The organism is Comamonas resistens, from assembly GCF_030064165.1.
GTDB classification, from domain to species: Bacteria; Pseudomonadota; Gammaproteobacteria; order Burkholderiales; family Burkholderiaceae_C; genus Comamonas; species Comamonas resistens.
On sequence record NZ_CP125947.1, the window covers coordinates 1927500 to 2158185 of the forward strand.

Sequence of the window (230686 nt, forward strand, 5' to 3'; positions counted from 1 at the left end):
CGCGAGGCGGGGCTGAACGCCGGGTCGCTTGTTGATGCAGAGCGGCATATTTCGGCTGAAGCGTTGTGCCGTCTTCTGGAACTGGCAGCTCAGACTTCGGGCTGTTCAGCCTTTGGTGTGCAGATGGCCGAAGCGAGGCAGTCGCTGGACTTTGGCATTATGGGGAGCTTAATGCGCCATAAGCAAAGCCTGCGCGATATGTGGCAGGCAGCGATTCATTACCGGCAACTGCTCAATGCAGCGCTGGCGATTTCATTGGAGCCTGATGGCGATCTGACCCTACTGCGCTTTGAAATGTTGGTCAGTAGCCAGGTTCCGCAAAAGCAAGCAACCGAATTGGTCGCCGGCGTGTTGGTACGGGCCTGTCAAGCCGTGCTCGGGCCGAACTGGAATCCGCGCGGTGTGAGCTTCATGCACGCCCCGCCGCAGGAGCAATATCTGCATAAGAAGTTTTTTGGCTGTCCTCTCAGCTTCAACAGTGAACTCAATGGATTGCTACTGCGCACCAGCGACCTCAGTGTGCCTAATTCTGCAGCTGATCCCGAGTTGGTGCGCTATGCCGAAAGCGTAGTCACTCCCATGCATGCCTCAGGTGAGAATCCGGTGCTGCAGGAAGTGCGCAAGAACATCTATCTGTTGATGCCGCTGGAGCAGGCCAAGATTGAGCGCGTGGCAGAGCAAATGCACTTGAGCACGCGCACGCTGCAGCGTCAGTTGGACCAGAGCGGCACTAGTTTTTCAGAGTTGTTGGACAATGTGCGCCGCAATCTTGTGCTGCGTTATCTGCTTAATCAGCGCTACTCGATAGGGCAGGTGGCATCGCTGACCGGCTACTCACGCCAAGCTTCGTTTACGCGCTGGTTTCAACTGAGTTTTGGCATGTCGCCGCGACAATGGCGGCAACAGCAGCAGGCCAGCTGATTTCAATAAAGAAGAGCTTTCAGTAGTAGCCAATCAGGCTCAGAACTGATCCATGGGCAATGCCATCACACTGGCCGCACCGTTGATCACGGCGTCGGCCTGGCCGGGCACGCGCGTCAGAATGTGCTCGGCATAGAAACGGGCCGTCGCCAGTTTCGCCTGCATGAATGCGGCGTCCTGTCCCTTTTGCAACAGCTCCTGCGCCACCAGCACCGAGCGGCCCAGCTGCCAGCCGGCGACCAGATTGCCGGCCAGCATCAGATAGGGCACGCTGCCCGCATACACGGCATTGGGGTCGGCCTTGGCCTGCTCGACGATGAAGTCCACCACCCGCACAAAGGCCTGGCGGGCTTCACCCAGGTGCCTGGCCACGGATTGGGCGATGTCGCTGCCGCTGGCCTTGAGCTCGCCTTCGGTTTTTTCGATCTGCGCGGCAATGGCCTTGGCGGTCTGGCCGCCATCACGCGCGGTCTTGCGGCCCACGAGGTCATTGGCCTGGATGGCGGTCGTGCCTTCGTAGATGGTCAGGATCTTGGCATCGCGGTAATACTGCGCAGCGCCGGTTTCCTCGATGAAGCCCATGCCGCCATGCACCTGCACGCCCAGGCTGGTGACTTCCAGGCTCATCTCGGTGCTGTAGCCCTTGACCAGGGGCACCATGAATTCATAGAAAGTGGCATTGGCCTCGCGCACCGCAGCATCGGGATGGTGGTGGGCGGCGTCGTAAGCAGCAGCGGCCGTGGTGGCCATGGCGCGGCAGCCTTCGTTGCTGGCACGCATGGTCATGAGCATGCGGCGCACATCGGGGTGGTGGATGATGGTGGCGCTGGCCTTCACGGAGCCGTCGACGGGGCGGCTTTGCACACGCTCCTTGGCGTAAGCCACGGCATGCTGGTAGGCACGCTCGGCCACGGCAATGCCCTGCACGCCCACGGCGTAGCGGGCTGCATTCATCATGATGAACATGTACTCGAGGCCACGGTTTTCTTCACCTACGAGATAACCGATGGCACCACCGTTGTCGCCATACTGCAGCACGGCCGTGGGCGAGGCCTTGATGCCCATCTTGTGCTCGATGCTGACGCAGTGCACATCGTTGCGCGCGCCCAGCGAGCCGTCCTGGTTCACGAGGAACTTGGGCACGACAAACAGGCTGATGCCCTTGACGCCTTCGGGCGCCCCGGCCACGCGGGCCAGCACCAGGTGCACGATGTTGTCCGCCATATCGTGCTCACCGTAGGTGATGAAGATCTTGGTGCCGAAGACCTTGTAGCTGCCATCGCCCTGGGGCTCAGCCTTGGTGCGCACCAGGGCCAGATCGGAGCCGGCCTGGGGCTCGGTCAGGTTCATGGTGCCGGTCCACTCGCCGGTCACCAGCTTCTCCAGATAGGTGGACTTGAGCGCATCGCTGCCGGCCGTGAGCAGGGCTTCAATCGCGCCGTCGGTCAGCAGCGGGCACAGCGCAAAACTCAGGTTGGCGCTGTTGAGCATCTCGATGCAGGCCGCACCGATGGTCTTGGGCAGGCCCTGGCCGCCGAAGTCCGTGGGGTGCTGCAGGCCCTGCCAGCCGCCTTCGGCGTACTGCTTGAAAGCATCGACAAAGCCAGCCGTGGTCGTGACCACGCCGTCCTTGAAGGAAGACGGGTGCAGATCACCGGGCACGTTGAGCGGAGCGACCACCCCCTCGCAGAGCTTGGCGCATTCTTCGAGCACGGCCTGGGCGGTCTCCAGGCCTGCATCTTCAAAGCCGGGAATCTGGGCGACCTGATCGATACGGGCCAGGTGCTCCATGTCGAACAGCATGTCCTTGATGGGGGCGGTGTAGGTCATCGTGCTTGAACTCCTGAATTGTTGTGGCGGCGGTATGGGCCGATTCTCTGTATGACGGCTATTGACGTTTACGTAAACGGAAACAATTCTAGGCTGTGTGGCCAGAGCTCTCACAACATTGTGGCTGTTCAGCTTCAGAAAGTCCTGTCTGGCAGTGGCGAAAGCCTTGCTGGGCCTAGATTCGAGGGGTCTAGGTGTTTACCTGATTGTCGTTAAAAGGAAAAATATTGGCGTGTAAAGAGAAATTTAATTTACGTTGTCTTCTACATTGAGATCAAGCGCAAACAACCTCAGAGGCGGGGCAAACCGTCCGGCGTCCAGCTCGCCACAAAAGCGCACCGATCACGGAGACAAAAAATGCTTGCACCCGAAGCGGACTCTCATGCCAATCAGAGCAATGACTATGCTGTCAGTCGCCCACGCGCCTGGTTCGCATTTGCGATGATTTTTCTACTGATGCTCTCGGACTATATAGACCGACAGATCGTGGTTTCGCTCTTTCCTCATCTCAAGGAGGAATGGGGCCTGTCAGACAAGCAACTGGGCGCACTGGTGTCAGTGATCTCGGTGGTGGTTGCTGTGGGCAGTTTGCCCGTGGCGCTGCTGGCAGATCGCTTTGGCCGCGTTAAAAGCATTGTGGCCATGGCCTCGGTCTGGAGCGTGGCCACCATCGCCTGCATGTTTGCGCGCAACTATGGTCAGTTGTTTGGCGCGCGCGCTGTGGTGGGCTTGGGCGAGACAGGCTATGGCGCGGTGGGCTCTGCCTTGGTCAATGGCCTGTTTCCCAGGCGTTTGCACTCCACCCTGCTGGGAGCTTTCTTTGCAGCGTCTGCGCTGGGGGCGGTGCTTGGTGTGATGCTGGGTGGCTTTATTGCCGACCACTGGGGTTGGCGTGCGGCGTTTGGCGCGGTGGGTTTTCCGGGGCTGGCCATGGCGCTGCTATTCATGATGGTGCCTGATTACAAGAACGTAGTCGTGAAGTTTGCGCCCAAGGTGCAAAGCCCCAGCCCTGCGGCATTCGTAAAACGCCTCTATACCGCGCTGACCAGCGGGCAGACGCTGCTGTGGGTCTGCCTGGCTGGAGCCAGCCAGTTAATTGTGGTCTCCACCATCTGGGCCTGGATGCCCAGCTTTTTCAATCGCTATCACGACATGGATGCGACGAGTGCGGCCAAGCATGCGGCGCTGGTCGTGCTGTGCTGTGCCGTGGGTGCACTGTTCTGGGGCTGGGTGGCGGATCGCATCAGCCAGCGCCGCCCACGCAACAAGTTGCTGGCCATGTGTGTGTTGACACTGCTGACTTTTGTAGTGCTGACCTATGCCTTCGTCGGAAACATCTCCACCAATCTGCAGCACGCATTGATTTTGTTAGGCAGCTTTCTTATGACCTGTACCGTGGGTGTGACTACCAGCACGGTGCTTAACGTCACTCACCCGGGCCTGCGCGCCACGGGTAGCGCAGTGTTGGCACTGTTTCAAAACCTGTTTGGTTTGGCGGTGGGGCCGTTTGTAGGCGGGTTGATTTCTGATGCCTGGGGCCTGAATACGGCGTTGGCAGTTATTCCTTCGATAGCAATTCTGTCCGCCATCTGCTTTTGGAAGGCATCGCGTTGCTATGAGACGGATATGGTGCTGGTCGCAGCCATTGCGCGTGATGAGGCGCAAGGTATTGCGCCGCAAGACGATGCGCACGTGATGCGTCCGCTGTCCGCGAAAGCCTGATTTTCAACACGAATCCAAGCGGCTGCAGGGAACACTGCAACGCGCACTAGACATTGACACTTGACTGGAGTTTGTATGGCCAAGATCACACGTTTTTATGAAGTTGGTGGCCCTGAAGTGCTGCGGTATGAAGAGGTTCCGGTGGGTGAACCCGGCCCTGGGCAGGTGCGCCTGGCCCATGGCGCAGTGGCATTGAACTTTGCGGATACATATTTCCGCAGCGGCCTTTACCCCGCGCAGTCTTTGCCTTCGGGAGTAGGCAGCGAGGCCTGCGGCACGATCACGGCTGTGGGTGATGGCGTGAAGGATTTCAAAGTCGGCGACCGTGTGACCTATACCGGTGCTTACAACACACTGGGTGCGTACAGCACGGAGCGTCTGATCGATGCAGCGCCGCTGATCCGGTTGCCTGATGCGATTGGCTTTGAAACTGCGGCCGCCATCACCATGCGCGGTTTGACGGCGGCTTATCTGATGCGTCGCATCTGGGAGTTCAAGAAGGGCGACACCATCTTGTTGCATGCCGCTGCTGGAGGTGTGGGTCTGCTGGTGTCGCAATGGGCCAAGCTTGAAGGTCTGAATGTGATCGGCACGGTGTCCAGCGATGCCAAGGCTGAAGCGGCAAAAGCGCATGGCTGTGATCACACCATCAATTACAGCCATGAGGACGTGGCCAAGCGCGTGCGTGAGCTGACAGACGGCATGGGCGTCAATGCGGTGTTCGATAGCGTGGGCAAAGACACGTTTGAAGGCTCGCTCAATAGCCTGAAGACTCGTGGTCTGATGGTTTGCCTGGGTACGGCTTCCGGCCCCATCCCGCCGTTCAACCCACAAATACTGGCCCAGAAGGGCTCGCTCTTCCTCACGCGCCCTGCCTCGGCAGATTACATCGCCAACCCCGAAGAAAAGGCCGAGCTGGCCCGCGAGCTGTTCACCCATGTAGCTGAGGGGCGCATCAAGGTTGATATCAGCAAGCGCTACGAGTTGGCCGATGCCGTGCAGGCTCATCAAGACCTGGAGGGCCGAAAGATTGTCGGCTCGGCCATCTTCACTCTTTAAACCCACCTGACAGAGAACAGGAGGAGACAAGCAATGAAAGTAGAACAACTGAGCTGCGCGATTGGCGCGGAACTGACGGGCGTGAATCTGGCCGATGCCGTTTATGACGAGTCCTTGTTTGGCGAAATTCGTCAGGCGCTGTTCAAGCACAAAGTGCTTTTTTTGCGCGATCAGAGCATTAGCCGTCCCGAGCATGTGGCGTTCGCACGCAAGTTTGGTGAGCTGGAAGACCACCCCGTCGTGGGTAGTGACCCTGAAAACCCTGGGCTGGTACAGATTTACAAGAACCCGGATCAGCCTTTGGACCGATATGAGAACGCTTGGCATTCCGACACCACCTGGCGTGAAGCGCCACAGTTCGGTGCGGTGTTGCGCTGCGTGGAGTGTCCGCCCGTCGGGGGGGACACCATGTGGGCCAATATGGTGTTGGCTTATGAAAAGCTGCCTGAAGGTGTGAAGGAGCAGATCAAGGACCTTCGCGCACGTCACAGCATAGAGTTCAGCTTCGGCGCGGCCATGCCAATTGAAAAGCGACTGGCCCTCAAAGCCCAGTACCCAGATCCGGAGCACCCTGTGGTGCGCACCCATGCTGATACGGGTGAGAAAATTCTCTATGTGAATGGCTTTACCACGCACTTCACCAACTACCACACTGCTGCGCGCGTGCGCGTCGGGCAGGACCATACCCATGGTGCGACCGATCTGTTGCGCTATCTGATCAGCCAGGCGCAGATTCCAGAGTACCAAGTGCGCTGGCGCTGGAAGCCCAACAGCATTGCAATCTGGGACAACAGTGCCACCCAGCACTATGCTGTCATGGACTACCCGGCCTGTCATCGAAAGATGGAGCGTGCGGGGATTATCGGCACGCGACCGTTTTGATCGGGTGGCGCCATGAAACTGTCTGCTGACACCTGCTCTGTGCTTACTCTGGGGCTGCGTGGCAATGTGCAAGACCACTGGCATGGTATTTAACGACGGGAGCTGCGGCGCCTGCTGAACTGCGGTGTGTCATGGAGCACGGCTGAGCAGCGTCGCCTGGATTGCCGATACCTTTGTATGAAACCCTGATACTGGAAGGCGAGTCTTGGTTCTGGTTGCTGTCAGCAGCCTGAGCAAGCAGCTCTGAGTTTCCTATATTTCCCTGTTCCCCCTAAGCAAGAAGCTATGACCTCCACTGCCAATCTGCTGACGCCCACACCCTCGGCGTACACCTATCCCTTGCTGATCAAGCAATTGCTGATCAATGCCATGAGCCTGCATGCGGATCAAGAGATCACTTATCGCGGCCAGATGCGCTATAGCTACCGAGATTTTCGTCACCGCATCGGTCAGCTGGCCAATGTACTGACTGAACTGGATGTGCGCAGGGGAAGCACTGTGGCCGTCATGGACTGGGACAGCCATCGATACCTGGAGAGCTATTTCGGCATCCCCATGATGGGCGCGACCCTGTTCACCGTGAACGTGCGGCTGTCGCCTGCGCAGATTCTCTATACGCTCAGGGATGCCGACACCGAAGTGCTGCTGGTACACACAGACTTCCTGCCCGTGATTGAGGAAATCCGTGCTCAGCTGCCGCAGATTCGTTATATCGTGGTTCTGTCCGACGATGGCGCTGTGCCACAGACCTCCTTTGTCGTGGCCGGTGAATATGAGTCTTTGGTGACCAAGGCGAACGCGGACTATGACTTTCCCGAGCTGGACGAAAACACCAAGGCTGTGACCTTCTATACGACCGGAACCACGGGTGATCCCAAAGGTGTGTGCTATAGCCATCGTCACATCGTCATGCATGCCATGGCCACTGGCATGAGCCTGTGCTCGCCCATGGGTGAGCAGCGCCTGCACCGTGGTGATGTCTATATGCCCATCACTCCGATGTTCCATGTACTGGGTTGGGGCATTCCGTACATCGCCGTCATGCTGGGCTTGCGCACTGTGTTGCCGGGGCGCTATCTGCCCGATGTTTTGCTCAAGCTGCGCGAGTCAGAGAAGGTCACTTTCTCACACTGTGTGCCCACAATCTTGCAGATGCTGCTGATGGGGGCAGATAAGACTGGCCAGGACTTGAGCGGTTGGAAGGTCATCATCGGCGGTTCGGCCTTGCCATCAGGCCTGTGCGAAGCCGCGTTGTCCAAGGGTATGGATGTGTTCGCGGGCTACGGCATGTCCGAAACCGGTCCTGTGGTCTCGCTGGCGCTGGCCCCTACGGGCAAGCCGCAGAGCAAGGCCGAAGATCTGCGTCTGCGCACTTCGACGGGCATGCCTTCGCTGCTGGTGGATTTTCGTGTGGTTGATGAGGAAATGAACGATGTGCCGCGCGACGGTCTCTCGCGTGGCGAGATTGTGCTGCGCACGCCATCGCTCACGCCTATCTACTTCAAGAAGCCCGAGGCCTCTGAAGAACTATGGCGTGGCGGCTATCTGCATACGCAGGATATCGCCGTCATGCACCCCGACGGTATGGTGCAGATCGTGGACCGACTCAAGGATGTGATCAAGACTGGTGGCGAGTGGGTCTCGTCCATTGAAGTCGAAGGCCTGATCACCCAGGTGCCGGGCGTGCAGGAGGCGGCCGTGATTGGCGTGCCCGATGCCAAGTGGGGCGAGCGCCCCATGGCTTTCGTCGTGGCGGCGGCTGATGTGAAAGCAGAAACTATTCGTGCGCAACTGCAGGCCCATGTGCAGGCCAAGCGTATCAGCGCCTATGCCGTGCCAGAGCTGGAACGCATCTGTCTGGTCGCTGAGATTCCCAAGACTAGTGTGGGCAAGATCAACAAAAAAATGCTGCGTGAGACATTGTCAGCAGTGGTTTAAATGAAATTGGCCTCTAGCCCTTACAAGGATTGCGCAATGCGCTCCTGTTTTTGATAATTTTCCCGAGAGACAAGCTATGACAACCCGAGACATCTTCGTCGTCAGCGCAGCGCGCACGGCCATCGGCACCTTTGGCGGCAGCCTCAAGGACGTCCCCAACACCCAGCTGGCCACCACCGTGGTCAAGGCCGCTATTGAGCGCGCAGGCATTGCCGCCGATCTGGTCGGCCATGTGGTCATGGGCAATGTCATCCCCACCGACACGCGCGATGCCTACCTGTCCCGTGTGGCCGCCGTCGATGCGGGCTGCCCCATCGAAACCCCGGCCTTCAACGTCAACCGCCTGTGCGGCTCGGGCCTGCAGGCCATCGTCTCCGCGGCCCAGGCCATCGCCCTGGGCGACTGCGAAGTGGCCATCGGCGCCGGCTCCGAATCCATGAGCCGCGGCCCCTACTTCGACCAGGCGGCCCGCTGGGGCGTGCGCATGGGCGATGCCAAGAGCATCGACTACATGCTGGGCATCCTGCACGACCCCTGGCAAAAAATGCACATGGGCATCACCGCTGAAAACGTGGCCGAGCGCTACCAGATCAGCCGCACCATGCAGGACGAACTGGCCGTCATCAGCCAGCAGCGCGCAGCTGCCGCTATCGAAGCCGGCCGCTTCAAGCAGCAGATCGTCCCCGTGGAAATCACCAGCCGCAAAGGCACGGTGGTCTTCGACACCGACGAACATGTGCGCGCCGCCACCACGCTGGACACCCTGGCCGGCATGAAGCCCGCCTTCAAGAAGGAAGGCGGCACGGTCACCGCCGGCAATGCCTCGGGCATCAACGACGGTGCAGGCGCCGTGCTGATGATGAGCGAGCAAGCCCTGAAATCCTCGGGCGCCAAACCCCTGGCCCGCCTGGTCGGCTACGCCCACGCCGGTGTCGACCCCGCCTACATGGGCATAGGTCCGGTCCCCGCCACACAAAAAGTGCTGGCGCGCACCGGTCTGACAATCGCCGACATGGACGTGGTCGAAGCCAACGAAGCCTTTGCCGCCCAGGCCTGCGCCGTGATCCAGGAGCTGGGCCTGGACCCGGCCAAGGTCAACCCCAACGGCTCGGGCATCTCGCTGGGCCACCCCGTGGGCGCGACCGGAGCCATCATCACCACCAAGGCCATCTACGAGCTGCAGCGCACGGGCGGACGCTACGCGCTGGTGACCATGTGCATCGGCGGCGGCCAGGGCATTGCCGCGATCTTCGAGCGCGTGTAAGCGGCTTTGAATCCGCAAAGAAAAAGGCCTGCCGGAGTGATCTGGCAGGCCTTTTTTGATAGCTGCTTACGCATGTCCAGCCATGTTTTCAATATCAAAGAATATTGAAATTAATGTGTATCCAGCGATAACAGCTACTTCATTCATAGCATCAGAACGGCGCTTCAGAAACTGTGTCGCACACCTACCATCAGCGCATGCACATTCTTGCCAGCCGCAACAGGGCTGGCATACATGGGGCTCAGTGCCATATTGGCGCCGTCATTCATTACATAAGCACCTTGCACATAAGCCCAGGTGCGCTTGGACAGCAGATATTCCGCACCAAGGACGAACTGGGTTGCCTTGTGCCCTGCGTTCTTGTTGTCCTTGACATGGTAGTAAGCCGTGCTCAGGTTCAAATAAGGCACGGGACGCCAGCCCAGGCCGAAATTCCACATATCAAGGCTGTCAGAGCCGCCGGGCATGACGACATGGCTTGGGTTGCGCGCGGCATAGTACTGGCCGCTGATGGTGTAGGGTCCGCGGTTGTATTGCGCGCCCAGTGAGTACAGGCGGTTGGTGTTGGCGGTGGTGCTGAAGCCTGCCGCACGCGCAGCGGCCGCGCCTGCGTCCGCATTGCCCAGTGCCGCACCATAGATGGCGGCGGCGTTGGCCTGGTTGTTGCCGTAGCCGTTGTAGTAGATCGCCGAGAGCTTGAAGCCGCCGTTCTGATAGAGAGCCGTGACCGATTGTTGAGAGTTGGCCTTGCCGCCGCCTTCACCAAAAGCATAGGCAAAATCCATCTTCAGCCCGTTCCAGTTGGGTGTGGTGTAGACAACGGCGTTGTCGTTGTAGATAGTGCCGAAGGCAACGTTGGAGTTATTGCCGATCCAAGCTTTGCTGGCAGTGTTCATGCCTACCAGAGCCGTCAGTGCCGAGCCAAAGTAGCGTAGACCTCTTGCATCGGTGTACTGCATGGCATAAGCGGCTGGTGAGAACTGGCGGCCCAGCTTGACCTCGCCAAAGCTGCCGGAGAGGCCGACGACCGAAAGCTGGTTGAAGAAAGATGTGCCGCTGCTGGAGTTGGCTCCGCCCGTGCCGCCATTGGTTGCGTTGAGATTGCCTTGAAGGTGGAAGTTGGCACGCAGGCCACCGCCCAGATCTTCCGTTCCCCGTAAACCCCAGTTGCTTGCACCCAGGCCGCCGTCCTTGGCTTTGACGGACGAGCCTTTGTGAGCGGTAGTGGGTAGGTAGCCCGTGCCCGCGCTGTAGTTGGACATACTGAGCACGCCAGAATCCAGAGTACCGTAAAGCGTCACGCTGCTTTGTGCTTGTGCAGATATGGCCATGAAAAGAGCGGCTGACGCAGCAGAAATGCCGAAAAGAGGTTGGTGCTTGGTGCCGTGCGGAAGAACGGGGCGAACAGGCATGCTTGAGTCTCCAGTAGTTATGTTTTGCATACAGCGATGACGCTGCATGACCGGCAGTCTCCCGATTGGGGAGCCGTCGGTTTTTCTTTTCGCGTCATTAAATTCACAAGCCATGCCAGCTAGGGAATATCTGTAGATGGATATACGCCGTAGACCTAAACCTCATAAGCGACGATTGCTATTGATTGAGTAGCGTGTGGTTTGTTTCAAAACAAAAAAGCCCCTGTGAAGGGGCGTGGGAAGCGGGTATCCGCAGAGTCATCTTGCGCATCATTTTGCGTATGGGCGCATCTTGAAGGGACTTGGATCAAGCCTTCTTCATCGGCGGTTGCTTCTGCAACGGATAGGCTTGAATTTACCTATGCCACCTTGCGCAGATAGCCTTGCTGGCCGCCGTTGCGGTTGGGGGCAAAACCGTTCTTCTCCAGCGTTTCTTCCACGCTGTCATAAAACACGCCAATCTGGCAAATCTCGCGCGCTTGCTGGGGCGTGGCGATGGGGCGGCTGCACTCCTTGGCAATGCGGACTAACTGTTCGATCTGTTCGACAGTCCCCATTTTTTTCGTGCGGGTCTGGTTCCACAGATTGTCTTCAGTGCCGCAACGCACATGTAGACCCATGGCGATGCCCATGAGGTTGATGGGCAGTACGTTCAGCACCGAGGCTTCCACGGTCAGCACCGCGCCATCGGGTACGGCGCGCACAAAATTGGCCAGACTGTAGATGCTGGGCTGGTCCATGCCGCCCCCGATCGCCACCCAGTTCAGTACCAGCGGACCTTTGTAGATGCCTCGGCGCAGCAGGCGCTCCACAGACTCGAAGCTATTGATGTTGTAGCACTGGAAGGCACTTTGAATGCCGGCAGCACTCAGTCGGCGGATATGTTCCTCGGCCCAGCCGGGTTGGGCCGGCACTGTCATTTCCTTGTAGGCGTTGAAGACGGCTGGGTCATCCATTGAGGTGCCTGCATAGTCGCGCGCATCGAACTGCTCAAGAATATTCATCTGTGAGGTGTTGATGGTCACCGTTACCTGATCGGGCTTGGGATCCAGCTCGGCGAGCATGTGGCGTGTGTCATCGCTCAACCATTTGGCAGCGGCACCATCGGTCTCGGGCGCGAAACTGATGGAGCCCCCCACCTGAATGATCATCTCGGGTACGCGAGCACGCACGCCGGCAATCAGCTCATTGAACTTGGAAAGACGTTTGCTGCCGCGACCATCCAGCTCGCGCACATGCAGGTGCAGTACCTGGGCGCCGGCGTTATAGCAGTCCACGGCTTTTTGAATCTGTTCCTCCATGGTCACGGGGATTTCGCCAGGGAAGTCATCCGGCATCCACGAAGGTGCGTAGGGGGCGGCGGTGATGATCAGGGGTTGCTGGTTTTCTGCAACCAGATGGCCGTCGAGGAAGTTCATGGAGGACCTTTCTATGTGCTGCGTTGAGTACGGGTTCAGGCCTCGCAATGTAGAAGTCCGCTGATTCTGGGGTTTGACGATCAGGGACAGTGATTTATCATTTTGGGACATTCCGGGAAAACCTCTATGACCGCTTTGATGCGCAGCGCCAGCTTGGCGCATTACGCTGATCTGGCCATCAGCGTGGGCCTGCAGCCGCTGGAAATGCTGGCTGCCGTGGGCCTACCGCGCTCCTGCTTTGAGAACACAGAGCTGCGCATTCCTGCCGCTTCTGTCATGCGGCTGATGGAGATGTCGGCCGAGTTATCAGGTGAGCAGGCGTTTGGTCTGCGGCTGTCGGTAACGCGGCGATTGTCCTCGTTTGGTGTGGTGGGCATGCTGGCCCGCGATGAGCCAACACTGCGTCAGGCACTGGATACCCTCGATAGCTATCTGTACCTGCACAACGAAAGCTTGAGCACGCACATTCATGAATCCGCAGGCGTGGCGATAATTGAGCAGGTGTTCATGCCATCGGTGGGGGCAGGGCGGCAGTCCGTAGAGCTTACGCTGGGAGCGCTCTACCACACGCTGTGCCTTGCGCTGGGGCCGGGTTGGAAGCCGCGAAGTGTGAGCTTCATGCATCCGCCCCCGGCCAGCCTGGCTTGGCATCGCAGCATTCTGGGTGGCAATCTGCTGTTCTCGCAGGACTACAACGGTATTGCGCTGTCCTCCGCCAATATGGATGCGCCGCTGCATACTGCGGACCCTGTAATGCGCCAGCAGGTGCGTGCGCTAGTTTGTGACGATCTGGTCAGTGGCAGATTGGGCACATGTGATGAGGTGGAGCTATTGATTACAGCGCTGTTGCCCACGGGACGGTGCAGTGCCGATCAGGTGGCTTTGCATCTGGGGGTAGATCGCCGCACCGTACACCGCAGACTTGCCGTACAAGGTACAAGCTTTGCTCGCATGCTGGAGGCCATACGCCGTGAGCAGGCGCAGCGTTTGATGGCTTATGGGGATCGCAAGCTTTCTGATATTGCACCGCTGCTAGGCTTTTCCAGTCTCAGCGCTTTTTCACGTTGGCGGCACGGACTGAAAGCGGCTTCAGAGAATCAGGAATAATTCTGCCGTACACCTCTGTGCGCTTATGGACTGCCTCCTATGCTCGAAAGATAGACCGGGGTTGTCTACCTGTGTAGGGGCAGTCCGGTTTAGCAAAACGCTGATTTATGCAGCAGCGCCGCGCCAACGCTCGGGTAACTATTGACGTGAGCACGCCCTGGCGCCCTTCTATACTGAAACCATGCCTGATCCAGAGCCCATCTCCGCATCAAGCCCGCCGGCAACTTGGCTGGAGCGCTTGCCCGCCAGCGTGGTTGTGATCCTCGATGGCTGTGTCCACTATGCCAATCAGGCGGCGCTGAAGCTGCTTGGGGCCACCAGTTCGGATCAACTGCTGGGTCGGATTGTGTCGGATTTCGTTCATCCGCTGGATCAGCACCGCGTGTTGGCCCGGCTCCAGTGGACCGAGGGCAGCGAGGGAAGCAATCCGCCCACGGAGTTCCGGGCCTATACCTGCACGGGGCGCCAGGTGGTGCTGGCCATGACCAGCAATCATGTCCCTATCGACGGTCGAGGCGGCTTACTGGCCGCGTTCTTGGACATGACCGAGCGCGTCGCGATGGAGGTGCGGCTGCAGGAGACCGACCAGAACTTCCAGCGCATCATGAACACGATGCAGGATGTCTTCTATCGGACCGACGCCCAGGGCATCACACGCTACGTCTGCCCTGCCGTCAAAAACGTGCTCGGTTACAGTGCCGAAGAGATCATGGGGCGGCCTGCTGCCGATTTCTATCCCGACCAGCGCGAGCGCGAGGCCCTGGTGGCCGCCGTTCGGGGCAATGGCTTTGTGCACGACTTTCCTGGGCGCATGAAGCGCAAGGATGGCCGCATCATTGATATCTCGATTAGTACCAATGCACTGCGCGACGAACAGGGGCAGTACGCAGGCGTCGAGGGCATTTGGCGCGACATCACCCAGCGCAAGGAAATGGAGCGCGAACTGGAGCGCTTGGCGACCCGTGACGATCTGACGGGGCTGGCCAATCGACGTCACATCCTTGATGCCTTGGAGCGGGCCTTCAAACGCCGAGAAGGGCGGCACGACGCGATGCCGTTCTGCGCGCTGATAATGGACCTCGATCACTTCAAGCGTATCAACGACACGTATGGTCATGTGGCGGGGGATGCAGTCTTGCGCGGCGTGGCGCGCATCGTGGAAGCTCTGAGCCGGGCAGGCGACCAGATAGGCCGCTTAGGGGGTGAGGAATTCCTGCTCTTGCTGGAGGGGGCGGACCTCGCAGCCGCCGTGGAGGCTGCCGAACGCATTCGCAGCGCCGTGCAGGCTGCATCGATCGAAGTCGTTCCGGGCCTTCAGGTGAGTCAGACCCTGAGCATAGGTATCTCGTGCTGGATGCATGCAGACGGTCAATCCACTGACATGCTGGAGCGCGCTGATCGGGCGCTGTACCGGGCCAAGGCCCAGGGGCGCAATATGGTATGCAACGGCTAGGGTGTGTTCACAGTTGGCTATCTTCAAAGCGCTGCAAATCCAGCGCCCGCATGCACATCATCCGGCATATTCGCCGCCTATTACTCAAGCGCTGTATGAAACTCTAGTAATGGTCATATTGGATTACCCCTAGTTAGGTGCTGCGAAGTTGCCATTTAGGCGTTGGACTGTGAATGGCTCAGATTCGCTGTGGATTCAACCGATCGACGCAACACACTCGTTGAACATCTCAGCCGGGGTTCTGTACCCCAAGGTCTTCCTGGGACGCTCGTTTAATTTTCTCGCAATCGCATTCAACTCATTCTGCGAGTAGCCAGAGATATCGATTCCTTTGGGCATGTACTGCCGCAGCAACCCGTTGGTGTTTTCGTTCGTTCCGCGCTGCCATGGGTTTTGCGGATCGCAGAAGTAGACCTGGATGTCGGTGGCCACCGTAAATCGCTTGTGCCCAGCCATTTCAGATCCTCGATCCCAAGTCAACGAGCGGTACAGCTCTTGCGGCAAGGTCTGTGCATGCCTGGCCAGCGCTGCAACAACGGTGTATGAGTCTTTGTCCACTAGTTTGACCAGCATCACGTAGCGTGTGCGGCGCTCCACCAGCGTGGCAATCTGGCTGTAGGCATCGCCGAACAAGAGATCACCTTCCCAGTGTCCCGGCACTGCCCGATCCTCGATGCAGGCAGGACGTTCACTGATGGAAACGGCATCAACAATCCGACCATGGTTGGGAGTTTTCTGGGTGTAGTGGCGTGAGCGGCGCATTACCCTGGTACGCCGCAGGTGCGCCAGGAGTTCCTTCTTCAAAGCTCCGCGTGCTTGGACGAAGAGCGTGCGGTAGATGGCTTCGTGAGACACCTGCAACTCCTTGTCGTCCGGGTAAGTTCGTTTGAGCCACCCCGCAATTTGCTCGGGCGACCACTGACTCTGCAATTTAACCGCCACGATCTGCGCCAGTGCGGGATTACAGGCCAACTTACATGTCTTTGGGCGACGCGCTCGTTCCCAAGCGCTCTCATCGGCCTTTGCAGCTCGATAGCAAGTCTTGCCTCCATTGCGTAGAAGTTCACGGCTGACTGTGGATGCAGCGCGTTTCAAGCGGCTGGCAACACAGCGGATGGATTCCCCTGCTGCCAACGCTCTGGAGATTTCTTCTCGCTCAGTTATGGTCAGTGCCAAGCGAGACCGATGCCGAGCTGGTGGCTGGATGCCGCCAGACGCACTCAGGATGGTGTGAATGGAGGTATGCGGGCGATCAAACAGCTTGCCGATCTCGTGCAGGGTATCGCCAGCTTTCCAGCGATCCCACATCAGGGCCTTCTGAGCTTCGGTGTAGTAAATCCGCGGTCTTTGCTTCATGCCAACACTCCTTCCGCCAGAGGCGGTCATTGTGTTGCATTGACCAGTTGAATCCACAGCCTGAAGCAGTCGCTTGCGCGGATGTTTTCAAGCACTGTTTCTGGCCTAATCTTGCTCCTGTCTGAGCAAGGTTGATTGAGTGACCAGGTCTGGGGACTGCTCCCTGTGAAGGCAAGCTATCTGTAGCCAAGGCCTCACTAGGGGGAAAAATTGACGCCTACCTATCAAAGGAGCTCCTGTTGTCTTCGGAGCACTGGCGGATGTTGCAAGCATTTGCTCAGTTCAACGCCAATGAAATGCATGGACGCATGGCACACTATGTCTAGCCTAAGCAGAAACTGTGATGCAAATTCACAAGCATCCATCCGCTGCTCCATGATTTGATATCACCACCAATGATGCGCAGCCATGCAAGCTGGCCCGGGAGTTCGTATGGGCAATGGAAAAGCGAGCCGAATCACACAATGTGCAGAGACAGCGTTTTCAGATCTCGCGTCTCCAATTGTTGACACGGCAATCGAACAAGCCCGGGAAGTTGCCCGGGAGCCTTCCGTTGAAGGATTCCATCAGCTCCGCATCTCCATGCGCATCCTGCTCACTCTTTGGTGGTTCTACCGTCCTTTAACTGACTCAAGAAAATATACGCGGCAGCGAGCCATGCTTAAGTCCATCGCCAGTGCCGCAGGCAAGGCTCGTGATTACGACATTTTGGTTGAGCTGCTGAGACTTCAGGGGAAAAGCTCCTCGGTATCGACTCACGAAATTTCAGCTGCTCGAGACGCTGCTGTGGAGGCAGGAAAAAAAATACTTTCGCCGTCCTCTGTGCAAATGCAGTTGCGGCAAATGCTTTCGCAAACCTCAATGAGCTTGACGTCGAGAAAGCGCCTTCATCAGCTTCGTAACTTTGCTGACACCCGTGTGGCGAAGTCGGAGAAGAAGCTGCGCAAACGAATCGCACAAGCGGTACGAGCGAAGAGGCCAGACCTTGCCGCATTTCACGATGTCAGAAAATTAGGTAAAAAGACTCGCTATTTGCTGGAGCTGCTTGAGCCAGTTCTATCTAGAGGTCATCACAGCACCCTGACGCGTATCAAAAGAACTCTGCAGCCGCTGGGTGACTTAAACGATGTCGTTGTTAGTGAAGGGCTTCTCCGCTGCAACCCATCATTGCTTTCTGGAGCTGATCAGCCGAGAAAGATACGGCATTGGTTTAAAAAGGAACGTGAACGTCGCTTGAATACATCGGCTTATTTGCTGCGAAAGGATTGGAGTTAATTGAGTTTTAGGAGGCTTATGACCTGCTCGGTTTAGTCGAGACAGTTTTTCCTAGAAGACGGCGGGTTGCAGTTTCTGGTGGAATTCGCGTTTGAACTCTGCCGGGGTCAAGTATTGCAGGCTACTGTGCGGACGCACCTCGTTGCAGTGATTGCGCCAGGCTTCTATCAGGACGTCGGCCGCCTCCATCTGGCCGAAGTGTTTGCGCCAAGCGTAGATGGTCGCGTCACTGACTTTGTGTTTCTTCGCTGCCTCGGCGACTGTCGTGCGATCCGCCTCGCGCAGGATCGTGACCATTTGCTCTTCCGTGAATCGACTCTTCTTCATGGGCTCCTCTTCCAATAGGAGCCATCTTCCTGGATATCAATGTCTCTGAGAAACCGGGTAGATTAACGAAAGGTGACGATTTATGCAACAGCGCTGTTCCACTCAAAATTCGTCAAGTGGATTCGGCTGCGTGGAGTTCTCTAAACCGCCTTTTTCAATTGGGCTGTGAGGCGGTTGTCCGGGCACCTACCGAGCTTCTCGGCGCTAGATTTGAAACGCAGATCGCTTTAAGAGAATTTTGATAAAGAAGATCGCAGTACAAGCCTTTAGAGCTCCGAGTTTTTGACACTCTCAAAAACCCTGAGCTCTTACGTGATGGATGTCGCGCACCTGAGTTGATGTGTCACGCTCAATTCGCTGAAAAATCGAGAACACTTGATCGGAACATAGGTTTGTAACGCAGAACGCAATGGGTCGCTTGCAACAGTCCAGTGCGTGCTCAGTGGTTCACATGGAGGGTGAGCAAGCGGTTCTTCAGAGATTCAGCGAAAGGACTAAGCACACGCTCTCGCTTCTGTATCAGGCCTAAAGTCCGCCACAACTGAGGCTCAATGAGTGGCACACCGCAGACCTTAGGATTGCACTCAGGCAGGGCAAGCTGCGGGATGGCTGCCATTCCCAAGCCTGCTTCGACAAGAGCCAGAGCCCCAGTTACGTGATTGCATTCGTACCAAGCCATTGGCTGCTCAGGCAGGCCTGCCATGACTTGGTCCAAAAGCAGTCGATTGCTGCTCTGGTGCGATACGGATACGAGACGCACTCCGGCCAGCTCTGACCACGCTACCTCTGAGCGGCATGCCCAAGCATGACTGCGCAGCATTGCCAACACATATCGCTCGCGCGCCAAAGTCTCGAACTGAATTCCTGGTTCCTGGCTTCCCGTGAAGCTGAGCCCGAAATCGGCTCGCCCCCTAACCACGGCATCCAGGACATGGCTCGCATTCTCGTCAATGACATGAACGTGCACATCCGGGTACTCATCGGCAAAGGTGCGCAATGCATTTGGCAAAAGATGGTTTGCCACTGAAGGAATGCAAGCCACCGTCACCAATCCTCGGCGAGTCAACGCCTGATCGCTGATGCGCTGCGCTGCTGTCTCGAGGCTCTCCAGCGCTACGCGCGCCTCTGTCAGAAATTCCTGACCAATCGCGGTCAACTGGACATGCCTGGTAGTCCGCTCAAGCAGCTTGGCTCCAAGTGCTTCCTCCAGCCGCTCCACCCTGCGACTCAACGCCGGGGCAGACAAACAAAGACGTTCCGCAGCTACACGAAAGCTTGAATTCTCTGCCGTGGCAACAAACGCCTGTAGTTCGGCAATATCGAATTTAATGCGATGCATGCAATAGTTTAATCATATATTGCAATTTACGGAATAGTCCTGGATATTTACCATCGCCGCTTGCACAGAGTTGATAACGACTCGATCAGGAGACAACATGCAACGACGCCCTCTCATACTGGCTGCCGCATTGGCCGCCTGCCTGCCGCTCGCCGGTGCCAATGCCCAGGATTTCCCTCCAAAAAGACCGGTCACCATGGTTGTCGGCTTTGCCGCTGGCGGTTCGGCCGATATCGCGGCACGCATCATTGCCAAGAAGCTTGGCGAAAACATAGGCCAGAGCGTGGTCGTGGATAACAAGCCCGGTGCCGGCGGCAATCTGGCGCATGCCCAGGTTGCCCATGGACCTACCGATGGCTCTGTCTTGCTGTTCGGCTCGATCGGCCCTTTGAGCATCTCGCCTCACTTCATGAAGGTGAGCTACGACCCGCTCAAGGATCTCGCACCAATCACTATGGGCGTGACCTTTCCCAACGTTCTGGTGGTGCCTGCAAGCAAAGGCATCAAAACCCTAGGCGAGTTTGTGGCTGCCGCCAAGCGTGAACCTGGCAAACTGGACTTTGCCTCTACGGGCCCTGGATCAGCAGCCCACTTGGCCGGCGAACTGCTTAACGACATTGCAAAGATCGACACGGTTCACATTCCCTATAAGGGCGGAGCCCCCGCTCTACAGGATGTCCTGGGCGGACGCGTCAGCTCTTTCTATGCAGCACCACCCACAGCGCTGCCGCATATCGAGTCGGGCAAGCTCATTCCGTTGGCGACCACCGGACTGACACGGCCAGCCTACCTGCCCAATGTGCCCACAGTCGCAGAGACCTATCCCGGCTTTAACGCCACTAACTGGTACGCGTTCGTTGCGCCAGGGAAAACACCCAAGCCGCTGCTGGACAGATGGAATGTCGAGCTCGTGAAGGTGTTGAATGCACCTGAGGTGCGAGCAAACCTGCTTAAACACGGCCAAACTGCAGCTCCAACATCACGAGAAGAATTGGCCAAATTCATTTCGACAGAAAATGAGAAATGGAGCCGCATCATCCGCGATCGAAAAATAACGGCGGATTGACTGAAAGGTAAATCCACACGAATCGCCGAAGATCGACAGAAGTCAAGGATGTGCGCATGGTGTGCTCCCGGTAAGTTTATCCGGCATGGGCGAGCAGTGCCTATGGACATGGCGGGCCAAGCTGATGCCGCTGAGCCAGGCGCCTTCCACGGTGCCGTTATGCAGCCAGTCACCGCACATCCCCAAACTGGCAGCCGCGTCCCACCAGGAGCCCATGTTCAGCGGGTTGGCAGTGTCGGCATAGCGCCAGCGGTGGGCCGTCGCCTGCACGCTGGCCGGATCGGGGCCGCCCAGTTTCGCAAAGGCCTTTAACAGGACAGCGGTTACCGAGGCTGCGTCGTCTTCCACATGTGCCTCGCTCCATCTGTCGCTGGCGTGCAACAGCCAGGTTTCGGGGCCGATGCGCCCGGGCTTGCTGCTGTCGCGCGCAATCCAGTGCAGGGGGCTGTGCTCGACCAAGCAGCCGTCCACCGGCAGTGGCACCGGCTGGGCGCAGCGCACCATAACCGACCAGCAGGCGCGCATCCGGGTACTGTTTGACAGAGTGGTGGCTTCAGAAGACACGCCAGCCAGCAACTGCGCGGCCTGCGGTGCGGGCACAGCCAGCAGTAAGGTGTGGTAGCACAGGGACTCGGTGCCGTGCTCGAGGCTGCGCAGCAGCCAGCCATCGCCTATATCGGCCTGCAATGGCTCGATGGTGGATTGCCATTGAAAGCGTACCGGGTTGGGACTATCCGTCATGCAGCGCACCGAATGTGCAGCAGGCGAGGTCATGCGCGGAGTGCCGACAAGGCGCTGCCCGGCGCTGGTTTGAAGCATGAAGCGTTGCCCATCGTAGCTTCCGATGCGGGCGGACCATGAAGCTACAGCCGCGGCTTGTTCCCACGTTGCTACCTGGGCGCGGAAATCCGCATCGTGCGCCGTGAAGTACTGGGCACCATGATCGCACTGCCAGTTCGTATCGCCATCGCTGCTGCGACGCGTGCTCATGCGCCCCGAAGGACCACGGCTTTTGTCAAACATATGCACCTGGTGCCCGGCATGGGCCAAGAACTGTGCACAGCTTAGCCCTGCCGTACCGGCGCCAATGATGGCAATGCGGTGGGCGGCGCTGTCCGCTGTAGGGTGAGAAGTCATCATGTCAATGGAGTGTCTGTCTGAGGTTGACTATCTGTGACTGGCACGAATGAGTCGGTTCACTGCGATGCAAAAGGCTGCGGTGCGAACTTCAAAGTCGTTTGAAAATGCTTGTACCTGGCGGCAATGGGCGCTATTGGGGCACCCGGATTACACGACTGAGATCTACGCCGAAACTTTGAGCCTTTAGCAGCAGCGAATGAAGTTGCTCCTCTGGGATGGACTTCTGGCGCGACAGCAGCCAAAAGTAATCCAGGCTACCGCCAATGACCAGAGAGGTCTGGTATTCGTCGTCTAGGCTGACAACGTTATAGCCGCCGTAAAACGGGCCAAAAAACGAGACTTTCAGTGCCGCTACATTGGACGGTCCTAAAAAGTGGGCTTTCCCCTCGGCTTTGCGCCATTCCTGCTTGCGCGCGTCAAATCCTCGATTCAGCACGGAAATGCTGCCATCCGCGTTGAGCTGATAACGTGCTGCCACTTGGATCAGATTTTTCTCAAAGTGGTGATCAATGCGGGCCAGCTCATACCAAGTTCCAAGATAACGATTGATATCGAAATGGCTCACCGGATCCACCCCACGAGGTACAGATACGGCGCAGCCCGATAAAGCCAGCTGGGTCCCGACAAAGACGGCCGCTAGCGCTGTAGCGCGCATGAAAGAGCTTCTTGAAATATGCATAAAGCGCCTCGATAGTGTGAAGTAAACAGAGACCACGGCAGGCTCTGGTGTACGAGATTCAGGCTGAATGGCAACAGTGCATCGACGTATGCGCACTTGAAGTGCAAACGGCTGCGGGTGAGATCACATTCCGGTGACACGACGTACCGCCGAGAAATACCAGCTATCGGGCAGGCAGCGCATGAGCTTCACCCAGCGCGTGAAGCGACGGGGAAAGTTCATTTCGAAATGCCCCAGCCTCCAGCCGCGCAAGATATGCTGAGCGGCTTCTTCAGGGCTGATGAGAGCCGGCATCTTGAAGCTGTTTTGTGCGGTCAAAGGGGTATCCACAAAACCGGGATTGATGATGGAGACTCCAAGGCCCCGAGGGTGCAGATCCAGATAGAGGTTCTCTGCCAGGTTGTTGAGCGCGGCTTTGGTGGGCCCATAGGCCAGGGACATGGGCAGGCCCCGGTAGCCGGCCACACTGCCGACCAGAGCCAGGTGACCACGCCCGGCCTCCAGCAGCATCGGCATGACAGCGTCCAGCAGTTGCAGAGCGCCGACATAGTTGACCGCCAGATGCTGCTGCATCTCCAGCAGATCGAAAGCTGTCGCGCGTTGCGGTCTGTACCGGCCTGCGCAATACAGCACCAGATCCGGCGCCCCTGCATAAGCTTTCACCGTCGCAGTGGCCTCAGCCATGGTCTCGGGCTGGGTGACATCCAGCGGCAGGACCAGAAAGCCGCTGCGGCCAAGGGTCAAGGAATGCAGGGCAACTGCATCTCTGGCCGATACGATGACCCGAGCGCCTTGCGCATGTAGAGCCTCTGAGGTGGCTCGCCCTATGCCTGAAGAAGCGCCGACTATCCAGGCACATTTCCCTTGCCAGTGGGACAGCGGCGGATTGAGCCTTGCGTGCAGCAGCGACATCGCACTTACTCCTTGATGAAGGACAGAGTCACATCGCCCAGGTGAACACCGAATTTGCTCATGACAGCACGGTTGAGCATGGTCCGCGCATCCATCAGATACATCCAGTCATCCATACTCACGTTCCAGACCTTGCCGTTCACTGGCAGGGCCAGCACATAGTTCCAACGGAAGGCGTTGCCAGCCGTCTGGCCCTGAGCCTGCCCCACCACGTCGTCTGCGTTTCCGATATAGCGGCCATCACCCAGATACTTCAGGTGCCAGATGCGTTGCTGCGTGCTGCCGTCGCTGTAGACAAAGTGCTCGTCGAGCACACCTTCGTCGCCGTTCCATTTGCCTGTCATGCGCACGGTGAAGCGCTTGACCACTTTTCCGGATCTGTCCGTGAACAAGCCGTGAGCGGTCAATGGTCCGTTGAAGTACTGACGCAGATCCAGTTCTGGGCGCTCCTGGGCATATTCCTGCACAGACGGACCCGCGCAGCCGGCCAGCATTCCCATGAACGTCAGTCCTATTGCGGCGCGGCGCCAAGGCAGGAATGAGAAAGTACTTGTCATGGATTTCATTTCAGTCTCCAAGATTGGTGCAGGCGCTCGCCACGCCACAGGCAAGCCCAGGCCATCAGTTTGAACAGGCAGGGAAGGCCTCCATATGCCCATGCCAGTGCCTGCAAGCCGGCAGGGTCGGTCGTGCCGCTGCGGTATCCCATTGCGGCAAGAAGCGGCAGGCACAGTCCAGCTGCCAATGCCAGATTGAGCTTGGCAGCACAGGCCCACCAACCTAGATAGCGTCCCTCTGCAGAGCCTCCTTGGCCAGACTCGTGGATGACGCCGGTCAGTAAAGCCCCAGGCAGCGCCAGATCTGCCCCGAGGGCCAATCCGCTTGTCAGACAGATGATGGTGAAGATCCAGCTGTCGCCGGCCCCGAGCCAGGGGGTGATGGAAAATGCGATCACGCTCGCCAGCATGCCGGCGCGCCAACTGGGCGCCAGCCCCCAGCGCGAGACAGCCTTCACCCACAGTGGCAATCCCGCAGCGGCGGCACCGAAATAGCACACTAGAAGTAGTGGCCGCAGATCCGGCGCCTGCAAGCGATCCATTACGAAGAACGGCAGCAGTGTGGCGGGTATTGCTGCTGCCACGCCATTGAGCATGAATACAGATAGCAGTCTGCGAAAACTTGCGTCCGCCCATGGTGAGGGCTTAGCAGGCTTGGTGTGCAGTTGCACGGTGGACGCCGGTATCGCACTGGACCGTCGCAGGCTATGCAGCCCCAGCAAGCTCAGGGCAAGCGCCATCATGAGCACCATGCTGGTTGCATCAAAACCCAGCCAGGTGGGCAGCACGCTGGCTAGGAGTACGCCAGCGAGAGTGGAACCTTCGCGCCAAGCGGTCACGCGCGCGCGCCAATCAGGCTCACCTCCCCAGCGCGTGCCCCAGGCCTGGTGCAAGATGCTCACGGCGCTATAGGCCAGAGTGCAGAGCAGCAGGCTGGCAGCCAGCCAGCCCAGCAGACTGGCTTGGCTGGCGTTTGGAGGATGCCACAGCGCAGCGAAGCCCAATGCCATGAGCACGCTGCTGAGCACCGCGGCCAGCCATGCGGTACGCAGCCCGCTTTGCAGCAGGCGATCGGCCATGCGTCCCAGGGCTGGGTCGAGCACCGCGTCCAGAGCGCGGGTGGCAAGCAGTACAGCCCCCAGGCCAGCCAAGGGCACCCCGGCGACCGCTGCATAGTGATGAGGCAGGTTGACATACAGCGGCAGCGACACGAATGCCAGCGGCACGCCGAGACCTCCATAAGCGAGCCCCACACGCCAGGGCAGCGGCTTGGATGGAACTGAGCTGTGGGAGGGCATGGTCTTTGTCTCCTCAGCGCTTGCCCAGCAGTGCAGCGCGTAGGCCAGGCGCCGAAGTCTGATCAGACAGCCAGATACCAAAAAACAGGCGCGCGTACTCTGCATCCTGCAGGCGTGCGGTTTCGCGTCCATTGTGGAAAAAGCTCACATCGCCGGCTCCGTCAGTCACGCCCAGCAGTCGATCCTGCGCAGCGACATCAGGAAAGGCCTTCTTCATCATCATCAGCCATTGGCGTGCCTGTGCTTCGGAGAAGCTGCCCACGCGCCGCATCTCGGCCACCGATCGCTCGGCGATGGCCTCACCCTCCAGCTTGCGGTCATAGACCAGCTCCAACGCGAACGGCTGGCGTGCATAGTCCGCCGGCTCGAAGTCCGCCTGCGCCCAGAGACGGGCTTCGTAGACCCGCAGACCAAAAAAGCGCAGCACGCCGCTTCCAATCAGGCGCGCCGAGGGCAGGGTGGAGCGCAGCTCCGCAGGGGCGGCAGGCGTAGCTGCCAAGAGGTTGTGGGTCATTAGAGTCATAGTGGGAGCAAGAAGGCTGGCGCTCCAGACCAGGGCTTGGCGCCGTCGAATGTCATGCATGGTCAGGCCTGCGCAAAGTGAACTGGACCACATCGGTGTTGCCCGTATCAAAGGCCGCTTCGCAATAGGCCAGGTAAAACCTCCAAATGCGCACAAAGCGCTCATCAAAGCCCAGGCTTCGCACCTCATCAAGGCGCTGCTCAAAGGCGTGACGCCAGCGTCTGAGCGTTTCGGCATAGTCCTTGCCAAAGCGCATCTTCTTTTTCACCGTCAGGCCGGCGCGTTGGGCCTCTTGCTCGAAGGCCGTAACGCTGGGTAACAGACCGCCCGGGAAAATGAACTGCTGGATGAAGTCGGTGGAGTGCAGATAGCGCGCAAACAGGTCTTCGCGCAGGGTGATGGATTGCAGGCAAGCGTAGCCGCCGGGCTTGAGGCAGTCGCGTAGCACCTGGAAATAGGTACGCCAGTATTCATGCCCGACTGCCTCGAACATCTCGATGGACACAATCGCGTCAAAGGGCTGCGCCGCATATTCAGCCGCCAGATCCCGGTAATCCTGGTAACGCAGGTCGACCTGTGCCTGCAAGCCTGCTTGTGTGATGCGCTGCATGCCCCACTGCAGTTGCTCGCGCGACAAGGTGACGCCGGTGACCTGTGCGCCAAACTCGGTGGCCGCCGTCTCTGCCAGGGCCCCCCAGCCACAGCCGATTTCCAGCAGGCGCTGACCAGGCTGCAGTCCTGTTTCGTTCAACGCACGTCTTATTTTTGTGCGCTGTGCATGTTCCAGGTCGGCCGCTTGCAAGGGCGCACCGCTGAGCCCTTCGAACCAGGCAGAGCTGTAGCTCATGGTCGGATCCAGCCACATCCGATAAAAGTCGTTACCCAAGTCATAGTGGGCATGAATGTTTTTTGCGCTCCCCGCCCGCGTGTTGCGGCGAAGCAGGTGGCGCAGCCTGAATCCCAGGCGGCCCCACCAGTGGCCGTACACCAACTGCTCCAGGTGGTCGCGATTGCTGATGCAAAGTCGCAATAGCGCACTGAGGTCATGGCTGTCCCATTGGCCCTCTATATAGCCCTCGGCCAGTCCAATATCGCCCGAGCTCAGGATTCGGTCCAAAGCTTCCCAGTGCTGAACTGCACAGCGTGCGTCTGCTTCCGCTGCGATCTGCTTCGGGAAATGGCGCACTCGTCCATCAGGCAATTGCAAATCCAGTTGGCCGTGCGGCAAATGCTCCAACAGTTTCATGACGCGACTGGCGCTGCGTGGTAGGGAGCGCGCTGAACCGGCGGACTTGTTCAGTAGGGGGGCAGTGGTCGTGTTCATCGTGTTACAAAGCGCTTGGGCGCAGGTGGTTTGCGATGGAAAGGAAGCCGCTTTGCCCACAGGCGCAGTGCCTGCCAGTGGATGTGGAAGATGACTCCGAGTGTCATCAGCGGCGTGCCGAAGAAAGCCTGGCGCACTGTGGAAGTGTTCAAGCGATGCAGTGTCCCTTCGACGCCCGTGCGCAGCAGCGGCCCTGTCTCGTCGTAGAGATCCACGAGCGCCAGATTGGTGCTTTCACTGCGTTTGAAGCGGAAGCGATACTCTCCCTGGGTCTCGCAAAATGGTGAGACATGAAAGCACTTGTGCGCCACATGCTCGCAATCCCAGGCGAGCTGAGGTCCTGCGAGAAGATAGGCATGACGCTCACCAAAGGTGTTGTTGACCTCGGCCAGGATTGCTGCCAGCGAGCCATCTGCTCGGTGTGCGTACCAGAAACTCACCGGCTTGAAGGCATAGCCCAGCACGCGGGGAAAGGTATGCAGCCAGATTTCTCCATCTGCATCCCGGATACCTTCATCCTGCAACAGCTTTTCGAACCAGGCCAAAGAGTCGCAGCTGCCGTCGCCATGATCGCTGTCATGAAAGCTGAGCCAGCCGCGCCGATTGCGCCGCAGCACTGCAACCGGATGCTCACGCAGGCTTCGCATGGGAAGCAGCAGAAAATATCCGGGGTAACGGAATGCATGCTCGACTGGCCGAAGCCGGCGATGCCAGATATGGCCAAAGCCAATCAGAGGAGGAACGCTCATAGAGCTTCCTCCAAGATGGCCCCTGGGAGCACTGGTTGCTGTGTGTGGCTCAGAGAGTGGAGCACTCCATCGGCAGCTTCGAGACCTGAGCGTAAGCCATCTTCATGAAACCCATAGCCACACCAAGCGCCACAAAACCAAGTATTGCGCCTACCTTGTAACTCACCAACACGCTGTTGTGCAAAGATCGCAGCCTGGTCGAAAACAGGGTGGCTGTACTGAATACGCGCATGAACTTTGTTCTCTGCGACTGGTCGAGTTGGATTCAGTGAAACCAGTACGGGTTGCTGCCAAGGCAGGGGCTGTAAACGGTTGATCAGATAGTGCAGACAGACACCGGCATTCTCTGCGCTGAGAGAGGGTGCACGTTCGTAGTTCCAGGCCGCCCAGGCTGCCTGGCGTTGGGGCAGCACGGCTGTATCGGTATGCAGAACTGCTTCATTGGGCTGGTATCGAATTCCACCTAGCACTGCACGCTCCAACGGTGTCGCATCTTGACCCAGCAAACGCAACGCCTGGTCACTGTGACAGGCCAAAACAACCGCATCAAAATGCTCCGACCCATGGGGCATCTGCAGCATGACCCCATGCGTATCGCGCTTCAAACTCAGCACTGGGGTGTCCAATCTGGTTTCATGCCGACCACCCTGCTTAATTCGGGCAATCATGCGACGCACGTATTGCTGAGAACCGCCGCGCACGGTGTACCACTGAGGCCGGTGGGTGACCTGGATCAGTCCATGGTTGTGGCAAAAGCGAATCAAGGTGGCGATGGGAAAGCGCAGCATCTGATCCGTAGGGCAGGACCAGATGCATCCAATCATGGGCAGCAGATAGTCGCTGCGAAACGCTTTACCGAAGCCATGCTGGTCCAGAAAATCCTCTATTGACGCATTGAGCTGTGCCTCGATCTGGCGTTCTGCGATATCTGTGGTCAGGCGGTTGAAGCGCAAGATCTCGAGCAGCATGCCGATAAAGCGGGGACGCAGCAGATTTCTGCGTTGAGCGAAAACTCCTCCTAAGGAGCTGCCGCTCCACTCTAGTCCGCACCTGCCATTGACGCTGGGAACTTGAACTGAAAAAGACATCTCGGAAGGTGCCGTTTCCACATTGAGTTCACTAAACAGCTGCGTGAGCATGGGGTAGGTACGATGATTGAATACTAGGAATCCTGTATCTACGCCATGGCTTACATCATCAAGGCAGAGCTCTAACGTGTTGGCATGTCCGCCGAAATGGCTGGTCGCTTCGATTAAGCAAACGCCGTGCGATGCTTGGGAGGTAGCCAGACGAAAGGCGGCGGCCAGACCGGATATACCCGAACCGATAACAGCTATGCGAGGCATGAAAGCTCCTTGAAGTATTGGGTGAATACTCAAAAAAACCAAAGAGATCAAATCTTGAACTGCTCAGTTCAGATTATAAACCTTAAATTTCAAATTTGCACTACCTGGTGTGCAAGATGATCTTGTGCGTCCTAGAATGTTGGTCATGAACGCTCGGTCAACAATCAAAGAACAAATTCAACGTGTACGGGAAGAGGCTGTCGTGGCGGCGGTGAACCGCCTTTTGGCGACTAAGGGCTACGACGCGATGACGGTGGATGAGGTCGCTGCGGAAGCAGGAGTCGCCAAGGCCAGTCTGTACAAGTTGTTTACTTCCAAAGAAGAGCTAGCCGGCGCAGCGATGGTCGGCGTGCTAGATCGTGCTTTGAGTTTTGTGGATGGCTTGCGCCGAGAGGCCGAGCAGGTAGCCGAATCCGGTCAGAGCACTCCTGCGCTGGATCAGCTCAAAGCGGTCGTGCGGTGGGCTATGCAAACGCAACTGGAAGGACAAATGCCCTCACTTCCGGCCCAAAATTCGAGTCTCAGCGCATCATTGCAATCGAACGACGAGTACATGGATCGACTCATTGCGTTGAGCAATAGGCTCAGTACGTGGATTACCGAAGCCCAGACAGGTGGTCATTTGCAGTTGCGACTACCCGCTGAACTAGTGCTCTACACTCTGTTCGCGCGCGCCTGCGATCCGGTCGTGGCTTTGCTCAAGGAGTCGGGCCAATACACGCATGACCAGATCATCGACTGGGTTACAAGCACGACTTTCGATGGTTTGGCCGCGAGATAGCGCTGCTCTCTCTTTACTTTAGGGTTCGGAAGATTCGGACGATATTGATGGTGGGAAAGCCATCTCTTGCCACCGTGGCAAAAATCGCCTCTAACGCCAATTGCTAGGATGCAGAGTCATTCGTGTGTACTGACTTTGCAGGCGCCGATACCCTACGGCGCAACCAGCGCATCAAGACCCCAAGCAACGGCAATTTCTCGTACAACTCTTCTGCGGTGTCCCAGTAATCACGGTGGTGTGTTACGCGGCCTTCGCAATCGAAGCAAACAGAAGAAGCGCCGCGAATGCACTGCTCAACCTCGGATCGCCAGTGACCCAGCCGAAAACGGAACTCCCATTCCAGAAATGCGTGATGGCCTTGCACCAGAGTCTGGGTAACTACAAAGTGTGGCTCCTGCAACGAGGAAAACATGTGTTCAAAAATGCTGGCGATCGCTGCCACCCCACGAACTTCGTTGAAGGGATCTTTGAAGTAGGCATCCGCCGCATAGTACGCGTCAAGCCGTTGTAGATGTTCTCCTGTCAGCCCTTCGTAGAACTCGACAAGCCTTTGAACAGCAACCCGACTGTCGTGGTTGCACGAAAATTTGTCCACATTCATTGACTACCACCTGATGCTAAGCGCGTTATTAGGACAAGGTGAGCATAAAACACAGGCTTAAGAAGCAGGCTTAAATTGCAACTCCCAAATAATAGTCGTCGCTCTGGTATAGCTAGGAGACTTTACTTGTGCTCTACCGGGACTCATTTAGTGAGATAGCCCCCTAGGGATCCTCTGCACGAATCCACGCCTGATGTGCTTGCAAGGGCCTGAAGCCCAGACAATACAGACATGAAGCAAAGCAGCCTGGGCCTGAGCAACACCGTCAAGCGCACCCGCAAGCGCGAATTCCTGGACGCCATGGAGCTGGTGGTTCCTTGGGCTGAACTGGTAGCGCTGATAGCGCCCTACGCCCCCGAGAGTGGGCGGCGGGGTCAGCAGCCCTTTGCGGTGCAGACGCTGCTGCGCATCCACTTCATGCAGCAGTGGTTCAAGCTCAGCGACCCTGCAATGGAAGAAGCGCTGCATGATGTGCCTGCGTTTCGTGACTTCGCAGGTCTGTCTCGTTGGGACGAACACATCCCCAGCGAGTCGAGCATCCTGCGCTTCAGGCACCTGCTGGAACGCCACAAGCTGGCCGAACAAATCCTGGCCACGGTCAACGCACTGCTGCAAGCCAAGGGCTTGCAGTTGAAGGCGGGCACCGTGGTGGATGCCACGCTGATTGCGGCCCCCAGTTCCACCAAGAACCAAAGTGGCGAGCGTGACCCCGAGATGCACCAGAGCAAGAAGGGCAACCAGTGGTACTTTGGCATGAAGGCCCACATCGGGGTGGATGCCGACTCGGGCCTGGTGCACACAGTGCGGGGCACGGCTGGCAACGTCAGCGACATCGTCGAAGCCAACAGCCTGCTGCACGGGCAGGAGACAGATGCCTTTGGTGATGCGGGCTACCAAGGGGCGGACAAGCGCCCCGATGCCAGGCAAGCCGTGTGCTGGCACGTGGCCATGCGCCCAGGCCTGCGCCGGGCGCTGGACAAAGACAAGCCTCTTGATGATCTGATCGACCAGCTGGAGCGCACCAAGGCGCGCATCCGGGCCAAGGTGGAACACCCCTTCAGGGTGCTCAAGCAGCAGTTTGGATATGTGAAGGTGCGCTACCGTGGTTTGAAGAAAAACACGGCGCAGATCGTGACGCTGTTTGCCCTGTCCAACCTGTGGATGGCCAGGCACAAGCTGAAAGCCATGGCACAGGTGCGCGTGCAAGGGGCGTAATGCCCACGAAATCGGGGAATTGCATCCCCCTGGAGGCGCCTGGACAACGTTTGGGCGCCTTGCTGAGGCAGGCTTTATCTCACGGACGGGCGTAGCTCACTTCCAAGTAATTCGTGCAGACCTTCCCTAGGCTGGTGTCGACGAAACCGGCAGCAGCCCACGCTGAGCGTTTAGCTTGATCGGCGGCTCCACGACTCCGCCCTCAGGATCAGTCACTCGATCGCTTGGTTCGCCGTCCACCCAAACGGTGGCGCTCCGAAAGACTCGAGTCGACCAATAGAACCATTCCGTTGAGCAGCATGGTCTCCGAAACTCCGACGCTCAACGACCAAGAATCAACGCTGTCCTTGTCCGAACACTACGCCCGCCTTGGTTAGGCGATATCGCCGGCAACTATCTACGCCGCTAAACTTTCAATGGGCGTCGCGGCAAGTGTGCAAGTGTTCGCCTCTTGTCGTTACCGGCATTGCGAGTCTGCGTACGACGATGCCACTGGACATAGATTGAACTAAAGGGATTCAGGTGGACTTGCGGGATTTGAAGTACTTTGAAGTCATTGCTGAACTTGAGCACATGGGCAGAGCTGCCGAGCGCTTGCACAAGACTCAACCAGCTCTTACGAGTTGCGTTCGACGTCTGGAGGATGCGTGCGGGGCCACGCTGTTAGAAAAGGCCGGCCGAGGAATTCGGTTGACTACAGCGGGGCATACGCTATTGAAGTGGGCTCAACGGACTCGGTTCGACATCGAGAGCGCTCACCGCGAAATTGGAGACATTGGTCAGGGAGTATCGGGTCACGTCAAACTCGGAATTGTCCCTACTGCGGCGCAGTTTCTATTGCCGCCCGCAGCACGGGACTTGCTTGCAGAAGCACCTGGCGTGACGATACAAACAACGGTCGCACTTGGCGATGTCCTTGCCCCGCTGCTGCGCAGCGGAGACATTGATCTTCTTGTCGGTACAGATGCCCCCAGCGAACCAGGACTCACTTCGCGTTTGTTGGCTGAAGACCAGCTTGTTGTGGCCGCGATTTCGAGTCATGAGTTGTTCTCGAGGCCTCGGGTAACACTGAGTGACCTCACAGACTACAAATGGGTATTGCAGCCGCAAGGAGCACCTATCCGCGATTGGCTGGACCAAACGTTCGACCGACACCATCTGCCACGCCCGATCGTCCAGGTAGAAAGCACGATGTTGCTGATGCTGCCCACGCTCATTGCTGAAACAGGCTTGCTGAGCTTCATCTCCCGATTGCATCTCCAGGAAGGCAGTTCTGGCGCAGGGCTGCGTGAAGTAAAGGTACGGGGTGCAACTATGCGCCGTCGGATGGTCGTCACTTACCGAGACAGCGGTTATGTTTCCCCGGCGGCTCAGCGACTGATTGCCTTGTTGGCCAAGCACGCCAGACTGCCGGTCGCCCAATAGGCAAAGTTAAATTTATCGGTTTGAAAAAAAGTTCGATTGGACGAATAGGAGAGTGAAGCGAATACTTGAGTCTCATAGAGGTGCGACTTTGACGCATCCGATCTTTAGGAGACATCAAGATGAATTCGTTCCGCAGCGTTCGCGCTTTTGGGGCCGCCGTAATCGGCGTCGGCCTGCTCGCTAGCCTCACCCCTGCCATCTCTTCCGCCGAGACGTACCCGGCACGCTCAATCAAGATCATCGTTCCATTTCCAGCCGGTGGTGGTCCCGACATGATTGCACGGGAAGTCGCGACGACCGTCACGAGTCAGCAAGGCTGGACCATCATCATCGATAACAAGCCTGGTTCGGGCGGAAACATCGGGATGGATGCGGCTGCCAAGGCGGCACCCGACGGATATACGCTGGTGATGGGGCAGACGTCGAACATGGCCATCAACCCATCACTCTACGCCAAGCTGCCCTACAACCCGCAAAAAGACCTTGCCCCAGTCGGATTGGTTGCAAGTGCCCCCTTGGTCATTGCAGTTGCAAGCAACTCGCCCTACAAGACACTTTCTGACTTGATGAATGCAGCCAAGGCGGATCCTGAAGGCATTAACTACGCGAGCTCAGGAAGCGGAACAGTTGCTCATTTGGCGACCGAGCAGCTCCAGCGCATTGCCAATGTCAAGTTGACACACGTTCCTTACAAAGGGGCTGCACAGGGCGCGACGGACCTGATTGGTGGACAGATTCAGATGTACATCTCGTCGGTTGTGACGCTCAGCGGCCACATCAAGAACGGAAAAATGCGAGCGCTTGCCGTGACGTCTGCCAAGCGTTCCGCCGACCTGCCTAACGTTCCTACCGTCGCGGAATCAGGCTTCAAGGGATTTGAGGCAGTGACTTGGTTCGGCCTCGCTGCGCCGGCTGGCGTGTCCAAGGACAAATTGAGCAAGCTCAACGCTGCATTCAACAAGGCGCTCGAGACCCCTGACGTAAGAAAACGACTCACGGAGCAAGGCGCAGATGTTCTGGGTGGAACCCCTGAGCAGTTCGCTAGCTTGGTACGCGACGAAACAGGCCGCTGGGCCAAGGTCGTCAAAGAGTCCGGCGCGAAGGCCAACTGATTCCCTCCTTTTTCCTCCGGTAATGGCTACGCATCTGCCGTTTGCGGGGAAACGCCTGCCTTCTCACTTTTCTTGGAATTTGAATAATGAATAACGTACCTGACATCATCCGCGACTTCGACCGCGTGCCTTTGAACATCGTTCGGGAGGCATCACAGTTCCAGCCTGCCATCTTGGCTGATGTAGCCGGTCGGCGAGGTGCAATGCACGGTCGCATCAAGGCCTTGCGCCCCAACATGAAGCTGGTGGGAACAGCCTTTACAGTGGAAGTGCGCCCTGGCGACAACCTCATGATTCACGCAGCCATGGCAATGGCGAAGCCCGGCGATGTGCTTGTCATAGATGGCAAGGGGGACCAAACGTCCGCTTTGATGGGCACCATCATGATGACTGCCTGCAAACAGCTCGGAATCGCAGGTGTGGTCATTGATGGCGCTGCTCGCGACAGCCTGGAGATTGAGGAGATGGACTTCCCCGTCTTCTCCGTGGGAACCAATCCGAATGGACCAACCAAGATGGTTCCAGGTCGCATTGGTTGTCCTGTGTCCGTTGGTGGCGTCATGGTTCACCCTGGCGACTTCGTTATCGGTGACGCGGATGGGGTTGTGGTTGTGGAGCGCGAAAAAATTGAAGGGCTGCTTCCCGCTGCTGCAAAGAAGGTCAAAGACGAAGCGGCACGCATTGAGGCTATCAAGGGCGGAGACACGAACGCCAAGTGGTTGACATCGGCGCTGCGTGCAGCCGGCGTGCTCAAGGAAGGGGAAAGCCTGTGAGTACCATTGTCATTACGGCCGATGCAATTGCTCCCAGTGCCGTCGCGCTTCTCAAGGACTACGACCTGGTCTACACCGGCAAGACACCGACACCCGACGACATCGTCGCTCTGTGCAAACGCCACAATCCCGTCGCCATGGTCGTGCGATACGGCAAGGTGGGGGCTGCTGCAATGGACGCAGCTCCGGCCCTGCGGGTTATCTCTAAACACGGCTCGGGAACCGACAACATCGACAAATTGGCTGCAAAGGAGCGGGGAATTGAAGTTGTCGCCGCAGTTGGTGCCAATGCGAATGCCGTTGCGGAGCACGCGTTTGCTCTGCTGCTAGCCTGCGCGAAGTCTATTCCTGCCGTTGATGCCCGGATGCATGCCGGACATTGGGAGAAGGCCACTCATTCGAGCGTCGAACTGTCCGGTCGCACGGTAGGCGTAGTGGGGTTGGGTGCCATCGGCCGTCGTTTCGCACGGATGGCAGAAGGCTTCGGAATGAACGTCGTCGCTTTCGACCCTTATGCTAAGGATGTACCCGACTACGTGACGCTTGTTGACTTGGAAGAATTGCTCAGCAGGTCCGACGCAATCTCGTTGCATTGCCCGCTCACCCAAGACAACGAAGGAATGCTGAATGCGACGACCCTCGAACGTTGCAAGCGAGGGGTTATCGTGGTCAACACCGCACGCGGCGGTCTGATTGACGAGCAGGCGCTCCTGGATGCGGTCAGTGGTGGACAGGTCCGTGCAGCAGGCCTCGATAGTTTTGCCGTGGAGCCCATGGCGCCAGGTCATCCGTTTCAATCCCAAAAGGGTTTCGTACTGAGCCCTCATGTGGGTTCGGTGACGTCGGATGCTTACATCAACATGGGCGAGTCGGCCGCCAGGAACGCACTTGCTGTTCTGGCGGGACAGTTTCAAGCAGCGTAAGGACACTCCATGCAACGATGGAAGCATGCCCCGGACAGAAGCAACTGGGGCGAATTCGGAGCAGATGACCAACGCGGGCGCATGAATCTGGTTGACAGCAATAAAGTGCTCCAGGGAGTCGCCGAAGTCAGGTTCGGAAAGACCTTCTGCTTGTCGTTGCCCTTGGATGTGCCTGGTGGAATGACGATGAATCCCCGCCGCATGCCTGCGAAGACATTCTCGACCCTTCGCGACGGCAAGAGCGCTGGCGCACAGGGGTATTGCTGGTCTTACCTGGACGAGGACGAGACGCTAACGGATGTTGTTTGTGACGAAGTACTTGTCATGAATACCCAGTACTCGACGCAATGGGATAGCCTTGCGCACATGGGAAGCCGCTTCGACGCAGATGGCGATGGTCACCCCGAAGCTGTTTTCTACAACGGATTTCGCGCTGGCGTGGACATCTTTTCTTCTGCAGAAGACAAAAATGCTCCAACCGAATGGATGCGCTTTCCGTCGCCTCGTGCGCAGGCACTGGGTATCGAGAACTTGGCAGAGCACGGCGTTCAGGGGCGCGGAGTGATGATCGACCTCGAGCATCACATTGGGCGTTGCCGTGAGGCCGTCGGCTATGACCGGCTGATGCGCATCCTTGAATCCGACCAAGTGGAAATTGAAGTGGGAGACATGGTGTGCATCCATACGGGATTCGCAGACACGTTGCTCGCAATGAATCGTCACCCCGACCTCAAGCAGCTCCACGAGACAGGTAGCGGCTTGGATGGCAACGACTCCAAGCTGCTCAATTGGATAGTTGATGTACGCCTTGCGTGCTTGCTAGCTGACAACCCTGCCGTTGAGTTGGTCGTACCCCGACTGATGCAACCAACGCCGATTCGTGGTCCACGACTGCCACTGCATGAGCATTGCCTCTTCAAGAACGGAATACATCTCGGAGAGTTGTGGCATCTCACTCCGCTCGCGAGATGGCTGCGTCAGCATGGCCGTTACCGTTTCCTGTTGACGGCGCCTCCCCTGCGTCTGCCTGGAGCGGTGGGTTCCCCTGCCACTCCCATCGCGACTGTGTAGCTAATTGAGTTGCTGCCGAGTTTTTGCTCGGCCGCTGAGACGATATGGGGGATGCCTGTTGTCGCGACCGGCCCCCTTTTCTATGGAGACAAAAATGAAACAGTGGATGAAGCCCGTCTTGGTAACAGCCAGCATGGTGATTGGGATGAGCGCAGCGCATGCGCAATGGCCCGACAAGCCTATCAAGTTGGTGGTCCCGTATCCGGCAGGGGGCGCAGCAGACAACACAGCTCGCATCATGGCTCAGCATCTTGGGGAGAGACTGAAGCAGCAAATCATTGTCGACAATCGTCCTGGTGTTGATTTCCATGCAAAACTGACCCGCTATTTCCATCTCAAACTGACCCACCCTTTGGCTTGAGCCGTAAGGCTCAAGATGTGGATAAGGTTTTGTTTCTCTCCTTCTTCATGGGCGTTTGTTGGACTGCACTGCTATGCTTGAAGCGGTAGCTGTCATTGCCTGTTTCCATAATATGGCAGTGGTGGGTCAGGCGGTCCAGCAGGGCCGTGGTCATCTTGGCATCACCAAACACGCTGGCCCATTCGCTAAAGCTCAGGTTAGTGGTGATCACCACGCTGGTGCGTTCGTAAAGCGTCGAGAGCAGATGGAACAGTAGCGCACCACCAGATGAGCTGAAGGGCAGATAGCCAAGCTCATCGAGTATCACCAGATCCGTATGCACCAGCCTGTGGGCGAGCTGTCCGGCTTTGCCCTGTGCCTTCTCTTGCTCCAGGGCATTAACCAATTCCACGGTAGAGAAGAAGCGCACCCTTAGGCGGTGGTGCTCGATGGCCTGGATACCCAGCGCCGTAGCGATGTGGGTCTTGCCAGTACCAGGGCCACCGACAAGCACCACATTGTTAGCCTTCTCGATGAATTCACAGCGGTGAAGGCTGCGCACCAAGGCTTCATTGACTTCGCTGTGGGCAAAGTCAAAGCCCGCCAGATCTCTGTAGACCGGAAACTTGGCTGCCTTGAGCTGATAGGCAATAGAGCGCACTTCTCGCTCTGCGCTCTCGGCCTTGAGCAGTTGCGACAGTATGGGATGTGCTGCTTCAAATGCTGGTGAGCCTTGCTCGGCAAGTTCTGTCACGGCCTGGGCCATGCCAAACATCTTGAGCTGCCTGAGCATGATGATGATTGCTGCAATGGCTGGGTCATGACGCATGGCGCACCTGTCGGAGTTGGTCATAGCGCACGACGTTGGCTTGTGGCTCAACGATCAAAGCCAAGGCTTGGGGTGAATGGATGGGCTCAGGTTCCGGTGTTCCATCAATGAGGCGGTGCAAGACATTGATGATGTGGGTCTTACGAGGCACACCATCCTCCAATGCCAACTCGACAGCGGCTAGGACGGCTTGCTCATCGTGCTGCAACACCAAGGCAAGCACCTCCACCATCTCACGGTCGCCGCCAGGCTGCTTGAGCAGCAGGGCTTGCAGACGTTTGAACGCGTCTGGCAGCTCGCTAAACGGAGCACCGTTGCGCAATGCGCCGGGTTTGCGCTGCAATACGGCCAAGTAGTGACGCCAGTCATAGACCGTTCGCCCAGCGCCTTGGTGATTGCGCTCAATGATGCGCGGATGTTCACAGACGAACTGGCCTTCGGCTACGACGACCAGGCGGTCGGCATAAACCTGCAAGCTCACAGGCCGGTTGGCATAAGAGGCTGGCACGCTGTAGCGATTGCGTTCAAAGTGCACCAGACAGGTGGGCGAGACCCGTTTGGCATGCTCAACAAAGCCGTCAAACGGCCGAGGCATGGGCATCAAGGCTGAGCGCTCTTGCACCCAAACATCTGTGACAGAGCCAGGCAATTGGCCATGCGCAATCTCTTGCCATAACTGCTGACACCGTTGCTCTAGCCAATCATTGAGTGCACTGAGTGTCGGAAACGCTGGTACAGATTGCCAGATACGATGGCGAGCGTCCCGAACATTCTTCTCGACCTGTCCCTTCTCCCATCCCGAGGCCGGATTGCAAAACTGTGCCTCGAACAGGAAGTGGCTGGCCATGGCACTAAAACGGGCATTGACCTCTCTGAGCTTGCCACGACCGACACGATCGACGGCTGTGCGCATGTTGTCGTAGATACCTCGCCTAGGGATGCCTCCAAACACCGCAAAGGCACGGTTGTGGGCATCAAACAGCATCTCATGGGTTTGCAGCGGATAGGCCCGCAGATAGAAGGCTCGGCTGTGGCTGAGCTTGAAGTGAGCCACTTGCAGCTTAGTCCGTACACCCGCAATGACAGCCCAATCCTCGCTCCAATCAAACTGGAAGGCTTCTCCAGCGCTGAAGACCAGAGGCACAAAAACGCCTCGCCCTGATGTCTGCTCAGCCGCATGACACTGAGCCTTCCACACTCTGGCAAAGGCAGCAACTCGGTTGTAGGAGCCGGTATAGCCCAACGCCTGCAAGTCGAGAAACATCTGCTTGATCGTGCGCCGCTGCTTGCGAGAGCGGTTGGCTTCTGTGCGCAGCCAGCCCGAGAGTTTGCTGGCAAATGGGTCTAGCTTGGTGACGATGGTGCGCTGTGCAAGACGAGGCTGCACAACATCGGCACGCAAATACTTGCGGATGGTATTGCGAGAAAGCCCGGTTCTGCGGGCGATCTCTCGGATGGACAGGTGCTCACGCAGAGCCCAGCGTCGGATGACACTCAAAGTAGCCACGTCAATCACTCCTGGTCTCCTGCTGCACAAGAAAGCAGCAGGCTAGGGTTAATGCGTGGGTCAGATTGAGATGGAAAAACCGGGGGCTAGTGGGTCACTTCTGGGTGGAAATCAACAGTCAGACAAGGTAGAGCGGTGGACTTGGCACGAGGAGCATGTCCAGATGCTCTCGCCACAGGTCGGGGCTTTTTAGCTTTCATTGCCTGTTGTTGCGATTGTCTCGGCTTTCCACGACGCTCCTGAGTCAATGTCGGGAATGTGGTACTGCAGACCTTGGCAAGGCAACGCCGAAGGTCTCAGATCAGCCTGAAACAACCCTTCGCACACATGGCTGTGAGCTTGAGGACTGATGGGCACTAACATTGGGGTACGAAGACTGGGTTAGCCAATTTCTTGTTTACCCCTTGGCCCCAGAAAGACTAAAGGACTTAGCCCCTTTCGAAGCTAAGTCCTTGAATCATATGGTCGGAGCGGCGGGATTCGAACTCGCGACCCTCTGCTCCCAAAGCAGATGCGCTACCAGGCTGCGCTACGCTCCGTAAGCCTCTATTCTAACGAGAAAATCTGCCCATTTTTTGAAGTGGCGGATTTTTTCGAGAGCAGGCTTCAAATTCTTAGGAGCGCGAGCCGCCAGTGGGGGCCGGGCCACGGTTGGGCAGGTGACGGAAAGTGATGCGGCCCTTGCTCAGATCGTAGGGCGACATTTCCAGCGAAACCTTGTCGCCCGCCAGAATGCGGATGTGGTGCTTGCGCATCTTGCCGCCCGTGTAGGCGATCAGTTGGTGACCGTTGTCCAGCGTCACGCGAAAACGCGAGTCAGGCAGGACTTCCGTCACGGAACCTTGCATTTCAATCAGTTCTTCCTTGGCCATGTGTTCAATCTCAAAAAAAGGTCAGTTGCGGCGCTTGTTCGTCAGTACCACGCTAAAAGGCCTGAGCAATGCTCAGGCCTTTTCAACAAGTGGCAGGGCGCTGCGCTGATCGCGCAGACCGAACAAAAGGCCGGTATTCCATCAAGCAATGCTGAAGCAGCAATAAGCAAAACCGTGAAATTGTAGCTTCTTGGCTTTGTCAATGTTTTGCAAAAAGGGCAGATCGTCGCAGCGATGAGACGTTTGTACAGCTACATCTGGTTGCCGTAGTTTTGTGGTGAGCAGCGGAATTTCAAGAGATCCGAAGATGGCTGGGGGAAGCGAGTTGCAGGAAGGTGGCAGCTCTTCGCTAGAATCAGCGACTATTCTCTATAACTTTGATAGCAAAAAGCCTATTGTGTCTGATCGACTAGCCGTACTTTCCCAATATCTTTTACCCAAACAGGCGCTGACGGCGCTGATGGGAAAGCTGGCCCAGGCGGAGGCCGGAGGATTGACGACGGCGGTGATTCGCCGCTTCATCCAGCGCTACAACGTCAATATGGCAGAGGCTGCAGAGCCTGATCCAGCCGCCTACGCCACCTTCAATGCCTTTTTCACGCGTGCTCTCAAGGAGGGTGTGCGTCCGCTATCTGCGGCCGACTGGATTTGTCCGGTGGATGGTGCCATCAGCCAGTTCGGCAAGATTCAAGGCGAACAGATCTTCCAGGCCAAGGGGCATGAATACAGTGCAACGGCTCTGGTAGGCGGCGATGCCGCCCTGGCGCAGCAGTTTGAGAATGGCAGCTTTGCCACGATTTATCTGAGTCCGCGGGACTATCACCGCATCCACATGCCTTGCGCAGGCAAGCTGCGTCGCATGATTTATGTGCCCGGCGATCTGTTCTCGGTCAATCCGACGACGGCGCGTGGTGTGCCTGGCCTGTTTGCGCGCAACGAGCGCGTGGTCTGTGTCTTCGACTCGGCCCATGGTCCGTTTGTGCTGGTGCTTGTGGGCGCGACGATTGTGGGCAGCATGGCCACGGTCTGGCATGGCTTGGTCAATCCATCACGCCCTTGTCATATCAAGAGCTGGGATTACACCGGGGCCGAAGCCGTGGAGCTGGCTCAGGGGGCCGAGATGGGCCGCTTTCAACTGGGCTCCACGGTCGTCATGCTTTTCCCACAAGATGCGAGGGTGACGTTCAATCCGCAGTGGCAGCCAGCTGGGCCCGTGCAGCTGGGGCAGGTCATGGCCGAGGCGCAAAGAGTTCTGGATTGATATATCTTACATAGCAAAGGCCGCTGGCTGCATAAGCACCAGCGGCCTTTTTTGCTTGAATCCGAGGGTCACAGAAACCAGGTCAGCGGCTCCGGCCTGCGTTCGGTGGTGAAGGTGGTTGGAGACAGCTGCAGGGTGTGCGGCTTGACGGGGTCGTCCTGACCGCGCAAATAGATCATCAACTCGCGACGGCGCAAGATGACATGGCTGACGATTTCGCGTCGGCCGTTCTGGGTGACCTCGGTGCCGGGGCGAAACAGCGGCATATGAAACAGGCCACTGCGTGTGGTGGGCGGCAATGCCGCAACTTCAGGGGAGGCGAGCTGCATAGGCTTTCCGTAGTAGTGGTGACTGCTTATCGGCAGCGCTCCCGCAAACTGAAGCCTTTGGCCGAATATTTCTTTGAACTCAGTTATTGGCGGCCAGAGCCTTGAGCAGCTCGGTTTCTATGCGCAACTGGCTGCTATTGTCCTGAAGCTCGGAGCCTTCGATCAAGAAAGTGTCCTCCACCCGCTCGCCCAACGTGCTGATCTTGGCCAGATGCACGCTGATGTGGTGCTGAGCCAGGATGCGGGCAATGGTGTAGAGCAGGCCTGCGCGGTCAGAAGCCGAGATGGACAGCAGCCAGTGCTGGGCTTTTTCGTCGGGGTGCAGTTGCACGCGTGGCGCAAACGGAAAGCTTTTGACGCGACGTGAGAGGCGGCGGTGGGAGGGTGTGGGCAGGGGACCACCCCTGGTCAGAGTCAGGGTCAGATCGTTTTCCACCATGTGCATGAGCTCGCGGTACTGCTCCTGCATGGTGGGGGCCACGACCTGAAACGTGTCCAGCGCATAGCCGTTGTTGGCCGTGTGCACGCGGGCATCCAGAATCGAAAATCCGGCGCGGTCAAAGTAGCCGCAAATACAGGCGAACAGATCGGCTTGATCGGGCGCATAGACCAGCACCTGCAAGCCTTCGCCGGCCAGAGAGCGGCGGGCCCGCACCACAGGCTTGCCCGCGCCCACATGGCGCGAGATATGGCGCGTATGCCAGGCGATGTCGGCGGCTTCATGGCGCATGAAATAGCTGACATCGAGCGTGTCCCAGAGCTTTTTGTGCGATTCAAAGGGCTGGGCCGACAGGGCCAGCTGGATCAGGGCTTCGCGCTTGCGGGCCTCGATTTCGGCGGCGGCATCAGGGGCACGACCGCCCAGAACGCGCAGCGTCAGGCGGTAGGTGTCCTCCAGCAGCTTGCCCTTCCATGCACTCCAGACCTTGGGGCTGGTGCCACGAATGTCGGCCACGGTGAGCAGATACAAGGCCGTCAGCTTGCGCTCGTTGCCCACACGTTCGGCAAAGGCGCGAATCACATCGGGATCGGATAGATCCTGCTTCTGTGCCACCTGGCTCATGGTCAGATGTTCTCGTACCAGAAATTCGACCAGGTCGGCGTCGGCTTTCTCGATCTGGTGGGCGCGGCAAAAGCGCTTGACCTCCACGGCGCCGATGATGGAGTGATCTCCGCCACGGCCCTTGCCGATGTCGTGGAACAGCGCCGCCAGATACAGAATCCAGGGCTTGTCCCAGCCTGCGGCCAGCTGGGAGCAGAACGGGTATTCATGCGCATGTTCGGCCATGAAAAAGCGCCGCATATTGCGCAGCACCATCAGGATATGCTGGTCCACGGTGTAGACATGGAACAGGTCATGCTGCATCTGGCCCACGATGCGGCGAAACGGCCACAGATAGCGGCCCAGCACCGAGGTCTGGTTCATCAGCCGCATGGCATGGGTGAGGCCGCGCGGCTGTTTGAGAATCTTCATGAAAGTTTCTCGGTTGACCGGGTCGCGCCGGAAAGCGCTGTCCATCAGGTCGCGGCTGGCGTACAGGGCGCGCAGCGTACGGGTGGACAGGCCGGTCAGTCCTTCCTGCCGCTCGTACATGAGAAAGGTTTCGAGAATCGCGTGTGGATCTTTTTCGTAGAGGTCGTCGCTGGCCACTTCGATCGTTCCCGCCTTTTCGTAGAAGCGCTCGGTCAGCGGGATCAGCGTGTGAGAGCGGGGGCTGAGCCGCTCCTCGATGCTCATGCGCACGATCTGGCACAACTGGGTCACGGCCTTGGCGGCCCAGTAATAGTGGCGCATCAGGGTCTCGCCGGCGCGCATGGCCAGCTTGCGGCCCTCTGGCGTGGTGGAGCGATAGCCAAAAGTCTCGGCAACCGCGGTTTGCAAGTCAAACACCAGTCGGTCTTCATGGCGACCCGCCACGGCATGCAGGCGGGCGCGAATCAGGCTCAGCAGTGCCTCGTTCGACTCCAGCTGCTGCTCTTCAAAGGTGGTGATCAGACCATTGGCAGCCAGTTCGCGCCAATTGCTGCCAAAGCCGGCGGCTTTTGACAGCCAGAGCATGGTGTGCAGATCGCGCAGGCCGCCCGGAGACTCCTTGCAGTTGGGCTCCAGCGCATAAGGGGTGAAGTCGTACTTGGCATGGCGCTGGCGCAGCTCCAGCAGTTTGCCTGCGACAAAGGCCTTGGCATCGATCTGGGCGCGAAACTGTTGCTCGAAGTCGGCAAACAATGACTGGCTGCCAGTGATGCGGCGCGACTCCAGCATGGAGGTCTGCACTGTCAGGTCCTGCGCGGCCTCTTCCAGACACTCTGCAATGCTGCGCACGCTGGAGCCAATTTCCAGGCCCGCATCCCAGCAACTGCTGATGAATTGCTCCACGCGGCTTGCCGTCTCCCGGTCGGGCTGTGCCCCACCTTGGGGCAACAGCACGAGCACGTCGATATCCGAGTGCGGAAACAGCTGCGAGCGGCCATAGCCTCCCACGGCCAGCAGTGCGGCGTCGGCGGGCATTTCGGCGCGCTGCCATAAAGTGCGCAGCAGGCCATCGGCCAGTTCACTGAAATGGTGCAGTACCCCCCGGATGCTGCGCCGCCCCAGCGTATGGTTCTTCAGCAGTGCGGTCTGCCGGGTCTTGGCCTCGCGGTAGGTGTCTCGCAACTGCTGCAGCGATGCGTGGTCAACGGCGGATGTGGGAATGGCGGAGGTCGTCATGCGCGGCAGAAAGTCGGGTTCAACAGAGCAGGTGCAGGGCTTGACCTTACCTCAAGCCCGTTGGCATGAGGCGGGCATTGATAAAAAGGAGAGCGCCTTGCGCTTGCTGGACAGGCATGACAAGCAAAAAACATGCCGCATCGGCTGGGCCGGTGCGGCATGGGGTGTCGGTGTCCGACGAGGCCGATGCCGTTCAAGCACCATGGCCCGGGGGCAGATCAGGTACGGATCGCAGTGATGAAGTCAGGAGGCGTGGGCGAACCCTCGGACCAGGTCAGCACGTCGTAGCCCGTCTTGGTGACGGCCAGCATCAGCTCCCACTGGGCGGTCAGGCTGCGGTCCTTGGTGACCACGGTCCAGCCGTCAGGCATGGCCTTGATATCGCGCTTGCCAAGGTTGAGCATGGGCTCGATGGTGAAGACCATGCCTTCTTCCAGTACCACGCCTTCACCGGGGCGACCATAGTGCAGCACCTGGGGCTCGTCATGGAAGACCTTGCCGATGCCGTGGCCGCAGTATTCGCGCACCACCGACAGGTTGTGACCTTCGGCAAACGATTGAATGGCATGGCCGATATCGCCGAGCGTGGCGCCGGGCTTGACCTGGGCGATGCCCTTCCACATGGCCTCGAAAGTCAGCTGGCACAGGCGCTTGGCGGCAATCGAGCCTTCGCCGATGATGAACATGCGGCTGTTGTCGCCAAACCAGCCGTCTTCGGTGATGACGGTCACGTCCACGTTGACGATATCGCCCTTCTTGAGCGGCTTGTCATTGGGAATGCCGTGACACACCACGTTGTTGACCGAGGTGCAGACATAGGCCGGGTAGGGCGTCATGCCTGGCGGCTGATAGCCGAGGCAGGCCGTCTTCGTGCCTTGCTCGGCCATGCGCTGGGCGCACAGATCGTCGATCTGCTGGGTGGTGATGCCGGGCTTGATGTGAGGGGTGATGTAGTCCAGCACATCCGAAGCAAAGCGACCTGCAATGCGCATGCGCTCGATGTCTTCGGGGGTCTTCAGTGTGATGCTCATGTATGGAATTATCCCATCGCGGCTTTGAACTTGCAGGACATGTGACTGAGAAGTCCAAGGGTTAGCGCTAGGCACGGTAAAATGCGAGGCTCACCGATTCAGCGCCTTGGCCGGGTCCTCACAACAGGGCCAGGCCATGGCGCTTTTCACCAGCCTTCACATAAACAGGCCGCCACGTGACATTGCATCTGACACAGTTTGAGGGTGGAAACGCCCTGAGCTCGTTCCGCGCCCAACAGCTTCTGACCGATCTGGTCGCCATCCACCCCAAGATCACAGGCGTGTCCGCGCGCTTTGTGCATTTGGTGGCCACTGAAAGCACACCTGTGCCCGCATTGCAAGAGCGCCTGTCGGCGCTCTTGACTTATGGCGATCCCTACGAAGGCGCCGCAGAGGGTCTGGCTTTTGTGATCACGCCCCGCCTGGGCACGATCTCCCCCTGGGCTTCCAAGGCCACGGACATTGCCCGCAACTGCGGCCTGGATGTATTCCGCGTGGAGCGCATCACCGAGTACCGCGTGGCCCTGAAGTCCGGTCTCCTGGGTGGACAGCCCGAGTTGAGCGCCGAGCAAACCGCACAGATCGCCGCTCTGCTGCACGACCGCATGACCGAATCGGTTTTCGCCACACGTGCCGAGGCCGAGCAGCTGTTCTCCACACTGCAGGCCGCTCCCATGGAGTTTGTCGACGTGCTGGGTGGCGGCCGCGCTGCGCTGGAAACTGCCAACAAACAGTGGGGCCTGGCCCTGGCCGATGACGAGATCGAGTATCTGGTCAACGCCTTCAATGGCCTGCAGCGCAACCCCACCGACGTGGAGCTGATGATGTTCGCCCAGGCGAACTCCGAGCACTGCCGCCACAAGATCTTCAACGCCAACTTCACCATCGACGGCGTAGCGCAGGAAAAATCGCTGTTCGGCATGATCCGCAACACCGAGCAGCTTTCGCCCCAGCACACCATCGTGGCCTATGCCGACAACGCCTCCATCATGGAAGGCCATGAGGTGGAGCGCTTTGTAGCAAAATTCAGTGGTAACGCAGGTGCAGCAAGCGCTCCCAGCTATCAAAAGCAAAGTGCTACCAGCCATGTGCTGATGAAGGTGGAAACGCATAACCACCCCACAGCCATCTCTCCCTTCCCCGGTGCATCGACCGGCAACGGCGGCGAAATCCGTGACGAAGGCGCAACCGGCCGTGGCTCCAAGCCCAAGGCGGGTCTGACGGGTTTCACCGTCTCCAAGCTCTGGGGCAGCGAAGTCGGCAAGCCCGATCACATTGCCAGCCCGCTGCAGATCATGATCGAAGGCCCGCTGGGTGGTGCGGCCTTCAACAACGAATTTGGCCGTCCCAATCTGACTGGTTACTTCCGCGAGTATGAGCAGCAGGTCGGCGTTGGTGCCGACGCTATCACCCGTGGCTACCACAAGCCCATCATGATCGCTGGTGGCCTGGGCGTGATCGACTCCGAGCAGACCAAGAAGATTCTGTTCCCCGCTGGCACTTTGCTGATCCAGCTGGGCGGCCCCGGCATGCGTATCGGCATGGGCGGCGGTGCGGCCAGCTCCATGGCCAGCGGCACCAACGCGGCCGAGCTGGACTTTGACTCGGTGCAGCGCGGCAACCCCGAGATCGAGCGCCGTGCGCAGGAAGTCATCAACCACTGCTGGCAGCAGGGCGCCAACAACCCCATCCTGGCCATTCACGATGTGGGGGCCGGCGGTATCTCCAACGCTTTCCCCGAGCTGACCAACGACGCTGGCCGCGGCGCACGCTTTGATCTGCGCGCCGTCAAGCTGGAAGAGTCCGGCCTGGCACCCAAGGAAATCTGGTCCAACGAATCGCAGGAACGCTATGTGATGGCGATTGCGCCCGAATCGCTGGCGCAGTTCACGGCGTTTTGCGAGCGCGAGCGCTGCCCGTTTGCCGTGATCGGCACGGCCACCGAAGAGCGCCAACTGGTGCTGGAAGACACAGCCGTGGAATCGGGCGACCAGAAGTTCCCCGTGGACATGCCCATGGAGGTGCTGCTGGGCAAGCCGCCCAAGATGCACAAGGACGTAACGACGGTGACGCGCGATCTGCCCGCCATCGACCTGACCGGCGTGCCACTGGAAAAGGCTGTGATTGAAGTGCTGGCCCACCCCACCGTGGCCTCCAAGCGTTTCCTGATCACCATCGGCGACCGTGCCGTGGGTGGCCTGACCCACCGCGACCAGATGGTCGGCCCCTGGCAGGTGCCCGTGGCCGATGTGGCCGTGACCCTGGCCGACTTCAAGGGCTTCAAGGGTGAAGCCATGGCCATGGGCGAGCGCACGCCGCTGGCGGCCATCAACGCGCCCGCCTCGGGCCGCATGGCCGTGGCCGAAGCCATCACCAATATGCTGGCCGCGCCGATCGAGCTGAGCAAGATCAAGATGTCGGCCAACTGGATGGCGGCCTGTGGCGAGCCCGGCGAAGACGCCGCGCTGTACGAGACCGTGAAGGCCGTAGGCATGGAGCTGTGCCCGGCGCTGAACATCTCGATTCCCGTGGGCAAGGATTCGCTGTCCATGCGCACGCAGTGGAACGAGAACGGCCAGACCAAGAAGGTCACCTCGCCCGTCAGCCTGATCATCACCGGCTTTGCCTCCATCGACGATGTGCGCAGCACGCTGACGCCTCAGCTCGATGCCGAGGAAGAAGACAGCACGCTGGTGCTGATCGATCTGTCGCGCGGCAAGATGCGTATGGGTGGCTCCATCATCGGTCAGGTGCTCAACCAAAGCGGCAACGAAGTGCCCGACCTGGACGACGCCAAGGATCTGATTGCCATGGTCGATGCCGTGAATGCACTGCGCGACAAGGGCCAGATCCTGGCCTACCACGACCGTGGTGACGGTGGCCTGCTGGCCACCGTGGCCGAAATGGCTTTTGCCGGCCATGTGGGCGTGGCGCTGAATGTGGACATGCTGATCACCGAAGGCGACGGCATCAGCGACAGCCGCATGGACAGCGGCGAAGGCAAGAACTGGGGTAACCAGGTCTCGGGCCGCCGCGAAGACCTGACCCTGCGTGCACTGTTCAACGAAGAGCTGGGCGCCGTGCTGCAGATCAGGACCGCTGATCGCAGCGAAGTCATGCAGACCTTGCGCGAGCATGGCCTCGCGACCTGCAGCCACATCGTGGGCAAGACTCGCCCCGTGTCGTCTGCTGTCGATATGGGCAAGGGTGAGCTGCAAGTCTGGCGCGATGCCAAGAAGGTGTTTGGCGCAACGCTCTCCGATCTGCATCAGGTCTGGGATGCCGTGAGCTGGAAGATTGCCCAGCAGCGCGACAACCCCGCCTGCGCCGACAGCGAGCACGCTGCCGCTGGCGTGCCGAACGACCCCGGCATGCATGTGCATCTGACGTTCGATCCGCAGGACAATGTGGCTGCGCCTTTCATCAACGTGGCCGCCAAGCCCCGCGTGGCCGTGCTGCGCGAGCAAGGCGTGAACTCCCATGTCGAGATGGCTTATGCCTTCACCGAAGCCGGATTTGACGCAGTGGATGTGCACATGACCGATCTGCAAACCGGCCGTGCGCAGCTCAAGGACTTTGCCGGCGTGGTCGCCTGTGGCGGCTTCAGCTATGGCGACACCCTGGGCGCCGGCATTGGCTGGGCGCGCTCCATCACCTTCAATGATCGCCTGTCGGCCGAGTTCCAGCAGTTCTTTGGCCGCACCGACACCTTTGGTCTGGGGGTGTGCAACGGCTGCCAGATGTTTGCCGAACTGGCCGACATCATTCCCGGTGCACAGGACTGGCCGCGTTTCACCCAGAATCAGAGCAATCGCTTCGAGGCGCGTCTGAGCATGGTGGAAGTGCTGGAGTCGCCCAGCCTGTTCCTGCAAGGCATGGCCGGCTCGCGCCTGCCTATCGCCGTGGCGCACGGCGAGGGCTATGCCAACTTCAAGTTCCGCGGCAATGAAGGCCAGGTGCTGAAGGCCATGCGCTACGTGGACAACCACGGTCAGCCCACCGAGCAGTATCCGTTCAACCCCAACGGCTCTGCCGGCGGCCTGACGGCGGTGACCACGGCCGACGGCCGCTTCACGGCCATGATGCCCCACCCCGAGCGCGTGTTCCGCAACGTGCAGATGAGCTGGACTTCAGGTGACAAGTCCGAATTCAGCCCCTGGATGCGTGTGTGGCGCAATGCGCGCAAGTGGCTGGGCTGATGTTCTGATCGCAGAAGCTGTCTAAAGAAAGCCGGTTGACGAAAGTCAGCTGGCTTTTTTCATGTATTGCGAATTAATGTCTTTTTTCATCCGAGAGCTCGGATGCTGATGTTAGGCTGATGCCCGGCAAGACTCGGACCCTGAGCATCACGGGTCTGAACAAAACGTGCAGCAAATTGACCGTACGGGGGAGCATCGGTGTCGCGTGTATTAGCTACGGAAGCAGAAGTGCTGGCTCTGTCGCCAGATGCTGCTTCATCCAAGGCCGCAAAAGGACTGCAGTCCATCAGCAAATGGCCAACCACGGGAAGCAATGAAGCGGCCGTCTGGGGCGAGTGTCAGGGCAGCGGCTCCAAGCCTTATCAGACTCAGGTCGATCTCAGCGGCCCCGCTTTCAAATGCTCGTGTCCCAGCCGCAAATTCCCTTGCAAGCATGGTCTGGCACTGATGCTGTTGCGCGCGGCAGGGCAGGTGCCCGAAGCTGCCGAGCCGCCCGAATGGGTGAACGCATGGCTCGGGGGGCGTCAGGAAAAAGCCGAGAAGAAAGAGGCCAAGGCTGCCGCCATTGCCGCTGCGCCGCCGCCCGATCCTGAAGTGCTGGCCAAGCAGCAGGCCAAGCGTGACGACAAGCGCTGGGACAAGGTGTCGGCCGGCATGCAGGAGCTGTCTTTGTGGATGCAGGATATGGTGCGCACCGGCCTTGCCAACCAGGCGGGTGATGCCCAGGCATGCCAGCACTGGTACACCATGGCCGCGCGCATGGTCGATGCCCAGGCTACCGGCATGGCCGCACGTATCAAGGAGGCCTGGGAACTGGTGGACAGCCACCCGAATTGGGCGCGCGATCTGCTGGTGCAACTGGGCCATTGGCAATTGCTGGTCGAAGCGGTGGAGCGGCGTGATTCTTTGCCCGCCGAAGTCAAGGCCGATGTGATGGCCGCTTTAGGCTGGTCCATGGACAAGGTGGAGGTACAGGCGCAAGGCCATGCCGTGACTGACCGCTGGCGTGTTGCCGGCATGCGCATGATCGAGCGCGAAGGCCGCTTGCTGGAGCGCCGTGTCTGGCTGCAAGGCCTGCAAAGCGGGCGTATGGCGCTGATGCTGGACTATGCACAAGGGGGGCGCGGTTTCGAGACGGCCTGGGTGCAAGGTGCAAGCTACCGCGGGACTGTGCATTTCTATCCCGGCCAGGCTGCCTTGCGTGCACTGGCAGGCAGCGATTTGCAGCGGCTTGAGTCTGGGGTCGAGGCGTCTTTGACATCGGCGATGCTGGGTGATTCGCTGCTGCAGCTGAGCCAGCGCATTGCCGCTAACCCGGTGCAGTTCGCGCAGCCGCTGTGGTGCGCGCAGGCTGGCTTGAACTATGTCGATGGTCAGTGGTTTGCCAGCTGGCCACAGCCGCAGGAAGCAGGCCAGGATCACAGTCTGGCTCCGGTGCCGGTGGTGGTGAGTGACGACCAAGCCTGGCGCCTGCTGGCGCTGAGCGGTGGTGCGCCGGTGGCCTTGTTTGGTGAGTGGGAAGCAGGCCCGCAGATTGGCCGCTGGCGCCTGCTCAGTGCCTGGCTGCCGGCGGAGCAGGGTGGGGTGGTGGATGCGTTGTCGCCCTTGATCCCCATCTGGCAGAACCGGGGTGAGATGTTATGAGTCAAGCAAATCTTTGGGCTGCCCTGCAGCAGTCCGCGCTGGTGGGTAGCGACCGTCTGGCCGTGCCCGCCATTCTGGGCACTCCGGATGTCAGCACGCCGGCGACGGTACAAACCGTGCAAATGGCCTTGCAGCAGCCTGTTGCACCAACGGGCAAGGTCACGGGCAAGGTCACGGCCAAGGTATCGACGGCAGCCCAGGTGCTGCGAGCCAGTGCTGTGGCTGCAGTGCTGGAGCGTGCCGGCTGGGTACCGGGCAGCCAGGTCCAGCTGAGCACGGCTCTCACGGCAGCTGCCAGGGCTACAGCGGAACTGCGCGCAGCACCTGCCGATGAGCGCTTGATCGCCCTGGTCGAAGCCGTGATTGCCGATGGTCCGCAGGACCTGCTGGCGCTGAGCTTTGCCGAGCTGGACAAGGCAGGTCTGCGCCTGCCACACGGGCTGCTGGTGGCTGCACTGAACCAGGGGCGCCAATCCACCGAGTTGCGCGAATGGCTGCTGCCTGTCTTGGGCGAGCGCGGCCGCTGGCTGGCAGCGCAGAACCCGCAATGGGCCTATGCCGCCGGGGTGCAGGAGACCGCAGACCCCGAGCAGGTCTGGCAGGAAGGCTCGATTGCCCAGCGCGTGAGCCTGCTGGAGTGCGAGCGCGAAGGCGAGCCAGCCAAGGCCCGTGCACGGTTGGAGGCCAGCCTCAAGGAGCTGAACGCCAAGGAGCGCGCACCCATGGTGCAGGCGCTGCACAAGGGCTTGTCCATGGAGGATGAGCCCTTGCTGGAAAAGCTGCTGGCCGACCGCAGCAAGGAAGTCCGTGAAAACGCCGCCCAGCTACTGAGCTGCCTGCCTGTTAGCGCGCATAGCCAGCGCATCACCGCCTGGCTGCAAGCCATGCTCAGCCAGGATGACAAAGGCGAGTGGCAGATCGAGCCGCCTATCGAAGGCAACAAGGACTGGGAGCGCGATGGCATCGCGCTGCAGCTGCCCGCTTATGTCAAGGGGGAGCGCTCCTGGTGGCTGCAGCAACTGGTGGCGCTGACACCGGTGGAGTTCTGGCAGCAGACGCTGGACAAAAGCCCTGAGCAGCTTTGGGAGTGGAGCCGCCGCAGCGACTGGAAGACGGCGCTGCGCCAGGGCTGGCTGCGTGCACTCGATACCCAGCATGACCTGCGCTGGCTGCCGCTGCTGCAAAGCATGGAAAGCGATTCACGCGCGCAGGCGCTGTTGCCGCCGTTGCTGGCGCAACTGAGCCCCGAGCAGCGCGAAGCGATGTGGATGGAGCGTCTGCAGCGCAAACAGGGCCAGAGTGCGCTGATCGACTCGCTCAACAACATGGACGACAGCATGGGGGCGGTGGACTTGCTATCGCAAGGCATTTCGCAATGGGTGGTTGACGCGCTCTACCTGGCCACGCGTGGCAAGCAGGCCCAGGGCAACTGGCATAGCTGGCAGGCCGACCAGGCAGTGCTGGCCTGTGCCAGGCGCCTGGATGCCAGCGTGCTGCCCCGCTTTGCCGACCTGTGGCGCACGCCGGTGCCCGAAGACGATCTGCCTGCGGCCAGTGAAGCCGAGCCCAAAGAGCCCGTGCAAGGTCCAAACGCCGAGGCCAATGCCGAAACCATTGCCAGACTCAAGGCCGAGCAGGCTGCGCGACGCGCGCGTGCCCGCCTGCGCCCCTGGGATGACGAGCGTGTGCTGGAGCAGCTCAACCGCATTGTTGATCTGCGCCTGGCGCTGCATGCCGCCACTCTCGCATCCCCATCCTCCTGAAGCTATTTAACCCATCACACCGGAAGCACACCATGAGCCAAGTCCTGCGTCAGCACGCCGAACAGCAATTTGCCGAAGAACTCGATGCCTTGCAGAAGGTGGACGACAGGCCGCGTCCTCCGAACTGGAAGCTCTCGCCCTGGGCGGTGCTGCAATACCTGATGGGCGGCCGCCTGAGCAATGGCTTTGAGGTCAGCGCCAAGTACATCGGCAACCCTCGCCTGATGGAGATTGCCGTCTCCACGCTGGCCACCGACCGTGCACTGCTGCTGTATGGCGTGCCCGGTACGGCCAAGTCCTGGGTGTCCGAGCATTTGTCGGCGGCTGTCAGCGGCGACTCCACCATGTTGATCCAGGGCACGGCCGGCACCAGCGAAGAGCAGCTGCGCTATGGCTGGAACTATGCCCAGCTGCTGGCCCATGGCCCGTCTGAAAAGGCGCTGATTCCCAGCCCGCTGGTCAACGCCATGAAGCTGGGCAAGATCGCGCGCATCGAAGAGCTGACGCGCATTCCCGCCGATGTGCAGGACACCTTGATCACCGTGCTGTCTGAAAAGACGCTGCCCGTGCCCGAGCTGGGCATGGAATTCCAGGCCGTGCCGGGCTTTTCGGTCATCGCCACGGCCAACAACCGTGATAAGGGCGTGAATGAACTCTCCAGCGCTCTGAAACGTCGTTTCAACACCGTGGTGCTGCCTGTTCCTGCTTCGCAGGACGAGGAGGTGCAGATCGTCACCAAGCGCGTGGGCGAACAAAGTCGTGCGCTGCAGCTGCCCGCCGAAGCACCGGCGCTGCAGGAAGTGCGCCGCGTGGTGCAGATCTTCCGCGAGCTGCGGGGCGGCCAGACCGAAGACGGCAAGACCGTGCGCCTGAAGTCGCCCAGCTCCACCTTGTCGACGGCCGAGGCGATCTCGGTCATCAACAGCGGCATGGCTCTGGCCGGCCATTTCGGCGATGGAGTCCTGCGTGCGGGCGATGTGGCCTCGGGCCTGCTGGGTGCGGTCATCAAGGACCCGGTGCAGGACAGCGTGGTGTGGAAGGAATATCTGGAAACCGTGGTCAAGGAAAGAGCCGACTGGAAGGATCTATACCGCGCCTGCCGCGAGCAGCTTTGATCTTGTACTGGCGACTAATACAGCTCTTGATACTTCGTTGCCACGCAGGCCGCGCACAAGCTCGCCGTAGCGCTGCTACTGTCTTCGCTTGCGACGCCTCGTCTCAAACGCCCATCTGCGATGGGCTGAGCTGTCTTAGCCGCTTGAGCGTGCTTTCCTTTTTTCTTCGCAGCTAGACAAGCCCATGGCCACTTCCGCTGATTCGATTCATTTTTTTGGCATACGCCACCATGGCCCGGGCTGCGCGCGCAGCCTGCTGCAGGCGCTGGAAGCCTTGCGGCCCGATTGCCTGCTGGTTGAAGGCCCGCCCGAGGGCGAGGCGCTGCTGCCCATGCTGCAAAGCGCCGAGCTGCGCCCGCCCGTGGCCATGCTGGTCTATATGCAGGACGCGCCCAGCCAGGCGGCGTTCTACCCGTTTGCCGAGTTCTCGCCCGAGTGGCAGGCGCTGCAGTGGGCCAGCCGCCATGGCGTGAGCACGCGCTTTATCGACTTGCCGCAAACCCATGCCATGGCCATCGAATTTGCCCGGCGTGAGGCCCTGAAGAAGGCCATGGAAGAGGCCGAGGAAGGTGATGCAGAGGTAGAGGCAAACGCTGAGGAAGAGGGCGACGCACTGCTGGTGGATTCCTTTGAAGCCGCAGCGCAAGAGGCGGATGCGCAGGCTGAGAGCGCCGAGGTTGCCGTGCAGGAACTGAGTGCCGAGCCCCAGCACCGCGATCCGCTGGACTGGCTGGCCCATGCCGCCGGTTTTGAAGACGGGGAGAGCTGGTGGAACCGGTTGGTGGAAGAACGTGGCGACAACGAAGCGCTGTTTGAATCCATCAACGAGGCCATGACTGCGGTGCGCGGCGAGCTGGCCAGGGATGGCGAAGGAATCGCAGAACACTGGCGCGGCGAGGCCTATGTACAGCGCGAAGCCATGCGTGAAGCCCATATGCGCCAGTGCATACGCGAGGCGATCAAGGCCGGCTTTCAACGCATTGCCGTGGTCTGCGGCGCCTGGCATGTGCCTGCGCTCAAGGAGAACGTCACGGCCAAGGCCGACAACGCCGTGCTCAAGGGCCTGCCCAAGGCCAAGGTGCAAGCCACCTGGGCGCCCTGGACCTACCGCAATCTGGCCAGCAGCAGCGGCTATGGCGCGGGCGTCACATCGCCGGGCTGGTATGAACATCTATGGCGCTGCTATCAGCGCGATATGGAGTCGAAACAGGAGCAAACGCAGGACAGTCAAGCGCTGGTAGCTAGCAAAAACATAGTCAGCGCAGCCACGGTGCGCACCGCAGGCTGGCTCACGCGCGTGGCTCACCTGCTGCGCGACAAGGACCTGGACTGCTCCAGCGCCCACATCATCGAGGCCACGCGCCTGGCGAGCAGTCTGGCCGCACTGCGCGGCCAGCCCACGCCGGGGCTGGAAGAAATCAACGAAGCCATCGTCACCGTGGTCTGCATGGGCGAGACCGCGCCGCTGCGCTTGATTGACGACGAGCTGACCGTGGGCCATGTGCTGGGCAGCGTGCCGGCCGATGTGCCCCAGGTGCCGCTGCAGCGCGATATCGAGCAGCAGCAAAAGTCGCTGCGTATGAAGCCCGAAGCCGCCGCCAAGCTGCTGGCGCTGGACTTGCGCAAGGAAAACGATCTGGCCCGCAGCCATTTTCTGCACCGTCTGCGCCTGCTGGGCATTGACTGGGGCACGCCTGCGCAGGACGCCCAGCGCAACCGCGGTACCTTCCGCGAAAGCTGGCAGATGCAGTGGGAGCCAGAGCTGGCCGTGCGCATCATCGAGGCCAGCGTGCATGGCGCCACGGTGGCCCAGGCTGCCACGGCCAAGCTGCGCGCCAGCCTGACGCCCGAAACCGCTCTGCCCGAAATTGCGCAGGCGATTGACGACGCGCTGCTGGCCAATTTGCCCCAGCTGGTCGAGGTACTGATAGCAACCCTGGCCGAGCGCGCCGCCACCACGGGCGATGTGGCCCAGTTGTTGCAGGCCTTGCCGCCGCTGGCCAATGTCTATCGCTACGGCAGCGTGCGCCAGACCGATACGGCGCTGCTGGCCACGGTGATCGACTCCCTGGTGTTGCGCGCTGCCATCGGCTTGCCCGTGGCCTGCATGGCCATGGATGAAGACGCGGCAGCGGCGATGAAGCAGAAGCTGCTGGCGGCTCACGATGCCTTGCGCCTGCGCGGCACCGACGGTGAAGCGCAGCAGGCCGTGGACGCCTGGCGCGCTGCGTTGCGTAGCCTGGCCATGGGTGATGCGGCTGCGGCTCTGTTGCGCGGCACGGCCTGCCGTTTGCTGCTGGACGAGCAGATGCTGGAGAGCGACGAGGTCGTGCGGCAGTTCAATCGCAACCTCTCGCTGGGCACCTTGCCCATGGATGTGGCGGCCTGGCTGGACGGCTTCTTGAACAAGCAGGCCCTGGTGCTGCTGCACGATGAATCCATCTGGGGCGCGGTCGATGCCTGGCTCTCGGGCCTGGGCGAAGTGCAGTTCGCCCAGATTCTGCCGCTGGTGCGCCGCAGCTTTGCCAACTTCAGCAACCACGAGCGCCAGAGCCTGGGCGAGAAGGCCAGGCGTGCTCCCGTTGCTGGAGCAGCGGCGCCAGCAACGGTGGCCACTGGCGATGAAGCAGGCCCCTGGGACGAGCAGCGCGCCGCGCTGGCATTGCCGGTGCTCAATGCGCTTTTAGGCTTGAATATGCCCGAAACGCTGATGAGCCAGTCGCCGGTAGCTCCTGATTTTGAATCTGCCGCAGTGCAGCTGTGATGATGAATGCGAAACTGAACACTTCCAACCCAGACCAGGAATCTGCCGAGCAGGAGCTGCAGCCTACATCACGCCTGCAGCGCTGGCGCATGGTGCTGGGCAGCCCGGCCGATGCCAGCTGCGGCGGCATCTCGGGCCGCCTGCAGGAAATGGACCAGGCCCTGGCCGCGCTGTATGAAGAGGACAGCAAGCTGGGCTCGCGCAAGGGTGGACGCGGCAACTCTTCGCCATCCGTCTCGCGCTGGCTCGGCGATATCCGCAAATACTTTCCCAGCCAGGTCGTGCAGGTCATGCAGCGCGACGCCATGGAGCGGCTGCAGCTGCGCGAGCTGTTGCTGCAGCCCGAGATGCTGGAAAACGTGCAGCCCGATGTACATCTGGTGGCGGACCTGATCTCGCTGGGCTCGGTCATCCCGCAAAACACCAAGGCCACGGCACGGCTGGTGGTGCGCAAGGTGGTGGACGAGCTGATGAAAAAGCTGGAAGAGCCCATGCGCAGCGCCGTGGCCGGTGCGCTGGACCGCAGCCAGCGCAACCGCCGTCCGCGCCATGCCGAGATCGACTGGAACCGCACCATTCGCGCCAATCTGCGTCACTGGCAGCCGGAATACAAAACCATAGTGCCTGAAACCCTGATCGGCTACGGCCGCAAGGCACGCCGTCCGCAGCGCGAGGTGATTCTGTGCATCGACCAGAGTGGGTCCATGGCCAACTCGGTGGTCTATTCCAGCATCTTCGGCGCCGTGATGGCCAGCTTGCCGGCCGTGGCGACCAAGCTGGTGGTGTTCGATACGGCCGTGGTCGACCTGACCGAGAAACTCGACGATCCGGTCGATGTGCTGTTCGGCGTGCAACTGGGTGGCGGTACCGACATCAACGGCGCCGTGGGCTACTGCCAGGGGCTGATCAGCGAGCCGCGCAACACCATTCTGGTGCTGATCTCCGACCTCTACGAGGGCGGTGTGGAGTCCGGCCTGCTGCGCCGCGCCAACGAGCTGGTGGAGGCTGGCGTGCAGTTCATCACCTTGCTGGCGCTGAGCGACGAGGGAGCCCCCGCTTATGACGCCGATCTGGCCGCCAAGCTGGCCGCGCTTGGCGTGCCCTCGTTTGCCTGCACGCCCGATGCCTTCCCGCAACTGATGGCTGCCGCCATTCGGCGCGACGATGTGGCCGCCTGGGCGGCGACCCAGGGCTTCAAGACCAGCAAATAAAAATAGCAGCTTGTCGCTGGACGGGCTGCTTTTCCAGGCGGTAGCCCTAGCGCCGCTATTGTGGGTCTATTCGGGAATCGTTACGCCCAGCTGGGTGAGTTTGGCGGCCAGTACGTCGCGACGGCGTGCTGCCTTGGCGGCGATTTCGCTGGCCGTGGCGATGGCTTTGGGGCCTTTGGAGGCCAGGGCCTTGACCAGGTCCGCTTTCCTGGCTGCCTCGGTTGCGGCCTTGCGGTAGCTGGCAATCAGTTCGGCATGTGCGGCGGTTTGGTTCACGGAGATTCCTGTGGGGCTAAGGCCGCATTGTCAGCGTAAAAACCGCTGTTACGGCCATGCACTCTGGAACGATTGGCAATTTCTGTCGCCGGGCGGCCATGGTTTGAAGGCATGATGGCGGTCGTTCAAACCAATGGGGAGTGCGATGGCTGGTGCGGGTCTTTTGATGTTGCTCGATGATATTGCGACCTTGCTCGATGATGTGGCGCTGATGACCAAAACGGCCGCGGGCAAGAGCACGGCCATTCTGGATGATGTGGCGACCCAGACCAAGGTGGCCGTGCAAAAGACAGCCGGTGTGCTTGGCGACGACCTGGCACTCAATGCCGAGCAGGTTGCCGGGGTCAAGGCCAACCGGGAGTTGCCCGTAGTCTGGGCCGTGGCCAAGGGCTCGCTGATGAACAAGGCGATTCTGGTGCCTGCAGCCTTGCTGATCAGTGCGTTTGTTCCCTGGCTGATCACTCCGCTGCTGATGCTGGGCGGTGCGTTTCTGTGCTTTGAAGGCGTGGAAAAGATTCTCGAGATCTTCCACCAGAAAAAGCCTCACGGTGTGCATGAGGCCGTTGTCGATGCCGACGAGGCAGCGCACAAGGGGGTGGCACCATCGTCGGTGAGGGCCGCACGCGAAAAGCAGATGGACCCCATGGAATATGAGAAGCAAAAGGTCAAGGGCGCGATACGCACCGACTTCATTCTCTCGGCAGAAATCATGGCGATTGCGCTGGCTACGGTGTCCACCAAGCCCATCTGGGAGCAAGCAGTGGTGCTGGTTGCCGTGGCACTGGCCATTACCGTGTTTGTCTATGGTCTGGTGGCCGGCATCGTGCGCATGGATGATGTGGGCAACTGGCTGATGGCCAAGTCCAGCAGCGCAGCCAAGGCCTTGGGGCGTGGCCTGATTGCATTCACGCCCTGGCTGATGCGTGGCCTGTCCATCGTGGGCACGGCCGCCATGTTCATGGTGGGCGGTAGTCTGCTGGTGCACGGCATGGCTCCGATCGAGCATTGGGTGCAGGTGGTGCTGGTCCCCATGGGGGGCATGGCCGCAATGCTGGGGCCGGTGCTGGTGCATGTGGTGGTAGGCGCCATCATCGGCGGCGCGGTGGTGCTGTGCGTGGAGCTGTGGCACAAGCTTAAGGGAGCCCCGGCTGCTCATTGAAAGAGTAGCTAGCACCGTATACCGGGTGCGGGTTTGAGCTGGATCAGATGTGAGAGCAGGTTTCAAGGCGGTCGTGGCCCGAGGGCAACGACCGCCTTTTTCTTGGGCTGCATGAGGTGCAGGTTGACCTGGGACAAACCCGAGCAAAGGCGGCTTTGTTTCAATCAATGCCAAGGGATGTGCCAAGCATTCCCATTGATTACCTCAAGGAAAAAAGCCCATGAAAAAGACTCTGATCGCAATTGCCGCTGCTGCCAGCGCATTGACTGCCGGCACTGCCTTTGCCCAATCCTTTGACGGCACCAGCCCATGGCAGGTGCGCGTGCGCGCACTGCATCTGGACAGCGAAAACGGCGGTGCAGCCGGTGATGCCGGCGTGAGCATCAACAACAAGTGGATCCCGGAAGTGGATGTGTCCTACTTCTTCACGCCCAATATCGCTGCCGAGCTGGTGCTGACCTATCCGCAAAAGCACAGCGTGTATCTGAATGACGCTTACCTGGGCTCGCTCAAGCATCTGCCGCCCACTTTGCTGGCCCAGTACCACTTCACCAATTTCGGTGCCTTCAAGCCCTATGTGGGCGCGGGTATCAACTACACGCATTTCTCCAGCGTGAATCTGCCTGCGGGCCTGGACGTGAAGCGCAGCAGCTGGGGTGGCGCACTGCAAGTGGGTTTTGACTATGCGCTGGACAAGAACTGGTCGCTGAACTTCGATGTGAAGAAGGTATACATCGACACGAAGATCAACAACAACATTGGCAAGCTCAAGGTCGACCCATGGCTGGTGGGCGTGGGCGTGGGCTACCGCTTCTAAGAGTGGAGTCCCAAGGAGTGATCTTGTCTGCGGCCTTCTTCCGCAGATGAGGCACGCGCCGCAGGCTTTGCGGCGCAACGGAGTGGGCCGGTCGGCATGGCCGGCGCATTTCAAGGCTAGGGTGTATGTTTGTATCGGTATTCCGCTTGCGCGGGGTACCGATTTTTTTTGTCGCCGGGCGCCCCAAGGCTATGAGCAGTTCCCTCAGGCAACTGCCGCACGTAGCAGACAAGCGTGGGGGCTTTTTATTGGCGCAGGGCCGTCCCAAGGCAATAAGCGGCCCCCTTGGGGGGGGCAGCGGCCACACGCAGTGGGCAAGCGTGGGGGCTTTTTATTGGCGCAGGGCCGTCCCAAGGCAATAAGCGGCCCCCTTGGGGGGCAGCGGCCACACGCAGTGGGCAAGCGTGGGGGCTTAATCCTCCAGCTGGTAGCGAAAGACCTGGGCAAGGCAGGCGCTGACCGGTTGGCCCTGGGCAGTAGGGCGCGAGAACTTCCATTTCTGCAGCGCGGCAATCGATGGCTTGACCAGCGCCGGGTGTGCGCCTGGCTGGACCAGATGATTTCCCACTTTGCCTGTTGCGGATATCTCAAAGACGATGACGAAGCGGCCCTGGACTTCGTTGACTGCCATGGCTTGCGGGTAGTCAGGCAGCACGGTTCGCCGGATCTGCAGCGGTGCATCAAGCTGATGCGGAGCAAAGCAATTCTGCAGCCAGAGGGGACGCTCGGAGCTGGCAAGCCAGCGGGCCTGGCTGCCACCCAGAGGCTTTGACATCTGCGGGCTGCGAGGTCCGGCTGTAGGGGGTGTTTCGTTTGGTTCTGACGGTGCTGCCGGAGCGGGGCTTGTGGACTGTATCCGGCTTCGTGTGGGTTCGGTGCCCGTGCCTTGCACGGATGTGCCATCAAGCTCGGAAGATGGCTCGGGAGCCGGCGGTATCTGGCGGCATCCGCCCAGCCACAGCGCTGCCAGCAGCAAGGCTGCAGAGAAAGCTGGCGAGCGCAGACCTGTACGAAGCGGGGAAGCGGCAAGCATCAAAACGTCTCCTTTGCCGCCTGCCGGGGGCAGGCGGTGCGGAGACTTTATACCTTGTCCAGAGCCTGGTTCAGATCGACCAGCAGGTCATCGATATGCTCGATACCGATGGACAGGCGCACCATGCCTTCGCTTACACCGGCCTTGGCCAGTTCGGCAGCGTCCAGCTGACGGTGTGTGGTGGAGGCCGGGTGGGTTGCCAGCGACTTGGCGTCGCCAATGTTCACCAGACGCGTGAACAATTGCAGCGCATCAAGGAAACGTGCGCCGGCTTCGCGGCCGGCGTCGCCCTTGAGGCTGAACGACAGAATGCCCGAAGCCCGGCCACCCGACTGCTTTTGCACGATGGCATGGTCGGGGTGGTCCTTGAGGCCGGCATAGCGCACCCATTCGACCTTGGGATGCTGCTGCAGTGTCTCGGCAATTTTCTGCGTGTTCTCGCAGATGCGGTCCATGCGCAGCGCCAGGGTTTCGATACCTTGCAGAATCTGGAAGGCGTTCTGGGGCGAGATGGCTGCGCCCATATTGCGCAGCGGCACGACGCGGGCGCGGCCGATGAAGGCTGCAGGGCCCAGCGCTTCGGTATAGACCACGCCGTGATAGCTGACGTCGGGTTCGTTCAGGCGCTTGAAGCGCTGCTTGTGCTGGCCCCAGGGGAACTTGCCGCTATCGACAATTGCGCCGCCCACGCTGGTGCCGTGACCGCCCAGATACTTGGTCAGCGAATGCACGACGATGTCGGCACCGAACTCGAAGGGGCGCAGCAGATAGGGTGAGGGCACGGTGTTGTCCACGATCAGCGGTACGCCATGGGCATGGGCCACATCGGCCAGCGCCTGGATATCGGTCACGTTGCCCAATGGGTTGCCGATGGACTCGATGAACACCGCCTTGGTCCTGGCGTCGATCAGCTTGCCAAAGCTGGCAGGATCGCGCGGATCGGCAAAGCGCACCTCGATGCCCTGCTGGGGGAAGGTGTGGGCAAACAGGTTGTAGGTGCCGCCATAAAGCGTGCTGGCGCTGATGATGTTGTCACCCGCTTCTGCCAGGGTCTGTATGGCGGCGGTAATGGCGGCCATGCCGGAAGCCAGGGCCAGTGCGGCAATGCCGCCTTCCAGGGCCGCGACGCGCTTTTCCAGCACATCGGTGGTGGGGTTCATGATGCGGGTGTAGATATTGCCCGGCACCTTGAGGTCGAACAGGTCTGCGCCATGCTGAGCGCTATCGAAGGCGTAGGCCACCGTCTGGTAGATGGGCACGGCCACGGCCTTGGTCGTGGGATCGGGGGAGTAGCCGGCGTGAACGGCCAATGTCTCGATGCGCATGTTCAGTCTCTCTCGGAATGATGGGAAATGATGCTGGCCTCGTTTCCAGGGCCGAGTCATTATGGTCCGAGCACCCACTGGAGCCGAACGACGGAATAGCTATGTACATATCCGGAGCGCGGCACAGGGATGGAAAAAATAATTGTGGCCATATATGTTTTCGGTCATGCTGCGGCTAGTTTCGATTTTCCGCATGAAAGCCAGCAGCTGTGAGCCAGTCCGCAGACCCCTATTTCGCGTTGATTGCGCCTGCCTGCATCATGCTTTTTGGCGGGTTGATCGCTGTTTGTTGGTGGATGCAGCGAAAGCAGTTGCGCTCGCCCTTTCTGCTCTGGCTGGCCGCAGGTTATGTGCTGCCTGCAGCAGCCCTGATGGCGCAAAGCCTGATGAACGATGCGCAGCTGGGCGCGGCAGCCCCCTGGACCGCCGTGCTGTATTTGAGTGGAGGCTGGTGCATTGCCAACGGCATGGTGCTGCGCATCGGCGGCAAAGGCGTCAGTGTGCTTGCAGGCCTGCTGATCGGCGCAGCGACGGTGAGCGGTCTTTATTACTTCTCGCGGGTCGATGACCAGCTATGGATTCGTGTGCAGATCTTGACGCTGGGTATGGCGCTTCAGCAATTGCTGGCTGTCAGATATATGCTCACGGCCAAGGCTTCTGCGGATCGGCTGGAGAAGTGGGTCTTCTGGACCTATTGGATCAACATCGCCTACGCGCTGCTGAGGCCTGTGGCGGTGTGGCTCCTGCCTGTGCAGGAGGTGCAGGAGGTGACGCGCTCGGGGTATTGGCTGCTTACCCTGGCGCTGGCAGTGCTGTTCTCGCTGTGGTTTGCCCTGGGCCTGCTCGCCTGCTGTGTGAGAGATATGCTGGATGTCCTGCGGGAGGAGCGCAACAGGGATCCTTTGACCCAGTTGCTCAACCGGCGGGCATTCATGGAGTGTGCACAAGCTCTCATGAGCGACGCCAGACAGGCTCCCTGGGTGGTGGTCGCTGCCGATATCGATTATTTCAAGCAGATCAACGATCGCTGGGGGCATGCTTGCGGAGATCAGGTCCTCAGGGAGCTTGCGCAATGGTTGCCCCGGCAGGTCCGTGAAAAAGACCTGGTGGCTCGTTTTGGCGGCGAGGAGTTTGTGCTGCTGCTGACGGGGGTGCAACTGCAGGAAGCCTATGTCATTGTGGAGCGCATGCGCGAGAACCTGCACCGGCATCAGTTCACCATGCTGCCTGCCGGAGCGGCGTTGACACTGAGCTTTGGTTTGGCTCCGGTGATCAACTGGGAGTCGCTGGAGTCGGCAATGATGCAGGCCGATGCATTGTTGTACGAGGCCAAGAATGCCGGGCGCGATCGCGTGCAGGCGCTTCGTGGTGCCTAGGGCCGAGGGTTCAGTGCGATTCCGGCTTGCGCCCCGTATGCGTGGATCCGGTGGCGCGCTTTCTTTCCCAGCTCATCCATGCCGCCTGAATCACTGCAGGCGCGTGGGCGTCGTTGGCTGCGTAGCGACGCTGTGCGGCGGTGAGCTGGCTGGCCGCCCAGTTGGACGTGGTGGTACGTTTGGACTTGCGAAAGCTCTGGCCTAGAACCAGTGCCACCGCAGCCCTGACGCCGACGGATGAGCCATAGCCCAGGCGTTTGAAGTGGCGGTCCAGATCCTCGACATTCCTCAGCTCGGTCTGCAGTCTGCGCGGCAGGGAATGCCGGTCATTGTCCAGCCCGAAGCCCAGTTTGAGAATATGGGGCGAGCCAAGAATGTCTCGCGTGATCTCCAGGGCCAGAGGGTGATGCAGTTGCAGCAGCCAGGCCTGCTGCGGTGTTGCCAGCTGAACCAGGTGCGGGCCGCTATCGTGCTGGCCCGCGTTGAACAGGGGCTTGCTTTCGGTATCGAAGCCCAGAAACTCGGCACGCTTCAGGGCTTCATGGGCCGCATGGAACTGTGCTTCGGTCTGGGGAAGATGAATGGCCTGCTCGGCCAGTTCTGCAAAAGGTGGCAGCAAGGCGCTTTCTTCCTTGCTCGGAGCTTTGAGTTGGGGCATGGCGTATTACACACCATGCGCTGCCTGTCTTGTCCCCAGCCCGTGTGGACCTGCCTGTGGGTAAATGTCGGGAAAACTCCGCAATTCCTTGCCAGGCGTGGCTTTGCGCCTGATGCCTAAAAAATGGGCGGAGCATTCCCAGGCTAGTTGCGCTGAAAGCCGGGCTGACGTTTTTCCAGAAATGCGGCGATGCCTTCGCGGCTGTTGGGGTGGATCGCACAATCGGTGATGGCCTGCTGCTCGCGCTGCAGGTGCTGTTGCAAGTCGTGGCTGTGTGCACTGTCGCAGAGCTTTTTGATATGGGCCAGAGAGTTGGTGGCACCTGCTGCCAGCTCTTCGGCCAGCTGGCAGGCCTGCGCTGCCAGTTCGTGCGGCTCGTGCAGTGCATCGAAAATACCCAGGCGCAGACATTCCTGGGCCGATATGGGGCGGTTGCTCATCAACAGGTACTTGGCCCGGGCAGCGCCGGCTCTGCGGCTCAGATAGTAGGAAGAGCCCAGGTCCGGGCTCAGGCCTATGGCCGAGTAGCCGCCGCGCAGAAAAACCTGGTTGGAGGCCAGCACGATATCGGCACAGAGGCCCAGGCCCAGGCCACCACCGCCCAGCGAGCCCTGAATGGCACTGATGACCGGAACGGGCAAGTTGGCCAGTGTCTGCATGGTGGGGTTGAGCAGGCCCAAAATCTCTGCAATCAGCTGTGGCAGCTGCTCGCGGTTCTGTACAAACTCACGGATGTCGCCGCCCACGCAGAACTGCTTGCCGGAAGCGGAAATCAGCACGGCACCAATATCGGTGCGGTGGGCTTGTTCGACTACAGCAGCCAGGGCGTGAGCCATGGGCGTGCTGATGACATTGCCCTGATCGGGTTGATTGAGCACGATGTGGCCCACGCCGTTGCGAATTTCCCAGAGCACCATTTCAGACATCAGGCGACCTTTCTTTCATGATGGGCCCAGAACGGGGCCCGCAGGCTGGTCTTGAGGATCTTGCCTGCACCCGATAGCGGCATGGCCTCGACAAACGAAACATCACGGGGACATTTGTAGCCGGCAATGCGCTCCTTGCAGAAGTTAATCAGTTCCTGGGCTTCCAGGTTCTGTCCGGGCTTAAGCACGATGAAGACATGGACCTGCTCGCCCCAGTGCTCATGGGGAATGCCTATGACGGCACATGAGGCCACGGCAGGATGGGTGGCAATGACGCTCTCCACCTCGATGCTGTAGACGTTCTCGCCACCGGTGACGATCATGTCCTTGATGCGGTCAACGACAAAGACATAGCCTTCATCGTCCATGCGGCCGCCATCGCCCGTATGCATCCAGCCATCACGGATGGCGGCTGCGGTTTCGGCGGGCTTGTTCCAGTAGCCCAGCATCACGCCGGGGCCCCGAACCACGATTTCACCGACCTCGCCGCGTGGCACCTCCTGCCCTTCGGGGTTGACAATGCGCACCTCGGTGCAGGCGGTGGCGCGTCCGGCGCTGCGGTGGCGGCCCTTGGCCCGGCCTGGTTCGCGGTGCATTTCGGGGGCAAGAATGGTGGCGATGGGCGAGACCTCCGTCATGCCATAGGCCTGCACAAAACCCACATCGGGGATGGCCCGCATGGCCCGGTCCAGCAGGCCCTCGGAAATGGGAGAGGCTCCATAAGCCATCTGACGCAGCGAACTCAGATCGTATTTGTGCAGATCAGGATGGTCCACCAGCATCTGAATCATGGTGGGCACCAGCAGCGTATCGGTCACGCCGGTGCTGGCAATGGCCTGCAGCACCGCGACGGGATCGAAGCGCGGCACCATGACATGGCAGCCGCCGGCAGCAAACAGGGCATTCATGAACGCGCCGTCAGCCAGATGGAACATGGGAGCTGCGTGCAGGCCAATGCTGCCTGCGCGCACGATCTGTGACGACACGCCCGAGATGGCATTGGTATAGAGATTGCGATGGCAGAGCATGACCCCCTTGGGGGAGCCGGTGGTGCCACCGGTGTAGAAGACACCGGCCAGATCGTCGCCGCTGCGCATGGCGTCTTCAACCGGGCTGTTGTCTGCCACCAGTGCTTCGTAGGAAAGCATGTTCTGCGGGGCAGGGCCGTCGCCCAGGTGGATCAGCGTCTGCAGAGAACGGGACAGCTTGAGGATCTCGGGCATCAACGGTGCGAAGCTGTCATCCACCAGCAGAATGCGGGTGTCGCAATCGTCGAGGGAGTAGGCGATTTCGTTGGCGCTCCAGCGGATATTGATGGGATTGACGGCAACGCCTGCCCAGTAGCAGGCCATGTAGTACTCCAGATACCAGTCTGAGTTGAGGCTCAGAATCCCGACCCGGTCGCCGGCCTGGGCGCCCAGTGCCCGCAGCGCGCCGGCGAAACGGGCGACCCGCTCCCCCAGCTGCGCAAAACTGCGTTTGCGGCCGTTGTAGATACTGGCTGTGGCATGGGGCGTCTGCTGCACGGCGCGACGTAGGCTTTGCGTGAGATACATGGCTGGCCTTTCTTGAAACAGAGAAAGCGATCAATGCGAGGCTATTGGGCGAAAAGGCGTCTGGCGATCAGGTCCTTCATGATTTCGTTGGCGCCGCCATAGATCTTCTGGATCCGGGCGTCGGTGTACAGGCGCGCGATGGGGTATTCCTCCATATAGCCGTAGCCGCCGAACAGCTGCAGGCACTCATCCATGACCTTGCACTGCTGCTCGCTGCACCACCACTTGGCCATATAGGCGGCCTCGTTATCCAGCGTGCCGTCAAGCAGGCGCTGTATGCAGTCGTTGACAAAGCTGCGCACCACATGGGCCGTGGTGGCGCATTCGGCCAGCTTGAAGCGCGTGTTCTGGAAGTCTGCAATCGTCTGGCCGAATGCCTTGCGTTGCCGGGTGTAGTCCACGGTCAGTGCGACGGCCATCTCGATGGCTGCAGCGGCACTGACTCCCAGCAGCATGCGCTCATAGGGCAGCTGGCTCATCAGCTGCTTGAAGCCCTGACCTTCGGTGCCGCCCAGCAGGTGGCTGGCGGGTATGCGCAGGTCTTCAAAGAACAGCTCGGCGGTGTCCGAAATATGCTGGCCGATCTTGTCCAGCCTGCGGCCCACGCGAAAGCCGGGCAGGTTTTCCGTCTCCAGCACCACCAGCGATACGCCGCCGCTGCCTGCATCTCCGGTGCGCACGGCCACCACCAGCAAATTGGCGGTGTAGCCATTGGTAATGAAGGTCTTGGAGCCCTTGATGACGTAGTGCTCGCCATCGCGCTGGGCCCGTGTGCGCATGGCCTTGAGGTCGGAGCCCACGCTGGGCTCGGTCATGGCAATACCGGCCAGCAATTCGCCGCTGCAAAGCCTGGGCAACCAGCGCTGCTTCTGTTCCTCGGTTCCGTAGGCCAGCAGATAGTGCGAGGCGATGGTGTGCACGCTGGTGATGGCATGTACCTCGGCCTTGGTCAGCTCTTCCTGCACCACCAACTGGTAGGCCAGATTGCCGCCACCGCCGCCCCATTGTTCGTCCATTTCGGGCAGCAGAAAGCCATGGGCGCCAAAGCCGCGCCAGGTCTCGCGCGGCACATAGCCCTGAGCGCGCCAGGCGGGTACATGGGGTGTCAGTTCGCGCTCTATGTAGCGGCGCACCTGCTCCCGGAAGGCGTCGATCTCGGCATCCATCCAGGCATGCTGAAAGGGTTTGGGCAGCAGCATGTTCAGACCCCGGTCAGGCCGCCGGTACACATCAAGGTCTGGCCGCTGATGTAGTCCGATTCGGGTTGGCAAAAGAGGTAGACCGCACCCGCCGCCTCGTCGGGCGTGCCGGCGCGGCCCAGGGGAATCGTCTGCTCCATGGCGGCCATCAGACCGGGGTTCACGCCCACCTTGATGTCGCGGCCTTCGATGTGGGCCGTCTCGCCATTGGCGGCGGAGTTGGTCAGCCTGGTCTTGATGAGTCCGAAGGCCACGCAGTTCACATTGACGTTCATGCGTCCCCACTCCTTGGCCAGTGTCATGGTCATGCCCGTGATGCCGGCCTTGGCCACGGAGTAGTTGGTCTGGCCCGCATTGCCGAACAGGCCTGCCACCGAGGAGATATTGACCACCTTGCGCATGACGCGCTGGCCGGCTTCCAGCTCGGCCTTGGACAAGGCCTTGATGACGGGCTGGGCCGCACGCAGTATGCGAAACGGGGCTGTCAGATGGCAGTCGAGAATGGCGTACCACTGTTCGTCGCTCATCTTCTGGATGACGTTGTCCCAGGTGTAACCGGCGTTGTTGACGATGATGTCCAGTCCCTGGTATTGCTGGACGGGGGTGCCGACAAAGCGCTCGGCAAAGTCGGTGTGGGTGACATTGCCCACGCAGGCAACGGCCTCGCCGCCCATCTCGCGTATCAGGGCAAGGGTTTCATTGGCGGGTTCCGCATCGAGGTCGTTGATGACCAGGCGTGCGCCTTCGCTGGCCAGCTTGAGGGCGATGCTGCGGCCTATGCCGCGGCCCGAGCCCGAAACCAGGGCTACCTTGCCGTCGAGTTTTCCTGTCATTGCTGTCTCCTTGGACGAATCAATACGTTCTCAGGGCAGGCTGATCCAGGCATCGCCCGCGATCTTGGTCTGGCCATGCTGGTTGCTGCTTTGCACCTCGACGCGGACGCTGCGATCCGCATCGCGTTTTTCCACAACGCGGCCCGAGCACGAGATCGCATTGGCCAGATGGGTAATGCCCTGAAAGCGCACGTCGAAGCGGCGCAGCCTGGATTGCGGCGCCCAGTTGGTCAGCAACCGCCCTAGCCAGGCCATTCCCAGCATGCCGTGGGCAAACACATCGGGCATGCCGGCCTTGCGCGCAAAGTCGGTGTCGATATGAATCGGGTTGTGGTCGCCCGAGGCTCCGGCAAACAAGGCCAGCGTGGTGCGGTTGATCGGGGGCAGGTCGAGAGTGGGCAGTGCATCTCCAACCTGGACCTCGTCGTAGCGAGGGGTGTTCATTGCCAGCCCTTTCTAGTTGCGGACCACGATGACGGAGCGCATTTCTGCCACCAGCTCGTTGTCCTGATTGACGGCGCGCGATGACTTCACAACAAATTCCAGCGCGCCGTTCTTCTTGCTGTAGATGTCATCGATCCTGGACTGCACCGTGATGCGGTCTCCGGCGCAGGCACTCCGGTGATAGCAGAAGCTCTGCTCGCCATGCAGGATCCTGGCGATCGGGATGTTCAGGGTTTGCAGGAGAAGGTCGGACGCGCCGCTGTCCATCTCCGCCGCAAACAAAAAGGTGGGGGGCGCGGGCAGGTCCGGGTAGCCCGCTGCGCGGGCGGCCTCCAGGTCGGTATAGACGGCGTTGTTTTCACCGATGGCCTTGGCAAAGAAGCGCAGGCGGCTACGGTCCAGGCTGAGCTCGGAAGAGGGCAGGGCATGCCCTATCCATTGGGTGTCAATCATCGGCAGCTCCTTCAGACGCGCTCGTAGAGGGTGACCACGCAGGCGCCACCGAGGCCGAGGTTGTGCTGCAGTGCCAGGCGGGCATTGGCAACCTGGCGCTGGTCGGCGCGGCCGCGCAGTTGCTGCACCAGCTCCGTGCACTGGGCAAGGCCGGTGGCGCCCAGAGGGTGTCCCTTGGACAGCAGGCCGCCCGAGGGATTGGTCACAAACTTGCCGCCATAGGTGTTGTCGCCGTCACAGACAAACTTTTCCGCGCCACCCACAGGGCACAGGCCCAGGGCCTCGTAGGTCAGCAATTCGTTTTGCGCAAAGCAGTCATGCAGCTCCACCACGTCCACGTCCTGGGGGCTGATGCCGGCCTGTTCATAGACCTGGCGCGCAGCGTCCTGTGCCATGCTGAAGCCCACCACTTCGCGCATGTCGTGGGCCTCGAAGGTTCTGGGGCTGTCCGTGGTCATGGACTGGGCGCGGATGCGCACGCTGTGGTCCAGGCCATGCTTGAGCGCATAGGCTTCGGACACCAGCAGGGCCGCCGCCGCGCCGCAGGTGGGTGGGCAGGCCATGAGTCGGGTCATCACACCCGGCCACATCAAGGGGGAGGCCATGACTTCTTCCTCCGTCACCTCGGTGCGGAACAGGGCCAGTGGATTGCGCGCCGCATGGCGACTGGCCTTGGCGCGGATCTTGGCAAAGGTGGACAGCTGCGTGCCGTACTGGTCCATATGCGCCTTGCCAGCTCCGCCGAAGTAGCGCAGGGCCAGCGGCACGCCGTTGTCGCCGACCAGAGCATCGGTTTCCGCTTCGAAGCGGTCAAAGGGGCTGGGGCGGTCGCTGAAGACCGAGCCCAGTGCACCAGGGGTCATCTGCTCGAACCCCAGGGCCAGCACGCAGTCTGCGGCGCCGCTGGCCACGGCCTGACGTGCCAGGAACAGTGCGGTGGAGCCGGTGGAGCAGTTGTTGTTGACGTTGATGATGGGAATGCCGGACATGCCCACCTCATACAGCGCTCTCTGCCCGGCGGTGGAGTCGCCGTAGACATAGCCCACATAGGCTTGCTGCACCGCAGCATACGCGAGACCCGCATCCGCCAGCGCCAGGGACGTGGCGCTGGAGCCCATCTGGAAGTAGGGATCACTCTTTCCGGGCTTGGCAAATGGAATCATGCCTACGCCGGCAACAAACACATCGCGACTCATGGGGGCTCCTTGGGAAAGTGGCAAACAGGTGTTGAGCAATGAGAGCCATCGTAGGAATTACCGATGCGCAAACCCATTGCCGAGCGCATCTTTCGTATGTCAAAAGACCTCAAGGTGATCTGTTCATGGCTGCTGCTTCCATCGTTCCTTTCACGATCTCCATGGCGCTGGTGCGGGGTATTGCTGCCGGGGTGAGAAGACGCGGCCATGACTGCGAGGAGCTGCTGCTGCGTGCCGGCATAGCCCCTTTGCTGCTGGCGCAGGACGGCGCCAGAGTCACGGCAGACCAGTATGTGGCGTTGATGTGGCGAGTGGTGGAGATGCTGGGGGATGAGGCCATGTGCCAGTTCTCCAGACCGCTCAAGCGCGGCAGCCTGGAGCTGATTGCGCGTCAGGCCCTGTCAGGGCACGGGATGGAGACCGCGTTGCAGCGCATGTGCCAGGCCCATGTGCTGCTGCAGGATCAGGTGGATGTGCAATTGGTGCGTGATGGTGCGCTGGCGGGCATTGTGCTGCGCCCGGTGGGCGATGAGCCTCTGCCCAATTTCCTCTATGAGTTTTCCTTGCGCGTGCTGTGGCGGCTTACTGCCTGGCTGATGGGCGGTACGCTCAAGGTGCAGCACTTTGACTTTGCCTTCGGTCGGCCTGATTACGCCAACGACTACGGCGATACCTTTCCGGCGCCTTTGCATTTCGGCCTGCCGTTTTCGGCATTCTGGTTTGATGCGCGCAAGCTCGCCCGTGTCTGCAGCCGCGACGAGCAGGCGTTGCAGACCTTTGTGGCCAGCTGGCCGGCGGCAGCCATCATGCCGCCGCGTACGGGAGAAGGTGTGGATGCCCGTGTGCATGCCCATTTGCTGCAGTCGCGTCCGCAGTGGGCGGGGCTGGAAGCCACGGCCGCCGAGCTGAACATGTCGGCCCCTACGCTGCAGCGCAAGCTGGCTGCAGCAGGCACCTCCTTTCAGGCCATCAAGGATGAGCTGCGCCGGGATATTGCGGTCTCCCGGCTGGGGACCAGCAAGGTCAGCTTTACCGAGCTGGCGGCAGACCTGGGGTTTGCCGACGCAGCGGCGTTTCAGCGTGCCTTCAAGGGTTGGACGGGCAGCTCTCCCGGCCTTTATCGCGCAAGGCCTGTCGAAAACTGATTGCTTGAAAACCCTTGCGTGAAAGCCCTAGTTATTTTTACAAAGCAAATGATTGGTGAAAATAAAAAAGGCCGATATGCTGCGTCTCATGCAAACAAGTCATGAAGCAGTCATAGCAAAAAAGCGCGGTCGCGGCAGGCCACCCAAATCGGCCGATGAGCGCAATGAAAGCATGCGTCGTGGCGAGCTGGTGAAGGTCGCGGCGCAGCTGTTCAGACAGCGCGGATTTCACGGCACCAGCACACGCGATATCGCTGCAGCCGCAGGCATGCAGCCGGGCTCCCTGTTCTATTTTTTCGAGAGCAAGGAGTCCATCCTGCATGCGGTCATGCGTGACGGAATGGCGCAGGCTGCCACCAGCCAGGCCGCCGCGCTCGATGGGCTGACGGCGCGTGCCAGTGGTGTGCAGCGCCTGCGGGCCCTGGTGCGCAATCACCTGCAGATCATGGTCGGCCCCGAGAGCGACTTCATCCCCGTCATGCTTTACGAATGGCGGCTGCTCAGTGAGGAGCAGCGTGTGGATGTGGGAACGCAAAAAGACGAATACGAGGCGCAGTGGATGCCTGCACTGCAGGCCCTGCATCACACGGGAAAGCTCAAGGCCAGTCCCGAGATTGCGCGCCTGTTGATCTTCGGTGCGTTGAACTGGACGGCTCAATGGTTTACCGAAGGCCGCGGGCTGACGCTGGATGAGTTGACCGAGCAAGCCCTGGCTTTATTCATTGGAGAGCGTTGATGTACCAATCCGTATTCCGTACCGCATTGTTTGCGGGGCAGGTGGTGGTGGTGACCGGTGGCGGCTCGGGCATCGGCCGCTGCGTTGCGCACGAGCTGGCATCCCTGGGCGCCACAGTTGCCTTGGTGGGGCGCAATCAGGACAAGCTGGAGGCGGTTCAAGCCGAGCTGCAGCAGGCCGCAGTACCGGAGGCTAGGGTCAGCCGGCACAGCGCGGATATACGGGATGAGGCTGCCGTCAAAGCGCTGGTGGCCGAGGTTCTGGCCCGCCACGGGCGCATCGACGCCCTGGTCAACAACGCGGGCGGGCAATACATCGCGCCCCTGGCCAGCATCGGCGCCAAGGGCTGGCAGGCTGTGCTGGATACCAACCTCACGGGCGGCTTTTTGATGGCGCGTGAGTGCTTTGTGCAACACATGGCAGAGCATGGCGGCTCCATCGTCAACATGGTGGCCGATATGTGGGGCTCCATGCCGGGCATGGGGCACAGCGGCGCGGCGCGTGCGGGCATGGTCAGTCTTACCGAGACGGCGGCTGCGGAATGGGCACCCCATGGCGTGCGTGTGAATGCGATAGCTCCCGGCTACATCGCCTCCAGCGGCATGGATCACTACCCACCGGAAGCGGCAGCCATGCTGCGCAAGATGCCCGCCACCGTGCCGGCGGGGCGCTTTGGCAACGAGGCTGAGGTTTCCGCCGCCATCGTGTTTTTGCTCAGTCCTGCCGCCAGCTTCATCAGCGGCACGGTGCTGCGCGTTGACGGCGCACGTCCCCAGGTACGCATGGGCATGGGGCCGGTGGCTGCCAGTGCCGAGGTGCAGCAGCGCCAGGCCGTGCGGGCCTTCGATGGCTTTGCGCTCTACCAGACTCCCAAGGTGTTCCAGTCATGAATGTGTTTGCATCGCAATGGAATGCGGCTGGCGAGCTGGCCCAGCAGCGCAGCGCCGCCACGCTGCAGCGTATTGCCGCTTTGCGCGAACTGGAGCAGCGCGCCGCGCAGGCCTCACAACGCTCCAAGCCGCAGTTTGAAAAGCGTGGCCAGTTGCTGCCGCGCGAGCGCGTGGCCCTGCTGCTGGACCCGGGTGCCTCCTGGTTGCCGCTGTGCTCTCTGGCAGGCTATCTGCAGGACAGGGCAGACCCTGAAAAATCCGTGCCCGGCGGCGGCATGCTGGCCGGCATCGGCTTTGTCAGCGGCGTGCGCTGCATGGTCGTGGCCAGCGACTCGGGCATCGAGGCGGGAGCGATCCAGGAAAAAGGCCTGGACAAGATGCTGCGTGTGCAGGAGATCGCGCTGCAGAACAAGCTGCCCTTCATTCATCTGGTCGAAAGCGCGGGAGCCAATCTCATGCGCTACCGCGTGGAAGGCTTTGTGCAGGGCGGTGCGCTGTTTCGCAATCTGGCGCGCCTGTCTGCTGCCGGTATTCCGGTGATCACGGTGCAGCACGGTTCGGGCACGGCTGGCGGTGCCTACATGCCGGGGCTCTCGGATGTGGTCATCATGGTGCGCGGCCGCTCGCGTGCCTTTCTGGCCGGGCCGCCCTTGCTCAAGGCGGCGACAGGTGAAATCGCCACCGAGGAAGAGCTGGGCGGAGCCGAGATGCACACCGGTGTTTCGGGTCTGGGCGAATACCTGGCCGAGGACGACCGCCAGGCCCTGGGCATGGCGCGCGAGATGGTGGCGCAGCTTTCTCAGTGGAAACAGCCTCAGACGCAACCCAGTCAAGCGCTGGCAGCTATGAAGTCAGGAGTTTTCGAGCCGCGCTTCAGTGCCGCGGAGCTGCTGGGGCTGATGCCGCCCCATCACCGTGAACCGGTCGATATGCGTGAGGTCATGGCGCGGCTGGTCGATGGCTCCGAGCTGCTGCTTTTCAAGCCCGGCTATGGCGCGGCCACGGTCTGCGCGCAGGCGCATCTGGGCGGCCATGCCGTGGGACTGATCTCGAACAACGGCCCCATCGATGTGGCGGGGGCCAACAAGGCCACGCACTTCATTCAGTGGATGTGCCAGCTCGGTCATCCCATCATCTATCTGCAGAACACTACGGGCTATATGGTGGGCAAGGACAGCGAGCAGGCCGGCATGATCAAGCACGGCAGCAAGATGATCCAGGCCGTGACCAATGCCACCGTGCCACAGATCACCATCCAGTGCGGCGCCAGCTTTGGGGCGGGCAACTACGGCATGTGCGGCCGTGGTTATGCACCGCGCTTTCTCTTCAGCTGGCCCGGCGCCAAGACCGCGGTAATGGGGGGCGAGCAGGCCGCCCGCACCATGCAGCAGGTCACGGAGGCCGCCATGGCACGCAAGGGGCTGCCTGTGGATGCCGAGCAGCTGCAAAGGCAATACGAGCAGATCACCTCCATGTTCGAAGCCCAGGCCGATGCTTTCTATACCAGCGGACTGCTGCTGGACGACGCCGTGATCGACCCGCGCGACACGCGCGAGGTGCTGAGTTTCTGCCTGGACATGCTGGCCGAGGCCGAGGCCCGCAAGCTGCGCCCCATGCAGTTCGGTGTCGCCCGGATGTAGCTCTTTCGCATTCAAGGCTGGCCCGGTGCAGCCATCCCAGTTTTCCCAAACAGAACGTCAACGGAGACAAGTCATGCAGTGGACCCATGAGCATCTGGAAGTGCGCAAGACCTTGAAGCGCTATATCGACGAGCAGATCAACCCTCATGTCGATGAGTGGGAGGCAGCGGAAATATTCCCGGCGCACAAGGTATTCAAGGGTCTGGGTGATCTGGGGCTGCTGGGTCTGACCAAACCCGAAGCCTTTGGCGGCTCGGGCCTCGACTATTCCTACAGCCTGATGATGGCCGAGACCCTGGGTCATATCCGCTGCGGCGGCGTGCCCATGGCCATAGGCGTGCAGACCGATATGTGTACGCCGGCGCTGGCGCGCTTTGGCAGCGATGAGCTGCGCGAACAGTTTCTGGCTCCGGCCATTGCCGGCGATATGGTGGGCTGCATAGGCGTGAGCGAGCCCGGCGCGGGCAGCGATGTCTCTGGAGTCAAAAGCCATGCACGCAAGGACGGGGACGACTACATCATCAGCGGCCAGAAGATGTGGATCACCAACAGCATCCAGGCCGACTGGATGTGCATGCTGGTCAATACCGGCGACGGCCCGGTGCACAAGAACAAGAGCCTGATCATGGTGCCCATGCGCGACGGCCCGAACGGCAAGCTGACCAAAGGCATAGAGGTGGCGCAGAAGCTGCGCAAGATCGGCATGAACTCTTCGGACACGGGGCTGATCTTTTTTGACGAGGTGCGGGTGCCTCAGCGCTATCTGGTGGGGCAGGAAGGCCAGGGCTTCATCTATCAGATGCAGCAGTTCCAGGAGGAGCGGCTCTGGGCCTCGGCCAGTGGCCTGGTCGCCATGGATGAATGCATACAGGAAACCATCGAGTGGGCGCAGCAGCGGCAGATGTTCGGCTCCACTCTGATAGAGCAGCAATGGGTGCAGTTCAAGCTGGCCGAACTGCAGACCGAGGTCGAGGCGCTGCGTGCGCTGACCTATCGCGCCGCCGATGTCTATATGCAAGGCAAGGATGCGCTGCAGCTGGCCAGCATGGCCAAGCTCAAGACCGGACGCCTCACGCGTGAGGTCGCAGATACCTGCCTGCAGTTCTGGGGCGGCATGGGTTTCACCTGGGACAACCGCATCTCGCGGCTGTACCGCGACGGCCGCCTGGCCTCGATTGGCGGCGGCGCCGACGAGGTGATGCTGGGCATCATCGGCAAGACCATGGGCCTGATCAAGCGCCCCGCGCACTGAAGGAGCGCCTGATGGCCGAAGTGCTTGACATCGATCGCCAGCCCTTGGGCAGCGGCTTCATGGAATGGTGGCGACTTAACTCGCCGCAGACCCGCAATGCCTTGACCGATGAAATGGTGCAGGCGCTGGGCCGCCATTGCGAGCGAGCCCGTGAAGACGCGCAGCTGCGGCTGATTGTGCTGACCGGCAGCGGCGGGCATTTCTGTGCCGGAGGCAGTCTCGGCGGCTTTGCCGGCAGCATTGGCAGGCCTTTGATGCCTGGAGAGAGCGATCCGCTGGTGCAGCTCAATCGCGCGTTCGGCAGCTTGCTGCAGCAGCTGTCGAGCTTGCCCCAGCTGCTGGTGGCCGCAGTGCAAGGTGCCGCCATGGGTGGTGGCATCGGCCTGGTGTGCGTCGCCGATCTGGTGATGGCCGATGCCAGTGCAGTCTTTGCCACGCCAGAGGTGACGCTGGGCATTGTTCCTGCGCAGATTGCCCCCTTTGTGCAGCGCAGGCTGGGCGATGGTCTGGCGCGGCAATGGCTGCTGTGCGGCCAGCGCTGGTCGGCGCAGCAGGCCTTGCAGGCCGGGCTGGTGCAGACCGTGATCCATGCCGAGGATGCTGCCCATTGGCAAAGCCAGCTGCAAGCCCATATGGAGAACCTGGCGCAGGCCGCACCGGCTGCGGTGGCTGCAACCAAGCGGCTGCTGGACGCTGTTGCCGCGCAAAGCCTGGATGCCAGCCTCGATCAGGGTGCACAGGCTTTTGCGGCCGCGCTGAGAGGTACGGAGGCCGGTGCCGGGATCAAGGCTTTCGCCCACAAGCAGCCCGCACCCTGGGCGGTGTCGGGCGATGAAGGAGGCCGCTCATGCAACGAATTCTGATTGCCAATCGCGGCGAGATTGCCTTGCGTGTCATGGCCACGGCCCGCCGCATGGGCATTGAAACCGTGGCCGTCTACTCCGACGCCGACGCGGGCAGCCCGCATGTGCAGCAGGCCGATCAGGCCTATGCGCTGGGCGGGCTGACTTCGGCGCAAAGCTATCTCGATGTGGGCAAGCTGCTGGCAGCGGCAAAGGCCACGGGGGCGGATGCCGTGCACCCTGGCTATGGCTTCCTGAGCGAAGACGCGGGCTTTGCCCAGGCCGTGCTGGAGGCCGGCCTGATCTGGATCGGCCCGCCGCCCGCAGCCATACGCCAGCTGGGCAGCAAGGCTGCGGCCAAGCAGCTGGCCAAGGCGCATGACGTGCCCTGCCTGCCCGGTTATGAGGGCAGTGATCAGACTCATGAGCGCTTTGCCGCCGAGGCTGAACGCATTGGCTATCCGGTCATGGTCAAGGCCGTGGCAGGCGGCGGCGGCCGGGGCATGCGTTTGGTCGAAAGTCCAGCGCAGCTGCAGGCGGCGCTGGTCGGTGCCAGGTCGGAGGCGCTGGCCGGTTTTGGCAACGGCGACATGCTGGTGGAGCGTGCCGTCATGCACCCCCGCCATGTGGAGCTGCAGATCTTTGCCGATACTCAGGGCCATGTGATTCATCTGGGCGAGCGCGACTGCTCGGTGCAGCGCCGCCACCAGAAGATCATCGAAGAATCGCCGAGTCCGGCCGTCAACGCCGATCTGCGCGAGCGCATGGGCGCCTGCGCCGTGGCATTGGCCAAGGCCGCGGGCTATGTGGGTGCGGGCACGGTGGAGTTTCTGCTGGAAGGGCAGGACTTTTATCTGATGGAGATGAATACCCGGTTGCAGGTTGAGCACCCCGTGACCGAGGCGCTGACGGGGCTGGATCTGGTGGAGTGGCAGATTCGTGTGGCGCGCGGCGAGCCCTTGCCCTTGACGCAGGAGCAAGTCCAGTTCCACGGCCATGCCATCGAGGTGCGCCTGTGCGCCGAGGACGAAAACTTTCAACCCCATACGGGTGTGGTGCAGCATTTCCTGGCCCCTGACGCCACGAGCTTTGCACGCTCTGCCTTGCGCTTTGATCATGCGCTACGCACTGGCAGCGAGGTCACGCCCTATTACGACGCCATGCTGGGCAAGCTCATCGTCCATGCTCCATCGCGCGCGCAGGCCATTGACCAGCTCATCCATGCGCTGGGCCAGCTGGTGGTGCTGGGCCTGCCCACGAACCGCGCTTTTCTGATGCAGTGCCTGAACGACAGCGTGTTCAGGCAGGGCCAGGCCCTGATCTCCTATCTGGCCGCTGACGCGGCGCGCCTGCAGCAGCTGCTGCGTGAACAGCAAAGCCTGGCCCACCAGCAATGGGGAGTGCTGTGCGCTGTGGGGCAAGCACCGGGAGGGCTGGCTTGCAGCTATGCCCAGCAGCGCAGGCTGCGTCACCGGGATCAGACCCAGGAGCTGACATTGCAGCCAGCCAGTCGCGCCAGCTGGTGCTTGGAAACAAAGGGCGGTGAGCCCGTCATGCTTCAAATAGATGAGCTGCTGGCGCATGGCTGGCGGGCACGCCGGGCTGGTTTGACTCAAACCGTCCACGCGGTGCCGCTGGGCATGGAAGAAGGCGCGGCTCACTGGCATTTGCAGGCCGGGGCCGTGGACTGGCTGGCGCAAGACGTCAGCTATCTGCCGCCCGAAGGCGCATCGGCTGCAGGGCAGGCCAGTGAGCTGCGTGCTCCGTTCAATGGTCGGGTGGTGCAGCTACAGGTACAGGCAGGCCAGCAACTGCAGGTCAGGGAAACAGCCATCGTGATCGAGTCCATGAAGCTGGAGCATAGCCTTGGCGTGCGCGCGGACTGCGTGGTGGAGGAAGTGCTGGTAGCCCCGGGCCAGCAGGTCACGCCGGGGCAGATATTGCTGCGCCTTGCACCGCTCACCAAGGACATGGCGAGGAACACAGGGGAGGGCCAGGCATGACGGATGTGGCAGACCGCGAAATGCTCTATGACACCGTGCGCCGCTTTGCCACGGAATACATTGCCCCTCATGTCACGGCTTGGGACGAGGCGGGCGAGTTTCCGCGCGAACTCTATAGTCAGGCGGCAGAACTGGGCCTGCTGGGCTTAGGCTATCCCGAGCCTCTGGGCGGAACACCTGCTACGCACGGCCTGCGCGCAGCGCTGTGGCTTGCGCTGTGCCGCCATGGCGCCAGCGGCGGTGTGCTGGCCAGCCTGCTGTCGCACAACATCGGCCTGCCGCCAGTGGTGGCACTGGGCAGCGCTGAACTGCAGCAGCAAGTCGTGCCCGAGGTGCTGGCGGGGCGCAAGATTGCCGCACTGGCCATTACCGAGCCGGGAGGTGGCTCGGACGTGGCCGCGCTGCGCACCCGGGCCCGGCGCGAGGGTGAGCACTATGTGATCGATGGCGAGAAGACCTTCATCACCTCGGGCATGCGTGCCGACTGGCTGACAGTGGCCGTGCGCACGGGCGAGGAGAAAGGCGCCAGCGGTATCTCCTTGTTGCTGGTGCCTGGCGACAGCCCAGGCCTCGCGCGCAGCCGGCTCGACAAGATGGGCTGGCAATGCTCGGACACGGCCCATCTGTTCTTTGACGGCGTGCGCGTGCCTGCCAGCCATCTGCTGGGCGCCGAGGGTGAGGGCTTTCGCGCCATCATGAGCAACTTCAATGGCGAGCGTCTGGGCATTGCCTGCGGCGCCCTGGGCTTTGCCCAGGCCTGCTATGACGAGGCCTTGAGCTGGGCACAGCAGCGCAAGACCTTTGGCGTGACGCTGAACCAGCATCAGGTCATACGCCACAAGCTGGTGGACATGCAGCAGCGCATACGCAGCACCGAAGCTTGGCTGAATGCTGTTGCTGCGCGCGCCGATGCGGGCGACACCGGCGCGGACTGGGTGGGCGAGGTCTGCGTGCTCAAGAACCACGCAACCCAGACCATGCAGCACTGTGCCGACACGGCCGTACAGATTCTGGGCGGCATGGGCTTTATGCGCGGCACTGTCAGTGAGCGCATCTACCGCGAGGTCAAGGTGCTGACGATCGGCGGCGGCACCGAGGAAATCATGAAAGAGCTGGCGGCACGCCAGTGGCATATTTAGTGCGAAATTGGGCTGAAACGCTTTTCTGTAAAGCGTTATCAGCTTCTATTTGAGGAGCAAAAATGTCTGAAAAAGCCATCATCACCTGTTCCATCACCGGCGTGCTGACTGATCCCGAGCAGCACCATGTGCCGGTCACGCCCGAGCAGTTGGCGCAGGAGGCACGCCGAGCCTATGACGCCGGGGCCTCCGTGGTCCATGTGCATTTTCGCAAGCAGGAGGCGGGCAAGGGGCATCTGCCAAGCTGGGAGCCCGAGGTTGCCAAGGCCTGCGTGGATGCCATGCGCGCAGCCTGCCCGGATCTGATCATCAATCAGACCACGGGAGTGGTCGGCCCCAACTACCAGGGGCCGCTGGACTGCCTGCGTGCAACCCGCCCAGAGATGGCAGCCTGCAATGCGGGATCGCTCAACTACCTGAAGGTGCGCAGCAACGGCCAATGGGCCTGGCCGCCCATGCTGTTCGACAACCAGCCCGCCAAGGTACAGGACTTTCTCGACGTCATGGCCGAGACGAACACGCTGCCTGAGTTCGAGTGCTTTGACGTGGGCATCGTTCGCTGTGTGGGCATGTATGTGGAAACCGGCATGTACCAAGGCCTGCCCGAGTACAACTTCGTCATGGGCGTGGAGTCCGGCATGCCGGCCGACCCTGATCTGCTGCCGATTCTGCTCAAGCTCAAGATCAAGGACGCGCCCTGGCAGACCACGCTGATAGGCCGTAGTGAAATCTGGCCCACGCATTTGCGCACGGCAGAGCTGGGCGGCCATTTGCGCAGCGGGCTGGAGGACACCTTCTATCTGCCCGACGGCAGCAAGGTCACATCGAACGCCCCGCTGATAGAGCAACTGGCCCGCTATGCGCGTGATGTGGGGCGTGATGTGGCAACGCCTCAGGAGGCGCGCCGGATATTGCATCTGGCGGCCTGAAACGAGGGGCGGAGGCAGCATGCATACGGATTCCCCTGTACAGACCGTTGCCCAGGCGCTGGCGCGCACGGTGGCCCGTTTTCCGCAAAGACCCGCCTATATCGACCAGGGGCAAAGCCATGACTGGCAGCAAATCGATGCCCTGGCCGAGGCCTGGGCTCGGCGCCTGTCCGCCATGGGCCTGCGCCGTGGCGACCGCATAGGCGTGATCCTGACCAATGGCCTGCCCTGGATTCTCAGCTATCTGGCGGCAGCCAGGATGGGTGCGGTCATCTTGGGCCTGAGCCTGCGCTACCGCGATACCGAGCTGGATTTCATGCTGGCTGACAGCCGGGTCAAGGCCGTGCTGGCACCGCGCGAGTTCGCCGGCTTTGACTATATGGACTATCTGGAGCGGGCTTGCCGGCGGTTCCCGACGCTGGAGCATCTGGTCTGGGTGGACCAGCAGTTTGTACCGGAGCTGCAATCTGCCGCCAGTGCAGGAGAGGCGGCTTCGCCGGGCTGGGAGCCTCAGCCCGAGGATCTGCTGCTGATCATCTATACCTCGGGCACTACGGGCAGGCCCAAGGCGGCGGGCCTCAGCCATCGCTCGCAACTGGGCTCGGCACAGGCCCAGTGTGCCCATGTGCGTGCCACGGCCGATGATCTGGTGCAGCTGGCCATGCCGCTCAACCATGTGGGTGGCATTACCTGCGGCGTGCTGACCATGCTGCTGGCGGGTGGCTGCTGCGAACTGGTGCCGATGTTCAGCCCCGAAGCGGTGCTGAAAATGGCGCAGCAGCATTCGCCGACCTGGATGGTGGGCGTGCCCACCATGCTGACCTTGCTGCTCATGCACCCGTTGCTGGAGCAGACCGATCTGAGCCGGCTGAGGCTGATTGTGGTCGGTGGCTCGAATGTGGAGCCTGCCTTGCTCAACCGCGTGCAGCAATTGTTTCCCGGCGTGGCCATCATGAATCTCTACGGCTTGTCCGAGACTTCGGGAGCCATCGTCATGACGCCCTGGCAGGCCAGCCAGCAGGCCTTGCTGCACAGCATAGGCAAGCCACTGGAGGGCGCCGAGCTGCGCGTGGTCAAGGCCGATGGCCGGGACGCTGTGCAGGGCGAGGTGGGTGAGCTGTGGTTTCGCGGCGCCGGGGTGATTCCCGGCTATGTGGGCCAGCAGCAGGATTCTTCGGCCTTCGATGACCAGGGCTGGATGCATTCCGGCGACCTGGGCCTTGTGGATGGGGAGGGGCTGGTCCACCTCATGGGGCGCCAGAAGGATATGTTCATCCAGGGGGGCTTCAACGTCTATCCCAGCGAGGTGGAAGGCGTGATTGCCGGCTACCCCGGTGTGCTGATGGTGGCCGGTATTGGCGTGCCAGACCCCGTGCTGGGCGAGGTGGGGCGCTATTTTGTCGTGCCCAGGCCTGATGCGCAGATCAACGAGGCGGCGCTGCAGGACTATTGCCGACGGCATCTGGCCGATTACAAGGTGCCGCGCCAGATCGTGCTGCGCCAGAACCTGCCGCTGACTCCGGCCGGAAAGATTCAGAAGGCGCTGCTGCGCCAGGAAGGAGCCTGACCATGAATGTGCAATTCGATTTCAGCGGCCGCCATGTGATGGTGTTTGGCGGCACCACGGGCATCAATCTGGGCATTGCCCAGTGCTATGCAAGAGCGGGAGCCCGCGTCACCGTGGCCAGCCGCAAGCAGGCCAATGTGGATGCGGCCGTGGCCACGCTGGGTGCGGCGGCCCTCGGCGTGGTGGCCGATGTGCGTGATGAGCAGACGGTGGCGGCGGCACTGACCCAGGCAGTGGAGCGTCATGGTCCTATCGATGTGCTGGTGTCCGGCGCGGCGGGCAATTTCCTCGCGCCTGCCGATCAGATGTCCTCCAATGCCTTCAAGGTGGTGCTGGATATCGACCTGCTGGGCAGCTTTCATGTGGCGCGCCATGCCGTCCAGCACCTGCACCCCGGTGCCTCCAGCCTGATCTTCATCACGGCGCCGCAGTCTGTCGTGCCCATGGCCTACCAGGCCCATGTCTGCGCTGCCAAGGCCGGTGTGGATCAGCTCACAAGAGTGCTGGCGCTGGAATGGGGGGCACGCGGTGTGCGCGTCAATGCGATATCGCCCGGCCCGATTGCCGGCACCGAAGGCATGCGCCGGCTGGCGCCGCAGGGCGAGCAGGGGGATGCCCTGGTGAGGCAGATGGTGCCGCTGGGGCGCATGGGCACGACCGACGATATAGGCCAGCTGGCCCTGTTTCTGGGCAGCGACGCGGCCAGCTATATCTCGGGCACGGTGATTGCCTGCGATGGCGGTGCCCAGGGCCAGCTCTCGCCCATGATTGCGGCCGCCGCCGATGGCGTATTGAAAAAGACATAACAAGCAAAAAAGCGTGGGAGTGTGGGTGATCTGAGTTTTTCCAGGACAAGCACTATCAAGGAGACAAGCCATGATCGAGATGAATCTGTCGCAGCAGGCGCGCCGCATACGGCGCATTGCTCTCGGGGATCTGCTGTACCGCACGGCCGCAAAGTTCGGGCAGCGCACGGCGCTGGTCGATGGCGAGCAACGTATCAGCTATGCCGAGCTGGACGCGCGCAGCTCGCGCTTTGCCCGCTATCTGCTGGACAGCATAGGGCCGGGCAAGCAGGTGGGCATGCTGTGCGCCAACTCCATCGACATGGTGGTGGCCTTCAACGGCATCCACAAGGCCAGCCAGGTCTGGGTGCCCGTCAACATCAAGCTCGATGTGGCCGCCATAGGCTATATCCTGCAGCATGCGGAAGTTTCTGCCGTGGTGGTGGACCAGGAAATGCTGGGCTTGCCGGGGCTGGTCGATCTGCTCAAACAGCTGGCCGTGCCGCTGATCCTCACGCGCGTGGCTGCAGGGTCTGAGCTGGGTATGACTGTCGATGGCCTGACCTTGACCCAGGCCGAGGCCGGCCAGTCCGACCAACTGCCCGAGGTCGAGATTGACGACAACCAGGCTGCGCTGCTGATGTACACCAGTGGCACCACGGGAAATCCCAAAGGGGTGGTGCACTCCCATCTATCGGTGTATTCCGCCATCCAGGGCAATATCGACGAGATCCATTATCGTGAAACCGATGTGCTCAGCGGCTGGCTGCCGCTGTTTCACTGTGCCCAGCACTCGCTGACGCAGACGGCGATTGCCACCGGTGCCTGCACGGTGCTGACGCGCGCTTTTGTGCCGGCAGAAGTGGGGCAACTGGTCATCATGGAGGGGGTGACGATTTTTGTGGGCCTGCCGCTGATGTATGCGGCCGTGCTGGCCGATCCCGGCTTTGCGCCTACGACCATCCGCCAGTGCATCTATGCCATGGCGCCTATTCCCAAGCCGCTGATTGCGCAGATTGCCAAGCGCATGAGTGACAACCTGTCGCTGGCTACGGGGCAGACCGAAATCTACCCGGCCACTATGACCTTCTACCCCATGCTCAACCCCGACTGCGATGCCAATTTCTGGGGCAGCAGCCTGTCCACCTGCGAGACGGCCATCATGGATGACGACGGCAATCTGCTGGGGCCGGGCCAGGTCGGGGAGATCGTGCACCGGGGCCCCAATGTCATGCTGGGTTACTTCAAGGACCCCAAGGCCACGGCCGAGGCCCAGAAGTTTGGTTGGCATCACACCGGCGATCTTGGTATCTGGGATGCCAAGGGCCGCATGGAGTTTGTCGACCGCAAGAAGGACATGATCAAGACCGGTGGCGAGAACGTGGCCAGCGTCAAGGTCGAGGCCGTGGTGCTGGCTCACCCGGAGATCGCGGCTGCAGCCGTCTTCGGCCTGCCGCATCCGCACTGGAGCGAGGCGGTCTGCGCATTTGTGATGCGCAAGCCCGGAACCTCGGTCGATGCCGACTCGGTGCTTGCCCACTGCCGCCAGCATCTGGGCGGCTTTGAAGTGCCCAAGCTTGTGCACTTTGTCGATGCCTTTCCTTCCACGGCCACGGGCAAGGTGCAGAAGAACGTGATGCGCAGGCAGTTCGAGCAGATTGCCAGGGATCTATGGGGCGAGTGATGCCCGCCGTGGATTGAAACAGGCCAGCGAGAGCTGGCCTTTTTGTCATCACTCCACGGTTTCCGGTGTCCAGGCAAAGACGGGGACAGTGCGCTCGGCAATGATCTTGTTGCGAGCCTCCAGCAAGGGGTAGAGCATTTCCGGCTGGGGAACGATCCAGTATTCGCCGCGCTCAATGGCTGCAAAAACCAGGCTGGCAAACTCATCGCTGCCCATGCCGTTTGCATCGAGCATATGGCTCATCATGCCGTGAAACTGCGCCGATGCTGCGGATGGTGCTTCTCTGAAGATGGCGGTCTTGACCGGGCCTGGAGCCAGCAGCGAGACCTTGATATGCGGGTTCAGGGTGGCCAGCTCGTTGGCCAGGCTTTCGGTCAGCGCCACCACGGCGAACTTGGTGGCGGAATAGGGGGCCATCAGCGGACTGGGCAAAAAGCCTCCGACCGATGCCGTATTGATGATGCGCGCGGGTCTGTCTGCCTTGAGCAGGCGTGGCACAAAAGCGCGCAGGCCGTTGACGATGCCGTTGACGTTGACCTGCCAGGCCTGCTGCCATTGGGTGTCGCCGATCTCCCAGCAATTGCCGGTGGACAGCACGCCTGCGTTGTTGAACAGCAGATCGACCTGGCCAAATGCGGCATAGGCCTTGTCGGCCAGGGCATCCAGCGAGTCCTGTTTGGTGACATCGGTCACGACGGCAAGCGCTTGCTCGCCCAGCGCATGTGCGACAGCGTCCAGTTTTTCCTGATCCCGGTCGGCCAGGACGAGCTTCATTCCCTGGGCTGCGGCCTGTCTGGCAAGGCCCGCACCAATACCACTGGCAGCTCCAGTGATGACAGCAACTTTCATGATTTCCTCATTTCAATCAATGCGATTTGATTAAAGCATTGAATGATTAAGAAAAATTTCCATGATTTCCCACTTGACAGAATTAGCGCATATTTACAGTGCTCATGATCGATTAAATATAAACACGGGGTTGACATAAAAATTCAAGGGGCACAGTATGTCTGAATGAATTAATGGTTTTCCCTAAAATACTTTTATCTTGGACTTTGTGCAAAGATAATTATTTCAATTCATGCTATTGATATAAATGAAAGATAAAAAATGGGGATGAATCGTCGAAGATTAGATATGTGATGAGAGCTGAATGAATCCAGTGGGAATGGATAAAAATGAGTATAGGCGGGGCGCCACGATTGCGGGCGTCCACTGCATGCTTGTTGCGTCAAGGGACTGTGATCGAGAATCTGAGTGTCGATTCCGGTTGAGTATATATTGATTCCATTCCTCCCGTTTGATTATGCTCCTGATAGTCGAAGGAATAGGCTGAACTTTACATTATCAGGATTTATCTAATGAATGTCCAAGTATTCGAAAATTTCGGATGAAGAGCTTGATGATATGACTATCTTGATTTTTTCCGTAAACCGCAATTTTATGGTGTTTGAATAATTGAGATGTATTGTGATAATTTGAATTGATTTGTGGCGCCATATTTATAGAGTGCAGATTTTTCAGATGCACAGCTGATGATCCAACGGGAGGAATCTGGCAGGAATTTATCCGTTTCAGCGAAGAGCTGTGAGTCCAGGTTCACGGCACGTTGTTGCCTGCTGGGCTTATGGCTCTACTCCATTTGCACTACATGGGGAATCGCAGTCCCCTGCATTGTCCGGTCTGCTTCGCAGACTCACGGCAACGGGCGAGGACATGGCCGTAATCTGGCGAGACTGCCAGCCTGAACAACAGGTCTATCTTCCGGTGTCGGTGGCGCCGCATTCGGGCCATGAAGGCTTGTCTTGGCCGGCCCTGGCGATGGGGAGGATCGCTGCAATTCTTATCCCCGCATCATGTGGACGCTTCTGTGGAAAACTGGGGTTGCAAATGGCGAAACCCGCGCCAGGCGGTGCTTTCCACGGATTGCCTAAAAAATGGACGATCTGCGCAAAATGGATGAATTAAGGGTTTTTACCAGGGGTGAGAGGCCCAATCATAGGTCGTAAAAAAGCCCGCAACCGAGGCCGGTTTGCGGGCTTTTGATGCAGAGCATCTGCCGGAATTCAGGCCAGCGGCTTGGGGGCTGGGCGTGTGCGGTAGAACTGCATGGGGTGTTCCTGCATTTCCTTGGCATGCTGGTTCATCACCGACTTCTTCATCTTGCCCACCACATGCATCTCGCAGGGCTTGCAGTCAAAGCGCAGCGTGAGTTTTTCCTTGCCGTTGATCAGCTGCAGCGGCTCGGCCTTGATCGTTCCCTTGACGCCGATCACGCCCTTGGCCTGCTTGGGGCACAGGCTCATCGAGAAGCGCACACAGTGCTTGGTGATCATCAGCGAGACTTCGCCTTCCTCTTCCTTGCTCTCGTAGGCAGCATCGATCACCTTCACGCCATGCTTGACATAGAAGTCATGCGCCTTCTGGTTGAACACATTGGCCAGATAGGTGAGCGTGTCTTCGGGGAAGGGCACGGGAGGCTCCACGGGCTTGGCGCGGGGCAGACGGATGAAGCCTGATTCGCGTGCGGCTTCCAGCGAGGCCACGGCATCGCGGCGCAGCTGGTTGAGCACCGAGGCGGGCACGAACCAGGGCTGGCTCAGGTTGAGCGCAATATCATGCACCGCAAAAATCGTGGCGCCAAAGCGGCCCAACTGCTCGCGCAGCGTGGTTTCGGCCTTGGCTGCATCGGTTGCGGCCTGATGCTCGTTGTCGATCTCGGCATAGCCGACAAAGCCGTCGTCGTCGGTCAGTTGCAGTGCAAAGCCCTTCGCCGTCTCCTTGAGCTCGGCCCACAGGCCGATACGACGTTCGCTGGATTTCTTCTCCAGCGTACGCACCCAGTCCATATCGCGGTTGCGGTTGATCTCCAGGCCCTTGCGCAGGTCCTTGAACTCGGCAATCTCATTCTTGGGGAACACGCGCCAGATGCCTTTCTTGGCATGCATGCACTCGGCGCGGTTGATGTGCACGCCCACGAGTTCCTTTTGCAGGTCGTAGTAGCACAGGCCGTCGCCGTTGTGCAGCTCGGTGGCCTTGTCGCTGGCTTCGATCTCGAACCACTTGTCGCCCACCTGGGTGACCCAGCCGATGGCACGGCCCGGAGTCTTGGGCGTGTCGAATGCGCCGATGTCGTCCTTGCGGCCATTGACGAAGTAGTCGGTGAACTCGCGGTTGAAGTTCTGGTCGGGATCGGGCTCGAAGGTGAAGCTGGTGCGGCCAGACGACGAGCGAGCAAGGGGCGCATCGGAGAACTCACGTTCTTCGATGATTTCGTCCAGCAGCTTGCGGTAGTGGGCGGTGATGTTCTTCACATAGCCCATGTCCTTGTAGCGGCCCTCGATCTTGAAGCTGCGCACGCCAGCGTCTATCAGCGCTCGCAGATTGTCGCTCTGATTGTTGTCCTTCATGGACAGCACATGCTTTTCGTGGGCGATGATGCGGCCGCTGGCGTCCGTCACCTCATAGGGCAGGCGACAAGCCTGGTTGCAGTCGCCGCGGTTGGCGCTGCGGCCGGTGTGGGCGTGGCTGATGAAGCACTGGCCCGAATAGGCCACGCACAGCGCGCCATGCACGAAGAACTCGATCGTGGTGCGCGCCGGATCGGTGGCGGCGCGCACGGCGGCGATCTGGCGCAGGTCCAGTTCGCGCGCCACCACGATCTGTGACAGGCCTGCATCCTGCAGAAAGCGGGCTTTTTCGGGTGTGCGGATGTCGGTCTGGGTGGAGGCATGCAGCTGGATAGGAGGCATGTCCAGCTCCAGCAGGCCCATGTCCTGGATGATCAGCGCGTCGGCGCCTGCGTTGTAGATCTGCCAGGCCATATCGCGCGCGCCTTCCAACTCGTCGTCGCGCAAGATGGTGTTGAGCGTGATGAAGATGCGGCTGCCAAAGCGATGGGCATGCTTGATCAGACGCTCAAGATCACGAATGTCATTGCCCGCCGTGGCGCGCGCACCAAAGGCCGGACCGCCGATATAGACGGCGTCCGCTCCATGGTTGACGGCTTCAATGCCGATATCGGCATCGCGGGCCGGGGACAGGAGTTCGAGCTGGTGGGGCAGGAGAGACATAGGGGCCGGATTATCTCAGCACCCCGTAATTTCAGCGCGGCGGTGGGTAATCGTCTGTTTCAATGCCCGCGAGGACTGAAGGTGCGTGGAAACACCACCGGCCCGCTGCGGTCTGCCAGCCGGTAGCCCATGGCCGGGCGGTTGGATGTGCCATCGACATGGCCGGCCTCGACCAGGAACTGCGCCGCCAGCATGCGGGTACGAAAGCCGCTTTTGTCCACGGTGCGGCCCAGCACGGTTTCATAGACCTGCTGCAACTGGGGCAGGGTAAAGGGCTCGGTCAGCAGAAAGGCGGGCAGTGAGGTGTATTCCACCTTGCTGCGCAGCCGTTCCACGGCAGCTACCAGTATTTCCCAGTGGTCGAATGCCAGCTGAGGCGCCGCCAGCAGTTCGTCCACATCGAACCAGGCGACATCGGCTGCGTTGGCGCCCTTGGTCAGCGCAATATCGGCACCGGGAATCAGGGCGAAGTACACATGGGTGGCAGACCAGCCGCGCGGGTCGCGGGCTGCACCGCCCCAGCTGCCCAGCTGTTCCAGATAAGGGCTGTCCACCCCGGTTTTTTCGCGCAGCTTGCGCCGTGCACAGGCCAGCAGGTCGGCATCCAGGTCCACATTGACAAAACCACCGGGTAGCGCCCAAAGACCGGGGAATGGATCGTCTGCTTGCCCCGGACGCTGCACCAGCAGCACTTTGAGCGCCTTATCAAGAATGGTGAAGATCACCACGTCCACCGTCGTATAGGGGCGAGGAAAGTCCGGTGCCGGTTTGGCGTGACGCTGTGCAACGGTCATAGGCAGGGCTTGACGGGTTGAATGATGGGTTGTATTGTACAACTTGCTTAAGTTGCTCAATACAACTTAATGGGCGACCCGGGGCTGCCTTGATCTGGAACTTTCCATTTCAGGACGGGCCTCGATTCAGGAACCGAACACAAAAGAACAATATGCAAGATAAGAACACCATGACGACGGCGCGCAGCAAATTTCTCAGCCTGGTATTGCGGCACAGCCCGCAAACCATTGGCTTGAAGCTCGATAGCGCAGGCTGGGCACGCACCGATGAACTGCTGGCATGCCTTGCGCGTTCAGGCAGGCGCACAAGCCTTGAAGAGTTGCAGGCTGTGGTGGCTGACAACAACAAGCAGCGTTTTGCCTTCAGCGAAGACGGCAGCCGCATTCGTGCCAATCAGGGGCACTCCATCCCTATCGAGCTGGAACTGGCGCCCCAGCAGCCACCGGTCGAGCTGTATCACGGCACGGCTACGCGCTTTCTGGACGCCATCTTCCGGGAAGGACTGACACGCCAGAGTCGCCACCATGTGCACCTGTCGGCCAGTACCGAGACCGCCGCTGCGGTGGGGCGGCGCCATGGCAAGCTGGCCTTGCTGCGGGTCGACGCCGCGCGCATGGCGGCCGATGGCCATGTGTTCTATTGCTCGGACAACGGTGTCTGGCTGACCGATGCCGTGCCCGTTAGCTATCTGGCCAAGCTGGCGGTATGAATACCTCAAAACTGATAGCGCTTGACGCTGACGGTGTGCTGCTCGATTACAACCTGGCTTATGCCGGTGCTTGGGAGAGGGCCTTTGGCCAGCGCCCGGCTCTGCGCAATCCGCAGGCTTACTGGGCGGTGGAGCGCTGGGGCGTACCTGTCCTGCAGGGCGAGGCCTTGCAGCGCTTTCGCAGCAGCTTCGATGCGCAGTTCTGGTCTACCGTGCCCGCGATTGCCGGGGCGGTGCGGGCCTGTGAAAAGCTGGTCGCGGCCGGCTATGAGCTGGTGTGCGTCTCCGCACTCAAACCTGAATTTGCCCAGGCCCGCCAGGCTAATCTGAAGGCGCTGGGATTTCCCATAGAGAAGGTGATGGCAACCAGTAGTGAGGCTGCGAACGGGCGCAGTCCCAAGGCCCATGCCTTGGCGCAACTGCGGCCTGTGGCCTTTGTCGATGATTTCCTGCCCTATTTCCAGGGCGTTCCAGCGCAGATCCATTCCGCCTTGGTATTGCGCGAGCCTGAAGGCTCTCCGAACCATGGAGCCGGACTGGATGCGGTGCATTCCAGTCATTCCCATCTGGCGCAGTTTGCCGATTGGTGGTTGGCACGCTGACGCTTTTACAGTTTTTCAAGAAGAACAACCATGAACCGAGATTACGAAATTCGCTCCGTGACCGATTTGCTGCTGCAGCTGGATCAGGGCTATCGCCCGCGTTACTTCCCCTTCTGGGGGCATCAGCCCGAAAAAGACGGCTCCGTGGGCAAGGGCTGCCTGAGCCAATGGTTTCATGCACCGTTCACCGTGGATGGCGATGCATTTCCCACGGCCGAGCATTTCATGATGGCTGGCAAGGCCCGTTTGTTTGGCGACGAGGAGGCCCGTCTGCAGGTGCTGGCTTCGCCATCACCCGCTGCGGCCAAGCAGGTGGGGCGCAGTGTGCGCAACTTTGACGAAGCGCGCTGGAATGCCGCGCGCTTCGACATCGTGGTGCGCGGCAATGTGGCCAAGTTCGGCCAGAATTCCGCCATGCGAGACTATCTGCTGGCCACGGGCGAGCGTGTGCTGGTGGAAGCCAGTCCGCGTGACCGCATCTGGGGCATAGGCATGGGCGCAGCCAACCCCGAGGCCGAACAGCCGCGTAAATGGCGTGGACAGAACCTGCTGGGCTTTGCGCTGATGGCGGCGCGTGCACAGCTGAGAGCTGGACTATGAGCACTCTGGACCGTTTTGAGGGCGCGCTGCTCGGCCTGGCATGCGGCGATGCTGTGGGCACGACGCTGGAGTTTCAGCCGCGTGGCAGCTTTGCGCCACTGACCGATATGGTCGGTGGCGGCCCGTTCTCGCTCAAGGCCGGGCAGTGGACCGACGACACCTCCATGGCCCTGTGCCTGGCCGAGAGCCTGATCACCAAACGGGCTTGCGACCCGCAGGACCAGATGGCGCGCTATGCCAACTGGTACCAATGGGGCTACTGGAGCTCTACCGGTCATTGCTTTGATATCGGCATGGCCACCAGGGCCGCCATCCAGGAATTCCTGCGCAGCGGCAATGCGCTGGCTGGCAGCGCCGATCCGCGCAGCGCCGGCAATGGCTCGCTGATGCGGCTGGCGCCCGTGGCGCTGATGTATGGACATGATGAGGCGCAGCTGCAGGCCATGGCCGCACTGAGCTCCCGCACCACCCACGCGGCCCCCGAATGCCTGGATGCCTGCCGTCTGTTCGCAGTGGCGCTGAGTCGTGCACTGGCGGGGGGAGACAAGCAACAGGTATTGGCGCTGTCGTCACTGGAACTGGACAGTCCCAGGATTCGCGAGATCGCGGAGGGAACCTGGATGGACAAGAGCCGTGAGCAGATCAGCAGTTCGGGCTATGTGGTGCACAGCCTGGAAGCGGCACTATGGTGTTTTGCGCGCCATGACAGCTTTGAGGCGGCGGTACTGGAAGTGGCCAATCTGGGCGACGATGCGGACACCACGGCGGCGATCACAGGGCAGATTGCCGGCGCTTTCTGGGGGCGCGGCGGCATTCCTGCTCATTGGCTGGCAAAGTTGCATCAAGAGCAGGACATCCGGGGGCTGGCGCTATCACTGCACCAGCTGAGCGATCGGCGTTCTTGAGCAACCGGTTCATGTTCAAATCCGGCCATCGATGTTGCCGGGTTGCGTCATGAAAGCTGTTTGGGGTTTGCTAAGTCTGGTCGTGGTGCTTGCTGTGGTCGGTGTGCTGGCCCAGAAAAGCTGGCGCAGCAGCCAGGAAAGTCTGGCCCGGCAGACCCGGTCGCTGCCGGCAGGGCACAATCAGGCTTCCGAAGCCGCCAATGTGCGGGATCAAAGCCAGCAGATTCAGCAGCAATATCGCCAGCAGCTGGAATCGGCCATCAACGCCCCGCGTCCCATGCCGGATGCGCAGTAAGGTGGTTGCGGTTGCTCCACTCACCAGCTTCCCACCCCAGCAAGGAGACAGCATGTCCATGTCTGACAGCCCAGCCCTGCGCGGCCCAGCCCGCCTCTCATTCGCCCTGACTCTGGCCTTGGTCGGCAGTGGTCTGGTGCAGGCGAATGCGCAAGCGCAACCACAGGTGCCGGCGCAGCAAGCGGACAAACCTCTGGTTGTGCATATCGCCCATGGTGGCCCGGTTTCAGGCCCCATCGCGGCACTGGGCAAGGACGAGGAAAACGGCGTGCGCATGGCCATTGAGGAGCTCAATGCGCGCAAGCTGCAACTGGGTGGGCGCCCCGTGCAATGGAAGCTTGAAGCCGGTGATGATGTCGGCGACCCCGGTCAGGCGGCAGCGTTGGCGCGGCGCTTTTGCGACAAGAAGGTCGCTGCCGTAGTGGGGCATCTGCAGTCGGGCACCACCTTGCCCGCGGCCAAGATCTATAACGATTGCAGCATTCCCAACATCACGCCTGCGGCGACCAACCCTGCCATTACCGAGGCAGGTTACGACGACAGCTTTCGCGTGATTGCCAACGACAAGGCCATGGTTGACGCCTTGCTCGACTACGCCGTCAAGCATCAGGGCGTCAAGCGCGTGGCCATCATTGACGACCGCACAGCCTACGGCCAGGGCATAGTCAAGCTGTTCGAGGCCGCGGCCGCCGAGCGCGATGTGCAGATCGTGGACAAGCAATACACCAGCGACAAGGCCACGCAATTCACGCCCATTCTCACCGCCATCAAGGGGCGCAAGCCCGATGCCATCTTCTTTGGCGGCCTGGATGCCCAGGCCGGCCCCATGCTGCGTCAGATGTCGCAGCTGGCCATGAACCAGACAAAGTTCCTGGGCGGCGATGCCCAATGCTCGGAGCGTTTGCCGGTCATGGCAGACAAAGCTCCTGCTCTCAAGAATGTGGTCTGTGTGATGAGCGGCAGCCCCTTGGCGGATATGCCGGGCGGCCCCGCCTGGAAGCAGAAGTACGACCAGCGCTTCCCGGGGCAGTATCAGGTCTACAGCCCCTACGCCTATGACGCCACCATGGTGCTGGCCCAGGCCATGCTGCGTGCCGATTCGGCCAAGGCCGAGGCTTTTCTGCCCCAGCTGCGTCAGGCGCATTACCAGGGCGTGACGGGCATGATCGCCTTTGACTCGCAGGGCGAGCTGCAGAATCCGCGCGTGACCCTGTTTGGCTACGGCTCGGGAGAACGCAAGGAATTGCTGGTCAGCGGCCAGTGATTGGGTGTTTGCCGATTTTGATTGAAATAGCCTGTAGCCATTTACTGGTAAGCGTAAGCAGCTATGGAATTTGATGCATCGGTGCATGAGCACTTCATGCGCCTGGCCCTGGAACAAGCCCGTACAGCAGCGGCCTGCGGCGAGGTGCCGGTGGGCGCGGTGGTGGTCAAGGGCGGTCAGGTCATAGGACGCGGCCGCAACAGCCCTTTGTCGGCCAACGACCCCACGGCCCATGCCGAAGTGCTGGCGCTGCGCGAGGCCGCGCAGGCTTTGGGCAATTACCGCCTGGAAGGCTGCACCCTGTATGTGACGCTGGAGCCTTGCACCATGTGCAGCGGCGCCATGCTGCATGCGCGTGTGGATCAAGTGGTCTACGGCGCGGCCGAGCCCAGGACGGGGGCGGCGGGCTCGGTGCTCGATGTGTTTGGCCACCCCGAAATCAACCACCAGACCCAGGTGCTGCGTAGCGTGCTGGCCGATGAATGTGCTGCCGTGATGGCCGAATTTTTTCAGCAACGCCGCAAGGAGAAAAAAGCCCAGGAGCCGCATCCGCTGCGGGACTGGGCTTTGCGCAACGACGATGCTGCCTTTGCCGATCTGCCCTATTGGCCCTGGCAGCCGCAGTGGCGTAGCGATCTGCCGGCACTGCAGGGCTTGCGCTTGGCCGTGGTGGATCAAGGGCCTGTAAAGCCGGGCGATGACGCGGCGCGGACCTGGTTGTGTGTGCATGGCAGCCCCGGCTGGGGCTATCAGTTCCGGCATTTGCTGCCCGGATTCCTGGCGGCCGGGCATCGCGTGGTCGTCCCCGATTTGCCTGGCTTCGGTCGCAGCGATCAACCCAAGAAAGACAGGCAGCACAGCGCGCAGTGGCATAGACAGGTTCTGGCCGAGCTGGTACAGGCGCTGGATCTGCGCTCGGTGGTGCTCCTGGGGCAGGGCGATGGCGGGCTGCTGGGCCTGCAGGTCGCGGCGCAGATGCCACAGCGTTTTGTGGGGGCCTGGCTCAAGGATGCCTGGCCGCTGGCGCAGCAGCCGGATAGCCGTCTTCATTGGTTCGAGCAGGCTGCGCGCAAGCCTTCTTGGGATGTGGCTCAGGCTATGAAGCAGGTGGAAGGCCTGGCGGAGCCTGAAGAGGCCCAGGCCTGGAATGCGGCTTTTGCCCAGCCCGGCCATCGCGCCGCGCTCAAGGCCTGGCCGCGTGTGCAGCAGGAGCTGCAGGGCCTGCCCACTGAGCTGCTGACGCAGTGGGTACGGGACGGCCATCTGTGGTTGCAGGCACCAGAGACAGCGCAGCCCGTGCCGGCCGCCCAATGGCAGGCGGCCTGGCTGCAGGCGCTGCCGCAACTGGCGTCGGCCGATGCTGTCTGGCGTCAAACCCCGCATGGTTCTCTGGTTCCTGCCCAAAGTCAGGGCAGTGCGGCGGCGGCTGTGGAATACTTTGCGCCATCGTCCGCGGCCCGTTGAAGGCTGCACGACTTGCGCAAATCAGGCTCAGGCAAGCGCTTTGCCTCAGAGATGCGGTCTTGGTGCCTCCGCAGCGGCGGCCCGGCTTGTTTGCGTAAGTCCTATTGAATATCCGAATCTGCGGATTCATCTACTTCATGGAGCATGTGGCCAGCGGCTGCATGAAAAGGCTTTGGCAAGCTCGCGCAAATCCCCGGCATCCACCACCCAGCAAAGCAATCACGACCAGCACGATCACGCGCATGAACATGGCCATGCAGACCATGTACATGACGAACATTGCGGTCACGATCACCACGACCATGTGCACAGTGAGGACGACAGCTGCTGCGGTCATGATCACAGCCATGGCGGCAAGCACATCTATATCTACTCGCCCTCGGGTGCAGTGCGCGACAAGGCGGCTTTCAAGCGCGGTATCAGGCAGCTCGAAGCCCTGGGTCATGAGGTGGAGGTCGATGCCGATGCGCTGGCCAGCAGCCAGCGTTTTGCGGGTGACGATGCCACGCGCCTGGCTGCCATTCACCGCGCCGCAGCCAGCGGCGCCGATGTGGCGCTGATTTCGCGTGGCGGCTACGGCCTCACGCGCATCCTGCCGGGCATCAAGTACAAGGCCGTGGCCAAGGCGATTGCCAATGGCACCCAATTTGTGGGCCTGAGCGACTTCACGGCCTTTCAGCTGGCCATGCTGGCGCAGACTGGCTCCATCACCTGGGCGGGGCCGGCGCTCAATGCCGACTTTGGCGTCGATACCAAAAAGACCGGTGAGCCCGTGGACGACATCATGCTCGACTGCTTTGAGGATCTGCTCAGCGGGCAGGGTGAAGGCGCGGGCTGGCAGATGCCAAAAATTGGCGAGCTACCCAATGGCAAGCCGCAGCTCAAGGACTTTTACGTGCCTGGCGGAGCCACGCTATGGGGCGGCAATCTGGCCGTGCTGGTGTCCTTGCTGGGTACGCCCTATTTTCCGCAGATCGACGGCGGCATTCTGTTCATCGAGGACGTGGGCGAGCATCCCTACAAGATCGAACGCATGCTGACCCAGCTGATGCTGGCCGGTGTGCTGCAAAAGCAAAAAGCCATCGTCTTTGGGCAGTTCACCGAGTTCAAGCTGACCACGCATGACAAGGGCTTCAAGCTGCAGACCGTGATCGATTGGCTGCGCATGCAGATCAAGCGCCCCGTGCTCCAAGGCCTGCCATTCGGCCATGTACCTACCAAGGTGCTGCTGCCCGTGGGCGCACAGGTTTCGCTATCCGTCGAAGGCCGCGATGCGCTTATCTACTGGGGTCATACTCACTGATTGATAGCTGCCTGCGCTTGATGGGTAGGCGTTACAGCCGGTTTTGATTGAAATTTCTGACAAGGATGGGCTGGCATGGGCAAGGCCGCACTGCAATGGACCGATGACATGCTGGCCCAGCTGGGCCGGGAAAAAGACGCCGTGCTGGCCGAGCGCTGGGGTATATCGGCCAAGACCGTGAACCTCAAGCGCAATGCGCTGGGCATTGCGGCCTTCGGGCACTTTCAGTGGACGAGCGAGACCACGGCTTTGCTGGGCAAAGCATCGGATGCCGAAGTGGCAAAGCAGCTGGGCATCAGCAAGGCCAGCGTGGTCGCCAGGCGCACGGAACTGGGCATTGCCCCGGTGACGGGCGCGGCCAGCAGCGCTTTCGATTGGACGGACGAAGCTATTGCATTGCTGGGCACGGCATCGGACGCCAAGGTGGCCGAGCAACTGGGCCTGAGCCGGCTGACGGTCTACAACGCTCGCGTGGCACGCGGTATTGAGGCAGCGAAAAAAGGCACTTCCAAGGCATGAGTGTCGCAGTACCTGGTCCCGCCGCACCATCGCCGAACCTGTTGCGATCCGGGCTGCGCGGGCTGGTACTGGGCTGGGTCTGGCTGACAGCACTGTGGGGAGCTTCACAGATATTGACGCAGCTGCCCGCCTGGGGCTGGCTGCTGGTGGTTGTGCTGCTGGCCGTCATGCCGGCCTGGGGGCTGTGGCTGGCCTTCATGCTGCGCAAAAAAGTGCTGCGTTTTCAGTTTTCCCCTCAGGGTCTGATAGGCCGCTGGCTGTCCGGGGGCTGGTGGCCTGCTTGCAAGGCATTGCTGCTGGCGCTGCTGCTGTGCAGCATGACGCTTTGGCAGGCCTGGTTTCTGGCCGCGTGGGAATGGGCGCTATTGGCGTTGGCCGTGCCTGTGTATCTGCTGCTGGCCTGGTACTTGCAAAGCCGGCTGACGCGGGAATTTTCAACGCCTGCCTTTGCCTGGGCATGGAGTCAGCGAGCCGCCAGGGCATTGCTGGTCATGGTGCTGGGCGGCCTGTGGCTGTATGGCATGGCCCGCAGCCAGGATTTCGGGCGTGAGCTGACAGAGGCCATGGAGCCCGCGGCGCTGGACGCAGTCATTGCCCGCATCCGTTCGGCACCTTCGGGCCTGGTGCGCTGGGGGCTGGACAGTCTGCTGGCGCTGCAGCTTGCCGGTGCGGCAGCGGCCGATCTGCCGCAGATGCCCGCGCTCAGGCTGTTGCTGCTGGCCTTGTTCGGCCCCGTGAGCGTGCTGCTGTGCCTTGGTGCTTCGATGCAGGGCGGAACAGGTGACAAAACCATCTGGCGGCAGGCGGCACCGCCGGGCGCTGGCCGCAATGCCTCGCCATGGCTGGCGCTAGTGGGCGTATTGGTACTCGGCATTCTGGTGCAGACCACGGCCAGCCTTGACGGATTGGCACGAAACCATGAAAGCCCGCTGGCACTGCGGCGCCTGCCAGAGTGCGAGCGCATAGGCTTGCAGCTCTACCGGCTGGGCACGCTGGATGCAACGCGCCAGCAAGCCTTGCAGGCTTTGGGGCAGATCCAGGCCCCACAGGCGCTGTGCCAAGGCATGGCCGGACTGGAGCAGCAACTGGATGCTGCCGTGGAGCGCTACCTCGACTGGTATTTCAGCCTGGGTGCGGAGTGGGGGCGCATTTTCAGTCTGCTGACCGGCGATGTCAGCCAGTTCTTGCAGAACAAGCTGACCGAAACCCTGAGTGCCAGCCCTGGCCTGGAACACTGGATGCAGATGCTGCAAAAGCAGGCTGAAACCAGTGGCGTGGCCTTGAATCAGGCAGAGCAACGCATAGAAGATACTCTGGCGCGTCACCATCTGGCACTCAACGCCAGCCAGTGCATTGTTCGCGCCCAGGTGCCGCAACTGCCAGCATTGGATTTGCTGGGTGATGCCCGTCAGCGACTGACGGCCAGCGCCGTCGCCACTGTGGGCGCAGGCGCTGGTGCCGGGGCCTTTGCTGCCGTGGTCGCCGGCAAAGCCATGACCAAGACATCCATGAAGGCAGCCAGCAAGGTGCTGGCCAAAGCGGCGGCCAAGCAGGGCCTGGGCAAGGCGGGCGCCGCAGCGGCAGGGGCGGCCCTGGGGTCGGTAGTTCCCGGCATAGGTACAGCGGCAGGGGCGATTGCCGGGGCTGTGGCCGGAGCCGTCATTGGTGTGGGCGTGGATTGGGCAGCGCTTTATGCCGAGGAATTGCTGACGCGCGATGCCATGCGTGCCGATCTTCGTGCTGCGCTGGGTGAGCAACTGCAAAGCCTGGGCCAGGCCATGGGCTGCAAGTAGAGGGTGGAGCACCTGCAAAACCTGCGATGGAGGTGCTGTCTAAAGCTGCATTCCATCAAACGCAGGCGTACAGTGAAGTCTCACTGCAGGAGTTGTATATGCTGATTTACTCCCTCATGAAACCCGAAGGCATCTTGCTGCTGGAGCCTCACGGCCCCCTGACCGAGCAGGATTTTGACGGCGTCAGCCAGGATGTGGACGAATTCCTGCAAGAGCATCCCAAGCTGCATGGTGTGATGGTTCAGGCCAAGGATTTCCCGGGCTGGGAAAACTGGGCCGGCTTCAGTGCCCATATGGGCTTTGTGCGCGACCATCGCAAGCAGGTGGAGCAGATTGCACTGGTCACCGACAGCCATCTGGCAGGCATGGCCGAATTTGTCGGCAAGCACTTCACACATGCCGACGTTCGGCATTTCCCGTTTGCCGAAGACGCAAAAGCCATGCAGTGGCTGCACTCGGCCTGAGTTTTTCGGCTTGAAAGACTGCGCCTCTCTCCAGGCAATGGCGGGAGAGAGGCAAGTTGGTATCTAACCCTGTTTCCTGTGGCTGGCTATCGAGCTTGCATGGGTCGCCGCCTGTACGGGCGCCTGTGCATAGCGCTTGAACTCCATGGTGTAGGTGGCGCGGCCCTGGGTCATGGAGCGCAGATGGGTGGCGTAGCCGAACATTTCCGATAGCGGCACCTCGGCCTTGATGGTCTTGCCGCCGCCCGCAATATCGTCCATGCCCTGCACGGAGCCACGGCGCGAGGATAGGTTGCCCATCACGGTGCCCGCATATTCCTCGGGCGTTTCTACCTCGACGGCCATGATGGGCTCCAGGATCACCGGGTCAGCCTTTTTGCAGGCTTCCTTGAAGCCGAGGATGGCGGCCATGCGGAAGGCCTGCTCCGAAGAGTCCACCTCGTGATAGGAACCAAAGGTCAGCCGCACGCGCACATCGACCACGGGGTAGCCGGACAGCACGCCGGAGTTCATGGCCTCGCGCAGGCCTTTTTCCACGGCGGGAATGAATTCGCGCGGAATCACGCCCCCCTTGATCTCATCGACGAATTCAAAGCCCCTGCCCGACTCCAGTGGCTCGACGGTCAGCACCACATGGCCGTACTGGCCCTTGCCGCCGGATTGACGCACGAACTTGCCGTCCACATCGCTGACTGCCCTGCGGATGGTTTCGCGGTACGCCACCTGGGGCTTGCCGACATTGGCGGCCACATTGAATTCGCGCTTCATGCGGTCGACGATGATTTCCAGGTGCAGCTCGCCCATGCCGGCAATGATGGTCTGGCCCGACTCTTCGTCGGTGCTGACTCTGAAGGAGGGATCTTCGGCCGCGAGGCGCGCCAGCGCCAGGCCCATTTTTTCCTGATCGGCCTTGCTCTTGGGTTCTACAGCCTGAGCAATCACGGGTTCGGGGAAGGAGATTTTCTCCAGAACAATGGGAGCCTGCGGATCGCATAGCGTCTCGCCCGTGCTCACGTCCTTGAGGCCCACGCAGGCCGCGATGTCGCCAGCGCGGATTTCGTCGATCTCCTGGCGTGCATTGGCATGCATCTGCACGATGCGGCCTATGCGCTCCTTTTTGCCACGAGTCGGGTTGTAGACCAGGTCGCCTTTGGCCAATACGCCCGAGTACACACGTACAAAAGTCAGCTGGCCCACAAAGGGGTCGGTCATGAGCTTGAAGGCCAGGGCGGCGAACTTTTCGTCGTCACTGGCATGGCGTATCAGTGTGCGGCTGTCGTCCTCGCTATGCCCTTCGATAGCAGGAACATCGAGCGGCGAAGGCATGAGCTCGACAATGGCATCGAGCAGGCGCTGCACGCCCCGATTCTTGAAGGCCGAACCACAAAGCATGGGCTGAATTTCGGTGGCAATCGTGCGCAGGCGCAGACCGGTGACGATGTCCTCGGCGCTGAGGTCACCGGTGTTCAGGTATTTTTCGGTCAGCGCTTCCGTGGCCTCGGCTGCGGCCTCCACCATCTGCTGGCGCCATTCTTCAGCACTGGCCTTCAGGGTATCGGGGATTTCCCGGTACTCGAATTTCACGCCCTGCGACTCGTCGTCCCAGAAGATGGCTTTCATCTTGATGAGGTCGACCACGCCGTGAAAGTCGGCCTCGTTGCCTATGGGGATGACGATGGGCACGGGATGGGCCTTGAGGCGTTCCACCATCATCTGGCGTACACGAAAGAAGTCGGCGCCCACACGGTCCATCTTGTTGACGAAGGCCAGGCGCGGCACCTTGTATTTGTTGGCCTGGCGCCAGACGGTTTCGGACTGGGACTGCACACCGCCCACGGAGTCATAGACCATGACCGCGCCGTCGAGCACGCGCATGGAGCGTTCGACCTCGATGGTGAAGTCCACGTGGCCGGGGGTGTCGATGATGTTGATGCGGTGAGCCGGGAAGTTGTGTTCCATGCCCGACCAGAAGGCCGTGGTGGCCGCCGAGGTGATTGTGATGCCGCGTTCCTGCTCCTGCTCCATCCAGTCCATGGTGGCCGCGCCGTCATGGACCTCGCCCAGCTTGTGGTTGACCCCGGTATAGAACAGGATGCGCTCGGTGGTGGTGGTCTTGCCGGCATCGATATGCGCGGAAATGCCGATATTGCGATAGCGCTCTATTGGGGTGTGGCGAGCCATGATGACCTCCCTGAAACACAGTTCTGCAACCGAAGAGCCCGCACCGCGGCGACGGTAGGGGCCAGCTGGGGAAATGCCGGAGGAAATACTAGATAGATGGGTACAAGCTCACTGCCAGCGTGGGTATGGCTGGCGGCATACAAACAGAGGCAACGCGCATACAGGGAAACGGGCCTTTGCTACTCTCTGGTGCCTGCCTTTATCTCCTGTCGAGACGCCATATTCGCAAAGGACTCGTGAACATGACTGAGCAAAACATTCAGGTCATCGCCCACAAAATGGTTTACATCCTGGTCGTGGAGCAAAGCCTGCGTGCGCAGGGGAGGGAATGAGCGAGACGGCGTTTGCAGCCGATCTGCAAAGGCATGGCATAGACGACAGTGATCGTCAACTGGCCCTGGAATGGGCCGTCGGCAAGGGGTGGCTGCAGACAACCGAGGAGGGGGAGGTGCGCCTGACCGAAACCGGCTTCGATATGAATTTCACGCAGTAGCGGGCCGGGCCTGTGGCGGCAGACTCTGCAGCTATTCCAGGTAAACGCCTTTTTCTTTTTTGCGTGCCCGCATGCCGGTGCGCAGGAACAATTCGCTGCCGCCTTGAACGGCCAGGGGCTGGCTGGGCTTGCCGTCCGCCAAAGCCAGATGGGCGTCGGCACGTACGTTCCAGTTTTCCAGCAAGTCCTGTACGGCAAGACGCTCGGCAGCGGCCAGTTCTGGGTGCTGCTGCAGGAATTCCTGCAGATACTGGCGCGCATCCTGATGTAGCTGCTCGCGCGTGGTCGCCAGCGAGATATAGCTGATGTCGTCATCGCGCCCGCTGGTGTGCGTGCCCAGCAGATAGCAGCCTATGTAGTCGCCCCGGGTCTGCCCCACGGCAGGATCCTGGCTGAGTTTCTTGAGCAGACTAAAGGGCCACATGCGTTGAATTCCTAACACCGGGCCAGGGCCCAAACAGGTATTGTCGCCCATGGCTGGGCACCGCCAGCATGTGGATGTTGCGCACCGAAACGAACAAAAGAGGCAAGAAGAGGCGAAAGGGGAGATATGGGGGAAAGCAACTCAGTGGCAAAACCGTCGACCAGTCCGTGGTTCAAGCGAGGACTTCATCTGGCGGCAGCGGTGACCGGAATGGCTTTGCTGGCCGGGGCGACCTTGGCCGTCTATGGTGTGCGGGCTCAGCCGCGCATGGATGGCAAGCTGGTGCTGCCGGGATTGATGGGCAATGTTCAGGTGCGGCGCGATGCGGCCGATGTCACGCATATTCAGGCCGCCTCGCCCCAGGACGCCTGGCGGTCGCTGGGCTTTGTGCATGCCCAGGAGCGCGGCTGGCAGCTTGAATTCAACCGCCGCCTGATGCAGGGGAGGCTATCCGAGATTCTGGGGCCGTCCACGCTGGAGCTGGACAAGCTCATGCGTGCGCTGGACATCCACGGCGCAGCCCATCGCCAATACCAGGCCATGCCGGCGGCCGTGCAGCAGGCGCTGCAGGCTTATAGCCAGGGTATCGCGGCTTTCTATGCAAGGCCCTCACAGGCCCGGGCGCCCGAGTTCGTGCTGCTGGGCACGCAAGCCGGTCTGGCCCATGGCTCGGCCTGGGAGCCCGAGGACACAGTGGGCTGGGCGCTGATGATGGCGCTGGACCTGGGCGGCAACTGGGGTAACGAGTTTGCTCGCCTCAACCTGCTGCAGGTGCTGAATACCGAGCAGCTCTGGCAGCTGATGCCGGCCTACCCGGGCGAGCAGCCAGCCAGCTCCGTCGATCTGGCCGGCTTGTACAGGCAACTGGGCGTCTATCGCGATGAAAAAGAGCAGTCCCCAGGCCAGCGGCCCGCAGCGCAGATGCAGTCGGCCCTGCAGCAATGGGCCGCCGCCGCTGTGCGGGACATGGGAACGAATGACGGTCTGGGCAGCAACAACTGGGTGGTGTCAGGCAGCAGGACCAGGAGCGGCAAGCCCTTGCTGGCCAATGATCCGCATCTGGGTCTGAGCGCACCGGCCATCTGGTACTTTGCCCACCTGCAGTCGCCCGAGGGCAGGGCCTCTGACGGCAGCAGCCTGCCCGCGCTCAACGTAACAGGGGCAACCTTGCCCGGTATGCCGTTTGTGGTACTGGGGCGCACGGCCGAGGTGGCCTGGGGCTTTACCAATACCAATCCCGATGTGCAGGACTTGTATCTGGAGCAGATCAACCCCGCGGACAGCAGCCAGTACCGTACGCCCACGGGCTGGGAAAAATTTGGTACCCGGGAGGAAGTCTTCAAGGTCAAGGGCCAGGCCGATGTGAAAGTCACGCTGCGTAGCACGCGCCACGGGCCGGTGCTCAGCGACGCCCAGGCCCAGTACGGCAAGGTGCTGGACACCGCACGCTATGCGCTGGCCCTGCGCTGGGCGGCGCTGGACACCGATAACCGTACGGTGGAAGCCGGCCTCAGGGCCAATGGTGCGCATACCGTGCAGCAGTTGCTGGAGGCCTTCTCCATCTACCACTCGCCCATGCAGAGCATTGTGGCGGCCGATGTGCAGGGGCATATCGGCTTCAAGGCGGCGGGCAAGGTGCCGCTGCGTGCGGCTGACAACGATCTGCGGGGCGTGGCCCCCGCGCCGGGCTGGGATGCACGCTATGACTGGCAGGGCTGGCTGGACTATGAGCAGACACCGCAGGACGACGGTAGTGCACGCGGCTTCGTCGTCACCGCCAACCAGCGCGTGACGGCGCCTGGCTACGCGCATTTCCTGACCCAGGACTGGAGCCTGCCTTACCGCCACCAGCGCATAGAGCAACTGCTGTCGGCCAGTGACCGGCATGACGCGGCCAGCATGGCAGCCATTCAGAATGATGTGCAGTCGCTTGCCACGCAGGCCTTGCTGCCAGCGCTGCGCAAGGCACAGTCCGGCCATGTCCATGTGCTGGCCGCGCAGGTGCTGCAACTGATGGCCCGCTTTGACGGACACATGGACAAGAGCCGGCCCGAGCCGCTGATTTTTTCCGTTTGGGTCGATGAGCTGACGCGCGGCATTGTCATTCCCCGCATTGGCGAGCAGCGCTTTGCCATGGCCTACGGCAAGCGCGACTTTCGCGCCGGGCTGGAAGGCATTCTGGCGCGCAACGATGTCTGGTGGTGCGCGCCCAAAAGCTGTGCGCAGCAGGTGGGCGATGCGCTGACGCGCACGCTTGACAAGCTGCAGGCAGCCTATGGCCCGGACCCGCAGCGCTGGCGCTGGGGCGATGCCCATCCGGCCCTCAGTGCCCACAGGCCGTTTGCTGGCGTGGCGGCGCTGGCTCCCGTTTTCAATGTCAGCGTGGCGTCCAGCGGTGACAGCTATACGGTCAACGTCGGCCAGTACAACCCCAACCCCTTGCCCGCCGATGCGCGCGGGCCGTTGGCCGGGCGCTTTGTGAACCGCCATGCACCGTCGCTGCGCGCCATCTATGACCTGGGCGACCTGGAGTCGTCGCGCTTCATCTATCAGACGGGGCAAAGCGGGCTGGCCTTGTCGGGCCGCTATGCCGATATGCGCGATGAGTGGGCCAGCGGTCGCTACAGGCCGCTGCAGATGCAGCCGGACCGCTGGGTGCATGTGCTGCAGCTGCAGCCTGGGCGCTAGATGAGGTAAGGGCTACAGTGTATCGGGCACCCAGCGGCCGGTGCCGTCTTTTCGCTCGATGGAGGCAATCAGCCATGCTTTGCCATGGCGCTCAAGCCGGAAGCGAAACGAGGGAGAGTGGCCCGCCTTGCGGGTGGTGACGCTACACAAACGATGGCCTTGCTCTTCGCAGGATTCGACCACCGGGCTGGCCTGGAAGGTGCCACCATAGAAAAAGTACCCGGTGCTGGCACGTTGAAACTGGCGATTCTTGGCGCTGCAGTATTTTTTCTGAATCAGGCTCAGGGTCTCACGCGCTGCTCCGCGCTGAAGCTTCTCGATCTGGCCGGGATGGGCTTTGGCCCAGGCCTCGCAGTCGCGCGCCCATTTTTGATAGGCGCGGATATATTCCAGAACCGTGTCTTCGGGGCCGCGCTGCTCGTCTGCAAGGCTGGAGGCCAGATAGCGGGATATCTCGAACTCAGTCATGCCCGTGTCGCTTCAGTGCTTCAGCGCGCACAGAAGTCCTCGATCAGGCTGGCCACGGCTTCGGGCTGGTCGTGGTGCAGCATATGGCCTGCATCCTGCACCACGGCGGTTTCGCACTGCGGGATATGCTTGAGCCGGTCGTGGTACTGCTCCAGCGTGTAGCGGCCCTTGTACCACTGGCCCAGGCTGTCATCCGAGGCTTCGACGGACAGTGTCGGTGCAGTGATGGCGGCCAGGCAGGCCAGGGCCTCGTCGGCGCGGTAGAGATAGGGGTTGGTCACCTTGTGAGAGGCGTCGCCCAGGATATGCCAGAGGCCCTGTTGATCGGGTGCGGCCCAGTGATGGGCCAGCCACAGCGCCTTGTCGCGGGGCAGGCGTCGGTTGGTCTTTTGCAGCCGGGCGGCCACGGCCTCCACGCTGTCGTAGGGGGACAGGCCCATGCTGCCGCCGCGCTGCGCGCGCAGCTCGTCCATCCACTGTGCGAGCCGACTGGGTGCCTGGCTGGCCCGGGTTTCGGGCATGCCGAAGCCTTCGAGATTGACAAAACGGCGAATGCGCTCGGCTCGCGCGCCCGCATACGAGCAGGAAATATTGCCGCCCATGCTGTGGCCGACCAGATCTACGGGCGCGTCGGGCGAGAGCTGCTCCAGCAGCATGTCCAGGTCGGCCAGATAGTCGGTGAAGTAATAGCTGTCGCAAGCCACCTGCGGGCGGCTGAGGCCAAAGCCGCGCCAGTCATGGGCCACGATGCGGCGGCCCTGGGTGAAGGCGTCACTGAACGCGTCCACCACAAACTGCCAGGATGCAGCCACATCCATCCAGCCGTGGGCCAGTACCAGCAACGGCAGATCGCGGTTGGGTTGCTCGGGCTCCCAGCTGCGCAGGTGGTACTGCATATTGCGCACGGGCAACATCTGCGATTGCCAGAGGCGGCGGGGTTGGTAGCTCAAGTCGTGGGAGGGCGGGCTTGTGTCGTTCATCTTGTCTCCATGGTCCTTCATTATTGCGGCTGCACTGGCTGGTGCGGTCGTGCACGAGACAGAGGGTGACAGCCGCGCCAGCTGAAAACACCGCGTGTGGCTCGTGGTCTTGCGGGGGCAGGACATAAACTCGGGCGCATGACTTTTGCTGCTTCTGATTCCCGTCTTTCCCTGCCCCGCGTCGCCCTGGGGCAAAGCGATCTTCGCGTCAGCCCCATCTGTCTGGGCACCATGACTTTCGGCGAGCAGGTGGATGAGGCCGAAGCCCATCGCATCATGGACCGGGCCGTGGAGCGCGGGGTGGACTTCTTCGATACGGCAGAGATGTATGCCGTGCCCGCACGCGAGGCCACTTGTGGCGCGACAGAGGCCATCATCGGCCGCTGGCTCAAGGCCCGCCCCGGCATGCGCGAGCAGATCACGCTGGCCAGCAAGGTGGCTGGCCCGGCGCGCGGCATGCCCTGGATTCGCAATGGCTCGGGCATGACGGCTCAGGACATCGTCAACTCCTGCGATGCCAGCCTCAAGCGATTGCAGACCGAGGTGATCGACCTCTATCAGATCCACTGGCCCGAGCGTCATGTACCTGCGTTTGGCGCCATGTACTATGACCCGGAGAAGGAGCACACGGCCACGCCTATCCACGAGCAGTTGCAGGCGCTGGCCGCTCTGGTCCAGCAGGGAAAGATTCGCCACATAGGCTTGTCCAACGAAACGCCCTATGGCGTGCATGAATTTGTGCGGCTGGCCGAGCAGCATGGCCTGCCGCGCGCGGTGAGCACGCAGAATCCGTACTGCCTGGTCAACCGCAGCTATGAGAACGCGCTTGACGAGACCTGCGACCGCCTGGGCGTGTCTCTGCTGGCCTATTCGCCCCTGGCTTTTGGTCTGTTGACGGGCAAGTTCGACCAGTTCGCACCCACCGAGGAAGGCGCGCCCAGGCAGGCACGCATTGCCAGATACGAGTCCGTGCAAAGGCAACGCTGGGGCCGCCCCGATGCACTGGCGGCGGCTCGCCGCTACAACGCGCTGGCGCGCGAGCATGGTCTGACACCGGTGCAGATGGCCTTGGCTTTTTGCTATACCAAGTGGCAGGTGGCCAGCACCATCATCGGTGTGACCTCCGTGGCACAGCTGGACGAGGACCTCAATGCCTGGGGCACGCAACTGCCCCCCGAGCTGCTGGCCGAGATCGACAAGATCCGCTGGGAAATGCGTGACCCTGCGGTGTGAGAGCAGAAATATTGAGGGAAAATAGCTGCCGGCCCATATATGACCAGCGCAAGCAGCTATCAATATTGAAAATGACTTGCGCATCGGGTTCGGTCAAGGGATTGGCCTCAAGGCGGCAGTCCTTGATACATTCCCGTTTGCGCAAGTCCTATTGAATATGGCAAAAAAAGACAAAAACGCCCATGTGAGCGAGACACCGGCCACGCAGATGCTCAAGGCCCACAAGGTGGAGTTCACCGAGCACCCTTACGAATATGTGGAGCATGGCGGTACCGAGGAATCGGCCCGCCAGCTGGGACTGGATGAGCATGCAGTCGTCAAGACGCTGGTCATGCAGGACCAGGATGCCAGGCCGCTGATCGTGCTGATGCATGGCGACTGCAAGGTATCGACCAAGAACCTGGCGCGCCAGATCGGCGCCAAGAGTGTGGAGCCCTGCAAGCCCGAAGTGGCCAACCGCCACAGCGGCTATCTGGTGGGTGGCACCTCGCCCTTCGGTACCAAGCGCGACATGCCTGTCTATATCGAGGAAACGATTCTGGAGCTGCCGCGCATTGCCATCAATGGCGGGCGGCGCGGCTATCTGGTGCAGCTGGCTCCCAAGGTTTGTACCGATCTGCTCAATGCCCAGCCCGTGCATTGTGCGCTGGCAGAATAAGCGCTATCGCAGCGCTGCGGCTGTGCCTATCAATACACCGGCCAGAATCTGGCAAGGATTTCACAATTGAACGCCCTCTATCCCCTGATCGCCGTGGTTGCGGCCTATCTGATCGGATCTCTGTCCTTTGCCGTCATCGTCAGCCGGGTCATGGGGCTCAACGATCCGCGCACCTATGGCAGCGGCAACCCGGGAGCCACCAATGTGCTGCGCTCGGGCAGCAAGGCGGCCGCGGCCGTCACCCTGCTGCTGGACGCGCTCAAGGGACTGGTGCCCGTGCTGCTGGTCAAGGTGTTTGGCGAGCGTTTCGGCCTTGGCGACAGCACCGTGGCACTGGTGGCGCTGGCGGCATTTCTCGGCCACCTGTATCCGGTGTTCTTCAATTTCAAGGGCGGCAAGGGCGTGGCCACGGCCCTGGGCGTGCTGCTGGGCATCAGCGGCTGGTTGGGGCTGGCCACGGCGCTGACCTGGCTCATCATTGCCGTGTTCTTCCGCTATTCCTCGCTGGCAGCCCTGGTGGCTTCGATCTTTGCTCCCGTGTATTACGTGCTGTGCAACGGCATTGTCTGGAATGCCGAGACACCGATCACCGCCGCCATCGTGGTCATGGCCATGCTGCTGATCTGGCGCCACCGCGAGAACATCCAGCGCCTGATCGCGGGCAAGGAGTCCAAGCTGGGCCAGAAAAAAGCCGATGCGGGCAAGCCCGAAGCGGCAGCGCCCCGGAATGCAAACAAGGGTAAGCGTCGCTGAGTGTTCTTTGTCAGGGCCGGGGCGCATGTAATACTCGGCCCGGTCCGGCAGCCGCCTTTGCAGGCAGTGTTGCTCATATTTTCACGCTTCAGCCCAGATCCCAAGGGCACTTCAAGCTCTCAATCAAATAGCATTCATTCAGTATGGCCCCCAGCCCATCGCAGCGTGACTACAGCGCTCCTTGCCCTGGTTGCGGCGCGCCGGTTCATTTCAGCAGCGCGCAGGCCAGCTTTGCCGTCTGCGAGTTTTGCCGCAGCACCGTGGTGCGCGATGGCGAAGTGCTCAAGCGCATCGGCTCCATGGCCGAGGTGTTCGAGGACTATAGCCCGCTGCGTATCGGTGCCTCAGGCATGTTCAAGCGCAACGGCAAGCCCGAGCCTTTCACCCTGGTCGGACGCGCCCAGTACAAGAGCGGCGCCGGCAACTGGTCGGAGTGGATGGCCACGCTCAGCAACGGTGATCTGGCCTATCTGAGCGAGGACAACGGCAGCTTTGTCTTTGCGCTGCCCTGGACGCCGCCAGGATGGGATGTCAAGGGGTTCTCGCCCCAGCAGTGGCGCATGGGCAGGGAGATTGCCGCAGGCTCGGACTCTTTCACCGTCACCAGCATTCAGGACGCGCAACTGCTGGCGGCTCAGGGCGAGCTGGCACAACTGCCTGCGCTGGGCAAGAGCTTCAAGCTGGTGGAGTTGCGCAACGACAAGGACCAGATCCTGTCGGTAGACTTCAGCGGCAAGCAGCCTGGCTTCACACTGGGTGTGCCCGTGCAGCTGGAAGGCCTGCAGATGCAGGGGCTGCGCGATGCAGCCACGACCAAGAAGGAGGAAGGCCGCCACTTCAACTGCCCCAAATGCGGTGCCGTGGTGCCTGTGCGCTTTGACAGTACCAAGGCCATGAGCTGTCCCAGCTGCGGCAGTCTGGTCGATATGTCCAAGGGCATGGGGGGCGAGCTCAGTTATGCAGAGCAGCGCAAAAAGATCAAACCCGCCATTCCATTGGGCAGAGAAGGAACGCTGGATGGCCTGAAGTGGCAGGTGGTCGGCTTTCAAAGGCGCACCGGCCGCGGCCTGGGCGAGGATGAGGACGACAGCTTCGACTGGGATGAATACCTGCTCTACAACCAGAAGGCCGGCTTTTCCTTTGTCGTGGATTCCGAGGATGGCTGGAGCACGGGACGCGTCATCAATGGCGCACCCAAGCTCAACAAAAGCGGCACGACAGCCACCTATCTGCAGCGCAAGTACCAGCGCGACTATGCCTATCTGGCCGAGACCCAGTACGCCGAAGGCGAGTTTTACTGGCCGGTGTTCAAGGGGCAGAAGTCCAGTAATGTGGACTATGCCAATGGCGGCAAGCAGTCCACGCTGGCGCTGGAGACTGCCAACAACGAGAGTACCTGGACCCATGGCCAACGCGTGTCGGCAGACACGGTGGCCAGGGCTTTCGGGGTGGACAAGCTCAAGGACCGCTCGCAGGTCAGCCCGCTGTCCGGCAGCGGCTTCAGCTGGGGCACGATCCTGTTACTGCTGTTCGTATTGCTGTTCATCCTGCCGCTGCTGAAGGCCTGCATATTCAGTCCCAGCTGCGATCCCCGCACGGACCCCGATTGCAGCTATAGCCGCTCCAGCAGCGGCTCCTACGGCGGCTATACCTCTGGCGGAAGCCACAAATAACGACCCCATATCTCATCAGAGGAGAGAGATCATGTTTGACTGGTTCAACCCCCAGAATTTCTTCGGCTCCATCATTTACGCGCTGGTGGGCGTGGTGGTGTTCTGGCTGTGCTTCATCATCATCGACAAGATTACGCCCGTGGACATGTGGGCCGAGATTGTCGAAAAACACAACAAGGCGCTGGCCATGGTGGTGGCTGCCATGTGCCTGGGGATCAGCATCATCGTCGCAGCGGCAATACATTAATACCCCCTGAGCGGCTTTGCCGCTTCCCCCCTGAAAGGGGGACGACGCCATCGCCGCGAGGCGGCTCTTGCTCGGCGTCACTGTGTTGGGTTGCGCCGGTTTTTGGCTGTGGCGCTTTTTGGAAAATAGGGCAGATTAGATGACTTCGATGGTGGCCGAGGAGCATAGCGCTGGCCAGGGGCCTAGCCCCATTGATGTGGCGTTGCTGTTCAGCGTGTTCGTGATTGCAGCCTGCGGTTTGCTGTACGAGCTGGCGGCAGGCGCGCTGGCGTCCTATCTGCTGGGCGACTCGGTGCTGCAGTTCTCGACTATCATCGGCACCTATCTGTTTGCCATGGGCATTGGCTCATGGCTGTCGCGCTATTTCGAGGAGCAACTGCCCGCGCATTTTCTGCGTGTGGAGTTGATGGTGGCGCTGATAGGCGGCGCCTTGCCGGCCGTGCTGTTTCTGGCCAATGCCTATGCGCCCGGCGCCTTCCGTTTTTTGCTCTACGGCATGGTGTTGGTGGTGGGTACGCTGGTGGGGCTGGAGATTCCGCTGGTCATGCGCATCCTCAAGCGCAATGCCTCGCTCAAGGATCTGGTTTCCAAGGTTCTGACCTTTGACTATCTGGGAGCGCTGGCAGTGTCCATGGCGTTTCCCATCGTGCTGGTGCCCAAGCTGGGCCTGGTGCGCACAGGCCTGCTGTTCGGTTTCATGAACGCTGCGGTGGCCGTGTGGGCGCTGGTGCTGTTCAAGCATGAGCTGCGTCAGCTGCGGGCCCATGCCTGGGCCTGCGCGTTGGTGATGATGACATTGGGGCTGGGTGTTCTGGGCGCCGACCACCTGACCCGTCTGGCCGATGATCACTTCTACCAGGATCGCATCGTGCTGAGCAGCAGCTCGCCGTATCAGCGCATCGTGGTCACACAGGGGCGCCAGGGGGCGCGTCTGTACTTGAACGGCAATCTGCAGTTCGCCCAGAGTGATGAGTACCGCTATCACGAAGCCCTGGTGCATCCCGCCATGGCCGCGCATGGAGCTCCCAAGAGGGTTGCGGTTCTCGGCGGTGGCGACGGCATGGCGGTGCGCGAGGTGCTCAAGTACCCCACGGTTGAATCCGTGGTGCTGGTGGAGCTGGATCCGGTCATGACCGATCTGTTTCGCACCAATGCCATGATGACGGCGCTCAACGGCAATGCGTTCAACGATCCGCGGGTGAGCATTGTCAACACGGACGCATTCCACTGGCTGCAGCAGGGTAGCGACACGTTTGACGTCATCGTGGTGGACTTCCCCGATCCCACCAATTTCGCCATCGGCAAGCTGTTCACCAACAGCTTCTATGCCTTGCTGGACAAGCGGCTGGCTGCCAGCGGTTATGCCGTGGTGCAGACCACGTCCCCCTTGATCGCGCGCCAAAGCTTCTGGACCGTGGTTAACACCGTCGAATCGGTGGGACTGAAGGCTACGCCGTATCACGCCCATGTGCCCAGCTTCGGGGAGTGGGGCTTTGTGCTGGCCAGTCATAGACCCTGGCGCGAGCCCGAAACCCTGCCCCAGGGGCTGCGCTTCCTGAGCTTGCCCTCGCTGAGACTGATGTTCGACTTTCCGCTCGATATGGCCCGCGTTCCTGCCGAGGTCAACCGACTCTCGAATCAGGTGCTGGTCAACACCTATGAGCGCGAATGGGGCAAGGTGGAGCACTGATGATGGAGCCGTTGCATCGCCGTGACTGGCTCAGATGGGTTGCTGCCAGCGCTGCCGGTGCAAGTGCATTGACGGCCTGCAAGCCGGTGGAGCCTGCGCTGGCGGATTTGCCCGGCGGCTTTACCGGCGTGGCTCTGGAGCGCGGCCATAGCCTGCGCCCGTTCTGGCAGCGGCTGGCACAGGGGCTGGAGCTGCCGGCTCCTGCCGCGGTGTACCGGGCGCCTGTGGTGATTGCCGGCGGCGGCATGGCAGGCTTGGCGGCGGCCCGCGCGCTGGAGTTGGCGGGGATGGGTGGCGCTGTTTTGCTCGATACCCAGGCGGCAATGGGCGGTAACAGTCAGGGCGGGCAGCTCAAAGGCATAGCCTGCCCGTTGGGCGCGCACTATCTGCCGGTGCCCGGAGACTCGGCCTGGGAGATACAGGACTGGCTGCAGGAGCTGGGGCTGCGCAAGCAGGTTGCGGGGCGCTGGCAGTACGAGGAACGCTATCTTTGTCATAGCCCCCAGGAGAGGCTGTATCTGGATGGCCACTGGCAGGAGGGATTGCTGCCCGTGCAGGGCGTGGCCAGCCGGACCCTTGAGCAATATGCGCGCTTTGAGCAATGCATGAACGCTGCCATGGCCGAGTCGGCCTTTGCCATGCCGTCGATCCGTGTCTGGCAGCGTGCGGGGCGTTTGCCTGAAGCCCATGCCCGGCTCGATGCCCAGCGCTTTGACGACTGGCTGGCCCAGCAAGGGCTGGATGATGAGTATCTGCTCTGGTATCTCAACTACTGCTGCCGTGATGATTTCGGCGCGGGCATTCACCGCGTCTCGGCTTGGGCCGGGCTGCACTACTTTGCCAGCCGGCATGGCTTTCATGCGCCTCGCGCCGCAACGGAGGCGCGCACCGAAGAGGATGGAGAGCAGGTGCTGACCTGGCCTCAGGGCAATGGCTGGCTGTCTCAGCAATTGGTGCAGCGGCTCAAGGCCACGCAGCTGAATACCGACTGCAGCGTGCTTTCCATCGCCGAAGGCCGTGATGGCGTGCAGGTTGACACCTGGCACCATGGCCGCCGCCAGCATGAGCGGTGGCTGGCGGCGCGCTGCGTGGTGGCGCTGCCCAGCTTTGTCGCGGCTCGTGTGCTGCGCAATCCGCCGGATTTTCTGCGTACCGTGGCCGCGCGGCTGGACTGGGCGCCCTGGCTGGTGGCGAATATCCATATCGACCGGCAACTGGCCGACTATCCGGGGGCCGAGCCCTCCTGGGACAATGTGCTGTACCAGGATGGCAATCAGGGCGGCCTGGGCTATGTGGATGCGGGCAGCCAGCGGCTGGATCGCATTACCCGCCAGCCCACGGTGCTCAGCTACTACCAGGCGCTCGGCGACTGGGAGCAGGGCCGTCAGCAGTTGCTGCAGCAGCCTTTTGAATTCTGGCGCGAGCGCATTGTGGGCACGCTCAGCGGCCCGCATCCTGATCTGCTGCTGCGGGCCACGCGCATGGAGATCACGCGCTATGGCCATGCCATGCCGATTCCGCGTGTTGGCGATCAACGGATTTTGAGTGAAATTGCGCTGAAATCCAATACTGGAAAGCGCAGTGCGCTATTGAATGGTGAGCGTGTGGAGCTTTTGCCCGCGCCTGTGGCAGGACGCTTGACCTTTGCCCATTCCGATTGGGCCGGTTACTCCGTGCTGGAAGAAGCTTTCACCCGCGGCCATCATGCGGGGCTGTGGGCGGCACAGGGCTCATGAGTCGCTCAGTACTCTGCTGCCCGGCAACTTGACCATACGGTAAAGCGCGGCACTGCCACGAGCGCTATGCACGCCCAGCTGGGCCATGGAGCGCAGGTCCAGGTCCAGCGTCAGCGAAGAGCGTGCCAGCGCAGAGCGGATTTGCGGCCGGCGGTTCGCCATATGCAGTATCGGTGGATACAGACCGTGGCCGTCGGCGTCGATCACGCTGGCGATCTGGGGCTCGGCGGGGTTGGGGCCGCGGCGCAGCACCACGGCAATTTCACCGTTGTCCAGCTGCACATAGGTGCCGGGAGGGTAGGTGCCTACGACCTCCGTCAGCGCCTGTTTGACCTCATCGGCATATTGCTGGTCCTGCTGCAGAATCTGCAGCGACTCGGCAGCCGAGCGGCCGCTACGGGTTTTGCGCGGGCTGATCAGGGCCGCATAACGGTCCACCGTGCCCAGGATGCGCACCAGGCGCTGCACGGGTTGCAACTGTGCGAGCGGAGCAGGGGGTGGGATCTCGTGATGGTGCTGCACGACTTTGAGCCACAGCGTATCGCGCACCAGCAGATGCTCCAGCAGTACACGCCCTTCCGTGGGGTGCAGCTTCACTTTGTCGGACTGCAGGGGAGACAGCGGCTCACGCTGCTCGGCCAGCTGGTTTTGCAGCGCCGTCATGCCGATATTCATGGTCAGCGCAGCCAGAATCAGTGTGTCGCGCTCGGACTGCGGCAGCTGCAGCACCTTGGACAGCACATGGCACAGGCTTGCGCATACCAGGGCGTGAGAGGGGCTGTAGCCCACCGTGGTGGAGCTGGCGCGCTGGAACATCAGGTACAGCGCCACATCGGTGTCATGGCTGATCAGGTCCTGCAACCACAGGTCGATCTGCTGCAGCTTGGGCGTGAAGCCCGGCATGCGCAGCGGCTCGCTCAGCAGCACGGACAGGGCTGCCTCCAGGTCGGACCACAGGCCCAGCAAATCCTCGTAAGACTCTTCGTTGCGTGCTTGCATGGGGGTATGCGCTTGCGCGTCAGCGCCTTTCCAGCACCATCTCGGTGCCCTTGCGTGTCATCTGGAAGTGGGACAGCAGGTTGTTGCCCAGCAGCACATAAGGCATGGACTGAGGAGCGACGATGGCCTCCACGTCATACAGGTCCATCTCGCCAACGCGCACGCTGTTCAGCTTGATGCGCCAGCCCTGAGCCGTGCCGTTGGCGGTACGCATCATCACCGGGGTGCCTTGCTCGAAGGCCAGGCCCATGCGCTCGGCATCGTTGCGGCCTATGGCTATGGTGCTGGCTCCGGTGTCGACCATGTACTGCATGGCCTGGCCATTGATCAGCCCGCGATCTATGAAATGGCCACGTGAATCCGCCTGCAGTACCAGCCGGTTGGAACGAGAGGCTCCACCTGCTCCGCCGCGGCTGCCGATGCTGACAGGGGCTTCTCCCAGCCGCAATGTCTGGCGCTGTCCCTGCACATCGACGACAGCGCTGTCGCCGTTCAACTGCAACAGGCGCACGCCTTGATGGCTCTCGTTGGCGGCCAATGCCTTGGGGGCGCCGCCGTTGATGACCAGCAAGGCCTTGCTGCCCAGCATGCCGGTCAGTGCCACGGATTGCCCCCAGACGCCGCTCGATGCCATGAGCATGACAATGCTGGTGAGGCTCAGGCGAGAGATGCCAAGCAAGGGCCGCCCCGCGGCGCAGGCATCGTCCCCCTCCCGCGCAGCGAGAGAGGGGCAAGCGGCGCAGCCGCTCAGGGGGTGTTGCACTTCAATCCCGGAAGTTGTTGAACGACAGAGGGTGATCGGCCAGATCCTTGCGGATCAGCGCCATGGCTGCTTGCAGGTCATCACGCTTGGCTCCGGTGACTCGTACCTTCTCTTCCTGAATGGCGGCTTGCACCTTGAGCTTGCTTTCCTTGAGCAGCTTTTGCAGCTGCTTGGCCAGATCGGACTCAATGCCGTTCTTGACCTTGATGACCTGCTTGACCTTGTCGCCACCGATCTTCTGGGCCTTCTGGATGTCGAGAAAACGCACGTCCACATTGCGCTTGGTCAGCTTGTTACGCAGCAGGTCTTCCACTTGCTGGAGCTGGAACTCGGCATCACCGTACATGGTGATTTCCTTGTCCTTGAGCTCGACGGCGGCCGAAGTGCCCTTGAAGTCAAAGCGTGTGCCAATTTCCTTGGTGGCGTTGTCAACGGCGTTCTTGACTTCAACGAAATTGGCTTCGCAAACGGTGTCAAAAGAAGGCATGAGGCATTTCCTATCAAATTCAATGTGAAACAAGTCACAGTGCGCTTGCACGATGAACAAGCGTTGGGCTGCAGCCAGGCAGGCGCAGTGCGACAATTGGATGGATGTTAGTCGAGAAAAATGTTCCCCTGCAGCATTGCAATACCTTTGGCATTGCTGCGCGTGCCGAAACCCTGGTGCGCATCCGTAGCGAGGATGACATTCGCCAGTTTCTGAGCGACCCATTGTGGGGGCGCCAGCCGGTGTTTGTGCTGGGCGGTGGCAGCAATGTGGTGCTGACGGGTGACGTGGCGCCCGTGGTGCTCAAGATGGAAATCATGGGCATGCGCTTGCTGCGCGAAACAGACAGGCACTGGATTGTGGAGGTCGGAGCCGGAGAGCGCTGGCACGATATGGTGGCCTGGACTCTGTCCCAGGGCTATACAGGACTGGAAAACATGGCGCTGATCCCCGGAACCGTGGGCGCGGCTCCGGTCCAGAACATTGGTGCCTATGGCCTGGAGCTTCAGGATCGCTTCGACTCTCTGGACGCTGTGGATCTGGCCACCGGTGAGCAGTTCAGCCTCAATGCCGCGCAATGCGCCTTCGGCTATCGCGACTCGGTCTTCAAGCATGCGCCGGCCCAGCCCAAGTACTGGCCTGTCACCGGCAGTGCGGCCGTGCCGCGCGGGCTGGGACTCAAGGGTAGAGCGGTGATCACGCATGTGAGGCTGGCCTTGCCCAAGGCGTGGAAGCCCGATCTGGGCTATCTGGACTTGCAGCGCAAACAGGCGGAAAAAGGCGTGGAGCAGCCGACGGCGCAGCAAATCTTCGAATGGGTCTGCGAAATTCGCCGTGCCAAGTTGCCCGATCCCGATGTCATCGGCAACGCCGGCAGCTTTTTCAAGAACCCCACGGTCACATTGGATCAATGCGCAGACATCATTGCTCGCGAGCCCAAGATCGTGCATTACCCCATGGATGACGGAACGGTCAAGCTGGCGGCGGGCTGGTTGATAGATGCCTGCGGCTGGAAAGGCAAGACCATGGGGCGGGCCGGTGTGTATGACAGGCAGGCTCTGGTGCTGGTCAACCGTGGTGAGCGGCACAGTGCCGAAGGCAGTGTGACGGGCGGCGAAGTCATGACACTGGCCAAGGCGATTCAGACCAGCGTCTATGAGCGCTTCGGCATCCGGCTTGAGCCGGAGCCGGTGGTGATTTGAAAAAAGCCAACAAAAAAGGGTCCCTGGGGACCTTTTTTTGTGTCTCGAACGATTTACTTCCAGAAGGCCGGGTGCAAGGAGATGCCTTCGATGCGGTAGGGAGACTGGGGCTCAATGGCGAACTCCAGAGGCACGTAACCCTTGGTGCAGTTCAGCAGCACGCTGGCAGCCACAGGGGTGCCGGTCTGCATGCGGCCTGCGGTTTGGCAGCTGCCCACGCTGGTGCGTATGCTATCCATGGCCTTTTGCACACTGTCCAGCGGAGAGTTCTGCAAGAATTTTTCGGAGAAATTGCTGGATGCAATCTTGGATTTTCCGTCCAGGGCCGTGGTGATGGCTTGCAGGCGCTTGCGCAGTGCGGCGTCGGCGGCTGCGGCGTCAACATTGACGGCAGGTGCGGCAGCCTCTGCGGGTGCATTCTGTGCAGCATTGGCTGCAGAAGCAGCGGGCTGAGTCTGAGCTTGGGCACCAGTCATGAAACCGGCAGAAGCCAGCAGAGCCGTCAGATACAGAGCCTTGGATGTCTTGGTGAAAACCATTCGTTGAACCTTTCGTCAAACAACCCATCCACTGTAAACCTTCTGCAAGCTAATCCATGCAAGACATGAGGCAGTTTTGTATGAGGCTGTGTGCGAGATGTCTGACATGTCAGGGTTATTTCTTGCGAAAGCCGCGAGCGGGCTGCCTAGAATCTGTTGCAGTGCACTAGTTAATTGGAATGTGGGGATACCCATAAACACGGAGGATTTGCGATGTCAGAAAGCCACGAGGGTGCGACCCAGCGCGTCATCAAAAAATATCCCAACCGCCGCCTCTACGATACCGATACCTCTTCCTACATCACGTTGGCTGAAGTCAAGCAATTGGTAATGGATAGCGAGCCGGTGGTGATCAAGGATGCAAAGACGGGCGAGGATCTGACCCGCGCCATCTTGCTGCAGATCATTCTGGAGGAAGAGGCCGGGGGTGCGCCCATGTTTTCGGAAGCCATGTTGGCCAACATCATCCGCTTCTATGGGCATGCCATGCAGGGGTTCATGGGAAGTTACATCGAGAAAAACGTTCAGATGTTCACGGACTTCCAGAGCAAGCTGGCAGAGAACTCCCAGGGCATGAACCCGGAGGTCTGGAAGCAGTTCATGGGCATGCAGCCAGCCGCCATGCAAGCCATGATGGCGAAGTACATGGATCAGTCGCAGAACATGTTCACACAGATGCAGGAGCAAATGCAAAAGCAGACCGAGCAGATGCTGGGCGTGTTTGGCATCAAGCGCTGAGCGCAGGGTGGGCGCAAATCTCTCTGGCGGGCCTAGGCCCGCTTTTTTATGCCTGCAGTTGGCTTGCCCTGTCTAGTCCTATTTGACGATGTTGTTGCACTGCTGCGGCCGAACAATGGTTTTGTCCCCGCAAGAGCTTTGATGAAAAGCCGAAGAGGACGCGATGTTCGATGAAAGCAGACTGCGGCAATGCCCTGTTCAGGGCCGAAAAAATCAAGAGGAGACAGAAAAAATGGCAAGTCGTTTGCAGGGCAAGGCGGCCCTGGTTACCGGTGGTGCGAGTGGTGTGGGCCTGGAGGTGGTGAAGCTGCTTCTCGGTGAGGGCGCCAGGGTCGCATTCAGTGATATCAATGAAGCGTTGGGTCAGCAACTGGCGGCCGAGCTGGGCGAGAACGCCATGTTTGTTCGCCATGACGTGAGTAGCGAGACGGACTGGAAGCTTGTAATGGCTGCGGTGCAGCAGCGTCTGGGCAAGCTCGATGTGCTGGTCAACAACGCCGGCATCCTGCTGCCTGGCGATATGGAAACGGGGCGCCTGGAGGATTTCAGCCGATTGCTCAAGATCAACACCGAGTCGGTCTTTATTGGTTGCCAGCAGGGCATTGCGGCAATGAAGGAGGCCGGTGGATCCATTATCAATATGTCCTCGATCTCGAGCTGGCTGCCTATCGAGCAATACGCTGGCTACAGCGCCAGCAAGGCGGCTGTGTCTGCGCTGACGCGTGCTGCGGCTTTGAACTGCCGCAAGCAAGGATATGCAATTCGCGTCAACTCCATCCACCCCGATGGCATCTACACGCCCATGATGCAGGCTTCGCTGCCCCAGGGCGTGAGCAAGGAAATGGTCTTGCATGACCCCAGGCACAACCGCGCCGGCCGTGCTTATATGCCCGAGCGCATTGCGCAACTGGTACTGTTCCTGGCCAGCGACGATTCCAGCGTCATGAGCGGCAGCGAGCTGCATGCCGATAACGCGATTCTGGGCATGGGGCTATAGATGACGGTTTGAGTCTGAGCAGTAGCTCCCATAAGGCCTTGAACTGTTTCAAGGCCTTTGTTGTTTTGCCGGGTAGGATGGCGCGAGCATTCCCGCTTACCGTGTTTGGCGGCAAAGCTGCTGCCGTTCGACCCTGATTGAGTTTCGAAAAGGTGTTTTCATGAAACTGGGCTACACAATCATTTATGTTCCAGATGTTCCGGCATCCCTAGATTTCTTTACCAGGGCGTTTGGCATACAGCGGCGTTTTCTGCATGAGTCCGGAACCTATGGCGAGCTTGAGACAGGGCAGACCACGCTGGCCTTTGCTGCCCATGAGCTGGGGGCGCTGAATTTTTCAGGTGGTCATGTCGAAGCACACAGCTCGGCCAAGCCATTGGGGTTCGAAATCGCGCTGGTCACGGAGGATGTCGATCTGGCCCACAAAAATGCGCTGAGCGCCGGGGCTGCCGAGCTGGCCGCTCCAGCGTCCAAGCCTTGGGGTCAGGTAGTGTCTTATCTGCGTTGCCCGGATGGCTCCGTGATTGAGCTTTGCACGCCCATGGCGACAGCCTGAGCGGACATGATATGGTTTTGATAGCTGCCAGCGCTTTGTAGATAACGCATTGCTTTATATACTCGCCTTTTTTTTGTAAGGCGATGTAATGCGTATGCGATGGCCTTGTGCTTGGGTGATTTCGGCTTGGCTCTCGGTCTGGGGTTGTGCCCAGGCCCAGCCCAGCGACACGGTCAACGCCGCAAAGACCGGCGATGTCGCGGCACAGTACGAGTTGGGCAAAGCCTATCTTTACGGCAAGGGTGTGGCAAAGAATGCCGACGATGCCTTGCGCTGGCTGAGGCAGGCCGCCGATCAGCAGCATGCGCCGTCCCAGTATCTGCTGGGGCTGGTTTATATGCTGGGTGCCGACGGCGTGAAGAAAGATCCTGAGGCAGGCCTGGCACGCATTCATCAGGCTGCAAACGCTGGCAATCTCGATGCGCAAAACCTGCTGGGTACGATCTATCTGAAAGGCGAAGCGGTTGAGAAGGATGCCGCAACAGGTGTCGCATGGCTGGAGCGCGCCGCGCAACAGGGCTCTGCAACAGCACAAAATAGCCTGGGCTTTGTCTACCGCAAAGGCGAGTTGGTTGCCCAGGATCTGCAGGCTTCGTTTCGCTGGTATCTGATGGCGGCGCAACAGGCAGATGTGCTCGCGCAGTTCACGGTGGCCGAGATGTACTACCTTGGCGAAGGCGTAGAGAAGAACCATGCCGAAGCCGCGAAATGGCTGACCCCGCTGGCAGACAAAGGCGTGCAAAAAGCCCAGTTGCTGCTGGGAAAGATTTGCTTCGAAGACCAGGGTGTGGACCCCGACTACGAGCGGGCCGTGCTGCTGCTGCACGCTGTAGCCATACGCGGCTCGGGTGAGGCCTACTATGAACTGGGCCGCCTGTTCGAGCAGGGGGAGGGCGAGTATCGCAACGATAAGGAAGCGATCGCCTATTACACCCAGGCGCTGAAATACCAGCATGTGGCCGCCGCCGAGCGCCTGCAGCAGCTTTCCGCGGCATCTGCCGAAGCCGGTTCGTTTGCGCAGTCCATGGAGTACTTGGAAAACCTGAACTCGGCGCTCAAAGGCAATGTCCTGGCCCAGTACAACGTTGGCGTCTTCCAGTACCTGGGCAAGGGTTTCGACAAGCCCAACTATGCCGAGGCTGCCAAATGGTTCGCCATGGCAGCCGAGCAAGGCTATGCAAAGGCCCAATACAACCTGGGCACTCTGTACGAGAGCGGCGATGGTGTGGGCAAGAGCATGGCGCAGGCGCTCAAGTGGTACCGTCTGGCCGCCGAGCAGCAGGATGCCCCGGCCCAATATGCCTTGGGCACCTTGTACCGGGATGGTCAGGGTGTGAAAAAGAACACCAGGCTCGCGCGTGAATGGTTGCAGCGTGCTGCCGCCCAAGGCCATGCACCGGCCAAAAAGGCCTTGGCACAGCTTTGAGCCGACAAGCGGGGCCGTTTCGCGGGCCCCGGCTTGCCAGCGCGAGCACGGCTAGGCCGGCTCCGAGATCTCGATGAGGTTCAGGTCGGGGTCACGCACATAGATGGAACGGATCTTCGATGTGGCACCGGTGCGCATCACAGGGCCTTCGGCGATGGGAACCGACAACTGCTGCAGATGCGCGATGACCTCGTTCAGCGGCACCGAGGCCAGAAAGCACAGATCCAGGGCACCGGGCACAGGAGTGTGGGCCTTGGGTTCGAACTCGCGCCCCTTCACATGCAGATTGATCTTCTGCGGGCCGAAGACAAAGGCCTTGCGCTCCACGGGCGGGGTGCCGCCGATGAAGGACTCCAGCCGCATGCCCAGGACTTCGGTGTAAAAGCGTATGCATTGGGCTTCGTTGGCCGTGGTGAGTACCAGGTGGTCAAGGTGGCTGATCATGGCAAGACTGCTCTGGGTTGCGAAAACGAATGGGCTGCACGCTGCACTGGCCGAGTATGACCGCGCTGCAGCGGCAGGCAGGCATGGCGGCCCGCAAGCTCTGCATTCAGAGGGGCGCTGGCGCGTCCTGGCGCATGACGCCCTGCAAAAATGCCTGCTCTGCAAGCTGTGCCAGCGGGGCACGAGGGATGCGACCGCGGCGCTCTCCATCGATGAGTGCGATCACGGTTCCCAGCCATAACTCGGTCAGCGTTGCGGCACTGAAATCGATGCGGAACACGCCTTCCTGTTGGCCGCGCAGGAAAAAAGCGTCGACCTTGGGTTCCCAGATCGCATTTTCCTCCATGGGTTTTTCGACTTCGTTCCAGTAGTAGGTCAGGAACAGCGTGAATTCGCGATGTTCAAGATGCTTGGCATTGAGGCGCTTGAGTGCTTCGAGTACCGGGCCTTCCTCGATACGGGCTTCGTCCAGTGCTTCGTCCAGCGTGCGCAGGCTTTGCTCCAGCAGGCGCTTGATCAGCAGATCGCGCGTGGGGCAGAAGCGATAGAGCGTGGCCTTGCTGATGCCTATGGCCTTGGCCAGCTCCTGAAGCGTGGCGCGTGGGTGGTTGACCAGGGCCAGGGCCAAGGGGGGGAGGATTGCTGTGTTGTCGTGGGGGGCTGTTGTCATTCGTGGCTCCGGTTGGGGCGGATACGTATGAACCTATTTTGATTCAAGCAGCGAGCCTAAAAGCTTGGGATGGCAACTTTACTTGGTATCAAAATGCCATGAATCAATATAGGTCTTAATGAATCAAATTTGATTCAAAAAATATTTTCATGCATCATGCGCTTCTTTCAAGATTTGACAAGACTCAAAAGCCATGAAGACGAAAAGCCAGAATGTGCGTGCCTGGCCGGCCCTGGCCGCATTGGCGGCCGCAATGATGTTGAGCGGTTGCATCCAGTCGGAAGCGGGTGGTCAGCCCCAGGAGCTGCCGCAGGTGGATGTGGTGACCGTCAAGCCCAGGGCGCTGAGCCTCAGCGCTGAACTGCCCGGGCGGATCGAGCCTGTGCGCGTGGCCGAGGTGCGTGCGCGTGTGCCGGGTATCGTGCTGAGCCGCCATTTCAAGGAGGGCGCTGACGTGAAGGCTGGCGAGCTGCTGTTCAGCATCGACCCGGCGCCGCTGCGCGCTGCGCTGTCGCGGGCTCGGGGCGAGCTGGCGCGAGCCGAGGCTGCGCTGTCGGAAGCGCAGTCCGTGGTGCGCCGTTACGAACCGCTGGTGGCGCAGGAAGCCGTGAGCCGCCAGGATTTCGACAGCGCCAAGGCCACGCTGCACAGTGCCATGGCCACGCGTCAATCGGTCCAGGCCGAAGTGGAGGCGGCACGCCTGAACCTGGAGTATGCGACGGTGAAAGCTCCGATCGCCGGCCGCATCGGCCGTGCCCTGGTGACTGAAGGTGCCCTGGTTGGCCAGGGGGAAGCGACAGCGATGGCAGTGATCCAGCAGCTGGACCCCGTCTACGCCGATTTTCGCCAGCCTGCCGCGTCGGCCACGCGCTGGCGTGCCCAGCAGCTGCAGGGCCAGTCGCCACGCAGCACTTCGGTGACGCTGGTGGCTGACGGTCTGGATCAGAAACGCCAGGGACGGATGCTGTTCTCGGATGTGACGGTGGATCGCGGTACTGGCCAGCTGGCGCTGCGCGGTGAGTTTCCCAACCAGGATGGCTTGCTGCTGCCAGGCATGTATGTGCGCGTGACCCTGGGTCTGGGCGAGGATCCTGCGGCCATTCTCGTGCCTCAGCGCGCGGTGCAGCGCGGCGCCGACGGATTGGCCCATGTGCTGGTGCTCGACGAGAACGACATTGTGCAATCCCAGAAGGTGAGCACCGGCGCCATGTACGGCTCCGACTGGCATATCACCGAGGGCCTCAAGGAAAACGCCAGGGTGGTGGTCGGAGGCATTGCGGCAGCCGTGCCCGGCGCCAAGGTGCAAATCCGGACGGCCGCTGCAGCTGAAGCTGGCGTCGTCAAAGACGCGGAAGCCACTTCAAAAAAATGAGCAATATGCGCTGATTCTGAAAGCGCTGAATGCCAAAAAAGACAAGCCTTATTCAAGGATAGATGATGTCCCGGTTTTTTATTGATCGCCCCAAGCTGGCCTGGGTGGTTGCGATCTTCATCCTGCTGGCCGGCCTGCTAGCGATCCCGGCCTTGCCTGTGGCGCAGTTTCCTAACGTGGCGCCGCCGCAGATCTCCATCTCGGCAACCTATCCGGGGGCGTCGGCCACCACGGTGATGGAGTCGGTGACCAGCGTCATCGAGGAGGAGCTCAACGGCACCAAGGGGCTGCTGTACTTCGACTCGTCCAGCGGTGCCACGGGCCTGGCCGAGATCACGGCCACCTTCGCGCCGGGCACCGATCCCGCACTGGCCCAGGTCGAGGTGCAGAACCGCATCAAGAAGGCCGAGGCCAGGCTGCCCGCATCGGTGATGCAGATGGGTCTGCAGGTAGAGCAGGCCAGCGCCAACTTCCTGCTGATCTATTCGCTGACCTACAAGGGTGACGACAGCGGCAAGAACGAGGTCAGGCTGTCCGACTATGCGGTGCGCAACATCAACAACGAGATCCGCCGCGTGCCCGGCGTGGGCAAGGTGCAGTACTTCGGCGCCGATGTGGCCATGCGGGTCTGGGTCGATCCGCAGAAGCTGCTGGGCTACGGCCTGTCGGTGGCGGACGTGAATGCGGCCATTGCCGCGCAGAACGCCCAGGTGCCGGCAGGCAGCTTCGGCAGCCAGCCCGGATCGTCCGAGCAAGAACTCAGCGCCACGATTGCCGTCAAGGGCACGCTGAGCTCACCCGAGGAGTTCGGTCAGATCGTATTGCAGGCCAGGGCCGACGGCTCGGCCGTGCACCTGGCCGATGTGGCGCGTCTCGAAGTCGGTCAGCTCGATTACAGCTTCGCCTCGCGCGAGGACGGCCACAAAGGAGTGGCGGCCGCCGTGCAACTGGCACCTGGTGCCAATGCGATGCAGACCGCCAGGGCGGTCAAGGCGAGGCTAGCCGAGCTGTCGCAGAACTTCCCGGACGATATTCAGTACGCAGTGCCCTATGACACCTCGCGCTTTGTGGAAGTCGCCATCGGCAAGGTGATCCAGACCCTGGTCGAGGCCGTGGTGCTGGTGTTCCTGGTGATGTGGCTGTTTCTGCAGAACCTGCGCTATACGCTGATTCCCACCATCGTGGTCCCGGTGTGTCTGGCCGGCACCCTGGCGGTGATGTATGCGTTGGGCTTCTCGGTCAATATGATGACCATGTTCGGCATGGTGCTGGCCATCGGCATTCTGGTCGACGATGCCATCGTGGTGGTGGAGAACGTGGAGCGTCTCATGGCCGAGGAGGGCCTCTCGCCGCTGGCCGCCACGGTGAAAGCCATGCAGCAGGTCTCGGGAGCCATCGTCGGCATCACGCTGGTGCTGGTGGCCGTGTTCCTGCCCCTGGCCTTCATGAGCGGCTCGGTGGGCGTGATCTACCGTCAGTTCTCGCTGTCGCTGGCGGTCTCCATCCTGTTCTCGGGCCTGCTGGCGCTGACATTCACGCCGGCACTGTGCGCCACGCTGCTCAAGCCTGTTGCCGAGGATCATCACGAGGAGAAGAAAGGTCTCTTCGGCTGGTTCAACCGCCACTTTGCCAAGCTGACCGAGCGCTTTTCGCTGCTCAACCAGCGTCTGGTCAAGCGCACGGGCCGCTATATGCTGATCTATGCAGCCATCGTGGGCGGGCTGGGCTTTGCCTATACGCGCATGCCCGAGTCCTTTGTGCCTTATGAAGACATGGGCTACTACATCGTCAGCGTGCAACTGCCCCCTGGTGCGACCGAAGCACGCACCGAGGCCGTGGTGCGCGACATGGAAGCCTATGTGCAAAGCCGCCCCGCGACGGCCCAGGCCGAGTTCCTGATGGGCTACAGCTTTTCGGGCATGGGGCAGAACGCGGCCATGGCCTTCGTCACGCTCAAGGACTGGTCCTTGCGCGGCAAGGGCCAGGCGTCCTGGGACGAGGTCCAGGCCTTCAATCAGCGCTTCGGCAGCTTGTCCGACGGTGCGGCCATGGCCGTGGACCCGCCACCCATCGACGGCCTGGGCAATTCCGGCGGCTTTGCGCTGCGTCTGCAGGACCGCGCCAATCTGGGTCGCGAGGCCCTGGTTGCCGCGCGCGACGAGCTGCTGAAGAAGGCCAATGCCTCGCCGGTGATCGCCTACGCAATGATGGAGAACCTCGAAGACGCGCCGCAGCTGCGTCTGGACATCGACCGGCGCAAGGCCCAGGCCCAGGGCGTGAGCTTCGCCAGCATCAGCGCCGTGCTGTCCACGGCCTATGGCTCGGCCGTGATCAACGAGTTTCCGAATGCGGGGCGCCTGCAGCGCGTGGTGGTGCAGGCCGACACGGCGGCGCGCATGACGCCTGAGGCCCTGCTGCGCCTGTATGTGCCCAATGCCCAGGGAGAGCAGGTGCCGCTGGCCTCGTTTGCCAGCGTGGAATGGGAGCAGGGGCCGGTGCAGATCTCGCGCTACAACGGCTACCCGGCCTTCCGCATCGCGGGCGACGCCAAGCCCGGCCACACCACGGGTGAGGCCATGGCCGAGCTCGAACGCATTCTGGGCGAGATGCCGCGCGGCATAGGCTACGAGTGGACGGCGCTGTCCTATCAGGAAAAGGCCGCTGGTGCACAGGCCCCCAAGCTGTTTGCGCTGGCCATCGTGGTGGTGTTCCTGCTGCTCGTGGCCCTGTACGAAAGCTGGAGCATTCCAGCAGCCGTGATGCTGATCGTGCCCATAGGCGCGCTGGGATCGGTGCTGGCCACTTCGGCGCTGGGTCTCTCGAACGACGTGTATTTCAAGGTCGGCCTGATCACCATCATCGGCCTGGCGGCCAAGAACGCCATCCTGATCGTGGAGTTCGCCAAGGACCTGCACGAGCGTGGTCATTCGCTGGCGGAGGCGGCATTGCAGGCAGCCCGTTTGCGCTTCCGTCCCATCGTGATGACTTCGCTGGCCTTCATCCTGGGGGTGGTGCCGCTGGCACTGGCCACCGGCGCGGGTGCCTCCAGCCAGGCCGCCATCGGTGTCGGCGTGATCGGCGGCATGCTCAGTGCCACCTTGCTGGGCGTGCTGTTCGTGCCCATCTTCTTTGTCTTCGTGCTCTCGCTGCGGCGCAAGCGCCGCGCAGTGCCGGAGGAAAAAAACACAGACTCCGAAGGAGAAACCGCATGAACGGGCGAAACCCCATGCGTACCGCCGCGCTGACGCTGATTGCAGTGGTGCTCTCCGGTTGCTCTTTTGCGCCGACCTATGACAGGCCTGCTGCGCCCATTCCCGGCAACTGGAGTGCGGCATCATCGGCCTTGACGGCTTCGGTGCAGAGCTTGCACTGGAAGGAGTTCGTGATCGATGAGCGCCTGCGCTCGCGTATCGAAACGGCGCTGGCCAACAACCGCGATCTGCGTCAGACACTGCTCAATGTGCAGACTGCTCGCGCGGCCTATCGCGTGCAGCGTGCGGACCAGCTGCCCGCTCTGGAAGCACAGGCCGGCGCCAACCGCCAGCGCATGCCCGCCGACCTGAGCGGCACAGAAGCGGCTAGGGTGCAGAGCAACTATCAGGCGGGCGCCGGGCTGATAGCTTTCGAGCTCGATCTCTTCGGCCGTGTGCGCTCGCTGTCCGAGGCCGCGCTCATGGAGTATCTGGCCACCGAGGAGGCCGCGCGCAGCGTGCAGATCAGTCTGGTCGCCGAAGTGATCCAGGCCTCGCTGGCGCAGGACAGCGCGCGGCAGCGTCAGGCCCTGGCGCTGCGCACCATGCAGGCGCGCGAGAAGGAGTGGCAGCTGATGAGCGAGCGCAGAAAGACCGGCACGGCCAGCCGCCTGGACGAGCAGGAGGCTCAAGGCCAGCTAGAACTGGCGCGCGCCGAAGTCGAGCGCTTGTCACGCGAGCTGCGCCAGGCTTCAAACGCACTGGACTGGCTGGTGGGCGATGGCTCGGTCCAGGCGGCAGCGGATTTGAGCGCCGCTCCCCTGGTGCAGGAGATAGGCCCGGGTCTGCCCTCAGATCTGCTGGTGTTGCGCCCCGATATCCGCGCCGCCGAATATCAGCTGCGCTCACGCAATGCAAGCATAGGCGCGGCGCGGGCCGCGTTCTTCCCGCGCATCTCGCTCACGGGCTCCTATGGCTCGGCCAGTGCCGAGCTTGGCGATCTGTTTGCTGGTGGCCAGCGCTCCTGGTCCTTCATGCCGCAGCTCAGCCTGCCGATTTTTGATGGCGGCCGCAATCGCGCCAATCTGGAGATCGCGCAGCTGCGCAAGGACATGGCGATAGCCAGTTACGAGCGCAGCATCCAGACGGCGTTTCGTGAAGTCAGCGACGCGCTGGCTTCCGTCGAGACCCTGAGGCGCGAGGAGCTGGCTCGCCAGCGGCTGGTGCAGACCAGCGCGAATACGCTCAAGCTCGCCGAGCTGCGCTATCGCGCCGGGCTGGACAGCCATCTGCGCTATCTGGATGCACAGCGCACGGACTTTGCGCAGCAGATGGCGCTGATCGAGGTCAGCACGCAGCGGCAAATGGCCCTGGCCATGCTGTTCAAGGCCCTGGGCGGAGGCTGGCAGGCCAGACCGGGCGCACAGGGCTGAGTCCCGGTGCTATGAGGGAAGGGCTGTAGCGCGAAGCTGCAGCCCTTCTTTGTATATGCGGTCGTTGCTGGAAGGCGGAAGTCAACAGCCGCACCGCCCGGGTTGACACTTTGCTATCGGGCGTGCGAGCGGATCAGAACTGTGAAGGGGCTGAGAATGAGAGCGCTCCATGCGGCCGCTTCAACCTTGCCGGTCCGGAGAGGACTTCGATGATTTCAAGGCACAAAAACGAAAAAGGCCTTGAATTGCTTCAAGGCCTTTTATCATTTGGCGGAGCAGGCGGGATTCGAACCCGCGGTGGGCTATTAACCCACACACGCTTTCCAGGCGTGCGACTTAAACCACTCATCCACCGCTCCACGCGATAACCCAAAATACTTCATTTCTGAAGTAAAAAACCAAGTGTGGTCGACTTGGTTTTTGAATCTGGCGGAGCAGGCGGGATTCGAACCCGCGGTGGGCTATTAACCCACACACGCTTTCCAGGCGTGCGACTTAAACCACTCATCCACCGCTCCGTGTGATGAAGCCGTTATTCTAACCAGAAATTACAGCCCCAAAAGGAAAGTGCCGCAAGTTCTTTGCGGCACCCTCTGAAAAATTGCGGAATCAGGCGCTCTTGCCGATTTGCACCATCTTCATGGCCGAGGCGATCAGGCCAGAAACCTCGGTCATATTGCCGGGCACCACCAGCGTGGTGTTGGAGTCTGCAGCGACCTTGCTATAAGCCTCCACGGCGCTTTCAGCGACCTTGAGTTGCACGGCCTGTTCGCCGCCGGGCTGACGGATGGCGGTGGCAACACGCTCCAGCGCCTGGCCGGTGGCTTCGGCCACGGTGGTGATGGCTGCGGCCTCACCCTGGGCCTTGTTGATGGCGGCTTGCTTCTCGCCTTCGGAGCGGGCAATGAAAGCTTCACGCTCACCGGTGGCGATATTGATCTGTTCCTGGCGACGGCCTTCGGAGGCCGCGATCAGCGCGCGCTTTTCACGCTCGGCCGTGATCTGGGCCTGCATGGCGCGCAGAATTTCATTGGGGGGTGTCAGATCCTTGATCTCATAGCGCAATACCTTCACGCCCCAGTTCAGCGCAGCTTCGTCAATGGCGTTGACGACCTGGGCGTTGATCATGTCGCGCTCTTCAAAGGTCTTGTCCAGTTCCAGCTTGCCGATCACGCTGCGCAGCGAGGTTTGAGCCAGCTGGGTGACGGCCATGATGTAGTTGGACGAGCCGTAGCTGGCGCGCATGGGGTCGGTGACCTGGAAGTAGAGAATGCCGTCCACGGTCAGCTGGGTGTTGTCGCGTGTGATGCAGACCTGGCTGGGGACATCGAGAGGAATTTCCTTGAGGCTGTGCTTATAGGCCACGCGATCCACAAAGGGAATCAGAAAGTTCAGACCGGGGGTCAGTGTGCCTGCGTATTTGCCCAGACGCTCCTTGATCCAGGCATGTTGCTGGGGTACGACCTTGATCGAGCGGACGATAAAGATGACGGCGATGGCTGCGATGGCAAGGGGTACTGCGTATTCCATATTGTCTCCAGCCCTCTTGGGGCATTGGCGTCAGATGACGTGGATTGAGAGAAGGCAAATTGATGCAGAGCCAAGCATAGAGGGCTTGGCCTGCAAGCGAGATCAAACTTTGTCAACAAGCAGGCGGCTGCCAATGACTTCTGCCACGCGGTGTGGGCCAGGAAGAGGCAGCGCACCAGGGCGGCCCATGACGGTCCAGGTGGCGCCGCGGTAGCGAACCTGGGCAGTGCCGTCAGAATTCCACTGCTCGATGTTGACGGTTTCACCCACATCCATGTTGACATCGCGATTGCTGGATGCGGGTTGTCTGCGGGGGCTGCGTTTGCGCAGCAGATAGCAGATGAGGACGGCACTGGCACCCAGCAGGGCGGCTGCCAAGATTTGGGAAATGGTGCCCAGTCCGAGGTGGGCGCAGATCGCTCCCACGGCAGCTCCCAATGCCAGCATCAGAAGATAGAAAGTGCCTGTCAGCAGTTCTGCAATGACCAGCACACCTGCGAGCAACCACCACGCGGTGGAATGATCCATACCCCAGCTCCTCTTGTTGCATGTATTTAGTGCACCACATTCTGGGTTAAAAACGACATGTTTCAAAGCTGCAATAAGGATATTCCTTACACTTCGCGGCTGTTTCGTTTTTTAGGCCTGATTGGTACGGAGGCTGTCCATGAAGTTTCGCTTTCCCATCGTCATCATCGACGAGGACTATCGTTCCGAGAACACCTCGGGTCTGGGCATTCGTGCCCTTGCTCAAGCTATTGAGGAAGAGGGCTTTGAAGTTCTGGGCGTGACCAGCTATGGTGACCTCTCGCAGTTCGCCCAGCAGCAAAGCCGTGCCAGCGCCTTCATCCTGTCGATCGACGACGAGGAGTTCCAGCTGGGTGGCGACAAGGACCCCATCATTCACAGCCTGCGCGACTTCATTGGTGAAGTGCGTCGCAAGAATGAAGATGTGCCCATCTACATCTACGGCGAGACCAAGACCAGCCGTCACCTGCCCAACGACATCCTGCGTGAGCTGCATGGTTTCATCCATATGTTCGAGGACACGCCAGAGTTCGTGGCCAAGCACATCATTCGTGAAGCCAAGAGCTATCTGGAGGGCGTGCAGCCTCCGTTCTTCAAGGCGCTGCTGGACTACGCCGAAGACGGCTCCTACAGCTGGCACTGCCCCGGTCACTCGGGCGGCGTGGCCTTTCTCAAGAGCCCTGTGGGCCAGATGTACCACCAGTTCTACGGTGAAAACATGCTGCGCGCCGACGTCTGCAATGCCGTGGAGGAGCTGGGGCAACTGCTGGACCACAACGGCGCCATTGGCGAGTCCGAGCGCAATGCGGCACGCATTTTCAACGCCGATCACTGCTACTTTGTGACCAACGGCACCTCGACCTCCAACAAGATCGTCTGGCACCACACGGTGGCACCCGGCGACGTGGTGGTGGTGGACCGCAACTGCCACAAGTCCATCCTGCACTCCATCATCATGACGGGTGCTATTCCGGTGTTTTTGAAGCCCACGCGCAATCATTTCGGCATCATCGGCCCCATCCCGCAAAGCGAGTTCTCGGTTGAGTCCATCCAGGCCAAGATCGCCGCCAACCCCTTGCTCAAGGGCGTGGATGCCAAGGCCGTCAAGCCGCGAGTGCTGACCTTGACGCAGTCCACCTACGACGGCGTGCTCTACAACACCGAGACCATCAAGGGCATGCTGGACGGCTATGTGGCCAATCTGCACTTTGATGAAGCCTGGTTGCCTCACGCCGCCTTCCACCCCTTCTATGGCAGCTATCACGCCATGGGCAAGAAACGCAAGCGCCCCAAGCATTCCGTGGTCTATGCGACCCAGTCCATCCACAAGCTGCTGGCCGGTATCAGCCAGGCTTCGCATGTGCTGGTGCAAGATAGCCAGACCGAAAAGCTGGACCACCCGCTGTTCAACGAGGCGTACCTGATGCACACCTCGACCAGCCCGCAATACAGCATCATCGCCAGCTGCGATGTGGCGGCCGCCATGATGGAGCCGCCCGGCGGCACGGCGCTGGTGGAGGAGTCGATTCTGGAAGCGCTGAACTTCCGCCGCGCCATGCGCAAGGTGGAAGACGAGTTCGGTGATGACGACTGGTGGTTCGAGGTCTGGGGCCCTGAAGCCCTGGCCGAAGAAGGCGTGGGCCGTGCGGATGACTGGATCATCCGTGGCAAGGACGCGACCACCAAGACACGCGCCAAGAAGACCGGCAAGGAGTTCGACAACTGGCACGGCTTTGGCGATCTGGCCGACGGCTTCAATATGCTGGACCCGATCAAGTCCACCATCGTCACGCCGGGTCTGGACCTCGATGGCGACTTTGCCGACACCGGCATTCCTGCATCCATCGTCACCAAGTATCTGGCCGAGCATGGCGTGGTGGTCGAGAAGACGGGCCTGTACTCGTTCTTCATCATGTTCACCATCGGCATCACCAAGGGCCGCTGGAACACCATGCTGACTGCGCTGCAGCAGTTCAAGGACGACTACGACCGCAACCAGCCGCTGGCGCGCATCCTGCCAGAGTTCGTGCAGCAGCACCGTCGCTACGAACGCATGGGCCTGCGCGATCTGTGCCAGCATGTGCATGAGCTGTATGCCAAGTACGATATCGCCCGCCTGACGACGGAGATGTATCTGTCGGATCTGCAACCGACGATGAAGCCCTCGGATGCCTACGCCCATATCGCACAGCGCAAGACCGAGCGTGTGGAGATCGACCATCTGGTCGGACGCACCACCGTGGGTCTGGTCACGCCTTACCCTCCAGGCATTCCGCTCTTGATTCCCGGCGAAGTCTTCAACAAGAAGATCGTGGACTATCTGCTGTTCGCCCGTGACTTTGCCAAGGAATGCCCGGGCTTTGAGACCGATATTCACGGCCTGGTGGAGCTGGAGGACGAGAACGGCGAAATCCGCTACTACGCAGACTGCGTGGCTGAAGCCAAGGCCAAGCCCATTGCTGCGAAGAAGACGGCCGCTGCCAAAAAGACGCCCGCCAAGGTGGCCGCTGCGAAGCCTGCCGCCAAAGTGGCAGCCAAGGCGGCGACCAAGGCTCCTGCAAAATCTGCCGCCAAGCCTGCAGCCAAGAAGGTCAGCAAAAAGGCGCCTGCCGACATGGATGTGCGTGTGGCCGGCACCGCCGCCAAGCCCGCCAAAAAAGGCAAGGTGACGGTGCAGGTCGGTGACTCCGGTCCCTTTGGCCGCACGCTGTAATCCTGCCGTCTAGCGGGCTTGCTGCCCGCGCAAGCGAACGAACCGGCCCGAGGTGAATTTCACTTCGGGCTTTTTGTTATCTGACACTGGGACGCTTTCGATGAACGCAGCGCTTCGCCCCGATAAAGCCGCTCATGCCTGGAAGGTGATGGCGGCTTTGAGTCTGTGCTGGTCTTTGTTTGTGCTTTGGGGCTACCTCAATGAAACAGGTGCCAGCGGCGGTCTGATCCTGAGGCTGTTCCCGTTTCTGCATGGGATGGCCCATGCGGACAAGCTGGTGCACGCGAGTCTGCACGGCGTGCTGGCCACGCTGCTGTGGTGGGCGGGGGCGTTGCGCGCGCGCAGTCTGGGCCGAGCCTGGGCACTGGCGCAGGCCGCATGCGTGGTGGGGCTGTGCGCGGTCTATGGCGGCCTGATCGAGATGCTGCAGGCCATGTTCACCACCACGCGCGGCGCTGAATGGCTGGATGCGCTGGCCAACACTGTGGGCGCCGGCCTGGCCGTGCTGTTCTGGCAGAGGCTGGTGTCAGGATGGCTGGTTCCAGTAAAAATATAGCAGCTACCGCTTTGTCTCATTTGTTTTCATGGTCTGTGCATATGAAAAACAAGGTGAGGCAAGCGGAAGCTGCTTTTATTTGAGTAGCGTTATTCCAGCGTGATCTTCGCGTCACGGATCAGTGCGGCCCAGCTGGCCTGCTCCTTTTGCAGATAGGCCTGGGCATCCTGAAGGCTGCCGCCCATGGGCGTGCTGCCTTCGGACTGCAACTGCTTGAGCACGGCGGGGTCCTGCAAGCCGGTGTTCACGGCGGCGTTGATCTTCTGCGCCAGCGCGGCAGGCGTGTTCCTGGGCGCCACGATCAGCTTCCAGTCCACGGCTTCAAAGCCCGGAAAGCCGGACTCGGCCACGGTGGGGACCTGGGGCAGGATGGAAAGGCGCTTGGCTGAGGTCACGGCCAGGGCGCGCAGGCGCTGGCCCTTGATCATGGGGTAGACCGCCTGAGGCGTGCCGAACATATAGTGGGTCTGCTTGCCCAGCAGATCGGTCACGGCCGGCGCGGCGCCCTTGTAGGGTACGTTGAGCACATCGATCTTGGCCTTGTAGGAAAGCATTTCCCCCGCCAGATGGCCCACGGTGCCCGTGGACGCCAGGCCTTGCTTGATGGCGCCGGGCTGGGCCTTGGCCGCAGCGATCAGATCCTGCAGCGATTTCCAGGGCGAATCGGTGGGCACGACCAGCACCACGGGCTGCGAGGCCACCAGCGCCACGGGGAGCAGGTCGGTCCTGGCATTGAACGGCATGCTGGGCAGCAGCGAGGGGTTGATAGCCAGATTGGCGGTCTGTCCCATGCCGAAGGTATAGCCGTCGGCCGGTGCCTTGGCGACGGCATCAAGTCCGATATTGCCGCCCGCACCGGGCTTGTTGTCCACCACGATGACCCAGCGATTCGCGGTCGCCATGCGCTCGCTGATCTGGCGCGTCACCGTGTCGGTGCCGCCTCCAGGCGTGAAGGGCACGACCATGCGGATCGACTTGGCGGGCCATTCACCAGGCTGTGCCGCTGCGCTGCCTGCGGCAAGCATCATGGCCATCAGCATGCAGGCGGCCATCGTCTGGCGGTGGTTCGGGTGTCGGGAAGAAGGGCAGTGTGGCATGGTTTTGTCTCCTGAATGATGAAAATGGGGCGAAAGAATCCCCGCAGGGCGCGCGTGGGCGCCCTGTTCTGGGGTAGGTGAGTCGGGCGAGGCGATGGCCCCGCAGGGCCGCTCAGTCGGGCTGGCCCTGTGCCAGCGCCTGGGCCTGGGCCTGGCTGTAGCCCAGGGCGGTCAGAATCTCCAGGCTGTGCTCGCCGAGCTTGGGCGGCGACAGGCGCACCTGCAGATGCTTGCCGTCAAGGGTCAGCGGCAGCAGCACGGTCTTGCTGTCGCGGCCGTCGGGCAAGGTGATGGGGGCCAGCGCACCGGTGGCGTTCAGGTGCGGGTCCTCGAGCAGATCGTGCGGACGGGCGATGGGCGCAAACGGCAGGCCCTTGTCCTCGAAGACGCTGGCAATATGTGCGGCGCTGTAGCCGGCCATGGTTTCGCGCAGCAGCGGCATCAGCCAGCTGCGGGCCTGCACGCGGTCGTTGTTGCTGCCAAGGCGCGGATCGTCGCGCAGCTGGGCCAGGCCGAAGGCATCGCAGAACTCGCGCCAGGCTCCGTCGCTGACCACGGCCAGAAAGATCTGCTCGCCGCCCTGGACCTCGAACACGTCGTAGATCGCCCAGGCCGAAATGCGTGCGGGCATGGGCGCTGCGGGCTTGCCGGTCACCGCGTACTGCATCATGTGCTGGGCGATCAGGAACACATTGTTCTCGAACAGTGCGCTTTGCACTTCCTGGCCCTTGCCAGTCTTTTCGCGCTGGGCCAGGGCCGCCATGGCTCCCATGGCACCGAACATGCCGCCCATGATGTCGTTGACGCTGGTGCCCGCGCGCAGCGGGTCGCCGGGTCGGCCCGTCATATAGGCAAGGCCCCCCATCATCTGCACCACCTCGTCCAGTGCCGTGCGGTGTTCGTAGGGGCCGGGCAGAAAGCCCTTGTGGCTCACATAGATCAGGCGCGGAAACTGCTGCTTGAGGCTTTCATAGTCCAGGCCTAGCTTCTTCATGGTGCCGGGCTTGAAGTTCTCGGTCACCACATCGGCCGTGGCGATCAGCCTGAGCGCGGCCTCCTTGCCCTGCGGTGTCTGCAGATCCAGCGTCAGGCTTTTCTTGTTGCGGTTGAACAGCGGGAAAAAGCCCGAGCCAGAGCCCAGCAGCTTGCGCGTGGCGTCGCCGCTGCGGCCGTGGCCCACGGGTTCTACCTTGATGACTTCGGCGCCCAGGTCGGCCAGCATCAGGCCGCAACTGGGGCCCATGACCATATGGGTGAATTCCACCACGCGGATGCCGGCATAGGGAAGGGGGGCGGCGGAGGTTCCGGCGGATTCGGTTGAGGAATGCATATTCATCTCTTGTGGTGCTCGGCTCGACGGTGAGCCGCTGCGTGATCAGTAACGGTGGGGCACAAAGCCCTTGGGCAGGCCTGCAGGTGGCAGCATGCCGTACAGCGCCTCGCCCGGCAGGCCGGCGGCCAGCGTTTCTCGCGCTGCAAGCAATCGTTCAATGTCAATGCCGGTGCGCAGACCCATGGCTTCGAACATGAAGACCAGATCTTCGGTCACCACATTGCCCGAGGCGCCGGGGGCATAGGGGCAGCCGCCCAGTCCGGCCTGGGAGGCGTCGAAAGTGCGCACGCCTGCCTCATAGGCGGCCAGGCAGTTGGCCAGGCCCAGGCCTCTGGTGTTGTGCATATGCGCGGCGCCGGCCTTGTCGCCGAGTTCGCCGCGCAGGCGCGTGAACAGGCGCTTGACCTGGGCCGGGTTGGCCATGCCCGTGGTGTCCGACAGCCCCGATTCGTCGGCGCCGGCAGCCACGCAGGCTGCAGCCAGAGCGATTACCTCGTCCTCGGGTACCAGGCCCTGTAAGGTGCAGCCGAAAGCGGTGGAGATGCCGGCCTCGATATGCACGCCGGGGGCCATCTCGTCGCGCAGCCTGGCGATGGCGCGCACCTCGTCCACCATCTGCGCCGGGGTCTTGCGCACATTGGCCATGGAGTGCGCGGAGCTGGCCGATACGGGCAGCGTGATCTTGTGCGCACCGGCGCGCATGGCGGCTTCGGCCCCCTTGAGATTGGGCACCAGGGCCATGATGGTGACGCCGGGGTGGGTGACGGCGTGGCGCACAACCTCGGCGGCGTCGGCCATCTGCGGCAGCAGCTTGGGCGAGACAAAGGAGCCGACTTCGATTTCCTGCACGCCCGCTGCCACCAGGGCATCGATCCAGGCGCACTTATGGGCCGTGCTCATGGTGGCTGAGACCGACTGCAGGCCGTCGCGGGGGCTAACTTCGCTGATCAGGAGATCGAAGCGTTGGGGGTATGACATGGGTGCCTCACTTGGATTTCATGCTTGCATTGCGGCTGGCACAATGTTGTAATGTCGTTCTATCTGATAGAACTAAATTCTTTCTATTGAAATATTGCATTGAGTCCTGATGCCCTGTCAAGCCGAGGGGCAGGAGTTTTTATGCCGCGTAAATCCCTGAATGAATCCGTAGCCGATGAGAATGCCGCGCCTGGCGGTGTGGCAGCAGTGGATAGAGCCCTGAGCGTGCTGAGCGCGTTCCAGGATGGCGATGCCGCGCTGAGCCTGGCCGAGCTGGCCGAGCGCACGCGCCTTTACAAGAGTACGGTGCTGAGATTGCTGGCCTCTCTGGAGCATGGGGGCTGGGTTCAGCGGCTGGATGATGGCCGCTATGCCATCGGTCCGGCAGCGGCACGCCTGCATGCCGTGTATGCGCAGAGCTTTTCACTCGATCAGTTGGTCATGCCTGTCCTGCGAGCCCTGGTCAAGGCGACTGGCGAGAGTGCGGCCTACCATGTGCGCCAGGGTAGAGAGCGGTTGTGCCTGTACCGTGTGGATTCGCCCCATCCCGTGCGCGACCACGCTCGCGCGGGCGATCTGTTGCCGCTGGGCAAGGGGGCCGGAGGGCGCGTTCTGGTGGCCTTCGACCCTGAATTGGGCGACTGGGTCAGGAAGGATCGCAATCACTATGCCCGCGTGCGTGCCGATGGCTATGAGGCTCTGGTGGGCGACCGGCATAGCGAGATTGCGGGTATCTCGGCGCCAGTGTTTCGCAAGGATGGCGAACTCGCCGCCGCCCTGACGCTGACCATGCCCGTACATCGCTATGACGAGCGCTATGTGAAGCATGTGCTGGCGGCTGCGCGCGAGCTGGGGGCGCAACTGCCTTGAATATGTATGAACAAGGTCGCAGCACTTTTTATTAAAGCGCGCTCTGCTATATATTCAATAGCTATCGTGGTGCGGAAGACGGCTCAAAGCCGGGCTCGTTGCGCACGCGCATGAAGCGCGCAAAGCGCGGCAGGCCGCTTTTTTCATGCAGGCCCTGGTAGCGATAGGTGACCCAGCTGCCCAGTGGCGGAGGACTGCGGCGCAGCTCGGCACTCAGGCCCGAGCCCAAGGAGAACTGTTTGCCATCGGGGCTTTGTACCAACAGAGCACCTGTCATGCCCTGCCATTGGCCGCGTCCAGGCTTGTAGCCGATGACGCGGGCTTCGGCATCGTCGAAGGGTTTGAGCTTGAGCAGATCATCGCTGCGGCCCGAACGGTAGGGTGCGCTGCCCTTGTGCAGCACCAGACCCTCGCCACCGTTTTTCACGATTTGCATCAGCCACTGCTGCAGCTCGGCTTCGTTGCCCAGCTTGCGCTGTTCCACGGCCTGAACCCAGCTCTGGTCCAGTGCTGCCACCGTGCGCTGCAGCACGGGCAGGCGCTGGTCAAAGTTGCCGGGTGCGGTGGGCAGATCAAACACCATGAATCGCATGCGCTGCCAGGCGGCATCGTCGGGCGCGGTCTGTGCGGTGGTGGACTGGGCATGGCCAAATTGGCCGCGCCCGGCCCAAAGCTCTCCGTCCATGGGCGTGCTAGGCCAGCCTGCGGTGAACCATGCAGGTGCTTTGATAGGAATGCCGCCTCGGCTGAGCAACTGCCGGCCGTCCCAGTAGCCGCGCACGCCGTCATATTTTTCGCTGACCCAGTAGTCCTGCAGCGGCATGCCTGTTCGCCAGACCTGGGCCAGCATCAGCGGCGGGGTTGCTGTCTGTGCACAGGCGAGGCTCAGCCACAGTCCGAGGAATATGAAGCCCAGAAGTTTGCGCAGCCAAGAGAGGGGATGCATGACAGCTCCTGCAATTGCCTGCGTGGATATTAGGCAGGCTGGGCTGGCTTGTCGATGGCTGTGGGGGAAGCAAAAAAGCCGCCTGCACCGACGCTGGCGGCTTGTTGATCTCAGCGGTGCCTATTGCTCGTCGCGCACGATCACCCCGCAACCGATGCGCCCGCCAGCATTGCCCGTAGGCTGGGTCACATAGTCATCGGGGTTGGCGTGGACGATCACGGCCCGGCCGATGATATTGCCAGGGCCGGCCAGCAGCGTGAGGTCGCTGGACTCCATATTGAGCTTGGCCACGCCGTTGGAGTCGGCCTTCAGGCTGGGCAGGTCGCCCATATGGTGCATGGGTGCGTCGTATTTGCCATGCTGGCCCTGCTTGGGATTGAAGTGACCGCCGGCTGCATTGCCGTTGTCGGCGCAGTTGCCCAGTTCATGGATGTGAAAGCCATGCTCCGAATTGGGCTTGAGGCCGCTGATGACGGTGCTCATGACCACTTTGCCGCCGGGCTTCTGGGTAAAGACAAGATCTCCTTCGACCTTGCTGCCGCTGGTGGCCTGGACCTTGGCCACGGCCCTGGCAGGCTTGGGCTCGGTGGTGCTGCAGGCTGCCAGGCTCAGCACGGCGGCGCCCAGTGTCAGAAGAATGAATGGATTTTTCATGATGCTCCCTTGTGTTGATGGTGGATGGCTGATGCTCGCAAAGCCTGTTCACCATATCTGCTGAGAGCGCTCCGCCTTGTAGGGCAACAGCGGTGCTGCATGTATTTCGGCGAGGTTCATTCGCAGTGCGCAGGCGGACGTAAAAAAGCCCTGCCCGGCGCAGTGCACGGGCAGGGCTTTAGCGAAGTGGCCTGACTTAGACCTGATCGGCAGAGAGACCGGCCGTCTGGCTGAAGCCGCCGTCCACATAGGTGATCTCGGCGGTCACGCCCGAAGCCAGGTCGGACAGCAGGAAGGCCGCGACATTGCCCACGTCTTCAATCGTCACATTGCGGCGCAGGGGGGCGGCGTCGGCCACGCGGCCCAGCAGCTTGCCAAAGTCCTTGATGCCCGAGGCAGCCAGGGTCTTGATGGGGCCGGCGGAAATGCCGTTGGCGCGGATGGCGCGGCCGTCTTCGGTGCGGCCCACGGCTTCGGCCAGATAGCGCACGGAGGCTTCCAGCGAAGCCTTGGCCAGACCCATGGTGTTGTAGTTGGGGATGGAGCGCAGCGCACCCAGGTAGGACAGCGTCAGCAGCGAGGACTTGTCGTTGAGGTAAGGCAGGGCGGCCTTGGCCATGGCGGGGAAGCTGTAGGCGCTGATGTCGTGCGCGATCTTGAAGTTCTCGCGTGTCAGGCCGTCAAGGAAGTTGCCGGCAATGGCTTCGCGGGGGGCAAAGCCGATGGAGTGGACAAAGCCGTCGAACTTGCCCCAGGTGGCGCCCAGGTCGGCAAACAGCTTTTCGATCTGGGCGTCGTCACCCACATCGCAGTCGAACACCAGCTTGGAGTCGAAGTCGGCTGCGAACTCGGTGATGCGATCCTTGAAGCGTTCGCCCACATAGCTGAAAGCTAGCTCGGCGCCTTGCTCGTGGCAGGCCTTGGCAATGCCATAGGCGATGGAGCGGTTGGACAGAACGCCTGTGATCAGCAGCTTTTTACCGGCGAGAAAACCCATTGTTGTTCTCCAGAGAAGATTGAAAAGTGAGGGCGCCGTCTGTGGCAACGGCGCCATGCATGTGAAACGGATGCCTGCGAGCTGGTCCGAAGACAGCCGGGCTAGGGCAGAATTGTCGCATGCGCCATTGGATGATTTGTTCGGCTCTGATTGCCTGCAGCCAAGTTGCCACGTTTGCCCATGCGGAGCATGCGTATGCCCTGTGGGGTCAGCCGCGTTATGCAGCCGACTTCAAGCATTTTGACTATGTCAATCCGCAGGCCCCCAAGGGTGGCGAGCTGCGCATGGTCAGCAATCTGCGCTATTCCACGTTTGACAAATACAACCCCTTCACGATCAAGGGCTCCCCGCCCGCCTACCTGGCGGACATGTTGTTCGAGACCCTGCTGGCCCCCAGTTTGGACGAGACGGCAACGGGTTACGGCTTGCTGGCCGAGGATGTGCATGTGCCCGCAGACGGCATGTCAGCCACCTTCAGGCTCAGGCCGCAGGCGCGCTTTCACAATGGCAAGCCCGTGCTGGCGCAGGATGTGAAGTACAGCTATGAGACGCTGCTGAGCAAATATGTCTCGCCGGGCTACAAGACGCTGTTTGCCGAGGTGGACAGCTGCGACGTGCTCGACGACCGCACGGTGCGCTTTCGCTTCAAAAAGCCCAACCGGGATCTGCCCCTGACCGTGGGGGCCGTGCTGCCCGTCTTCAGCCGCGACTGGGGGCTGGGCAGCGATGGCAAGCCCAAGCCTTTCGATCAGGTGGTGGTGGACACTCCTATCGGCAGCGGCCCGTACAAGATCGGCCCGGTCAAGTTCGGCAGGGACATCACCTATGTCCGCGATCCTTCATACTGGGGCGCCGATCTGCCGGTGCGCGTGGGGGCTGCCAACTTTGATCGCGTCACGATCAAGATCTACAAGGACAATACGGCGCGGCTCGAAGCGCTGAAGGCTGGCGAGTTCGATCTCATGCGCATCAACAGCGCCGGCGACTGGGCCAGGCGCCTGACGGGTCGACGTTTCGATTCGGGCGAACTGGTCAAGGGAGCGTTCGAGAACAAGCTGCCATCGGGGTTTCAGAGCTTTTTTCTGAACACCCGCCGCCCGCAGCTGCAGGATGTGCGTGTGCGCGAGGCTCTGGGCCTGGCCTATGACTTCGAGTGGATGAGCCGCCAGATGTTCTATGGGGCTTATCAGCGTGTGCACGGCCTGTTTGGCAACACGGCCTGCGAAACACATGGCAGCCCTACGGAGGCAGAGCTGGCCCTGCTCAAGCCTTTCGAGGCCAGCCTGCCACCCGGCACGCTGGGGCCCATCGGCCAGCCGCCGCGCACCGATGTGGGTGATGGCCTGCGCGGCAACCTGCGCCGTGCGCAGCAACTGCTGGCCGAGGCGGGCTGGACACTCAAGGACGGTGCGCTGCGCAATGCCGCGGGTGAACCCATGGTGATCGAGTATCTGGACAGCGGTGACAGTGCCCGCCTGATCAGTGCCTGGTCACGCAACCTTGAAAAGCTGGGTATCACGCTCAAGCTGCGCAATGTCGACTACGCGCTGTACCAGCAGCGCATGGATAAATACGACTTCGACATCGTCACGCTCAATGTGCCTGGCACGCACAATCCGGGTCAGGAATATGCCGAGCTGTTCGGCAGCGCTGCGGCCGATCAGGAGGGGGGCTCCAACTATGTGGGGCTCAAGAGCCGGGCCGTGGATTCCATCATTGCGCAGATGGCCGCAGCCAAGTCCGAGCAGCAGATGCTGCCGGCCTGCCACGCGCTGGAGCGCATCATCGTCCAGGGCCACTATCTGATCCCGCAGTATTACTCGGGCACGCACCGCATGGTCTATGACGCCTGGAGGCTGGCCTTGCCCGGGCAGATTCCGGCTTATTCACCGGGTGAGCTGTGGGCTGTTTACACCTGGTGGGCGAAGTAATGTGGCCCCCATGCTCCGCCGTTGCACGGGTCGCTGCCCCCCAAGGGGGGCTGCCTTGCTTGGGGCGGCCCGGCGCTGCGGCTGTGGCCCCCATGCTCCACCGTTGCACGGGGCACTGCCATCCAAGGGGGCTGGCCTTGCTTGGGGCGGCCCGGCGTTGCGGCCATCGCCACCGCAGCTGAAAACAAGGGTTGATCGAAGATGTTTGCCTATATTCTCAAACGCATTCTGCTCATGATTCCCACGCTGTTCGGCGTGCTGCTGCTGACCTTTGTGGTCATCCAGTTCGTGCCCGGCGGCCCTGTGGAGCAGTATCTGGCCGAGGCCAAGGCGGGCGCGGGTCATGGCGCAGAGGGCGCCTCCATGAGCTACCGCGGCGGCCAGGGTGTGGACCCCAAGCGGCTCGAAGAGATCAAGGCGCTTTATGGCTTCGACAAGCCGCCCGCCCAGCGCTTTGTGCAGATGCTGGGCCAGTTTGCGCGCTTTGATCTGGGCAACAGCTTCTTCCAGAACAAAAGCGTCTGGGCTCTGGTCAAGGAAAAGCTGCCGGTTTCCATCAGTCTCGGACTCTGGACTTTTTTCATCAGCTATCTGGTCGCCGTTCCGCTGGGCGTGGCCAAGGCCGTGCGCGCGGGTTCGCACTTCGATCTGGCAACCAGCATCCTGATTCTGGTTGGCTATGCGATTCCGGGTTTTGTGCTGGGCGTGGCCCTGCTGGTGATCTTCGGCGGGCAACTGCAGTGGTTTCCGCTGCGCGGGCTGACTTCATCGAACTTCGATGAGCTCAGCGCCCTGGGCAAGGTGGCTGATTACCTCTGGCATATCGCCTTGCCCGTCACGGCCATGGTGGCCGGAAGTTTTGCCGTCACCGCCATGCTGACCAAGAACTCGTTTCTCGAAGAAATCCGCAAGCAGTATGTGCTGACGGCGCGTGCCAAGGGCCTGTCGGAAAAACAGGTGCTCTACAAACATGTGTTTCGCAATGCGCTGATTCCCATCATCACCGGTTTTCCTTCGGCCTTTATTGGCGCTTTTTTTGCAGGGGCGCTGCTGATCGAGACTCTGTTCTCGCTCGACGGGCTGGGCCTGCTGAGCTACGAGAGCGTGATTCGCCGTGACTTTCCCGTGGTGCTGGGTACCTTGTATCTGTTCACGCTGATTGGTCTGGTGACCAAGCTCGTCAGCGATCTTTGCTATGTCTGGGTGGACCCACGGGTCAAGTTTGACTGATTTCATGCAAAAACAGACTCAAACCCATATGGGTCAAGCGCAATCAGCTATGAATGCAGGAGTTCGCGCCGTGCCCGTGATGTCGTCCTTGTCCCAGTCCCTTTCGCAGTCGCCCGGACGCAGAGCCTGGCGGCGTTTCAAGGCCAACCGCCTGGGCTTCATCAGTTTGCTGGTCTTTACCGTGCTGGTGGTGCTCAGTCTGTTTGCCGAGGTGCTCTCCAACGACAAGCCGCTGATCGTGCGCTACCAGGGCCAGACCTATCTGCCGCTGCTGCACGACTACCCGGAAACCACGTTTGGCGGCGACTTTCACACGCCCACCGATTACCTCGATCCCTTTATCCAGCAAAAGCTGCAGGAGGGCGACAACTGGGCCATCTTCCCCATCAACCGCTATGGCAAGGCCACCATCAACTATTTTGCCAAGCAGCCCAACCCGTCCGCTCCGTCGGCCGACAACTGGCTGGGCACCGACGATCGGGGACGCGACCTGCTGGCGCAGCTCATCTACGGCTTTCGCGTCAGCGTGCTTTTCGGGCTGGCGCTGACCGTCGTGGGTGTGCTGCTGGGTGTGCTGGCCGGTGCGGTGCAGGGCTTTTTTGGGGGCAAGACCGATCTGGCCTTTCAGCGTTTCACGGAAATCTGGGGTTCCATGCCCGAGCTTTACCTGCTCATCATCTTCAGCGCACTGTTTGCACCCAGTGTTTCGCTGCTGCTGGTGCTGCTGAGTCTGTTTGGCTGGATGGGCCTGGCCGACTATGTACGCGCCGAATTTCTGCGCAACCGTCAGCTCGACTATGTGAAATCGGCCCAGGCCCTGGGGGCCAGCAACCGCTCCATCATCTTCCACCACATCCTGCCCAACAGCATGACCCCCGTGATCACGTTCTTGCCGTTTCGCATGAGTGGCGCCATCCTGGCGCTGACCTCGCTGGACTTTCTAGGCCTTGGCGTGCCGCCGGGAACACCCAGCCTGGGCGAGTTGCTGAGTCAGGGCAAGAACAATATCGACGCCTGGTGGATTTCACTGTTCACCTTTGGCGTGCTGGTGCTGACCCTGCTGCTGCTGACCTTCATGGGTGACGCGCTGCGCGACGCGCTGGACCCGCGCAAGCAAGCCAGCACGGCGGCAACGAAAGGCAAGGCATGACACAGAACAAGAATCTGCTGAGCGTGCGCGACCTGGGCGTGCGTTTTGGCAGCAAGCAGGTGGTGCAGGGCGTGAGCTTCGAGATGGCGGTGGGTGAAAAGCTGGCGCTGGTAGGGGAGTCCGGCTCGGGCAAGTCGGTCACGGCACTGAGCCTGCTGCGTCTGGTTGGTGATGGCCAATTGAGCGGTCAAGCCATGTTGGACGGGCGTGATCTGCTACGCCTTTCGGAGCGTGAGATGCAGGCCTTGCGCGGCGGCGACATTGCCATGATTTTTCAGGAACCCATGACGGCGCTGAACCCGCTGATGTCCGTGGGCGATCAGGTGGCCGAAGTGCTGCAGCTCAAGCAGGCACTAAGCAAGGCTCAGGCCCGTAGGCAGGCCGTGGAGTTGCTGGCCACCACCGGCATTCCCGAGCCTGAGCGGCGTGCGCAGAGCTTTCCGCACCAGCTCAGCGGCGGCCAGCGGCAGCGCGCCATGATTGCCATGGCGGTGGCCAGCCGCCCCAGGCTGCTGCTGGCCGACGAGCCCACGACGGCGCTGGATGTGACGCTGCGCGGGCAGATTCTCGATTTGCTGGCCGATCTGCAGCGCCAGACCGGCATGGCCGTACTGATGATCACGCACGACCTGAATCTGGTGCGGCGCTTTGCCGACAGGGTGGCCGTGATGGAAAAAGGCCTGCTGGTGGAGGTTGGCGAGGTGGCCCAGGTCATGCAAAGCCCGCAACACCCGTACACGCGCAAGCTGCTGGCCAGCCGGCCTGTGCGCGATGTGAATGATCAGCCACTGCCTGCGGGCGTGCCCGATGTGGTGCAGGCCCAGGCGCTGCGTGTGAGCTATGCCACGCCGCTGTCAGGCATCCATGGCTGGTTTCGCAAGGGGGAATTTGTTGCCATCCAGGGCGTGGACATGGCGCTCAAGGCCGGGCGCACGCTGGGCGTGATCGGTGAATCGGGCTCGGGCAAGTCCACCTTGGCCCAGGCCGTGCTGGGGCTGCTGCCCCATGCGGGCGAGCTGCATGTGGTGGGCGGGCACTGGCACAAGCCGGCGATTCGTAATAGCGCGGCCAATCTGCAGCTGCGGCGGCGCATTCAGGTCGTGTTCCAGGATCCGTTCTCCTCGCTTTCGCCGCGTATGACGGTCGAGGAAATCGTGGGAGAGGGCCTGCAGATCCATGCTCCGGCGCTGGGCGTAGAGCAAAGGCGCGAGCGTGTGATCCAGATGCTGGCCGAAGTCGGCATGACCGAGGAGCAGTTTCCCGGCCTGCTGCAGCGCTACCCGCATGAGTTCTCGGGCGGACAGCGGCAGCGCCTGGCGATTTCGCGTGCGCTCATCATGGAGCCCGAGGTGCTGGTGCTGGACGAACCGACCAGTGCCCTCGATGTGACCATCCAGCAGCAGGTGCTGGCTCTGCTGCAGCGCCTGCAAAAAGAGCGCGGCCTGGCCTATCTGCTCATCACCCATGATGTGGATGTGATTCGGGCCATGGCCCATGAAGTGCTGGTCATGAAGGACGGGCAGATTGTGGAGCAGGGCGATGTGGACAGCCTGCTGAGCAGGCCGCAGCAGGCCTATACGCGTCAGCTGGTTGCGGCAGCGGGCTTGGTACCCGTGGCGCAGGCTCTCTGATGGGATTTGCGTAAGTCATTTCTGATTTGATAGCGCACTGCGCTGAAGGGGTAGGGGGTCAGCGGTGAAAACGCTTGAAATGCTGGCGGCGAGAGCTGAAAAACACTGAATCCGTACGCGAAAGTTTGTATTTTCTTGGCGGGATTTCTCTGGCTGTGGCCTAATTGGCCCTTTTCAACCTCCCAATTGAGAATTCGACATGGGCAATAAGATCGTTACCGAAGCAGACCGCAAGGCCACTCCCCGTCCCCAGGCACCCAATGGCGTGACCCTGCCCACTCCCGGCCGTGGCCAGCGCGTGAGCCTGGAGCGTGGTTCGCACACTCGCAGCAAGAAGCAGCCCGGCAAGCGCCACGGCTAATTCCTGCGGCAGGCCGCGCCCTGGTGTGCGGCCCGCAAAAAAGCCCTCGTCACTTCGGTGCGAGGGCTTTTTGCTTTTCTTGGCCTCAGAGCGCTTTTGCGCTTATCGCTGCAGATTGCTCAGCTTGCGGCGTAACTGCTGCACTTCCTCGATGAGATCGGTGGTCAGGGCTGCCAACTGGGGGTCGGCATCGAAGCTGTGCTCCAGCTGGGCAATGCGGCGTGCCCGCACCAGGGTCTGGCTGCTGAAGCGCCATTGTTCGCTGGAGATCTGCACTGCCGCGGCACCGCTATCGTTGTCGTAGCTGATGACGCCTGTCTGCACGTGCTCTATCACCCATTGAGGGCTGGTGCGGCAGTGGCGAGCCAGTTCCTGCAGGCTCAGCATGGCCTGGTCCAGCAGTTCGGCGGGTTCGTAGAAGGGGTAGTTGGGCATATGGGATGACTCCTTCTTAACTCAGGCTGCGCGCATCAAAGCTGGGGAAGGCCTTGGCGAATTCGGCATAAGCCTGTTTTTGCTCGGGACTGACGGCAGGCGGAAACACCACATCGAGCACCAGATACAGGTCTCCGGGGGCGGCCGCTGGCAGGCCTTTGCCCTTGATGCGCAGCTTGCGTCCCGAGCGATAGCCCGCAGGCACGGTCACCTCCAGCTCGCCCGCCAGGGTCTTGAAGTGAACGGGGCCGCCCAGCTCGGCCTCCCAGGGGGCCAGCGGCACGCGTTGGTAGACATCCTTGCCTTCGGACCACCAGCGCGGGTCGCTGCGGAAATGCACTTCCAGCAGCAGGTCGCCAGGGCCGCCCTTGCCAAGGCCGGGGTTGCCCTGGCCTGCCAGGCGGATCATCTGTCCTTCACGCACGCCCCTGGGGATGCTGACCTGAAGTTCCTTGTCCTTGTAAGTGGGGATGCCTTGCTCATCGAGCACCGTGGCGCGCAGATGCAGTGAGCGGATGGCTCCGCTGTAGCTGTCCTGCAGGTCCAGCTCGATGCTGGCATGCTGGTCCTGGCCACGCATATCGGGCGCGGCTCCGGCCTGAGCCCCCTGGCTGCGGCGCGCGCGTGCGGCCTGGCCGAACATCTGCGAGAAAAAGTCGCTGAAATCGGCATCGCTGCCTGCATCGCCCTTGCTGCTGGAGTGGAAGTCCTGCTGATCCCAGTCGGGCGGGGGGCGAAAGCCGCCTCTGCCCTGGGCGCCTGCGCCTTGCGCAAACTGGGCTTCGCTGCCCATGGCGTCGTAGGCGGCACGCTTTTCGGGGTCCGAGAGCACGGTATTGGCCTCGTTGACCTCGGCCATGCGCGTGGCGGCGTCTTTTTCCTTGCTGATGTCGGGGTGGTATTTGCGGGCGAGCTTGCGGTAGGCCTTCTTGATGTCGTCGGCCGAGGCGCTCTTGTCCACGCCAAGTATCTTGTAGTAGTCCTTGTAGTCCATGGATTCACCGGTTATCGAGCCAAAACACATGGCAATGTCCGGCTTGCTCCAAGCTGGGCATTGCACCTGCACTGTAGAAAAGGATAAGGGCGAGCGCCTGTCGGTTCAAGGGGCAGGCTGCTGTCCACGGCTGTGCGCCGATGCCGAATCCGGTTTGGCGCTAACATTGGCGCGCCCGCTGAAGCAGGGTCGGCAGCCGGCCGGCACCATGGGCTTGAAGAGATGACGCAAGAAACAAACAAGGCCGATGAATGGCTGGTAGTCTGCCTGTGTGCTGCCTGGTGCGGCACCTGCAAGCAATACCAGCAGCCTTTCGAACAGCTGGCCACCCAGTTCCCGCAGATGCGCTTTGTCTGGCTCGATGTGGAAGATCGCGAGGATGTGGCCGGTGATCTGGATATAGAGACTTTTCCCTCCGTGCTGGTGGCGCAGGGCGCTCAGGCCCGCTTTCTGGGGCCGGTGCTGCCCCAGTCCGGAGTGCTGGCTCGCATGCTGCAGTCGCTGCCGCAGGATGCCGGCGCCAGGCCCGCTCAGGCGCAGGAAGCGCAGGAGCTGCTGCAGCGATTGTTGTGCGCTGATGACCTGCAGGAAGTCTTGCGCTGAGCGCTGTTTTATGCCTGGAACTTTTTGCGAAAACAATGGTTTGAGGCTACAATGGCGGCTTCACGACCAAACGGGCGGGTACACACCGCCCGTTTTTTTTGGGCAAATCACGGCGAAGCCCTGCCATTGGCAGAGCCAAGTGCCTGATTTGACGGACTTTTCGGGACTGAACTGAATACACGTGGCATTACAGCAAATCGTTGAACAAACCGTGACAGGTCTAGGTTATGACCTGGTTGAAATTGAACGCACAGCGGGTGGACTGCTGCGCATCACGATTGATTTGCCTTGGCAGGCGCCGGAGGAAGCTGCGCCTGAGCTGTCTGCAGAGACGGCCCCTGACCAGTTCGTGACGGTGGAAGACTGCGAAAAAGTAACGCGCCAGCTGCAGTTCGCGCTGGAAGTGGATGGCGTTGACTATGCCCGCCTGGAGGTTTCCTCTCCGGGAATTGATCGTTTGCTGCGTCACGAACAGGACTTCATCCGCTTTGAAGGCGCTGTGGTGGACTTGACGCTCAAGCAGCCTATCGGCGCTGCCGGTGGCGAAAAGATTAACGCAAACCGCAAAAAATTTCGTGGCACGCTGGAGCGTACTGAAGAGGGTGGCTGGCAAATCGTCTGGAGCGATGAGCCGCCGGTCAAGCCGGGCGTTCGAGTGAGCAAAAAGCGTGAGCCTGCACCGCTGCAGGCCATGGGTTTTACGCTGGACGAGCTGCGTGAAGCCCGTCTGGCACCGATTGTGAATTTCAAAGGGCGCGCGGCCAAGCCAGAGTGAGGCTGCTGCCGTTTTTGAGTCTTTGGGGCAAAGAGGCGCGAAGCTGAGTCCTCTTTGTGTGATTGAAATAGGAGAGTCGTCGCATGAATCGCGAACTGTTGATGTTGGTTGAAGCCATTTCGCGTGAAAAGAACGTGGAACGCGATGTGGTTTTTGGTGCCGTGGAATCCGCGCTGGCACAAGCCACCAAGAAGCTGTACCAAGGTGAAGTAGACATCCGCGTGTCCATCGATCGCGAAAGCGGCGACTACGACACCTTCCGTCGCTGGGTGGTCGTGCCCGACGATGCAGGCCTGCAAAATCCCGACGCCGAGGAAATGCTGATGGACGCGGAAGACCGCGTTCCCGGCATTCAGCCCGGTGAATTCATCGAAGAGCAGATCGAGTCTCTGCCCATCGGTCGTATCGGCGCCATGGCTGCCAAGCAGGTCATCCTGCAAAAGATTCGCGATGCCGAGCGCGAGATGCTGCTCAACGAATTCCTCGAGCGTGGCGAAAAGATCTTCACCGGCACCGTCAAGCGCATGGACAAGGGCGACATCATTGTCGAGTCCGGCCGTGTCGAAGGCCGCTTGAAGCGCGGCGAGATGATCCCCAAGGAAAACCTGCGCAACGGCGACCGTGTGCGCGCCATGATCATGGAAGTGGATGCCACGCTGCGCGGCGCTCCCATCCTGCTGTCGCGCTCGGCCCCCGAATTCATGGTGGAGCTGTTCCGCAATGAAGTGCCCGAAATCGAGCAGGGCCTGCTGGAGATCAAGAGCTGCGCCCGTGACGCCGGTTCGCGCGCCAAGATCGCCGTGCTGAGCCACGACAAGCGCGTGGACCCCATCGGCACCTGCGTCGGCGTGCGTGGCACCCGCGTGAACGCCGTGACCAACGAACTGGCCGGCGAGCGCGTGGACATCGTGCTGTGGTCCGAAGACCCCGCCCAGTTCGTGATCGGCGCCCTGGCTCCTGCCAATGTCTCTTCCATCGTCGTGGACGAGGAAAAGCACGCCATGGATGTGGTGGTGGACGAGGAAAACCTGGCCATCGCCATTGGTCGCGGCGGTCAGAACGTGCGTCTGGCTTCCGAGCTGACGGGCTGGAAGATCAACATCATGGACGCTGCCGAGTCTGCTCAGAAGCAGGCCGACGAGTCGGCTGTCTCGCGCAAGCTGTTCATGGAGAAGCTGGATGTGGACGAGGAAATCGCCAACATCCTGATCGAAGAAGGTTTCGAGACCCTGGAAGAAGTGGCCTATGTGCCGCTGCAGGAAATGCTCGAAATCGAATCCTTCGACGAAGAGACGGTGAACGAGCTGCGTAGCCGCGCCAAGGACGCTCTGCTGAGTCAGGAAATCGCTCGCGAGGAAAATGTGAGCAAGGCGTCCGAGGATCTGCTGTCGCTGGATAGCATCACGTCCGAACTGGTGGACAAGCTGGCTCAGGCCGGTGTGCACACCCGTGACGATCTGGCCGATCTGGCCATCGACGAGCTGACCGAAATCACCGGTCAGACCGCCGAAGAGGCCAAGGCCCTGATCATGAAGGCACGTGAGCACTGGTTTACCGATGGGCAAGAGTAAGGTCAGGGAGGTTCAGAGTATCTATGTCGAGTAATACGGTTGCAGAATTTGCGAAAGAGCGCAACACGACCCCTGACACCTTGCTGCAGCAGCTCAAGGCAGCAGGGGTTGACAAGGCGACTGCGGGCGATGTGCTGACTGAAGGTGACAAGCAGCGCTTGCTGACTCATCTGCAGGCCAGCCATGGCAGCGGAGCCAAGAAGATCACGTTGACCAAGAAATCAACCAGCGAAATCAAGCAGGCGGATGCGGCGGGCCGCGCCCGAACCATTCAGGTGGAAGTGCGCAAGAAGCGTACTTTCGTCAAACGAGAAGACACACCTGCGGAAGTCCAGGCCAATGCCGAAAGCATGGCCAAGGCGGTGCAGGAGCGTGCCACAGCGCAAGAATTGGTACGTCGTGAAGAAGAAGCTCGCCATCAGGTAGAGCAGTTGCGCCATCAGGAAGAAGAATTGGCCAAGGAACGTCAAGAGCGCGAAGAGCGCGAACGCCGCGAGCGTGAAGCCGAAGAACGCGCAGCTGCTTACGCGGCTGCAGAAGCTGCCAAGGTAGCGGAAGCGAAAGCGGCCAAGGAAGAAGTCAAGCGCGAGCATGCTGCAGAAGCTGCTGCCCGCGCTACTGCACAGGCCGAAGCTCGAGCCAAGGCAGAAGCCGAATCCAAGGCCAAGGCCGACGAGGAAGCCTCTCGTGCCAAGGACCTGGACGAACGCCGTCGCAAGGCTCTAGCCGAAGCTGAAGCCATTCGCGCCATGATGGCCGCACCCAAGAAGGTGCTGGTCGCCAAGAAGCCCGAAGAGCCCAAGAAGGCAGCTCCTGCTGCTGCAGAGGCCAAGAAGGCAGCTCCCGCCAAGGATGGCGCCAAGCCTGCTGCAGGTGCCAACGCCGGCAACGGTGCGCGTCCTGGCAAGGAAGTCAAGTCCGCCAAGCTGTCTTCGAGCTGGTCTAACGATGCGGCCAAGAAGAAGGAAATCAAGACCCGTGGCGACAGCTCCGGTGGTGTGGCTGGCCGCTCCAACTGGCGCGGTGGCCCCCGCGGTGGCCGTCGTGGAGGTGACCGTCACGAGCAGCAACAGCAGCAGGCGCCCGAGTTCCGTCAGCTGGAGATCTCGGTGCCCGAGACCATCACCGTGGCCGAGCTGGCTCACAAGATGGCCATCAAGGCGTCCGAAGTCATCAAGGTTCTGATGAAGATGGGCCAGATGGTCACCATCAACCAGCCGCTGGACCAGGACACCGCCATGATCGTGGTGGAAGAAATGGGTCATACCGCCAAGGTGGCGGCGCTGGACGATCCCGAAGCCTTCACCGCCGAGGAAGTCTCCAACTCCGAAGCCGAGCAACTGCCCCGCGCTCCCGTGGTGACCGTCATGGGCCACGTGGACCACGGCAAGACCTCGCTGCTGGACTACATCCGCCGCACCAAGGTGGCGTCGGGCGAAGCCGGTGGCATTACCCAGCATATCGGTGCCTACCATGTGAAGACGCCTCGCGGCATCATCACCTTCCTGGATACTCCCGGTCACGAGGCCTTCACGGCCATGCGTGCCCGTGGTGCCAAGTCCACCGATATCGTGATTCTGGTGGCGGCTGCCGACGACGGCGTGATGCCCCAGACCAAGGAAGCCATCAAGCACGCCAAGGCGGCTGGTGTTCCCATCGTGGTGGCCATCACCAAGGCCGACAAGCCCGAAGCCAACCCCGATCGCGTCAAGCAGGAGCTGGTGGTGGAAGAGGTGCTGCCCGAAGAGTACGGCGGCGACTCCCCATTCGTGGCCGTGTCCTCCAAGACGGGCCAGGGCATCGACGAGCTGCTGGAGCAGGTGCTGCTGCAGGCCGAAGTGCTGGAACTCAAGGCGCCCGTGGACGCCGCTGCCAAGGGTATCGTGATCGAAGCCCAGCTGGACAAGGGTCGCGGTACCGTGGCTACGGTGCTGGTGCAGTCCGGTACGCTGAAGGTCGGCGATGTGGTGCTGGCGGGCCAGACCTATGGTCGCGTGCGAGCCATGCTCGACGAAGACGGCAAGCAGACCAAGGAAGCCGGTCCTTCCATCCCTGTAGAGATTCAGGGTCTGAACGAAGTGCCCCAGGCGGGTGACGACTTCATGGTGCTGAGCGACGAACGCCGTGCCCGTGAAATCGCGACCTACCGCGCCGGCAAGTTCCGCAACACCAAGCTGGCCAAGCAGCAGGCTGCGAAGCTGGAAAACATGTTCGCCGAAATGTCCGCTGGCGATGTGCAGACCCTGCCCATCATCATCAAGGCCGACATGCAAGGCTCGCAGGAAGCTCTGGCAGCCTCGCTGCTCAAGCTGTCCACCGACGAGATCAAGGTTCAGCTGGTGTACTCCGGCGTGGGCGGTATCTCCGAGTCCGACGTCAACCTGGCGCTGGCTTCCAAGGCCATCATCATCGGCTTCAACGTGCGTGCGGATGCTCAGGCCCGCAAGACCGCTGAAGGCAACGATGTCGACGTTCGCTACTACAACATCATCTACGACGCCGTGGATGAGGTGAAGGCTGCGATGTCGGGCATGCTGGCTCCCGAGAAGCGCGAAGAGATCATCGGTATGGCCGAAATCCGTACCGTGTTCGTGGCGACGAAGATCGGCACCATTGCCGGCTCGTACATCACGCAAGGTCACGTCACCCGCAACGCACACTTCCGTCTGCTGCGCGACAACGTGGTCATCTACACGGGTGAGATCGAGTCGCTGCGTCGCATGAAGGACGATGTCAAGGAAGTCAAGGAAGGCTTCGAGTGCGGTATCAAGCTGCGCAACTACAACGACATCAAGGAAGGCGACGTGCTGGAAGTGTTCGAGATCAAGGAAATCGCTCGTACGCTGTAAAAGCTATAGCTGCTAGCGGTAGTTGAATAAGGGTTTGAGGCTGAAAATGCCTCGAACCCTTTGTAGATCAAGCGCTACAAGCTCTTTTTTTGATACATGGCAACCAAACGCAAATCTGCTGCACCGAATCGCAGCTTCAAAGTTTCCGACCAGATCCAGCGCGATCTGTCGGAGCTGATCGCCCGCGAGTTGAAGGACCCGCGCGTCGGCATGGTCACGCTGCAAAGCGTGGAGGTGACTCCGGACTATGCCCACGCCAAGGTATTCTTCAGCGTGCTCGTCGGTGATCCCGAAGTGACGCTGGCTGCACTCAATCAGGCCGCAGGCTTTCTGCGCAACGGCCTGTTCAAGCGTCTGCACATTCATACCGTGCCCACGCTGCATTTCATCTACGACCGCACTACAGAGCGCGCTGCCGACATGAACGCCTTGATTGCCAAGGCTGTGGCGTCGCGCGGTCCCGAAGAGGAATAAGCACATGAACGCCCCTCGCACCCGGGTGCAGCGGCGCCCTGTGCATGGGGTGTTGCTGCTTGATAAACCGCTGGGCTGGTCCAGCAACGATATCCTGCAAAAGGTCAAGTGGCTGCTGCGCGCCGAAAAGGCCGGGCATACAGGCACGCTTGACCCGCTGGCCAGCGGCGTGCTGCCGCTGTGCTTTGGCGCTGCCACCAAGTTCAGCCAGCTTCAACTCGAAGCCGAGAAAACCTACGAAGCCATTGCCCGCCTGGGCCAGACCACGACCACGGCCGATGCCGAGGGCGATGTGGTGCTGGAGCGTGCGGTCGATCTGGCTGCCATCACACCCGAGCGTCTGGCGCAGGTGCAGGCACGATTCACGGGCGACATCAAACAGGTGCCGCCCATGCACAGCGCCTTGAAGAAGGACGGCAAGGCTCTCTACGAATATGCCCGCGCAGGCGTGGAGGTGGAACGTCCCGCACGCGATGTCACGATTCATGCATTGAATCTGGCTCTGGTGCAGGATGACCAAGGGCATCCTGCTATCAAGATGAGGGTGACCTGCAGCAAGGGCACTTATATCCGCACCCTGGGTGAAGACGTGGGCGAGGCCTTGGGCTGTGGTGCCCATCTGCGTTTTCTGCGCCGCGTGGAAACCGGCGGCCTGGAGGTGTCGCGCTGCGTGACGCTGGAGGCGCTGGAAGCCATGAATGACGAAGAGCGCGTCGCGCAGGTTCAGCCTGTCGATACCCTGCTGCATCGTCATGCCGTCGTCACCTTGGGTGAAGAGGATGCAGGACGCTTTCTATCAGGCTTGCGCCGCCGAGGGTCTTGGGCCGATGCCCCGGCCGTGGCGGTGTATGGTGAGCGCCCGCATGCCCTTTTGGGGGTAGGCCGTGTGGTGCGTGGGGAGCTGATTCCCGAGCGCCTGCTCAGTCCGCTAGAAATTCAACAAATTTTGGAAGGAACGCCGCGTCCACAAGCAAGCGGCATTTTGGAAACATTATGAGCAAACAAATCCGCAACATTGCGATCATCGCGCACGTTGACCACGGCAAGACCACCATGGTGGACCAGCTGCTGCGCCAGTCCGGCACTTTTGCCGAGCACGAAAAAGTCGTCGACACCGTGATGGACAACCACGCCATCGAACGCGAGCGCGGCATCACCATCCTGGCCAAGAACTGCGCCGTGTCCTGGAAGGACACCCACATCAACATCCTCGACACGCCCGGTCACGCGGACTTCGGCGGTGAAGTGGAGCGCGCCCTGTCCATGGTCGACGGCGTGGTGCTGCTGATCGATGCGCAGGAAGGCCCCATGCCCCAGACGCGTTTCGTGACCAAGAAGGCACTGGCCCTGGGTCTGCGTCCCATCGTGGTGGTGAACAAGGTGGACAAGCCCGGTGCCAACCCCGACAAGGTGATCAACGCCGCTTTCGACCTGTTCGACAAGCTGGGTGCCACCGACGAACAGCTGGACTTCCCCGTGGTCTATGCCTCCGGTATCAACGGCTGGTCGTCCAAGGAAGAGGGCGAGCCCGGTGCCAAATGGGGCGAGGACATGTCCGCCCTGTTCGACACCATCCTCGAGCATGTGCCTGCCGTGAAGGGCGATGCCAGCGCCCCCCTGCAGCTGCAGGTTTCCGCTCTGGACTACTCCACCTTCGTGGGCCGTATCGGCGTGGGCCGTATCACCCAGGGTACGCTCAAGCCCGGCCAGCAAGTGGCCGTGATGGCCGGCCCTGATGGCAAGAGCTACACCGGCAAGATCAACCAGGTGCACACCTTCCAGGGCCTGGACCGCGTGCAGGCTACCGAAGCCGGTCCTTCCGAGATCGTGCTGATCAGCGGTATCGAAAACATCGGTATCGGCGAAACCATTACCGACCCCGCCAATCCCCAGCCTCTGCCCATGCTGAAGATTGACGAGCCCACACTGACCATGAACTTCTGCGTGAACACCTCGCCCCTGGCAGGTCGTGAAGGCAAGTTCGTGACCAGCCGCCAGATCTGGGACCGCCTGCAAAAGGAACTGCGCTCCAACGTGGCTCTGCGCGTCAAGGAAACCGACGAAGACGGTATCTTTGAAGTGTCCGGCCGTGGCGAACTGCACCTGACCATTCTGCTGGAAGAAATGCGCCGCGAAGGCTACGAGCTGGCCGTGTCCAAGCCCCGCGTCGTGATGCAGACGATCAACGGCGAGAAGCACGAGCCTATCGAGCTGGTGACGGCCGACATCGAAGAAGGCCACCAGGGCGGCGTGATGCAGGCACTGGGCGAGCGCAAGGGCGAGCTGGTGAACATGGAGCCCGATGGCCGCGGTCGCGTCCGTCTGGAATACCGCATTCCCGCACGTGGCCTGATCGGCTTCACCAACGAATTCCTGAACCTGACACGCGGCTCCGGCCTGATCGCCAACATCTTCGACAGCTACGAACCCCACAAGGGCGACATCGGCGGCCGCAAGAACGGCGTGCTGATCTCCATGGACGACGGTGAAATCTTCACCTACGCCCTGGGCAAGCTGGACGACCGTGGCCGCATGTTCGTGAAGGCCGGCGACCCCGTGTACGAAGGCATGATTATCGGCATCCACAGCCGCGACAATGATCTGGTGGTGAACGCCACCCGTACCAAGCAGCTGACCAACTTCCGTGTGTCCGGCAAGGAAGACGCGATCAAGATCACGCCTCCCATCGAGCTGTCGCTGGAATACGGTGTGGAATTCATCGAAGACGACGAGCTGCTGGAAATCACTCCCACCAGCCTGCGCGTGCGCAAGCGTCACCTGAAGGAGCATGACCGCAAGCGTGCTTCGCGTGACGCGTAATTCACAAGCTCAGGCTGTGAATCCCAAAAAGGCCCTCAGGGGCCTTTTTTCATGCCTGCGCGGCCAGCTCGCAAACCTGCTGCACCAGCCACTGCGCCATGGGCGAAAGACTGCGCCCGCGCTGCCAGACCACGCCATAGCTCGATGCCATGGCCGGCACCTGCCGTGCCCTCACGGCCTGTAGCTGTCCTCCTTGGAGCCAAGGACGCACCGCAGGTTCGATGGCGGCCAGCACGGTATCGGTGTGCAGCGTCAGCTGGATCAGGCTGTTGACATCGTCGCACTCCACGGCCAGCAGATGCTTGTCATGGCGCAGCTGCAACTGGCTGCACAAGGCCTCGCGCACGGGCTGGGGCAGGCGCACGGCAGCCAGGCCATGGGCATGCAGCTGGGTCAGCGTGAAATCGGCTTGCGCAGACTGCAGCAGCGGGTGGCCGCTGCGCACATAGAGACCGCCGGGCTGGGCAGGCAGGGCACGCACCGTACAGTCGCTGCCCGCGGGCAGCTCGCGGGTCTCGGCCACAAAGAATTCGATCTCATCGTCCTTGAGGCGCTGCAGCAATTGCTGCCAGTTCCCCATGATGGCGCGCACATGTACCGCGGCAAAGGCTTTGCGGGCCTGCTGCAGCAGCGGCGGCAGCAGAAACTGGGCTGGAAACGGGCCAAAGCCGCAGGCCGTGTCGCCCATCTGCCGATCTCGGTAGAGCTGCACATCGCGCTGCAGATTGCGGCTTTGGCGCACCAGCTCACGCGCGCGCTCCAGCACAAACTGGCCTGCCGCCGTGGGGCGAACCTCTCCTGCACCGCGCTCGAAGAGCTTCATCGCAAATTCTTCCTCTGCAGCCTGCACGCTGCGTGTCAGCGCGGGCTGGCTCAGATGCAGCTGTTCGGCCGCACGGGCGTAGTTGGCCTTGTCGGCCAGCATGACCAGATGCTGCAGTCGGCGTATGTCCATGGTGATGAGTTCAATGCATTGAAATTTCTCAGACTATGCATTGGACGCAATACATGGTGCTGCCCAGAATGTGACAGCAGCCTCGGTGGAGTTGAAGCCTTTTTGAGCTCTGACGTAGATCCATCAAGCGCTGACCGCTATAACAAAAGGAGACATATATGGAATTTCGGCTCACCCCCAAAGCCGGTGCTGCCGCATTGCTTGCCGCTGGCGTGCTGGCTGGCTGCGCAGCACCTTCTGCCGTTTCGCAAAACGGAGGTTCGCTGCAGCCAGGCCAGGTCAGCAATGCCACGCGCGAGGTGATGGCCACTTTTGCACAAAGCCTGCCGCCTGACGAGGCTCAGGATCGCGAAGATGCGCAGCGGGGCCTGATAGCCCGGCCCACAGGCCAGATCCGGGGCGCCGATGGGCGCGTGCTCAAGGATTTTGCGGCCTTTGATTTTGTGCAGGGCGCAACGCCCGACAGCGTCAACCCCAGCCTTTGGCGCCATGCCCGCCTCAATGCCCAGGCCGGGCTGTTCAAGGTCAGCGACGGTATCTACCAGCTGCGCGGCTTTGACATGGGCAATATCACCCTGGTCGAGGGAAAGACTGGCTGGATTGTGGTGGACGCGCTGACCAGCCGCGAGATGGCTGCGGCCGCCATGGCATTTGCCCGCCAGCACTTGGGCAACAAGCCTGTGACGGCGCTGATCTTCACGCACAGCCATGCAGACCATTTTGGCGGTGCCTTGGGAGTCATCAGTCCGGCGGAAGTGGCGCAGCGCAAAGTACCCGTGGTGGCGCCTGCGGGCTTCATGAGTGAGGCCACCAGCGAGAACCTGCTCGTGGGCACGGCCATGGCACGGCGTGCTATCTATCAGTTCGGCACGCGGCTGCCTCTGTCGCCCACAGGCAATGTGGACACCGGCCTGGGCAAGAATCTGGTCAGCGGCCATACGGGGATTCTGCCGCCGACGGTAAGCGTGGACAGGGCCGACCAGGAGATGGTGCTGGACGGCGTGCGCTTTGTGTTTCACAACATGCCTGGGGCCGAAGCACCTGCCGAGCTGACTTTCAGCATCCCCGAGCGCAAGGCCTTCGGAGGGGCCGAGATTCTGGCTCAGACCATGCACAATCTGCTGCCCATACGTGGCGCCAAGGTGCGCGATGCCTTGCAGTGGTCGGCTTATCTGCAAAAGGTGCTGGAGCAGGCTGGCGATGCGCAGGTGCTGTTCAATCAGCACAACTGGCCGGTCTGGGGCAAGGCGCGCATCGCCAGCTTCATCAGCCGCCAGCGCGATCTCTACCAGTTCATGCATGACCAGACGGTGCGCCTCATTAACCAGGGTCTGCAGCCTGCCGAAATTGCCGAGCAGATCAAGCTGCCCCCGTCGCTGGCGGCTTTCTGGGGCGGACGCGGCTACTACGGCGATCTGCGCCATAATGTCAAGGCCATCTACCAGTTCTATCTCGGCAATTACGATGGCAACCCTGCCAATCTGGATCCGCTGCCGCCCAGGCTCAAGGCGCAGAAATATGTGGCGGCGTTGGGCGGTGCCGCCAGGGTGCTGGAGCTGGGCCGCACAGCGACCGGGCAGGGCGACTATCGCTGGGCCGTGGAGCTGCTGCAGCAACTGGTGTTTGCCGAGCCGGACAACACGGTGGCCAAAGAGCTGCTGGCCCGCTGCCATGAGCAACTGGGCTACCGCGCCGAATCCGCCACCTGGCGTAACAGCTATCTGACGGCAGCGCTGGAGTTGCGCGAGGGTGTGGCGGCCATGTCCAAGGATGTATCGGCCATGGCCGAGATGACGGCGCAGATTCCGACCGAGCGCTTTCTCGAAGTGCTGGCCACGCGGCTCGATGCAGCCAAGGCGGCGGACAGGCGCTTTGTCATGAATCTGTCGCTCGACGACGTGGGCGAGCGCTATGTGATCTGGCTGGAAAACGCGGTACTGCATTTTCGCAAGGGGCCGGCACAGCACGATGCCGATGTGTCGCTGAGTCTCACCCGAGCCGCATTTTTGAAGCTTTTATCCGGAGCAGCCAAGCAAGGGCAAGCGTCAGCAGCTATGAAAATTGAGGGTGACCGCGCAGCTCTGGGGGCATTTCTGAAGCTGTTTGATGCCAGCCGTCCCGACTTTCCCATCGTTACCCGTTAGACCGCTGAGCCGAAAACAAAAAACCGCATGGCTGACATGCGGTTTTTTTGTTGGCAGCTTGCACTGCAGGGCAGTGGCAGATTACTTCTGCGACAGAACCCAGGCCACCAGCTTCTTGGCTTCGGCGTCGTTGACCTGAGGGTTGGCGGGCATGGGCACAGGACCCCACACGCCGGAGCCGCCCTTGATGACCTTGGCAGCCAGCTTGTCGGCGGCGTCCTTTTGGCCTGCATACTTGGCAGCCACTTCCTTGAAGGCGGGGCCCACCACCTTTTTGTCGACTGCGTGGCAGGCCATGCAGTTCTTGGATTGAGCCAGTGCCTGGTCAGCCATGGCAGGAGCCACAGCAGCAGCGGACAGGGCGAAAGCGATCAGAATTTGCTTCATCATGAGTTCCCGGGGCAGTTTTAAACTGAGGTTGGATTTTTACCGCATTGTAGTGCGCGCATTGCATATTGTTTGGTGTACGCACTGTTGAGAAATTAAAGGAGGGTGTATGTATTTGTTAGGTCTGGCGATTCTGTTGTCCTTGTTGAAGCTGGCCGAGATTGGGTCGGTCGCCAACTGGAGTTGGTGGTACATCCTGGGCGTGTACGCCAGTGCCGCTGCCTGGTGGGCCTGGGCCGATGCTTCGGGCTATACCAAACGCAAGGCCATGGAAAAGATGGACCAGCGTAAACAGGATCGCATCAACCGCCAGAAGGAAGCGATGCAGCCCGGCAAACGCCGCTGAAGCAAAAAAAGACCCGGCATAGGCCGGGTCAAACAGGGAGTCTTTTACTTCAAGGCTGGCGTGCTGCTGTGTCTGCGTCGAGCACACCTCCGCCCAGCGACTGGTAGAGAGCCACCACATCGCCGTACAGGCTGCCCTGAGCAGCCACGCTGGCGGCGCGTGCCTGCAGCCAGGATTGCTTGGCGGCCAGGGCGGTGGGCAGGCTGGCATAGCCGGCCTTGAGCTGGGATTGGCTGAGCTTCCAGGTGGTTGCGCTGGCGCTTTCGCTGTCCTGGCTCATCTGCAGAGCCTTGCTATCCGTGTCCACGGCGTACAGGGCATTGGCCACATCCTGAAACGCCGACAGCACCGTGCCCTGGTAGCTGGCGGTCGAGGCCTCCAGCTCCGCCTGTGCGGCCTTCTGGTGCGCCAGCAGCGTGCCGCCGCTGAAGATCGGCGCAACCAGGCTGGCGCCCAGTGACCAGACGATGTTGCCTGCCGAGAACATGCGCGCAAAACTCGTGGCTCCGCCGCCGTAGGCGGCAGAAATGCCGAGCTGGGGCAGGCGGGCGGCGGTGGCCACGCCCACGGCCGCACTGGCCTGCTGGATCTGGGTTTCCGCTGCGCGGATGTCGGGGCGCTGCGCCACCAGTTGCGAAGGCACGACCTGGGGCAGCAGCGGCAGCTTGAAGCTTGCCAAAGGCAGTATTTCAGGTGCTTTATCGGGTGTACGGGCCATCAGCGTGGCCACCAGATTGCGCGTCTGCTCAAGAGATTTCTGCAGCGGCGGCAGCTGTTGCTGCAACTGCAGCAGCAGGGTTTGCTGGGTGGCCACATCCATGCCGCTGGCGTAACCATTGGCCTGCTGCTTGCGCATATGCTGCAGCTGCTGCTGGGCCGCATCCACGGCTTGCTGCAGCAGCATGCTCTGCTCCTGCAGCATGGAGGTCTGGATGACGGCTGCCACCAGATTGGCCGCAAGGCTCAGACGGGCGGCCTGCAACTGCAGTCGCTGGTTTTCCTCGGCGGCCTGCAGGCCTTCGACCTGACGGCGGTTGCTGCCGAACAGGTCGGGGCTGTAGGAGACGCTGAGCTGCGCCGTGTGATAGGTGTAGAGCGAGTCCCCGTTGTTGAGCGGTGGCGACATGCTCTGGCCCGTGTTCTGGCGCGAAGGGTTGTAGCCCAGCTGCACCGAGGGCAGAAAATAGCCGCGCTGGGCCACCACGTTCTGGTGTGCTGCGCGCAAAGTGGCCTGGGCGGCTTCGATGCTGGGGCTTTTCTCCATGGCTTCCTGCACCATGGCGTCGAGCTCGGGCGAGCCGAAGGCCTGCCACCACTGGGCGCTGATAGCGCCGGTATCGCTGCCCGGCAGTGTCGTGGCCACGGGGCCGCGGGTCAGCGCCTGCGGCGCTTCGACCTTGGGGCGCACATAGTCGGGTCCCGCGGCGCAGCCAGCGAGCAGGCTGGCGATGCAGGCGGCCAGGCCGATGGCGTGCAGCTTGCTGGTTGGTTGGAATGGTTTACGCACGTTTGCCTCCCAGACCTTCTCGGCGTGTATTGGGTTTCATGCGGCGCAGCACCACCAGGCGCAGCGCAGGCACGACCAGCAGCAGGAACAGGGGCCCGATCAGCATGCCGCCCACGACCACGGTGGCCAGGGGGCGCTGGACTTCACTGCCTATGCTGTGCGAGATGGCCGCGGGCAACAGGCCGATGCAGGCCGATAGCGCCGTCATCAGCAGCGGGCGCATCCGGCTGCGGTAGGCTTCGCCAACCGCGCGTGCGGGTTCATGGCCCAGAGCGCGCAGATCCTTGTAGACGCTGAGGATCAGAATCCCGTCCATGACCGAGACGCCCAGCAGCGAGATGAAGCCGATGATGGCCGAGACGCTGAGCACCTGGCCCGATACATACAGCGCCAGAATGCCGCCGATCACGGTGAAAGGCACGGAAGCCAGGGTCAGCAGGCAGTAGGTGAAGTTGTTGAACAGCGCGTACAGCAGCGCAAACACCAGGCAGAAGGCCACGGGAATGGCAATCATCATGCGGGCCTTGGCCTGTTGCAGGGCTTCGAACTCACCCGCATAGATGATGCGGTAGCCCTGGGGTAGCTGTACCTGCTGGGCGATGCGGCGCTGCACCTCGCTGACGGTGCCGCCCAGATCGCGCCCGCGCGCCGAGAACTTGATGGGGATGTAGCGCTCGTTGCTTTCGCGGTAGATATAGGTGGCACCCGTGTCCAGCGTGATCGTCGCAATGTCCGACAGCGGCACATAGGAGGTGCCGCCAGAGGCCGTGGTGTAACCCACCCGCAGATTGCGCACGTTCTCGGGCGAGGCGCGGCTGACCTCGTTGAAGCGCACGGTCAGGCCGAACTGCTTTTCGCCATCGAGCACCGTGGTGGCCTCGGTGCCGGCCAGAGCGGTCTGGATGGTGCTGGCCACATCGCCGGTATTGAGGCCGTAGCGAGCGGCTTTCTCGCGGTCGATGCGGATGTTCATATTGGGCTGGCCCAGCACGTGGAACACGCCCAGGTCGGCCACGCCGTCGATATGGTTCATGACCTCATAGACCTGATCGGCGAGCTTTTCCAGCGTGTTCAGATCGGGGCCGATGATCTTGACCGAATTGGCCCCTTTCACGCCCGACAGGCCTTCCTGAACATTGTCCTGGATGTACTGCGAGAAGTTGAAGCTCACGCCGGGGAACTCGGCCGCAAACTTGGCCTGCAGCTCGTTGATCAGGCGTGTCTTGGTCATGCCCGGGCGCCATTTCTCGAAGGGCTGCAGCGGTGCGAACAGCTCCACGTTGTTGAAGCCCGAGGCATCGCTGCCGTCGTCGGGGCGGCCGTGCTGCGAGACCACGGAGACTACTTCAGGGTACTCGTTGATGATTCTGCGCATGCGGTTGGCCTTGTCACGGCCGGCCTCCAGCGAGATCGTGGGCGGCATGGAGGCACGAATCCACAGATTGCCTTCTTCCAGGGCGGGCAGGAACTCGCTGCCCAGATGCATGGCCATCAAAGCACCGCCGGCCAGCGCCAGCACACCGCCGGCCAGCACCAGCCGCGTGTTCTTCAGCACCCAGCTCAGCGCAGGCTCGTAGATGCGGTGAATGGCCCGGACGACAAAGGTTTCCTTCTCTTCCACCTTGGTCGGCAGCAGATAGCTGGCCAGCACCGGCGTGACGGTGAAGGTGGCGATCAGTGCGCCGGCCAGCGCGTAGCCATAGGTGCGCGCCATGGGGCCGAAGATCTGGCCTTCCACGCCCTGCATGGCGAACAAGGGCGTGAATGCGGCGATCGTGATGAAGGTCGAGAACAGCACGGAGTTGTCCACCTGGGTGGCGCTCATATAGATCATGCGCAGCCGCGTGGTCCAGCCGTCACCGGGCTGGGTACGGCCACCGTCCGCTCCCTTGGCCATGGAGCGCAGCATGGACGCACGTATGGCAATGGGGCGCTGGAAGTTGCGGAAAATGTTCTCCACGAGAATCACGGCCGCATCCACGATGATGCCGAAGTCCACCGCTCCCAGCGACAGCAGATTCGCCGATTCGCCCGTGAGCACCAGCATCATGATGCTGAAGAACAGTGCAAACGGGATGTTGACGCTGACGATGACGGCGCTGCGCAGATCGCCGAGAAAGACCCACTGGATGAAGAACACCAGCAGGCAGCCGAAGATCAGGTTGTGCAGCACGGTATGCGTGGTCACGCCGACCAGCACCGCGCGGTCGTAATAGGGCTCGAGCTTGACGCCGGCGGGCAGGGTGCCGTCGGAGTTGATCTTCTCCACGGCCGCCTTGACCTTGCCGATCACATCGCTGGTGTGCAGCGTGCGGTTCATGATCACCACGCCGGTGACCACATCGTCCTGCTTGTCGCGGCCGGCTTCGCCCAGGCGCGGAATCGTGCCTTCCTTGATGGCTGCTACATCCTTGATCTGTACGGGTAGGCCGTTCTTCTGGCCCACGACGATGTTGGCGATGTCGTCCAGGTTGTTGACCAGACCCAGGCCGCGGATGTTCACCGACTGGTCGCCCACGCTGATCGCGCGGCCGCCCACGTTGAGGTTGGCGTTGCCTATCGAGTCCAGCAGATTCTTGAGCGTGATGCCATGGGCCTCCAGGCGCTTGGGATCGGCGTCGACATGGTATTCCTTGGTCGTGCCGCCCCAGGTCACGACCTGCACCACGCCGGGCACGGTCAGCAGGCGCTTTTCAATCACCCAGTTCTGCAGCGTGCGCAGATCGGTCAGGCTGTAATTGGACGGTCCCTTGACCTGGTAGCGCAGGATTTCGCCGACCAGGCTGGAAGCCTGGATCTGCGGCTGCACGCCATTGGGCAGGTTCACATTGGCCTGCAGATTGTTGGCCACCTGCGAAAGGGCAAAGTAGTAGTCCGTGCCGTACTTGAAGGTGACGCGCACGAACGAGAGCCCGTAGAACGAGGTGGAACGGATGTTGTCCACATTGGGCGTGGTGGCCAGACCGATTTCCATGGGGCGCGTGTAATAGCGCTCCATTTCCTCGGCGGACATGCCCGATGCCTGGGCCGTGATTTCCAGAATCACGGGTGCGGGGTTGGGATAGGCCTCCACATTGAGCTTGGAGAAGGCCAGCAGGCCCGCTCCCATGAAGGCCAGCAGGGCCAGCAGCACAATGGGGCGGCGCGAAAGAACAAAGGCCAGCAAAGGTCTGAACACGGCAATACTCCTGATGCAGACGGTGTCTTACTGCGCTTCGATCTCGTACAGGCTGCTCAGGAACAGCGCGTTTTTACGGGCGATCAGCTGGTCGTTTCTGAGGCCTTGCTCAATCTGCACCCAGCCGTCGGCGGTCTTGCCGCGCACCACGGTGGTCTTGGTGAACAGCGGGCCCTTGGCATCCTTGCCCATGGCCAGCCACACCACGTCGAGGCCGTTGCCTTCACGCACCACGGCCTGGGCCGGAACGGCCAGACTGTCTTCGGCAGCGGCCACGGTGATGTTGAAGTCCGCCGTCATCTGCGGGCGCAGCACATGCTCGGGATCGGCGACTTCGGCTCGCACGACAAAGCGCCGGCTGTCGGCGTCCACGCTGTCGCCCACATAGGACACCTTGCCTTCGAAGTTCTTGCCTGGCCAGGCCGAGACATGCACCTGCACCGGCTGGCCGAGACGGTACTGGCTGAACTCCGATTCGGGCACGCTGGCCACCATCCACAGTGTGCGCATGTCGGAGATCACCATGGGCGCTGGGTCCGTGCCGGGCTGCACCAGCTGTCCGGGCTGAGCGGCACGTTGCGTGACGCGGCCGGCGATGGGGCTCTTGACCGCGAATTCGAGGCCGATCTTGCGGTCGCGCTCGATCTTGCCGACATCGGCCTCGCTGAGGTCGAACAGGCGCAGATTCTGCCGCGCCGCATCGTAGGCAGCCTTGGCGCTTTGCTGATCCGCCTGGGCCTGCAGATACTCCTTCTGGGGAATGCTGTTGTCCTTGGCCAGCGTTTCTGCCCGCTTGAGGGTTTCGTTGGCATTGCGCAGCGTGGCGCTGGCCGAGATCAGCGTGGATGCGGCCTGGGCCATGTCGGGCACGGCCACCGTGTAGAGCACCTGACCGGCCTTCACATCATCCCCGGCCTTGACCAGCACCTGCGAAACGCGCCCCTGATAGGGCGAAAACACCTTGCTGGTGCGGTCCTGGTTGAAGTCGATGACGCCTATGGAGTGGCGCACATTGGTGAAGGAATGGGTCTCGGGGTGGCCCAGGTCGAAGCTGGCCAGTTGGTCGGGCTGGATGCGGACCATGCCTTTGTCGACCTTGCCGGATATGGACTCGACCGGCGCTTCTTCGGCCTGGGCATTGTGCGAGCCGGCATAGATGATGCCGCCCACGAGGGCCACGCAGGCGAGTGCGACGGCCGCGATGATGGCGGTGCGCTTTTGAGGCGAAATACTTTGAGGGGCTGGGGCGGACATGTTGGGCCATCCTTGAGTTCAAGCTGCTTGAGGAGGGGGTACCCGTCTTGCAGACGCAGTCCGCCCCTATGCAGCCGAACATAAGCCCGGCAAGCTTTACATCAGCTTGAAGTCCCGTCCCCGTCTCCACTCGTGGCGTCGATTTCCAGCCGCTGGACCTCGCAGGGCAGGGTGATCTCAACGCAGGCGCCGAGTCCTGGGCGGTTGACCAGAGCGAACCTGCCGCCTAGGCGCTCCACGATGCGCTGGGCAATCGACAGCCCCAGCCCCGAGCCTTCGGGCTTGCCGTGGCTGCCGCGCCAGAACGGCAGCAGCAGGTTCTCGCGCGACTGGGCGTCCAGCGCCGGGCCGTCGTCCTGCACCTGCACGATCAGGCTGTCCTCATGGTGGTGCAGCAGCAGTGCGATATGTGTGCCGCCATAGCGTATGGCGTTGTCCAGCAGATTGGAGATGACTTCGCCCAGCAGGATGGGCGAGCCCTGCAGAAAGAATTCCTGATGCGGATCGACATGGTTCTGAACCGTCAATGTCTTGCCCGCAGCCTCGGCATGGCTGCGCCAGCGCGGCGCCGGCTCCAGCACGGCCTCCACGGCATCGAAGCGCTCGGGCTCGGCGGCAGAATCCTCGGCCACGCGCGCATAGGCCAGCAGCTGCTTGACCATGCGCGCGCCGCGGGTGGCGACCTCATCGAGCTGGGCCAGCACTTCGGCGTCCATGGGTTGCTGCGGGTCGGCCTTCTGTATGCGCCGCATGTCGCCGACCAGCAGGCGTATGCCGGCCATGGGTGTCTGCAACTGGTGGGCGGCATCGGCGATAAAACGGCGTTGTTCGGTGACCGAGGCCTGCAGCCGCTGCAGCAAGGAGTTGGTGTGGGCCACTAGCTCGCGCAGCTCCTGCGGCACCTGCTCCACGGGCAGGGGCGAGAGATTGTCGTCGCCATGCGCCACGACCAGCGCGCTGAGCTGGCGTGCGGGCGACAGCGCACGGCGGATGCTGTAGTAGAACAGCGGAATGATGAGAAAGCCGGCCAGCAGCGCCGGCAGGAAAATGGCCGTGGCGATCTCGTCCTTGACCTGGCGGCGCTTTTCCTTGGACTCGGCCACGATGACCCAGACGGCTTCGTCGCCGCTGGCGGGCTGAAGGCGCTGAGCCACGACTCTGAGCGGCGTGCCATGGCGGCTGAGGTGGTCAAAGAAGATGGCCTGCTGCTCATGGCGCTGCTCGACATCAGGGATGTCCAGCTTCAGATCGCCGACCAGCTTGCGGCCGCTTTCGGTGTGCACCGAATAATGGCTCAGCGACAGGGAGTCGAATACCAGGGAGTCGGCCGTTTCCTTGCTGGCGGCAAAACTGGCCACGCCGTCATTCCAGCGCAGCTGTGCCGACAGGGCCTGGGCATCGTCGGCCAGCAGCCGGTCGAACGAGGTGCTGGTGCTGCGCCCGGCCAGCAGATAAGCGGTGCTGGTGGCCAGCACCGCGCAGGCCACCCACAGCGAGACCACGGGCAGCATCAGCTGCTTGAGCAGGCTGGGCTTGATCCAGCCCAGGGGATTGAGGTTCAGGCGGTTGCCGCGCTCGCTCACAGCAGCTCCAGTGCATAGCCCACGCCGCGCAGGGTGACGATGTTGACCCCCGCCGGCGCCAGCTTGCGACGCAGCTTGAGGATATAGATTTCCACCGAATTGGCACTGAAGTTGCTCTCCCAGCTCGACATGGCCGAGATGATGCGTGCCTTGGGCACCGCGTTGCCGTGAGAGGACATCAGCAGTTCCAGCAGCGCTGCCTCGCGCGGGCTCAGCGCCAGCCGCTCCTGGTCAAAGTACAGCTCCCTGGTGTCGGTGTTGAAGCGCAGGCGGCCAAGACTCAGCAGATTGCTGGCATTGCCGCTGCGCCTGCGTGTGACGGCACGCAGGCGTGCCACCAGCTCCTCGGGCTCGAAGGGCTTGGCCAGATAGTCGTCGGCGCCGTTGTTCAGCCCCTGCAGGCGGCTGGTCAGCCCGTCGTTGGCGGTAAGAATGACCACGGCCAAATCCTTGCCCTGGTTGCGCCAGCGCGAGAGAACCTCAAGGCCGCCGCGCCGGGGCAGGCCCAGGTCCAGCACGGCTGCGTCATAGTCCTGCGTTGCCGTTGCGGAAAGGGCGTATTCGCCATCCGTGACGACGTCCACCTGCCAGCCCTCGGCCTGAAGCATGCGGCTGATGCCCAGACGCAGGGCCGGATCGTCTTCTACAACAAGTACACGCATGGTTTTCCAGAATCAAGGTAGGTGAAAGTCGGACGCCATTTTTGCGCCAAATGTGAAGCAGTGGTGTGCTGACATGGGCTTTATCAGAGCGTTGTCTCTGGGGCGCTGGGACATAATGGTCTGTTTTCGTCTTACAAGCAGATTCACCCCATGCCCGCATATCGCTCCAAAACCTCCACTGGCGGCCGCAACATGGCTGGCGCACGCGCTCTGTGGCGTGCCACAGGCATGAAGGATGGCGACTTTGACAAGCCCATCATCGCCATTGCCAACTCCTTCACCCAGTTCGTGCCCGGCCACGTGCACCTGAAGGACATGGGCCAGCTTGTCGCGCGCGAGATCGAGGCAGCGGGCGGCGTGGCCAAGGAATTCAACACCATTGCCGTGGACGACGGCATTGCCATGGGCCACGACGGCATGCTGTATTCGCTGCCCAGCCGGGACCTGATCGCCGACTCGGTCGAGTACATGGTCAACGCCCATTGCGCCGACGCGCTGGTGTGCATCTCCAACTGCGACAAGATCACCCCCGGCATGCTGATGGCCGCCATGCGCCTGAACATTCCGGTGATCTTTGTCTCCGGCGGTCCCATGGAAGCCGGCAAGACCAAGCTGGCCAACCCCACGACCAACGTCATCGAGTTCAAGAAGCTGGACCTGGTGGACGCCATGGTGATTGCTGCGGACAAGAACTACACCGATGAGCAGGTGGCCCAGGTCGAGCGCTCGGCCTGCCCCACCTGCGGTTCCTGCTCGGGCATGTTCACGGCCAACTCCATGAACTGCCTGACCGAGGCGCTGGGCTTGTCCCTGCCCGGCAACGGCACGGTGGTGGCAACCCACTCCGACCGCGAGCAGCTGTTCAAGCGTGCCGGTCACCGCATCGTGGAACTGGCCCGTCAGTACTACGAGCAGGATGACGAATCGGTGCTGCCGCGCTCCGTGGGCTTCAAGGCCTTCGAGAACTGCATCACGCTGGACATCGCCATGGGTGGTTCCACCAACACCATCCTGCACCTGCTGGCCATCGCCCAGGAAGCCGGCATCGACTTCACCATGGCCGACATCGACCGCCTCTCGCGCGTCGTGCCCCAGCTGTGCAAGGTAGCGCCCAACACGCAGAAGTACCACATCGAAGACGTGCATCGCGCAGGCGGCATCATGGCCATCCTGGGCGAGCTGGCACGTGCCGGCAAGCTGCACACCGATGTGCCCACCGTACACGCCAAAACCATGGCCGATGCGCTGGCCCAGTGGGACATCACCGTCACGCAGGACGAAGCCGTCAGGAATTTCTATCTGGCAGGCCCCGCCGGCATTCCTACCCAGGTTGCCTTCAGTCAGAGCACCCGCTGGCCCAGCCTGGACCTGGACCGCGCCGAAGGTTGCATCCGCTCCTATGAGCACGCTTTCAGCAAGGAAGGCGGCCTCGCCGTGCTGACCGGCAACATCGCCCTGAACGGCTGCGTGGTGAAGTCCGCCGGTGTGGACGAGTCCATTTTGGTCTTCGAAGGCCCCGCCCATGTGGTGGAATCGCAGGACGAGGCCGTGGATCACATCCTGGGCGACAAGGTCAAGGCCGGCGATGTGGTCATCGTGCGCTATGAAGGCCCCAAGGGCGGTCCCGGCATGCAGGAAATGCTGTATCCCACCAGCTACCTCAAGTCCAAGGGCCTGGGCAAGGCCTGCGCGCTGCTGACCGATGGCCGCTTCTCGGGCGGCACTTCCGGTCTGTCCATCGGCCACTGCTCGCCCGAGGCGGCAGCCGGCGGCAACATCGGCCTGGTGCAGAACGGCGACATCATCCGCATCGACATTCCCAATCGCACCATCAATATGCTGGTCAGCGACGAGGAGCTGGCCAAGCGCCGCGAGGCACAGAATGCCAAGGGCTGGAAACCTGCCGAAGCCCGCCCGCGCAAGATTTCTGCAGCTCTCAAGGCCTATGCCAAGCTGGTGACAAGCGCCGATACCGGCGCCGTGCGTGACCTGTCCCTGCTGGACGACTAAGTTAGGTTTGCAGGACTTGCCGCAAACAAGGATGCACAAGGCGTGTGCCCATAGGGCAAACGTCTTGCTTGGACCTGACTGGCACAAGTCGTGATGTGTTTCATCATGGCGTCGGCACGGATATAGCTGTTGACGGACAATCAGAGGCAGCCGCTCGATGCAAGTCGAGCGGCTGTTTTTATTGCCGCGGAGCTGCCCCAAGGCAATAAACGTCTCTTTTGCGGCCATGCGTCAGTGTGGCAAGCGTGGTGACGTTTTTGTCAGGCGACCCCAGAAAGTAAAAAACATCATGTCCGCGCGCACCCTCCATCCTTTGCTGTCCAAAGTAGCAGGCTGGGGACGCGCGAGGGCTTGTCTGACTGCGCTGGCTCTTGCCATGGGCAGCATGCAGGCGGCACAGGCTGCAGAGTCGGCCTACCCACAGCGGCCCGTGAGGCTGGTCGTGCCATTCACGCCGGGCGGCTCGACCGACATCGTGGCCCGCGTGATTGCGGATGCCATGCATTCCAGTCTGGGGCAGCCGGTGGTGGTTGATAACCGCTCTGGAGCCAGCGGCCTCATCGGGGCCGAATATGTGGCCCATGCCTTGCCGGACGGCTACACACTGGGCCTTGGCACCATCAGCACGCTGGTGGTCAACCCCATCATGCTGCCGCAGACTGCGCGCCTGGACCCGGCCAAGGCTTTTGTGCCCGTGGTGGCACTGGCCTCCATTCCTTCGGTGTTCTCCGTGCACCCGGATCTGGGCGTGCGCAACTATTCCCAACTGGTGGCGCTGGCGCGCAGCAAGCCGGATCTGCTCAATATCGGTTCGGCCGGCATGGGCTCCATCGGTCACCTGATTGCCGATCGCATCAACACCGACCTCAAGATCAAGCTGCATCACATTCCCTACAAGGGTCAGGGCCCTGTCGTCAGCAGCGCGCTCTCGGGCGAGACCCAGGTGCTCAGCGACCAATATCCGTCTTCGGCGCCGCATGTGGCCTCGGGTCGTTTGATTCCGTTTGCCGTGGCCGCGCAGGAGCGTCTGCCCAATCTGTCCCAGGTGCCGACCTTCAAGGAGCTGGGCCACCCCGGCCTCAACCATCTGGCCATTACCTGGTTTGGCATCGTGGCCCCAACTGGCACGCCAGCGCCTGTGCTGCAGAAACTGAACGCCGCCGCCAATGCGGCACTGCGCGAGCCTGCAGTGCAGGAGCGTCTGCAAAGCCTGGGCGTGCAGGCCCTGGGTGGCTCGCCCCAGCGCCTGATCGAGATGATGGAAGAGACCTCGCAGGCCGTGCGGGAGACCGTGCAGGAGCAGGGGCTGCGCCCGACAGGTCGCTGAATCTGCTTTGGTATTGATAGCTGCTGACGTTCGACCGTATTACGTTACAAGCTGTTTTGATGCCTGGGGTGTTTTTTGCTGGCATGCCTGACGGGCTTTGCAGCGCCTGGCTGCACACTGCGGCACAATGCCTGCCATGCTGATGTATCCGCACATTGATCCCGTTGCCCTGCAGATTGGCCCGCTGGCCGTGCACTGGTATGGCCTGACCTATCTGGCTGCTTTTGGCCTGTTCCTGTTTCTGGGAACGCGCCGTCTGCACCATCCTCCATTCCGGTTCATGACGGGCGAGCGCGCCTGGTCGCGCAAGGATGTGGAGGACATTCTGTTTCTCGGCGTGCTGGGCGTGGTCGTGGGCGGTCGCATTGGCTACTGCCTGTTCTACAAGCCTGGCTACTACCTCTCGCATCCGCTCGAGATTTTTGCCGTCTGGCAGGGCGGCATGAGCTTTCATGGCGGCTTGCTGGGCGTGATTGGCTCCATGCTCTGGTTCGCCCATTCACGCCGTCGCAGCTGGCTGGAGGTCGCGGATTTTGTAGCGCCTTGCGTCCCCACGGGGCTGGCTGCGGGGCGAATCGGCAATTTCATCAACGGCGAACTCTGGGGTCGTGCGGCCAGTGCCGATCTGCCCTGGGCCATGGTGTTTCCGCAAAGCGGCTCCATGATCCCGCGCCACCCCTCGCAGATTTATCAGGTGCTGATGGAGGGTTTGCTGCTGTTCATCATTCTCTGGCTTTATGCGCGCAAGGAGCACAAGCCCGGACAGGTGGCGGCGGTGTTTTTGCTGGGCTACGGCGTGTTCCGCTTCACGGCAGAGTATTTCCGCGAACCCGATGACTTTCTGGGCATTCTGTCGCTGGGCATGAGCATGGGGCAGTGGCTGTGCATTCCCATGATTGTGGGCGGCATCGTCATGTGGTGGCTGTGCGGCAAGCGAGCGGCCTACGATGTGCCGCGCAGTGCGGCCTGAGCCTTGAGCCTCATCATCCGACGCAGACCATCCGGTCTGCGTTTTTTTATTGCCGCCGGGCCGCCCCAAGGCAATAAGCGGCCCCCTTGGGGGGCTGCGGCCACACGCCAGTGGGCAAGCGTGGAAGCTTTTGATGCCCAAACTTTGCACATAATGGCGCAAAGCGTTACTGCGTCAGCGGTATTTGCTTCGTGATTGAGAGCATTATCCTTCTAGAAACTCTGGAGATATTATGGGCTGGGCAGCAGACTGGATTGAGCAAACCAAACTCTGGGTGCGAGGCGCGGAAGGCGGCAAGCCCGATGAGCAGCAGCGCCCGCTGGCGCAGCGGCTGGATGCCACGCTGCGCCGCGGTCAGGAAGCACTGTCCCCGCGCGAACTGCGCCGCCTGCTGCAGGATATGGAGCAGGTGGCCGATGCCGCACTCAGCGATGTGGAAGGCGGACGCAAGGCCCTGGCGTTGATGGAGTGGTATGCGGCCGCCGATGCGGCCGCGCACAAGGACTTCTGGTTGCTGAGCATCGAGCGCTTTGGTCCCGATGCCCAGGCGTTGCAGGTCGCGCGTGAGCGTTATGACAAGGCCGGCAGCGATGCCGAACGAAGCGAGGCCGAAATGGCTTTGCGCCGTGCCTTGCTTTCGTCGCGCACCCGCTTGCTCCAGCGCTTTGCCCAGCCTCAGGGCGGGCTGGAATTTCTAATCAATATGCGTGCGCAGCTGCTGGCCTTGCCCAAGTCGGAGCAGCAGCGCTATGTGGCGCTGGACGCCGAGCTGGAGCACCTGTTTTCCCGCTGGTTCGATGTTGCCTTGCTGGAGCTGCGCAGCATCAACTGGGATTCGCCGGCATCGCTGCTCGAAAAGCTGATCCAGTACGAGGCCGTGCACGATATCCGCAGCTGGTCCGACCTGAAGAACCGTCTGGACAGCGATCGCCGCTGCTACGGCTTCTTCCATCCACGCATGCCCAAGGTGCCGCTGATCTTTGTCGAGGTGGCGTTGCTGGACAAGATGGCGGGCAGCATGGCCCCGCTGCTGGACGAGTCTGCGGCCGCCGCCGATCTGTCCAAGGCCAATACCGCCATCTTCTACTCGATCAGCAACACGCAGACCGGGCTCAAGGGTGTGAGCTTTGGGGACTCTCTGATCAAGCATGTGGTGGAAACGCTCACGCAGGAGTTCCCCAAACTCAAGCATTTCGCCACCTTGTCGCCGATTCCGGGGCTGCGCAGCTGGCTGCTCAAGCATGGCGATGCCGCTCTGGCCGAGCTGGACGACAAGGAGAAAGCCGCGCTGGAAAAATCTGCCGGTGGCGTGACGGCCGCCCAGTTGCTGGCGGCGCTGGAAGACCCGGGCTCTCTCGGTGAAAAATCCACGCTGCGTCAGGCGGCGCTGTATTGCGCCGCACGCTATCTGGGGCGGGAAACTGCCAAGGGTCGTCCGCTGGATGCCGTGGCACGCTTTCACCTTGGCAACGGTGCGCGTGTGGAGCGTCTGAACTGGGCGGCAGACCTGTCATCCAAGGGGCTCAAGCAGTCCATGGGGCTGATGGTCAACTACCTCTATGACTTGAAGCGCCTGGACAAGCACCGCAGCCTGCTGGCGCAGGGCAAGATTCCGGTTTCCTCTGAGATCGAATCGCTGTGCAAGGGATGATTCGCTGACGACGTCTTCCTGCACACCTGCGCCTTCAACAACCAGCCCGGCCTTTGCGTGGAGCACGGCCGGGAAAGCAGGAGACATTCATGCAGGTTTCTGGGGCGAGGGATGAGTTCAAGGCAGGCGGCATGGAGCGGCGCGCGCTGCTTCAAACCATGGCAGCGCTGGTGGCCACCACGGCAGCAGCGTGGGGGCACGCCAGCAATGACTGGCCGAACAAGCCGGTGAATCTGGTCGTGCCCTTTCCTGCAGGCGGTGGGACCGACACGTTTGCCAGGCCGTTTTCGGCACAATTTTCCAAGATGGCAGGCAAGACCCTGGTGATCGACAACCGGGGCGGGGCCGGCGGCACGCTGGGCGCCAGCGTTGCGGCCAAGGCGCCGGCGGACGGCTACAACTTTTTCATGGGCGGCACGCACCATGTGATTGCACCATCGGTCTATCCCAAGCTCGAATACGATCTGGAACGCGATTTTGTTCCCCTGGCTCTGCTGGCCAGCGTGCCCCAGGTGCTGGTCGTCAACCCCAAGAACGTGCCCTTCAACACCGTGCAGGAGCTGCTGACCGATATGCGTAGCAAACCGGGCAAATACAGCTACGGCTCGGCGGGGCCGGGCAGCTCGCACCATCTGGCCGGTGAGCTGTTCAAGCTGCAGACCAAGACCAATATCCTGCATATCCCGTACAAGGGAGCGGGTCCGGCGCTGCAGGATTTGATAGCCGGCAATGTGGATATGGTGTTCGACGGCCTGGGCTCATCGGCCCAGCACATCAAGAGCGGTCGCATCAAGGCGCTGATGGTGGCGGGTGCGCAGCGCAATCCGGCTTTCCCTGATGTGCCAAGCGCCGCCGAATGCGGTCTGCCCGATTACACCGTCAGCACCTGGTATGGGCTGTGGGCGCCCAAAGGCACGCCCGAGGCGGCGCAGCAGCACATGCTGGACGAGGTGCGCAAGATCGGCTCCAGCGACGAAATCAAGACCGCCTGGGCCAAGAACGGGGCCGAGTACGGCAAGCTCAGCCAGCAGCAGTTTGCGGCCATGGTGCGCGCCGAGATTCAACGCTGGGCGCAGGTGGTCAAGGCCTCTGGCGTAAAAATAGATTCATGACCCTGTGCCGCTGCGCGGCTAGCTTGGGCTTTTGCTCGGTGCCACTGGCCGGGCTTGGGTTGAGTCCTGGCCTTGGCCTGTGACAGGAATGTTCCCACTCAGCCCCTATGATGGGGCTGCATTTTTTGCCTCAACCGTTATTGAGTTCGACAGCATCACGATGACCGATATGCCTCAAGCCAATCTTTTCAGCGCCTTGCGCGCTGCTTTTCCTACAGACCTGAAAAAAATCGCGGTGGAGGCGATCGAGCCCGATGGCCAGAGTCTGTACTACAGCTGGGCCGATCTGGACCATGGCAGCGCCCGCATTGCCAATCTGCTGGTGTCGCTGAACCTGCCCGAAGGCAGCCGCATTGCGGTACAGGTGGAAAAATCGGTAGAAGCCATGATGCTATATCTGGCCACCTTGCGTGCAGGCCATGTGTTTCTGCCACTGAACACGGCTTATCAGGCGGCCGAGGTGGAGTACTTCATCACCAACGCCGAGCCTGCGGTGGTGGTCTGCGACCCTGGCAGCTTTGGCTGGGTGTCCAAGCTGGCCTTCAACAATGGGGTAGGGCATGTCTACACGCTGGGCGCCGACCGCACAGGTACGCTGCTGGAGCGTGCGGCCCACCACGGCGACGAGCAGCAGCCCGTGCCGCGCGCCAGCGATGATCTAGCGGCCATTCTCTATACCAGCGGCACGACGGGGCGCAGCAAGGGCGCCATGCTGACCCATGGCAATTTGCTGACCAATGCGGCCATGCTCAAGGTGTACTGGGGTTGGCAGGAAGACGATGTGCTCATTCATGCCCTGCCCATCTTCCATGTGCATGGCCTGTTTGTGGCCATCCATGGCGCGCTGCTCAATGGCAGCCCCATGATCTGGTTTGCCAAGTTCGATCCCCAGGCCGTGATGGCCCGCTTCAAGGATGCAACCGTGTTCATGGGCGTGCCCACGCTCTATGTGCGCATGCTGGCCGATGCGCGGCTGGACCGCGACACGGCCGCCCATATGCGGCTGTTCATCTCGGGCTCGGCCCCCATGCTGATCGAAACCTTCCGTGCCTGGAAGACGCGCACAGGCCACACGATTCTGGAGCGCTACGGCATGAGCGAGACCATCATGCTGACGTCCAACCCCTATGCGCCCGATCCCCGCTATGGCAATGAAGACGAGCGCCGTGGCGGCACCGTGGGATTTCCTCTGCCCGGAGTCGGTGTGCGCATCCAGGGCGACGACGGCAAGGCCTTGCCCGCCGGCGAGATCGGCAACATCGAAGTGCAGGGGCCCAATGTCTTCAAGGGCTACTGGCGCATGCCCGAGAAAACGGCCGAAGAGTTCACGGCTGATGGCTGGTTCAAGACCGGCGATGTGGGCATACAGGATGATCGCGGCTATTTCACCATCGTGGGGCGCAGCAAGGACTTGATCATCTCCGGTGGCTACAACGTCTATCCGGCCGAGATCGAAGGCTTCATCAACGATCTGGCGGGCGTGGACGAAAGCGCAGTGGTCGGCGTGCCGCACCCGGATTTTGGCGAGGTCGGCGTGGCCGTCATCGTGCCGCGCAAGGGCGCGCAGGTGGAGGGACAGAAAATCATAGACACCCTGAAGGCGCAACTGGCCAACTTCAAGGTGCCCAAGCGCTGCTATGTGGTGGACAGCCTGCCGCGCAACACCATGGGCAAGGTGCAGAAGAAGCTGCTGCGTGACCGGTACCAGAAGGAATTTGCCTGATCCATCTGTCTCATCCGGGAGCTGGCTCAGCCTTTTGGTGCCTTGCCGAGGGTTTTGGATGTTCCGGATTAGGAGGCTGGGTATTCTTTGAGTTTGAACTTGACTCCTGAATTCGCAGCAGCTAGCGCTTGTCCCTGCTCAGTTTTGGTCTTTAAACTCTGAAAAACAAAAGCAGCTCCTGCGGAAGCTGCTTTTGTTTTGTGAGCGCATGCTTTTCAGGGGCATGCGCCACGGCCTGGCTTCAGCGCAGGACCAGGACTGGAATGGGCGAGTGTGTGAGCACATGCTGGGTTTCGCTGCCCAGCAGCAGGCGCTGCAGGCCCTTGCGGCCGTGCGATGCCATGACGATCAGATCGCAGTCATGTTTCTTGGCCGCTTCCACGATGGACTCTGCCACCAGGTCGGAGTGCGCGATTTCGGTGGTCACGCTCACCTTGCGTTCATGGCCGAAGGTCTTGATGCCGTCAAGCAGGGTCTGGGCCTGCTGTGTCCACTGTTCCTCGATACGCTTGGCCTCCTTGATGTCCAGCAGATCGCTGCCTTCCAGGTAGCTGCGTGGATAGTGAGAAACCACTTTCAATGCCAGAACCTGTGCGCCGCACAGTGCCGCCAGATCCAGGCCCGCGTGCACAGCCTTGTCGGAGAGTTCGGTGCCGTCAGTGGCAATCAAGATGCGGTTGTACATAGAGAGCTCCTTTTCGCAGTTGTTCTGTAGGCCTATAAGCATAGTTCCTTGGGGCTGTTAACGGTTGATTAATGTCAAGGTGGGTATCATGGCCGCCAGTTACGCTTGAGACATGTTCCAGACAACCCCTGTTCAGCCCCGCCCGGACGAGCAGGCTGCTATTGATACTGGTTCCCCCGTTCAGCCACAGGCATCAAGCCACCTGCTGGACGATCCGCACGAGTGGAGTTCTTTCGGTCGTCCCGCCGCGCAGAACCCCCAGGCTCCGATTCCCGAAGATCCGACCGAATCCCCGGTGTGGGATTCCTTTGTGGTTTTGGAAGGCATGCACTGCGCTGCATGCGCGCTGACCATCGAGGAAGCGCTGAAAGCCGTACCCGGAGTGGAGGGAGCCGAAGTCAGTGCAGCCACAAGACGTGCCCGGGTCGTGTGGCGCCACGCCCAAGTGCTTCCATCCCAATGGATGGAGGCCGTAGCGCGTGCCGGCTATCACGCCATGCCTGCGCGCGATGCCTTCGCGCGCGAGATTCGTCTGGCCGAAACGCGCCGCGCACTGTGGCGCTGGCTGGTGGCAGGCTTTTGCATGATGCAGGTCATGATGTATGCGTGGCCGGCCTATAACGCCAAGCCCGGCGATCTGTCTCTGGAGATGGAAACCCTGTTGCGCTGGGCCTCCTGGGTGATTTCTTTGCCCGTGGTGCTGTTTTGCTGCGGCCCGTTTTTCAAAAGCGCGCTCAAGGACATCGGCCAGCGCCGCGTGAGCATGGACTTGCCTGTGGCCATAGGCATGCTGATCACCTTTGTCATCAGCACGCTGGGCACCTTCGATCCCTCCGGACCTTTTGGTCACGAAGTCTTTTTTGACTCCCTGACCATGTTTGTCTTCTTTCTGCTCACCGGCCGCTGGCTGGAGTTGCGCCTGCGTGACCGAACGGCGGGGGCGCTGGAGGCCGTGATGAACCGGCTGCCGGATTCGGTGCTGAGGCTAAAGCCTGATGGCGACGAATTCGAACGTGTGGCCACGCGCCGCTTGCGAACTGGCGATGTGGTGCGTGTGCTCACTGGTGAGGCATTTCCGGCCGATGGCACCATCGTGCGCGGCAGCACGCATGCGGATGAGGCCTTGCTGACCGGTGAATCCACACCAGTTCTGCGCGCAGAAGGCGAGATGGTTACCGCCGGCAGCTACAACCTCGATAGCGTTGTCGATGTGCGCGTGGACAGCGTGGGCGAGGGCACGCGCTTTGCCCAGATCGTCGGCCTGATGGAAAGCGCCTCGCTGCAAAAACCGCGTCTGGCACAGTTGGCGGACAAGGTGGCGCGTCCATTCCTGGTCGTAGTGTTGCTGGCGGCACTGGCCGCAGCCATCTGGTGGTGGCCCGTGGACCATGGCAAAGCCATGATGGTGGCGGTGGCGGTGCTCATCGTGACCTGCCCCTGCGCGCTATCGCTGGCCACGCCTGTGGCCATGCTCACTGCCGCTGGCACCCTGGCGCGTGGCGGTGTGCTGGTGCGGAACCTGCAGGGCCTGGAAGCCCTGGCCAGCGTGGATACGCTGGTATTCGACAAGACCGGTACCTTGACGCGCGATGGTCTGGTGCTGCGTGCGCTGACGCCTGCTGAGGGGCAGAGCGCCGATGAGGTGCTGGCGCTGGCGGCCCTGCTGGCCCGCCAGTCCATGCACCCGGCCTCCAGATCGCTGGTCAAGGCCGCGCAAGCAGCGCAGTTGCCTGCGACATCTTGGCAACTGGATTCCGTGCAGGAAGTGGCCGGCAGCGGCCTGGATGTCTGGGTTGAGTCGGCGGACAAGGCCCAACGCCGGCATCTGCGCCTGGGCTCAGCCCGGCATTGCAGCGTGGCCGAGCTGGCCTCCGAACAAGCAGGTCGGAGTGTGATGCTGGCCGAAGAAGTGCGGGGTGACTGGGTGCCGCTGGTGCAGTTTCATTTGAGCGAGGACGTCCGTCCCGAAGCAGCGCAGGTGATCGCCGATCTGAAAAAACATGGTGTAAGTGTGCAGCTGCTTTCGGGTGATCGCTCGGCAGCCGTGCAGACGGTCGCCGCCAAGCTCGGTATCGAGCAGGCACGCGGCGACTGTCAACCTCAGGACAAGCTGGCCGCCATGCAGGCCGCCCAGGCTCAGGGGCATCAGGTGGCGATGGTGGGTGACGGGCTCAATGACGGTCCAGTTTTAGCCGGAGCGCATGTCTCTTTTGCGTTTGGTAGAGCAGTGCCGCTGGCACAATCGCGAGCAGACTTCGTGGTACTGGGAGACAGCCTGGAGTTAGTGCTGCAAAGCCTGTTGCTGGCAAGGCGGACCCTGTCCGTGGTGCGCCAGAACCTTGGCTGGGCAGCAGCCTATAACGCGATCTCTATTCCTCTGGCCCTGATGGGCTGGATGCCTGCCTGGCTGGCAGGGCTTGGCATGGCGCTGAGCTCCTTGCTGGTCGTCGCCAACGCAGCCCGTCTTGCACGTGCGCTGCCGCTGCAGGGTACCGATAGCAACGCGTCCGACCCCGCGCCTCTTGCGCCGCGGGGCACCGTCATGCCACTGACTCAAGGAGGCCATTGATGGACGTTCTGTATGTGTTGATACCGCTTTCCGTTGTGCTTGTGCTGGCCATCGTGGCTGCCCTCTGGTGGGCGGTTTACCGGGGCCAGTTCGAGAGCGTGGAGCAAGAAGGTGAACGCATTCTTCGCGACGATTGATATGGCTCAACGAGCCCGATGAGAAACCAATGAACACTTTGCAAGAAATCTAAGAGGTGCCCGATGGAAGCAACAAATAACAATGCTGTCTATTACGACGACACCGTCGTAAGACAGTTCTCTATCATGGCCGTGGTATGGGGGGTGGTTGGTATGGCTGTGGGCGTGTTCATCGCGTCCCAGCTGGCTTGGCCCGAACTCAACTTCGGCATCCCATGGCTGAGCTACGGACGTCTGCGTCCGCTGCACACGAATGCCGTGATCTTTGCCTTTGGTGGCTCGGCTCTGTTCGCCACCAGCTATTACGTGGTGCAGCGCACCTGCCAGACCAAGCTGTTCATGCCCAAGCTGGCCAGCCTGACGTTCTGGGCCTGGCAACTGGTGATCGTCGGCGCAGCCATCAGCCTGCCTCTGGGTTACACCCAGGGCAAGGAATACGCCGAGCTGGAATGGCCCCTGGACCTGCTGATCGCAGTGACCTGGGTGTCCTACGCCATCGTGTTCTTCGGCACCATCGGCATCCGCAAGGTCAAGCACATCTATGTGGCCAACTGGTTCTTCGGTGCCTTCATTCTGGCCGTGGCCCTGCTGCACATCGTCAACAACATCTCCATCCCTGCGGGCTGGATGAAGAGCTACTCGGCCTACGCCGGTGTGCAGGATGCGATGGTTCAGTGGTGGTACGGTCACAACGCCGTGGGCTTCTTCCTGACCGCAGGCTTCCTGGGCATGATGTATTACTTCATCCCCAAGCAGGCCGGTCGTCCCGTGTATTCGTATCGTCTGTCGATCGTGCACTTCTGGGCGCTGATCTTCACCTACATGTGGGCAGGTCCTCACCACCTCCACTACACCGCGCTGCCTGACTGGACCCAGTCCGTGGGCATGGTGTTCTCGCTGATCCTGCTGGCTCCCAGCTGGGGCGGCATGATCAACGGCATCATGACGCTGTCGGGTGCCTGGCACAAACTGCGTGACGACCCCATCCTGCGCTTCCTGATCGTGTCCCTGTCGTTCTACGGCATGTCCACTTTCGAAGGCCCGATGATGGCCATCAAGACCGTGAACGCACTGTCCCACTACACCGACTGGACCGTGGGTCACGTGCACTCCGGCGCTCTGGGCTGGGTGGGTCTGATCACCATGGGTTCCCTGTACTACCTGATTCCCCGTCTGTTCGGCCGCGAAAAGATGCACTCCGTGCCCGCGATCGAGCTGCACTTCTGGATGGCGACCATCGGCATCGTGCTGTACATCGCCGCGATGTGGATTGCCGGCGTGATGCAGGGTCTGATGTGGCGCGCCGTCAACCCCGACGGCACCCTGACCTATACCTTCGTGGAAAGCGTGAAGGCGACCTATCCCTTCTACGTGATCCGTGTCACCGGTGGTCTGCTGTATCTGGGCGGCATGCTGGTCATGGCCTGGAACACCTTCAAGACTGCAACGGCCGGCCGTTCCGTCAAGGTGGCTGTGCCTGCAGCCGTGGCCCACGCCTGAGCATTGAGGAGCACTGGCAATGTCTGAACAAAATAACGCAGCTCCCAAGAGCTTTTCTCACGAGAAGATCGAGACCAGCAACTTCCTGCTGATCGCGCTCACCCTGTTCGTGCTGGCCATTGGCGGCCTGGTGGAAATCGTGCCGCTGTTCTTCCAGAAGTCCACCACGGAAGCCGTGGCGGGCCTCAAGCCCTACACACCGCTGCAGCTGATGGGCCGTGACGTCTATCTGCGCGAAGGCTGCTACAACTGCCACTCGCAGATGATCCGCCCCTTCCGCGCGGAAACCATGCGCTACGGTCACTACTCGGTGGCCGGTGAGTTCGTCTACGACCACCCCTTCCAATGGGGCTCCAAGCGTACCGGTCCCGACCTGCACCGAGTGGGCGGCAAGTACAGCGACGAATGGCATCGCATCCACCTGAACAACCCACGTGACGTGGTGCCCGAGTCCAATATGCCTGCCTACTCCTGGCTGGAAACCAGCAAGGTGGATGACGCCGTGGTGGCCCAGCGCATGAGCGCACTGCGCAAGGTGGGCGTGCCATACACCGATGAGGAAATCGCCGGTGCTCAGGCCGAAGTCAAGGACAAGACCGAGATGGATGCAGTGATTGCCTATCTGCAGGTCCTGGGCCGCGCCGTCAAGTAAGAGAGAGGGGCTGGAAATGGATATCACCACCATGCGCATCGTTGCCACGCTGGCATCGATGGGTTGCTTCATCGGTATCTGGTGCTGGGCCTATGCCCGCCGCAACCAAGCCCGTTTTGACGAAGCAGCTCAGCTTCCCTTCCTGCAGGAAGACTGAGTCTGACCACCATAACGAGAACATCTCATGAGCGATTTCATCAACAATTTCTGGTCGGTCTATGTGGCCGCCATCACGCTGATTGGCATTCTGGGCTGCTTGCTGCTGCTGATTGTGGTGGCCCGCAAGAAGGTTGTCTCCTCCGGCGACAACACGACCGGCCATGTCTGGGACGGTGACCTGCGTGAACTCAACAACCCCATGCCCAAGTGGTGGATGGGTCTGTTCGTGATCACCGTGGTCTTTGGCCTGGCCTATCTGGCAGCCTACCCGGGTCTGGGTGCTTTCAACGGCAAACTGGACTGGAGCCAGACCGGTGCCTACGAAAAGGAAATGGCCAAGGCCAAGGCGGACCTGGAACCTCTGTACGCCAAGTTCACCAGCATGCCCACCGAAGAAATGGCCAAGGACCCTCAGGCCATGGCCGTCGGCGAGCGTCTGTTCATGAACAACTGCGCACAGTGCCATGGCTCTGACGCACGCGGCAGCAAGAGCTTCCCCAATCTGGCAGACGGTGACTGGCTGCATGGCGGCACACCCGACAAGATCAAGGAAACCATCACCAACGGTCGCATCGGCATCATGCCTCCCATGGCAGCCGCCGTGGGTACTGCAGAAGACGTGCGCAACGTGGCCAACTATGTGCTGAGCCTGTCGGGCAGCCCGCACGATGCCGTCAAGGCGTCTCTGGGCAAGTCCAAGTTCGTGGCTTGCGCAGCCTGCCACGGCATGGACGGCAAGGGCAACCAGGCCATGGGTGCACCCAACCTGACCGACGATGTGTGGCTGCATGGCTGGGGTGAGCAAGCCATCATGAACATCGTCAACAACGGCAAGCACAATGAAATGCCGGCCCAGAAGGAAAAATTGACAGAGGCGCAAATCGCCGTACTGGCTTCCTATGTGTGGAGTCTCTCCAACACACAGACCCAGAAATGATTTGAGTGAAAAAGCGGTGCTTTGCGGCACCGCTTTTTTCGCATTGGATATTTCAGTAATTACAAAAATATGAAGGAACTGCGATGACCGGCGAGCCAGGCAAACCGCGCAAGATCATCCCGATCACACCCGAGCCCAAGGACGGCAGTCCTGACTACGTGCCTTTGTTTGCTTCCGAGCAAAAGGTCTACTCTCGGTCCATCCGTGGCGTGTTCGCGCGCTGGCGATGGATCATGGTGTTTCTCACGCAGCTGTTCTTCTACGGTATGCCCTGGCTGCAGTGGGGCGAGCGCCAGATGCTGCTCTTCGATCTTGAAGCGCGTCGCTTTTACCTGTTCGGGCTGGTGCTTTACCCGCAGGATTTCATTTATCTGACCGGTCTTCTCATCATCAGCGCGTTGGCGCTTTTCCTGTTTACGGCGGTCGCAGGGCGTTTGTGGTGCGGTTTCTCCTGTCCGCAGACCGTTTATACCGAGATTTTTGTCTGGATCGAGAGCAAGGTCGAAGGCGATCGCAGTGCCCGTATGCGCATCGACAAGGGCGGCTGGACTTTCGAGAAGATCTGGAAGAAGTCGCTCAAGCAGTTCCTCTGGATCGCCTTGTCCCTGTGGACCGGTTTCACCTTCGTGGGCTATTTCGTGCCCATCCGTGAACTGGGTGTCGAGTTGCTGGCCCTGAGTGGCAACTGGCAGATTTTCTGGGTGCTGTTCTATGGTTTTGCCACCTATGGCAATGCCGGCTATATGCGCGAGCAGGTCTGCAAATACATGTGCCCTTATGCACGTTTTCAAAGCGCCATGTTCGACAAGGACACCATGATCGTCAGCTACGACGCAGAGCGCGGCGAGGGGCGCGGTCCGCGCAAGAAGGGCAGTGACTACAAGGCCGAAGGTCTGGGCGACTGCATCGACTGCAAGCTCTGCGTGCAGGTCTGTCCCGTGGGTATCGACATCCGCAACGGGCTGCAGTACGAGTGCATTGGCTGCGGCTTGTGCATAGACGCCTGCAACTCCGTGATGGACAAGATGGAGTATCCACGCGGCCTGATCCGCCTGACCACGCAGAATGCCGTGTCCAAGGCATGGAAGCATGCGCAGATGATTCGCCGCATCTTCCGTCCGCGTGTGCTGATCTATACCTCGGTGCTGGTGGCACTCAGTGCCGCCATGATTGCCAGCCTGGCGATGCGTGAACCCGTGAAGGTGGACGTCATCCGTGACCGGGCGGCGCTGTCGCGCATCGTGGCCGGAGGCAAGCTGGAGAACGTTTACCGCCTGCAGATCATGAATGCCACGGAGACCGAGCAGAACTACCGCATCAGCGCCGTGGGCCTGGATCATCTGGAGGTGGCTTCCGAGCAGGAAGTGACCGTAGGCCCAGCGGAGACACGTGGCATTGCCGTGCGTCTGCAGATTCCCTATGGCTCGGCCGATCCTGGTTCGCACACCATCCATTTCAATCTGGATGCCGTGCAGGCCCAAGGTGGGCGCGTGTCCGAGAAGGCTGTTTTCCTGGTGCCGCGCTAGACGGCAAGGTTATCGACTATCCGCAACAATAGCTTGGCTGGCGCTGCGCATCTGGCGATGCGCCGCACTGGCAAAGTTCCACATTGAAAGAGATCCGCCATGTCGGCAACAACCCCAAGCGCAGCACGTGCGGCAAGCGCAGCCAAACCACAGCATCCCGAGGACGGCAAGCCTTGGTGGAAGTTCGCCCATGTCTGGCTGGTTCTGGCGGGCCCGGCCGTTGTGGTCGTCGCAGGCCTGGTCACGGCCTATATCGCCATGAGCAAGCCTGACCCCGTGATCGACCCCGATTACTATCGTCATGGCATCGAGATCAACCAGCGCATGAGCGAATCACAAAAAAGCCTGGCCCCGGCACTGACCGGGCGCAATCATGCGGCAACGCCTGCACAAGATCACCCTACAGATCGCTGATGCCGGGTTGCAGGGCACAGCACTCCATGAAAAAAGGCCGCCCAGCGGCCTTTTTTCATGGAGCATGCTCTGAAATTCAAAGCGCCTTGCGCAAGTAGAGTCTATGTTTTGCGTAACGACACCTATGAAGTGAAGATTTAATAGGCGCTGGCTGCTATCAATTAAAGAATTCCCGTGCCTGGGTTTCTCGGTGTTTGCCCGCAAGGGGCTGGTCAGTTCGGCCCGGCAATGTGCAGAATGTCCTCACCGCTCCCCGCAGCCCAAGGAGATTCGTGATGGACACTCAGCGCTGGATGTGGATTGCATGGCCCGCATTTTTGGCCGCCGCAGTCCTGGAAATGGTGGTTTTTGCCTTTGTTGACCCGATGGATGTGCACTGGATGGGGTCGCCACTGGAATGGTCGCGCAGCGCCGTCTATACGGCAGCATTCTTCGCCTTCTGGCTGGTCATGCTGCTTTGCAGTCTGATGACGCGCAGCCTGGCGCGCTCGGCGCAGGATTTGAACAACGGCATCGTCTCCGAGCCTTTGGCCGATTGACAAGCTTTCCAAAAGAACAAGGCCCGCTGTAAGCGGGCTTTGTTCTTTTGAGGGTTAGTAGATCAGCTCTGGCATTGCTGGCTGTTGACAATGCGCTTGAGCGCTTCGGTATCCAGAATGCGCAAGTGGCGCTGCTTGACTTCCACAATGCCTTCTTCGGCGAACTTGGAGAAGGTGCGGCTCACGGTCTCCAGCTTCAGGCCCAGATAGCTGCCGATTTCCTCCCGGGTCATGCGCAGCACCAGTTCCGACTTGGAGAAGCCGCGGGCAGCCAGGCGCTGCACCAGATTCAGCACAAAAGCGGCCAGGCGCTCTTCGGCGCGCATGCTGCCCAGCAGCAGCATCACGCCATGCTCGCGCACGATTTCGCGGCTCATGACCTTGTGCACATGGTTTTGCAGGGCCGTCACCTCGCGCGAGAGCTGCTCGAGCTTGTCAAAAGGCATGACGCAGACTTCGGCATCTTCCAGCGCCACGGCGTCGCAGGTGTGATGGTCGTTGACGATGCCGTCAAGGCCGATGATTTCACCGGCCATCTGAAAGCCGGTGACCTGGTCGCGACCGTCTTCGGTGGCCACGCAGGTCTTGAAGAAGCCGGTTCGGATGGCGTACAGCGAAGTGAATTCCTCGCCGTTGCGGAACAGCAGTCCGCCACGCTTGATCTTGCGGCGCGTGGCGACGATTTCGTCGATGCGCTCCATTTGCTCATCGTCCAGGCCCATGGGCATGCACAGTTCACGCAGATTGCAGTTGGAGCAGGATGCTTTGATGGTCTGAAGATTCATGGCTTGCAGCAGCGGTGCGGACGCACAGGGAGTGAGGCCGCGCCGTTCATTGACCTCTAGGTTGGTAATGAGATGGATCAAATTGTCGCAGCACTTGCCTTGTTATCCCTTGATGTGAATCAAGGACAAGGGGTTTGCCTTGGGGCACAGTGAAGACACTGATTCCAAAAACACGCGCTCGCTGCAACAAGACGGGCATCCGGTCAGGCTGAAGAGAAGCTCGATATCGGTGTCCTCTGCAGTGTGGGTGCACCCTGACTAAGAGCCATGACCGCAGTTACGCCCGAATTGCTAAGCCGTTTTGATATTCCGGGGCCTCGCTACACGTCGTTTCCAACAGCCGACCGTTTTGTTGAGGCTTTCGGCCCTGAGGACTATACCCTGGCACTGCAGCAGCGCAAGGCACATTCGGCTGCCCGCGCGCTGCCGCTGTCCCTTTATGTCCATGTGCCGTTCTGCGAGTCGCTGTGCTACTACTGCGCCTGCAACAAGATCATCACCAAGCATCACGAGAAAGCGGCGCAGTACCTCGACTATCTGCGCCGCGAAGTCGCCATGCATACCGAGCATTGCGGCAAGGGCCAGGTTGTCAGCCAGTTGCACCTGGGCGGCGGCACGCCCACGTTTTTCAACGACGACGAGCTGCGTGCCTTGATGGCGCTGATGCGCGAGCATTTCAAGCTGGACCCCGCGGGTGAATATTCGATTGAGGTGGACCCTCGCACCGTGAGCAACGAGCGTCTGCAGGCGCTGAAGGAAATGGGTTTCAACCGCCTGAGCTTTGGCGTGCAGGATTTCGATCCCGATGTGCAAAAAGCCGTGCATCGCGAGCAACCGGCACAGCAGGTCTTTGCCCTGGTGGAAAAAGCGCGCGAGCTGGGCTTTGTGTCCATCAATGTGGACCTGATCTATGGTCTGCCCAAGCAGACGCCTCAATCGTTTGCGCGTACGCTGGAGCAGGTCAATGCCTTGCGCCCTGACCGCATAGCGCTTTATGCCTATGCCCATCTGCCCGAGCGCTTCAAGCCACAGCGTCGCATTGAGTCTGCTGACCTGCCCATGGGGCAGGACAAGCTCAATATGCTCTCCAGCGCGATCGATGCATTCATGGACGGCGGCTATGTCTATGTGGGCATGGACCACTTTGCGCTGCCCGATGACTCTCTGGCCATTGCCAAGCGCCAGGGGCGTCTGCACCGCAATTTCCAGGGCTACAGTACCCAGCCTGACTGCGATCTGATTGCGCTTGGTGTCTCTGCAATCGGGAAAGTGGGGGCTACCTACAGCCAGAACGTCAAGACGCTGGAAGAGTATTACGACGCTCTGGACAGCGGCCAGTTGCCCGTGCAGCGCGGGTTGGCCTTGTCGCGCGACGACATGGTGCGCCGTGCTGTCATCATGGCGGTGATGTGCCAGGGCGCTGTGCTGTATGAGCCCATGGAACAGGCCTGGCTGATCAACTTCCGTGAATATTTCGCCCCGGAGATGAAGGCGCTGCAAGAGATGCAGGCCAACGGCTTGCTGGTGCTGGAGGAGGAAGGCTTCCATGTCACCGCGCTGGGCTGGTTCTTCGTGCGTGGAGTAGCCATGCTGTTTGATCGTTATTTACAGGCCGACAAGAACCGCACGCGGTTTTCACGCATCATCTAGCGCATGTTGTTTTCGCTGGTTTGGACTGCTTTGATCATGGGGCTCGTGGGTGGGCCCCATTGTCTTGTCATGTGTGCTGCTCCTTGCAGCGTGGTGACGTGCGGCAGTGCCGCCAGCCAGGCTCAGCAGATTGTTGTGCATGGTCTGCGCAAGCGCCAGTGGCTACGCAGCAGCCTGTTTCACCTGGGGCGTGTCGGTGGTTATGCCCTGCTGGGGGCCGTGGCTGCCGTGGCCATGGAAAGCCTTTCCTGGCTGACCAGTCAGACCACAGCATTGCAAAATCTCTGGGCTCTGATGCATGTAGTCGTCATGGCCTGGGGCCTGGCCATGGTGGTGCAGGCCCGCCAGCCGGTCTGGTTGGAGCGTGCCGGCCGTTCTGCCTGGGCCAAGGTTCAGCCCTGGGTCAGCGCACCAGGCGGCAGCCTGGCTGCGGGTTTTGCCTGGGCTCTCATGCCCTGTGGTCTGTTGTATTCGGCCGTGCTGGTGGCTGCGCTCAGCGGCGGTGCCTGGCAAGGTGGTTTGTCCATGGCTGCATTTGCGCTGGGCAGTGGCGTGTGGCTGGTGGGAGGGCCATGGCTGTGGCGTCTGAGCCAGAGCAAGGTGAATGTTCTGCGCGCGCAATGGGGTACGCGCATTGCAGGCCTGATGCTGATCGGCGTGGCAATATGGGCGTTGTGGATGGATTTGGTCTACAAACCGAGTCTTTGGTGCCGATAAGTCGGTCAGGGCGCAAAACTTCCGGTCTCTTTTGTTTGAAGGTTACGGAACTGCGCATAATGCAACATCTTGTATGACTCGCTCAAAGTGAATCGATTCGTCGCTATTGATATCGGACAGCTGCGCATAGGCATGTATGTTCATCTGGGTGTGGGCTGGCTCAGGCACCCGTTTCCCGTCAATAGCTTCAAGATCACGACCCAGGAGCAATTGAAGACCCTGCAGTCCCTGCAACTGGGTCATATCGAGTTCGATCCAGCGCGCAGCGATCCGGAGGTCACGGAAGAACCCGCGGCCGACAAGGTGGAGCCAGAAAATTTCCCGCAAACCTGTTCACTCGAGAATTGGCGCACGGCGATGCAGTCCGTGCAAAAGCGCTTCCAGTCCGCGCTTGCCTGTTTTGATGCCGTCCAGGCCATGGTGCCGGCAGACCTGCCCGCAGCGCGCTCGGGCAGCGATGAAATGGTTGGCGACTATGTGGTGCAGCTTGCCAGCGAGAGCGACATCAGCCTGCATCTGATGTTTGAGGGCGGCCGCAGCTCGGCCAGCGTGCATGGTCTGAACACCGCTGTGATGAGCTTGTTGCTGGGCAAGGCATTGGGCATGCGGGACCAGGCTCTGCAGGATCTGGGCGTGGCGGCTCTGCTGCATGATCTGGGGAAGATCCCGCTCCATATTCCTGCTTCGGATTGTGCCTTGAATCAAATGGCAGCAGGCACCGCCCAGCCCACCTTTCCCTATGTACACCATGTAGGTGAGTCCGTGGCGCTGACGCAGGCCATGGGTTACGCGCCTGCGGTCACCACGGCCATCGCCCAACATCATGAATGGGCCGATGGCAGCGGCTTTCCGCTGGGCCTTCTGGCGGCAGACATGGATATGGGAGGGCAGATACTGGGCCTGGTCAACAATTACGAAAGATTGTGCAATCCTCCAATGGCCCTGGCGGAAACCACGCCACATGAAGCCTTGGCCAGCCTGTATGGTCAATATCGTCATCGCTATGCACCAGAGGTGCTGCGTGCCTTGGTTCAGACACTGGGTGTTTATCCGCCAGGCTCGTGGGTGGAACTCTCGGATGGTAGCCAAGGCCTAGTGGTCTGCGTGAATACGCGGCAGGCTCTCAAGCCCTCGGTACTGGTCTACAAGCCCGAGGTTGCCCAGGACAGCCAGCAGGTGATCGATCTGGCGCAGCAGCTGGAGCTGGGTGTCCGGCGAGGCCTGCACAAGACACAGGTATTGCCCAAGGCTCTGGCAACCCTACAGCCCAACCAGCATTTATGCTATTTCTTTGATAGTTCGGCTGCAACCTCTGCAGAGAAGGTCATACCGTGACAGCGCAGCCGCTTGCCATCTCGCACTGCCTGGACAAGGCCCTGTTCACCGCCATGCTCGACGGGCTGCAAGAAGCCGTGTGGCTGTTGGATGCGCAAACACTGCGGGTCTTGCATGCCAACGCGGAAAGCATGGCATTGACAGGATATGAGGCGCAGACAGCGCTTGGCCTGCATGTAGATGTGTTGTGCGACACCCTGGTGCAGAAGACTTTCTGGCAGGATGCCAGCAACTGGCGCTACGGCGCACGTTTTCTCTCGCAGATTCTGCGCTCCGATGGCTTGTCGTGCGCCGTTGAAATGTCGGTGCGCTGGCTCGATGCTTCGCCGGCGATGCTGTTGCTGTCCATGCTGGACCGAAGTCAGCAACTGGCGCATGAGGTTGAGCTGGAGACATTGCTGGCCGAAATGCGTGCCACGCTGGAGTCCACCGCCGACGGCATTCTGGTTTGCGATTTGAAGGGCGGCATACGCGCCTTCAATCACCGCTTTGCCCAGCTGTGGCAACTGCCTTCGGAGCTGCTGACGCAGCGGGACGATGCGGCCATTTTCGCGTTCCTTGAGTCGCAGACCATCAGCAGCGGCAGCGAGTTCACCTTGTTGCAGGAGGCGCCCGACCTGTCTGCGCCGGAAATCACCGAAGTCCTGCAGCTGCGTCAGGGCCGCGTGATCGAGCGCCGCTCCGTGCCTCAGCTCAGCCGTGGCGTGGCCATTGGGCGTATCTATTCCTTCAGGGACATCACCGCAGAATCACTGGCTGCCAGTGAGCAGCGTCTGGCTGCACGTGTTTTCGAATCCAGCCTCGATGGCATCTTCATTGCCGATGAGATGGGCCGGATTGTGCAGATCAACCCGGCGGGACGCCGACTGCTGCAGGAGGCCCATGTGCTGGGGCAGTCTGCCTGCGAGTTGTTCGAGCCCGACGATGGGGAGGCGATGGATTTGCTGGCCCTGGCGCAGGTGCGCTGGGAGACAGGGGGGTTCTGGGAAGGCGATCTCTGGCTGCGAGCCGATGGCGACCGGCCGCGTTGCGCGGTCTGGCTGTCCTGGGTCCCATTGCGGGATGGCTATGGCTGCGTGGTGCAGAGCATTGGCTTTATCCGCGACATGACGCAGCAGCGCAGTGCGCAGAAAAAGATCGAAGAGCTGGCCTTCCATGATGCACTGACAGGCCTGCCCAATCGCCTGAGCCTGACCCATTATGTACAAGCCTGCATCGTCCAGGCTCAGCGCACGAACGAGAGCTTCAGCATCCTGTTTCTCGATCTGGATCGATTCAAGATCATCAACGACTCGCTGGGTCATGATTTTGGCGACCGTGTCTTGCGTCTGGTGGCCGAGCGGCTTGGCGGCTTGCTACGTCCCAACGATATGTTGTGTCGCCTTGGTGGTGATGAGTTCGTGCTCTATCTGCATGGCTGCAGTGGCGAGGATGCGGCCAAGGTGGCCGAGCGCATCCTGGAGAGCATGCGCCAGCCCTTCATGCTGGACGGGCTGGGCTTTTCCGTTCAGTGCAGCATTGGTGCGGCCCAGTTCCCTGCCGATGGTATGACCCTGGACGAATTGATTCGGCAGGCCGATATCGCCATGTACCGGGTCAAGGAGCGCGGGCGGGGAAATTTCAGCTTCTATCAGCCCCAGATGAGCACCGGCTTGCTTTCGCGCATGAAGCTGGAGCACGCCATGCGCCAGGCATTGGACAAGGGGCATATGGCGGTTTACTTCCAGCCGCAGGTGCATATCCAGTCGCAGCGCATTGTGGCGGCAGAAGCCCTGCTGCGTTGGACGGACCCCGATCTGGGCGTGGTGTCGCCGGCCGTTTTCATCCCGCTGGCTGAGGAGTCCGGCTATGTGGTGGCATTGGACGCCTGGGTGCTGGAGCAGTCCCTCAAAGAGGCTGCGCATTGGCTGGCTCAGGGAACGCCCGTGAAGGTATCGGTCAATGTCTCTGCGCTCGAGTTTCGTCAGCCTGACTTTGTCGAGCGGCTGGTGCAGGTGCTGCATGCCAGTGGCTTGCCGCCGCAGTGGCTGGAGCTGGAGCTGACCGAAAGCATTTTGCTGCAGGACGTGCAGGAAATGTCCATGCGTGTGCACCAGATTGCAGAGCTGGGTGTGGGCCTTGTGATCGACGACTTTGGCACCGGCTACTCCAATCTTTCCTATCTGAAAAAGCTGCCGATCTCCAAGATCAAGATCGATCAGAGTTTTGTGCGCGGCTTGCCCCATGAGGCCGAGGACAAGGCCATTGTGGGAGCCATCATCAGCATGGGGCAGGCACTGGGGCTGGAGACGGTGGCCGAAGGCGTCGAGACGCAGCAGCAGTGCACCTCCATTGCGCAGATGCGGGGTGATTATTACCAGGGCTATCTATGCTCTCCCGCTGTGCCTGCACCACAGTTTCGTGAACGCTTGCTGCAGCAAAGCGCGCAGCCTGGTCACTGGTCGCTGCCTGCAGATGGCGTACCGATATCGCCGCTCATACAAGGCCACACCGTTGACTGACAGAGCTGCCATGCATCCATCGTCTGTTTTGACGATGTGGGTGCTGGCCTGTATTGCAACAATTTCAGCTTATGCATCTGGCGGTCAATCGCGATAGGCAGCTGATCTCGCTTTATGGTCGTGCCACGGCGCAGCTCATGGTGGGCGTGGTGATTCTGGATCAGAACGGCATGCTCATAGAGAGCAACTCCGCAGCCACCAATATTCTCAATAGTGCAGATGGCTTGCGGGTCAAGGCCGGTGCGCTGGAGACGGCCTACGCCAACCAACGACAACCGCAAACTGCAGCGTCTGATCCGCGATGCACCAGAGTATCCGCAGGACCTGCCTCGCAGCATGACGGAAGGTATGTCTGTGGGGCGTCAGTCGGGCCAGCTCAATTGGGGGGCAGAGCACCTCATCCGATGAGTGGACGGAGGGCAAACAACGTCCCTGCGTGGCCGTATTTGTGCGCGATACCACGGGGCGGCCTGACCCATCCGTCAAGCTGGCCCAGCAACTGTTTGAACTCACGCCCGCCGAGACATCATTGGCCATTCAGCTGGCCAATGGCCTGTCGTTCGACGAGGCGGCTCAGGCGCTCAGTATCCGCCTCAACACGGCGCGCGCGCATCTGCGTTCGATCTTCTCCAAGACGGGTGTGAGGCGCCAGACCGAACTGGTACGCCTGTTTCTCAATAGCGTGGCCTGGCTGGGCAGCCATTGAGAGCAGCAAGTGCCACTCATTACTCGCGCTCCGTCGCAAGCCGCTGTCTTTGACGCGAGCACTGCAGTGCGGTTCTGGCGGGTGGCGAAGGCGAAGTGTGATCGCGAATAAAAAAGCCCGCTGATGCGGGCTTGGGAAAGCGATCGAAGCTGCTGTGATGTGTCAGTCGGATGCGGTCAGCAGCTTTTCAAGGAATGTGGTGTCTGCAAATGCCACCGGCTCGTCATCCTGAACCGGGGGTTCAGGTGGGCGAGGGCAACCTATCGTTGGGTTCATCTGACGCGAGACGATCACGCTCAATAGGTGATGTACCAAGCCCGTGCTCAATGAGCATTGGTTCAAGGAAATATAAAAACCGGCAGATTTGCAGACGAGGCTATTTTAACGGGGATTGCCCAAGCTGTGACTTGCAAAACAGCTTTGTCTCAAGGTTTTCAGGCTTTGACAGTTTTCACAAAAGACGTGTGTCATTTTCCAGGGCCTGGTCCAGACGCAGCACGAGTTGTTCCGCCAGTTCCTGCTGGCGCTGCTGCTCTGCCAGCTCAGCCTCGCTGGCTTCGGCGGCTGGCTCGTGTTGCTGGGTCTGATCTTCGTCCTGCGCATGGCTTTGCTGAGGCAGCTGTGCATCGCGGTCCAGCACATCGAATGCCATGTTCAGCGCTGCCAGCACGGCCACGCGCTCGCGCGAGCGCACCTTGCCAGAGTCGCGCACACGAATCATGGCTTCATCGACGCGGCGGACGGCCTCCATCACGCGTTCTTCTTGACCATCGGGGCAGGTCAGCACATAGCTTTGCTGCATGATTTGCACATCGATCTGCTTCATGGGCATCTGTGACTGGGTCTGGAGTTGGAAGGTGACTGCGTCACTCTCCCTGGTTGGCGGGCAGGCGTTCGATCAGGGCATCCACGCGGGCGCGCGCAGCTTGCAGGCGCAGGCGCAGCAAATCACGCTCCTGGGTGAGGGCAATGACCTGGTCGGTGAGCAAGGCATTGGTGCGCTGGAGTTCCTCGTGGCGAACCAGCAGACGCTCCACGCGCTCGGCAATGAGATCAAGAGAAGGCTGGGGGGTCATAGACTCTGCCATTGTAGGTCTTGCCGTCCGTAGGTAGGGCATTAATTTGCACGCAAAACCTGACTGGATATATGTTGACCAGGCGCGGCGGCAAGGCGGCGGACGGAGGTTAGGCATATACATTGCAGATCAGCGCCTGATTTTCATAAAATCGTAGCGCGATATGCTTGCGGCGTCTGCATAAACAGTGGTTTTAAGGTAAAAAATCGTCACCTGACTCCTCTGGATGGAGGATGGCGCCAAGGTTTACTTCATTACAATGTCCGGCTGTTGGTGCTCGAGGCGGCTGTTCTGCTGCTTCAGTTCAACGGGAAGCAGGGAGGTGCGTCACATGGCTGGTGCACCGGGCCTGCGCTGCCCCCGCAACGGTCGGCGAATGGAATGCCTGTGCATTCCTCCTTTTCCCTGATAGTCACTGGCGCCTGGGCGTTGGGAAGGCTGGCAAGAGGACGATTCGCCTAGCCCGGATACCGGCCAACATTGGTGTGCCCGCCGTAGATGCGAGCATGTATTGCCCAGTGCCGGCGGGTAGGCTGGCTTGGGCGTCTTTGTGTGATTTGCTTCCCATGAGTTCGCAATATTTGCCTCTGTGCGCTTCTTCTGCACAGGCGGCTTCGGGTGCGTGTGCACGCACGGCCTTCGCAATCCGTCCCACAATTCTGGCCACTGTGCTTCTTGCTGGCGGTGTCCAGGCCCAGCAGCTAGCGTTGGCCGATACCGCTACTTTGCGGGAGACCGTCGTCACTGCAAACCGAGTGGAGCAGCCTTTGTCGGATCTGGTTGCCGACATGTCCATTGTCGACCGCGAAACGATAGAGGCTGCAGGAGCGGCTGGCGTTGCCGATGTGCTCTCCAGGTTGCCCGGCGTGCAGATGGTGCGCAACGGCGGACTGGGCTCCAACTCCAGCGTCTATCTGCGTGGAGCCGACAATCGTTTCACTGCGGTCTACATTGACGGAGTGCGCGTGGACTCCCAGTCCACTGGCGGAGCTTCCTGGCAGGATATCCCCCTGGAGGCCATTGACCGCATCGAAGTGTTGCGTGGCCCGGCTGCGGCCGTCTATGGCTCGGATGCGATTGGCGGCGTAGTGCAGATCTTCACCAAAAAGGGCGAAGGCAAGGCCAAGCCCTATGTAGGACTGGGCTGGGGAAGTCGCGGAACCGTGAAGGCGCAGGTTGGCGTCAGCGGCGGGCAGGCTGGCTGGGATTACAACCTGGGCGTGTCGCATGCCAGCAGCAATGGCTTTAACTCCAAGACCTCTGCCGATGCCAACCCCGATGCGGATGGCTATCGCAGCAATGCATTCAACGGCCGCATCGGCTATCAAATCAACCCCAATCAACGTGTTGAGGCCACGGCGCTGACCAGCTATATGAATGCTGGTTACGACGTCAGCGCAGCCGATGATCGCAGCATCTACAAGATGAGTGCCGTTGGCTTGAATTGGCTGGCCAAGTGGAGCGATGTCTACAGCACACGTCTGCAGTACACGCAGTCACGCGACTTCTATCAGACCAAGCCCAGCGTCTATGAAACCGATACGCGTTTGCACAGCTATCTGTTCCAGAACGAATGGAAGCTGGGTACGCAGACGGTGACCGCAGCGCTTGAGCGCCGTGAAGACAAGCTGGTCAACAACGGCCTCGATATCGGCAGTCGCAGCCGTTCCCAGAATGCACTGGCGCTGGGCTATGGCCTGCACGAAGGAAAGCACACGCTGCAACTCAATGCGCGTCATGACCGGGACAGCGAATTCGGCGGCCACACCACGGGCAGCGCGGCTTATGGCTATGAGTTCATGCCCAACTGGCGTGCCACGGCATCGGCGGGGACCGCATTTCGCGCGCCCACGCTGTATCAGCGCTTCAGCCAATATGGCGATGCCAGCCTGAAGCCTGAAAAAGGTCGCAATGTGGAGCTAGGTTTGAAGTGGGGCAAGGGCAGTGACAGCTTCTCGGCAACCGTCTACCGCAACAACCTCTCCAATCTCATCAACTATGTGGGCAAGACCGGTGCTTGCCCTGGCAATACTGGCCCCTACGGCGGTTGCTATGCCAACGTCGCCAATGCCCGCTACGAAGGCATCACCCTGGCAGCAACCACTCGCCTGGGCGTGGTGAATCTGCAGGGTTCGGTGGACTTCCAGAATCCTCGGGATACCGACAAGGACCTGCAACTGGCCCGCCGCTCCAAGCGCTATCTGAACCTCTCGGCCGACACCATGCTGGCGGGGTGGAAGCTGGGGGCGGAGATGCAGGCTGCCAGCAAGCGTTTCGATGATGCGGCGAACACAAGAGTCCTGGGGGGCTACACGTTATGGCATCTGACGGCGCAAAAGCAGCTGACACCTCAATGGAGTCTGATAGCGCGTATCAATAATCTGACCAACAAGAGCTATGCGCTGGCATATGACACCATGACCAAGGGGAACTATGCCACCGAAGGCCGTAGCGGCTATATCGGCGTGAAGTGGGAAGGTAATTGAGACCGTCATGACATCCGCTGATATGCATGGGCCTGTCGTTCGCTGTCCCGCTGTTCTGATCAGCGCCCCGGCTTCGGGCCAGGGCAAGACCACAATCACGGCGGCACTGGCGCGGCTGCATGCGCGCCAGGGGCGCAAGGTGTGTGTGTTCAAGTGCGGGCCGGATTTTCTGGACCCGTACTGGCATGAGCTGGCCAGCGGCAACCCCGTGCATTCGGTGGACCTGTGGATGACGGGTGAGGCCGATGTGCGCCAACGTCTGCATGAGGCAGCGCAGAGCGCCGACCTCATTCTGGTCGAGGGCGTCATGGGCCTGTTCGACGGCAATCTCAGTGCGGCCGATCTGGCTCAGCGCCTGGGCTTGCCGGTGCTGGCCGTCATCGATGCTTCGGCGATGGCCGGCACTTTCGGGGCGCTGGCCTATGGATTGCAGCATTACCAGCCCGGCTTGCGCTGGGCCGGCATGTTGGCCAATCGCGTGGCGACGCAGCACCATGCAGACCTGCTCCACAAAGGTCTGCGCGATCCCCAAATGTGGCTGGGTGCCATGCCCAGTGTGCAATTGGGCGAGGCTTCACCCAAGGCGCGCACGGCAGCGCTGCTGCCCGAGCGGCATCTGGGCCTGATTGCAGCCCATGAGCTAAGCGATGCGCTGCAGCGTCTGGATACCGCAGCCGATGCGCTGGCCCGGACTCCACTTGGCCAGCGGCCCTGGAGCGCAGAGCCTGGGCAACCCAGTTCCAGTTGGCAGGACTGGTGCGTGGACTTCGCGCAGCCAGAGTCAACGGGCGGCCAGCCAATGCTCAAGCCCTGGCTGGCCGGCAAGCGCATCGCCATTGGGCGTGATGCGGCTTTCTCTTTTATCTATCGCGCCAATCTGGACTGCCTGCAGGCCATGGGGGCGGAGCTTTGCTTTTTCTCTCCGCTGGCGGGCGATGGCTTGCCTGACTGCGATGCGCTGTGGCTGCCGGGCGGCTATCCGGAGCTGCATGCGGCGGCACTGTCTGCCAACACCGGTTTGCGTGATGCCATAACCGGGCATGTGAAGCAGGGCAAGCCCTTGTGGGCCGAATGCGGCGGCATGCTGGCCTTGTGCGAATCCGTGACCGACTTGCAGGGGCACAGCCAGCCTTTATGGGGTGTGTTGCCCGGGCGGGTTGTCATGCAAAGCCGCCTCGGTGGCCTGGGCATGCAGCAGCTGGCGCTGCCCGTGGGCTTGCTGCGCGGCCACACTTTTCACTACAGCCGTCTTGACACGGATATGCAGTTCAGCACCCGTAGCAGCCGTCCGGGCGCAGAGGTACAGGCTGAACGCGGCGAGGCCTTCTATGAATCTGGCAGCGTGCGGGCCAGCTACTTTCATGCTTGGTTCGCGTCCTGTCCAGCGGCAGCGGCCTGGTTGTTTGGCGCAACAATCGAGAGCTAGAAAAAGCCTCTTTCAGAATCATGAGTACAGCACCCACCTCCTTCCCTGGCCTGCCGCGCAGCCTGCTTTTGCTGGGCGGCCAGAAAAGCGGCAAGTCCCGCCGGGCCGAACTGCTGGCGCGCCAGTGGTTGCAGGCCGATTCCCGCCATGAGGCGGTGCTGGTCGCCACGGGCCAGGCCTGGGATGCGGAGATGGTGGAGCGCATTGCCCGCCACCAGCGCGACCGGGCCGAGCGTGTGCCTGGCATGCAGACCCTTGAGGAGCCACTCGATCTGGCCGGTGTGCTGGCCGTGCATAGCAGGCCTGAGCGTCTGCTGGTGATCGATTGCCTGACTCTGTGGCTGACCAACTGGCTGATGCCTGCGCAAACAGAGGAATCTGATAAGAATCAGCCTCAAGCGCAAGACTGGACAGCGCAGCTAGCTCTCTTTTTGAAAGCGCTGGATGGGGCCGCAGGCCCCGTCATCGTGGTGGGCAACGAGATCGGTCTGGGGGTGATTCCCATGGGCAAAGAGGTGCGAGCCTTTGTCGATGCGCTGGGTGTGCTCAATCAGCAAGTGGCTGCGCATTGCGAAAGCGTCACGTTGATGTGCGCGGGCCTGCCCATTGCCGTCAAAGGAGTTCAGCCATGAAGACATTCAGCGCGATTGGCCGCCAGGCAGTGGTACTGGCTGCGGCATTGTGGCTTAGCGCGGCAGCGCCGGTCCGGGCGCAATCTTCCGGCCCTGTGCAGATCACCGATGCGCGGGGCGTGCAAGTGACTTTGCCGCAGGCGCCGCAGCGCATCATCAGCCTGCTGCCGTCGCTGACGGAGAGCTTGTGCGCGCTGGACGCTTGCAACCGTCTGGTCGGTGTGGATCGCTACTCCAACTGGCCGGCCCATGTGAAGAGCTTGCCTGTGGTGGGTGGCGGGCTGGACCCCAATGTGGAAGCCATAGTCGCTCTCAAGCCCGATCTGGTGCTGGTCTCCACTGCGTCGCGGGCCGTGGGGCGGCTGGAAGCCTTGGGGCTGAAGGTGGTGGCGCTGGAGCCGCGCACTCAGGCCGAGGCTCGCACGGTGCTGCAGAAAATCGGCAGCTTGCTGCAACTGCCGCCAGCGCAGGGCGCAGACAAGGTCTGGGCCCGAATCGAAGCCGATATGCAGCGCGCCGCCGATAGCGTGCCGCCAGTCATGCGTGGCCAGCGTGTGTTCTTTGAAGCCAGTCGCGGACCTTATGCGGCCGGTGAAAAATCGTTCATTGGCGAGACATTGACTGCGCTGCATCTGCGCAATGTGATCGATGCCAAGCTGGGTCCCTTCCCGCGCATCAATCCCGAATATGTGGTCAAGGCAGATCCCGATGTGCTGATGGCGGGCGAGCGCAGCTGGAAAAACGGGGTGCCCGAATACCCGGGTTGGGCTCAGATGCGCGCCGTGCGTGCAGGGTCCATCTGCCGCTTCACGCCCGAGCAGTCCGACATTCTGATACGCCCCGGCCCGCGCATGGCCGAGGCCGCGCACATCATGGCCCGCTGCCTGCAAGGCCTGGCTGAAAAGCAGGTTTCGTCGAAATGAAGGCCATGAGGTCTGGCCGCATGCAAGGGCAGGCTGCGCCCTGGCTGCTGCTGTGGCTGACGCTGGCCGTTTTGGGGTTGGCCGTCCTGGGCGCAGGCATTGGCAGCACGGGTTTTGAAAGCGTGTGGAAGGCGTGTTCAGACCCGCTGGCCTGGCAGATCGTGATGGATATTCGCCTGCCGCGCACGGTCGGCGCCTTGCTGGCGGGTGGCTTGCTGGGGCTGGCTGGTGCGATTGCACAAGGCGTGTTTCGCAACCCGCTGGCCGATCCTTATCTGCTGGGCAGTGCCTCCGGTGCATCGCTGGGTGTGGCGCTGGCCATGGCGGCGCTGGGTGTGTCGCCGTTTGCACTGGCCGGGCTGGCACGCTGGGGCGTGACGGGTGCAGCTTTCACGGGGGCGGTGCTGGCCGTGGTGTTGACCCTGGTGCTGGCCAAGGGCGTGCACAACACCATGCGGCTATTGCTGGCCGGAGTGGTGGTAGGAGTGGTGCTGGGCGCCGCCGCATCGCTGGTGCTGATGATGAACCTGGATGTCATGCAGGCCATGCAATCCTTCATGCTGGGCAGCACGGCCTTTGTGGGCTGGAATGCCTGTGCGCTGATGCTGTGGGTGTTGCTGCCCACTCTGGTACTGGCCTGGGGGTTGAGCCGCGTGCTTGACGGTCTGGCGCTGGGTGAAGCCACGGCCCATAGTCTGGGCCTGCCGCTGGCGCCGCTGCGGCTGCTGCTGATCGTGCTGCTGGCCATGGCCACGGGCACGGCGGTAGCGCAGACGGGGTTGATTGCGTTTGTGGGGCTGGCTGCGCCGCATCTGGTGCGCTCCATGGTGCGGGCGCTGCATCGCTGGCTGCTGGTTCTGAGCTGCCTGATGGGCGCTGTGCTGCTGCTGGCCGCAGATTTGCTGGCGCGCTGGCTGCTTGCCCCGCAGGAGCTGCCGATTGGCGTGCTGACGGCCGTGCTGGGCGGCAGCTATCTGCTGTGGCTGATGCACAGGCGTGGCGCATTGCAAGGCGGGGAGGGCGCATGAGCGAAATCACCTTCACCCTGGCGGTCTCTGATTTGCGTGTGCAACTGGGCGAGCGCGAAGTGCTGCGCAACATCGATCTGCAGATTGCACGCTCGCGCTCGACGGCCATCGTCGGCCCCAATGGTGCGGGCAAATCCACGCTGCTGCGCGCCATGGCTGGCATGAAGGCAGGCCATCAAAGCCAAAGCGGTCAGGTATTGCTGCAAGGCCGGCCGCTGCAAGGCTGGAGCAGCCGCGAACGTGCTCAAACCCTGGCCTGGCTGGGGCAGAACCAGGCCGTGGCCGGCGACATGTCCGTCTACGACGTGGTCATGTTGGGCCGCTTGCCACACCAGGGCTGGCTGGCACCTGCGAGCGCAGCCGACCACCAGGCCGTGCAGCAGGCGCTGCGCCAGACCCATGCATGGGAATGGCGCCAGCGCAGTCTGGGCCAGTTGTCCGGCGGTGAACGCCAGCGCGTGCTGCTGGCGCGGGCGCTGGCCGTGCAGGCCCAGGTGCTGCTGATGGACGAACCCCTGGCCAATCTGGACCCGCCGCATCAGACCGACTGGATGCTGACCGCGCGCAGCCTGGTGCAGCAGGGCGTGACCGTGGTCAGCGTGCTGCATGAGCTGTCGTTTGCCTTGCTGGCCGACGAGATGGTCATCTTGAGTGACGGCTGCGTCATCCAGCATGGCCGTTGTGCCGACCCCGCCACGCATCGCGCGCTGGAATCCGTTTTTGAAAACCGCATTCAGGTGCGCGAGCTGGACGGCCACTGGCTGGCTTTGCCACGCATGACCTGATTTTTAGTCTTTTGGCCCTGTGGCCCTTGTTGAATAAGCGTGAGAAGCTATGAATATTGAAACTCCTCCCACCGAAAAGCCCTATGAAAAGCCCGAGGGCGAGCGCCGCGGCCTGCTCATCGTCAACACCGGCAACGGCAAGGGCAAAAGCACGGCTGCGTTTGGCCTGGCTTTTCGCGCCACGGGCCGGGGCAAGGCCGTCAAGGTCTATCAGTTCATGAAAGTGCCGACGGCACGCTTTGGCGAACACCGCCTGGCCGAGCAGGTGGGCCTGCCCATAGAGGGGCTGGGCGACGGCTTCAGCTGGAAGAGCAAGGACCTTGACCATTCGGCTCAGCTGGCCCGCGACGGCTGGGAAAAAGCCAAGGCCGACATTCTGTCGGGCGCGTATTTCCTGGTCGTGCTCGACGAAATCACCTACCCGCTGATCTACGGCTGGCTGCCTTTGCAGGAGGTGCTGGACACACTCCAGGCCCGTCCCAAGGAAGTGCATGTCTGCCTGACGGGCCGCCGCTGCCCGCAGGAAATCATCGATATCGCCGATACGGTGACCGAGATGACGCTGATCAAGCATGCATTCCAGGCCGGCGTGCCCGCCCAGCGCGGTATTGAGGACTGATCCGCAAGCTGCGATCCAGAAGAATCGGTCCAAAGTATCGCCGCAGGATGCCGGCAAGCTGATGCCGCGCCACTTGTGACATAGACGGGGCCCGCAGACCGTCTACCCCTGCAGACTGCAGTCACAGGAATTCACCTGGGCCTTGTTCACGTCATATGTCTAGCAGCATTGCATCTGTTTCCCCTGTTTCCCGGTACACCCGTCTTGCCGCGCAGGTCGCCGCACTGGCGGCATCCAGCGTCCTGCTGACTGCCTGCTACGTGGTTCCTGTGCAGCCCGTGCCCGGCGGGCCGGTTCAGTCGCCTGCTGCGGCGGTTCAGAGCGTGGCTCCCGTGAACACGGCTGTGACTTTCAATGCTCGCATGTATCCCGCCAATGACCTGGCAGCGCGCTATGGCCTGGTGCAGGGCACGGTCACCAACGATATGCATGGGCGCGGCATTTTCACCGCGAATATTCTGGGTGAAACCTATACCGGCGAAGCCACGCGCAGTGCCAATAGCGCAAGAACAGGCGTGGCCAATGGCGTGGGCGCGCGTGGCGGCTGGATGCGCTGCACCTATCAGATGAACTCCGGCACGCTGGGCACAGGCCAATGCGAGCTGAACAATGGTGCGCGCTTTACCATGCATGTGGGCAGCTGAGCGGCCCGGCAAACAAATGGCAAAGCGCTGAGCCGCAGGCAGATGCTGCGCAAAAGCACAGACAAAGCGCTGTGCTTTTTGCAGTTTCCGCACCGAAATCAAGAATGGACGATTGTGTTTTCCGCTAGCGCTTTTTCCCTGTTGCAAGCCAGTGGGTTGCAGGACAATGTGGGCATGTCAGCATCAGACAAAACTCAGGGCTCGCCCACCATCCCCGCCACGCCTTTTACCGAGGCCGAGCGCGCTGCCGTCTACCGCGCCATATACGAGCGCCGTGACATGCGCCACTTTGCCGGCGGCGAGGTCAGCGACGAGGTGCTGCTGCGGCTGTTGCGTGCGGCCCACCATGCGCCCAGCGTCGGCTTCATGCAGCCCTGGCGTTTCATCCGTGTCAAAAGCCTTGATCTGCGCAAGCAGATTCACGCGCTGGTCGAGGAGGAGCGTGTACGCACGGCCCAGGCATTGGGTGAACGTGAAGAAGATTTCATGAAGCTCAAGGTCCAGGGCGTGCTCGATGCGGCCGAGGTGCTGGTCGTGGCCATGCCGCCGGGGCGCGAAGCCCATATCTTTGGCCGCCGTACCTTGCCCGAGATGGATATCGCCAGCACGGCCTGCGCGATTCAAAACCTCTGGCTGGCGGCACGGGCCGAGGGCCTGGGCATGGGCTGGGTGTCGATTTTCGATCCGCTGGCGCTGGCGCAGTTGCTGAAGATGCCAGGCGGCGCGCACCCCCTGGGCGTGCTGTGTCTGGGCCCCGTTGATGCCTATTACGCAGCCCCCATGCTGCAGCAGGAGAAATGGGCCAGCCGCGCGCCGCTGCAGGACATGCTGATGGACGATGTCTGGGAAGAGGGCGCAAACCAGGGCGCGGGCAAGGGACAGCCTGCACCATGAATATGGTCACCATCAGTTGGTGGGACCTTCTGGCATGGTCTTTCAGCCCGCTGGCCTGGCTCTGGCAAGTCGCCACTGCGACAGAGGTCGAGTCTTTTCTGCCCCCCGCCCACAATCTGTGCAATGTGCTGATGGCCGTGTTGGTGGCGCTGCTGCTCGACAGGCTTTGGGGCGAGCCGCCCATGTGGCTGCACCCTGTGGTTTATATGGGCAAGCTGCTGGGCGGGCTAGGACGCCTGCTGGCACCGCGTGCCGAGATTGCCAGGGATTACAAGCGTTTCATGCTCGCAGCGCTTGTCTGGTGTGTGCTGGCAGCTATGGTTTTTGCTATCTATTGGACCCTCCAGTTTTTGCTGCCTTACCAGCCCTGGTGGTTGCACGGCATTCTGGTGGGCGTGCTGCTCAAGCCGCTGCTGTCCTGGCGCATGCTCAAGGACGAGGTGCTAGCGGTGGAGTCTGCCCTGCAGCAGTCGCTGCCTGCGGGGCGGGAGCGTTTGAGCTGGCTGGTCAGTCGCGATACCACGCAGCTGGATGCAGCCACGGTGCGCGAAAGCGCGATCGAGACGCTGGCCGAGAACCTCAGCGATTCGGTGATCGCGCCGCTGTTCTGGTTCATTGTTGCGGGCCTGCCCGGCGCAGCCGTCTACCGCCTGGCCAATACCGCCGATGCCATGTGGGGCTATCCGGGCTGGCGCGGCCAGGGCGATCAGCGCCGTCACTGGCAGTGGGCAGGCAAGTGGGCAGCGCGGGCCGACGATGTGCTCAACTGGATTCCGGCACGCATCACGGCGGCCTGGCTGGCGCTGGTGGCAGGGGGGCTTGGATGGCAAGCCCTGCGCTGCGATGCGCGGGTGACGCCTTCGCCCAATGGCGGCTGGCCCATGGGAGCCATGGCCCAGGTGCTGGGCGTGCAGCTGTCCAAGCCTGGTGTGTACCGGCTCAACCCCCAGGGACATGCACCACGGTCCGAGGACTTGCTGCGCTCGGTGAGTCTGGCTTCCAAGGTGGTTGTAGCGCAGGTGCTGCTTGCGCTGATAGCTATGGTTTTGATGGCGCTGTGGATGTGGAAGCGGTTGGCTCATGTTTGATGTGAATGCAGCCGCCATGCATGGCGGCACCGATGCGCAGGGCGTGCCTGCGCATGATTTTTCGACCAACCGCAATGCCTGCGGCCCATGTCCCACGGCGGTGAAAGCGCTGCAGGCGGCCCATGTGGCCCAGTATCCGGACCCGCAATACACCGTGCTGCGCCAGCAGCTGGCGGCGTTTCATGGCGTGGCGCTGGAGCGCATTCTGATCGGCGGCAGCAGCAGCGAGCTGATTCACCGCATCACCCTGCATGTGGTGCGCAGTGGCGGCAAAAGCGTGCAGTTTCCCAGGCACCACTATGGCGACTACCTGCAGGCGGCACGCGTATGGCGGCTGGCGCTATGCCGCCGCACCGAGACTGCCACGCCGCCTCTGCTGAGCTGGGCCTGTGAGCCGTCCAGCCCATTGGGCGCAGTGGAAGACATCTGGCCAGCCTGGCAACAGGGCCCCGAGGCCAAGGAATGGCGGGTGCTGGACTGCGCTTACCGCCCGCTGTGGCTGGAAGGCGATGCGCCAGAGCGTGCGCTGGATGCGGTCTGGCAACTATGGACTCCCAACAAGGCCCTGGGCATGACGGGCGTGCGCGCGGCCTATGCGATAGCGCCCGTGCATGCGCCTGCTGCAGAGATGCAGGCATTGCGCGCGCTGGCTGCATCCTGGGTGGTGGGAACGCATGGCGTGGCCATGTTGCAAGCCTGGGTGACGGATGAGGTCCAGCAATGGCTGGCACAGAGCCGGGCGACCTTGCGGCGCTGGAAGGCACAGCAGCTGGCGCTGTGCGAGCGTCTGGGCTGGCAGGTGCTGCCTGGTCATCAGGCCAATTATTTTGTGGTGCGGTTGCCGGTCGATGATGTGGCGCAGTCCCTGGCCGGTTTGCGGGCGCAGGGCATCAAGCTGCGCGACTGCGCCAGCTTTGGCTTGCCGGGCCATGTGCGCCTGGGCGTGCTGCCGCCCATATCTCAGGCCGCGCTGGAGCGCGCGTGGTTGAGCCTGAAATGACCTTGCAACCCCGGCCGCAGTAGCGTGAGGCGCTACCATTTCGCATGGACTCTCAAACACCGAAGCTGCGCTCCGTGCTGGTGGAGCGTTATGTCACGCCGCTGCGCGAAGGCGGCTCCATGCCCGCGATTGTCGAAGCCGATGATCTGGGGACCTATGTCCTCAAATTCCGCGGGGCCGGCCAGGGCGTGCGTGCCCTGATTGCCGAGATCGTCTCGGGCGAGATGGCCCGTGCTCTGGGCCTGCCCGTGCCCGAGATCGTGCTGGCCCGGCTGAACGCTCTGCTGGCACGTACCGAGTCCGACCCTGAAATTCAGGATCTGATTCGCGCCAGCGATGGCCTCAACGTGGCACTGGACTATCTGCCCGGGGCCATCAACTTTGACCCGGCCGTGGATGTGGTGGACAGCGATTTTGCCTCGCGTCTGGTCTGGTTTGACACCCTGGTCAGCAATGTGGACCGCACGGCGCGCAACACCAATATGCTGATGTGCAAAAAGCAGCCCTGGTTGATAGATCATGGTGCCAGTCTGACCTTTCACCATGCATGGAACGGCGCCGTCGCCGATCCGGCCAAGCCCTTTGCGCCCAGTAGCGAGCATGTGCTGCTGCCGCTGGCCAGCCAATTGGCCGAGGTGGACGAGGAGCTGGCGGCCAGGCTGACGCCCGAGGTATTGGCCGCTATCTTGGCCCTGGTGCCCGACTGCTTTCTGGAGCAGGCCGCCGCTGACCGTGACAGCGAGCTGCTGCGCGATGCGCAGGCACACCGCGCAGCCTATGTGAATTATTTTGTGGCTCGCTTGGCCGAGCGGGGCCGCTGGTTGCAGGGAGTGATAGATGCACGCGCATGAGGTGTACGACTACGCGGTCGTGCGGGTGGTTCCGCGTGTGGAACGCGAGGAGTTTGTGAACGTGGGTGTCATTCTCTCCTGCCAGCGCACCGGCCATCTGGAGGCTGCGATCGCGCTCGACGAGAAGCGTCTGCTGGCGCTGGACCCCAATGTGGATCTGGAGACCGTGCGCCGTCATCTGGGCGCCATTGTCGCCATCTGTGAAGGTGCAGCCCATGGAGGCCCCATCGCCCAGTTGCCCATGCGCTCGCGCTATCACTGGTTGACGGCCAAGCGCAGCAGCATTATTCAGACCTCACCCTCCCATATGGGGCTGTGCCTGCAGCCCGGTGAGGCGCTTGCCCGCATCATGCAGCGCATGGTGCTTCCGATTCCTGTTGAAACAACTTTCAATCACTGAGACATGACAGCACTTTGCATCATGGTGCTGGGCACCAGCAGTGGCGCGGGCAAGAGCTGGGTGGCCACGGCGCTGTGCGCCTACTACCGCAGCCTGGGCCTGAAGGTCGCGCCCTTCAAGGCGCAGAACATGAGCAATAACGCACGCGTGGTTGCCACTCCCGATGGCCAATGGGGCGAGATCGGCACCGCGCAGTATCTTCAGGCCCTGGCCGCAGGTGCCGTGCCCGATGTGCGCATGAACCCGCTGCTGCTCAAGCCCGAGGCCGATACACGCAGCCAGGTGGTGCTGTTTGGCCAGGTGGACGAGGCGCTGTCCAAGATGCCATGGCGTGGGCGTAGCCTCAAGGTCTGGCCGCAGATCGCCCAGGCACTCGATGCGCTGCGTGCGGAAAACGATGTGGTGGTGATTGAAGGCGCAGGCTCGCCCGCCGAGATCAATCTGCATGCCAGCGATGTCGTGAACATGCGCGTGGCCAAGCATTGCAATGCGCATTGTCTGCTGGTGTCCGATATCGACCGGGGCGGGGCATTTGCCCATCTCTACGGCACCTGGGCGCTGCTGCCGGAGGATGAGCAAAAGCTGATCAAGGGCTTTGTGCTCAACAAGTTCCGGGGCGACGCGTCGCTGCTGGCACCGGCGCCGCAGATGCTGCAGGACAGGACGGGCGTGCCCACCGTGGCCTGTATCCCCATGCAGTTTCACCATGGCTTGCCAGAGGAAGATGGCGTGTTTGACGACCGAGGCAGCACAGGTGCGGGCCAGTTGGTGCACACGAGCATCGCCATCGTGGCCTATCCGCGTATCAGCAATCTGGATGAATTCCAGCCGCTGTTGCAGCTACCCGGCGTGCGTGTGGTCTGGACGCGAACGCCTGCGCAGATCGCCGATGCTGACTGGGTCATCCTGCCCGGTAGCAAGGCCACCGAGGCCGATCTGGCCTGGATGCGCAAGCAGGGCCTGGATGCGGCCGTCGTCGCCCATGCCGATGCCGGCAAGCGCGTGCTGGGTATTTGCGGTGGCCTGCAGATGCTGGGTGAGGCGCTGATTGATCTGCATGGTGTGGACGGCAACGCGGCGGGTCTGGGCCTGCTGCCGCTGGCGACCTTGTTTGCGCATGAAAAGACCGTAAAACCCACGACCATGACCATGCCCACGCTGCAAGCCCCATGGCAGGCACTCAGCGGTGCGGTGGCTGCGGGCTATGAAATTCACCACGGCCAAACCCAGCTGCGTGCCGATATGCAGGCCGACTCGGCCCAGCCTGCGCAAGAGCTGCTGTCCGGCATGCTGTGGCAGGGCGGCAACCCGGCGGTGGTGGGCACCTATCTGCATGGCTTGTTCGAAAATGCAAGCGTGATCCATGCGCTGTTCGGTCATGCCGCACCCAGTCTGGATCAGGTGTTTGAGCGCCTGGCCAAGGGCGTGGAGCAGTGGTTCGAACTTGAGCCAGGGCAAAAAAGTCTGCCTCTGCTGTAGGCCTAGCCTTGCATGGGCTTGTGTGCTGTACCGATAAAAGTGAACATGGATAGCGTGCAAGCTAGCACAGTCATTCACTTATTGGGAACGGAGTTTCATATGGTTCATTCCGCAATGCGTATCTTGCAACTGGCCTTGGGTGCTGCAGTGCTGATTGCAGCAGGCTTTGCCAATGCGCAGACTCCTGCTGCACCCGAAGCGGCTCAGGACGCAGCCAAGCCCGCAGCGGCTGCAATGAAGAAGCAAGCCCACAAGCATCACCGTCACCACCGCCACGATGCCAACCCCGCTGCGCGCGAGGCGGCGGCTGCCAAGGCCGAAGCGCAGCGCGGTCGTCTCGATGACGGCAAGGGTCCTGATCAGTACGAGCGCAATGCATTTGCACGCTGCGCAGTGTTCAAAACCGATATCGATCGCCAGGCCTGTGCCGAGCGTGTCAAGCAGGGCGCAGTCAGCGGATCGGTGAAGGAAGGCGGCATCCTGCGCGAATCCACGGTCGAAGTGCCGGTGAACCAGTAATCGCTGCCGGCATTCACAAGCAAAGGCCCTTCGGGGCCTTTTTTCATCGCCGGGCCGCCCCAAGATGAAAAACATCCCTCTCGGAGGGGCAGCGACCACACGAAGTGGGGAGCGTGGGGTGTCAATTTTCATGCCCAGAGCGAAGCTGCGGCCGTTGAAAGCGCGATACTTGAGGGCTGTTGCAAGCGTGCTGGCCGCATCCCGGTGGTGGTCGGTGCATGGCTTCGAGGCACCGGGAATGACTGCATGCATGAGCTCCGTTCCAACCTCCGACTTCTCTGATTCCTCTTTGTCCGTCATCTGGTCCTGCCCGCGAGTGGGGGATATTCACGATGCGAATCTGCAGGAGCGCGTACAGCACAAGCTGGATTTCAAGACCAAGCCCGTGGGCTCGCTTGGCGTGCTGGAGCAGCAGGCGCTGCGCATGGCGTGCATTCTGGGCACTGATACGCCCCAGCTTGAAGCGCCTCAGATGGTGGTGTTTGCCGCCGACCACGGACTGGCCGCCAAGGGCGTGTCTGCTTACCCCGTAGATGTGACCTGGCAGATGGTGGAGAACTTTCTGGCCGGTGGCGCAGCGGTGAGCGTGCTCTCGCGCCAGCACGGCATTGCCCTCAACGTGGTGGATTGTGGCGTGGCGCGGGACTTTGCCGTACGTGAGCAAGACCCCGAGCACAAGCTGCCCCAGGCCAGCGAGCCCCGGCTGTGGCGCAGAAAAGTGGCCTACGGCACGGCCGACTGCAGCGAGGGCGTGGCCATGACGGCCGAGCAATGCGCGCATGCACTGCGCAATGGCGCTCAGTTGGTCAAAAGCCTGCCTGGCAACGCACTGCTGCTGGGCGAGATGGGGATTGGCAACACCTCCAGCGCCTCATTGCTGCTGGCGCGGCTGTGTGGCGAGCCCGTGCAAGAGGTGACGGGCGCGGGTACGGGCCTGAATGCCGAAGGACTGGCGCGCAAGATCGCGGTGCTGCGTCAGGTACTGGATCATCATGCCGGCGTGAGCGACCCCTTGGCCGTGCTGGCGGCCATGGGCGGGCTGGAGATTGCCACCATGACAGGTGCGGTGTTGCAGGCCGCGGCAGAGCGCCGCGTGATTGTGGTCGATGGTTTCATCACCACGGCGGCCGTGCTGGTAGCCAGTCGTATGCAACCCCATGTGCTGCAGCGCTGCATCTATGCCCACCGCTCCGGGGAGCCCGGTCATCAGCGCATGCTGGCGCATCTGCAGGCCCAACCATTGCTGGATTGGCAGCTGCGCCTGGGCGAGGGGTCGGGGGCTGCGCTGGCCTGGCCGCTGCTGCAGTCGGCCTGCACCATGCTCAATGAGATGGCGAGCTTCGAGTCGGCCGGCGTCAGCACCAAAAGCTAGTCATTCAGTGTTGGGCTAGAAATGCAAAATTGATAGCTTGTTGCGCTGTATCAATAAGCGTTTCAAGCTGTTTTTATGCTTTTTTAGCAGCGCTGGGTGCCGGTGTCTTGGGCGAAAAATCGCAGTACTGCGAAACCACACATTCCCAGCAACGCGGCTTGCGTGCCTGACAGACATAGCGGCCCAGCAGAATCAGCCAGTGGTGCGAGTCGACCGCGTAGTCATCGGGCACGCGCTTCATCAGCTGCTTTTCCACTTCCAGCGGATTCTTGCCAGGGGCCAGCCCCGTGCGGTTGCCGACGCGGAAGATATGCGTGTCCACGGCCATGGTGGGTTGGCCGAAAGCCACGTTCAGCACCACATTGGCGGTCTTGCGGCCCACACCGAGCAGGGCTTCCAGCTCTTCGCGCGTGGCGGGTACCTTGCCACCATGCAGCTCGACCAGCATGCGGCAGGTTTCCATCAGATGCTTGGCCTTGCTGCGGTACAGGCCTATGGTCTTGATATAGCTTTCAAGCCCCTCCTGCCCCAGGTCCAGAATGGCTTGCGGCGTGTTGGCAACGGGGAACAGCTTGCGCGTGGCCTTGTTCACGCCTACATCGGTGGCCTGGGCCGACAGCAGCACGGCAGTCAGCAACTCGAATACCGTGGTGTATTCCAGCTCGGTTTGCGGTGCGGGGTTGGCAGCCTTGAGTGCGGCAAAAAAAGGCTCGATATCGCTTTTTTTCATATTGCTATTGTGGCGTGGCTAGAGGCGCTCGAACCTCAAAAAAAGCCGCTGCAGTCGGCAGCGGCTTTTTTGGGCAAGGACTGCTGACTCATGGGTCCAGGTTGTAGCTCAACACCAGGCTGTAACGCAGTTTGCGCTCGGGGTTGTTGGTGGCGCGGTCGCCCAGAGGTTTGCTCATCGCCAGATCCAGCGCGTAGTGGCGGTTGTCCGAGATACGCAGTCCCAGGCTGGCCGATTTGAGTGTATTGCCCTTGACGCCGCTGGTTTCCTGGCGCGTGCGGGCCCATTCGTAAAGCAGATAGGGCTCGGCTGATTTGATCCAGGGCTGATTGATCGGGAACTGGTAGTTCAGCTCGGCGCTGGCCCCCAGGCCCGAGTCGCCGGAGAATTCACCGGGCTGGTAGCCACGGCCAAAACGGGTGGAGCCAAAGGAGATGCGCTCGGGCACGGGCAGGATATCGGCACTGTACTGGCCGCCTACGGCAAAGGCGGCCCCGAATTTGTTGGCAAAGCGGTGGCGCTGGCTGTAGTCCGCGGTCAGGCGCGTGAAGTCCAGCTTGGCCGGGTTGGGCTGCCTCGATGTGATGCCCTGGCCCTGAATGTAGAGGTCGCTGTTCTTATAGGCTCCCAGGCCGTCCAGACCATGCGCCAGCAACACGGATGCAGACCTGGTCGTGTTGGGGCTGAACGATGCCCAAGCCAGCTGGGCATAGAGCGTGCGTACCTTTTCCTCGCGCAGGAAGGAGGCCGTTCTGTCTGCCAGCTCGCGGCTGTAGTTGATGGCATAGATACCGGCCGTGGTGCTGAGCTGGGTGGTGTTGCTCAGTATCCAGGGGTGGCTGATGTTGAAGTCGACTTTGCGCTGCTTTGTCAGATCATCGATGCCAGGAGTGTGAGTGGCGGGTGGATTGAAGCTGCGGTAATCGGAATAGCTCACGCGTGCCTGTGTGCCTTCGGGCGTCAGCTGCTGGGTCAGCCCGATCAATGCATAGCGCTCCTTGTCGGGGTTTTGCAGCATGGCCGAGGCTTGCAACTGGCTGCCTTCCCACAGGGGATCGTTGAACGTCACCGTGCCAATGACGCGCGGCGTGGGTTCGCGCAATTCTCCGCCCAGGGTGACTGCAATCGGCTTGTGCTTGGATTTGATGACCAGTGGCACGGCACCGTCCGTGGTCGTGGGCAGGCTGGCCGAGGCAGTGATCTGCACGCCGGGCAGGCGCGCCATAAGCTGGGTCTGATGCTGAAAGGTCTTGGTGGTCAGCGGCTTCTCATTGAGCAGAGGCTGGGCCAGTTCGCGAATGCTGTTTTCGGAGCGGCCGAAGTTGCCTTCCATGCTCAGGCTGCCGACAAAGCCTTCCACCACATTGACCTGCACCACCCCGCCCGCAAAGCTCTGCGGTGGCAGGTAGGCGAAGGAAAGCGCATAGCCGTGGCTTTGATAGAGTGCACTGACTTTCTGGGCTGCTCCAGCCAGCTCGCCCACGGTGTGAGTACCGTTGATGAAGGGGGTGAAAAGGGCGCTGATTTCCTCAAAAGCAATCGCAGTGCTGCCCTGCACATTCACACCGCGTACCGCGACTTGCATGTTTGCAATGTCCTGTGGGCTTACCTGAGGCTTCTCGATTTGCACCGGAACCTGCGGGCGCCTGTTGGTATCCTGAGTTTGAGGAAGGCTGTTGAGCGGGTTGCCGGCCTGTGCCCAGGCTAAAGAGCCGCCGGAAAGCAGGAGCAAAGCGGATATGGCCTGGGTGATGTGTATGTTTTTGCTCTTATGCATGAACATTGGTCCCTCTTCGTGTGATCTAGTTCTTTCATTCCGGGCTTGGCTATTGTTGACTGCCTGCCCCGTTTTGAATATCCGGGTCTGTCGCAAAAAAACCCGCGCAGGGCGGGTTGGGCGGGCTGCAGCAAGTTTCTCGCTGCAGCCATCGTCATGCTGAGACTCTTATTTGCGAGGGGCGAGGCCGCCCAGCAAACCGCCAAGCAGTCCGCCGCCTGCTGCGGCGCCTGCGTTGACAGTGGTGGTGTTGGTCACATTGGCACCCGCGGCCACGGTGGTCACGCCGCCGAGTACGCCGCCAACCAGGCCGGTTACCGCGCCCACGGTGCCTCCTACGACATTGGTCACGCCACCCAAAGGTCCTGCAGCTCCGCCGGCACTACCGCCGGTGGCACCGCCGGCCACACCGCCCAAGGTGCCTGTCACAGCGCCGAGGGTGTTGCCGACCAGGCCTGTCACGCCAGCCAGCGGGCCTGTTGCGCCACTGCCTGTTGAACCACCTGCCACGCCGCCAACCAGGCCGGTTACCGCGCCCACAGTGCCTCCTACGACATTGGTCACACCACCCAGAGGCGCCGCAGCCCCGCCTGCATTACCGCCGGTGGCACCGCCTGCCACGCCGCCCAAGGCACCTGTCACAGCGCCGAGGGTGTTGCCGACCAGGCCTGTCACGCCAGTCAGCGGGCCTGTTGCACCACTGCCTGTTGAACCACCTGCCACGCCGCCAAGTACCCCGCCCAACAGGCCAGTGTTAGGTGTTCCATTGACGGGGTTGTTGACTACCCCGCCCAGGGCGGCAACGGTATTGCCTGCGCCACTCACCACGCCACCCAGAGGCGAGACCACAGGTGTGCCCGTTGCGGTGAGGGCTCCTCCCACGTGATTCACCACGCCACCCACCGTAGTCAGGATGTTGTTCACCGGTTGACCCAGACCCGTGGTCTGTGTGATGCCCTGCACGGCACCCACGACCGTCGTCAGCACAGGAGGGGCCACGCGGTCCACCGTTCCTGTCAGGCCCGAGACCAGGGGGCTGCCGGTGACCTGATTCAGAGTGCCTTCCAGATGCTGAACGGTACCGCCGACACCCTGAACCAACCCGCCAGCCAGGCCCGAGACATCGCCCACCACGCCCAGCTGGGGTTTGTCCAGAGCGCTGACGGTTGCGCCTGCTGAGGTGACGGCCTTGCCCAGAAAGCCCACGGTGGGGGCCACGCTCTGCACCGTGGTGCCGACAGCGTTGGGGTTGGTGCCAATTTGTCCCAGACCGGCTGCGACGCCGCCCGAGAGGCTGCCAACGGCATTGCTGGTGTTACCAAGAATGCCACTGGCGGGTTGCGCAATTCCGGAAAGCGGAGTGTTGTTGGTTGCCGAGCCCAATACGCCGGTCACAACGGTGTTGGCGTCGTTGATGACGCCCTTCAAACCGCCAACAGTGCCTGCAGCCTGAGTCACGGTATTGGCCACGGGCGTCAGAGGACCTGCGGTCGGAGTGGTGGTTCCTCCGCCAGTATTGCCGGTGTTACCGCCTCCAGTGTTACCGCCTCCAGTGTTACCGCCTCCAGTGTTACCGCCTCCAGTGTTACCGCCTCCAGTGTTACCGCCTCCAGTGTTACCGCCTCCAGTGTTACCGCCTCCAGTGTTACCGCCACCCACAACAGTACCGCCGCCGGTGCCAGTGCCTCCTCCTGTTCCGCCTCCCGTGCCGCCACCCGAAACGATATCGCCGCCCCCTGTGCCGTCGGGGCCCAGATCGCTACGCAGTGAACCGCTGGAGCCGCAGGCGGCAAGGCCCGCAATCAAGGCCACGGCGCACAGACTGCGCAGGCCAATCGATGCAGTGCCAGCCATGGCTGCAGATAGCGCTTTGCTGGTGAAATTGGTATTGCGCATAAATCCTCCATTCATCAAAGGTTGAACATCGCAGGCGACGCAGCTGTCTTTGCATCGGTGGGCCAATGTTCTTGGCGGCTTGACAAGCTGTCCAATTCAAAGTTTGAGACGCCAAGTAACACATAATTAACATTTACTATCAACATTGAATTATTGGTAGGAGTTTGATTACTTGGGACTTCCGGCATGTCCTACAAAAAGATGACTACTTCCCTCTGAGGCGATGTGGGAGCGCACAATAGGCGGCTGCCGCGCATGCGGCCCTGTGTTTTCTGCCGTGCTTTAACCGAAAAAAACGTATGCAATTTGCCAAACGACTCAACAACGTAGAAACTTCTGCGATTCGTGAACTGTTCAAACTGCTGGGCAAGCCCGGCATCATCAGTTTTGCGGGCGGCTTTCCGGACAGCGCCATGTTCGATGTGGCAGGCATCAGCGCCGCTTCTGCCAAGGCCTTGCAGGAAGAGGCAGGCGCAGCATTGCAGTACGGTGCAACCGAGGGTTATCAGCCGCTGCGTGAACAGCTCTCCGGCTTCATGGCCAGCAAGGGTGCATCCGACGTGGCACCGGAGCAGCTCGTCGTGACCACGGGTAGCCAGCAGGCGCTGGATCTGCTGGGCAAGACCATGCTGGAAGAGGGCGACAAGGTCATCGTCGAAGGCCCGACCTTTCTGGCTACCATCCAGTGTTTTCGCCTGTACGGCGCCGAGGTGATCTCTGCGCCGGTGGACGAGCATGGCGTCAAGACCGACGAGCTGGAAAAGCTGATTGCCGAGCACAAGCCCAAGCTGGTCTATCTGATTCCCACCTTCGGCAATCCCAGTGGCGCCATGTTGAGCCTGGAGCGCCGCAAGAAGGTGCTGGAGCTGGCGGTCAAATACCAGACGCTGGTGGTCGAAGACGATCCCTATGGCGACCTGTATTTCGACGCTGCACCGCCGGCCAGCTTGCTGGCGCTGAGCCGCGAGGTGCCCGGCAGCCGCGAGTGGCTGGCGCACTGTGGCTCCCTGTCCAAGGTGCTGAGCCCCGGTTTGCGCATAGGCTGGCTGATTGCCCAGCCGGAGCTGCTGGCCCGCGCCGTGATGTGCAAGCAGTTCAGCGATGCCCACACCAGCACCTTTGCCCAGGCCACGGCAGCTCAGTATTTGAAGTCGGGTGTCATGCCCAAGACCTTGGCTCATGTGCGCGAGGTCTATGCCCGGCGCGCCAAGGCCATGGGCGATGCGCTGCGCGAGCAACTGGGCGACGCGGTCGAGTTTGTGCAGCCTGCGGGCGGTCTGTTCATGTGGGTACGTCTGACGGGCGCGCGTGGTCAACTGGCCGATGCGGGCGAACTGGCCAGGAAGGCCATCGAGCAGGGCGTGGCCTTTGTGCCTGGCGCGCCTTTCTATGCACAAAACCCTGATAACGCCAGCTTCCGCCTGTCGTTTGCCACGGCTGACGAGGACAAGATCCGCGAAGGCATTGCGCGTCTGGCCAAGGCTTTCAAGGCATGAGCGAGAGCGCTGACAGCCTGCAGGCGCTGCAGGAGCGAATCATGGAGCTGGAGATCAAGGCCAGCTACACCGAGGACCTGCTGGAGCAGCTGAACATGACGATCTACCGCCAGCAGGAACAGATAGGTGCATTGATCAACGAGTTGCGCGAACTCAAGCGTCAGACGCCCGACGGTGGAGCGGGTGGGCCGCGCAATCTGCGTGACGAGCTGCCGCCGCACTACTGAGGCGCGGCTGCCCATTCGCCCTAGAAAAAAGGCCGGAGCAATACCGGCCTTTTTTGCGCAACTCAGGGCCGCAGCCCACCCGTCTGGCGTCTGGCGCATCACTCCAGCGGCGTCTGGGCCACGTTCTTCATCTTGCCCATGAACAGGCGCGTGAAGAACACGGCCATCACGAGGATCAACAGGATCACGATCAGACTCATCAGGCCATAGTCGGTAGAGAAAAGGTCGATCATCAGCTTCATGCACAGCTCCTTGGTGAGTGACGGTGGTCTGTCGCCACTATCGCCTTGAAGCGCTCAAACGGCTTTGTGCTGGGTCAAGCCTTGGTGCCGCCTTGCCCTGAAGCGTCCAGCCGCTCAGGTACGTGTGAAAGGCAGGGGCACGTCCGCCGGTATGGGGCAGACATAGGGCTGGCCTGCGCGACGCTCCAGCAGCTCGGCCTTGGCCTCGGCGATGCGCTCGGGCTGCTCCAGCAGCGAGATGGCCGTGGCCGCAAGCACCTTGGCCGCGCGCACCATGCCTGCATGGGCCAGCCCCGACTGGCCTTGCGACACCATCTGCCAGGAGTGCATGGGGGTGCCGAAGGCGTAGCACGCCACCCAGGCCTGTACCGTGGGCGTGACCCAGCTCACGTCGGCCACATCGGTGGAGCCGAACATGATGTCGCTGGCTTGCGGATCGTAAGGTGCCAGGCCTTCGAAGACCGCCGGCACCTTGCCGCGCAGCACGCTGGCCAGCGGCCGGCTGACCTGCTCCACGTCGTTGCTGTCCAGCGTGGCCTGGAAGTCGCTGGCCAGCTGCTGCTGGCGCGCGTCGACCTCAAGCCGGCCCAGGGCCTGCATCTGCGCATACATCACCTGGTTCAGCGTGCTGTTTTGCAGCAGGTTGGAGCAGGCCTTGTCGAAGACCACCTCGACCTGGCAATCGGTCATCAGCGCGGCGCCCCTGGCCACGTTCTTCACGCGCTCATAGAGCTCGGCTGCCTCATGGTTGCGGGCTGCGCGGATCAGGTACAGCACCTCGGCACGCGCCTGCACCACATTGGGCGAGAGTCCGCCTGAGTCGGTGATCGCATAGTGCACGCGGGCGTCCGAAGGCATGTGCTCGCGCAGATAGTTGACGCCCACGTTCATCAGTTCCACGGCGTCGAGCGCGCTGCGGCCCAGGTGCGGGGAGTGTGCCGCATGCGAGGCCTTGCCGCGGAAGATGAACTTGGCCTGGATATTGGCCAGCGTGCTCTGGCTGAATACGCCGGTGAAGCTGGCAGGGTGCCAGGTCAGCGCCACGTCCACATCGTCGAAAACGCCAGCGCGTGCCATAAAGGTCTTGCCCGATCCGCCTTCCTCGGCCGGGCAGCCGTAAAAGCGTACCCGGGCCTGGTGGCCGCTGGTTTGCAGATGCTGCTGCAGGGCAATGGCGGCAAAGTGTGCCGAGGTGCCCAGCAAGTGGTGGCCGCAGCCGTGACCGGCCAGTCCCGGGCTGTCGGTGGAGGGCGTGCAGACCAGGGCGCCGCTTTGCTGGTTCAGGCCCGACAGCGCGTCGTATTCGCCAAGAAAGGCCAGCACAGGCCCCTCGCCACCCCATTCGGCCATGAAGGCCGTGGGAATACCGGCCACATCGCGCGTGATGCGAAAGCCCGATTGGGCCAGAGCGTCGATATGCAGCCGGGCCGAGGCGGTCTCGGCATAGCGCAGCTCGGCCAGTGACCAGATGCTGTCGGCCAGCGCGGTCATGCGCGGTGTTTGCTGCGCGAAGAAGTCCTGGAGTCCGTCTATGGAAGGCATGAGAGGTGTGGGATTCATGAGGCGTAGGTTGGCTGGGCGGCTCATTCGGGCTTGACGCCGGCCTTGTCCAGCAGGGCCTTGTTGCGCTTGATCTCGGCCGCGATTTGGGCCGGGAACTGGGCCTGATCCATGTCGGTGACCGCAGCGCCCAGGGTCTTCAGGTGTTTTTGCACATCGGGCTGATGCACGGCCTTCACGGCTGCATCCTGCAGCTGCTTGACGATAGGCGCTGGCGTTCCGGCCGGCACGACCAGGCCGAACCAGCTGATGCCCAGTTCGTTGAGCTCGGGGTAGCCCAGCTCCTTGAACGTGGGCACATTGGGCAGGTCGGGCGAGCGGTTTTGCCCGGCCAGCACGATGGGAATGAGCTTGCCGCCCTTGATCTGCGGCATGGCCGAGGGCAGTTGATCGGCTATCACCTGCACCATGCCGGCCAGCGCGTCATTGAGTGCGGGGCCGTTGCCGCGATAGGGCACGATCTGGACCTCGGTCTTCATGGTCTCGTTGAACGAGGCCAGCATCAGATGGCCCAGCGTGCCCAGGCCGGGCACGCCGGCACTGTAGGCGCCGGGCTGGGCCTTGATCTTGGCCATGAAGCCCGTGAAATCCTTGGCGCCCATCTTGGGGTGGACCATATAGACCGAGGGCATGGTCACCAGATTGGCCACAGGCATCAACTTGGCTTCTATCTTGGCGGCGCGTGTGTACAGCAAGGGGTTGATGGCGGCCGTGCTCACCGTGGCCATGCCTATGGTGTAGCCGTCGGGCGCGGCCTGGGCGATGGCTTCGCTGCCGATCAGGCCTCCGGCGCCGCCCTTGTTGTCCACGATCACGGGCTGGCCCAGAGTGGAGCGCATGCCCTCGGCAATCACGCGTGCCACGATGTCCGTGGAGCCGCCGGCCGCAAAGGGCACGATGAGCTTGACGGGCTTGCTGGGATACGCCTCGGCAGCCAGCGCCTGGGACAGAGGCAGGCTCCACAGGGCACCGGCAGCGGCAAAAGAGATCAGGGACAGGCGGCGAAAGCGAGAGTGTTGGCGCGAGGGTGTAGGCATGAGCGGCTCCGGAAAGATATCGGCAAAAGCGTTTGCCCACGAACCGTGTGGCCTGCGCTTGAGATGCCGTTGCGGTTGGAAATATAGAAATTCCTGCCATCGCGCAGTTCGCGATATTTGCACCAGGCTATAAGCTATGCCGATAGCTTTCAGCCTCTCTCCTCTGAGCTTGGTCCGTGCGTACCGTATAAACCCTAGATCCAATCATGTCTGATCGTTACCCTTTTTCCGAGCTGCAGCGCGGCGAGGACGCCGCCACTCCCGAAGGCCGCCAGCTTTTCTCCCGGCTCACCAAGCAGGCGCGGCTGCGCCAGCTGCAGCTGCTGGTGGCCCTGCAGCAATGCGGCTCGGTGGTGCAGGCTGCGGCCCAGTTGCACATGAGCCAGTCGGCCGCCACCCAGGCGCTGGCCGAGCTGGAGCGGGTGCTGAACATGAAGCTGTTCGAGCGCCATGCGCGGGGCATGCGGCCCACGATTGCGGGCCAGGCCCTGATCGACACCGCGCATGGCGTGCTGGCGGGGCTGCAGGAGGTTGCCGAGTCACTGGCTTCCATACGGCGCGGTGCGGCGGCCGCGCTGAGGCTGGGCGCCATTCCCGCGGCTGCCATGTCGGTGCTGTCGCTGCTGCTGCCGCGCTTTTACGAAGTTCACTCCCAGGTGCATGTGGACGTGCATGAGGACACCAGCGCGCATCTGCTGTCGCAGCTCGTGGGCTCGGGCCTGGATGCCGTGTTCTGCCGCCAGCCCGAGGCACTGCCCGCTACCTTTGTCTTCGAGCCGCTGCTGCTGGATGCTGCCGTGGTGATCGCCGATGCGGGCCATGCTCTGGTGGGGCGCCGCGACATAACACTGAAGGCCTTGAAGGGCGCGCGTTGGGTGCTGCCCAGCTACGGTATCGCGGTGCGCAATATCCTGGAGGCCGAAGTCCTGCCCATGCTGGAAGACGCGTCATGGTTTCCTGCCTCCACCGTGTCGCTGCCCGTTCTTGAAGGGCTGCTGACCCAGCCCGGTGCGGTCTCGCTGGTGCCGCGCAGCATCCTGCCGGGTCTGCGCACCCAGGGGCGCGTGCGGGTGCTGGATGTACATATCGAAGGCAGCCTGCCGCCGCTGGGCGCGGTCTACCGGCGCGAACGGGCGCCCGCGCTGCTGCTGGAAATGCTCAGGCTCTGGCACCGGCTGCAGCTGCCTCATGCGGCGCCCGGGCCGACCGCATAGGTCGACGCTGCGCGGGATACAAAAAAATCAACGGTTTGTGCATTTTGAGATGTGTTTGTGAAAACTGCTCTGACTTCCATGCATAAAAATAGAGGCTGTGAATGAAGCGAATTCGAGGACACCATGAAGAGCGGTGTTGAAAACGTTACTTGCTATCCGGCAGTCTTCGGGATGGGCCAGCTTGTCCTTGGTCTTAGCTTTAGCTGTGAGCCCGACTGTTGATTTCCATGCAAAACTGACCCGCTATTTCCATCTCAAACTGACCCACCCTTTGGCTTGAGCCGTAAGGCTCAAGATGTGGATAAGGTTTTGTTTCTCTCCTTCTTCATGGGCGTTTGTTGGACTGCACTGCTATGCTTGAAGCGGTAGCTGTCATTGCCTGTTTCCATAATATGGCAGTGGTGGGTCAGGCGGTCCAGCAGGGCCGTGGTCATCTTGGCATCACCAAACACGCTGGCCCATTCGCTAAAGCTCAGGTTAGTGGTGATCACCACGCTGGTGCGTTCGTAAAGCGTCGAGAGCAGATGGAACAGTAGCGCACCACCAGATGAGCTGAAGGGCAGATAGCCAAGCTCATCGAGTATCACCAGATCCGTATGCACCAGCCTGTGGGCGAGCTGTCCGGCTTTGCCCTGTGCCTTCTCTTGCTCCAGGGCATTAACCAATTCCACGGTAGAGAAGAAGCGCACCCTTAGGCGGTGGTGCTCGATGGCCTGGATACCCAGCGCCGTAGCGATGTGGGTCTTGCCAGTACCAGGGCCACCGACAAGCACCACATTGTTAGCCTTCTCGATGAATTCACAGCGGTGAAGGCTGCGCACCAAGGCTTCATTGACTTCGCTGTGGGCAAAGTCAAAGCCCGCCAGATCTCTGTAGACCGGAAACTTGGCTGCCTTGAGCTGATAGGCAATAGAGCGCACTTCTCGCTCTGCGCTCTCGGCCTTGAGCAGTTGCGACAGTATGGGATGTGCTGCTTCAAATGCTGGTGAGCCTTGCTCGGCAAGTTCTGTCACGGCCTGGGCCATGCCAAACATCTTGAGCTGCCTGAGCATGATGATGATTGCTGCAATGGCTGGGTCATGACGCATGGCGCACCTGTCGGAGTTGGTCATAGCGCACGACGTTGGCTTGTGGCTCAACGATCAAAGCCAAGGCTTGGGGTGAATGGATGGGCTCAGGTTCCGGTGTTCCATCAATGAGGCGGTGCAAGACATTGATGATGTGGGTCTTACGAGGCACACCATCCTCCAATGCCAACTCGACAGCGGCTAGGACGGCTTGCTCATCGTGCTGCAACACCAAGGCAAGCACCTCCACCATCTCACGGTCGCCGCCAGGCTGCTTGAGCAGCAGGGCTTGCAGACGTTTGAACGCGTCTGGCAGCTCGCTAAACGGAGCACCGTTGCGCAATGCGCCGGGTTTGCGCTGCAATACGGCCAAGTAGTGACGCCAGTCATAGACCGTTCGCCCAGCGCCTTGGTGATTGCGCTCAATGATGCGCGGATGTTCACAGACGAACTGGCCTTCGGCTACGACGACCAGGCGGTCGGCATAAACCTGCAAGCTCACAGGCCGGTTGGCATAAGAGGCTGGCACGCTGTAGCGATTGCGTTCAAAGTGCACCAGACAGGTGGGCGAGACCCGTTTGGCATGCTCAACAAAGCCGTCAAACGGCCGAGGCATGGGCATCAAGGCTGAGCGCTCTTGCACCCAAACATCTGTGACAGAGCCAGGCAATTGGCCATGCGCAATCTCTTGCCATAACTGCTGACACCGTTGCTCTAGCCAATCATTGAGTGCACTGAGTGTCGGAAACGCTGGTACAGATTGCCAGATACGATGGCGAGCGTCCCGAACATTCTTCTCGACCTGTCCCTTCTCCCATCCCGAGGCCGGATTGCAAAACTGTGCCTCGAACAGGAAGTGGCTGGCCATGGCACTAAAACGGGCATTGACCTCTCTGAGCTTGCCACGACCGACACGATCGACGGCTGTGCGCATGTTGTCGTAGATACCTCGCCTAGGGATGCCTCCAAACACCGCAAAGGCACGGTTGTGGGCATCAAACAGCATCTCATGGGTTTGCAGCGGATAGGCCCGCAGATAGAAGGCTCGGCTGTGGCTGAGCTTGAAGTGAGCCACTTGCAGCTTAGTCCGTACACCCGCAATGACAGCCCAATCCTCGCTCCAATCAAACTGGAAGGCTTCTCCAGCGCTGAAGACCAGAGGCACAAAAACGCCTCGCCCTGATGTCTGCTCAGCCGCATGACACTGAGCCTTCCACACTCTGGCAAAGGCAGCAACTCGGTTGTAGGAGCCGGTATAGCCCAACGCCTGCAAGTCGAGAAACATCTGCTTGATCGTGCGCCGCTGCTTGCGAGAGCGGTTGGCTTCTGTGCGCAGCCAGCCCGAGAGTTTGCTGGCAAATGGGTCTAGCTTGGTGACGATGGTGCGCTGTGCAAGACGAGGCTGCACAACATCGGCACGCAAATACTTGCGGATGGTATTGCGAGAAAGCCCGGTTCTGCGGGCGATCTCTCGGATGGACAGGTGCTCACGCAGAGCCCAGCGTCGGATGACACTCAAAGTAGCCACGTCAATCACTCCTGGTCTCCTGCTGCACAAGAAAGCAGCAGGCTAGGGTTAATGCGTGGGTCAGATTGAGATGGAAAAACCGGGGGCTAGTGGGTCACTTCTGGGTGGAAATCAACATGCTGTGCGAGAGATGGTTGATCCGGCCTCTTTACGGGCGCGGCATCGACTATCCGCTGCTGCTGACTTTTGGACTCGCATACATGATGGTCGAAGGAGTGCGCATTATCTGGGGCAAGGCGGGCATCCCGTTCGACACGCCCGAGGCACTTCAGGGAGCCACCAACCTCGGATTTGCCGAGTTTCCCACCTATCGCCTGTTTGTGATCGGCGTTGTGGCGGCACTTCTGGCCGCACTGTGGTTGCTCATTGAGAAGACTTCCTTTGGCCTGATTGTCCGCGCCGGTGCCCGCGATCCGGTCATTGTTCGCGTGCTGGGCGTCGATGTCTCACGTGTTTGGCTGGTCGTCTTCGGTGTGGGAACGGGCATTGCAGCGCTTGCCGGCGTGCTCTCCGCTCCTCTGCAGGGGGTATCGCCTGAAATGGGCACTTCGGTGTTGACTGTGGCCTTTGTTGTCACCGTGGTGGGTGGTATGGGATCACTCATGGGAGCTGTAGTCGCAGGGCTGCTGGTGGGAGTCGTCGAGAGCATGGCCGTGCTCTTCTTTCCCGAGGCCGCCAAAGTGTCCATGTTTCTCATCATGGCCGGCGTGCTGCTGGTCCGGCCGCAAGGCTTGTTTGGTCGAGCCGGGCTGATGTCATGAAAGAACTCAATATGTCTATTTCCGCCCAACCTGCCAAGCCTGCCGACGGCTTCACGATGCCGTCTGTACTGAAAGCCCTGTCTGCGCACAGAGTCGCGACATCACTGATCTTTTTCTTGATTTTCCCGTGGCTGATGCCTTATCAGTCGGTGGCCATCAACATCCTGATCTTTGGCCTTTTCGCTGTCGGGTTCAACCTGCTGTTCGGCTATACCGGATTGCTCTCGTTTGGACATGCCGCATTTCTTGGAGTTGGTGCCTACACTGCAGGCATCCTGATTGCGCAGCACCAGATCTCCTGGTGGCTTGCGATTCCGGCGGCGGTTGTCATGAGCTGCGTTGTGGCTCTTGTCATGGGGCTGCTGGCGATTCGTACGCGTGGCATCTACTTCGCCATGGTGACGCTCGCACTATCGCAGTGCGTCTACTTTCTGGTCTACCAGTTGCCAGCATCAGGAGGCGAAAACGGACTGCGTGGCGTGAACGTGGCGGACATCAGCCTGTTCGGCCTGAAGGTGAATCTGCTCGATCCCACGCAAAAGTACTACTTCGTTCTCGGCTTTGTGGCGTTGGCGCTGTGGCTGCTTTCCCGGATTCTGGCGTCGCCATTTGGCGGTGTGATCGAAGCGATTCGAGAAAACGAAGCGCGTGCTCGCGCCTGTGGTTTCAACATTGAACGAACCAAGCTGCTGGCATTCGTCCTGTCCGCGGCGTTTTGCGGCCTGGCTGGCGCGCTCAACGCCATCCACCTCTCCAGCGTGCCTATCGAGACGCTTCATTACGCCACCTCCGGGATGGTTGTGATGCTGTGCTTGCTAGGAGGCATGGGCACCTACTTCGGCCCGTTCGTGGGCGCCGCCTTGTTTCTGCTGATTCAGGACCAAGCATCCGCCTGGACAGAGCATTGGCAACTGATTGTGGGCGCAGTGTTTGTGTTTTTTGTCCTCTTCTTCCCGAAGGGTGTCTGGGGAACATTTTTGGAAAGGGCTTCTCGTGAACGCTGAATCTATCATCGAGACCCGATCGGTCTGCAAGAACTTCGGCGGCTTCAAGGCGCTCACGGATGTGAGCGTGAAGATTCGCCCGGGTGTTCTGACATCCATCATCGGACCCAACGGCGCGGGCAAAAGCACCTATTTCAACCTGCTATCTGGAGCGTTCTCTCCCAGTTCCGGGCAGATCTTCTTCATGGGCCGGGACATCACCGCGCTCAAGCCGCACGAGTTCGCTCGCGTCGGTATCGCGAAGTCATTTCAGATTACCAATCTGTTTCCCCATTTCACTGCGCTGGAAAATGTGCGCATCGCCCTGCAGGCCCATGTTTCACGCTACGGGCTTTGGCGCCCGCGATGCGACCTGGAGGGGCTGTCCGAGCGCGCTCTGGATCTGCTTGGGGTCGTGGGGCTCAGAGACCGTGCAGCCCGGCCCGCGCGCGAGCTTGCCCACGGTCAACAGAGGGCGCTGGAGATTGCCGTGGCACTTGCCGCTGATCCAAAGATCCTGCTGATGGATGAACCAACGGCAGGCATGAGTCCAGAGGAAACCAAGGTCATGATGGACCTTATTCGCAAGCTCGTGGAGCAGCGAACGGTGGTGCTGGTCGAGCACAAAATGAAGATGGTGATGGGAATCAGCGAGCGGCTCATCGTGCTGCACCACGGGGAGCTGATTGCGGAGGGAACACCCGATGACATTCGCGCTAACGATCTGGTGAAGCGCGTCTATCTGGGTCATGGAAACCATTGAGGTACCTATGCTTGAAATAAAAAGTCTCAATGCCTGGTATGGAAGCAGCCATATCCTCCAGGGTGTAGATCTTTCTGTCAGCCAAGGTGAGCTGGTCTGCTTGATTGGCCGCAATGGCGCAGGAAAAACGACCACGGTGAAGAGCATCGCTGGCCTGATCCCGAAGGTCACAGGCTCTGTCAAGTTCAACGGCAAGGAGGTTCTGGGTACGCCTGCACATGCACGCTATTCCATGGGGCTGGCGTATGTGCCTGAAGAGCGGCGCATCGTGCCGGGGCTGACTGTGCGGGAGAACATCCGCTTGGGCCTGCTGGCTTCCCCCTTGCGCAAGAAAGAATCGGAGGTCATCGATGAGATCGCCGAGACTTTCCCTCGCTTGAAGGAGCGCCTCGATCAGAACGCAATCACGATGTCCGGAGGGGAGCAGCAGATGCTCGCAATCGCTCGCGCGGCGGCATCCCAGCCGAAGATGA

At 61.3% G+C, this 230686-nt stretch carries 203 protein-coding genes, 3 tRNA genes, 1 pseudogene and 1 riboswitch (2 of these 208 only partly in view); of the genes and pseudogenes, 129 read left to right on the top strand and 78 right to left on the bottom strand.

The window, feature by feature from the left end:
* Window positions 1–921, top strand: the 3' portion of a protein-coding gene (locus QMY55_RS09090) for an AraC family transcriptional regulator (protein ID WP_283488294.1). Its footprint begins 258 nt before the window's first position; 921 of the gene's 1179 nt are visible here — the last part of the coding sequence; its start codon lies off the left edge, out of view; it ends in the stop codon at window positions 919–921.
* A 39-nt stretch (window positions 922–960) separates the two neighbouring features.
* Here the strand turns inward: QMY55_RS09090 and QMY55_RS09095 are convergent, their stop codons facing one another.
* On the bottom strand, window positions 961–2751 hold the full coding sequence (locus tag QMY55_RS09095; RefSeq protein ID WP_283488295.1) for an acyl-CoA dehydrogenase: 1791 nt from the start codon (window positions 2749–2751) through the stop codon (window positions 961–963).
* Window positions 2752–3108: 357 nt separating this feature from the next.
* On the opposite strand from QMY55_RS09095, the gene QMY55_RS09100 reads away from it, so the two are divergent.
* The 5 genes from QMY55_RS09100 (at window position 3109) to QMY55_RS09120 (ending at window position 9616) form a co-directional block, all read left to right on the top strand.
* Window positions 3109–4473, top strand: a complete 1365-nt coding sequence (locus QMY55_RS09100) for an MFS transporter (RefSeq protein WP_283488296.1) — start codon at window positions 3109–3111, stop codon at window positions 4471–4473.
* A 75-nt stretch (window positions 4474–4548) separates the two neighbouring features.
* Window positions 4549–5532, top strand: coding sequence for a quinone oxidoreductase family protein (locus QMY55_RS09105; RefSeq protein WP_283488297.1), 984 nt, complete (start codon window positions 4549–4551; stop codon window positions 5530–5532).
* A gap of 33 nt (window positions 5533–5565) precedes the next feature.
* The gene (locus tag QMY55_RS09110) at window positions 5566–6414 is read left to right on the top strand and encodes a TauD/TfdA dioxygenase family protein (protein WP_283488298.1); all 849 of its coding nucleotides are present in this window, start codon (window positions 5566–5568) and stop codon (window positions 6412–6414) included.
* A gap of 285 nt (window positions 6415–6699) precedes the next feature.
* A complete protein-coding gene (locus QMY55_RS09115; RefSeq protein WP_283488299.1) occupies window positions 6700–8352 on the top strand; it encodes a fatty acid--CoA ligase in 1653 nt (550 codons plus the stop codon).
* Window positions 8353–8428: 76 nt separating this feature from the next.
* Complete coding sequence (locus tag QMY55_RS09120) at window positions 8429–9616, top strand: acetyl-CoA C-acyltransferase family protein (RefSeq protein WP_283488300.1); 1188 nt, start codon at window positions 8429–8431, stop codon at window positions 9614–9616.
* A gap of 164 nt (window positions 9617–9780) precedes the next feature.
* Here QMY55_RS09120 and QMY55_RS09125 read toward each other — a convergent pair whose 3' ends face one another.
* The gene (locus tag QMY55_RS09125; RefSeq protein WP_328517830.1) at window positions 9781–11142 is read right to left on the bottom strand and encodes a porin; all 1362 of its coding nucleotides are present in this window, start codon (window positions 11140–11142) and stop codon (window positions 9781–9783) included.
* 245 nt (window positions 11143–11387) lie between these two features.
* Complete coding sequence (locus QMY55_RS09130) at window positions 11388–12446, bottom strand: BKACE family enzyme (RefSeq protein WP_283488302.1); 1059 nt, start codon at window positions 12444–12446, stop codon at window positions 11388–11390.
* Window positions 12447–12572: 126 nt separating this feature from the next.
* On the opposite strand from QMY55_RS09130, the gene QMY55_RS09135 reads away from it, so the two are divergent.
* Complete coding sequence (locus tag QMY55_RS09135) at window positions 12573–13553, top strand: AraC family transcriptional regulator (protein ID WP_283488303.1); 981 nt, start codon at window positions 12573–12575, stop codon at window positions 13551–13553.
* A gap of 181 nt (window positions 13554–13734) precedes the next feature.
* Window positions 13735–15006 (top strand): sensor domain-containing diguanylate cyclase, encoded by a 1272-nt coding sequence (locus QMY55_RS09140; protein WP_283488304.1) that lies wholly within the window; start codon window positions 13735–13737, stop codon window positions 15004–15006.
* Between the two features lie 195 nt (window positions 15007–15201).
* Here QMY55_RS09140 and QMY55_RS09145 read toward each other — a convergent pair whose 3' ends face one another.
* Complete coding sequence (locus QMY55_RS09145; RefSeq protein WP_283488305.1) at window positions 15202–16362, bottom strand: IS30 family transposase; 1161 nt, start codon at window positions 16360–16362, stop codon at window positions 15202–15204.
* Window positions 16363–16794: 432 nt separating this feature from the next.
* Between QMY55_RS09145 and QMY55_RS09150 the strand changes: the two genes are divergently transcribed.
* Window positions 16795–17637, top strand: a complete 843-nt coding sequence (locus tag QMY55_RS09150; protein ID WP_283488306.1) for a CHAD domain-containing protein — start codon at window positions 16795–16797, stop codon at window positions 17635–17637.
* Window positions 17638–17688: 51 nt separating this feature from the next.
* On the opposite strand, the gene QMY55_RS09155 is transcribed toward QMY55_RS09150, so the two are convergent.
* Window positions 17689–17964, bottom strand: a complete 276-nt coding sequence (locus QMY55_RS09155; RefSeq protein WP_283488307.1) for a transposase — start codon at window positions 17962–17964, stop codon at window positions 17689–17691.
* A gap of 439 nt (window positions 17965–18403) precedes the next feature.
* Window positions 18404–19303: a LysR family transcriptional regulator gene (locus QMY55_RS09160; RefSeq protein WP_283488308.1), complete on the bottom strand. Its 900-nt coding sequence runs from the start codon at window positions 19301–19303 to the stop codon at window positions 18404–18406.
* Window positions 19304–19400: 97 nt separating this feature from the next.
* Between QMY55_RS09160 and QMY55_RS09165 the strand changes: the two genes are divergently transcribed.
* Complete coding sequence (locus QMY55_RS09165; RefSeq protein ID WP_283488309.1) at window positions 19401–20369, top strand: Bug family tripartite tricarboxylate transporter substrate binding protein; 969 nt, start codon at window positions 19401–19403, stop codon at window positions 20367–20369.
* 42 nt (window positions 20370–20411) lie between these two features.
* On the opposite strand, the gene QMY55_RS09170 is transcribed toward QMY55_RS09165, so the two are convergent.
* The 9 genes from QMY55_RS09170 to QMY55_RS09210 all read right to left on the bottom strand — a co-directional run bounded on the left by QMY55_RS09170 (window position 20412) and on the right by QMY55_RS09210 (window position 28897).
* Window positions 20412–21509, bottom strand: coding sequence for an NAD(P)/FAD-dependent oxidoreductase (locus QMY55_RS09170; RefSeq protein ID WP_283488310.1), 1098 nt, complete (start codon window positions 21507–21509; stop codon window positions 20412–20414).
* 130 nt (window positions 21510–21639) lie between these two features.
* Complete coding sequence (locus QMY55_RS09175) at window positions 21640–22083, bottom strand: lipocalin family protein (protein ID WP_256631278.1); 444 nt, start codon at window positions 22081–22083, stop codon at window positions 21640–21642.
* A gap of 228 nt (window positions 22084–22311) precedes the next feature.
* A complete protein-coding gene (locus tag QMY55_RS09180; protein WP_087082766.1) occupies window positions 22312–23100 on the bottom strand; it encodes an SDR family NAD(P)-dependent oxidoreductase in 789 nt (262 codons plus the stop codon).
* A 5-nt stretch (window positions 23101–23105) separates the two neighbouring features.
* Window positions 23106–23666, bottom strand: coding sequence for a DUF3833 domain-containing protein (locus tag QMY55_RS09185; protein ID WP_202788456.1), 561 nt, complete (start codon window positions 23664–23666; stop codon window positions 23106–23108).
* Complete coding sequence (locus QMY55_RS09190; RefSeq protein ID WP_283488311.1) at window positions 23663–24955, bottom strand: MFS transporter; 1293 nt, start codon at window positions 24953–24955, stop codon at window positions 23663–23665. The genes QMY55_RS09185 and QMY55_RS09190 overlap by 4 nt, the downstream gene beginning before the upstream one ends.
* A 13-nt stretch (window positions 24956–24968) precedes the next feature.
* Entirely contained in the window at window positions 24969–25538 is a 570-nt protein-coding gene (locus QMY55_RS09195) for a chalcone isomerase family protein (protein ID WP_172415207.1), read from the bottom strand.
* A complete protein-coding gene (locus QMY55_RS09200) occupies window positions 25531–26802 on the bottom strand; it encodes an SAM-dependent methyltransferase (RefSeq protein WP_283488312.1) in 1272 nt (423 codons plus the stop codon). The genes QMY55_RS09195 and QMY55_RS09200 overlap by 8 nt, the downstream gene beginning before the upstream one ends.
* Window positions 26799–27551, bottom strand: a complete 753-nt coding sequence (locus QMY55_RS09205; protein WP_283488313.1) for a DUF1365 domain-containing protein — start codon at window positions 27549–27551, stop codon at window positions 26799–26801. Before QMY55_RS09205 ends, QMY55_RS09200 begins: the two co-directional genes overlap by 4 nt.
* Window positions 27548–28897, bottom strand: a complete 1350-nt coding sequence (locus QMY55_RS09210) for an NAD(P)/FAD-dependent oxidoreductase (protein WP_283488912.1) — start codon at window positions 28895–28897, stop codon at window positions 27548–27550. Before QMY55_RS09210 ends, QMY55_RS09205 begins: the two co-directional genes overlap by 4 nt.
* A gap of 145 nt (window positions 28898–29042) precedes the next feature.
* Here QMY55_RS09210 and QMY55_RS09215 point away from each other — a divergent pair, with 145 nt between their 5' ends.
* Window positions 29043–29678: a TetR/AcrR family transcriptional regulator gene (locus QMY55_RS09215; protein WP_034359656.1), complete on the top strand. Its 636-nt coding sequence runs from the start codon at window positions 29043–29045 to the stop codon at window positions 29676–29678.
* Between the two features lie 103 nt (window positions 29679–29781).
* On the opposite strand, the gene QMY55_RS09220 is transcribed toward QMY55_RS09215, so the two are convergent.
* Complete coding sequence (locus tag QMY55_RS09220; RefSeq protein ID WP_283488314.1) at window positions 29782–30279, bottom strand: nuclear transport factor 2 family protein; 498 nt, start codon at window positions 30277–30279, stop codon at window positions 29782–29784.
* Window positions 30280–30510: 231 nt separating this feature from the next.
* Here QMY55_RS09220 and QMY55_RS09225 point away from each other — a divergent pair, with 231 nt between their 5' ends.
* The 7 genes from QMY55_RS09225 (at window position 30511) to QMY55_RS09255 (ending at window position 37159) form a co-directional block, all read left to right on the top strand.
* Window positions 30511–31494, top strand: a complete 984-nt coding sequence (locus QMY55_RS09225; RefSeq protein ID WP_283484992.1) for an IS5 family transposase — start codon at window positions 30511–30513, stop codon at window positions 31492–31494.
* 537 nt (window positions 31495–32031) lie between these two features.
* Window positions 32032–32919, top strand: coding sequence for a LysR family transcriptional regulator (locus tag QMY55_RS09230; protein WP_238585768.1), 888 nt, complete (start codon window positions 32032–32034; stop codon window positions 32917–32919).
* A gap of 119 nt (window positions 32920–33038) precedes the next feature.
* Window positions 33039–34031 (top strand): Bug family tripartite tricarboxylate transporter substrate binding protein, encoded by a 993-nt coding sequence (locus QMY55_RS09235; RefSeq protein WP_283488315.1) that lies wholly within the window; start codon window positions 33039–33041, stop codon window positions 34029–34031.
* Between the two features lie 86 nt (window positions 34032–34117).
* Window positions 34118–34804 (top strand): RraA family protein, encoded by a 687-nt coding sequence (locus QMY55_RS09240; protein ID WP_283488316.1) that lies wholly within the window; start codon window positions 34118–34120, stop codon window positions 34802–34804.
* A complete protein-coding gene (locus QMY55_RS09245; protein ID WP_034407454.1) occupies window positions 34801–35727 on the top strand; it encodes a hydroxyacid dehydrogenase in 927 nt (308 codons plus the stop codon). The genes QMY55_RS09240 and QMY55_RS09245 overlap by 4 nt, the downstream gene beginning before the upstream one ends.
* A gap of 9 nt (window positions 35728–35736) precedes the next feature.
* Entirely contained in the window at window positions 35737–36798 is a 1062-nt protein-coding gene (locus tag QMY55_RS09250) for a cyclase family protein (RefSeq protein WP_283488317.1), read from the top strand.
* A gap of 94 nt (window positions 36799–36892) precedes the next feature.
* Window positions 36893–37159 carry a type 2 periplasmic-binding domain-containing protein gene (locus QMY55_RS09255; RefSeq protein ID WP_283488318.1) on the top strand — a complete coding sequence of 89 codons (267 nt, stop codon included), beginning with the start codon at window positions 36893–36895 and terminating at the stop codon, window positions 37157–37159.
* Window positions 37160–37169: 10 nt separating this feature from the next.
* Here QMY55_RS09255 and istB (QMY55_RS09260) read toward each other — a convergent pair whose 3' ends face one another.
* From istB (QMY55_RS09260) to infA, 4 genes are all read right to left on the bottom strand, one after another.
* On the bottom strand, window positions 37170–37967 hold the full coding sequence (gene istB / locus QMY55_RS09260) for an IS21-like element helper ATPase IstB (RefSeq protein WP_283484906.1): 798 nt from the start codon (window positions 37965–37967) through the stop codon (window positions 37170–37172).
* Window positions 37957–39483: an IS21 family transposase gene (gene istA / locus QMY55_RS09265; RefSeq protein ID WP_283484907.1), complete on the bottom strand. Its 1527-nt coding sequence runs from the start codon at window positions 39481–39483 to the stop codon at window positions 37957–37959. The genes istB (QMY55_RS09260) and istA (QMY55_RS09265) overlap by 11 nt, the downstream gene beginning before the upstream one ends.
* 453 nt (window positions 39484–39936) lie before the next feature.
* Window positions 39937–40013, bottom strand: a tRNA-Pro gene (locus QMY55_RS09270).
* Between the two features lie 75 nt (window positions 40014–40088).
* Complete coding sequence (gene infA, locus QMY55_RS09275; RefSeq protein ID WP_283488319.1) at window positions 40089–40346, bottom strand: translation initiation factor IF-1; 258 nt, start codon at window positions 40344–40346, stop codon at window positions 40089–40091.
* Between the two features lie 397 nt (window positions 40347–40743).
* Here infA and asd point away from each other — a divergent pair, with 397 nt between their 5' ends.
* Window positions 40744–41607 carry an archaetidylserine decarboxylase gene (gene asd / locus QMY55_RS09280; protein WP_283488320.1) on the top strand — a complete coding sequence of 288 codons (864 nt, stop codon included), beginning with the start codon at window positions 40744–40746 and terminating at the stop codon, window positions 41605–41607.
* Window positions 41608–41675: 68 nt separating this feature from the next.
* On the opposite strand, the gene QMY55_RS09285 is transcribed toward asd, so the two are convergent.
* The 3 genes from QMY55_RS09285 to map all read right to left on the bottom strand — a co-directional run bounded on the left by QMY55_RS09285 (window position 41676) and on the right by map (window position 45677).
* Window positions 41676–41936 (bottom strand): hypothetical protein, encoded by a 261-nt coding sequence (locus tag QMY55_RS09285; RefSeq protein WP_283488321.1) that lies wholly within the window; start codon window positions 41934–41936, stop codon window positions 41676–41678.
* A gap of 79 nt (window positions 41937–42015) precedes the next feature.
* Window positions 42016–44646 (bottom strand): [protein-PII] uridylyltransferase, encoded by a 2631-nt coding sequence (locus QMY55_RS09290; RefSeq protein WP_283488322.1) that lies wholly within the window; start codon window positions 44644–44646, stop codon window positions 42016–42018.
* Between the two features lie 218 nt (window positions 44647–44864).
* Window positions 44865–45677 carry a type I methionyl aminopeptidase gene (gene map, locus QMY55_RS09295; RefSeq protein WP_283488323.1) on the bottom strand — a complete coding sequence of 271 codons (813 nt, stop codon included), beginning with the start codon at window positions 45675–45677 and terminating at the stop codon, window positions 44865–44867.
* Between the two features lie 176 nt (window positions 45678–45853).
* On the opposite strand from map, the gene purL reads away from it, so the two are divergent.
* The 6 genes from purL to QMY55_RS09325 all read left to right on the top strand — a co-directional run bounded on the left by purL (window position 45854) and on the right by QMY55_RS09325 (window position 58373).
* Complete coding sequence (gene purL, locus QMY55_RS09300) at window positions 45854–49876, top strand: phosphoribosylformylglycinamidine synthase (RefSeq protein ID WP_283488324.1); 4023 nt, start codon at window positions 45854–45856, stop codon at window positions 49874–49876.
* A 198-nt stretch (window positions 49877–50074) separates the two neighbouring features.
* Window positions 50075–51520 (top strand): SWIM zinc finger family protein, encoded by a 1446-nt coding sequence (locus QMY55_RS09305; protein WP_283488325.1) that lies wholly within the window; start codon window positions 50075–50077, stop codon window positions 51518–51520.
* A complete protein-coding gene (locus tag QMY55_RS09310) occupies window positions 51517–53283 on the top strand; it encodes a DUF5691 domain-containing protein (RefSeq protein WP_283488326.1) in 1767 nt (588 codons plus the stop codon). Before QMY55_RS09305 ends, QMY55_RS09310 begins: the two co-directional genes overlap by 4 nt.
* A 32-nt stretch (window positions 53284–53315) precedes the next feature.
* The gene (locus tag QMY55_RS09315) at window positions 53316–54398 is read left to right on the top strand and encodes an ATP-binding protein (RefSeq protein ID WP_283488327.1); all 1083 of its coding nucleotides are present in this window, start codon (window positions 53316–53318) and stop codon (window positions 54396–54398) included.
* A gap of 184 nt (window positions 54399–54582) precedes the next feature.
* On the top strand, window positions 54583–57162 hold the full coding sequence (locus tag QMY55_RS09320; RefSeq protein ID WP_283488328.1) for a DUF5682 family protein: 2580 nt from the start codon (window positions 54583–54585) through the stop codon (window positions 57160–57162).
* The gene (locus tag QMY55_RS09325; RefSeq protein ID WP_407650652.1) at window positions 57162–58373 is read left to right on the top strand and encodes a VWA domain-containing protein; all 1212 of its coding nucleotides are present in this window, start codon (window positions 57162–57164) and stop codon (window positions 58371–58373) included. The genes QMY55_RS09320 and QMY55_RS09325 overlap by 1 nt, the downstream gene beginning before the upstream one ends.
* 66 nt (window positions 58374–58439) lie before the next feature.
* Here the strand turns inward: QMY55_RS09325 and QMY55_RS09330 are convergent, their stop codons facing one another.
* On the bottom strand, window positions 58440–58649 hold the full coding sequence (locus QMY55_RS09330; protein ID WP_283488329.1) for a hypothetical protein: 210 nt from the start codon (window positions 58647–58649) through the stop codon (window positions 58440–58442).
* Window positions 58650–58794: 145 nt separating this feature from the next.
* Between QMY55_RS09330 and QMY55_RS09335 the strand changes: the two genes are divergently transcribed.
* Window positions 58795–59808 (top strand): DUF808 domain-containing protein, encoded by a 1014-nt coding sequence (locus QMY55_RS09335; protein WP_283488330.1) that lies wholly within the window; start codon window positions 58795–58797, stop codon window positions 59806–59808.
* Window positions 59809–60028: 220 nt separating this feature from the next.
* Complete coding sequence (locus QMY55_RS09340; RefSeq protein ID WP_283488331.1) at window positions 60029–60625, top strand: OmpW/AlkL family protein; 597 nt, start codon at window positions 60029–60031, stop codon at window positions 60623–60625.
* Window positions 60626–61037: 412 nt separating this feature from the next.
* Here QMY55_RS09340 and QMY55_RS09345 read toward each other — a convergent pair whose 3' ends face one another.
* Together QMY55_RS09345 and QMY55_RS09350 are read right to left on the bottom strand one after the other, a co-directional pair.
* Window positions 61038–61400, bottom strand: a complete 363-nt coding sequence (locus QMY55_RS09345) for an energy transducer TonB (protein ID WP_283488332.1) — start codon at window positions 61398–61400, stop codon at window positions 61038–61040.
* Between the two features lie 305 nt (window positions 61401–61705).
* Entirely contained in the window at window positions 61706–62983 is a 1278-nt protein-coding gene (locus tag QMY55_RS09350) for an O-acetylhomoserine aminocarboxypropyltransferase/cysteine synthase family protein (protein WP_283488333.1), read from the bottom strand.
* A gap of 209 nt (window positions 62984–63192) precedes the next feature.
* Between QMY55_RS09350 and QMY55_RS09355 the strand changes: the two genes are divergently transcribed.
* Entirely contained in the window at window positions 63193–64359 is a 1167-nt protein-coding gene (locus QMY55_RS09355; protein ID WP_283488334.1) for a GGDEF domain-containing protein, read from the top strand.
* A 10-nt stretch (window positions 64360–64369) separates the two neighbouring features.
* On the opposite strand, the gene QMY55_RS09360 is transcribed toward QMY55_RS09355, so the two are convergent.
* From QMY55_RS09360 to QMY55_RS09395, 8 genes are all read right to left on the bottom strand, one after another.
* Window positions 64370–65017 (bottom strand): 3'-5' exonuclease, encoded by a 648-nt coding sequence (locus QMY55_RS09360; protein WP_283488335.1) that lies wholly within the window; start codon window positions 65015–65017, stop codon window positions 64370–64372.
* Window positions 65018–65160: 143 nt separating this feature from the next.
* Window positions 65161–65943: an enoyl-CoA hydratase/isomerase family protein gene (locus QMY55_RS09365; RefSeq protein WP_283488336.1), complete on the bottom strand. Its 783-nt coding sequence runs from the start codon at window positions 65941–65943 to the stop codon at window positions 65161–65163.
* Complete coding sequence (locus QMY55_RS09370; RefSeq protein ID WP_283488337.1) at window positions 65943–67499, bottom strand: acyl-CoA synthetase; 1557 nt, start codon at window positions 67497–67499, stop codon at window positions 65943–65945. The genes QMY55_RS09365 and QMY55_RS09370 overlap by 1 nt, the downstream gene beginning before the upstream one ends.
* 41 nt (window positions 67500–67540) lie before the next feature.
* On the bottom strand, window positions 67541–68698 hold the full coding sequence (locus QMY55_RS09375) for an acyl-CoA dehydrogenase family protein (protein WP_283488338.1): 1158 nt from the start codon (window positions 68696–68698) through the stop codon (window positions 67541–67543).
* A 2-nt stretch (window positions 68699–68700) separates the two neighbouring features.
* On the bottom strand, window positions 68701–69531 hold the full coding sequence (locus QMY55_RS09380) for an SDR family NAD(P)-dependent oxidoreductase (protein ID WP_283488339.1): 831 nt from the start codon (window positions 69529–69531) through the stop codon (window positions 68701–68703).
* Window positions 69532–69561: 30 nt separating this feature from the next.
* Window positions 69562–69975 carry a MaoC family dehydratase gene (locus QMY55_RS09385; protein WP_283488340.1) on the bottom strand — a complete coding sequence of 138 codons (414 nt, stop codon included), beginning with the start codon at window positions 69973–69975 and terminating at the stop codon, window positions 69562–69564.
* Between the two features lie 12 nt (window positions 69976–69987).
* On the bottom strand, window positions 69988–70428 hold the full coding sequence (locus QMY55_RS09390) for a MaoC family dehydratase N-terminal domain-containing protein (protein ID WP_283488341.1): 441 nt from the start codon (window positions 70426–70428) through the stop codon (window positions 69988–69990).
* An 11-nt stretch (window positions 70429–70439) separates the two neighbouring features.
* Window positions 70440–71624, bottom strand: coding sequence for a lipid-transfer protein (locus QMY55_RS09395; RefSeq protein WP_283488342.1), 1185 nt, complete (start codon window positions 71622–71624; stop codon window positions 70440–70442).
* Between the two features lie 125 nt (window positions 71625–71749).
* Between QMY55_RS09395 and QMY55_RS09400 the strand changes: the two genes are divergently transcribed.
* The 12 genes from QMY55_RS09400 to QMY55_RS09455 all read left to right on the top strand — a co-directional run bounded on the left by QMY55_RS09400 (window position 71750) and on the right by QMY55_RS09455 (window position 86236).
* Entirely contained in the window at window positions 71750–72769 is a 1020-nt protein-coding gene (locus QMY55_RS09400; RefSeq protein ID WP_283488343.1) for an AraC family transcriptional regulator, read from the top strand.
* Window positions 72770–72857: 88 nt separating this feature from the next.
* The gene (locus tag QMY55_RS09405; protein WP_283488344.1) at window positions 72858–73505 is read left to right on the top strand and encodes a TetR/AcrR family transcriptional regulator; all 648 of its coding nucleotides are present in this window, start codon (window positions 72858–72860) and stop codon (window positions 73503–73505) included.
* Window positions 73505–74395 (top strand): SDR family oxidoreductase, encoded by an 891-nt coding sequence (locus QMY55_RS09410; protein ID WP_283488345.1) that lies wholly within the window; start codon window positions 73505–73507, stop codon window positions 74393–74395. Before QMY55_RS09405 ends, QMY55_RS09410 begins: the two co-directional genes overlap by 1 nt.
* The gene (locus QMY55_RS09415) at window positions 74392–76035 is read left to right on the top strand and encodes an acyl-CoA carboxylase subunit beta (protein ID WP_283488346.1); all 1644 of its coding nucleotides are present in this window, start codon (window positions 74392–74394) and stop codon (window positions 76033–76035) included. Before QMY55_RS09410 ends, QMY55_RS09415 begins: the two co-directional genes overlap by 4 nt.
* 73 nt (window positions 76036–76108) lie before the next feature.
* The gene (locus QMY55_RS09420; RefSeq protein ID WP_283488347.1) at window positions 76109–77287 is read left to right on the top strand and encodes an acyl-CoA dehydrogenase family protein; all 1179 of its coding nucleotides are present in this window, start codon (window positions 76109–76111) and stop codon (window positions 77285–77287) included.
* A gap of 11 nt (window positions 77288–77298) precedes the next feature.
* On the top strand, window positions 77299–78150 hold the full coding sequence (locus tag QMY55_RS09425) for an enoyl-CoA hydratase/isomerase family protein (RefSeq protein WP_283488348.1): 852 nt from the start codon (window positions 77299–77301) through the stop codon (window positions 78148–78150).
* Complete coding sequence (locus QMY55_RS09430) at window positions 78135–80132, top strand: ATP-binding protein (RefSeq protein ID WP_283488349.1); 1998 nt, start codon at window positions 78135–78137, stop codon at window positions 80130–80132. Before QMY55_RS09425 ends, QMY55_RS09430 begins: the two co-directional genes overlap by 16 nt.
* A complete protein-coding gene (locus QMY55_RS09435; protein WP_283488350.1) occupies window positions 80129–81271 on the top strand; it encodes an acyl-CoA dehydrogenase family protein in 1143 nt (380 codons plus the stop codon). Before QMY55_RS09430 ends, QMY55_RS09435 begins: the two co-directional genes overlap by 4 nt.
* A 62-nt stretch (window positions 81272–81333) precedes the next feature.
* Window positions 81334–82200 (top strand): BKACE family enzyme, encoded by an 867-nt coding sequence (locus QMY55_RS09440; RefSeq protein ID WP_283488351.1) that lies wholly within the window; start codon window positions 81334–81336, stop codon window positions 82198–82200.
* 19 nt (window positions 82201–82219) lie between these two features.
* On the top strand, window positions 82220–83767 hold the full coding sequence (locus QMY55_RS09445; RefSeq protein ID WP_283488352.1) for a class I adenylate-forming enzyme family protein: 1548 nt from the start codon (window positions 82220–82222) through the stop codon (window positions 83765–83767).
* A 2-nt stretch (window positions 83768–83769) separates the two neighbouring features.
* Window positions 83770–84573, top strand: a complete 804-nt coding sequence (locus tag QMY55_RS09450) for an SDR family oxidoreductase (RefSeq protein WP_283488353.1) — start codon at window positions 83770–83772, stop codon at window positions 84571–84573.
* Between the two features lie 70 nt (window positions 84574–84643).
* Window positions 84644–86236, top strand: coding sequence for a class I adenylate-forming enzyme family protein (locus QMY55_RS09455; protein WP_283488354.1), 1593 nt, complete (start codon window positions 84644–84646; stop codon window positions 86234–86236).
* Between the two features lie 48 nt (window positions 86237–86284).
* On the opposite strand, the gene QMY55_RS09460 is transcribed toward QMY55_RS09455, so the two are convergent.
* Window positions 86285–87085 (bottom strand): SDR family oxidoreductase, encoded by an 801-nt coding sequence (locus tag QMY55_RS09460; RefSeq protein ID WP_283488355.1) that lies wholly within the window; start codon window positions 87083–87085, stop codon window positions 86285–86287.
* Between the two features lie 867 nt (window positions 87086–87952).
* Here QMY55_RS09460 and QMY55_RS09465 point away from each other — a divergent pair.
* Entirely contained in the window at window positions 87953–88204 is a 252-nt protein-coding gene (locus tag QMY55_RS09465; protein ID WP_283488357.1) for a hypothetical protein, read from the top strand.
* Between the two features lie 98 nt (window positions 88205–88302).
* Here QMY55_RS09465 and QMY55_RS09470 read toward each other — a convergent pair whose 3' ends face one another.
* Complete coding sequence (locus tag QMY55_RS09470) at window positions 88303–90309, bottom strand: peptidase U32 family protein (protein WP_283488358.1); 2007 nt, start codon at window positions 90307–90309, stop codon at window positions 88303–88305.
* Between the two features lie 59 nt (window positions 90310–90368).
* Window positions 90369–91103 carry an NUDIX hydrolase gene (locus QMY55_RS09475; protein ID WP_283488359.1) on the bottom strand — a complete coding sequence of 245 codons (735 nt, stop codon included), beginning with the start codon at window positions 91101–91103 and terminating at the stop codon, window positions 90369–90371.
* A gap of 152 nt (window positions 91104–91255) precedes the next feature.
* On the opposite strand from QMY55_RS09475, the gene QMY55_RS09480 reads away from it, so the two are divergent.
* The 11 genes from QMY55_RS09480 (at window position 91256) to QMY55_RS09530 (ending at window position 101022) form a co-directional block, all read left to right on the top strand.
* Window positions 91256–91813: an RNA 2'-phosphotransferase gene (locus tag QMY55_RS09480; protein ID WP_283488360.1), complete on the top strand. Its 558-nt coding sequence runs from the start codon at window positions 91256–91258 to the stop codon at window positions 91811–91813.
* Window positions 91810–92415, top strand: coding sequence for an HAD family hydrolase (locus tag QMY55_RS09485; protein WP_283488361.1), 606 nt, complete (start codon window positions 91810–91812; stop codon window positions 92413–92415). The genes QMY55_RS09480 and QMY55_RS09485 overlap by 4 nt, the downstream gene beginning before the upstream one ends.
* A gap of 30 nt (window positions 92416–92445) precedes the next feature.
* Window positions 92446–93015 carry an NADAR family protein gene (locus QMY55_RS09490; protein WP_283488362.1) on the top strand — a complete coding sequence of 190 codons (570 nt, stop codon included), beginning with the start codon at window positions 92446–92448 and terminating at the stop codon, window positions 93013–93015.
* Complete coding sequence (locus QMY55_RS09495) at window positions 93012–93920, top strand: ADP-ribosylglycohydrolase family protein (protein WP_283488363.1); 909 nt, start codon at window positions 93012–93014, stop codon at window positions 93918–93920. The genes QMY55_RS09490 and QMY55_RS09495 overlap by 4 nt, the downstream gene beginning before the upstream one ends.
* A gap of 49 nt (window positions 93921–93969) precedes the next feature.
* A complete protein-coding gene (locus tag QMY55_RS09500; protein WP_283488364.1) occupies window positions 93970–94215 on the top strand; it encodes a hypothetical protein in 246 nt (81 codons plus the stop codon).
* Window positions 94216–94267: 52 nt separating this feature from the next.
* Window positions 94268–95479, top strand: coding sequence for a branched-chain amino acid ABC transporter substrate-binding protein (locus tag QMY55_RS09505; protein ID WP_283488365.1), 1212 nt, complete (start codon window positions 94268–94270; stop codon window positions 95477–95479).
* Between the two features lie 63 nt (window positions 95480–95542).
* Window positions 95543–96943: a tRNA adenosine(34) deaminase TadA gene (tadA, locus tag QMY55_RS09510; protein WP_283488366.1), complete on the top strand. Its 1401-nt coding sequence runs from the start codon at window positions 95543–95545 to the stop codon at window positions 96941–96943.
* Between the two features lie 304 nt (window positions 96944–97247).
* Window positions 97248–98246: an LD-carboxypeptidase gene (locus tag QMY55_RS09515; RefSeq protein ID WP_283488914.1), complete on the top strand. Its 999-nt coding sequence runs from the start codon at window positions 97248–97250 to the stop codon at window positions 98244–98246.
* A 75-nt stretch (window positions 98247–98321) separates the two neighbouring features.
* Entirely contained in the window at window positions 98322–98765 is a 444-nt protein-coding gene (locus QMY55_RS09520; RefSeq protein ID WP_283488367.1) for a hypothetical protein, read from the top strand.
* Window positions 98762–100558: a hypothetical protein gene (locus QMY55_RS09525; protein ID WP_283488368.1), complete on the top strand. Its 1797-nt coding sequence runs from the start codon at window positions 98762–98764 to the stop codon at window positions 100556–100558. Before QMY55_RS09520 ends, QMY55_RS09525 begins: the two co-directional genes overlap by 4 nt.
* Before the next feature lie 98 nt (window positions 100559–100656).
* Window positions 100657–101022, top strand: a complete 366-nt coding sequence (locus QMY55_RS09530; protein ID WP_283488369.1) for a SpoIIAA family protein — start codon at window positions 100657–100659, stop codon at window positions 101020–101022.
* Window positions 101023–101085: 63 nt separating this feature from the next.
* Here QMY55_RS09530 and fusA read toward each other — a convergent pair whose 3' ends face one another.
* A complete protein-coding gene (fusA, locus tag QMY55_RS09535) occupies window positions 101086–103203 on the bottom strand; it encodes an elongation factor G (RefSeq protein ID WP_283488370.1) in 2118 nt (705 codons plus the stop codon).
* Window positions 103204–103531: 328 nt separating this feature from the next.
* Between fusA and QMY55_RS09540 the strand changes: the two genes are divergently transcribed.
* Entirely contained in the window at window positions 103532–103696 is a 165-nt protein-coding gene (locus QMY55_RS09540) for a hypothetical protein (RefSeq protein ID WP_283488371.1), read from the top strand.
* A gap of 31 nt (window positions 103697–103727) precedes the next feature.
* Here QMY55_RS09540 and QMY55_RS09545 read toward each other — a convergent pair whose 3' ends face one another.
* A complete protein-coding gene (locus QMY55_RS09545) occupies window positions 103728–104120 on the bottom strand; it encodes a hypothetical protein (RefSeq protein WP_283488372.1) in 393 nt (130 codons plus the stop codon).
* Between the two features lie 126 nt (window positions 104121–104246).
* On the opposite strand from QMY55_RS09545, the gene QMY55_RS09550 reads away from it, so the two are divergent.
* On the top strand, window positions 104247–106808 hold the full coding sequence (locus QMY55_RS09550) for a penicillin acylase family protein (protein WP_407650658.1): 2562 nt from the start codon (window positions 104247–104249) through the stop codon (window positions 106806–106808).
* 12 nt (window positions 106809–106820) lie between these two features.
* Here QMY55_RS09550 and QMY55_RS09555 read toward each other — a convergent pair whose 3' ends face one another.
* Together QMY55_RS09555 and QMY55_RS09560 are read right to left on the bottom strand one after the other, a co-directional pair.
* Entirely contained in the window at window positions 106821–107276 is a 456-nt protein-coding gene (locus tag QMY55_RS09555; RefSeq protein WP_283488374.1) for an NTF2 fold immunity protein, read from the bottom strand.
* Between the two features lie 20 nt (window positions 107277–107296).
* Complete coding sequence (locus QMY55_RS09560; protein ID WP_283488375.1) at window positions 107297–108256, bottom strand: alpha/beta fold hydrolase; 960 nt, start codon at window positions 108254–108256, stop codon at window positions 107297–107299.
* Window positions 108257–108394: 138 nt separating this feature from the next.
* Here QMY55_RS09560 and QMY55_RS09565 point away from each other — a divergent pair, with 138 nt between their 5' ends.
* From QMY55_RS09565 to QMY55_RS09595, 7 genes are all read left to right on the top strand, one after another.
* Window positions 108395–109489: an aldo/keto reductase gene (locus QMY55_RS09565; RefSeq protein WP_407650660.1), complete on the top strand. Its 1095-nt coding sequence runs from the start codon at window positions 108395–108397 to the stop codon at window positions 109487–109489.
* 157 nt (window positions 109490–109646) lie between these two features.
* Window positions 109647–110147, top strand: a complete 501-nt coding sequence (gene ybaK, locus QMY55_RS09570; RefSeq protein ID WP_283488376.1) for a Cys-tRNA(Pro) deacylase — start codon at window positions 109647–109649, stop codon at window positions 110145–110147.
* 66 nt (window positions 110148–110213) lie between these two features.
* The gene (gene plsY, locus QMY55_RS09575) at window positions 110214–110900 is read left to right on the top strand and encodes a glycerol-3-phosphate 1-O-acyltransferase PlsY (RefSeq protein ID WP_283488377.1); all 687 of its coding nucleotides are present in this window, start codon (window positions 110214–110216) and stop codon (window positions 110898–110900) included.
* A gap of 143 nt (window positions 110901–111043) precedes the next feature.
* The gene (locus QMY55_RS09580) at window positions 111044–112573 is read left to right on the top strand and encodes a DUF4178 domain-containing protein (protein WP_283488378.1); all 1530 of its coding nucleotides are present in this window, start codon (window positions 111044–111046) and stop codon (window positions 112571–112573) included.
* A gap of 31 nt (window positions 112574–112604) precedes the next feature.
* Entirely contained in the window at window positions 112605–112820 is a 216-nt protein-coding gene (locus QMY55_RS09585) for a DUF350 domain-containing protein (protein WP_003056416.1), read from the top strand.
* A 139-nt stretch (window positions 112821–112959) separates the two neighbouring features.
* The gene (locus QMY55_RS09590) at window positions 112960–114510 is read left to right on the top strand and encodes a polyamine aminopropyltransferase (RefSeq protein WP_283488379.1); all 1551 of its coding nucleotides are present in this window, start codon (window positions 112960–112962) and stop codon (window positions 114508–114510) included.
* Window positions 114510–116246 carry an FAD-dependent oxidoreductase gene (locus QMY55_RS09595; protein ID WP_283488380.1) on the top strand — a complete coding sequence of 579 codons (1737 nt, stop codon included), beginning with the start codon at window positions 114510–114512 and terminating at the stop codon, window positions 116244–116246. Before QMY55_RS09590 ends, QMY55_RS09595 begins: the two co-directional genes overlap by 1 nt.
* Here the strand turns inward: QMY55_RS09595 and QMY55_RS09600 are convergent.
* From QMY55_RS09600 to QMY55_RS09610, 3 genes are all read right to left on the bottom strand, one after another.
* Window positions 116241–117245, bottom strand: coding sequence for an HD-GYP domain-containing protein (locus tag QMY55_RS09600; RefSeq protein WP_283488381.1), 1005 nt, complete (start codon window positions 117243–117245; stop codon window positions 116241–116243). The two genes, QMY55_RS09595 and QMY55_RS09600, sit on opposite strands and share 6 nt — an antisense overlap.
* 19 nt (window positions 117246–117264) lie before the next feature.
* The gene (locus QMY55_RS09605; RefSeq protein WP_283488916.1) at window positions 117265–117879 is read right to left on the bottom strand and encodes a retropepsin-like aspartic protease family protein; all 615 of its coding nucleotides are present in this window, start codon (window positions 117877–117879) and stop codon (window positions 117265–117267) included.
* Between the two features lie 130 nt (window positions 117880–118009).
* The gene (locus QMY55_RS09610; protein WP_283488382.1) at window positions 118010–118495 is read right to left on the bottom strand and encodes a YajQ family cyclic di-GMP-binding protein; all 486 of its coding nucleotides are present in this window, start codon (window positions 118493–118495) and stop codon (window positions 118010–118012) included.
* Between the two features lie 104 nt (window positions 118496–118599).
* On the opposite strand from QMY55_RS09610, the gene murB reads away from it, so the two are divergent.
* Window positions 118600–119697, top strand: a complete 1098-nt coding sequence (gene murB, locus QMY55_RS09615; RefSeq protein ID WP_283488383.1) for a UDP-N-acetylmuramate dehydrogenase — start codon at window positions 118600–118602, stop codon at window positions 119695–119697.
* A gap of 53 nt (window positions 119698–119750) precedes the next feature.
* Here the strand turns inward: murB and QMY55_RS09620 are convergent, their stop codons facing one another.
* Entirely contained in the window at window positions 119751–120236 is a 486-nt protein-coding gene (locus QMY55_RS09620) for a hypothetical protein (RefSeq protein ID WP_283488384.1), read from the bottom strand.
* A 213-nt stretch (window positions 120237–120449) separates the two neighbouring features.
* Between QMY55_RS09620 and phaR the strand changes: the two genes are divergently transcribed.
* The 4 genes from phaR to QMY55_RS09640 all read left to right on the top strand — a co-directional run bounded on the left by phaR (window position 120450) and on the right by QMY55_RS09640 (window position 123953).
* Entirely contained in the window at window positions 120450–120974 is a 525-nt protein-coding gene (gene phaR, locus QMY55_RS09625) for a polyhydroxyalkanoate synthesis repressor PhaR (protein ID WP_283488385.1), read from the top strand.
* 232 nt (window positions 120975–121206) lie between these two features.
* Window positions 121207–121971, top strand: a complete 765-nt coding sequence (locus QMY55_RS09630) for an SDR family oxidoreductase (RefSeq protein WP_283488386.1) — start codon at window positions 121207–121209, stop codon at window positions 121969–121971.
* A 160-nt stretch (window positions 121972–122131) separates the two neighbouring features.
* Complete coding sequence (locus QMY55_RS09635) at window positions 122132–122527, top strand: VOC family protein (protein WP_283488387.1); 396 nt, start codon at window positions 122132–122134, stop codon at window positions 122525–122527.
* Window positions 122528–122621: 94 nt separating this feature from the next.
* Window positions 122622–123953: a tetratricopeptide repeat protein gene (locus QMY55_RS09640; protein WP_283488388.1), complete on the top strand. Its 1332-nt coding sequence runs from the start codon at window positions 122622–122624 to the stop codon at window positions 123951–123953.
* A 51-nt stretch (window positions 123954–124004) separates the two neighbouring features.
* Here the strand turns inward: QMY55_RS09640 and QMY55_RS09645 are convergent, their stop codons facing one another.
* Together QMY55_RS09645 and QMY55_RS09650 are read right to left on the bottom strand one after the other, a co-directional pair.
* Window positions 124005–124397, bottom strand: coding sequence for a VOC family protein (locus tag QMY55_RS09645; RefSeq protein WP_283488389.1), 393 nt, complete (start codon window positions 124395–124397; stop codon window positions 124005–124007).
* Window positions 124398–124503: 106 nt separating this feature from the next.
* Entirely contained in the window at window positions 124504–125067 is a 564-nt protein-coding gene (locus QMY55_RS09650; RefSeq protein WP_211455885.1) for a TetR/AcrR family transcriptional regulator, read from the bottom strand.
* 193 nt (window positions 125068–125260) lie between these two features.
* Between QMY55_RS09650 and QMY55_RS09655 the strand changes: the two genes are divergently transcribed.
* The 3 genes from QMY55_RS09655 (at window position 125261) to QMY55_RS09665 (ending at window position 131063) form a co-directional block, all read left to right on the top strand.
* On the top strand, window positions 125261–126439 hold the full coding sequence (locus QMY55_RS09655) for an efflux RND transporter periplasmic adaptor subunit (RefSeq protein WP_283488390.1): 1179 nt from the start codon (window positions 125261–125263) through the stop codon (window positions 126437–126439).
* A gap of 65 nt (window positions 126440–126504) precedes the next feature.
* Window positions 126505–129651, top strand: a complete 3147-nt coding sequence (locus QMY55_RS09660; protein WP_283488391.1) for an efflux RND transporter permease subunit — start codon at window positions 126505–126507, stop codon at window positions 129649–129651.
* Window positions 129648–131063, top strand: coding sequence for an efflux transporter outer membrane subunit (locus QMY55_RS09665; RefSeq protein WP_283488392.1), 1416 nt, complete (start codon window positions 129648–129650; stop codon window positions 131061–131063). The genes QMY55_RS09660 and QMY55_RS09665 overlap by 4 nt, the downstream gene beginning before the upstream one ends.
* A 268-nt stretch (window positions 131064–131331) precedes the next feature.
* Here the strand turns inward: QMY55_RS09665 and QMY55_RS09670 are convergent.
* The 4 genes from QMY55_RS09670 to QMY55_RS09685 all read right to left on the bottom strand — a co-directional run bounded on the left by QMY55_RS09670 (window position 131332) and on the right by QMY55_RS09685 (window position 133121).
* Window positions 131332–131422, bottom strand: a tRNA-Ser gene (locus QMY55_RS09670).
* Between the two features lie 68 nt (window positions 131423–131490).
* Window positions 131491–131581: transfer RNA gene (locus QMY55_RS09675), tRNA-Ser, on the bottom strand.
* A gap of 91 nt (window positions 131582–131672) precedes the next feature.
* Complete coding sequence (locus tag QMY55_RS09680) at window positions 131673–132593, bottom strand: SPFH domain-containing protein (RefSeq protein ID WP_283488393.1); 921 nt, start codon at window positions 132591–132593, stop codon at window positions 131673–131675.
* A 102-nt stretch (window positions 132594–132695) separates the two neighbouring features.
* The gene (locus tag QMY55_RS09685; protein ID WP_283488394.1) at window positions 132696–133121 is read right to left on the bottom strand and encodes an NfeD family protein; all 426 of its coding nucleotides are present in this window, start codon (window positions 133119–133121) and stop codon (window positions 132696–132698) included.
* Window positions 133122–133260: 139 nt separating this feature from the next.
* Between QMY55_RS09685 and QMY55_RS09690 the strand changes: the two genes are divergently transcribed.
* Both QMY55_RS09690 and QMY55_RS09695 read left to right on the top strand, forming a co-directional pair.
* The gene (locus tag QMY55_RS09690; RefSeq protein WP_283488395.1) at window positions 133261–135834 is read left to right on the top strand and encodes an arginine/lysine/ornithine decarboxylase; all 2574 of its coding nucleotides are present in this window, start codon (window positions 133261–133263) and stop codon (window positions 135832–135834) included.
* Between the two features lie 100 nt (window positions 135835–135934).
* Window positions 135935–136390, top strand: a complete 456-nt coding sequence (locus tag QMY55_RS09695; protein WP_283488396.1) for a VanZ family protein — start codon at window positions 135935–135937, stop codon at window positions 136388–136390.
* Between the two features lie 89 nt (window positions 136391–136479).
* On the opposite strand, the gene QMY55_RS09700 is transcribed toward QMY55_RS09695, so the two are convergent.
* The 3 genes from QMY55_RS09700 to QMY55_RS09710 form a co-directional block, all read right to left on the bottom strand.
* On the bottom strand, window positions 136480–137424 hold the full coding sequence (locus QMY55_RS09700) for a Bug family tripartite tricarboxylate transporter substrate binding protein (RefSeq protein ID WP_283488917.1): 945 nt from the start codon (window positions 137422–137424) through the stop codon (window positions 136480–136482).
* 175 nt (window positions 137425–137599) lie between these two features.
* Window positions 137600–138817 carry a CaiB/BaiF CoA transferase family protein gene (locus tag QMY55_RS09705; protein ID WP_283488397.1) on the bottom strand — a complete coding sequence of 406 codons (1218 nt, stop codon included), beginning with the start codon at window positions 138815–138817 and terminating at the stop codon, window positions 137600–137602.
* 45 nt (window positions 138818–138862) lie between these two features.
* Window positions 138863–139798, bottom strand: a complete 936-nt coding sequence (locus QMY55_RS09710; RefSeq protein ID WP_283488398.1) for a hydroxymethylglutaryl-CoA lyase — start codon at window positions 139796–139798, stop codon at window positions 138863–138865.
* A gap of 141 nt (window positions 139799–139939) precedes the next feature.
* Here QMY55_RS09710 and QMY55_RS09715 point away from each other — a divergent pair, with 141 nt between their 5' ends.
* Window positions 139940–140668, top strand: coding sequence for an IclR family transcriptional regulator (locus tag QMY55_RS09715; RefSeq protein WP_283488399.1), 729 nt, complete (start codon window positions 139940–139942; stop codon window positions 140666–140668).
* 61 nt (window positions 140669–140729) lie between these two features.
* Here the strand turns inward: QMY55_RS09715 and QMY55_RS09720 are convergent, their stop codons facing one another.
* The 3 genes from QMY55_RS09720 to fabI all read right to left on the bottom strand — a co-directional run bounded on the left by QMY55_RS09720 (window position 140730) and on the right by fabI (window position 143265).
* Window positions 140730–141614, bottom strand: a complete 885-nt coding sequence (locus QMY55_RS09720; RefSeq protein WP_283488400.1) for a DNA ligase — start codon at window positions 141612–141614, stop codon at window positions 140730–140732.
* A gap of 120 nt (window positions 141615–141734) precedes the next feature.
* A complete protein-coding gene (locus QMY55_RS09725; RefSeq protein WP_283488401.1) occupies window positions 141735–142268 on the bottom strand; it encodes a superoxide dismutase family protein in 534 nt (177 codons plus the stop codon).
* 196 nt (window positions 142269–142464) lie between these two features.
* Entirely contained in the window at window positions 142465–143265 is an 801-nt protein-coding gene (fabI, locus tag QMY55_RS09730) for an enoyl-ACP reductase FabI (RefSeq protein WP_283488402.1), read from the bottom strand.
* Between the two features lie 119 nt (window positions 143266–143384).
* Here fabI and QMY55_RS09735 point away from each other — a divergent pair, with 119 nt between their 5' ends.
* The 5 genes from QMY55_RS09735 (at window position 143385) to QMY55_RS09755 (ending at window position 149568) form a co-directional block, all read left to right on the top strand.
* A complete protein-coding gene (locus QMY55_RS09735; protein ID WP_283488403.1) occupies window positions 143385–145196 on the top strand; it encodes an extracellular solute-binding protein in 1812 nt (603 codons plus the stop codon).
* Window positions 145197–145397: 201 nt separating this feature from the next.
* On the top strand, window positions 145398–146426 hold the full coding sequence (locus QMY55_RS09740; RefSeq protein WP_283488404.1) for a microcin C ABC transporter permease YejB: 1029 nt from the start codon (window positions 145398–145400) through the stop codon (window positions 146424–146426).
* A gap of 49 nt (window positions 146427–146475) precedes the next feature.
* On the top strand, window positions 146476–147576 hold the full coding sequence (locus QMY55_RS09745; protein ID WP_283488405.1) for an ABC transporter permease: 1101 nt from the start codon (window positions 146476–146478) through the stop codon (window positions 147574–147576).
* Window positions 147573–149207, top strand: a complete 1635-nt coding sequence (locus QMY55_RS09750; protein WP_283488406.1) for an ABC transporter ATP-binding protein — start codon at window positions 147573–147575, stop codon at window positions 149205–149207. Before QMY55_RS09745 ends, QMY55_RS09750 begins: the two co-directional genes overlap by 4 nt.
* A 199-nt stretch (window positions 149208–149406) precedes the next feature.
* The gene (locus tag QMY55_RS09755; RefSeq protein WP_003056362.1) at window positions 149407–149568 is read left to right on the top strand and encodes a hypothetical protein; all 162 of its coding nucleotides are present in this window, start codon (window positions 149407–149409) and stop codon (window positions 149566–149568) included.
* Window positions 149569–149670: 102 nt separating this feature from the next.
* Here the strand turns inward: QMY55_RS09755 and QMY55_RS09760 are convergent, their stop codons facing one another.
* Both QMY55_RS09760 and QMY55_RS09765 read right to left on the bottom strand, forming a co-directional pair.
* Window positions 149671–150003, bottom strand: a complete 333-nt coding sequence (locus QMY55_RS09760; RefSeq protein ID WP_283488407.1) for a chaperone modulator CbpM — start codon at window positions 150001–150003, stop codon at window positions 149671–149673.
* 16 nt (window positions 150004–150019) lie between these two features.
* Window positions 150020–150997, bottom strand: coding sequence for a J domain-containing protein (locus QMY55_RS09765; protein ID WP_283488918.1), 978 nt, complete (start codon window positions 150995–150997; stop codon window positions 150020–150022).
* 222 nt (window positions 150998–151219) lie between these two features.
* On the opposite strand from QMY55_RS09765, the gene QMY55_RS09770 reads away from it, so the two are divergent.
* From QMY55_RS09770 to typA, 7 genes are all read left to right on the top strand, one after another.
* Window positions 151220–151600, top strand: a complete 381-nt coding sequence (locus tag QMY55_RS09770) for a thioredoxin family protein (RefSeq protein WP_283488408.1) — start codon at window positions 151220–151222, stop codon at window positions 151598–151600.
* A 181-nt stretch (window positions 151601–151781) separates the two neighbouring features.
* On the top strand, window positions 151782–152375 hold the full coding sequence (rimP, locus tag QMY55_RS09775; protein ID WP_283488409.1) for a ribosome maturation factor RimP: 594 nt from the start codon (window positions 151782–151784) through the stop codon (window positions 152373–152375).
* Between the two features lie 83 nt (window positions 152376–152458).
* Entirely contained in the window at window positions 152459–153946 is a 1488-nt protein-coding gene (nusA, locus tag QMY55_RS09780; protein WP_283488410.1) for a transcription termination factor NusA, read from the top strand.
* Between the two features lie 23 nt (window positions 153947–153969).
* Window positions 153970–156795, top strand: a complete 2826-nt coding sequence (infB, locus tag QMY55_RS09785; RefSeq protein ID WP_283488411.1) for a translation initiation factor IF-2 — start codon at window positions 153970–153972, stop codon at window positions 156793–156795.
* A 96-nt stretch (window positions 156796–156891) separates the two neighbouring features.
* On the top strand, window positions 156892–157269 hold the full coding sequence (gene rbfA, locus QMY55_RS09790) for a 30S ribosome-binding factor RbfA (protein ID WP_283488412.1): 378 nt from the start codon (window positions 156892–156894) through the stop codon (window positions 157267–157269).
* A gap of 4 nt (window positions 157270–157273) precedes the next feature.
* Entirely contained in the window at window positions 157274–158266 is a 993-nt protein-coding gene (gene truB, locus QMY55_RS09795) for a tRNA pseudouridine(55) synthase TruB (RefSeq protein ID WP_283488413.1), read from the top strand.
* Window positions 158263–160089, top strand: a complete 1827-nt coding sequence (gene typA / locus QMY55_RS09800; RefSeq protein WP_283488414.1) for a translational GTPase TypA — start codon at window positions 158263–158265, stop codon at window positions 160087–160089. Before truB ends, typA begins: the two co-directional genes overlap by 4 nt.
* 49 nt (window positions 160090–160138) lie before the next feature.
* Here typA and QMY55_RS09805 read toward each other — a convergent pair whose 3' ends face one another.
* On the bottom strand, window positions 160139–161044 hold the full coding sequence (locus QMY55_RS09805; RefSeq protein WP_283488415.1) for a LysR family transcriptional regulator: 906 nt from the start codon (window positions 161042–161044) through the stop codon (window positions 160139–160141).
* A gap of 158 nt (window positions 161045–161202) precedes the next feature.
* Between QMY55_RS09805 and QMY55_RS09810 the strand changes: the two genes are divergently transcribed.
* Window positions 161203–163188 carry an alkyl/aryl-sulfatase gene (locus QMY55_RS09810; RefSeq protein WP_283488416.1) on the top strand — a complete coding sequence of 662 codons (1986 nt, stop codon included), beginning with the start codon at window positions 161203–161205 and terminating at the stop codon, window positions 163186–163188.
* Window positions 163189–163269: 81 nt separating this feature from the next.
* Here the strand turns inward: QMY55_RS09810 and QMY55_RS09815 are convergent, their stop codons facing one another.
* Window positions 163270–163575, bottom strand: coding sequence for a c-type cytochrome (locus QMY55_RS09815; RefSeq protein WP_283488417.1), 306 nt, complete (start codon window positions 163573–163575; stop codon window positions 163270–163272).
* A 109-nt stretch (window positions 163576–163684) separates the two neighbouring features.
* Here QMY55_RS09815 and QMY55_RS09820 point away from each other — a divergent pair, with 109 nt between their 5' ends.
* A complete protein-coding gene (locus QMY55_RS09820) occupies window positions 163685–163921 on the top strand; it encodes a TIGR04438 family Trp-rich protein (protein WP_283488418.1) in 237 nt (78 codons plus the stop codon).
* 49 nt (window positions 163922–163970) lie between these two features.
* On the opposite strand, the gene QMY55_RS09825 is transcribed toward QMY55_RS09820, so the two are convergent.
* From QMY55_RS09825 to QMY55_RS09845, 5 genes are all read right to left on the bottom strand, one after another.
* The gene (locus tag QMY55_RS09825) at window positions 163971–165428 is read right to left on the bottom strand and encodes an efflux transporter outer membrane subunit (protein WP_283488419.1); all 1458 of its coding nucleotides are present in this window, start codon (window positions 165426–165428) and stop codon (window positions 163971–163973) included.
* Window positions 165421–168606: an efflux RND transporter permease subunit gene (locus tag QMY55_RS09830; RefSeq protein WP_283488420.1), complete on the bottom strand. Its 3186-nt coding sequence runs from the start codon at window positions 168604–168606 to the stop codon at window positions 165421–165423. Before QMY55_RS09830 ends, QMY55_RS09825 begins: the two co-directional genes overlap by 8 nt.
* Before the next feature lie 27 nt (window positions 168607–168633).
* The gene (locus tag QMY55_RS09835) at window positions 168634–169860 is read right to left on the bottom strand and encodes an efflux RND transporter periplasmic adaptor subunit (RefSeq protein ID WP_283488421.1); all 1227 of its coding nucleotides are present in this window, start codon (window positions 169858–169860) and stop codon (window positions 168634–168636) included.
* A 101-nt stretch (window positions 169861–169961) separates the two neighbouring features.
* Window positions 169962–171443 carry a sensor histidine kinase gene (locus QMY55_RS09840; protein WP_283488422.1) on the bottom strand — a complete coding sequence of 494 codons (1482 nt, stop codon included), beginning with the start codon at window positions 171441–171443 and terminating at the stop codon, window positions 169962–169964.
* Complete coding sequence (locus tag QMY55_RS09845; RefSeq protein WP_283488423.1) at window positions 171440–172105, bottom strand: response regulator transcription factor; 666 nt, start codon at window positions 172103–172105, stop codon at window positions 171440–171442. Before QMY55_RS09845 ends, QMY55_RS09840 begins: the two co-directional genes overlap by 4 nt.
* Before the next feature lie 150 nt (window positions 172106–172255).
* Between QMY55_RS09845 and ilvD the strand changes: the two genes are divergently transcribed.
* From ilvD to QMY55_RS09875, 6 genes are all read left to right on the top strand, one after another.
* On the top strand, window positions 172256–174115 hold the full coding sequence (gene ilvD, locus QMY55_RS09850; RefSeq protein ID WP_283488424.1) for a dihydroxy-acid dehydratase: 1860 nt from the start codon (window positions 172256–172258) through the stop codon (window positions 174113–174115).
* Between the two features lie 289 nt (window positions 174116–174404).
* Window positions 174405–175442, top strand: a complete 1038-nt coding sequence (locus QMY55_RS09855) for a Bug family tripartite tricarboxylate transporter substrate binding protein (RefSeq protein ID WP_283488425.1) — start codon at window positions 174405–174407, stop codon at window positions 175440–175442.
* Between the two features lie 127 nt (window positions 175443–175569).
* Window positions 175570–176412, top strand: coding sequence for a prolipoprotein diacylglyceryl transferase (gene lgt / locus QMY55_RS09860; protein ID WP_283488426.1), 843 nt, complete (start codon window positions 175570–175572; stop codon window positions 176410–176412).
* Between the two features lie 232 nt (window positions 176413–176644).
* Window positions 176645–178063 (top strand): malonyl-CoA decarboxylase, encoded by a 1419-nt coding sequence (locus QMY55_RS09865; protein WP_283488427.1) that lies wholly within the window; start codon window positions 176645–176647, stop codon window positions 178061–178063.
* 89 nt (window positions 178064–178152) lie between these two features.
* The gene (locus QMY55_RS09870; RefSeq protein ID WP_407650667.1) at window positions 178153–179175 is read left to right on the top strand and encodes a Bug family tripartite tricarboxylate transporter substrate binding protein; all 1023 of its coding nucleotides are present in this window, start codon (window positions 178153–178155) and stop codon (window positions 179173–179175) included.
* 169 nt (window positions 179176–179344) lie between these two features.
* Window positions 179345–180898, top strand: a complete 1554-nt coding sequence (locus QMY55_RS09875; protein WP_283488920.1) for a malonate--CoA ligase — start codon at window positions 179345–179347, stop codon at window positions 180896–180898.
* A gap of 241 nt (window positions 180899–181139) precedes the next feature.
* Here the strand turns inward: QMY55_RS09875 and QMY55_RS09880 are convergent, their stop codons facing one another.
* Window positions 181140–181583 (bottom strand): universal stress protein, encoded by a 444-nt coding sequence (locus tag QMY55_RS09880; protein WP_283488428.1) that lies wholly within the window; start codon window positions 181581–181583, stop codon window positions 181140–181142.
* A 112-nt stretch (window positions 181584–181695) separates the two neighbouring features.
* Between QMY55_RS09880 and QMY55_RS09885 the strand changes: the two genes are divergently transcribed.
* The 9 genes from QMY55_RS09885 (at window position 181696) to QMY55_RS09925 (ending at window position 190016) form a co-directional block, all read left to right on the top strand.
* On the top strand, window positions 181696–184152 hold the full coding sequence (locus QMY55_RS09885; protein WP_283488429.1) for a heavy metal translocating P-type ATPase: 2457 nt from the start codon (window positions 181696–181698) through the stop codon (window positions 184150–184152).
* A complete protein-coding gene (gene ccoS / locus QMY55_RS09890; protein ID WP_158385622.1) occupies window positions 184152–184289 on the top strand; it encodes a cbb3-type cytochrome oxidase assembly protein CcoS in 138 nt (45 codons plus the stop codon). Before QMY55_RS09885 ends, ccoS begins: the two co-directional genes overlap by 1 nt.
* Before the next feature lie 63 nt (window positions 184290–184352).
* Window positions 184353–185789: a cytochrome-c oxidase, cbb3-type subunit I gene (gene ccoN, locus QMY55_RS09895; protein WP_283488430.1), complete on the top strand. Its 1437-nt coding sequence runs from the start codon at window positions 184353–184355 to the stop codon at window positions 185787–185789.
* A gap of 19 nt (window positions 185790–185808) precedes the next feature.
* Complete coding sequence (gene ccoO, locus QMY55_RS09900; RefSeq protein WP_283488431.1) at window positions 185809–186441, top strand: cytochrome-c oxidase, cbb3-type subunit II; 633 nt, start codon at window positions 185809–185811, stop codon at window positions 186439–186441.
* 16 nt (window positions 186442–186457) lie between these two features.
* Entirely contained in the window at window positions 186458–186598 is a 141-nt protein-coding gene (locus QMY55_RS09905) for a cbb3-type cytochrome oxidase subunit 3 (RefSeq protein WP_283488432.1), read from the top strand.
* Window positions 186599–186625: 27 nt separating this feature from the next.
* On the top strand, window positions 186626–187537 hold the full coding sequence (ccoP, locus tag QMY55_RS09910; RefSeq protein WP_283488433.1) for a cytochrome-c oxidase, cbb3-type subunit III: 912 nt from the start codon (window positions 186626–186628) through the stop codon (window positions 187535–187537).
* A gap of 83 nt (window positions 187538–187620) precedes the next feature.
* Window positions 187621–189063, top strand: coding sequence for a cytochrome c oxidase accessory protein CcoG (gene ccoG / locus QMY55_RS09915; RefSeq protein WP_283488434.1), 1443 nt, complete (start codon window positions 187621–187623; stop codon window positions 189061–189063).
* Between the two features lie 99 nt (window positions 189064–189162).
* On the top strand, window positions 189163–189477 hold the full coding sequence (locus QMY55_RS09920) for a FixH family protein (protein ID WP_283488435.1): 315 nt from the start codon (window positions 189163–189165) through the stop codon (window positions 189475–189477).
* 275 nt (window positions 189478–189752) lie between these two features.
* Window positions 189753–190016, top strand: a complete 264-nt coding sequence (locus tag QMY55_RS09925) for a hypothetical protein (protein WP_283488436.1) — start codon at window positions 189753–189755, stop codon at window positions 190014–190016.
* 62 nt (window positions 190017–190078) lie between these two features.
* Here QMY55_RS09925 and fnr read toward each other — a convergent pair whose 3' ends face one another.
* On the bottom strand, window positions 190079–190801 hold the full coding sequence (fnr, locus tag QMY55_RS09930; protein WP_283488437.1) for a fumarate/nitrate reduction transcriptional regulator Fnr: 723 nt from the start codon (window positions 190799–190801) through the stop codon (window positions 190079–190081).
* A gap of 267 nt (window positions 190802–191068) precedes the next feature.
* Between fnr and hemN the strand changes: the two genes are divergently transcribed.
* From hemN to QMY55_RS09955, 5 genes and pseudogenes are all read left to right on the top strand, one after another.
* Window positions 191069–192451: an oxygen-independent coproporphyrinogen III oxidase gene (hemN, locus tag QMY55_RS09935; RefSeq protein ID WP_283488438.1), complete on the top strand. Its 1383-nt coding sequence runs from the start codon at window positions 191069–191071 to the stop codon at window positions 192449–192451.
* Window positions 192452–192454: 3 nt separating this feature from the next.
* Window positions 192455–193168, top strand: a complete 714-nt coding sequence (locus QMY55_RS09940) for a sulfite exporter TauE/SafE family protein (RefSeq protein ID WP_283488439.1) — start codon at window positions 192455–192457, stop codon at window positions 193166–193168.
* A gap of 87 nt (window positions 193169–193255) precedes the next feature.
* Window positions 193256–194503 (top strand): HD-GYP domain-containing protein, encoded by a 1248-nt coding sequence (locus tag QMY55_RS09945; RefSeq protein WP_283488440.1) that lies wholly within the window; start codon window positions 193256–193258, stop codon window positions 194501–194503.
* Between the two features lie 53 nt (window positions 194504–194556).
* A complete protein-coding gene (locus QMY55_RS09950) occupies window positions 194557–197004 on the top strand; it encodes a sensor domain-containing protein (protein ID WP_283488921.1) in 2448 nt (815 codons plus the stop codon).
* 74 nt (window positions 197005–197078) lie between these two features.
* Window positions 197079–197710: pseudogene (locus QMY55_RS09955) on the top strand (helix-turn-helix transcriptional regulator); the annotation flags it as partial.
* A 451-nt stretch (window positions 197711–198161) separates the two neighbouring features.
* On the opposite strand, the gene QMY55_RS09960 reads toward QMY55_RS09955, so the two are convergent.
* Together QMY55_RS09960 and QMY55_RS09965 are read right to left on the bottom strand one after the other, a co-directional pair.
* A complete protein-coding gene (locus tag QMY55_RS09960) occupies window positions 198162–198536 on the bottom strand; it encodes a cell division protein ZapA (protein ID WP_283488441.1) in 375 nt (124 codons plus the stop codon).
* 40 nt (window positions 198537–198576) lie between these two features.
* Entirely contained in the window at window positions 198577–198786 is a 210-nt protein-coding gene (locus QMY55_RS09965) for a DUF904 domain-containing protein (RefSeq protein WP_158385648.1), read from the bottom strand.
* 254 nt (window positions 198787–199040) lie between these two features.
* Window positions 199041–199279, top strand: a riboswitch (cobalamin riboswitch).
* Between the two features lie 73 nt (window positions 199280–199352).
* Between QMY55_RS09965 and QMY55_RS09970 the strand changes: the two genes are divergently transcribed.
* The 16 genes from QMY55_RS09970 (at window position 199353) to cobT (ending at window position 214932) form a co-directional block, all read left to right on the top strand.
* Entirely contained in the window at window positions 199353–201272 is a 1920-nt protein-coding gene (locus tag QMY55_RS09970; protein WP_283488442.1) for a TonB-dependent receptor domain-containing protein, read from the top strand.
* A gap of 7 nt (window positions 201273–201279) precedes the next feature.
* The gene (locus tag QMY55_RS09975; RefSeq protein WP_283488443.1) at window positions 201280–202698 is read left to right on the top strand and encodes a cobyrinate a,c-diamide synthase; all 1419 of its coding nucleotides are present in this window, start codon (window positions 201280–201282) and stop codon (window positions 202696–202698) included.
* A gap of 20 nt (window positions 202699–202718) precedes the next feature.
* Window positions 202719–203330, top strand: coding sequence for a bifunctional adenosylcobinamide kinase/adenosylcobinamide-phosphate guanylyltransferase (locus tag QMY55_RS09980; protein ID WP_283488444.1), 612 nt, complete (start codon window positions 202719–202721; stop codon window positions 203328–203330).
* Window positions 203327–204253: an ABC transporter substrate-binding protein gene (locus QMY55_RS09985; protein WP_283488445.1), complete on the top strand. Its 927-nt coding sequence runs from the start codon at window positions 203327–203329 to the stop codon at window positions 204251–204253. The genes QMY55_RS09980 and QMY55_RS09985 overlap by 4 nt, the downstream gene beginning before the upstream one ends.
* 20 nt (window positions 204254–204273) lie before the next feature.
* A complete protein-coding gene (locus QMY55_RS09990) occupies window positions 204274–205281 on the top strand; it encodes a FecCD family ABC transporter permease (protein WP_407650690.1) in 1008 nt (335 codons plus the stop codon).
* Window positions 205278–206066: an ABC transporter ATP-binding protein gene (locus QMY55_RS09995; protein ID WP_283488447.1), complete on the top strand. Its 789-nt coding sequence runs from the start codon at window positions 205278–205280 to the stop codon at window positions 206064–206066. Before QMY55_RS09990 ends, QMY55_RS09995 begins: the two co-directional genes overlap by 4 nt.
* Before the next feature lie 49 nt (window positions 206067–206115).
* Complete coding sequence (gene cobO, locus QMY55_RS10000) at window positions 206116–206685, top strand: cob(I)yrinic acid a,c-diamide adenosyltransferase (RefSeq protein WP_283488448.1); 570 nt, start codon at window positions 206116–206118, stop codon at window positions 206683–206685.
* 155 nt (window positions 206686–206840) lie between these two features.
* Window positions 206841–207329 (top strand): hypothetical protein, encoded by a 489-nt coding sequence (locus QMY55_RS10005; RefSeq protein ID WP_283488449.1) that lies wholly within the window; start codon window positions 206841–206843, stop codon window positions 207327–207329.
* A 174-nt stretch (window positions 207330–207503) separates the two neighbouring features.
* The gene (gene bluB / locus QMY55_RS10010) at window positions 207504–208223 is read left to right on the top strand and encodes a 5,6-dimethylbenzimidazole synthase (RefSeq protein ID WP_283488450.1); all 720 of its coding nucleotides are present in this window, start codon (window positions 207504–207506) and stop codon (window positions 208221–208223) included.
* 2 nt (window positions 208224–208225) lie between these two features.
* Window positions 208226–209311 carry an adenosylcobinamide-phosphate synthase CbiB gene (cbiB, locus tag QMY55_RS10015; RefSeq protein WP_283488922.1) on the top strand — a complete coding sequence of 362 codons (1086 nt, stop codon included), beginning with the start codon at window positions 208226–208228 and terminating at the stop codon, window positions 209309–209311.
* The gene (locus QMY55_RS10020; protein ID WP_283488451.1) at window positions 209304–210311 is read left to right on the top strand and encodes an aminotransferase class I/II-fold pyridoxal phosphate-dependent enzyme; all 1008 of its coding nucleotides are present in this window, start codon (window positions 209304–209306) and stop codon (window positions 210309–210311) included. Before cbiB ends, QMY55_RS10020 begins: the two co-directional genes overlap by 8 nt.
* A gap of 44 nt (window positions 210312–210355) precedes the next feature.
* Complete coding sequence (locus QMY55_RS10025) at window positions 210356–211162, top strand: HipA family kinase (RefSeq protein WP_407650670.1); 807 nt, start codon at window positions 210356–210358, stop codon at window positions 211160–211162.
* Window positions 211149–211562, top strand: a complete 414-nt coding sequence (locus QMY55_RS10030; RefSeq protein WP_283488452.1) for a DUF3037 domain-containing protein — start codon at window positions 211149–211151, stop codon at window positions 211560–211562. The genes QMY55_RS10025 and QMY55_RS10030 overlap by 14 nt, the downstream gene beginning before the upstream one ends.
* A 3-nt stretch (window positions 211563–211565) precedes the next feature.
* Window positions 211566–213041: a cobyric acid synthase gene (locus QMY55_RS10035; protein WP_283488453.1), complete on the top strand. Its 1476-nt coding sequence runs from the start codon at window positions 211566–211568 to the stop codon at window positions 213039–213041.
* Window positions 213042–213140: 99 nt separating this feature from the next.
* The gene (locus QMY55_RS10040) at window positions 213141–213560 is read left to right on the top strand and encodes a hypothetical protein (RefSeq protein ID WP_283488454.1); all 420 of its coding nucleotides are present in this window, start codon (window positions 213141–213143) and stop codon (window positions 213558–213560) included.
* 250 nt (window positions 213561–213810) lie between these two features.
* The gene (cobT, locus tag QMY55_RS10045; protein WP_283488455.1) at window positions 213811–214932 is read left to right on the top strand and encodes a nicotinate-nucleotide--dimethylbenzimidazole phosphoribosyltransferase; all 1122 of its coding nucleotides are present in this window, start codon (window positions 213811–213813) and stop codon (window positions 214930–214932) included.
* Between the two features lie 73 nt (window positions 214933–215005).
* Here the strand turns inward: cobT and nth are convergent, their stop codons facing one another.
* The 3 genes from nth to QMY55_RS10060 form a co-directional block, all read right to left on the bottom strand.
* Window positions 215006–215662, bottom strand: a complete 657-nt coding sequence (gene nth / locus QMY55_RS10050) for an endonuclease III (protein WP_283488456.1) — start codon at window positions 215660–215662, stop codon at window positions 215006–215008.
* Window positions 215663–215750: 88 nt separating this feature from the next.
* Window positions 215751–217247, bottom strand: a complete 1497-nt coding sequence (locus QMY55_RS10055; RefSeq protein WP_283488457.1) for a ShlB/FhaC/HecB family hemolysin secretion/activation protein — start codon at window positions 217245–217247, stop codon at window positions 215751–215753.
* Window positions 217248–217607: 360 nt separating this feature from the next.
* The gene (locus QMY55_RS10060; protein WP_283488458.1) at window positions 217608–219335 is read right to left on the bottom strand and encodes a collagen-like triple helix repeat-containing protein; all 1728 of its coding nucleotides are present in this window, start codon (window positions 219333–219335) and stop codon (window positions 217608–217610) included.
* 299 nt (window positions 219336–219634) lie between these two features.
* On the opposite strand from QMY55_RS10060, the gene QMY55_RS10065 reads away from it, so the two are divergent.
* The gene (locus QMY55_RS10065; RefSeq protein ID WP_283488459.1) at window positions 219635–220831 is read left to right on the top strand and encodes an aminotransferase-like domain-containing protein; all 1197 of its coding nucleotides are present in this window, start codon (window positions 219635–219637) and stop codon (window positions 220829–220831) included.
* Window positions 220828–221058 (top strand): SlyX family protein, encoded by a 231-nt coding sequence (locus QMY55_RS10070; RefSeq protein ID WP_283488460.1) that lies wholly within the window; start codon window positions 220828–220830, stop codon window positions 221056–221058. Before QMY55_RS10065 ends, QMY55_RS10070 begins: the two co-directional genes overlap by 4 nt.
* Window positions 221059–221156: 98 nt before the next feature.
* On the opposite strand, the gene QMY55_RS10075 is transcribed toward QMY55_RS10070, so the two are convergent.
* The 3 genes from QMY55_RS10075 to QMY55_RS10085 form a co-directional block, all read right to left on the bottom strand.
* The gene (locus QMY55_RS10075) at window positions 221157–221300 is read right to left on the bottom strand and encodes a DUF3149 domain-containing protein (protein ID WP_283488461.1); all 144 of its coding nucleotides are present in this window, start codon (window positions 221298–221300) and stop codon (window positions 221157–221159) included.
* Between the two features lie 114 nt (window positions 221301–221414).
* Window positions 221415–222842 (bottom strand): M20 family metallopeptidase, encoded by a 1428-nt coding sequence (locus QMY55_RS10080; RefSeq protein ID WP_283488924.1) that lies wholly within the window; start codon window positions 222840–222842, stop codon window positions 221415–221417.
* A gap of 41 nt (window positions 222843–222883) precedes the next feature.
* Complete coding sequence (locus QMY55_RS10085; protein ID WP_283488462.1) at window positions 222884–223897, bottom strand: tripartite tricarboxylate transporter substrate binding protein BugE; 1014 nt, start codon at window positions 223895–223897, stop codon at window positions 222884–222886.
* 206 nt (window positions 223898–224103) lie between these two features.
* Here QMY55_RS10085 and QMY55_RS10090 point away from each other — a divergent pair, with 206 nt between their 5' ends.
* On the top strand, window positions 224104–225111 hold the full coding sequence (locus QMY55_RS10090) for a LysR family transcriptional regulator (RefSeq protein ID WP_283488463.1): 1008 nt from the start codon (window positions 224104–224106) through the stop codon (window positions 225109–225111).
* A gap of 290 nt (window positions 225112–225401) precedes the next feature.
* Here the strand turns inward: QMY55_RS10090 and istB (QMY55_RS10095) are convergent, their stop codons facing one another.
* Window positions 225402–226199 carry an IS21-like element helper ATPase IstB gene (gene istB, locus QMY55_RS10095; RefSeq protein WP_283484906.1) on the bottom strand — a complete coding sequence of 266 codons (798 nt, stop codon included), beginning with the start codon at window positions 226197–226199 and terminating at the stop codon, window positions 225402–225404.
* On the bottom strand, window positions 226189–227715 hold the full coding sequence (gene istA / locus QMY55_RS10100; protein WP_283484907.1) for an IS21 family transposase: 1527 nt from the start codon (window positions 227713–227715) through the stop codon (window positions 226189–226191). The genes istB (QMY55_RS10095) and istA (QMY55_RS10100) overlap by 11 nt, the downstream gene beginning before the upstream one ends.
* A 107-nt stretch (window positions 227716–227822) precedes the next feature.
* On the opposite strand from istA (QMY55_RS10100), the gene QMY55_RS10105 reads away from it, so the two are divergent.
* The 4 genes in view from QMY55_RS10105 to QMY55_RS10120 are tightly spaced (each overlapping or abutting the next) and all read left to right on the top strand, a layout consistent with a single transcriptional unit that may run on beyond the window.
* Window positions 227823–228467 carry a branched-chain amino acid ABC transporter permease gene (locus tag QMY55_RS10105; protein WP_283488464.1) on the top strand — a complete coding sequence of 215 codons (645 nt, stop codon included), beginning with the start codon at window positions 227823–227825 and terminating at the stop codon, window positions 228465–228467.
* The gene (locus QMY55_RS10110) at window positions 228464–229471 is read left to right on the top strand and encodes a branched-chain amino acid ABC transporter permease (protein ID WP_283488465.1); all 1008 of its coding nucleotides are present in this window, start codon (window positions 228464–228466) and stop codon (window positions 229469–229471) included. Before QMY55_RS10105 ends, QMY55_RS10110 begins: the two co-directional genes overlap by 4 nt.
* The gene (locus tag QMY55_RS10115) at window positions 229461–230213 is read left to right on the top strand and encodes an ABC transporter ATP-binding protein (protein WP_283488466.1); all 753 of its coding nucleotides are present in this window, start codon (window positions 229461–229463) and stop codon (window positions 230211–230213) included. Before QMY55_RS10110 ends, QMY55_RS10115 begins: the two co-directional genes overlap by 11 nt.
* Window positions 230200–230686 carry the 5' portion of an ABC transporter ATP-binding protein gene (locus tag QMY55_RS10120; protein WP_240154403.1) on the top strand. It continues 239 nt past the right edge of the window, so 487 of the gene's 726 nt are visible here — the first part of the coding sequence; the start codon lies at window positions 230200–230202; its stop codon lies off the right edge, out of view. Before QMY55_RS10115 ends, QMY55_RS10120 begins: the two co-directional genes overlap by 14 nt.

Coding starts and splice junctions, on each gene's coding strand:
- QMY55_RS09095 (WP_283488295.1), bottom strand. CDS start 2,751: ATGACCTACACCGCCCCCATCAAGGACATGCTGTTCGACATGGAGCAC.
- QMY55_RS09100 (WP_283488296.1), top strand. CDS start 3,109: ATGCTTGCACCCGAAGCGGACTCTCATGCCAATCAGAGCAATGACTAT.
- QMY55_RS09105 (WP_283488297.1), top strand. CDS start 4,549: ATGGCCAAGATCACACGTTTTTATGAAGTTGGTGGCCCTGAAGTGCTG.
- QMY55_RS09110 (WP_283488298.1), top strand. CDS start 5,566: ATGAAAGTAGAACAACTGAGCTGCGCGATTGGCGCGGAACTGACGGGC.
- QMY55_RS09115 (WP_283488299.1), top strand. CDS start 6,700: ATGACCTCCACTGCCAATCTGCTGACGCCCACACCCTCGGCGTACACC.
- QMY55_RS09120 (WP_283488300.1), top strand. CDS start 8,429: ATGACAACCCGAGACATCTTCGTCGTCAGCGCAGCGCGCACGGCCATC.
- QMY55_RS09125 (WP_328517830.1), bottom strand. CDS start 11,142: ATGGCTTGTGAATTTAATGACGCGAAAAGAAAAACCGACGGCTCCCCA.
- QMY55_RS09130 (WP_283488302.1), bottom strand. CDS start 12,446: ATGAACTTCCTCGACGGCCATCTGGTTGCAGAAAACCAGCAACCCCTG.
- QMY55_RS09135 (WP_283488303.1), top strand. CDS start 12,573: ATGACCGCTTTGATGCGCAGCGCCAGCTTGGCGCATTACGCTGATCTG.
- QMY55_RS09140 (WP_283488304.1), top strand. CDS start 13,735: ATGCCTGATCCAGAGCCCATCTCCGCATCAAGCCCGCCGGCAACTTGG.
- QMY55_RS09145 (WP_283488305.1), bottom strand. CDS start 16,362: ATGAAGCAAAGACCGCGGATTTACTACACCGAAGCTCAGAAGGCCCTG.
- QMY55_RS09150 (WP_283488306.1), top strand. CDS start 16,795: ATGGGCAATGGAAAAGCGAGCCGAATCACACAATGTGCAGAGACAGCG.
- QMY55_RS09155 (WP_283488307.1), bottom strand. CDS start 17,964: ATGAAGAAGAGTCGATTCACGGAAGAGCAAATGGTCACGATCCTGCGC.
- QMY55_RS09160 (WP_283488308.1), bottom strand. CDS start 19,303: ATGCATCGCATTAAATTCGATATTGCCGAACTACAGGCGTTTGTTGCC.
- QMY55_RS09165 (WP_283488309.1), top strand. CDS start 19,401: ATGCAACGACGCCCTCTCATACTGGCTGCCGCATTGGCCGCCTGCCTG.
- QMY55_RS09170 (WP_283488310.1), bottom strand. CDS start 21,509: ATGATGACTTCTCACCCTACAGCGGACAGCGCCGCCCACCGCATTGCC.
- QMY55_RS09180 (WP_087082766.1), bottom strand. CDS start 23,100: ATGTCGCTGCTGCACGCAAGGCTCAATCCGCCGCTGTCCCACTGGCAA.
- QMY55_RS09185 (WP_202788456.1), bottom strand. CDS start 23,666: ATGAAATCCATGACAAGTACTTTCTCATTCCTGCCTTGGCGCCGCGCC.
- QMY55_RS09190 (WP_283488311.1), bottom strand. CDS start 24,955: ATGCCCTCCCACAGCTCAGTTCCATCCAAGCCGCTGCCCTGGCGTGTG.
- QMY55_RS09195 (WP_172415207.1), bottom strand. CDS start 25,538: ATGCATGACATTCGACGGCGCCAAGCCCTGGTCTGGAGCGCCAGCCTT.
- QMY55_RS09200 (WP_283488312.1), bottom strand. CDS start 26,802: ATGAACACGACCACTGCCCCCCTACTGAACAAGTCCGCCGGTTCAGCG.
- QMY55_RS09205 (WP_283488313.1), bottom strand. CDS start 27,551: ATGAGCGTTCCTCCTCTGATTGGCTTTGGCCATATCTGGCATCGCCGG.
- QMY55_RS09210 (WP_283488912.1), bottom strand. CDS start 28,897: ATGCCTCGCATAGCTGTTATCGGTTCGGGTATATCCGGTCTGGCCGCC.
- QMY55_RS09215 (WP_034359656.1), top strand. CDS start 29,043: ATGAACGCTCGGTCAACAATCAAAGAACAAATTCAACGTGTACGGGAA.
- QMY55_RS09220 (WP_283488314.1), bottom strand. CDS start 30,279: ATGAATGTGGACAAATTTTCGTGCAACCACGACAGTCGGGTTGCTGTT.
- QMY55_RS09225 (WP_283484992.1), top strand. CDS start 30,511: ATGAAGCAAAGCAGCCTGGGCCTGAGCAACACCGTCAAGCGCACCCGC.
- QMY55_RS09235 (WP_283488315.1), top strand. CDS start 33,039: ATGAATTCGTTCCGCAGCGTTCGCGCTTTTGGGGCCGCCGTAATCGGC.
- QMY55_RS09240 (WP_283488316.1), top strand. CDS start 34,118: ATGAATAACGTACCTGACATCATCCGCGACTTCGACCGCGTGCCTTTG.
- QMY55_RS09250 (WP_283488317.1), top strand. CDS start 35,737: ATGCAACGATGGAAGCATGCCCCGGACAGAAGCAACTGGGGCGAATTC.
- QMY55_RS09255 (WP_283488318.1), top strand. CDS start 36,893: ATGAAACAGTGGATGAAGCCCGTCTTGGTAACAGCCAGCATGGTGATT.
- istB (WP_283484906.1), bottom strand. CDS start 37,967: ATGCGTCATGACCCAGCCATTGCAGCAATCATCATCATGCTCAGGCAG.
- infA (WP_283488319.1), bottom strand. CDS start 40,346: ATGGCCAAGGAAGAACTGATTGAAATGCAAGGTTCCGTGACGGAAGTC.
- QMY55_RS09285 (WP_283488321.1), bottom strand. CDS start 41,936: ATGCAGCTCGCCTCCCCTGAAGTTGCGGCATTGCCGCCCACCACACGC.
- QMY55_RS09290 (WP_283488322.1), bottom strand. CDS start 44,646: ATGACGACCTCCGCCATTCCCACATCCGCCGTTGACCACGCATCGCTG.
- map (WP_283488323.1), bottom strand. CDS start 45,677: ATGAGCATCACACTGAAGACCCCCGAAGACATCGAGCGCATGCGCATT.
- QMY55_RS09310 (WP_283488326.1), top strand. CDS start 51,517: ATGAGTCAAGCAAATCTTTGGGCTGCCCTGCAGCAGTCCGCGCTGGTG.
- QMY55_RS09315 (WP_283488327.1), top strand. CDS start 53,316: ATGAGCCAAGTCCTGCGTCAGCACGCCGAACAGCAATTTGCCGAAGAA.
- QMY55_RS09320 (WP_283488328.1), top strand. CDS start 54,583: ATGGCCACTTCCGCTGATTCGATTCATTTTTTTGGCATACGCCACCAT.
- QMY55_RS09325 (WP_407650652.1), top strand. CDS start 57,162: ATGATGAATGCGAAACTGAACACTTCCAACCCAGACCAGGAATCTGCC.
- QMY55_RS09335 (WP_283488330.1), top strand. CDS start 58,795: ATGGCTGGTGCGGGTCTTTTGATGTTGCTCGATGATATTGCGACCTTG.
- QMY55_RS09340 (WP_283488331.1), top strand. CDS start 60,029: ATGAAAAAGACTCTGATCGCAATTGCCGCTGCTGCCAGCGCATTGACT.
- QMY55_RS09345 (WP_283488332.1), bottom strand. CDS start 61,400: ATGTCAAAGCCTCTGGGTGGCAGCCAGGCCCGCTGGCTTGCCAGCTCC.
- QMY55_RS09350 (WP_283488333.1), bottom strand. CDS start 62,983: ATGCGCATCGAGACATTGGCCGTTCACGCCGGCTACTCCCCCGATCCC.
- QMY55_RS09360 (WP_283488335.1), bottom strand. CDS start 65,017: ATGCCCCAACTCAAAGCTCCGAGCAAGGAAGAAAGCGCCTTGCTGCCA.
- QMY55_RS09365 (WP_283488336.1), bottom strand. CDS start 65,943: ATGTCTGAAATGGTGCTCTGGGAAATTCGCAACGGCGTGGGCCACATC.
- QMY55_RS09370 (WP_283488337.1), bottom strand. CDS start 67,499: ATGTATCTCACGCAAAGCCTACGTCGCGCCGTGCAGCAGACGCCCCAT.
- QMY55_RS09375 (WP_283488338.1), bottom strand. CDS start 68,698: ATGCTGCTGCCCAAACCCTTTCAGCATGCCTGGATGGATGCCGAGATC.
- QMY55_RS09380 (WP_283488339.1), bottom strand. CDS start 69,531: ATGACAGGAAAACTCGACGGCAAGGTAGCCCTGGTTTCGGGCTCGGGC.
- QMY55_RS09385 (WP_283488340.1), bottom strand. CDS start 69,975: ATGAACACCCCTCGCTACGACGAGGTCCAGGTTGGAGATGCACTGCCC.
- QMY55_RS09390 (WP_283488341.1), bottom strand. CDS start 70,428: ATGATTGACACCCAATGGATAGGGCATGCCCTGCCCTCTTCCGAGCTC.
- QMY55_RS09395 (WP_283488342.1), bottom strand. CDS start 71,624: ATGAGTCGCGATGTGTTTGTTGCCGGCGTAGGCATGATTCCATTTGCC.
- QMY55_RS09400 (WP_283488343.1), top strand. CDS start 71,750: ATGGCTGCTGCTTCCATCGTTCCTTTCACGATCTCCATGGCGCTGGTG.
- QMY55_RS09405 (WP_283488344.1), top strand. CDS start 72,858: ATGCAAACAAGTCATGAAGCAGTCATAGCAAAAAAGCGCGGTCGCGGC.
- QMY55_RS09410 (WP_283488345.1), top strand. CDS start 73,505: ATGTACCAATCCGTATTCCGTACCGCATTGTTTGCGGGGCAGGTGGTG.
- QMY55_RS09415 (WP_283488346.1), top strand. CDS start 74,392: ATGAATGTGTTTGCATCGCAATGGAATGCGGCTGGCGAGCTGGCCCAG.
- QMY55_RS09420 (WP_283488347.1), top strand. CDS start 76,109: ATGCAGTGGACCCATGAGCATCTGGAAGTGCGCAAGACCTTGAAGCGC.
- QMY55_RS09425 (WP_283488348.1), top strand. CDS start 77,299: ATGGCCGAAGTGCTTGACATCGATCGCCAGCCCTTGGGCAGCGGCTTC.
- QMY55_RS09430 (WP_283488349.1), top strand. CDS start 78,135: ATGCAACGAATTCTGATTGCCAATCGCGGCGAGATTGCCTTGCGTGTC.
- QMY55_RS09435 (WP_283488350.1), top strand. CDS start 80,129: ATGACGGATGTGGCAGACCGCGAAATGCTCTATGACACCGTGCGCCGC.
- QMY55_RS09440 (WP_283488351.1), top strand. CDS start 81,334: ATGTCTGAAAAAGCCATCATCACCTGTTCCATCACCGGCGTGCTGACT.
- QMY55_RS09445 (WP_283488352.1), top strand. CDS start 82,220: ATGCATACGGATTCCCCTGTACAGACCGTTGCCCAGGCGCTGGCGCGC.
- QMY55_RS09450 (WP_283488353.1), top strand. CDS start 83,770: ATGAATGTGCAATTCGATTTCAGCGGCCGCCATGTGATGGTGTTTGGC.
- QMY55_RS09455 (WP_283488354.1), top strand. CDS start 84,644: ATGATCGAGATGAATCTGTCGCAGCAGGCGCGCCGCATACGGCGCATT.
- QMY55_RS09460 (WP_283488355.1), bottom strand. CDS start 87,085: ATGAAAGTTGCTGTCATCACTGGAGCTGCCAGTGGTATTGGTGCGGGC.
- QMY55_RS09465 (WP_283488357.1), top strand. CDS start 87,953: ATGGCCGTAATCTGGCGAGACTGCCAGCCTGAACAACAGGTCTATCTT.
- QMY55_RS09470 (WP_283488358.1), bottom strand. CDS start 90,309: ATGTCTCTCCTGCCCCACCAGCTCGAACTCCTGTCCCCGGCCCGCGAT.
- QMY55_RS09475 (WP_283488359.1), bottom strand. CDS start 91,103: ATGACCGTTGCACAGCGTCACGCCAAACCGGCACCGGACTTTCCTCGC.
- QMY55_RS09480 (WP_283488360.1), top strand. CDS start 91,256: ATGCAAGATAAGAACACCATGACGACGGCGCGCAGCAAATTTCTCAGC.
- QMY55_RS09485 (WP_283488361.1), top strand. CDS start 91,810: ATGAATACCTCAAAACTGATAGCGCTTGACGCTGACGGTGTGCTGCTC.
- QMY55_RS09490 (WP_283488362.1), top strand. CDS start 92,446: ATGAACCGAGATTACGAAATTCGCTCCGTGACCGATTTGCTGCTGCAG.
- QMY55_RS09495 (WP_283488363.1), top strand. CDS start 93,012: ATGAGCACTCTGGACCGTTTTGAGGGCGCGCTGCTCGGCCTGGCATGC.
- QMY55_RS09500 (WP_283488364.1), top strand. CDS start 93,970: ATGAAAGCTGTTTGGGGTTTGCTAAGTCTGGTCGTGGTGCTTGCTGTG.
- QMY55_RS09505 (WP_283488365.1), top strand. CDS start 94,268: ATGTCCATGTCTGACAGCCCAGCCCTGCGCGGCCCAGCCCGCCTCTCA.
- tadA (WP_283488366.1), top strand. CDS start 95,543: ATGGAATTTGATGCATCGGTGCATGAGCACTTCATGCGCCTGGCCCTG.
- QMY55_RS09520 (WP_283488367.1), top strand. CDS start 98,322: ATGGGCAAGGCCGCACTGCAATGGACCGATGACATGCTGGCCCAGCTG.
- QMY55_RS09525 (WP_283488368.1), top strand. CDS start 98,762: ATGAGTGTCGCAGTACCTGGTCCCGCCGCACCATCGCCGAACCTGTTG.
- QMY55_RS09530 (WP_283488369.1), top strand. CDS start 100,657: ATGCTGATTTACTCCCTCATGAAACCCGAAGGCATCTTGCTGCTGGAG.
- fusA (WP_283488370.1), bottom strand. CDS start 103,203: ATGGCTCGCCACACCCCAATAGAGCGCTATCGCAATATCGGCATTTCC.
- QMY55_RS09540 (WP_283488371.1), top strand. CDS start 103,532: ATGAGCGAGACGGCGTTTGCAGCCGATCTGCAAAGGCATGGCATAGAC.
- QMY55_RS09545 (WP_283488372.1), bottom strand. CDS start 104,120: ATGTGGCCCTTTAGTCTGCTCAAGAAACTCAGCCAGGATCCTGCCGTG.
- QMY55_RS09550 (WP_407650658.1), top strand. CDS start 104,247: ATGGGGGAAAGCAACTCAGTGGCAAAACCGTCGACCAGTCCGTGGTTC.
- QMY55_RS09555 (WP_283488374.1), bottom strand. CDS start 107,276: ATGACTGAGTTCGAGATATCCCGCTATCTGGCCTCCAGCCTTGCAGAC.
- QMY55_RS09560 (WP_283488375.1), bottom strand. CDS start 108,256: ATGAACGACACAAGCCCGCCCTCCCACGACTTGAGCTACCAACCCCGC.
- QMY55_RS09565 (WP_407650660.1), top strand. CDS start 108,395: ATGACTTTTGCTGCTTCTGATTCCCGTCTTTCCCTGCCCCGCGTCGCC.
- ybaK (WP_283488376.1), top strand. CDS start 109,647: ATGGCAAAAAAAGACAAAAACGCCCATGTGAGCGAGACACCGGCCACG.
- QMY55_RS09580 (WP_283488378.1), top strand. CDS start 111,044: ATGGCCCCCAGCCCATCGCAGCGTGACTACAGCGCTCCTTGCCCTGGT.
- QMY55_RS09585 (WP_003056416.1), top strand. CDS start 112,605: ATGTTTGACTGGTTCAACCCCCAGAATTTCTTCGGCTCCATCATTTAC.
- QMY55_RS09590 (WP_283488379.1), top strand. CDS start 112,960: ATGACTTCGATGGTGGCCGAGGAGCATAGCGCTGGCCAGGGGCCTAGC.
- QMY55_RS09595 (WP_283488380.1), top strand. CDS start 114,510: ATGATGGAGCCGTTGCATCGCCGTGACTGGCTCAGATGGGTTGCTGCC.
- QMY55_RS09600 (WP_283488381.1), bottom strand. CDS start 117,245: ATGCAAGCACGCAACGAAGAGTCTTACGAGGATTTGCTGGGCCTGTGG.
- QMY55_RS09605 (WP_283488916.1), bottom strand. CDS start 117,879: ATGGCATCGAGCGGCGTCTGGGGGCAATCCGTGGCACTGACCGGCATG.
- QMY55_RS09610 (WP_283488382.1), bottom strand. CDS start 118,495: ATGCCTTCTTTTGACACCGTTTGCGAAGCCAATTTCGTTGAAGTCAAG.
- murB (WP_283488383.1), top strand. CDS start 118,600: ATGTTAGTCGAGAAAAATGTTCCCCTGCAGCATTGCAATACCTTTGGC.
- QMY55_RS09620 (WP_283488384.1), bottom strand. CDS start 120,236: ATGGTTTTCACCAAGACATCCAAGGCTCTGTATCTGACGGCTCTGCTG.
- phaR (WP_283488385.1), top strand. CDS start 120,450: ATGTCAGAAAGCCACGAGGGTGCGACCCAGCGCGTCATCAAAAAATAT.
- QMY55_RS09630 (WP_283488386.1), top strand. CDS start 121,207: ATGGCAAGTCGTTTGCAGGGCAAGGCGGCCCTGGTTACCGGTGGTGCG.
- QMY55_RS09635 (WP_283488387.1), top strand. CDS start 122,132: ATGAAACTGGGCTACACAATCATTTATGTTCCAGATGTTCCGGCATCC.
- QMY55_RS09640 (WP_283488388.1), top strand. CDS start 122,622: ATGCGATGGCCTTGTGCTTGGGTGATTTCGGCTTGGCTCTCGGTCTGG.
- QMY55_RS09645 (WP_283488389.1), bottom strand. CDS start 124,397: ATGATCAGCCACCTTGACCACCTGGTACTCACCACGGCCAACGAAGCC.
- QMY55_RS09650 (WP_211455885.1), bottom strand. CDS start 125,067: ATGACAACAGCCCCCCACGACAACACAGCAATCCTCCCCCCCTTGGCC.
- QMY55_RS09655 (WP_283488390.1), top strand. CDS start 125,261: ATGAAGACGAAAAGCCAGAATGTGCGTGCCTGGCCGGCCCTGGCCGCA.
- QMY55_RS09660 (WP_283488391.1), top strand. CDS start 126,505: ATGTCCCGGTTTTTTATTGATCGCCCCAAGCTGGCCTGGGTGGTTGCG.
- QMY55_RS09665 (WP_283488392.1), top strand. CDS start 129,648: ATGAACGGGCGAAACCCCATGCGTACCGCCGCGCTGACGCTGATTGCA.
- QMY55_RS09680 (WP_283488393.1), bottom strand. CDS start 132,593: ATGGAATACGCAGTACCCCTTGCCATCGCAGCCATCGCCGTCATCTTT.
- QMY55_RS09685 (WP_283488394.1), bottom strand. CDS start 133,121: ATGGATCATTCCACCGCGTGGTGGTTGCTCGCAGGTGTGCTGGTCATT.
- QMY55_RS09690 (WP_283488395.1), top strand. CDS start 133,261: ATGAAGTTTCGCTTTCCCATCGTCATCATCGACGAGGACTATCGTTCC.
- QMY55_RS09695 (WP_283488396.1), top strand. CDS start 135,935: ATGAACGCAGCGCTTCGCCCCGATAAAGCCGCTCATGCCTGGAAGGTG.
- QMY55_RS09700 (WP_283488917.1), bottom strand. CDS start 137,424: ATGGCCATGATGCTTGCCGCAGGCAGCGCAGCGGCACAGCCTGGTGAA.
- QMY55_RS09705 (WP_283488397.1), bottom strand. CDS start 138,817: ATGCATTCCTCAACCGAATCCGCCGGAACCTCCGCCGCCCCCCTTCCC.
- QMY55_RS09710 (WP_283488398.1), bottom strand. CDS start 139,798: ATGTCATACCCCCAACGCTTCGATCTCCTGATCAGCGAAGTTAGCCCC.
- QMY55_RS09715 (WP_283488399.1), top strand. CDS start 139,940: ATGCCGCGTAAATCCCTGAATGAATCCGTAGCCGATGAGAATGCCGCG.
- QMY55_RS09720 (WP_283488400.1), bottom strand. CDS start 141,614: ATGCATCCCCTCTCTTGGCTGCGCAAACTTCTGGGCTTCATATTCCTC.
- QMY55_RS09725 (WP_283488401.1), bottom strand. CDS start 142,268: ATGAAAAATCCATTCATTCTTCTGACACTGGGCGCCGCCGTGCTGAGC.
- fabI (WP_283488402.1), bottom strand. CDS start 143,265: ATGGGTTTTCTCGCCGGTAAAAAGCTGCTGATCACAGGCGTTCTGTCC.
- QMY55_RS09735 (WP_283488403.1), top strand. CDS start 143,385: ATGCGCCATTGGATGATTTGTTCGGCTCTGATTGCCTGCAGCCAAGTT.
- QMY55_RS09740 (WP_283488404.1), top strand. CDS start 145,398: ATGTTTGCCTATATTCTCAAACGCATTCTGCTCATGATTCCCACGCTG.
- QMY55_RS09745 (WP_283488405.1), top strand. CDS start 146,476: ATGAATGCAGGAGTTCGCGCCGTGCCCGTGATGTCGTCCTTGTCCCAG.
- QMY55_RS09750 (WP_283488406.1), top strand. CDS start 147,573: ATGACACAGAACAAGAATCTGCTGAGCGTGCGCGACCTGGGCGTGCGT.
- QMY55_RS09755 (WP_003056362.1), top strand. CDS start 149,407: ATGGGCAATAAGATCGTTACCGAAGCAGACCGCAAGGCCACTCCCCGT.
- QMY55_RS09760 (WP_283488407.1), bottom strand. CDS start 150,003: ATGCCCAACTACCCCTTCTACGAACCCGCCGAACTGCTGGACCAGGCC.
- QMY55_RS09765 (WP_283488918.1), bottom strand. CDS start 150,997: ATGGACTACAAGGACTACTACAAGATACTTGGCGTGGACAAGAGCGCC.
- QMY55_RS09770 (WP_283488408.1), top strand. CDS start 151,220: ATGACGCAAGAAACAAACAAGGCCGATGAATGGCTGGTAGTCTGCCTG.
- nusA (WP_283488410.1), top strand. CDS start 152,459: ATGAATCGCGAACTGTTGATGTTGGTTGAAGCCATTTCGCGTGAAAAG.
- infB (WP_283488411.1), top strand. CDS start 153,970: ATGTCGAGTAATACGGTTGCAGAATTTGCGAAAGAGCGCAACACGACC.
- rbfA (WP_283488412.1), top strand. CDS start 156,892: ATGGCAACCAAACGCAAATCTGCTGCACCGAATCGCAGCTTCAAAGTT.
- truB (WP_283488413.1), top strand. CDS start 157,274: ATGAACGCCCCTCGCACCCGGGTGCAGCGGCGCCCTGTGCATGGGGTG.
- typA (WP_283488414.1), top strand. CDS start 158,263: ATGAGCAAACAAATCCGCAACATTGCGATCATCGCGCACGTTGACCAC.
- QMY55_RS09805 (WP_283488415.1), bottom strand. CDS start 161,044: ATGGACATACGCCGACTGCAGCATCTGGTCATGCTGGCCGACAAGGCC.
- QMY55_RS09810 (WP_283488416.1), top strand. CDS start 161,203: ATGGAATTTCGGCTCACCCCCAAAGCCGGTGCTGCCGCATTGCTTGCC.
- QMY55_RS09815 (WP_283488417.1), bottom strand. CDS start 163,575: ATGAAGCAAATTCTGATCGCTTTCGCCCTGTCCGCTGCTGCTGTGGCT.
- QMY55_RS09820 (WP_283488418.1), top strand. CDS start 163,685: ATGTATTTGTTAGGTCTGGCGATTCTGTTGTCCTTGTTGAAGCTGGCC.
- QMY55_RS09835 (WP_283488421.1), bottom strand. CDS start 169,860: ATGTCCGCCCCAGCCCCTCAAAGTATTTCGCCTCAAAAGCGCACCGCC.
- QMY55_RS09845 (WP_283488423.1), bottom strand. CDS start 172,105: ATGCGTGTACTTGTTGTAGAAGACGATCCGGCCCTGCGTCTGGGCATC.
- ilvD (WP_283488424.1), top strand. CDS start 172,256: ATGCCCGCATATCGCTCCAAAACCTCCACTGGCGGCCGCAACATGGCT.
- QMY55_RS09855 (WP_283488425.1), top strand. CDS start 174,405: ATGTCCGCGCGCACCCTCCATCCTTTGCTGTCCAAAGTAGCAGGCTGG.
- lgt (WP_283488426.1), top strand. CDS start 175,570: ATGCCTGCCATGCTGATGTATCCGCACATTGATCCCGTTGCCCTGCAG.
- QMY55_RS09865 (WP_283488427.1), top strand. CDS start 176,645: ATGGGCTGGGCAGCAGACTGGATTGAGCAAACCAAACTCTGGGTGCGA.
- QMY55_RS09870 (WP_407650667.1), top strand. CDS start 178,153: ATGCAGGTTTCTGGGGCGAGGGATGAGTTCAAGGCAGGCGGCATGGAG.
- QMY55_RS09875 (WP_283488920.1), top strand. CDS start 179,345: ATGCCTCAAGCCAATCTTTTCAGCGCCTTGCGCGCTGCTTTTCCTACA.
- QMY55_RS09880 (WP_283488428.1), bottom strand. CDS start 181,583: ATGTACAACCGCATCTTGATTGCCACTGACGGCACCGAACTCTCCGAC.
- QMY55_RS09885 (WP_283488429.1), top strand. CDS start 181,696: ATGTTCCAGACAACCCCTGTTCAGCCCCGCCCGGACGAGCAGGCTGCT.
- ccoS (WP_158385622.1), top strand. CDS start 184,152: ATGGACGTTCTGTATGTGTTGATACCGCTTTCCGTTGTGCTTGTGCTG.
- ccoN (WP_283488430.1), top strand. CDS start 184,353: ATGGAAGCAACAAATAACAATGCTGTCTATTACGACGACACCGTCGTA.
- ccoO (WP_283488431.1), top strand. CDS start 185,809: ATGTCTGAACAAAATAACGCAGCTCCCAAGAGCTTTTCTCACGAGAAG.
- QMY55_RS09905 (WP_283488432.1), top strand. CDS start 186,458: ATGGATATCACCACCATGCGCATCGTTGCCACGCTGGCATCGATGGGT.
- ccoP (WP_283488433.1), top strand. CDS start 186,626: ATGAGCGATTTCATCAACAATTTCTGGTCGGTCTATGTGGCCGCCATC.
- ccoG (WP_283488434.1), top strand. CDS start 187,621: ATGACCGGCGAGCCAGGCAAACCGCGCAAGATCATCCCGATCACACCC.
- QMY55_RS09920 (WP_283488435.1), top strand. CDS start 189,163: ATGTCGGCAACAACCCCAAGCGCAGCACGTGCGGCAAGCGCAGCCAAA.
- QMY55_RS09925 (WP_283488436.1), top strand. CDS start 189,753: ATGGACACTCAGCGCTGGATGTGGATTGCATGGCCCGCATTTTTGGCC.
- fnr (WP_283488437.1), bottom strand. CDS start 190,801: ATGAATCTTCAGACCATCAAAGCATCCTGCTCCAACTGCAATCTGCGT.
- hemN (WP_283488438.1), top strand. CDS start 191,069: ATGACCGCAGTTACGCCCGAATTGCTAAGCCGTTTTGATATTCCGGGG.
- QMY55_RS09940 (WP_283488439.1), top strand. CDS start 192,455: ATGTTGTTTTCGCTGGTTTGGACTGCTTTGATCATGGGGCTCGTGGGT.
- QMY55_RS09950 (WP_283488921.1), top strand. CDS start 194,557: ATGCTCGACGGGCTGCAAGAAGCCGTGTGGCTGTTGGATGCGCAAACA.
- QMY55_RS09960 (WP_283488441.1), bottom strand. CDS start 198,536: ATGAAGCAGATCGATGTGCAAATCATGCAGCAAAGCTATGTGCTGACC.
- QMY55_RS09965 (WP_158385648.1), bottom strand. CDS start 198,786: ATGACCCCCCAGCCTTCTCTTGATCTCATTGCCGAGCGCGTGGAGCGT.
- QMY55_RS09970 (WP_283488442.1), top strand. CDS start 199,353: ATGAGTTCGCAATATTTGCCTCTGTGCGCTTCTTCTGCACAGGCGGCT.
- QMY55_RS09975 (WP_283488443.1), top strand. CDS start 201,280: ATGACATCCGCTGATATGCATGGGCCTGTCGTTCGCTGTCCCGCTGTT.
- QMY55_RS09980 (WP_283488444.1), top strand. CDS start 202,719: ATGAGTACAGCACCCACCTCCTTCCCTGGCCTGCCGCGCAGCCTGCTT.
- QMY55_RS09985 (WP_283488445.1), top strand. CDS start 203,327: ATGAAGACATTCAGCGCGATTGGCCGCCAGGCAGTGGTACTGGCTGCG.
- QMY55_RS09990 (WP_407650690.1), top strand. CDS start 204,274: ATGCAAGGGCAGGCTGCGCCCTGGCTGCTGCTGTGGCTGACGCTGGCC.
- QMY55_RS09995 (WP_283488447.1), top strand. CDS start 205,278: ATGAGCGAAATCACCTTCACCCTGGCGGTCTCTGATTTGCGTGTGCAA.
- cobO (WP_283488448.1), top strand. CDS start 206,116: ATGAATATTGAAACTCCTCCCACCGAAAAGCCCTATGAAAAGCCCGAG.
- QMY55_RS10005 (WP_283488449.1), top strand. CDS start 206,841: ATGTCTAGCAGCATTGCATCTGTTTCCCCTGTTTCCCGGTACACCCGT.
- bluB (WP_283488450.1), top strand. CDS start 207,504: ATGTCAGCATCAGACAAAACTCAGGGCTCGCCCACCATCCCCGCCACG.
- cbiB (WP_283488922.1), top strand. CDS start 208,226: ATGGTCACCATCAGTTGGTGGGACCTTCTGGCATGGTCTTTCAGCCCG.
- QMY55_RS10020 (WP_283488451.1), top strand. CDS start 209,304: ATGTTTGATGTGAATGCAGCCGCCATGCATGGCGGCACCGATGCGCAG.
- QMY55_RS10025 (WP_407650670.1), top strand. CDS start 210,356: ATGGACTCTCAAACACCGAAGCTGCGCTCCGTGCTGGTGGAGCGTTAT.
- QMY55_RS10030 (WP_283488452.1), top strand. CDS start 211,149: ATGCACGCGCATGAGGTGTACGACTACGCGGTCGTGCGGGTGGTTCCG.
- QMY55_RS10035 (WP_283488453.1), top strand. CDS start 211,566: ATGACAGCACTTTGCATCATGGTGCTGGGCACCAGCAGTGGCGCGGGC.
- QMY55_RS10040 (WP_283488454.1), top strand. CDS start 213,141: ATGGTTCATTCCGCAATGCGTATCTTGCAACTGGCCTTGGGTGCTGCA.
- cobT (WP_283488455.1), top strand. CDS start 213,811: ATGAGCTCCGTTCCAACCTCCGACTTCTCTGATTCCTCTTTGTCCGTC.
- nth (WP_283488456.1), bottom strand. CDS start 215,662: ATGAAAAAAAGCGATATCGAGCCTTTTTTTGCCGCACTCAAGGCTGCC.
- QMY55_RS10055 (WP_283488457.1), bottom strand. CDS start 217,247: ATGCAAGTCGCGGTACGCGGTGTGAATGTGCAGGGCAGCACTGCGATT.
- QMY55_RS10060 (WP_283488458.1), bottom strand. CDS start 219,335: ATGCGCAATACCAATTTCACCAGCAAAGCGCTATCTGCAGCCATGGCT.
- QMY55_RS10065 (WP_283488459.1), top strand. CDS start 219,635: ATGCAATTTGCCAAACGACTCAACAACGTAGAAACTTCTGCGATTCGT.
- QMY55_RS10070 (WP_283488460.1), top strand. CDS start 220,828: ATGAGCGAGAGCGCTGACAGCCTGCAGGCGCTGCAGGAGCGAATCATG.
- QMY55_RS10075 (WP_283488461.1), bottom strand. CDS start 221,300: ATGAAGCTGATGATCGACCTTTTCTCTACCGACTATGGCCTGATGAGT.
- QMY55_RS10080 (WP_283488924.1), bottom strand. CDS start 222,842: ATGCCTTCCATAGACGGACTCCAGGACTTCTTCGCGCAGCAAACACCG.
- QMY55_RS10085 (WP_283488462.1), bottom strand. CDS start 223,897: ATGCCTACACCCTCGCGCCAACACTCTCGCTTTCGCCGCCTGTCCCTG.
- QMY55_RS10090 (WP_283488463.1), top strand. CDS start 224,104: ATGTCTGATCGTTACCCTTTTTCCGAGCTGCAGCGCGGCGAGGACGCC.
- istB (WP_283484906.1), bottom strand. CDS start 226,199: ATGCGTCATGACCCAGCCATTGCAGCAATCATCATCATGCTCAGGCAG.
- QMY55_RS10105 (WP_283488464.1), top strand. CDS start 227,823: ATGCTGTGCGAGAGATGGTTGATCCGGCCTCTTTACGGGCGCGGCATC.
- QMY55_RS10110 (WP_283488465.1), top strand. CDS start 228,464: ATGAAAGAACTCAATATGTCTATTTCCGCCCAACCTGCCAAGCCTGCC.